This window comes from Streptomyces sp. NPDC096040 (assembly GCF_040303265.1).
Taxonomy (GTDB): Bacteria; Actinomycetota; Actinomycetes; order Streptomycetales; family Streptomycetaceae; genus Streptomyces.
The window spans coordinates 112,462-340,900 of sequence record NZ_JBEOTA010000001.1 but is presented as its reverse complement, the minus strand read 5'-3'; the positions used below and the strand labels follow the sequence as shown (position 1 = coordinate 340,900).

Here is a 228,439-nt window from a genome sequence, read left to right as displayed (position 1 = left end):
ACGGACCACGAGGGGGAGCCCGCGGTGCAGCAGTATCTGCTGCTCGTGGGGGCACTCAGGACACTCGCCCGGGGCGAGCACGCACCCCATCTCGTCCTCGACGCCTTCCTGCTGCGCTCCCTCGCCGTCAACGGCTACGCGCCCAGCTTCGACTCCTGCGCCAGGTGCGGGATGTCCGGCCCGAACCGTTTCTTCTCGGTGGCCTCCGGCGGCAGCGTCTGCGTGGACTGCCGGGTGCCCGGCAGCGTCGTACCCTCGCCGCAGACCCTGGTTCTCCTCGGCGCGCTGCTTACGGGAGACTGGGAGACGGCGGACGCGGCCGAGGCACGGCACGTCCGGGAGGGCAGCGGGCTGGTGTCCGCCTATCTGCACTGGCACCTGGAGCGGGGGCTGCGCTCGCTCAGGTACGTAGAGAAGAGCTAGAGGAGACGAGAAGCACATGGTCGTACGCGGGATCCTGGGGAGCCGGCGCCGCGAGTACAGGACGCCGGAGCCGCACCCGTCCGGTGCCCGCCCGCCGAAGCTCCCGGGCGAGCTGGTCCCGAACCATGTGGCCATCGTCATGGACGGCAACGGCCGCTGGGCCAAGGAGCGCGGGCTGCCGCGCACCGAAGGGCACAAGGTCGGCGCCGAGCGCGTCCTGGACGTGCTCCAGGGCTCGATCGAGATCGGTGTCCGGAACATCTCCCTGTACGCCTTCTCCACCGAGAACTGGAAGCGCTCGCCCGAAGAGGTCCGCTTCCTGATGAACTTCAACCGCGACTTCATCCGCAGGACCCGCGACCAGCTCGACGAACTCGGTATCCGGGTGCGCTGGGCTGGCCGGATGCCCCGGCTGTGGAAGTCGGTCGCCAAGGAGCTCCAGGTCGCCCAGGAGCAGACCAAGGGCAACGACCTGCTCACCCTGTACTTCTGCATGAACTACGGCGGCCGGGCCGAGATCGCCGACGCGGTGCAGTCGATCGCCGAGGAGGTCAAGGCGGGCCGGCTCGACCCGTCGAAGGTCAGCGAGAAGACCATCCAGAAGCACATGTACTACGGGGACATGCCGGACGTGGACATGTTCCTGCGCCCCAGCGGCGAGCAGCGCACCTCCAACTTCCTGCTCTGGCAGAGCGCTTACGCCGAGATGGTCTACCAGGACGTCCTGTGGCCCGACTTCGACCGCCGTGACCTGTGGCGGGCGTGCGTCGAATTCGCCTCCCGGGACCGGCGGTTCGGCGGTGCCATCCCCAACGAGGAGCTGCTGGCCATGGAGGGCGACCGGTCCGGCGACTGACGGCCACCCGCCGTTCACGAGAGCCGTCCAGGATGCGGGGGATCATGCCTGACCACCCCCCGGTCTCCCGCCTCTGGAACGGTCCCTCATGAAGCGTGTCACCCCTGTCCTCGCCCTGGGCGCCCTGCTGCTCACGGCGCTGCCCGCGCACGCCACGGACAACGGGCTCACCCACCGCGACAGTTACGGCACCAAGGCCGTGTACTCCCCCGGGCAGAACCCGCGTACCTACCAGCAGGCGCCCGCCGGTTACACCGCCGTCTTCACCGAGAACGTCTCCCGGCACGGTTCACGCTCCGCTACCGACGGCGAGGACGGCGATACGATCCTCGCACTGTGGAACCAGGCCCGGGCCGACGGTGAACTCACCCCGCTCGGCAAGGAGTTCGGCCCGGACGTGCAGGCCCTCGAAACGGCCATGAACGCCGTCGGGTACGGCAACCTCAGCGGCCGAGGCAAGGACGAGCTCCGCGCCACCGCGGTCCGCCTGGAGAAGCGCCTGCCCGGCCTCTTCTCCTCGATCGCGAAGAACGGCGAGAAGATCGACGTCGTCAGCTCCGGCCAGGGCCGCGCGGTCGACAGCGGTACGGTCTTCTCCACCGCCCTCACCGGCGCCGACCCGGCGCTGAAGGCCTCGCTCGGCACCGCCCGGGTCGACAAGGACCTGCTCTACTTCCACAAGTCGTCCGGTGGCGCCGACTACCAGAAGTGGCTGGCGAGCGACGAGCGCCTGGCCTCCACCCTGAAGACGGTCACCGACCAGCCGGCCTCGCACAGGGCGGCCGCCAGGGTCCTGGGCAAGATCTTCAAGCCGGCGTTCGTGCAGCGGATCGTGGACGGCGAGTTCTCTTCCACCGCCGACGACATCACCGCCGCCCGGGCCGTCTACAACCTCTACGCCATCGCACCCGCGATGAGCGAGGAGAGCCCGAACGGCGAGGGCTGGGACTTCGACCGTTACCTCGCCCCGCGCGACGCGGCCTGGTTCGGCTACCTCAGCGACGCCGAGGACTTCTACGAGAAGGGCCCGAGCTTCTCGGACAGCGACATCACCTACAAGATGGCGGACGTCCTCCTCGACGACTTCTTCAAGCAGGTCGAGGCGAGGCGGGACGGCACCAGCACCCTGGGCGCCGAACTCCGCTTCACCCACGCCGAGGAGATCATCCCGCTGGCCGCGCTGATGCGGCTGCCGGGCAGCGAGAAGGCCGCGACGCCCGGCAGGACCTACACCTACGCCAACAACCCCTGGCGCGGCGCCGAGGTCGCCTCCCTGGCCTCCAACATCCAGTGGGACGTCTACCGGAAGGGCGACGACTATCTGGTGCGGATGCTCTACAACGAGAAGGAGACCGCCTTCAAGCAGGGCTGCAAGCCGATCTCGAAGGGCAGCAGGTTCTACGGCCTCGACGAGCTGGAGAAGTGCTTCGACCGGAGCTGACCGGCACCGCTACGATCCGCCCCATGGTCATGGACATGAACGTGGGGCGGAATGCCGCGCCGGACACGGTGGAGTTGGAGTTCGTGCCGACGGCGAGGGACTTCACCGCGGTATGGAGACAGCGACGGCGGTTCAGCAAGGGCGGCCGGCGGGAGTACTGGATGATCGTCGTGGCGTCCGTGGTGGCCGCCCTGCAAGCCGTCCTGCTGGTGACCGGGCGGCAGGCCAACGTGGGTCTGCTGGCCGGGCTCGTCGCCTTCGTGGCCCTGTTGCTGGCCCTCCCGTGGCTGACGGGACGGGCTGTGCAGCGCATGGCCGCACGCAACGGCGTCTTCCGGACGGTCGTCACGGCGTCAGGGGTGACGGTGACAACCGACCACACCTCGACCACCATCGACTGGGTGGCCCAGCCCCGCTACAACGAGACTCCCGAACTCTTCATCACGTTCAGCGACACCAAGGGCGGGCTCGCGTTCACGCTGCTGCCCAAACGGGGTCTCCCGGACCCCGCCGACGCCGACCGGCTGCGCGCGATCCTCGACCGGCACCTCACGCGCGGATAGCTCAGCAGCTCCCCGCGGTCCCGGCGCAGTCCGCGCACGTCCCGAAGATCTCGACGGTATGCGCGACGTTGACGTACCCGTGCTCCGCGGCGATCGCCTCCGCCCACTTCTCGACCGCGGGCCCCTCGACCTCCACGGCCTTGCCGCACACCCGGCAGACGAGGTGATGGTGGTGCTCCCCCGTGGAGCAGCGCCGGTACACCGACTCGCCGTCGGAGGTGCGCAGGACGTCGACCTCGCCGGCGTCGGCGAGGGACTGGAGGGTTCGGTACACCGTGGTGAGGCCCACCGAGTCCCCCTTGTGCTTGAGCATGTCGTGCAGTTCCTGCGCGCTGCGGAACTCGTCGACCTCGTCCAGGGCGGCCGCCACGGCTGCCCGCTGGCGGGTCGAGCGGCCCTTCACGGGCGGTCCAGCGGTCGTCACCGGTTGCCTCCTCACATCACTGCTTCTGCCGGGCCATTGTGCCAGCCCGAAGTGTGCGCGGTCAGACGCCGACTTCGTCGGCGGTCTCCAGGCCGGCCGGAATCGTGCACTCCGCCGGGTCCCCGGCGGGCCGCCGGGCGGCCGCAGCGCGGGCGCGTCGCCGGGCCAGCGGTGTGGCCAGCGCGCTCAGCACGATGAACGCGGCGATCGTCAGCAGCACGATCGTCGCGCCCGGCGGAACGTACTGGTAGTACGAGGTGATCGTGCCCCCGATCGTCACGGTCACACCGATCGCGACGGCGATCGCGAACGTGGCCGCGAAGCTGCGGCTCAGCTGCTGGGCCGCGGCCACCGGGACCACCATCAGCGCCGACACCAGCAGCAGGCCCACCACGCGCATCGCGACGGTCACCGTGACCGCCGCCGTGATCGCCGTCAGCAGGTTCAGCGCCCGCACCGGCAGGCCCGTCACCCGCGCGAACTCCTCGTCCTGGCTCACCGCGAACAGCTGCCGGCGCAGGCCGAGGGTGACCAGGAGGACGAAGGCGGCGAGTACGCAGATCGCGGTCACGTCCGACTCCGACACCGTCGACAGCGAGCCGAAGAGGTACGACATCAGGTTGGCGTTGGAGCCGCCCGGCGCGAGGTTGATCAGCATCACCCCGCCGGCCATACCGCCGTAGAAGAGCATCGCGAGGGCGATGTCGCCGCGGGTCCTGCCGTACCAGCGGATCAGCTCCATCAGGACGGCGCCGAGGACCGACACCGCCGTCGCCATCCAGACGGGGGAGGTGGAGAGCAGGAAGCCGAGGCCGACGCCCGTCATGGCCACGTGGCCGATGCCGTCGCCCATCAGGGCCTGGCGGCGCTGGACCAGGTAGATGCCGATGGCGGGGGCGGTGAGGCCGACCAGGACGGCGGCGAGCAGGGCCCGCTGCATGAAGGCGTAGTTCAGGAAGTCCATCAGCTCAGCAGTCCTGTGCGGATCGGCGCGTGCTCGTGGGGGTGGACGTGGTCGTGGCCGGGGAGGGCGTGCTGGCCCACGGCCCGCGGCGGCGGGCCGTCGTGCAGGACGCAGCCGTCACGCAGGACGACCGCGCGGTCGATCAGCGGCTCCAGCGGGCCCAGTTCGTGCAGGACCAGCAGGACCGTGGTGCCCTGCTCGACCTGCTCGCGCAGGGTCCGCGCGAGGATCTCCTGGCTGGCCAGGTCGACGCCCGCCATCGGCTCGTCCATGATCAGCAGTTCGGGCCGGGCGACCAGGGCGCGGGCGATCAGCACCCGCTGGTGCTGGCCGCCGGAGAGCGCCTCGACGTCGTCCCTGGCCCGGTCCGCCATCCCGACCAGGCCGAGCGCGTCCCGTACGGCCTGGTGGTCGGCCTTGCGGAAGAGGCCGAAGCGGGTGCGGGAGAGGCGGCCGGCGGAGACGACCTCGGTGACGGTGGCGGGGACACCGCCCGCGGCGGTGGTGCGCTGCGGCACGTAGCCGATCCGGGACCAGTCGCGGAAGGTGCGCCGCGGGCCGCCGAACAGGGTGATCTCGCCGCCGCTGACCGGCACCTGGCCGATGATCGTGCGGATCGCGGTCGACTTGCCGGAGCCGTTGGCGCCGAGCAGCGCGACGACCTCACCGCGGTGCACGGTGAGGTCGATGCCCCGCAGGACGGGGCGCGAGCCCAGCTCGGCGGTGACACCGCGCAGGGATATGACGGGCTCGCCGGTGGTCATCTCGTCTCCGCTCACTTGGCGCCCAGGGCCGTCTGGAGGGCCTTGAGGTTGGCTTCCTGGACCGCGAAGTAGTCCTTGCCGCGGGACTTGGCGGTGATGCCCTCGATCGGGTCGAGGACGTCCGTCCTCAGCCCGGCGTCGGCGGCGATCGTCTTCGCGGTCTTGTCGCTGACGAGCGTCTCGTAGAACACGGTGGTGACGCCGTCGGCCCTGGCCATCGTCTCCAGGTCCTTCACCCGGGCCGCGCTCGGCTCCGACTCCGGGTCGAGGCCGTTGATGGCCTCCTCGGTCAGGCCGTAGCGCTCGGCGAGGTAGCCGAAGGCCGCGTGGGTGGTGACGAAGACCTTGGACCTGGTGTTCGCCAGGCCTTCCTTGAACCGGGTGTCGAGGGCGTCCAGCTTCTTGACCAGGGCCGCGGTGTTCTTCCGGTAGTCGGCCGCGTGGTCCGGGTCGGCCTTCTCGAAGGCCTTGCCGACCCCCTCGGCGACCTGGGCGTAGCGCACCGGGTCCAGCCAGATGTGGGGGTCGAGGCCGGACAGCTCCTCGTTCTTGGAGGTGTCGTGCGTGGCCGCGTGGCCGCCGACCTCGTTGCCGTGCTTCTCCAGCGTGGTCAGGGAGGCGGCGTCGATCTTCGTCCCGACCGACGACTGGGCGACCGCGTCGTCGACGGAGGGCTGGAGGTTCTTCAGGTAGAGGACCGCGTCGGACTTCTCGATCCCGATGATCTGCTTGGGGCTGATCTCCAGGTCGTGCGGTTCCTGGCCGGGCGATGTGAGACTGGTGACGTGGACGTGGCTGCCGCCGATCCGGTCGGCGAGGAAGGCCATCGGGTAGAAGGACGCGACGACGTCGAACTTGCCGGTCTGGGCCGCCGTGGCGTCGCCGCCGCAGGCAGAGAGAGTCGCTATGCCGAGTGCGGTGACGGTGGTCGCGGCGACCGTGGGTATGAGGCGTCGTCGTACGTTCATGAGACTCATTTTCAACAAATATGGAAACCGTTGTCAAAAAACCTGGGCGGGAGGCCGGTAAGGGGCACCGATTTGGTCGAGGGGGAGTCCCCGCCGGTAACCTGAAGCATTAGCTCTGAAGCATCTCGCTTCCTCGCCCGTCGTCGTAATGAAGAGAGCACCGTGGCCGCCGACAAGATCGACACCATCGTCAGCCTGAGCAAGCGCCGTGGCTTCGTATTCCCGTGCAGTGAGATCTACGGCGGACAGCGTGCCGCCTGGGACTACGGGCCGCTGGGTGTCGAGCTCAAGGAGAACCTGAAGCGCCAGTGGTGGCGCTACATGGTGACGTCGCGCGAGGACGTGGTCGGTATCGACTCGTCCGTCATCCTGGCCCCGGAGGTCTGGGTGGCCTCCGGTCATGTCGCCACCTTCACGGACCCGCTGACCGAGTGCACCGCCTGCCACAAGCGGTTCCGCGCCGACCACCTGGAGGAGGCCTACGAGGCCAAGCACGGCCGCCTCCCGGAGAACGGCCTGGCGGACGTCAACTGCCCCAACTGCGGCAACAAGGGCCAGTTCACCGAGCCCAAGCAGTTCTCCGGTCTGCTCTCCACCCACCTCGGCCCGACGCAGGACAGCGGCTCGGTCGCCTATCTGCGCCCGGAGACAGCGCAGGGCATCTTCACCAACTTCGCCCAGGTACAGACCACTTCGCGCCGCAAGCCGCCGTTCGGCATCGCGCAGATGGGCAAGTCCTTCCGCAACGAGATCACGCCCGGCAACTTCATCTTCCGCACCCGCGAGTTCGAGCAGATGGAGATGGAGTTCTTCGTCAAGCCGGGCGAGGACGAGAAGTGGCAGGAGTACTGGATGGAGCAGCGCTGGAACTGGTACACCGGCCTGGGCCTGCGTGAAGAGAACATGCGGTGGTACGAGCACCCGAAGGAGAAGCTCTCCCACTACTCCAAGCGCACCGCCGACATCGAGTACCGCTTCCAGTTCGGCGGCAACGAGTGGGGCGAGCTGGAGGGTGTCGCCAACCGCACCGACTACGACCTGGGCGCCCACTCCAAGGCCTCCGGCCAGGACCTCTCCTACTTCGACCAGGAGGCCGGGGAGCGCTGGACGCCGTACGTCATCGAGCCGGCGGCCGGTGTCGGGCGCGCGATGCTCGCGTTCCTCCTCGACGCCTACGTCGAGGACGAGGCGCCGAACGCAAAGGGCAAGCTGGAGAAGCGCACGGTGCTCCGCCTGGACCACCGGCTGGCCCCGGTGAAGGTCGCGGTCCTGCCGCTGTCCCGCAACCCCGAGCTGTCCCCGAAGGCCAAGGGTCTCGCCGCCTCCCTGCGGCAGAACTGGAACATCGACTTCGACGACGCCGGCGCCATCGGCCGCCGCTACCGCCGCCAGGACGAGATCGGCACGCCGTACTGCGTGACCGTCGACTTCGACACGCTCGAGGACAACGCCGTGACGGTCCGTGAGCGTGACTCGATGAAGCAGGAGCGGATCTCCCTGGACCAGATCGAGGGCTACCTCGCGGGCCGCCTGCTGGGCGCCTAGGTTCCGCCCAACCCGGGGGCCGGCTGCCTCAGGGTCCAGGCGCCACTACGCCGGACGAGCCGACAGGGCTCGTCCGGCGTCGCGCGTCTTGCGGGTCAACGCCGCTCAAGCGCCTTCACGTTGTCGCCGAACGTCCAGTTCTTCGAGCCGTCCCAGTTGATCGACCAGGTCATCAGACCCTTGAGGGACGTGCCGTAGTGGTTCCAGGCCTGCGCGACCAGGCTCGGTGACATGTAGCCGCCGCCCGCTCCCGACTGCGCGGGCAGTCCCGGGACCTGCTTGTCGTACGGCACCCTGATCGTCGTACCCTGCACGACCAGGCCCTTGTTGAGGCAGTCCGTCTGGGCGGTGAAGCCGGCGACCGTGCCCGCCGAGTAGGAGTCGCCGGAGCAGCCGTACATGCTGCCGTTGTAGTACTGCATGTTGAGCCACCACAGCCGGCCGTTGTCGGCGTACTTCTTGACGATCGGCAGATAGGCGCCCCAGATCGAGCCGTAGGTGATGCTGCCTCCGGTGACGTACGCCGTCTCCGGGGCCATCGTCAGGCCGAAGCCCGCCGGCATCTGGGCGAGGATCCCGTCGATGATGCGGACCAGGTTGGCCTGCGAGGCGGAGAGCTGGGTGATCGATCCGCTGCCCACCAGGCCGGTCTCGATGTCGATGTCGATGCCGTCGAAGTTGTACTTCTTCAGGATCGGGACGATCGTCGCGACGAACCTGTCGGCCACGGTGGACGAGCTCAGGTCGATGCCGGCCGCCGCGCCGCCGATCGACAGCAGGATGGTCTGCCCTGCCGCCTTCGCCGCGCACATCTCCGCGGGCGTCGCCACCTTCACGCCCGCGTCCATGCCGTCCTCCCACAGCGCGGTGCCGTCGGAGCGGATGACGGGGAAGGCCGCGTTGATCACGTTGTAGCCGTGGGCGGCGATCCGGGAGTCGGTGATCGGGGTCCAGCCGAAGGACGGGTGGACGCCGTTGGCGGAGCCGTCCCAGTTCTCCCAGTAGCCCTGCAGGACCTTTCCGGCTGGCCTCGACTTCACCGCGCAGGTGTCGGCGGCGGAGGCGGGGGCGGCGGCGGGGAGCTGGGTGAGCGCGGCGGTCGCCAGGGCGGCGGCGAACAGGCTGAGGGCGCGGCGGACCATACGGATCCTCCCGGTGGGGGTGCGGCGAGGTGTCGTAGCCATGACAATGCGGGTGGTCCAGACCTCTCGTCAATAGGTCTGGACCAGAAACGATTCGGCGGTGGGTATGGAATAACAGATATTGAAATCTGTCAGCTGTCATGCCAGGGTGGTCCCATGACGATGACAACCCGAACCCTCGGATCCACCGGCCCCCGGGTCTCCGCCCTCGGCCTCGGCTGCATGGGCATGTCCGCCCTCTACGGCGAAGCCGACCGCGCCGAGTCGATCGCCACCGTCCACGCCGCCCTCGAAGCCGGCGTCACCCTCCTCGACACCGGCGACTTCTATGCCATGGGCCACAACGAGATGCTGATCGGCGAGGCCCTGCGCACCGCCCCCGCCGCCCTGCGTGAACAGGCGCTGACCAGCGTCAAGTTCGGCGCCCTGCGTGACCCGGCCGGCGGCTGGAACGCCTACGACGGCCGCCCGAACGCGGTCAAGAACTTCGCCGCGTACTCCCTCCAGCGCCTCGGCGTCGACCACATCGACGTCTACCGGATCGCCCGCGTCGACCCCGACGTGCCGATCGAGGAGACGGTCGGCGCCATCGCGGAACTGGTCGAGCAGGGATACGTCCGGCACATCGGCCTCAGCGAGGCGTCCGCGGACAACATCCGCCGGGCCGCCGCCACCGCGCCGATCTCAGACCTGCAGATCGAGTACGCGATCATCACCCGCGACATCGAGCGGGAGATCCTGCCCACCACCCGTGAGCTGGGCATCGGCATCACCGCCTACGGCGTGCTCTCCCGGGGCCTGATCTCCGGCCACTTCACCCGCGACCGGCAGCTCGCCGCGCACGACTTCCGCTCCTTCTCGCCCCGCTTCCAGGGCGACAACCTCCAGCACAACCTGGACCTCGTCGAGGCCCTGCGCAAGATCGCCGGGGACAAGGGCGTGACGGTCGCGCAGATCGCCATCGCCTGGGTGCTCTCCCGTGGCGAGGACATCGTGCCGCTCGTCGGCGCCCGCACCCGCGAGCGGCTGGGCGAGTCCCTCGGCGCGCTGGACGTCACCCTGGACGCGGCCGACCTGGCGGCGATCGAGGAGGCCGTACCGGCGGACGCGGCGGCGGGCACCCGCTACCCGGCCGCGCAGATGTCCCACCTCGGCACCGAGCACTGACGACGGCTTTGGGTACCGTCTAGGCCATGACAGCCACGTCCCCGCCCCCGACCCTCACCGCCGAGCGCATCCTCGAGGCGACCGAGGAGGTGCTGCGCCGGCACGGCCCGGCCAAGGCCACCGTGGTGGACGTGGCCCGCGCGCTCGGCGTCAGCCACGGCAGTGTCTACCGGCACTTCCGGACCAAGGCGGCGCTGCGGGAGGCGGTGACCAAGCGGTGGCTGGACCGCACCTCGATGGTCCTGTCCGTCATCGTGGCCGAGGACCGCGCCCCGAAGGAGCGGCTGCGCGACTGGCTGTGGGCGCTCTTCGACGCCAAGCGCCGTAAGTCGGGCGACGACCCGGAGCTGTTCGCCACCTACATGGTGCTGGTCGACGAGAACGGCCCGGCGGTCACCGAGCACATAGACGACCTGACCGGGCAGCTCGCCGAGATCCTCCGGGACGGGGTCGGCACGGGAGCCTTCACCGTGTCCGACCCCGCCGCGGCGGCCCGGGTCGTCTTCCAGGCCACCGGCCGCTTCCACGACCCGGGCTACGCGCGCGAGTGGGTGCGGCCGGAGGTCGAGGCGGACTTCGCCTCGATGGTGGACCTGCTGCTGCGCGGCCTCAGTTCACCTTGACCGTCACGGTCGGGGAGTAGACCTTCTTGCCGACCGCCGCGATCCGCAGATGCTGGGTTCCCTTGGTGTTGAGCTTCGCGGTCAGGGAGTAGGCGTTGCCGTTCTTGACCTTGACGCTCGCTTTGAGCGAGGTCCACTTGCCGTTGTTCTCGTGCTGGAGGACCAGCGGCGAGCCGATCTTCAGGTCGTGGGTGCGACCGATGAAGGTCACCGTGTCACCGGACTTGACCGAGGTCTTGCTCGCCTTGACCGTGATCGAGCCCATGGTGGACATGGACGGGCTCGGCTTCGGGCTGGGACTGCTCGGCGCGGGGCTCGGCTTGGCCTCCGCGGCGAAGGCGCCGGCGCTGCCGGCCGACAGCAGGGCCAGGGAGAGTGCGCCGGCGGCGAGGGCCCGGGACACCGGGCGGTGGATGGGGTGCATGGCAGAGCTCCTGTCGAAGGGGACGGGGGACTCCTCCAAGCTTGGCCGGGTCGCGCGCGGCGGCGACCCGGGAAGTTCCGGAAGCGGTGAGCGCCACCCTTTGCTTCGGTAAAGTCCGCAGGTGGCGATGTGTGCGCTGGCCTCGCGATTCTTACCTGCGCTATCACCCGAATGCAGTAACGGGAGGCTGGGCCGTGGCTTGCCAGAAGTCCCGCATCAGCGGTGTCGGCGTCGGGTTCGTCATGGCCACCTGGGTCAGCAGGACCGTGACCGTGCCGGTGGTGGGGACGAGGTGCGCCGTGGTGCCGGTGCCGCCCACCCAGCCGTAGCGGCCGGGGACGTTCCAGGGGTCGGCCGGGGTGACGTCGACCTGGCCGCCGTACCCCCAGCCCTGGCCCTCCAGGAAGAGGGTGGCGCTCTCGCGCTGGGCCGCCGTCAGGTGGTTGGTGGTCATCCGGCTGACCGAAGTGACGGAGAGGAGACGGCGGCCGTCCGGGGCGGCGCCGGCGTTCAGCAGCAGCCGGGCGAAGGCGAGCCAGTCGTCGGCCGTGGAGACCAGGCCCCCGCCGCCCGAGGGGAATCGCGGCAGGCGGCTGTAGTCGCCGTCCGGGGTGTCCGTCAGGCGCGGGGTGCCGTCCTCGGCGGGGGCGTAGGCGGAGGTGAAGCGGTGCCTTTTCGACGCCGGCACCTCGAACGCCGTGTCCCGCATGCCCAGCGGCTCGAAGATCCGTTCCGCCAGGAAGTCGGGGAGGGTACGGCCCGACACCCGCGCGACCAGGATGCCCTGGAGGGCGGACGAGGTGCCGTACAGCCAGGCCTCGCCCGGCTGGTGCAGCATCGGCACCTGGGCGAGCAGGCCCAGCCAGGTGTCCGGGTCCGGCCAGTCCTGGAACGGGCGGCTGTGATCCTGCACCGCGAACAGGGCCTGGGCGGCGGGCAGGGAGAAGTCGTCGGGCAGGCCCCAGCCGGTGCGGAAGCCGAGCAGATCCTCGACGGTCACCGGACGGTCCGCCGGCACGACGTCGTCGACAGGGCTCGCGGGCGTCCGGACCACCACCGGCTTCGCGAGTTCCGGGAGCCACTCGGCCACCGGGTCGTCGAGCCCGATCCGGCCCTCGTCCACCAGCATCAGCACCGCCGCCGCGGTGATCGGCTTGGTGATCGACGCGATCCGGAAGATCGACTCCCGGGTCATCGGCGCGGACCCCCCGGCATCCAGGTCGCCGACGGTCACGACCTCGACGTCGTCACCCCGGGCGACCAGCCCGACGGCTCCCGGGACCGCTCCGTTGTCCACATGACGGTGCAGGGTGGCGTGGAGCGGGGTCATGGTCATCGGTCGTCCTTCCGTCGGGTGCGGTCGTGTGTACGACTCCCACGCCGGCGGAAACTCATCGGGAGGGCTGGGCTCCCGCGGGGTCCACGGTGGCCTGGTGGGCCTCGGCCAGATGCTCCTCCGCCTTCAGCCAGGGCAGGAACTGCGCGCCCTGCTGCCAGCCGCAGGTGTCACACCTGATCGTGCGCTGGATGCCGGTGCGCTGCACCCGCACCGTGTGTTCCCGCCCGTGCTGGTCCCAGCGGCTGACCTTGCTCGAGTCGATCTGTGACATGACGCCTCCGAGTCCGTGCCCGATCTGCCGTTCGGCACGTGTCGACGGGAGGAGTGTGCAGCAAGACCAACATCAACAGGGATTTCTTCACAGCGAGTTGGCCAAGCCGTTTCCGGGCGGCCGGGTTTCGGCCGCTGGGCAGGCCGTTTTCGTGTACATCCCAACCGTCGGACCAACCGCCCGACCGTGAGCCCGACTTGGTGTACCGGCGGAAACCCTGGACACGGCATTGACCAAGGCTCAAGATGAGAGCGACCCTAGCTGAAGCGGCCACCGGCACGGAGAGGCGATGCTGCCGGATCCTCAACGTTTCCTGGCCGTCTCCGGCCGCCGGATCGCTCGCGCCGAGGGCGCGGCCCAGGTCGTCAGGGAACTGTGCCTGTCGACCGTTCCGGACCTGGCGGACGGGGTGTTCGTCTACCTCGCCGACCAACGGCGGGACCCGGACGGCCCGTTGCGCCTGCTCCTCGACGGGCCGCCGGCCGAACTCGGCGGTCTGATGGGCGGAGCGCCCCCAGCCGTCACCCCGGTGCCGTCCGACAGTGTGCTGGCCGGGCTCCTGCGGTGCGGCAGAGCGCGCGGCAGAGGTCCGGACGACATCGAGGAGGCCCTCCGTGAGCTGCTGGGGACCACCCCCCGCCTCCCGCAGGGCAACAGGGTCCTGCTCGCCCCGCTGCGCGCGCCCGACGCCGTCGTGGGCGTGGCGGTGTTCCTGCGGCGCATGGACCGGGAGGACTTCGTGGTGGACGACATCGCCTTGGCCGACGCGCTGTCGGCACAGGCCGCGCTCGGCGTGAGCGAGGACACCGCCGCCCCGCAGGCCCGGCCCGCCGCCGCGCCCAGGGCCCCGGACGAGGACCGGCTGCGCTACGTCGGCGCCGCCACCCGCCGGATCGCCCGCGGGTTCGACACCGACGAGATCGTGCTCGGCCTGTGCCGGGCCGCCGTACCCACGTTCTCGGACGCGGCCCTGGTCTATCTGCGCGACCCGCTGCCGGTCGGCGACGAACGCCCCGCCGGCCCCGCCGTGCTGCGGCTGCGCCGCACCGACCGGATCAAGGGCCCCGGCGCCGAGGGCCTGGTCTGGCCGGCGGAGACCGTGGACGACGAACAGGACGACCTGGACGCGGCCGACTGGAGCGAGGTCGTACCCGGCGGCGCGCTCGCCGAGGTGCTGCGCGGGGTCCGGCCGGTGTTCGCGGACGACCCGGCGACCCGGGCCGCGCTGAGCGAACTCGTCGGCGAGGACAGCGCGTTGAACGGCTGGTCCGGTGCGCACGCGATCCTCGCCCCGCTGCGCGGCCGCCGCCGGGTCACCGGCGCGGTGATCTTCCTGCGCCGCCCGGAACGCCCGGCGTTCGAGCCCGCCGACCTGCTGGTCGCCGCCCAGCTGGCCACCCACACCGCGCTCGGCGTCGACAAGGCGGTGCTGTACAGCCGCGAGGCCTTCATCGCCGACCGGCTCCAGCGCGCGATGCTGCCGCATTCCCTGCCCCGGCCCACCGGCGTCCGGCTGGCCGTCCGCTATCTCCCCGCCGCCGAGACCGCCCGGGTCGGCGGCGACTGGTACGACGCGATCCCGCTGCCCGGCAGCCGGGTGGCCCTCGTCGTCGGCGACGTCATGGGGCACTCCATGACCTCGGCCGCCGTCATGGGCCAGCTGCGCACCACCGCGCTGACCCTGGCCGGCCTCGACCTGCCCCCGCAGGAGGTGCTCCACCACCTCGACGAGCAGGCCCAGCGCCTCGGCACCGACCGCATGGCGACCTGCCTGTACGTCGTCTACGACCCGGTCTCGCACCGCATCACCGTCGCCAACGCCGGTCATCCGCCGCCGATCCTGCTGCACCCCGGCGGCAAGACGGAGGTCCTCGCGGTGCCGCCCGGCGCACCGATCGGCGTCGGCGGCATCGACTTCGAGGCGGTCGAACTGGACGCGCCCGCCGGGGCGACCCTGCTCCTCTACACCGACGGCCTGGTCGAGTCCCGGCTGCGCGACGTGTGGACCGGCATCGAGCAGCTGCGGGAAAGGCTCGCCGCCACCGCCCAGTTGACCGGCCCCGACCGGCCGCCCCCGCTGGAGGCGCTGTGCGACGAGGTCCTCGACATGCTCGGGCCGGGCGACCGGGACGACGACATCGCGCTGCTCGCCGCCCGCTTCGACGGCATCGCGCCGAGCGACGTGGGGTACTGGACCTTCGAACCGGAGGCCGGCAGCCCCGGCCGGGCCCGCCGGCTGACCCGGCAGGCCCTGGCCGGCTGGGGCCTGGAGGAACTCACCGACACCGCCGAGCTGCTGGTCAGCGAGATCGTCACCAACGCCGTACGCCACGCCTCCCGCCCGATCAGCCTGCGGCTGCTGCGCACCGACGTGCTGCGCTGCGAGGTCGGCGACGACGTGCCCCAACTGCCCAGGCCGCGCCGGGCCTCGCCCGACGAGGAGCACGGCCGGGGCCTGTACCTCGTGAACAGACTGGCCCGGCGCTGGGGCACGACCCGGCTGGGCACCGGCAAGATCGTCTGGTTCGAACTGGGCGGCAGCGGAGCCTGAGCGCCCCGAAGGGGCGCGGGGCCGCATCGATCAGCGGCTCCGCCGCGGAGCGCGACCAGCCACGGCGGCGCCGCAGCCGGACGACGGCACTTCGCGGCGCTTGCGGCGAAGCGCCTGGTCCGGCGTGGCTGACGGCCGAGGTGCGGTCAGTTCACTGTGCGCGGCAGTCGCAGACTGAGCAGGCCGGTCACCACGACCAGGCCCAGTTGCACCAGCAGCGTGGTGACCAGGGCGTCCCGGGTGCCCTGGTGCGGGACCAGGGACAGGAACAGGGTGCCCAGGGTGGCCACGCCCAGGGCCAGGGCGGACTGCTGGGTGGTGACCATCACCCCGCTGCCGACGCCGGCCCGCGCGGGCGGCACCTCCGACATCACCAGCCGCAGCACGTTGGGGAGTTGGAGAGCCTGACCGGCTCCGGCGACCGCGACCCCGGGGAGCAGCCCGGTGAAGTCCAGGTGCGGCCAGTCCCGCCCGGCGGCCAGCGCGATGAGGGCGATGCCGATCCCCTGGACGACCGAGCCGGCGGACACCACCCGGCTGCCGTACCGGGCGATCAGCCGCGGCCCGGCCAGCGACACGAACAGGAAGGCGACGGCCATCGGCGCGAGCGCCAGCCCCGCCGGGACCGGGTCCATGTGCTCCCCGCTCTGCAGAGCCACGGCGATCACGAACATGAACCCGCTGAAGCCGACGGAGAACGGCAACATCAGCACCAGACCCCGGCGCAGCGAGGCGAGTTCGAACAGGCTCGGTGGGACAAGGGGGGTACGGCCGGCCCGGTCGGCGCGGCGTTCCACGGCGTAGAAGGCGGTGGCCACCCCAGGGAACGCGGCCAGCGACAGCCAGGTCCACAGCGGCCAGCCCGCCGCCCGGCCCTCGGTGAGCGGGGCGAGGAGGGTGAGCAGGGAGAGGGCGAGCAGCACGGTGCCGGCTCCGTCGACGGGCTCGGGCCGCTGCGACCGCGTCTCCGGCACGAACCGGGCGCCGAGCACCAGCCCGACGACCACGACCGGCACGTTGACGAGGAACACGGAGCGCCAGCCGGTGCCCGCGATGTCGGCGGCGACCAGCACCCCGCCGAGTATCTGCCCGGCCACCATCGAGAGGCCGGCGGTGGCGCCGTACAGGCTCATGGCCCGGGCACGGCGGCCGCCGCTGGTGGCGGCCTGGATGGTGGCCAGGACCTGCGGGAGCATCGCGGCGGCCGAGGCACCCTGGGCGACCCGGGCGGCCACCAGCGACCAGGCGCCGGGCGCGAGTCCGCAGGCCAGCGAGGTCAGTCCGAAGGCGGCCATGCCGGCGAGGAAGAGCCGGCGGCGCCCGAACAGGTCGCCGAGCCGGCCGCCGAGTACGAGCAGCACGGCGTAGGCGACGCCGTACCCGGCGACGACGAGTTCCAGGACCGACTCGTTCGCGTGCAGATCGGTCCCGATGGTGGGCAGGGCGACGTTGACGATGAAGAAGTCGATGAGGGGCAGGGCCGCGGCCAGCAGGACGGTGAACAGTCCGGGCCCGCCGAGCGCGGGCGGCGCGGCCGGGGACCGTACGGCCGGAGTGGTGACGGTTTCGGTCATGGTGCTGAGCCTGCTCCGGCGCCGAGACAGGTACCAGAGTCTCTTTATCCTGGTAGGAGAAGTACCTGGCAACAGGATCCGCGAGGCGGCAGGCTGGAGGCATGACGACCACGGCTCGTGAGAAGGCTCGGCCGGTACGGAGCGCGTCTGTCCGGCGGCACGAACTGGGCGCGTTCCTGCGCAGCCGCCGGGAGCGGATCACCCCGGAGCAGGTGGGCCTGCCGCGTGGCGCCCGCCGCCGCACGCCCGGCCTGCGCCGCGAGGAGGTCGCGCATCTCTCCGCGGTCGGCGTCACCTGGTACACCTGGCTCGAACAGGCACGGGACATCCAGGTCTCCGTGCAGGTCCTGGACGCCCTCGCCCGCACCCTCCTCCTCGACGGCAGCGAGCGCGCCCACCTCTTCCAGCTGGCCGGTGCCGTCGACCCGACCCCGGCCGCGAGCTGCACGGGCGTCACCCCGGCGCTGCACGAGATGCTCCGGACCCTGGAGCCTCTCCCGGCCTGCATCCAGAACAGCCGCTACGACATCCTCGCCTACAACCGCACCTACGCCCGCCTGCTGTGCGACCTCGACGCGGTCCCGCCCGAGGACCGCAACTGCATGATCCTCGTCTACACCCACCCCGAGTGGTGCCGCTCCATCGTGCACCTGGAGGAGACCCGCCGTCTGATGGCCGCGAAACTCCGCTCCTCCATGGCCGGCCACCTCGGCGAGCCCGCCTGGAAGATGCTGGTCAAGCGGCTGACGGCGGAGTCCCCGGAGTTCCGCGCGAACTGGGAGCGCTACGAGGTGGTGGACCGCCGCACCCGGACCAAGCAGTTCCTCAACCCGTACGTCGGCTTCCTCTCCCTGGACCACACGGACCTGTGGCTGACTCCCGAGACCGGGGCGCGCATGGTGACCTACATCCCGACGGACGAGGAGTCCCGTGAACGGCTGGAGAAGCTGTACGCGCTGGCCGCCTCCGCCGGGCAGGGCTGAGTACGGGTACTCAGGACAGGGCGCCGTCCGGCGGCCGACCATGCACGGAGGAAGAGAAACCGACGACCGGCCCCGGGGGACGACCGATGACAACCGGCCCTGCGCGCACCCTTGTCCGTCTGACGGTCGCCAACCGCGTCTCGATGGCCTATCTCGCCGTGGTCGCCGTCGTCGTCGCCAAGGCCGCGGTCGACTCCCTCGCCGCCGCCGACGGCCCGGAGCAGGATTTCGCCTGGCTCTGGCCGCGGCTTGTCACCTTCCCCGCGTTCCCGCTCGTCGCGGCGCCGGCCAGGGCGGCATGGGGCACGGCGGACCTGCCGACCTGGGGCTTCATCGCCGTGATCGTCATATCGGCGTTACTCCAGTCCCTGGCCCTGGGCACCCTGGCGCGGGCGGTACGGACCCGCCACCAGCGCATGCTCCGCTCCTGCTGACCTCCACCGGCCAGTGGCGGGCCGGCCAGGACTACGCCCGCTCCCCGGCTCCCACAACCTGGCGTATCTCCGCCGACTCCAGACGCTCCGCCGTGCGTTCGGCCGTCGCCCGGGCCCAACGGCCGTTCGTCACGGCACCGATGGTGAGGACCGCGACGCCGCAGGCGGCGAGGATCCACCAGCCGGGGCGGGCGGCGGTCACGAAGGTCTGGTGGTACGACGACGAGCCGATCCCCGACGCGAGGACCGCGCCGATGACCGCCACGCCCAGCGTCTGGCCCAGCTGCCTGCTGGTGGAGGCGACCGCGGCCGCGACGCCCGCCTGGGACCTCGGCATACCGGAGACCGCCGTGTTGGTGATCGGCGCGTTCACGAAGCCGAAGCCGATGCCGAACAGGACATAGCCGACGAAGAGAGTGGCGTTCGAGGTCTCCGCCTCGAAGGCCGCGAACAGCACCGCGCTCGCGGTCATCGCGACCCCGGCGATCACCAGCGGCAACCGCGGGCCGCGGCTGCCGACCAGGCGCCCGGCGAGCGGCGCGCACAGGAACATCGGGACCGCCATCGGCAGCATCCACAGGCCCGCGTGCAGGGCGTCCAGTCCGCGCACGTTCTGCAGGTAGAGCGTGGAGAGGAAGAGGAAGCCGCCCAGCGAGGCGAACGCGCTGATCGCGATCACCGTGGCCCCGCTGAACGGCACGGAGCGGAAGAAACGCAGGTCGATGAGGGGTTCGTCGCGCCTCGGCTCGTACCAGAGCAGGCCGGTCAGGGCGGCGAGGGCCACCACTCCGAAGGGGACCACCGTGGCCGCGCTCGCCGTCGGCGCCTCGATGATCGAGTACGTCAGCGCGCCGAACAGCGCGATGACCAGCACCTGGCCGACCGGGTCGGGCCGGCGGGCCTTCGGCGCCCGGGACTCCGGCACGAAACGCAGCGTCAGCAGGAGCGCGGCGAGGCCCACCGGGAGGTTGACCCAGAAGATCGCGCGCCAGTCGACCGACTCCACCAGCAGGCCGCCGACCAGCGGGCCGGCGGCCATGGATATGCCGACCACCGCACCCCACACGCCGATCGCCCGGGCCCGCTCACGCGGGTCGGTGAAGGTGTTGGTGATGATCGACATCGCCACCGGGTTGAGCATCGAGCCACCCACCGCCTGGACCATGCGGAACGCGATCAGCGAATCGAGGTTCGGCGCCAGCGAGCAGAGCAGCGAGCCCAGCGTGAAGACGACCAGGCCCGTCATGAAGACCTTCTTGCGGCCGACCCGGTCGCCGGTCGACCCCGCGAGCATCAGCAGCGAGGCCAGGACCAGGGTGTAGGCGTCGATGGTCCACTGCAGACCGGCGGTCGAGGCGTGCAGCTCACGCTGCATGGACGGCAGGCCGACATTGAGGGCAGTGGTGTCGAGACTCACGATCAGCAGGCTCATACAGCAGATCGCGAGAACGAGCATGCGTCGGCGGGGGCTCAGCTCGGGCATGCGTCCCATCGTACGCCCATGTCGATAGTGCGTCTAACTAATGAGTGCTACATGATCGTAACGGAGGGTGCGGGAGGGGCGGTTGTCCACAGGCCTGCCGAGCACCGTGCGCCATACGGGACAATGGGGGAATGCCCGAGTCCACGACCCCGCTCCAGATCGGCCCGCACACCGTCCGGCCGCCGGTCGTCCTGGCCCCCATGGCCGGGATCACCAACGCGCCCTTCCGCACCCTGTGCAGAGAGTTCAGCGGTGGCAAGGGCCTGTTCGTCAGCGAGATGATCACGACGCGGGCGCTGGTCGAACGCAACGAGAAGACCATGCAGCTGATCCGCTTCGACGCGACCGAGAAGCCGCGCTCGATCCAGCTGTACGGCGTCGACCCGGCCACCGTCGGCAAGGCCGTCCGCATGATCGCGGAGGAGGACCTGGCCGACCACATCGACCTGAACTTCGGCTGCCCGGTCCCCAAGGTCACCCGCAAGGGCGGCGGCTCGGCCCTCCCGTACAAGCGCCACCTGCTCCGCGCGATCCTGCGCGAGGCGGTGAGCGGCGCCGGCGACCTCCCGGTCACCATGAAGATGCGCAAGGGCATCGACGACGACCACATCACCTACCTCGACGCCGGCCGGATCGCGGTCGAGGAGGGCGTCACATCCATCGCGCTGCACGGCCGCACCGCCGCCCAGCACTACGGCGGCACCGCCGACTGGGAGGCCATCGCCCGGCTCAAGGAGCACGTCCCGGAGATCCCGGTCCTCGGCAACGGCGACATCTGGTCGGCCGAGGACGCGCTCAGGATGGTCCGGGAGACGGGCTGCGACGGAGTCGTGGTCGGGCGCGGCTGCCTGGGCCGGCCGTGGCTGTTCGCGGACCTGGTCGCCGCGTTCGAGGGTCGTCACGAAGACATCGCGCGCCCGTCCCTGCGCCAGGTCGCCGACGTCATGGTCCGGCACGCCGGCCTGCTCGGCGAGTGGCTCGGCGACGAGTCCAAGGGAGTGATCGACTTCCGCAAGCACGTCGCCTGGTACCTCAAGGGCTTCGCCGTCGGCAGCGAGATGCGCAAGCGCCTCGCCATCACCTCCTCCCTGGCCGAACTCCGCGCGGGCCTGGACGAGCTGGACCTCGACCAGCCCTGGCCCACGGGCGCCGACGGTCCCCGCGGCCGTACGTCCGGCAACAACCGGGTGGTGCTGCCGGACGGCTGGCTGAAGGACCCCTACGACTGCGCGGGCATCGACGAGGACGCGGAGCTGGACACGTCCGGCGGCTGAGGCTCGAGGCGGCCTCGACAGTGGGCCGGGGTTCTCCGGCACTTGCCGCCATGGGGGACAGTGCGGTGTGGGTCGCGGCGCTCACCGGCGGTACGGCGGTGCCGGCGGGCTGGGTCACCAACCGGGTGAACGCGCGCGCGGCCAGAGTGCAGGCGGAGGCCTCGGCGCGGGCCCAGCAGCTGACCCGGGCCCGGGAGTTACGCCGCGCGGCCTACGCGGACTTCATGGGGCAGGCCCACGCCAACGGCGAGTTGTACTGGAAGGCCGATTTCTTCCTGACCGCCGGTCCCGGTGTGCTGCCCACCAGCCTCGACGGACTGCGCGCGGAGCTCCGGAGCTCGTACGACCTGCTACTGCACAGCGTCCGGATCGTGGCCCTCGAAGGCCCCGCCACCGCCGCCGAGGCGGCCCAGGCGGTCCTCGAAGCTGCGACGCGCGCCAACCGTGCCCTGTACCGGCACTCCGTGGGCGAAGCCGACGCCCGCGCCCGCTTCGACGAGGCCCGCCAGGGATTCACGCGGTGCCTGGAGGAGTTCGTCGAAGTGGCGCGGGCGGCGACGGAGACGTCCTGAGGGTCAGTTCGTCTTCGGGTGCGGCGTGGAGCCGTACGCCGCCAGGAACTTGTCGCGGAACGAGCTCATCTTCCACACCGGGGCGTTGTGCGCCGGGCGCAGACCGTCGGTCCAGTTCCAGGAGTCGATCTTCTCGAGCATCTTCGGGTCCTTGGCGACGATCGAGATCGGCACGTCACGGCTGGCGTGGTTGCCGCTGACCCGGGCGATCGGCTGGTGGTCGCCGAGGAAGACGAGCACCGTGTTGTCGTTGCCGTAGCGCTCCAGCCACTGGGTGAGCGCGGTCACCGAGTACTGGATCGACTTGCCGTACTCCTGGCGGGACTTGGTGGTGTCGGCGATGACGTCGGACGCCTTGTTGCCGGCCTTCTGGATGGCGTCGAAGACCGAACCGTCGCCCAGCTGGTCCCACGGCACCATCTTCGGGATCGGCGCCCACGGCTGGTGGCTGGAGGTCAGGATCAGGAACGACATCCGTGACTTGCCGTCGGCCGGCTTCTTGCTGTGCACCCGGTCCTGGAACTGCTGGAGCGCGTACTGGTCGGGCATGGTCGACCAGCTGAACTTCGGTCCCTTGTAGCCCAGCTGGAAGGCGTTGTAGACCTTGTCGAGGCCGTAGTAGCTCTGCTCGGGCCAGCCCTTCTGGATGCCCGGCATCACACCGACCGTGTCGAAGTCACCGGTCTTCTGGAACGCCTTGGTGATGCTGAGGTGGTCGCTGGCCATGACGGTCCGGTAGCGCTGCTGGTTGCTCACCCACAGCCCCGACATGGTCGTGGAGTGACCGAGCCAGCTGCTGCCGCCATAGGTCGCCGACGTCAGCCAGCCGCTCTTCGCGGCGTAGCCGGCCTTGGCGAGAGACCGGGTCTGGGCGTCGAGCGTCTTGTCGACGCCGGGCGCCATGATCGGGTCCTCGACGGCGCTGCGGCCGTAGCTCTCGATGAACGTGAAGATCACGTCCTTGCCCCGCAGGTCCGGCACCAGCTGGCCGGCCGGGGTGTTCCCGAAGGCGTCCACCTTGGCGACCTTCTGGAACTCCGCCTCGTCGTGCAGGGTGTCCCGCACCTGGCGGGCCTTGATCTCCAGCGCGGTGGCGGTGCGGTCGGAGGCCAGCGGCACGCCGCCGGCGATCTGGAGACCGAAGGAGGAGCAGGTGATCCAGACGACACCCGCGATCAGCGTGCCTCGGGTGGCCCGCCCGGGATGCCGGGCCAGCAGATTGCTCAGCCGCACCGTCGCCAGGGCGAGCAGCACGAACAGCAGCAGCACCAGGACGACGGCACCGACGCTGACGGCGACGGTGGCCGTGCGGCCCAGGGTGTCCTCCAGGTACGACTCCGCGTCGGCGAGCAGGCTCCAGTCCAGGATGGCGTTGAAGCTCCGGCCCAGGTACTCGGTGAACCCCATGTCGAGGAAGTTGATCAGGGTCAGCGCACCGAGCACGACGCCGAACACCGCGGCCAGCACGATCCGGGGCCGCCGGGGCAGCGCCAGCGCGACGGCGGCCGCGATGATCCCCTCGGACGGTATTCGCAGGAACTTCGCCGGCCCGAGCCCGACGAGGGTGTTCGGCATCACCAGCGCGGCGATCACCAGCGCGGCGCAGAGCACGGTGACGCCGACGGACAGCGCGGAGGCGGTGGCGGGATGAGCGTCCCGCCAGGCCGCCCGCCGCTCACGAACCCGGCCGCTCCAGGAGGCCCAGCCGCGACGACGAGGGGTGGCGGGGGCCGGGTCGTCCGTGGCGTCCGGCGCGGAGGCGGGGGTGGGTTCGCGCTCGCCTTCTGCGGCGGACACGGCTTCTGGGCCGGCGGTGGATGCGGGTTCGGGGCCGGCGGTGGATGCGGGTTCGGGGCCGGGAGCGGAATTGGACCCGGTCGTGGTGGACTCGGATCCGGTGGACTCGGACTCGGACTCGGACTCGGCGCCAGGGGATTCGGCGACGGACGCCGACCGCTCGGCCGCGACGGCGGGTGCCGGTTCGGGCTCGGCGACGGATTCGAGTCCCCCTTCCGGGGACTCGGCATCCGGGGCGGCGCTCTCCGCGGCCGCCTCCTCGGGCTCTGCCGGCAACGTTTCCGCAGTCGCCTCGGCGGTTGGCCCGGAGGTCTCGGGAGCCGCTTCCGGCTCGGACGACAGGGCCTCGGACTCCTCCGGTGCGACCTCGCGTTCGGACGTCCCGGAGGGCGTGTCCGATGACTGGCGAATGCTCGTGTGCTGAGGCAACCCGGAGGTCCTTCCGTGCGAGACCCGTGAAACGGAATCGGCGGGCCAATGCCGGGGAGGCCCCGGCCCGCCATCTTCCCGTACGGCTCACACAAGGCCCCTGTTCAGGGCTTTCGGCAAACAAGGGGCAAATACAGCGCGCCCCTGAGGGGCACGGGGCCCCAGCCGATGTGCGGCTCCGCCGCGCGGGCGCGCTCAGCCCCCACCGGCCCGCAGCGAACCTCCCACCTTCTACGCCCCGCCCACGGCGGTGAGCAGCGCCAACGGAGCCGCCGCCGAGCGGGACTCCCGCACACACGCATGCGGATAGGGCACCGGCTCCGGATGCGTGTCCCTCCCGTACCCGGCCAGCACCTCCGGCAGCCGATGCCCGCCGGCCGTCGCCGCGTCCACCAGCCCGTGTGCCACGGTTCGGGCCTCGTCGTGCAACCCGTACCGCGCCAGCCCCAACGCGATCAGCGCGTTGTCGTGCGGCCACACCGAACCCCGGTGGTACGACAACGGGTGGTACGCCGCCTGCCCCGCGGCCAGCGTCCGTACCCCCCAGCCCGAGAAGAAGTCCGGTTCCAGCAGCCGCCGCCCGACCTCCTCCCCGTACTCCTTGTCGAGCAGCCCGGACCACAGCAGATGCCCGGCGTCCGAGGCGAGCGCGTCGACCTGCCGGCCCTCTCCGTCCAGGGCGAGCGCGGGGAAGGCGGACTCGGTCATCCAGAAGTCCCGTTGGAACCGGTCCCGCAGATCGGCGGCGGCCTGTTCAAGGAGCGCCGCGTACTTCTCGTCGCTCCACACCGACCGCGCCACCCACGCCGTCCGGCGCAGCGCGTCGTAGGCGTATCCCTGCGCCCCCGCCGCCATCACGGTGCCCACCGGCCGGCTGCCGTCGGCGGAGCAGATCGCGCCGGGGGAGTCCTTCCAGTTCTGGTTGGCGAGGCCGCCCTTGTCGGCGCGGTAGACGAGATAGCCGCGTGAGGTCAGCCCGCCGTGGTCGAGCATCCAGCCGATGGCCGCGCGGGCGTTCGACTCGAGGCGCCGGGCCATGCCGGTGTCCCCGGTCTGCTCCACATACGCGCCCAGCAGGATCAGGAAGAGCGGGGTGGCGTCGACGGAGCCGTAGTAACGGCCGTACGGAACCTGCCCGAAGTGCGCCAGCTCCCCGTGCCGTACCTCGTGGACGATCTTCCCGGGCTGGGCCACGGAGTGCGCGCCGGTCTCGGTGGCCTGGGTGGCGGCGAGGGCCGGGAGGGTGGCGGCGGCCAGCCGGGGGCGGTAGGGGAGGGCGAAGAGGGAGGTGATGAGGGCGTCGCGGCCGAGGAGGGTGAGGAACCAGGGGGCGCCCGCGGCGGGGACCTTGAGCTCCTCGCCGTCCGGTCCGGTGGCCGGCACCTGGAGCGCGGCGAGGTCGGAGAGGCCGCGGGCGCAGGCCGCCGCCAGCTCGGGCCAGCCGGTCGGGAAGGCCACGCCCTCCACGAACTCCCCTTCCAGGGCGAGGAGCTGCTCGTTCAGCGCGGCCGGGTCGCGGGGCACGCGCAGCGCCCGCCGGTCACCGTGCGGGCGCCCGATCACCCGTACGACCAGCTCGGTGGTGCCGTGCGGTGGGAGTTCCAGCGTCCACACCATCCGCCGGGCGCCGGTCCCGGTCTCCTCGACGCCGTCCGGGGCCGGCTCGGCGGTGATCGTCGTACAGGACCGCCACTCGCCCCGGCGGTAGCTGAAGTCGAGTCCGTCGTCGAGGACCTGGCGGGAGCGTACGGCGCCGGACTTGGTGTAGGTGCGGTGGTCGGCGCGGAGTTCGAACTGGTCGGTGAAGTCGGCGTCGGCGGTGATCGCGAGGCGGACGGTGGTCGGCACCGGGCGGTTGCTGGTGACCCGCAGGGACTCGGCGAACGAGCCGTCGCCGACGGCCTGTTCACGGAAGATCGTGTGCGCGGGCGGTTCCCGGCGGCCGCCGCGCGGGACCAGGACACACCGGGTGCCGTCCCCGTCGGCCACCGGGGTGAGCACCTCGGGCAGCGCCCCGTCGACCGTCAGCTGCCAGCGGCTGAGGTGCCGGGCGTCCCGTACGAACAACCCGTCCGGGGAGCCGCCGCCCCGGACACCGCTGATGTCTCCGCGGTCGTCCACGGCGGCGAACGTCGCGCCGTGCACGAGCAGATGATGCCGGTCCGTCATCCCCGGTCCCCTCCTCTGTCCCTCAGGTCGAACGTGCGGTGTCTGCGGAAGACACTCCGTTTTGTCAGCTCTTGTCTGGTTCTTGACGTTTCCGGCGTTCGTCGTGCGGTACGTGCAGCCGGTGGTGCAGATCGAGCGCGAGCGCCGCCGTCCAGCTGAACCCGGTCGCGCCGCATGCCTCACCCGTGTACGGGTCGACGTACTCGGCGAACCCGGTCGCCTCGGCCGTCCGTACGACCGCCTCGCCCAGCGCGTCCGCCCGCTCCCGTTCGCCGTGCTCGCGCAGCCCCCGCTCCAGCAGCCAGCCGGTGTTGGCCCAGGCCGGGCCGCGCCAGTACCGGTGCGGGTCGAAGGCCTCGCCGAGCAGGTCGTAGCTGGGGACCAGATGCGTGCCGGTGCCGAAGTGCGGGCCGCTCAGCGTCCGGACCAGCGCGGCGGCGATCTCGCGCGGCAACTCCGGGAGGATCAGCGGGATCAGACCCGAGACGCCGCGTTCGGCAATCAGCCCGCCGCCCCGCAGGTCCCGGCAGAGGAAGATCTCCCGCTCCGGATCCCACAGCCGGTCCACCAGCGCCGCCGTCAGCCGCTCCGCTCGCGCGTGCCGTGCCGTACCCGTGGCCCCCAGTTCCTGGGCGATCCGCGCGAGGGCGTGCTCGGAGGCGATGAGCAGCGCGTTGAACGCCGGGTCCTCGACGGCGAACTCCCGCTGCCGGTCGGTGTATTCGGCGTCCCGGTAGTCCGTCGCCAGCCGCACGTACCGCCCGTAGTCCAGATCCGTCGGCCGGTCCTCGGCGGCCCCGTGGTCCAGGTCGGCCCGTTGGAAGGAGCGCGCCGGAGCGGGCGCGACCCGGGCCAGCGGGGCGTCCCAGCAGGGGCTGTTGTCCATACCCTGTTCCCAGGGGTGCACGACGGACGCGAGACCGCCGCCGCCGAGGTCCCGCCGGTGCAGCAGATAACGGTGCCAGGCGGCGAGCCGCGGGTGGACGGTGGCCAGGAAGCCGCGCGCCCGCGACAGGCCCGGGTCGGCCAGATGCACCAGCCAGGCCGCCAGCGCGTGCACCGGTGGCTGCACGATCCCGGAGGTCTGTACGGTGCGCGGGGCGCCCGCGGCGCGCCCCGCGGTCGAGGAGCGCCAGAAGTCGGGGCTCGGGAAGTACGCGTCGAGGGGCACGGAGGGGTTGAACACGATGTGCGGGATCCGCCCGTCGGCCCACTGGGCGGCCAGCAGCGTCTCCAGCTCCGTCTGGGCGCGCAGCGGCGACAGATGCCTCAGGCCGATCGCGATGAACGCCGAGTCCCACGACCACTGGTGCGGATACAGGCTCCTCGACGGCACGGTCGAACTGCCGGTCCAGTTGTCGGCGAGCACGCCTGCGGCCCTGACGTGCAGGAACCCTGGTCCGGTGGTGCGGGTGGACGGTGGATCGTATGCGATCTCGCGATCGAGCGCAGGGGCTGTGAGCTGGGCAGTGCGATCCACTCGGGGCTCCCCGAAGACGTCCGGCCGGCCGGGTTCGGCTGTGGCTACCGTAGGGTTACGTCTATTTAACACGCAAAACTCAATATGTAATGCAAGCTTGAGAAACACAAGGGGGTGCGCATGACCGGACGTCCCGGCAGAACCGGCAAGGGCGGCGGGCAGGCGAGCTCGGGCGAACTGCTGGAGCTGGTGCGCAGCGGACGGGCCGTGACCCGGGGCGCCCTCCAGCAGGCCACCGGACTCTCCCGTGCGACCGTCGGGCTGCGCCTGGACCGCCTGTTCCGCGCGGGCTGGCTGCGCGAGGGCGCGGGCGGCCCGGTCGACTCCCCGCTGGGCGGCCGTCCCTCCATCACCCTCGAATTCGACGACTCGCACGCGGTGGTCCTCGCCGCCGACCTGGAGACCCGTCACGCCCGGGCCGCCGTCCTCTCCCTGACCGGCGAGATCCTGGCCGAGCACTCCGGCACGCTGGTCGTCCAGGACGGTCCGGACGCCGTACTCACCGAACTCGGCCGCTGGTTCGCCGAGCTGCTGGAGAAGGCCGGCCACCGGGCGACGGAGGTGTGCGGGATCGGCCTCGCGGTACCGGGGCCCGTCGACACCGAGACCGGCCGGGTCGTCCAGCCGCCGATCATGCCCGGCTGGGACGGCTACGACATATGCGGCCGCATGGCCAGGGCGTTCACCGAGCACACGGGCGCACCGCCGAGGGTCCCGGTCCTGGTGGACAACGACGCGAACCTGATGGCGTACGGCGAGCAACGCACGGGATACCCCGGCTGCTCGGCGTTCGTGCTGGTCAAGGTCTCGACGGGGATCGGCGCCGGGGTCGTGGTCGACGGCTCGATCTACCGGGGCACCGACGGCGGCGCAGGGGACATCGGGCATATCCGGGTGGGCGCCAAGGCGCAGTGCCGCTGCGGTTCGTACGGCTGCCTCGCCGCCGTCGCGAGCGGCGGCGCCGTGGCCCGGCGGCTGGCGGAGGCCGGGGTTCCGGCGGCCTCCGGCTCAGATGTGCGCGATCTGCTCGCCTCGGGCCATCCGGAGGCGGCGGCACTGGCCCGGGAGGCCGGTCGCCGGGTCGGGGACGTACTGGCGACGGTCGTGACCCTGTTGAACCCGGGCGTGCTCATGATCGCGGGGGATCTGGCGGGCACGTCGTTCCTCACCGGCGTGCGGGAACTGCTGTACCAGCGGGCACTGCCCCGCTCCACCGCCCACCTGGACGTCGTGACCTCGCGGCTGGGGGACCGGGCGGGGGTGATCGGTGCCGGGGCGCTGGTCGTGGAGCATCTGTACGCGCCGGAGCGGGTGGAGGAGCGGTTGCTGGCGCTGGGGATGTGAGGCGGCTGCCGGCCGCTGCCGCTGCGGCTGAGATGACGCGGTTGTTTCCGTCCCCTTTCCGCGTCCGTTCCATGTCCGCATGGTGAAATCCCGGCGTCTGTGGCAGCGTGATTCTCGCCACCCTTGATAAGGGTTGCGCTCAGATGAGCGGATCATGAGCGACTGCACTTCTCCAAGGGGTGGCACTGGGTGCCACCCCTTGATCGTTCATCGATCGAAATCAGACATGCAGTCACTCCGCTCATCTGAGCGAAATAGTGCGACAGTGAGCGGCCTTGCGTTCAAGAAATGAAAACCTAGCCCGGTCTCTGCTTGCCAAGCTTTGACTTTCGATCCGGTGGCGGACGGTCGGTTACGGGCGCATGACACGCAAGCAGACGTACCCAGACGCCTTCGATCTGGGTATGTTCCTCGACGTCAGGGCAGCCGTCGCGTCCTCCAGGGAGTCGAGACCCGTGTCGGAAAACAAAGAACCCCACGTAGCGAAGTTCGTTTACGACTTCACCGAGGGAAACAAGGACCTCAAGGACCTCCTGGGTGGCAAGGGCGCCAACCTCGCCGAGATGACCAACCTCGGGCTCCCCGTTCCCCCGGGCTTCACGATCACGACGGAAGCCTGCAAGGTCTACCTCGACAGCGGCGAGGAGCCGGTGGCACTGCGTGACGAGGTGAGTGCGCACCTCGACGCGCTGGAGCAGCGGATGGGCAAGAAGCTCGGCCAGGCCGACAACCCCCTCCTGGTCTCGGTCCGCTCCGGCGCGAAGTTCTCCATGCCGGGCATGATGGACACGGTCCTGAACATCGGCCTCTCCGACAAGTCGGTCCAGGGCCTCGCCAAGCAGGCCGGCGACGACCGCTTCGCCTGGGACTCCTACCGCCGCCTCATCCAGATGTTCGGCAAGACCGTCCTCGGCGTCGACGGCGACCTCTTCGAGGAGGCCCTCGACGCGGCAAAGGACGCCAAGAAGGTCACCGTCGACACGGAACTGGAGGCGGCCGACCTCAAGAAGCTGGTCACCAAGTTCAAGAAGATCGTCAAGGCGGAGGCCGACCGGGACTTCCCGCAGGACCCGCGCGAGCAGATGGACCTCGCGATCCGCGCGGTCTTCGACTCCTGGAACACCGACCGCGCCAAGCTCTACCGCCGCCAGGAGCGCATCCCCGGCGACCTCGGCACCGCCGTCAACGTCTGCTCGATGGTCTTCGGCAACCTCGGCCCCGACTCCGGCACGGGCGTCGCCTTCACCCGCGACCCCGCCTCGGGCCACCAGGGTGTCTACGGCGACTACCTCCAGAACGCCCAGGGCGAGGACGTCGTTGCGGGCATCCGCAACACGGTCCCCCTGGCCGAGCTGGAGAACATCGACAAGAAGTCGTACGACCAGCTGATGCAGATCATGGAGACCCTGGAGAACCACTACAAGGACCTCTGCGACATCGAGTTCACCATCGAGCGCGGTCAGCTGTGGATGCTCCAGACGCGCGTCGGCAAGCGGACCGCGGGCGCCGCCTTCCGTATCGCGACCCAGCTGGTCGACCAGGGCCTGATCGACGAGACGGAGGCCCTGCAGCGGGTCACCGGCGCCCAGCTGGCCCAGCTGATGTTCCCCCGCTTCGACGAGCAGGCGAAGGCCCGGCAGGTCGGCCGGGGCATCGCGGCGTCGCCGGGCGCGGCGGTCGGCAAGGCGGTCTTCGACTCGTACACCGCGGTCAAGTGGTCCCGCTCCGGCGAGAAGGTCATCCTGGTCCGCCGCGAGACCAACCCCGACGACCTCGACGGCATGATCGCGGCGGAGGGCATCCTGACCTCCCGGGGCGGCAAGACCTCCCACGCGGCCGTGGTCGCCCGAGGCATGGGCAAGACCTGCGTGTGCGGCGCGGAGGAGCTGGAGGTCGACACCAAGCGCCGGCGGATGACGGTCCCCGGCGGCCAGGTGGTCGAGGAGGGCGACGTCATCTCCATCGACGGTTCCTCGGGCAAGGTCTACCTGGGCGAGGTCCCGGTCGTGCCCTCCCCGGTCGTCGAGTACTTCGAAGGCCGGATGCACGCGGGCGCCCAGGACGCCGGCGAACTCGTCGAGGCGGTCCACCGCATCATGGCCTTCGCGGACCGCAAGCGCCGGCTGCGCGTCCGTGCCAACGCCGACAACGCGGAGGACGCCCTGCGGGCCCGCCGCTTCGGCGCCCAGGGCATCGGCCTGTGCCGCACCGAGCACATGTTCCTCGGCGACCGCCGTGAGCTGGTGGAACGCCTGATCCTGGCGGACACGGAGGCAGAGCGCGAGGAGGCCCTCGGGGCCCTGCTCCCCCTCCAGAAGAAGGACTTCGTCGAACTCCTCTCCGCCATGGACGGCCTCCCGGTCACGGTCCGCCTTCTCGACCCGCCGCTGCACGAGTTCCTCCCGGACATCACGGAACTCTCGGTCCGGGTGGCCCTCGCCGAATCCCGCCAGGAGCCCCACGAGAACGAACTCCGCCTCCTCCAGGCGGTCCACCGCCTGCACGAGCAGAACCCCATGCTGGGTCTGCGGGGCGTACGCCTGGGCCTGGTGATCCCCGGCCTGTTCACCATGCAGGTCCGGGCGATCGCCGAGGCCGCGGCCGAACGCAAGAACGCCAAGGGCGACCCGCGCGCGGAGATCATGATCCCGCTGGTGGGCACGGTCCAGGAGCTGGAGATCGTCCGCGAGGAGGCCGACCAGGTCATCGCGGAGGTGGAGGCGGCGACGGGCACCAGCCTCAAGCTGTCGATCGGCACGATGATCGAACTCCCGCGCGCCGCCCTGACTGCGGGCCAGATCGCGGAGGCCGCGGAGTTCTTCTCCTTCGGCACCAACGACCTGACGCAGACCGTCTGGGGCTTCAGCCGGGACGACGTGGAGGCGAGCTTCTTCACGGCCTACCTGGAGAAGGGCATCTTCGGCGTATCCCCCTTCGAGACGATCGACAGGGACGGCGTCGGCTCCCTGGTGGCAGCGGCGGCACAGGCCGGCCGCGCCACCCGCCCGGACCTGAAACTGGGCGTCTGCGGCGAGCACGGCGGCGACCCGGAGTCCGTCCACTTCTTCCACGAGGTGGGCCTGGACTATGTCTCCTGCTCCCCGTTCCGTATCCCGGTGGCCCGCCTCGAGGCGGGCCGGGCGGCGACCCGGTCGGCGGGCAGCGACCACCGCTGAGGCCGTCACAGGCCTCCCGTGAACCCCGGGTCCGCCGTCCGTCCCCGACCCTCAAGACCGATGGACGGCGGCCCCGGCACGCAAGAGAGGGGCGGCATCCTGTGCGGGGGTGCCGCCCCTTGGTGCATCACCTGTGGAAACTCGCTGACCAGGCTGAATGGCGTTTACTGGCGTTGGTTGCCGTTGAACCCGCGTGAAGCCGTCGTGCCCTCGTCGTGCCCTCAGGGCACGGCTGGGGCCTGCGTGCTGCTGGCCACCGGCGCGGCACGGCGCCGGGCGCGGACCGCGGCAGCCGGAGCCCCAGTGAGGACCAGCAATTGACACCGCGACCGCTCGCGCCCCCGCACCGGCCGTGGTTCGCGCCCGGCCTCGCGGGGTCCGACCGGATTCGACCGGCCGAGCCGGGCCGTGGCGGCGTGCTCCAGGTGTCTCGTCAACTGCGAGCACTCACACCCTCTTCGCGAGTGCGCGAGCTGTTCCGGCAGGTCCCAGTTTTCCAACGTATGGATGGGGCAGGCGAGTTGGCCACCATCTGGATTCCGCTTTGCCTGGCGCCCCCGCTTGTTTCCAGGCTGACGTCTCAGAGCAGGCCGAGGTCGCCGAGTTCCTTGTAGAGGTCGGAGCGTGGCTGCGAGGCATCGCCGGTCACCGCTCGCGGGGTTCCCTCGCCGGTGCCGGTCCGCGGGCGCCGGTCCCGGAAGAGCCAGGCGCCCACCAGGCCCCCGAGCAGCCCGCCGAGGTGTCCGAGCCAGCTCACTCCCGGCGTGCCGGGCACGGCCACGGTGAGGAGGTAGGCGAAGGAGGCGCCCATGACGATGCCGATCAGCGTGTCGATCAGGTGCCGGTCGAAGAGCCCCCGCACGACGACGTAACCGAAGTACCCGAAGATCAGACCGCTGGCGCCGACCGTCGCCACATCGCCTTTCTCGAAGAACCACACCACGACGCCGCTGCTCAGCGCGATCAGCAGGGTCAGCCCGAGGAACCGCAGCACCCCCCGGTAGGCGGCGAGGAAACCGAAGACGAACAGTGGGCCGGAGTTGCTCTCGATGTGTGCCCAGCTCCAGTGCAGCAGCGGCGCGACCAGCATGTCGGGCAGCGTGCCGACGTCGCCGGAGACCACGGCGTAGTCCCGGGAAAGGGCGTAGTGGTCGGCGTAGTTGGCGAGCTGCACCAGCCAGACGACGGCGAGCAGCGCGAACATCACGAAGAACGCCTTCCGCGCCTCCGCGATCATCTCCTCGGGACTGACCGGCACCCCGCCGACCCGCTCCTTCTTCGGCGCACCCACGGCAGGCTCCCCCTCGAACGACTTCCACGTCCCCACCACGCCGCACTCTACGACAGCCCACCGCGCGACCGGCCCGGCACCGGTCGCCGCAGCTGCACCTCGAAGTTCGCTCAATTGTTCCCGCAGCGTACCTATTGATCTTCTAGAGTCCGCGAGCGACGGTCCGACCGGCCATTTCCAGCCACACGCATCCACGGGGGAACAAGTGCGCCTACTTGCGGGTCCAGTAGTTTTCGCCGGCGCCGTGGTCTCGGGGGCCCTGCTTGCGTTGACCGGCTGCACCAGTACGACGTCAACCGGCGATCGGGCAACGGCGAGTGAGACGCCGACCGAAACGGTTTCGTCCACGGCACCCTCCGCCGTCCCTTCCGCCACCGCGGACCCGCGCATTCCGCCCCAGCTCCCCGACGCGCAGAAAACGTTCATCACAACGGGGGGAAAGACCGGTCCGCACTCCTTCCCGGTGATCCCTGAGATTCGGCGGGGAAGCCTGGAGGTGGCGGTGATCTGCTCGGGTTCCGGGACAGTCCACGTCAAGGTCGGCTCTGTCCTGGGCTTCACCGTCGTGTGCGCCGACGGCGACCCTGGCGTGTACAACGAGATGGCTCTCCCGCACGGCCGCAAGAACGTTGCTGTGTCGGTCACTTCCCGGACAACCGGATCCTGGGGACTTTCGCTGGGATGGACCAAGACCGTGGACCCTCCCCATTAGCGGGGTACAGCTCGGCTCACACGCCCGGTTCCGCCCACAGGTCCGCCGGTACGACGCCGATGGAGCGGCCGTGGGTGTCCAGGAGGCGGCCGAGGAGTTTGTCCTGGCGGAGGGTGATGACGCGGTCGGCGATGTCCAGGGTCGGGTGGGCCGTGGCCAGTTGGGTCTCCAGGCGGGGGATGTCGGCGAGTGAGTGGAGGGTGGCCTGGAGGATGAGGTTCTGGGGGCCGCTGATCGCGCCGCAGTTGCGGGTTTCGGGGAGGCGTATGAGGGCTTGGCCGACGTGGGGGAGGTCGGCGGGCGGGACCTTGGCCCAGAAGGTCACGGTGACGGGCCAGCCGCCGAGGGGACGGGCGAAGTCGCAGCGGAAGCGGAGGAGTCCGTGGCGGGTGAGGTGTTCGATGCGGCGTTTGGCGGTGGAGAGGCTGACGCCGAGGTGCCGCGCCAGGGTCTGGTAGGAGACGCGGCCGTCGTGGGCGAGGTGGGTGACCAGGGCGCGGTCGATGGGAGTGGCCTCGGCAGTGGTGGTGGCGGAGGTGCGGGGTGGTGGCGGGGGTGCCAGTTGGGCACGTTGGGCGGGGGCGAGGGCCGCGATGCGCCAGTGGCCGCCCTCGGTGAACATGTGTGTGACGATCCGGGATCGTACGGCTGTGACACCGGGCAGGTGGGGGAGCCGGTCGAGGGCGTAGCGGGACAGGGCCGGCAGGTCGCGGGTGGCGACCGTGGTGAGGAGGTCGTGGCCGGTGGCCGTGCGTTCGATGGTGACCATGTGGGGGTGGGCGCAGAGGGCTTCGGCGACGTGGGCGGTGGTTCCCGGCGCGCAGTCGATCACGACGTACGCCACACAGATCTGTTCGAGGAGGCGTGGGCCGGGGGAGAAGCCCACCCAGGCGGTGCCCTGCTCGGAGAGGCGGTGGAAGCGGCGGGCCACGGTGACCGGGTCGACGTCCAGGGCGCGCCCGAGTTCGGTCCAGGAGGCGCGCGGGTGCAGTTGCAAGGCGTTGATCAGCGCCAGCTCGTCCTCGCTCAGGAGAGACGGGACAGCATCCTGCGTCAGGTCCCCCATTGCGCCAGAATCCTGCGTTTGAGGGCTTTGCCGCGTCACCCTCTCATTGTGGACCCGAGCGCCCGCACCCGGCGGGCGGGGGCGTGAAGGAGGTCTGGATCATGGCTTTCGCCGACTACCAGAACGAGATCTACCTCGACGGGCTGCGCGGGGTGATGCCGCGGTTCCCGATGACGTACGACGATCTGGAACCGTTGGCCCTGGCCGCGATGCCCGCCTCTCTGCGGTCGTATGTCGCGGGCGGCGCGGGCGACGAGCGGACCCAGCGGGCCAACGTCAGCGCGTTCGAGGGGTGGGGGCTGGTGCCGCGGATGATGGTGGGGGCCCGCGAGCGGGATCTGTCCGTCGAGCTGTTCGGGATGCGGCTGGCCGCGCCGCTGTTCATGGCACCGGTCGGGGTGATCGGGCTGTGCGCGCAGGACGGACACGGCGATCTCGCCGTCGCGCGTGCCGCCGCCCGTACCGGCGTACCGATGGTCGCCTCCACGCTGACGGTCGATCCGCTGGAGCAGGTCGCCGCCGAGTTCGGCGACACCCCCGGTTTCTTCCAGCTCTACACCCCCACCGACCTGGAGCTGGCCGAGAGCCTGGTGCATCGGGCCGAGAAGGCCGGGTTCAAGGGGATCGTGGTCACCCTGGACACCTGGATCACCGGTTGGCGGCCACGGGACCTGAGCACCAGCAACTTCCCGCAGCTGCGCGGTAGCTGCCTGGCCAACTACACCAGCGACCCCGTCTTCCGCTCCCTGCTCGGCGGGCGGAGTCCCGAGGACGACCCGCAGGGCACGGTCGCCCTGTGGGCGGGCATCTTCGGCAACCCGCTCACCTGGGACGACCTGCCCTGGCTGCGGTCGATCACCGATCTGCCGCTGATCCTCAAGGGCATCTGCCACCCCGAGGACGTCCGCCGGGCCAAGGACGGCGGCGTGGACGGTATCTACTGCTCCAACCACGGCGGCCGCCAGGCCAACGGCGGTCTGCCCGCCCTCGACGCGCTGCCCGGCGTGGTCGAGGCCGCCGACGGCCTGCCCGTCCTGTTCGACTCCGGGGTACGGACGGGAGCCGACGTCATCAAGGCCGTGTCCCTGGGCGCGACCGCCGTAGGCGTCGGCCGTCCTTGTGCATACGGTCTCGCGTACGGAGGTGAAGCCGGCCTCGTCCATGTGCTGCGGGCCCTGCTGGCCGAGGCCGACCTGATCATGGCCGTCGACGGATACCCGACGCTCGCCGATCTCACACCCGAGGCCCTGCGCCGCGTCGCCTGACTGCTGACCTTGGCTTGGGGGATCCGGTTCGCACACACCCCGTCGGCGTACGCCGCCCCCTTCGTGTGCGGACACTCGCGGGGAAGGGAATTGTGTTGGGACGCCGGCTCGCGTTGCGGAAGGGTGCCGTGCCATGGAGTTCTTCTGTTACCACCGTGACCGGGCCGGTTCGCCGGCGTTGCGCCAGGAGCTGGTGGAGGAGCACTGGTCCTACATGGACCGGTACGAGGCGGAGCTGATCGCCCGCGGACCGGCCTTCGGGGCCGACGGTGAGACGCCCACCGGCAGTGTGCACATCGTCGAACTGCCCGACCCGGCCGCTGCCCGCGCGTTCGCCTTCGACGAGCCCAACTACCAGGCCGGCGTGTACCGGGACGTGCTGCTTCGCCGGTGGCGGAACCTGCTGGGCCGCACCATGTGGGAGTTCCCCGGCGGCCGGGCCGGCGGCAACCGGTACCTGGTGCTCGGTCTGGGGCCGGTGCGGGCCGACGCCGGCGGCGACCCCGGCCTGCCGACCGGCACCGGCACCGGCCCCGGCCTGCCATCCGGCATCGACCGCGACGAGCTGATCGCCTTCGGCCCGCTGCTGTCCGACGACGCCACCAGCTGGCTGGGCACGGCGGCACTGGTCCGGGCCCCGGACCCGGACCGGGCACGGACCGTGCTGGCCCGGCACCGGTACGCGGAGACAGAGGTGCACGACTGGGAGTTCGGCGGACGACGGTGACGAGCGAGCCGAGCCGAGCCGAGCCGGGGCGAACCGAACCGAGACGCCGCCCTGTCCCTAAACGGCCAGCAACTCCGCCAGTTCGTCGACGAATTGTGTGAGGCGGTCCAGTCGGGCACCGCCGCGCGCGATACCGGAGCCGTGCCGGCGGCCCCAGAACGCCGCCTGCACGGCGTGGAACTGTGCCCAGCGCCGGACGCGTTCGCGGTCGAGTTCCGCCGCCTCGGCGAAGATGTCGAGGAGGCGGTGGACCGTCTTCGGCAGATCGTTCGCCCGCATGAGGGACAGGCCGCGGGAGTTGAGCAGCGTGCCGCCGTCGTACGCCGGGTCTCCCACCCAGCCCTTCGGGTCGACCGCCAGCCACGGTTCCCGGTCCGCCCGCAGGATGTTTCTCGCGTGCAGGTCGCCGTGGACGAGGGTGTCCGGCTGGTCGTGGCCCAGTTCGCGCGCCGTGGCGACGGCCGCGTCCACCACGCGGGGCGGGAGCGCGTGCGTCAGCTCCGCCGCGTCCCTGCGCAGCTCCGTCTCCCAGGTGCCGGCGTGGTCCCTCAGCCGGGGCAGCCCCGCCGGCGCCGGGACGGCCAGGCGGCGGTTCAGGCGGCCGGCGACGGTCACCACCGTCTCGTCGTCGGACTGGAGCGCCGCCAGCGTCGACATGTGGGCCCGCTCCAGGAGCAGGGCGAAACGGGCGTCGTCCCGCCGGTGCAGGAGGACCGCTCCCCGGCCCTCCCACGCCTCGAACGCGTCCGGCTCGTGGACGTTGCCCGGGTGCGGGAAGGACACCTTCAGGACGAGCCGCCCGCCGGTGGGCCGCTGCCGTACCGGGACGACCACTGCCACGCCCCCGTGCGTCACCTCGCCGTCGGGTACGCAGTCCCAACGCTCCAGCAGTTCCTCGACGAGCGCGGGGAGCCCGGCGATCCAGGACGCCCCGCGGTCACCCTCGCGGTCGATGGTGCCGCGCGCCAGCGCCTGCGGAATGCCGATCATTCCGGCACCCTACCCGCGCGTCGCCGAGCGGTTCGTACGGCGTGCGGCCGCGTCCGGTGTCCTGCCGTGCCCCGCCCCCGTAGGCTGGCCGCGACACAGACCCCCACCTGTGGAGGGCGCCCTCATGCGCAGCAGCGGCTGGAGCGGTGACGTCCCGGATCTCACCGGCCGCGTCGCCGTCGTCACCGGGGCCAACAGCGGGCTCGGGTACGTCACCGCGCGCGAGCTGGCCCGGAAGGGTGCCCGGGTCGTGCTCGCCTGCCGGAGCGAGGCGCGGGGACACGAGGCCGGGGACCGGATGGCCGCAGAAGTGCCCGACGCGCACATCGAGTTCGGACGGCTCGACCTCGCGGACCTGGCCTCGGTAAGGGACTTCGCCGACTCGTTCCCGTACGGCCGGCTCGATCTCCTCGTCAACAACGCCGGGGTGATGGCGCCGCCCTACGGGACCACCGCGGACGGGTTCGAGACGCAGTTCGGGGTCAATCATCTCGGGCACTTCGCCCTCACCGGGCTGCTCATGCCCGTTCTGCTGGGCACGCCCGCCGCCCGTGTCGTCACCGTCTCCAGCATGATGCACGTCCTCGCCAACATCGACATCGACGACCTCAACAGCGCCCGCCGTTACCGGCGCTGGGTCGCCTACGGCCGGTCCAAGACCGCCAACCTGCTCTTCGTCCACGAGCTGGCCCGGCGCGTCGACGCCCACGGCGGCGACCTCGTCGCGGCCGCCGCCCATCCCGGGTACGCGTCCACCAACCTGCAGACCGCCGGGCCCCGTGCCGAAGGACGGCGCGGGGCCGAGCGGGTGGCGGCGGCCGCGAACGTCGTCTTCGCGCAGTCCGCCGAGGCCGGGGCGCTGCCCACGCTGTACGCGGCCACCGCTCGCGGCGTACGGCCCGACTCCTTCACCGGGCCCGCGATCGCGATGTGGCGGGGCGCCCCGGCCCCCTCCTGGCGGGCACCCTGGACCCTCGACGACACCATGGCGCAACGCCTCTGGGACGCGTCGCAGCGGCTCACCGGGGTCTCTTACGAGGACGTCCTGAAGGAGCTGTAGGGGGCTCTGAGGAGGAGCGCCGACGTCTCCTTCAGGTGCTGCTCACGGCGGCCCGTACCGCGTAGACCGTCACCCGCACCCTCTCGTCGTCCAGGCACTGGCCGGTCACCAGGTCGAAGCGCTGCTTCAGCAGGGGCGAGGCGACGAACGGGCGGCCCCGGTGGGTGCCGGTCAGGCCGCGGGAGAGGACCGCCGCGCCGCCGAAGGGGTCGCGGTTGTCGATCGCGTACAGACGGTCCACGCGGTCGCGGAAGACGGCGACCTGCCGGCCGTCCGGCAGCAGCGCGGCCACCCCCCGGCCGGGGCTCAGCCGGCTCAGGTCGCAGACCGTGAACCAGCTGTCGCCCAACCGGAGTTGGACCTTCAGATCGGTGGTCTCGGGTGCCAGGGTCATCGCTGGGCGCTTCCTTCCAGAACGTCTTCGGCGGGGCGCATGCCGATCGACAGCAGCGGCAGGTCGGGCTTCATCTGGTCGCGTTCCGGCACGAAGCCGACGACCGGGTCGGGGGTGTCGGGGGCGTTGACGAAGGACACGAACCGGGAGAGCTTGTCGGGGTCGTTGACGGTCGACGCCCACTCGTCGGCGTAGTTGGCCACGTGCGCCGCCATCAGGGACTCCAGCTCCTCACAGATGCCGAGGGAGTCCTCGACGACCACGTCACGGACGTGGTCCAGGCCGCCCGGGATCCGCTCCAGCCAGGTCGACGTGCGCTCCAGGCGGTCCGCCGTACGGATGTAGAACATCAGGAAGCGGTCGATCAGGCGGACCAGTTCGGCGTCGGTCAGGTCCTGGGCGAGCAGATCCGCGTGGCGCGGAGTGGCGCCGCCGTTGCCGCCGACGTAGAGGTTCCAGCCGTTGGAGGTGGCGATGACGCCGAAGTCCTTCGACTGGGCCTCCGCACACTCGCGGGCACACCCGGAGACCGCCGACTTGAGCTTGTGGGGCGAACGCAGGCCCCGGTAGCGCAGCTCCAGGTCGATCGCCATCCGGACCGAGTCCTGGACGCCGTAACGGCACCAGGTCTGGCCGACGCAGGACTTCACCGTGCGCAGCGCCTTGCCGTACGCGTGCCCCGACTCAAAGCCCGCGTCCACCAACCGTGTCCAGATCAGCGGGAGTTGCTCCACCCGCGCGCCGAACATGTCGATCCGCTGACCGCCGGTGATCTTCGTGTAGAGACCGAAGTCACGGGCGATCTCACCGATCACGATCAGGCCCTCGGGGGTGATCTCACCGCCGGGGATACGCGGAACAACCGAATACGAGCCGTTCTTCTGGAGGTTGGCCAGGAAGTGGTCGTTGCTGTCCTGGAGTGCCGCCTGTTCGCCGTCCAGGACATAGCCGCTCGCGCCGATCGTCGGAGCGAGGGAGGCGATCACCGACGCCACCGCCGGCTTGCAGACCTCGCAGCCGTCGCCGCCCCGGGCGCCCTCCCGGCCGTAACGGTCGAGCAGCTCCCGGTAGGTGTTGATGCGCAGGGCGAGGACGATCTCGTACAGCTCCTCGCGGGTCTGCGCGAAGCAGCCGCACAGGCCCTTGTCGACCTCGACGCCGGACGCCTCCAGCTCGGCCGTGACCAGCTGGCCGAGGACCTTGACGCAACTGCCGCACCCGGTACCGGCCTTGGTGCACTTCTTCACCTCCGGCACGGTGGTGCAGGAGTGCTCGGTCACCGCGTCGCGGATCGTGCCCTTGCTGACGTTGTGGCAGGAACAGATGACCGCGTCGTCGGGGAGCGCGGACGGGCCGAGCTGAGCGCCGCCGCTCGCGCCGGCCGGCAGGACCAGGGACTCCGGGGAGAGGGGCGGGACCGAGCCGGTGAGGGCGCGCAGCGTGCCGTACGCGTCCGCGTCGCCGACCAGGATGCCGCCGAGCAGCGTGCCGTCCCGGCCGATGACCAGCTTCTTGTACAGGCCCGAGCGGGAGTCGGAGTAGACGACGTCCAGGCAGTCCTCGGTCGTGCCGTGCGCGTCGCCGAAGGACGCCACGTCCACGCCGAGCAGCTTGAGCTTGGTGGACAAGTCCGCGCCGGTGAAAGCGGATTCGTCGCTGGCGATGGTGGCCGCGGCCGTCGCCGCCTGCTCGTACCCCGGCGCCACCAGGCCGTACACCCGGCCGTCCGCCGCCAGCGCGCACTCGCCGATCGCGAAGACCCGGGGGTCGTCCACCGTACGGCACTGCTCGTCGACGGCGATGCCTCCGCGTTCCCCCACGGACAGACCGCAGTCCCGGGCGAGTTGGTCCCTCGGCCGTACCCCGGCGCTGAACACCACCATGTCGGTGGCGAGTTCGGACCCGTCGGACAGTTTCATACCGACGACGGCGCCCGCCTCGTCCGTCACGATCTCCTGGGTGCCCACGCCCGTGTGCACGCTCAGGCCCATCTCCTCGATGGTGCGCAGCAGGGCCGCCCCACCACCCGTGTCCACCTGCACCGGCATCAGCCGGGGTGCGAACTCCACGATGTGGGCGGTGAGTCCGAGCCCCTTGAGCGCGCCCGCCGCCTCAAGTCCGAGCAGACCGCCGCCGACCACGGCACCCACGGTCGCCCTCGACTTCGCGTACTCCTCGATCGCCAGCAGGTCCTCGATCGTGCGGTAGACGAAACAGCCCTCGGCGTCCTTGTTGGGGACCGGCGGCACGAACGGGTACGAGCCGGTGGCCAGCACGAGCGTGTCGTAACCGAAGACCCTGCCGGACCTGGCCGTCACCTTCCGCGCCGCGCGGTCGACCGTCTCCGCCGGGTCGCCGACGTACAGCTCGATGCCGTGGGCGTCGATGAACTCCATGTCCGTCACGGAGAGTTCCTCGGCGGACCTGCCCGCGAAGTACGAGGTGAGGGCGACCCGGTCGTACGCGGGACGCGGCTCCTCGCACAGCACGACCACGCGGTGCGTGGCGGTCAGGCCGCGCTCGGCCAGCGCTTCCAGGAAGCGCTGCCCGACCATCCCGTGGCCGACGAGCACGATCGTGGGGGTGGCCCCCGGGGCGGTGGTCATCAGGAGCCTCCATCGTCGGTGAACGTGCCCCGGGTGGCTCCGCCGACTGGTACGACGTCGGGGCCGGGGCGTGCCTCGACGCGGGCGCCGATCACCACCACACGCGTATTCGAGGTCATGCCCAGGAGCGTGCGCGGCGGACGTTACCCGGCCGCATCCCCCCTGTTTCCCGCACGGAACGCTGCCCTCTTCGGGGGCGGGGGTGGGGTGTGAGGGGTCTGGGGGCGAGACGGGCGGGGCTGTGAGGTGGGGAAACCCGGCGAGCGGGCGGCCCGCGCCGTCGGCCGGCGGGTGCCTGCCGGTCGCGCGGGGAGAGCGGTTGTGTACGGCGCTGGGCGGCCGTACGTCAGCGGCTGGTCCGCGACGGGGGCGCGGGCCGGCGCGGTTGTGCAGGCCGCCGCCGGTCAGCGGCTTCCGGTCAGGTGGGCGAAGACGACGACGTTCCCCTGGTAGCCGGTGGCCCGGGAATAGCCGCCGCCGCAGGTGATGACTCTGAGTTCGGGGCGTTGCGCGGCTCCGTAGACCTTCTCGTCGGGGAAGTTCCGGGCCTGGTACACCTCCACCGCGTCGACCGTGAAGACGGCGACGGCCTTGTCCTGCCGGTCCACCTCGATGGTCGCGCCGCGCTTGAGGGCGCCGAGGTCGTAGAAGACGGCGGGCCCCTCGGTGTTGTCCACATGGCCGGCGACGATCGCGGTGCCCGTCTCTCCGGGTGCGGTGCCCGACTCGTACCAGCCGGCGAGGTTCTTGTTGCCGGCGGGCGGGACGTCGAGGCTGCCGGAGGGGGTGAGGGCGAGGCCCATGAGGGGGGCGTTCACATGGATGGCGGGGATGCGGATGCGGGTGGGCGGGGATGGCGGCAGCGCCGGCGCTTCGAGGCGTTCCTCGCCGGGGTCGGGGCGGCCCTCGGCGGCGGACGGCTGGGGTGGCGCGGTGTGCGGGCCGGAGCCGGGGCCGAGGAGCCAGACGCCTGAGCCGAGGGCAAGGACGGTTACGGCGGCTATCGCGGTGTCCCCGATCTTGCGCATGCGAACCCCTTTTTCGGAGGTTAGAGCTTCTAACGCGGGGGTGAGGGGTTAGCGGGAGCGCCCCGGTGTAGCGGGGGCGCCGCCTCTAACAAAAGTGAGAGGCTTCCCGAAGGTGACAGCCTCTAACGAACCTGACCCCCTACCCCCTCCGGGCCGCGAGGGGCGTCGGACCCGGAGGGGGTGGGATGTGCGGTACCGGCGGACGGACAGCGGAGGGTGTCCGTCAGATCCCGTCGCCTCTCGCCCGGCGATGCAGGAGCCAGGTACCGCCCGCGGCGGCAACGGCCAGAGCCGTCACACCCGCCGCGGTCTGCACGGGGTCGGTGCCCAGGGCACCACCGACCCCCGTCTTCACACTGCCGTGGGGCTGCACCTGCCCACCGGCCGGTGTCAGTGCCACCGTCAGGTCACCGGTCACCTGCCGGTTCCCCTCGGCGCACTTCGCGACGATCTCGTACGTCCCCGGCTGCGCGCTGGGCGGCACCTGGAACTGGCCGATCGCCTCGCCCTCATGGGCACTGGGCGCGAGCGTGAACGTCCCGGCGCCCACCGAACTGGCGTCGCCGAGCGCGGACGACTTCTCCCCGCAGGCAGCCGTGTTCACCGAGACCTGGGCGCCCGGCGCCGTGGTCGACGGGTAGACGTCCAGGCTGCCGGTACTGCCGCCGTACGCCGGCGCGGCGGCGAGCCCGGCCGCGGCCACGGCGAGCGCGGCCCCGGTCAGCGGACGGACAGTGCGTCGCATGGTGCTCCCTCGTCGGACTCGTCCCACTCCCTTGCTCTACCGAGGAAAGAGCCAACGGGCCGGGCCCGCTCCCCGAGATTTCGTCGGGTGTGGGATGAACGGGTGTCATGGAGGGGGCTCGGGGTGCCGGTTGCGGGGGAGTTCCGGCAGGTCAAGGGGGTCGCGAAGGGTCCGGTATGAAAAACACACGAATGGTGGGTCCGAGATGGGTGAACGGGTGAGGGGGCCGTCGGGCCGCCCTCGCTCAGAGCCGAGGAGCCCTCGGGCCGGGCAGCGCCTGCCCCTCAGGGGATGCGTCCAGCTGCCAGGCTGCCGGCAATCCTCGTGTGTCATGGGCTGTCGGTGGCGATGTCAGGGGAGCAACCCACACACCCGCGGGCCGCGCCGGGGCAACGGCAGCCCGGCTACGTCCTCGCCGTCGCCTGCGATCACCAGAGCACCGCGCGTGCAGGCGGCGCAGGCGGAATTCGCGCCGACGCACCGGTCAAGAGGTTCCCGAAAGGGACCTGGCCGACATCGCCGGCGAGGCCCCGGCCACCGTCGCCTGCTCGATCGCCCTATCCGCCCTGCCGGGGAACTCGCCTTCTGCCGCTGCCATTCGGCGGTCCCGGGGTCGCAGTCACGGCTTCCGATCCGAAGCTCCTGAGCAATTACGTTCACCGAGGCCGGAGCTACAGCCTGCCTTCCTGGAGGGCTGTCCGGAAGGATGCCCAGGTGGTTGGGGCGAGGTGGAGGGAGGGGCCGGCGGGGCGTTTGGAGTCTCGTATGGCGACGGTTGTCGGGACGTTGGTGGCTATCTCGACGCATTCGGCCGCGTCGTCGCTGTAGCTGGACTTGCGGTAATCGAGTTCGGCCACGGTTACAACTCCTTGCGCAGCTTGCGGAGGAAGGACACCGACTCCCGCTCGTCCAGCGAGCATTCGGTGATCTTCTCGAACAGTTCGTCGTAGGCAGCTGCGCCCTGCCCGCCCTCGACCCAGCGCTGGGCGAAGGGGGCCTCTACGTAGACGACGTCCATAGCTCCTGGCGCGGCGAACGAGATGACGTTGAACGAGCCGTTGAGGCCCGAGTGTGTACCGTCGGTGAAAGGGAAGACCCGCAGGTCGACATTGGGTAGGTCGGCCGCCTTCACCAGTTCGTCGAGCTGGCCTTCGGCCGTCGCGGAGCCGCCGGGGAAGTTGCGGAGAACCGCCTCGTAGATCGTCACGCGCAGTGACAGTGGCGGGTCGTCGTAAAGGCGCCGCTGTCGGGCGAGACGAGCCTCGATGAACTTGTCGTCCGGCTCGGGGCTCTTGGTCACTGTGGCCGCAGGGCTCCGCCTCAGTGCCCGTACGTACTCCGGTCGGGCGCACCGCCTCGTCACCGACTGGGGGCACCCGGAGCTGGCCTCCGACACCGCCCTGCTCGTCTCCGAGCTGGGCGGCAACGCCGTACTGCACGGTTGTCTGCGTGACCGGCTCTTCCGAGTCGAACTCACCCTCACCGAAGGTGCCTTACGCGTGGTCGTCTCAGACCCGAAAGGGGAGTTGCTGCCGAGCCCGCGCGATCCGTCGCAGGACGAGATGTTCGGTCGCGGGCTGCTCATCTTGTGCGAGATCGCCGACCGATGGGGCGTCGAAGAGCTCACCGTCGGGAAGTCCGTGTGGTGCGAGCTCGATCTCGCGCGGCCGGCAGTTCTCGCCGATCACGGTGGCGGCAGCGCACCCCCGACCCGGAGGAGGACGACCATGGCCGAACCGTTGAAGACCTTCGTCAACGGCGTCGAGGTCGAGGTTCCCAACAGCATCCCCGACATCCGCGCGGCCCTCCCCGAGAAGCGCCGCGAAGAGTTCGACCGGGCCATCGGCGAAGCCGGTGTGCAGGACATCCACGCGGTCATGCGGCACTGGATGCTCGAAGCCGCTCCCGACCCGGAGGCGGAGACGTTGCTTCAGCGCCTGGCGGCGGACGAGTCCGAGAGGCGGGGCGTCGCTTGACCTACCGCATCGCTTACGCCCCGCCCGCCGACGACACCCTGGCCAAGACGCGCGATGCCCATGCGTTCAGGGAAGCGATGGCGGCGACCGTCGGACGAGATCCGGACGGGCACGGATCGACCGGCGTCAGGGGCGAGCGCGACCGCCGCGAGGCAACGGTCCTCGGTGCCATCGTGCTCTACTACGTCTCCGGATCCATCCTGACCGTGACCGTGGTCAGGCTCGTTCCGTCGCTTTGAACGGCTCCTGGCCCTGATGGCACAGCTGCAGCTCAGCCCCCCTCCGGCACCATCCGGATCGCCGCGATGTCGAACTGCAGCCGCACCGTCTCGCTCACCATCGCGCCGCCCTCCGCCAGCCGGCTGTTGTACGACAGGCCCCAGTCCATGCGGTTGATGGTGGTCGTGCCGTCGAAGCCCACCCGCTGGTAGCCGAAGGGGTCCGTGACGTTGCCTATGTAGGTGAGTTCAAGGTCGACCGGGCGGGTCGCGTTCTTGATGGTCAGGTCGCCGGTCATGACGTAGACGTCGGGGGACTTGAGGCGGACCGCCGTGCTGGCGAAGCGCATGCGTGGGTACGTCGCCGCGTCCAGGAAGTCGCGGCCCACCAGGTGGGCGTCACGCTGCTCCACTCCCGTGTCGACGCTGCCCGTGGACAGGATGAGCTCCGCCTGGGAGCGGGACGGGTCGCGGCCGTCGAAGTAGAGGCGGCTCTTGTACTCGGTGAAGGCCCCGCGGACCGTCGTCACCATCGCGTGCCGGACCGAGAAACCGATTCTGCTGTGGGCCGGGTCGATGGTCCATTCGCCGGTGAGGGCGGCGAGGGCGGGGTCCAGCAGGACGGGGGCGGAGGTGGGGGAGGAGGCAGCCGGGGTGACCGTGGGGCGCGGCGGAGCCGTGGGGGCGGCTGCGCGGCGGGACGTGAGGGGACGGCTGAACAAGTTCATGATTTATCTAGTTAGTGCACAACAAGAATTGCCGCAAGTACCTGGCCGGTCAACGGAGTTCGATTATTCAGCGAGTCGTCACCGAAACTGCACAACCTCCCCATGGAGTCCCCCCAGAAGTGGTTCGGGCATTCCTGGATTCCACGTGCTCCTTAATTCCGTATGTTCCTTGAATCGCGCTGTTCCCTTTTGTCTGGGCCGTATGTGACGGCCGCCCCCGTTCGTTCGCCGGGGCGGCCGTCGTCACCCGCCGGATCGACGGGTCAGTTCACGTTCACCGCGCTCCACGCCGCGGCCACCGCGTTGTACTCGGTGCTGCCCGCCCCGTACAGGTCCTTCGCCGCGTTCAGGGTCGCCGTCCGCGCGCCCGCGTAGTTCGTCGAGGACGTCATGTAGACCGTGAGGGCGCGGTACCAGATGGCCCCCAGCTTGTCCCTCCCGATCCCGGTCACTGTCGAGCCGTCGTACGTCGGCGAGTTGTAGCTCACGCCGTTGATGGTCTTCGCGCCGCTGCCCTCCGCGAGGAGATACGCGAAATGGTTCGCGACTCCGGAGGAGTAGTGGACGTCCAGATTTCCGACCGACGAGCTCCAGTAGTCCGCCGAACTGCCGTCCTTCGACGGCTGGTCCATGAAGCGCAGCGCCGCCCTGCCGAAGCCGGAACGGACGATCTTCTCGCCGATCAGGTAGTCGCCCGGGTCGGAGGAGTTGTTCGCGTACCACTCCACCAGTGTGCCGAGGATGTCGGAGGTCGCCTCGTTCAGGCCGCCGGACTCGCCCGAGTACGTCAGTGCCGCGGTCTTGGCGGTGACGCCGTGGGTCATCTCGTGGCCGGCCACGTCCAGCGCCACCAGCGGGCCGAGGGTGGTCCCGTCACCGTCGCCGTACGTCATGCAGAAGCAACTGTCGTCCCAGAAGGCGTTGTTGTAGTTGCTGCCGTAGTGGACACGGTTGTACGAGCCCTTGCCGTCGCCCGCGATGCCGTTGCGGCCGTGGACGTTCTTGTAGTAGTCCCAGGTCTCGTTGGTGCCGTACTGGGCGTCGACGGCCGCCGAGGAACGGTCCGAAGCCGCCCCTGCGCCCCAGTGGTTGTCCGTGTCCGTGAACACCGTCGACGGCGCGCGGCTGATGCAGATGCCGAAGACGCAAAGGTCCGTCTTGTTGGCCGCGTCGCCCGTGTACGTGTTGCCGCGTGTCGGGTCCGTGAGGTTGTACGTCGATCCGGAGAGCGTCGTCTCCAGCGGAACCGTGCCGCTGTACAGCGAGCTGCCGTCGCCCGTCGCCGTCTCGATGCTGTCCCAGGCGTCGATCTGGGCGCCGGTGCGGGCGTCCGTCAGCACCGTGCGGGCGACCGGGTTGCCGAGCGAGTCCTTGCCGACCGCGTTGGTGCGCCAGGCCAGCTTCGGGGTGCCGTGCAGGGCGTCGACGACCAGCTCCGGCCTGGCCTGCACCTGCTTCAGCGCATCGCCGAGGTTCGCCGCCCGCAGCGCGTTCACCGCGAGGTCGGCGGCCTTCGGGGCGGATATGTCCGGGACGATCGAGGCGAGGGATATCGCGCTCCGGGTAGCCCGGTCGGCGCTGCGGTAGGTGCCGTCCTGCTTGAGATGGACGACGAAGTCGCCGCCCAGTACCGGGAGTCGGCGGTAGGTGCGGTCGTAACGGACGTGCTGGGTGCCGTTCTTGTCGACGATCACGTCCCGGACCTCGGTGTTCTCGGTGGCGGTGAGTCCGAGGGTGCCGGCGTACCGGACGAGCGCCTGCGCCGCGTTCTCGATCGCGGTGGCCCGGGTCGGTCCGGCGTCGGCGTGGGCGGCGGGGGAGAGGGCGGCGGCCAGCAGGGTCGCGGTGGTGGCGGCGACGCCGGCCGTGGCGAGACGGGAAACTCGGGCGTTCCGTGTCCGGCTCATCGATCTCCTTGAGAAGCGCCTCTGAGGCGTGGGGTGGCGCTGATGACGACAGCGATTTAAGAGGCCATGACAAGTCCATGTCCATAGCGCCTCCATGGAGATGTGTGTGGGGGTGGAGGGGGTGGAGAATCCTTCCTGTGACCGCCCGGAACCCCCACCACCTCCCGTTCTTCGTCTACGGCACGCTCCGCCCCGGCGAGATCAACCACGACCTGTTCCTGCGGGGGCGGACCGCGTCCGAGGAACCCGGGCGCCTCCTGGACGCGGTGCTCTACGACGGGCCCGGCTACCCCTACGCCGTCGAGGAGCCCGGCGGGGAACTGAGCGGCGAACTGGTCACCGCCCGCCCGGAGGCGTACGACCGACTCCTCGTGGAACTGGACGAGTTGGAGGAGTGCGTGCCGGGGGACCCGCGCAGTCTGTATGTGCGCGTGCGGCGGGACGTCGTACGACGGCGGGACGGGGCCGGCGTCCGGGCCTGGGTGTACCTCGCGGGGGACGTGGTGGCCGACGAACTGCGTGCGGAAGGCCGTCGTATCGAGGGCGGTGACTGGCGGGCCCGCGGGCTGCCCGGCTGACCGGCGCGGCGCAGGGCGTGCCGGCAGGGGTGCCGGCGACCTCGCTGGGCGCGGCAGAGCGCCTTCTTCGACTGCTGCGGTTCGACCGAGACGATCACCGTCCACACCATGGGCCGCCACGATCCGGCCGCCGGGCGACCGGCCGTCGGCCGCCCCGTCCCCAACACCACGGTGTACGTCCTCGACGCCGACCGCCGGCCGCTGCCCGTCGGCGAGACCGGCGAGGTGTGGCGGGCGGCGACTGCGTCCCGGCGGGGCGCCTCGGCGACGCGCGGCCGAACGCCGGGCGTTACGCACCCGACCCTTTCCTCGGCGAGAGCCGCGCCATGGTCCGTACCGGCGCGCTCGGCCGCTGGACCCCCGACGGCGGTCTCGAACACCTCGGCGGCGCGGACGACGAACGGGTCGAGACCCGCGCGTTCCGTCCGCGCACCGGCGGCGGCCGACCACGCCACCCGGCTACGGCCTCGGCCTCGGTCACAGTCGCGACCGCGACCGCCGCCACGTACGCCGATACCACCCCACGCTCCTGACGGCCTCGCCGACCTGACCGGCCTAACCGGTCTGACGGGCCTGGCGAGCTGCCGCGGCCAGCGCCTCCGACACCCCCGGTTCCTTCTTTCCGAGGAACTGGGGGTTGGGCTCGAAGACCACGTCAAGGGCCGCCTTTCCCGCCGCCAGGACCTCCCGCGTCCCGCCGTAGTACCAGGTCGCGTCGTGCTTGGCGTCGACGCCCACCCCGTACGACTTCACCCCCGCCGCCTCGCACAGCGCCACCGCGCGCCGGATGTGGAAGCCCTGGCTGATCAGTACGGCCCGGTCAACGCCGAAGATCTTCTTCGCGCGGACGCAGGAGTCCCAGGTGTCGAAGCCGGCGTAGTCGCTGACGATGCGCTTGTCCGGTACCCCGTGCCCGGTCAGGTAGGTGCGCATGGCGTCCGGCTCGTCGTAGTCCTTCCTGCTGTTGTCCCCGGTCACGAGGACGACCTTGACGCGACCCTCCCGGTACAGCTTCGCCGCGGCGTCCAGGCGGTGGGCGAGGTACGGCGACGGTTCGCCGTCCCACAGGCCCGCGCCGAAGACGACCGCGACGTCGGTGCGCGGTACGTCCGCCATCGTGTGCAGCCGGTCGGCCGTGGACACGTACAGCCAGGTGGCCGGCAGCAGCGCCAGCACGCAGCAGGCCATCACGCCCTGCACCAGGCGCCGTCTGCCGGTGCGGGTACGCGGCAGACGCGGTCGGCGGATCTTCATACGGTTGTTCCCCCTGATCTCCCCCTGCCGGCTTCGACCTTGGAGGACGCAGACCAGGGCGTTCCGGTTCGCTCACAGCGGCCGGGTTCGTGCCGTGAAGCGTACGAAAACTCTCGTGACGGTCAGGCAACGGGGGTGCAATCCCGCCCGGCGAGGATCCCGGTATGACCGTGTCCGACCTTCCTCCGCGCCTCGTCCCGCCCACCCTGGTCCTGGTGGCCCACGGCAGCCGCGACCCGCGTGCGCTCGGCACCGTGCGGGCGCTCATGGACCGGGTGCGCGAGCGGCGCCCCGCCCTGCGCGTGCACCTCGGTCACATCGAGCTGAACGAGCCGCTGCTCCCGGACACTCTCGCGGCCCTCGGCGACACCCCGGCCGTCCTGGTCCCGCTGCTGCTGAGCCGGGGCTACCACGTCAAGCGGGACATCCCGGAGATGGCAGCGGCAGCCCAGGCACCGACGCGCGTCGCCGGCCCGCTGGGCCCGCACCCCCTCCTGGCCGACACCCTGCACGCCCGTCTGCTGGAGGCCGGCTGGCGCCACCGCCCGGCGAGCGCGGTCGTCCTGGCGGCGGCCGGCTCCCGCGACCCCGAGTCCAGGCTCGACACCCAGCGGACGGCTCGCCTCCTGTCGTCCCGCCTGGGCGTTCCGGTCCTCCCCGGCTACGCCTCCGCGGCCACACCGACGGTCGCGGACGCGGTGAACGCCCTCCGGGCACGGGGCTGCGACCACATAGCCGTAGCGTCCTGTTTCACGGCCCCCGGCCGCTTCGCCACGGAGTGCTCCCGTCAGGCTCCGTGGCTGGCTTCGGCCCCATTGGGAGCGCACGAGGCAATGACGAAGTTGATCCTGCACCGCTACGAGCAGGCGCTGGAAACGCCGGTGACGGCGGTGGCCTAGAAGGGCGCGCAAGCGCCCGTTGGGGCGCGGGGCTGTATCCGACATGCGGCTCCGCCGCGTGGGCGCGACCAGCCCCCACACATCCGTACTCGCGCACCGGCCCAACCCACCCCATGACTGGGCGACACGAACCCCCCGTTTGTCACTATCGCCCCGTAGTGTCGAACCATGGCAGTCCCCGCACCCGCCCCCTCCTCGGCCTACGATCCGGCGTCAGCCGACCGCTGGGCCCCCGAACCCGACAAACGCCCCGGCCGCACCGCCTTCCAGCGCGACCGTGCCCGTGTCCTGCACAGCGGGGCGCTCCGCAGGCTCGCCGGCAAGACCCAGGTCGTCACCCCCGGCAACCCCAGCCAGATGTGGGACGCCAGCCCCCGCACCCGCCTCACCCACTCCCTGGAATGCGCCCAGGTCGGCCGGGAGCTGGGCGCGGCCCTCGGCTGTGACCCCGACCTCGTCGAGGCCGCCTGTCTCTCCCACGACCTCGGCCACCCGCCCTTCGGCCACAACGGCGAACAGGCGCTGAACGCGTTCGCGGACGACTGCGGCGGTTTCGAGGGCAACGCCCAGTCCCTGCGGCTCCTCACCCGTATCGAACCCAAACGGTTCACCCCCGAGGGCTCCGTCGGCCTCAACCTCACCCGCGCCGCCCTGGACGCGGCCACCAAGTACCCGTGGCCGCGCGGCGCGCACCCCACCGACCCGGCGTCCCCGAAGTTCGGGGTGTACGAGGACGACCGTCCGGTGTTCGACTGGGTCCGCAAGGAGGCCCCCGGCACCCGTACCTGCTTCGAGGCGCAGGTCATGGACTGGTCCGACGACGTCGCCTACTCCGTGCACGACGTCGAGGACGGACTGCACGCCGGTCACATCGACCCCAACTGCCTGCAAGCCGAGCCGGAACGGCAGGAGGTCTACGCGGTCGCCGTCGGCAGATACGTGCCGGCCGGCACCGACCCCGCCGAACTCGCCGCCGCCCTCGACCGGCTCCAGGACGAGGAGTGGTGGCCGCACGGCTACGACGGCACCGCGGTCGCCCAAGCCCGTCTCAAGGACGCCACCAGCCAGCTCATCGGCCGCTTCTGCCTGGCCGCGGAGGCTGCCACGCGCGAGACGTACGGCACCGGACGGCTCACCCGCTACGGCGCCGAACTCGTCGTACCGCGCGAGGCCCGGATGGAGTGCGCGGTGCTGAAGGCGATCGCTCACCGTTATGTCATGCAGCGTGCCGAGCAGGAGCGGATCCGTGCCGAGCAGCGGGTCGTCGTCGCCGAGCTCGCCGAGGCGCTGACCCGCCGTGCCCCGGACGGTCTCGACCCGCAGTTCAAGGCGCTGTTCGACACGGCGGGCGACGACCACGCCCGCAAACGCGTGATCGTCGATCAGATCGCCTCGCTCACCGACGCCTCCGCACGGTCGTTGCATGCGAGGCTGACGGGGCATATGTGAACACTTTGTGACCCTCCGTGGCCTGATCGGGTCATGATCGGGCCACCGGGGGGCACTCCCTCTTCCCGCATCACGCTGCGTGCGGGAGGCTCACAGTGCTGGCGCATGTGGGCGGCATATGTGGCGGCACCCTTACGAGGAGGCATCAAGTGGTCGACGCGGACCAGACCTTCGTCATCGTCGGTGGCGGGCTCGCCGGCGCCAAGGCGGCCGAGACGCTCCGAGCGGAGGGTTTCAGCGGCCGGGTGATACTGATCTGCGACGAACGCGACCACCCGTACGAGCGGCCGCCGCTCTCCAAGGGCTATCTGCTCGGCAAGGAGGAGCGCGACAGCGTCTTCGTGCACGAGCCCGCCTGGTACGCGCGCAACGACATCGAACTGCACCTCGGCCAGACCGTGGACCGGATCGACCGCGCCGCCCGGACCGTCCGCTTCGGCGACGACGGCACGATCGTCCGCTACGACAAGCTGCTGCTCGTCACCGGCGCCGAGCCCCGCCGCCTCGACATCCCCGGCACCGACCTCGCCGGAGTCCACCATCTGCGCCGCCTCGCGCACGCCGAGCGCCTCAAGGGCGTCCTCGCCACCCTCGGCCGGGACAACGGGCACATCGTCATCGCGGGCGCCGGCTGGATCGGCCTGGAGGTCGCGGCGGCGGCGCGGACGTACGGCGCCGAGGTCACCGTCATCGAACCCGAGCCGACCCCGCTGCACGGCGTCCTCGGACCGGAACTCGGCAATGTCTTCGCCCAGCTGCACCGGGAGCACGGCGTCCGGTTCCGCTTCGGGGTACGGCTCACCGAGATCGTCGGCCAGGACGGCATGGTCCTCGCCGCCCGCACGGACGACGGCGAGGAGCACCCGGCGCACGACGTCCTCGCGGCGATCGGCGCGGCGCCGCGCGTCGGCCTCGCCGAGGCGGCGGGGCTGGAGATCGCCGACCGGGCGCAGGGCGGCGGCATCGTCGTGGACGAACGGCTGCGGACGTCCGACCCCGACATCTACGCGGCCGGTGACGTCGCCTCCTTCCCGCACGCCCTGTTCGGCACGCGGCTCCGGGTGGAGCACTGGGCCAACGCTCTGAACGGCGGCCCGGCGGCGGCCCGCTCGATGCTGGGCCGGGACGTGACCTACGACCGGGTGCCCTACTTCTTCTCCGACCAGTACGACCTCGGGATGGAGTACAGCGGGTGGGCACCGCCCGGGTCGTACGACGAGGTCGTCATCCGGGGGGACGCGGGGAAGCGGGAGTTCATCGCGTTCTGGGTGAAGGAGGGGAGGGTGCTGGCCGGGATGAACGTCAACGTGTGGGATGTCACAGAGCCGATCCAGAAACTGATCGCTTCGCGGGCGGCCGTGGACACGGACGCCCTGGCGGACCCGAAGGCGGCACTCGACAGTCTGCTGTCCTGACCTCGCCGGGCGCGGGGACTGTCACATCACCCCCGTAGGATTCATCCGTGGCAGGACGGATCAATGACGAGGACGTGAAGGCGGTACGGGACGCGGTCCCGATCGACGCCGTCGTGTCCGAGTACCTCCAGCTGCGCAACGCGGGCGGCGGGAACCTCAAGGGACTCTGCCCGTTCCACGACGAGAAGTCGCCGTCCTTCCAGGTCAGCCCGAGCAAGGGACTCTTCCACTGCTTCGGCTGCCAGGAGGGCGGCGACACCATCACCTTCGTGATGAAGGTGGACCACCTCTCCTTCTCGGAGGCGGTCGAGCGGCTGGCCGGGCTGGCCGGTATCACCCTGCGTTACGAGGAGGGCGGATACAACCCCTCCCACCAGCGCGGCGAGCGGATCCGGCTGGTCGAGGCGCACAAGATCGCCGCCGTCTGGTACGCGGAACAGCTCGCCACCAGCCCCGAGGCCGAGACCGGCCGGGTCTTCCTCGCCGAGCGCGGCTTCGACCAGGCCGCCGCCGTCCACTTCGGCGTCGGCTACAGCCCCCAGGGCTGGGACCACCTCACCCGCTATCTGCGCGGTCAGGGCTTCACCGACAAGGAACTGCTGCTCTCCGGGCTGTCGCAGGAGGGGCGGCGCGGCCCCATCGACCGCTTCCGCGGCCGCCTCATGTGGCCCATCCGGGACATCGGCGGCGAGGTCGTCGGCTTCGGCGCCCGCAAGCTGTACGAGGCGGACAACGGGCCCAAGTACCTCAACACGCCCGACACCGCGATCTACCGGAAGTCCCAGGTCCTGTACGGCATCGACCTCGCCAAGCAGAGCATCGCCAAGGTCAGCCGCGCGGTCGTGGTCGAGGGCTACACGGACGTCATGGCCTGCCATCTGGCCGGGGTGACGACCGCGATCGCCACCTGCGGTACGGCCTTCGGCGGCGAGCACATCAAGATCCTCCGCCGGCTGCTGATGGACAACGGCAGCGCCCGGGTGATCTTCACCTTCGACGGGGACGCGGCCGGTCAGAAGGCCGCCCTGCGCGCCTTCGAGGACGACCAGAAGTTCGCCGCCGAGACGTACATCGCCATCGCCCCGGACGGCATGGACCCCTGCGAGCTGCGCCTGGCCAAGGGTGACGAGGCGGTCGTCGACCTGACCGAACCGCGCACCCCGCTCTTCGAGTTCGCGCTCCGCCAGATCGTGGCCCGCTACGACCTGGACACCCCGGCGGGCCGCGCGGCCGCCCTGGACGAGGCCGCGCCGATCGTCGCCCGGATCAAGAACAGCGGCGCCCAGCACGAGGTCGCCGTCGAGCTGGCCGGCATGCTCGGCATCCTCGACACCCAGTTCGTGGTGAAGAGGGTGGCCCAGCTGGCCCGTTGGGCACGGGACAAGGGCGGCAGGGGATCCGCTCCGGCCCGTGGCCCGCAGCAGCCGTCGTACGACACCGGCGCCTCGCGCCCGGCCGTCTCAGGACCCGCCCTCAATCTGCGCAACGCCGTCTACGCCACCGAGCGCGAGCTGCTGAAACTCGCTCTCCAGCGGCCCGAGTTGGTCTCCCCGGCCTTCGACGCGTACGGCATCGACGAGTTCACCGCCCCGCCCTACGCCGCCGTGCGCCAGACCATCATGGAGGCGGGCGGCTGCGAGTGGGGCGTCCAGGATCCGCAGGAGTACCTGGTCAGGGTGCGTGAGGCGGCGCCCGACGACGCGGTCCGCGCGATGGTCACCGAGCTCGCCGTCGAGGCGATCATGCGCCGCACCGTCGACGAGAACTACGCGGGCGAGCAACTCGTGACCGTCCGCCGCCGGGCCGTGGACCGCCGGATCCACGAGATCCAGATCACCCTCACCCGCCTCGGCAGCAATGGCGACCCGGCCCAACTCGCCGCCGTGCAGAACGAGTTGTGGGTGCTCCAGCAGTACGGTCAGGCGCTGCGCGAGCGCGGCGTCGCCGCCCTGTGAGCTTCGAGCGGCCGACAGGATAACCACGCGGTCACGGACCGGACGCAAAAAGTCACCGCACGCCCCTCGTGGCGGCGATGTGTCTTACCCCACACTGGGGTGCGGTGCCTGAGTCCTCGGAGCGCGGCCGGCCCGTCCCGGACGGGTCCCACACCCCCGCCGTTCCACTCATCGCGTACGGGACGGACAGCGGCGAGGCCGTCGTCTCCGCTCCCGAAGTACCGCTGCCGTACCCCCTGGCAGCGATCATCCTGGAGGTCGCCCCCGTGCAGACCCAGACCCTGACCCAGACCGACAGCACGCTCACGGACGAGCCGGAAGCCGACGCCGACGTCCATGCCGGCGTACCGCCGCAGAGCCGGGTCGCGCTCCACCCCGAGACGGAGGCGGAGCAGCCGGCGGAGTCCGAGGGCCCGGCCGTGGAGGAACTCGCGGCCGACGCCCCGGAGACCGAGCCGGAGCCGGAGCCCGAGCCGGCCACCGTCGCCCGTGCCGACACCGGCAGTCCCTCCTCCGACCTGTTCCGGCAGTACCTGCGCGAGATCGGCCGTATCCCGCTGCTCACCGCCGCCGAGGAGGTCGAACTCGCCCGTCGCGTCGAGGCCGGTCTGTTCGCCGAGGAGAAGCTGGGCAGCGCCCCGGACCTCGACAGCGAGCTGGCCCTCGACCTCGACCGGCTGGTCGTCATGGGCCGCATGGCCAAGCGCCGCCTCATCGAGGCCAACCTGCGGCTCGTCGTGTCGGTGGCCAAGCGGTACGTCGGCCGCGGCCTGACCATGCTCGACCTGGTCCAGGAGGGAAACCTGGGCCTGATCCGCGCCGTCGAGAAGTTCGACTACGCCCGCGGCTACAAGTTCTCGACGTACGCGACCTGGTGGATCCGCCAGGCCATGTCCCGCGCCCTGGCCGACCAGGCCCGCACCATCCGCGTCCCGGTGCATGTCGTGGAGCTCATCAACCGGGTGGTGCGCGTCCAGCGCCGGATGCTCCAGGAGCGGGGCTACGAGCCGACGCCCGAGGAGGTCGCCGCCCACCTCGACCTCGCGCCGGAGCGGGTCGGCGAGGTGCTCCGCCTCGCCCAGGAACCGGTCTCCCTCCACGCCCCGGTCGGTGAGGAGGACGACGTGGCCCTCGGCGACCTCATCGAGGACGGCGACGCGGCCAGCCCCGTGGAGTCGGCCGCGTTCCTGCTCCTGCGGGAGCACCTGGAGGCGGTGCTGTCGACGCTGGGGGAGCGGGAGCGGAAGGTCGTACAACTGCGGTACGGGCTCGCCGACGGGCGTCCGCGCACGCTGGAGGAGATAGGCCGGATCTTCGGCGTCACGCGGGAACGGATCCGCCAGATCGAGTCCAAGACCCTGAACAAACTGCGGGACCACGCCTTCGCCGACCAACTGCGGGGCTACCTGGACTGAAAGGGGGCCGCCCGCCGGCGGCCCCCTCCCGTCAGTCCACCTCGGCCACCGCCTGCGCGAACTGCGCCTTGTACAGCCGCGCGTACGCCCCGTCCGCCGCCAGCAGCTCGGTGTGCGCGCCCTGCTCGACGATCGAGCCGTTCTCCATCACCAGGATGGTGTCGGCGTCACGGATCGTCGACAGCCGGTGGGCGATGACGAACGACGTGCGCCCGTGGGCCAGCTTGGCCATCGCCTTCTGGATCAGGACCTCGGTGCGGGTGTCGACCGAGGACGTCGCCTCGTCGAGGACCAGGATCGTCGGGTCGGACAGGAACGCCCGCGCGATGGTGATGAGCTGCTTCTCACCCGCGCTGACACCCGTGCCCTCGTCGTCGATCACCGTGTCGTAACCCTCGGGGAGGGTACGGACGAACCGGTCGGCGTGGGCCGCCCGCGCCGCCTCCTCGATCTCGCCCCGGGTGACCTCGCGCGAGGCGCCGTACGCGATGTTCTCCGCGATGGTGCCGCCGAACAGCCAGGTGTCCTGGAGCACCATGCCGATCCCTGCCCGCAGTTCGTCACGGGACATCCGGGTGATGTCGACGCCGTCGAGGGTGATCCGGCCGCCTGAGACGTCGTAGAACCGCATCAGCAGGTTCACCAGGGTGGTCTTGCCGGCGCCGGTCGGGCCGACGATCGCCACCGTGTGGCCCGGTTCCACCGTCAGCGAGAGGTCCTCGATGAGCGGCTTCTCCGGGTCGTACCGGAACGAGACGTGCTCCAGCGCCACCCGACCGCGCAGCTCCGCCGGACGCTCGCCCGGCACCGGGTCGGCCTCCTGCTCCTCCGCGTCGAGGAGTTCGAAGATCCGCTCGGCCGACGCGACACCCGACTGCACCAGGTTGGCCATCGAGGCGACCTGGGTCAGCGGCATCGAGAACTGCCGGGAGTACTGGATGAACGCCTGCACGTCACCGATCGACAGCGCACCCGAGGCCACCCGCAGCCCGCCGACGACCGCCACCAGCACATAGTTCAGGTTCGACACGAACATCATCAGCGGCTGCATCACACCGCTGTTGAACTGCGCCCGGAACCCGGCCTCGTACAGCGCGTCGTTCTGCTCGGCGAACTGCTGCGCCGACTCGTCCTGCCGGCCGAAGACCTTCACCAGGGTGTGCCCGGTGTACATCTCCTCGACGTGGGCGTTCAGCTTGCCGGTGGTGCGCCACTGCTGCACGAAGTGCGGCTGCGAGCGCTTGCCGATCCGGGTGGCGACGACGAACGACAGCGGCACGGTCGCCAGGGCCACCAGCGCCAGCAGCCAGGACACCCAGAACATCACCGCGAGCACACCGATGATGGTGAGCAGCGAGTTGATGAGCTGGCCCATCGACTGCTGGAGCGTCTGGCCGATGTTGTCGATGTCGTTGGTCGCCCGGGAGAGCACCTCGCCGCGCTGCCGCTTGTCGAAGTACGACAGCGGGAGCCGGGACAGCTTCCCCTGGACGTCCTCGCGCAGCCGGTACATCGTGCGGTTGACGGACCGGTTGACCAGCCGGGTGGCCACCGCCATCAGCAGGCCGGCGGCGACGTAGGTGCAGAGCGCGAACAGCAGGACGTCGCCGACCTGGCCGAAGTCGATGCCCTTGCCCGGGGTGAAGTCGGTGCTCCTGAGCATGTCGGCGACGGTGTCCTGGCCCCGCTCGTGCATGGACTGGAGCACCTGGTCCTTGGTGGCCCCGGCCGGCATCTGCTTGCCGATGACACCGGCGAAGACCAGGTCGGTGGCGCGGCCGAGGATCTTGGGGCCGATCACGTTGAGGGTGACGCTCGCGACGACGCAGAACAGCAGCACATAGAGGGTGAACTGTTCGGGTTTGAACCGGGCGAGAAGCCGTTTGCCCGAGTTCTTGAAGTCCATCGAGCGCTGGTCGGGGCCGCCCCCGGCCATCATGCGTCCCATGGGCCCGGCCATCAGGCGGCCTCCGCTTCCGTCAGCTGGGAGAGCACGATCTCCCGGTAGGTCTCATTGCCGGCCATGAGTTCGTGATGCCGGCCGGTGCCGACGACCCGTCCCTCGTCGAGGACGACGATCCGGTCGGCCTCCCTGATGGTCGCCACCCGCTGGGCGACGATGACGACGGTCGCCTCGGCCGTCTCCTGGGCGAGCGCGGCGCGCAGGGCCGCGTCGGTCGCGTAGTCGAGGGCCGAGAAGGAGTCGTCGAAGAGGTAGATCTCCGGGCGCTGCACGAGCGTGCGGGCGATGGCGAGACGCTGGCGCTGGCCGCCCGAGACGTTGGTACCGCCCTGGGCGATGGGCGCGTTGAGCCCGCCCTCCAGCTTCTCCACGAAGCCCTTGGCCTGCGCCACCTCCAGCGCGTGCCACAACTCCTCGTCGGTGGCGTCCGGGTTGCCGTACCGCAGGTTGGTCGCGACCGTCCCCGCGAACAGGTACGGCTTCTGCGGCACCAGGCCCACCGTCTTGGCGAGCAGCTTCGGGTCGAGCCCGGAGACCTCCTCGCCGTCCACGAGGACCTGACCGTCCGTGGCGTCGAAGAGGCGTGGCACCAGGCCGAGCAGGGTGGACTTGCCGCTGCCGGTGGAGCCGATCACGGCGGTCACCTCGCCGGGCCGGGCCACCAGGTCGACGGCCTTGAGCACCGGCTCCTCGGCACCCGGATAGCGGAAGCCCGCGCCCCGGATCTCCAGATGCCCGTGCCGGCGCAGCTCGACGACCGGCGCGCTCGGCGGCACGACGCTGGACTCGGTGTCCAGGACCTCCTCGATGCGCTCGGCGCAGACCTCCGCGCGCGGCACCATCATGAACATGAAGGTGGCCATCATCACGGACATCACGATCTGCATCAGATAGGCGAGGAACGCGGTCAGATCGCCGATCGCCATGTCACCGCTGTCGATGCGGTGGGCGCCGAACCACACCACCGCGATCGACGAGACGTTCACCGTCGTCATGACGATGGGGAACATCAGCGCGAGCATGTTGCCGGTGGCCAGCTGCATCTCGGTCAGATCGCGGTTGGATCTGCCGAACCGGCCCTGCTCGTACTCGTCGCGGACGAACGCGCGGATCACCCGGTTGCCGGTGATCTGCTCGCGCAGCACCCGGTTCACGGTGTCCAGCCGCACCTGCATGGCCCGGAACAGCGGACGCAGCCGGCGCACGATCAGAGCCACGGAGACGGCCAGCACCGGGACGACGGCGACCAGCACCCCGGACAGCGGAACGTCCAGGCCGAGGGCGAGCACGATGCCCCCGACACACATGATGGGCGCCGACACCATCAGCGTGAACGTCATCAGGACCAGCATCTGGACCTGCTGTACGTCGTTGGTCGTACGGGTGATGAGGGAGGGCGCTCCGAAATGACCCACCTCACGTGAGGAGAAGGACTGCACCCGGTCGAAGACGGCGGCCCGCACATCCCGGCCGAGTGCCGACGCGGTCCTGGCGCCGTAGTAGACGGCACCGATGTTGCACACCACCTGGGCCAGGGAGATGCCGATCATCAGGGCGCCGAAGGACAGGATGTAATCCGTGTCACCCTTCACGACGCCGTTGTCGATGATGTGTGCGTTGAGCGTGGGCAGATAGAGAGTGGCGCAGGTCTGCAGCAGCTGCAGCAGCACCAGGATCGAGATGGGTTTCCTGTAGGGCCTGAGATAGGTCCGCAGAAGTCGTATGAGCACGCTACGTCTCTCGGAGTCGGCGGTGGGGGCGGGTTCGCTTGCCCGATCGGGCGGTGTCGCTTGCCCTAGGCCCCTATCGTCCGACACTCCGCCCGCGTTACCTCAACCGATTAACCCGACAGCGGAAGTCTTACGGCACCGGGGGTGCACGATTACGCCCTAAACGCCCCCGGATGGGTCTGTTCGCGCACCGACATGAACTGCTGCCGCACCGCCTGCCCGACGGCCAGTTCCTCCCCGGGCTCCAGCACCTGCGCCGCCGCACCCTGCCAGACGGGCGGGGTGCGCGGATCCACGGTCCCCTGCGAGACCCCGAGCGCCCAGGCCGCCTGCCGGGCCGCGCCGATCGCCGCGTAGTCCGCCGGCTGCGGTACGACGACCTGCGCGCCGAACAGCATCGGCGCCGCCGCCTGTACGGCCGGCAGCTCGGCGGCCTGCCCCAGCAGGAAGATCCGCCGTACCTCCACGCCCCGGCCGCGCAGCACGTCCAGCGCGTCGGCGAGCCCGCACAGCATGCCCTCGAAGGCGGCCCGCGCGAGATGCTCGGCCTTCATGGACTCCCGGCGCAGCCCGGCCAGCGTCCCGGCGGTGTGCGGCAGGTTCGGCGTCCGCTCACCCTCCAGATAGGGCAGCATGACCAGCCCGTGCGAGCCGGGCGTCGACTTCATCGCCAGGTCGGAGAGGCTCTCCAGATCCGAAAGCCCGAGCAGTTCGGCGGTCCCGCGCAGGGTCCGTACGGCGTTCAGGGTGGTCACGACCGGCAGATGCATCCCCGTGGCGTCGGCGAGCGAGGTGATCATCCCGGAGGTGTCGGCGAGCGCCTCCGGATGCACGGCCATCACGGACCCGGACGCGCCCAGGGACACCACGGCGTCGCCGAAGCCCAGCCCCAGCCCGAAGGCGGCGGCCATGGTCTCGCCGGTCCCCGCGGAGATCAGCAGCCCCTCCGGGGTCGTACCGGCCGCGTCGGACGGTCCGATCACCTCGGGGAGCATGACCTGGTGGCCCAGGGCGAGTTCGACGAGGTCGGGCCGGTAGCCGCCGGTGGCGGCCGACCAGTAGCCGGTCCCGGAGGCGCCCCCACGATCGGTGGTCCTTCTGGCCGGCCGCCCGAGCAACTGCCACACCAGCCAGTCATGGGCCTGCAGCAGTACGGCGGTCCGCCGGGCGTTCTCCGGCTCGGCCTTCGCCAGCCAGCGCAGCTTGGTCACGGGCTGCGCGGCCTGCGGCACGGACCCCACCGCCTGCGCCCAGGCCTCTCGCCCGCCGAGCGCGTCGATCAGATCGGCCGCCGCGACCTGGGCGCGCCTGTCGCCGCCGACGATCGCCGGACGCACGGTGTTGCCCTGGGCGTCCAGCGGGATCAGCGCGTTCTGCTGCGCGGAGACGCCGATGGCCTGCACGCCCTCCAGGAGCCCGCCGCCGGCGGCCTCACCGAGCGAGAGCAGCCAGGCCTGCGGGTCGACGTCGCTGGGGCGCGCCGCGCCGTCCGGCGTGTCGACCGGGTGCGGTGCGTACCCCTGGCGGAGCACCGCACCCGTGTCCGTGTCGCAGACCACGATGCGAGTGAAATCCGGTGAGCTGTCCAACCCGGCGACTATCCCCATGCCCGAAATTCTGCCGCACGCGCCGCTGTGGTTTGGCCGAGGGCGCGGTTGGGGTTCGCGTGGTCTTGTGGCGCGGGGGCGTCGGGGCTGGTCGCGTCATGCGGCGGAGGCCGCAATTCGCTACAGCCCCGCGCCCCCGGGGTTCGCGGGCGGCCACGTCGAAACGCGAGCGCTACGTGTCGCTGCTGCCCCTGCCCCAGTCGTCCGCCGCTGCGCCGTTGGTGTTGCGCTCGCGCAGGGAGCGGACCCGGGCGGTCACCGAGTCGGGCATGCGGTCGCCCACCTTCTCGCTGACCGTGTGGAAGGCCTTGCCCGCGTAGACACGGCCCTGCTGGGCGGCCGTCTCCGCGGTGTTGCGGACCGCCGGGTTCTGGGCGACCTGGCGGGCGGACTTCTTCAGCTGCTCGTATCGCTCGCGTCCGGCCCTGGTACCCAGCACGTAACCCAGAGCGAGCCCGGCGACGAACGTGAGCTTGTAGCGCATGGCGGCCACCCTTCCCTCGGCGGGAGTCTTGTCGGGGAGTACCGATTGGCGGAGCACCCCCCTGCTTGCGCTAATGTATGTGTCGCAGCGAGCGGGCGCCCCCTGGCGAATACCCAGGTAGGTACGTTCGATGCAACGAGGCATTCCTCCGTAGCTCAATTGGCAGAGCAGCCGGCTGTTAACCGGCAGGTTACTGGTTCGAGTCCAGTCGGGGGAGCTCGGTCCTCCGTAGCTCAATTGGCAGAGCAGCCGGCTGTTAACCGGCAGGTTACTGGTTCGAGTCCAGTCGGGGGAGCATGCTGAACGAGGACCCCTGACGGGGTCCTTTTTCATGTCCGTTCCGGGTCCGCGGGAACCGCTGGGCCTGCGCCGATGTCCTCATGGTCATGAACGTCCGCAGAAGCCGACCATCCGAAGCAGGAGATCGTATGAGCGGCTATGCTGCGGCAGACGGCGCGCACACTTGTACGCGACACGCCGCTATGGGGCGGTAGCTCAGCCGGTTAGAGCAGCGGACTCATAATCCGTCGGCCGTGGGTTCGAGTCCCACCCGCCCCACCTGTGCAGGCTTCTGACCTGCGGAAACGTTCATTTTGGGCCGTTGGATCGTCAACTTTGCTTGAACGGATTGGATCCGCTGCTCGTGGGTTTGGAGTCGGGCGGTGGTCGGGGGAGCTGTAACCCATCTGACCTGCGGTGGAGCAGGTGATCGAGGTTGTCGCTCGCGGTCCTGGCGGCTGCCCTGAGGGCCGATGCCAGGACCCAGGGGCCACGCAGGGGCCGGGACGGCGTGACTGTGTCCAGACCGAGGGCGTCTACGGGGCGATTCGTTGTCTCAATTGCTGGCTACGCGGCATGGACTGCTGTCCCCAGCGCGGCAGTCGAGTACCTCGTCGAAACTGTGCGCCGGCGGCTTTCGGCTGCCACCATCCAGGCCACAGCAGTGGCCAGCCGCCCCACAGCGTCGGCGACGGGCGCGGGCCATCGCTCTCGCCTTGAGTCCTGCGACTGTCACTGTTCGGCTGACTGCAAAGCCCCAGGCGGCCGGCTCGAATGCGGCCTGGAGGCATGGCCGCCAGTCGTGCCCTCGCGAACCGGTCCCGTCCTTGACCGTGCAGCGTCACCTTGCGTGGATCAGCGTCATCCGGTGGACCGTCAGCCGATCTGCTTGAGCAGCCCCAAGAACTCCCGCAAGTCGGACAGCAACCTGGGACCGAGCGGTTCGTTGTCGAAGTGCGCGATCTTGTTACGGATCATCCGGACCCGGTCCAGGTCGTGCACGAACTGGGTACGGTCCACCCCGACCCAGCCGAGAGCCTGCCAGTTGGCATCCGCTCGCGCACGTAGCGCCGGGCTGTCCGGGTCCTCCTTCAGGAGGGTGACGTACTGCCCGAACATCAGGTCCGCGATGTCGCCCGACTGCGTCTCCGGCCGTCTGCCGTTCTGGACCTGGCGGATGACGTCCGGGTCGAGCCGGCTGCCCAGGCACTTGCGCAGCCGGAACTCGATCTCACCGACGAGGAAGAACGGAAGAGCGGTGTCCTCGAACCGTGCGGTGATGTCGGCCGCGGTCACGATGCCGGTGAAACGGCCGCTGTTGCTCCGTACCAGGAGGTAGCCGTGTTCGGTCACCGCGGGCAGGTGGGTGAAGAGTTCCTGGTGCACTTCGGCGACGGGCAGGGAGTCCTTCACCAGGGCGTTGGCCAGGGTCGGAGTCATGCCCGTCTCGTATCGTGCCGCCACCGAGCTCCAGGTGACGACGCCACATAGGTCGGACATGCCGTCGATGACCGGGAGCTGGGAGTAGCCCTTGGTCCGCATGATGTGGGTGGCCTGGGTGAGCGAGGCGCTGGAGGGCACGGACGCGAGCCCGTCGCGGGCGGACGGGATGTCGCCGATCTTGAAGGAGTGCTGGGGGAGGGTACCCGGGAGCAGGTCCTCCTCGTCGGTGCCGTCGGCCGCTGCCGGGGTCTCGACCGTCTCCTCGGCGACGACGAGCAGAGCCGCCTTCAGACCGCAGAGGGTGAAGGACGGCACGGTGGCCAGGCCCGCGTCTTTCAGTGCCGCCGCGATCACGGGAACGGTCTGGTAGTCGCGACGCCGCACCCCGAACACGGCGAGCAGGTCGGGCAGCAGCACCGTGGTGCCCTTCAGCGCGAGCAGCCGGTCCGGGGACGGCGGCTGGGGTTGGCCATGGTCGTGGTCACCGGTCGCTTTCGTCGCGGGAGACGGTGCGCTTGCCCATGGACGTGTGCACCAGATCCAGCAGCTGGCGGGAACGGTCGGCGTAGAAGGCCTCGAAGTCGTCGTCGCGCAACGTCGACGGATCGACGAGGTGAGTGGCGATGACGTCGTCGAACCACTCCGGACGGATGCCCGACTCGGCTGCCAGTGACCTGATGTACGACGCGGGCGATCCGGCCATGGAGCGGCTGGCGCTGTAGGACAAAGGGGTCTTGTTGACGATCGAGTTGGCCCGGGGATCGCCCGGGCGCTGCCGGGTGAACCAGCCCTTGGTGAAGATCTGCCGGATGTCCACGTAGTGCTCCAGGAGTAGGCCCGGGTTCAGCGGCTCCTTGTGGTAATACCAGTCCACCGCGCCCTGGTTGACCAGCAGCGCGTAGACGCCCTTGTAGGCGGCGCTGTTGCGGGTGGTGAGGGTGTCCAGTCGGTCGGTCACGAAGACCGCCTCGGCGACGGTGTCGGGGACCGCTGCGGAGTTCGGCCCCTCTCCTGCCCAGACGATGAGTTGTTCGACGTCGCGGGTGAACCGGCTCTCCGTCGACCCGCCGTACATCTCGCCGAGCACACCGCACCAGTACCAGCGGGTGATCAGTTCGTGGTGCTCGGGCGAGTCGGTCTTGTCCCCGAGGATGCTTCGCACGGCTGCCAGCGGCACCAGCTGGGTGCGATACGGCAGGTCGGCGGACTTCACAATGCACTGCTGGAGCAGGAACTCGCCCACCCAGGCGAACGCCTCGGCCACGCGGGGCGCGAGCCGGATGAAATCGGTCAGCGGCAGGTCGAGGAGGTCCCGGCGCTTGCAGGAGACGGCGGCCCCCCGGCCGTCCTGCTTGCGCTCCCAGGTGAACACCAACGCGATCGCCTGCAGGAAATCGCTGCTGCTCAGCCCGTCCTCGATGCCGTTGTCCAGCCGCCCGAACACCGGGTAGGAGGTGGCCAGGTTCTTCTTGATGTCCTGCCACGCGTCAGGTAGCCGGTAGTAGTCCCCGTGGTCTTGTTCGTACTCGCGATCGCCGGCGTACGTGGCGGTCAGCAGTTCGAAGACGTTCAACGGGACGCCGCCGGTGTTCACGCGCTCGAACACGGAGCACACGGCGTCCTTGGTGGTGGACGCGGAGAGTTTGATCATCGGGATCTGGAACGCCTGTACGTTGTTCAGCACATGCTGCTCGAACTGCGACCAGAGGTCCCAGTTGGCGTCGTCCACCTGGACGAAGGCCCGCTGCCAGGCGTTCACCTGAGCCACGTCGAAGACCAGGTGCAACGGGAAGTGGGCGGCTCGACCCTCCAACTCGGTGCTGCTCAGATCGAGTTCCACCTTGCGGGCGAAATCCGACCGCAGCACCTTGTCTTCCGGAACGGACACGATCGCGGTGTCACGGTCGGCGGCGGCGCCGATCGCCTTGGCGATGTCGACGTAGTACCAGCGTCTGAGTTCCCTGTTCCGCGCGTCCACCGTTTTGACCGGACGGTTCAGGCGCAGGGCCTGGAAGAGGGAGGTGAGCCGTTGCTGGCCGTCGAGCAGGAGCAGATCTGGAGTGGCCGCCTGCGCGCCCTCGGCGCCGGTGAGGGTGCGCGCCCGGAACGGTGACTGACCGCCGGTTTCCAGCGTCATCACCACGCCGAGTGGATAGTCGAGGGTCACCGTCGCGATCAGTTCCCGGATCCTCTGGTCGTCCCATTTCCAGTCGCGCTGGAAGTCCGGAAGCTGCAGGGTTCCGGACGCGACGTCGTCAAGCACCTTCTGCAACTTGGGGCTGTCGAGAGCCACGGTGTATCTCCCCCACGTGGCATGTGATGTGTGTAACAGAGCATTGCATCGAGCGGGGCGCGGCCAAGTCAAGCCGGAGTGCCGGAAGTTCGGTGATATGAGCGGGGGCTGGGAAACAGGGTCGAGCGGGACGGGGGAGTCTGTCCGCCAGTGCGAAGGCTCCTCGGTGTTCGACCGTTGGGGACATGTCCTTGTGTGCGTCGGCACCGGGCTCGCGGCACTGCCCTCGGCGGAGGCTCTGGACGGAGATGACACATCGTGCCCGCCGCCCCCGGGCGAGCGGTTGAATACTGGTGTGGCACGGAAAGTCGTGGGATTCGGCGAGGACGACCTACGGGCACTGGCGGGGGCTCGGTCCTTCGAGCGAGGGCTGGGGTATCTGGACGCGGTGAGCGGTGTGGAGGTGGGGGACGGCTCGGTCGCCGCGGCCGTGCACGGGACGGATGCTTACGACGTGGAGCTCACCCTGGGCGGGGGTGCCAGCGTCTCCGGGTGGTGCGACTGCCCGTACGGGCAGGAGGGGAACTTCTGCAAGCACTGCGTGGCGGTGGGGCTGACCGTGCTGGGACAGGCGGAGTCGATCCCGCGACAGCGGGCCGCTGCCCGGGCACGGGCCTCAGGCCTGGGGACGTGGCTCACAGCCCTGTCCCGTGACGAACTGCTCACACTGGTACGGGAACAGATCGGCGAAGACCGAGAGCTGCGTCGGCGTCTGGAGCTGCAGGCCGCTGCTGCGCGCTCCGACACGGGCGCGGTCCGGGACCGGATCCTGGCGCTGATCGATCCGCGGCCCTTCGCCCGGTACGGGTACGTCGAGTACGCGGACGCTCCCGGGTACGCCCGGCAGGTCGCGGAGGCGGCGGACGCGCTGCGCGCCCTGGCTTCCGGAGGTCTGGGGGGCCAGGCGGTCGGCCTGGCCGAGGAGGCGATCCGGGCGCTGGGGGAGGCGTACGGGGAGATCGACGACTCCGACGGCGTGGTCGGGCAGGCGGTCGCCGCGGTGGCGAGGCCCATCTGGAGGCGTGCGATGTCGGGCGACCGGATCCGGAGCGGCTGGCCGAGTGGCTGGTCGGGCACGTGCTCGGCGACGGGAACGACGCGACGGACCTCGATCCGCTCGATTACGCCGACATCCTGGGGCCTACCGGACTGGCCCGTATGCGACAGTTGGCGGCCGAGGCACGGCGGCGCAGCCCGCGCGGCTGGGCGGAGCGGTATCTGATGGAGCGTCTGGTCAAGGCGGAGGGCGACGCGGACGCGCTGGTCGCCCTGTACGCGAAGGACTTGGTCCCGTCCGGTGCCACGCATCTGCGCATCGCCGAGGAGCTTGATGCGGCGGGCCGCGCGGACGAGGCGCTGGCGTGGGCCGAGCGCGGGCTGCGGGACACCGCCACCGAGGCCCATGTCGACGGCCGCCTGGTCGACTACGTATGCGACCGCTATACGCGGGCGGGTCGTGCGGCCGAGACGGTCGCGGTCCGCCGGGACCGGTTTCGGGCAGAGCGGTCCCTCGCCACTTACCAGCAGTTGCGTGCCGCGGCCTGGGCTGCGGACTGTTGGGGGGCCGAGCGGAAGACTGCACTCGCGGCCCTGCGGGATGACGTCGGCCGGGAGCATGGCGGTTCGTACGGCGTGCCCACACTGATCGACGCGCTGCTCGACGACGGTGACATGGACGCCGCCTGGCGGGAGGCGGCCGGCCGCGCTGACGACCGGCAGTGGCAGCGGCTCGCCGACCTCTCGCGCGAGGTGCGCCCGGCCGAGGCGCTCGCGGTGTACCTGCGGCTGGTCGAGCCGCTCAAGGAGCCGACCGGGGATGGCGTCTACGAGCGCATGGCGCAGTTGCTGCTGGGCGCCCGCGACTGTCACCGGGCGTTGGGCACCGAGGACGAGTTCACTGCGTATGTCGTCGCCCTGCGGGCGGAACTGAGGCGCCGGCGCAAGTTGATGACGATCCTCGACCGGCACGGGCTGTGAGTTGTCGGGAACCACGGAGGTGACGGGCGGGCGATGTGTCCGCCGGAGGGAGAGGCCTGGGCCGTCGGCACGGGTGGCGGGCCCGTCGAAGGCGAGGCGATCTGCCACGGAGACTTCGGCCCGTGGAACGTCGTGTGGCAGGGCCACCGGCCCGCGAGGATCAGCGACTGGGAATTCGCACGCCCGGCTCCGTGATTGCACGATGTGGCCTACACGCTCGAGTACGTTGCCCCCTTCCGCAGCGACGCCGAGTGCCTGAGGTGGCTGCGCTTCCCGGAACCGCCCGACCGCTGTGGGCGCCTGGAACTGTTCTGCACCGTCTATGGCCTCCCCACGGCGTCCGGCATGGTTGATGCCGTCATCGCCGGGCAGTGGGAGAACGTCGAACTCGTCCGCTGTTTGGCAGGGCAAGGCCACGAACCCCAGGCGACCTGGGTCGCTGAGGGCTTGCTCCAGCAACTCGACGGCAGGGTGGTCTGGAGCCAGCCGAACCGAAGCCTGTTCGAGAACTGCCCGTTCCGTCTTCCCGTCGCCACATAGAGCATCGTCATAGAACGTGGCTCTGGCCGTGTGAGGGTGTCGACGGCGATCGCACCCGCGCCGTCTCCTGATACAAGACCCGAGGGTCGGCCAACCTGACCGGGCCGGCCCGGTCCCACATCCGTCATTATGACGTCAGTGGTGTATGCTGCCAGTGTAATAAATTGTAGATGGGGGACGCGTGCATGACTTGGAAGATTGTCGTGGTCGAGCCAGCTCTTTCGTGGCTTCACGGCCTGCGCCGTACTGACCGCGACACTCTGATTCAGGTCAGTCAGGCTGTCGCTGCCCTTCAGGAAGAAGGTCCCGCGCTGGGTAGGCCTCTGGTGGACACGATCAAGGGCTCGGCGTTGTCGAACCTCAAGGAGCTTCGCCCCGGCTCGCCAGGGGCCACGGAAGTGCGCTTGTTGTTCGTGTTCGACCCGGACCGTCAGGCCGTGATCCTGGTCGGCGGTGACAAGGCGGGTAACTGGTCCGGCTGGTACCGCGTCGCGGTGCCCCAGGCGGAGCAGGCATACGCGGAGCATCTGAAGCGAATCGATGGAGAGGACGGGGCACGATGACTGATCACCTCAAGGATCCACAGGCCGTCTCCTGGGGAGACCTGGCCGAGGATTTCGCCTTCACCGATGCCGAAAAGGATCAGATCCAGAGGGGGGCGCAGGCGATGGTCCTGGCCTCCCGTGTGCACCGCCTTGCCGAGTTGCGGAAGCGGCAGCACACCACGCAGGTCCAGGTTGCCGAAGCCATGGGTGTAACCCAGGCCCGTGTCTCACGCATCGAGAAGGGTCAACTGGAGCGCAGCGAGGTCGACACCCTCGCTGCCTACGTCAAGGCGCTCGGCGGCAAGTTGAAGATCGTCGCTGACTTCGGTGATGAGACCTACGTCCTCGGCTGACCCGATCCACAGGTTGCGACCCAAGGTCCATGCACAGTCCGGTGCACAAGCCCGCCTCTTGCCGTCAGGGATGATGCTCGCCCCCGGGGGTGGAACATCATCGCGTTGGTAGGGGAATCCGTTGGGCGAAGGTTCAATCCCTTTGGCGGAACTGGTCGGAGGCGGACTGCTGCGGTTGTAAGCGCCCCCTCAAAGAAGCTCAGGGGCCAAACAGGGGCCACAAGGACAGGAACACATCGACAAGCATCACACAGGACTGACACCGATCAATGCATCTGACCTGCGGAAACGTCATGGACAAGTATTGATCGACAAGGGTCGCCAAGATCCTCAAAGGACTCATAATCCGTCGGCCGTGGGTTCGAGTCCCACCCGCCCCACCACTCGCTACGCGCGAGGAAACGATCTGACCAGCAACTTACAGGCGGGCAGCGAGTCGAGGGACGCTGACGGCGGGTCTCGAGGCGCGCTTTCATGATCGGCAGGACAGATTCGGGACGCCGATTCCGGTCAAGTCGGACATGAGATACACGGGGTGATTCGCGTCGACTGAGACGGCCCCCTGTTGATCCGACCTGGACCGGGAAACGCTTGAAATGAAAACGCCCCACGTCCCGCACACCTCCTTTGAGTGGTCTGTCTGCAATCGATGGTCACATCCAATGTTGGCGATGTATCGTGGATGCATACATTGTGGATGTTGGAGGTGTCCGGTGTCCGTCACGCAGATTGATCTCGATGACGAGGCGCTGGCCGAGGCCATGCGGCTCATGGGTGCGACGACGAAGAAGGAGACCGTGAACGCGGCTCTTCGGGACTACGTAGCGCGGATCAAGAGGCTGGAGGCCGCGGAGAAGCTGGCAGCGCGAGGTTCGCGTGGAGAGTTCGAGCAGGCCGCAGCGGCGCATGACGCCGAGAAGCGTGTGCGACGCGAGGCCTTCGAGTGATCTCGTATCTGGTGGACACCTCGGCTCTGTGGCACCTGTTCCGTACCCCGGGTGCGCTGCGCCCCTGGGAGGGGCACATCGCCGCTGGGGTGTTCCACCTCTGCGAGCCGACACGTGCCGAATTCCTCTACTCGGCGACCAGCCCGTCTCACCGAGACGAGCTGGCAGAGGAACTGGACGCGCTCTGCTTGCTCTCTCCGGTTCCGAAGAATGCCTGGCGTTGGGTCGACACCGCCCAGTACAAACTGACCCAGCGTGGCCAGCATCGGGCGGCTGGAGCGATCGACCTGCTGGTGTGTGCGACAGCCGTGCACCATGGGCACACCGTCCTCCACGTGGACAATGACTTCGCGACGGTGGCCGGAGTCCTCAAGGAAGTTCAGCAGCGAGACGCACGAGTCTGATCAGCTGAGACGGATCCACATGGTCGAGACCTGGTGGGACTGGCTGATCGACGGCCGGGGCTGCGAGTTCCCGGCCGTCCCTCGCCGTTGGTCACCGTTGTGAACTTCCATGCCTCATTCTCAGCTTGCTCCGGGGTCGCGACCTTAGGCGCGCTAACCGCGCGGCTTCCGTGCCGCCGCCACTCACAGGTCCTGTGTCCAGACCCCGACAGGATGCTCCTGAGGAGGGAGCCACAGTTGGGGTTGGCGGCTCAGAAGGACTTCTCCCCCCTCCTGTCAGGGTAATGCCGCATCGCGATTGGGCCAGACCACCTGAAGGAAGGGGAACGGTGGCTTGCGATAGAAACCGATCGCTTGGCCGAAGAACGCCTTGTACCACCGATAGTCGACTCTCTTCAGGATGACTGGCACGTTCGCGATCTCGTGTCGGTCCTGGTCGGTTTCCAAGGGGTCTCCCTCGACCGTCCGTCCGCCGAGGTCGTTGAGAACCGGCTGCATCAGATGGGTGTCCAGGCCGAACATTGCGAGTTCGGGTACGCGGCGCTGGTGCCACAGGCCGATGGTGTAGGCCCAGCCGGGCCTCCGATCGTCGGCGGGGACCCCTACGACCTGCCAGCCGTGTCGGTCGATGGTGTCGGCGGTCACCCGGGCGCGAGGGGTGAGGTCGGTGGTCTGCCGGCAGACGACGCAGTGGCAGGCGGTGCGGTCGGTGGGCATGGTGGAATCGTCACCTACTGACGGGGTAGCCGATCTGTGCCAGATCATCAGCGATGTCCGTGAGGGAGACGTCCGGATTCAACTGATTGATCATCTGCTGCGTCAACGGGGTGCCCCGGTAGATCGGATCGATGGCGGCGGGGTCGAGTTCGGTCTCGTAGCACGAGCGCGCGAACTCGCGGTAGAAGTCGGGGGTTCCGGTCGTCAGGGGGGCGAACAGCCAGTTCGCGCCGTCCGGGACGACGTCCGACTGGTCCGGAAACCTCGCGTCACCGTGGTGCCAGCCGTCGGCTTCCCCTCTCAGCCTGATCGGCTTCGCCACTCACAAGGCGCCACGCCTGGCCGGACTCGACCCAGACCGGTTGACGGGTACCGGAGGACGCCTCGTGATCGGTTTCGACGACTTTCCGCCGGCTCAACGCACCGAGCCACGCCTGACAGGGCGTCAGCCGCTGAAGGAGACGGGCCGAGCCGTGATCAGACTGCTGGGGGAGATCGAAGAGCCGGTCGTGGCCTGGCGCCACGTCGTTCTCCGTACGGAGCTGGTCATCCGCGAGTCGTCCTGAGAAACGCCTACGCCCACCGGGCTCGACCGGATGCGCCGCAAACCGGACTCGAGGCGCCCCCGGACGAAGGACCGGGCGCAGGCCGCATGCGACCGGCCTGTTCTTCCTCCAGTAGCCCGGCGGGAAGACCTGACGGAGTCCTACGCCCCGTCGGTCAGCCGGGGGCGGTCGCAACAGGGGCGGCGTACGCCCAAGGCCAGCCAGAAGAAGGCGCGGTTAACGACAGTACGAGAATGGCTGTGCCCACCGCACGGTCATGCCCTGCCGGCGACGGAGGCAAGGGCTCTGGGGTAGCAGCTCCGCCGAGCCCGCTTTCCACGGGTCGTGGAAGGCGGGCTCGGCGGAGCGTCCGCAGGTGCTACGGCGTGACGGGTTTCCCCGCGGCTGTGGTCACGAGCGGCGTGTGCGGCGGGTCATGTAGAGCGCGCCGGCGCCGAGGGCGATCACCACGCCCGCGCCGCCTGCTATCAGGCCGACCGGTGCGTTGGAGCCCGTCTCGGCCAGCGGCGGGGTGCTGTCGCTGGGCGAGGGCGAGGGGGTCGTGGGCGGCGTCGACTGCATCGGCGGAACGTCCGAAGTGGTCGGCGGAGTGGTGGCCGGGGAGGGCGTCGTGGGCGTGGCGGGCGGCGTCGACTCCTGGGCGGGCGGCTGACTGGCCGGCGGCGTGGCCGGGGTCGACCCCGTGGGCGTCGGAGTGGGAGAGTCGGGATGGCTCGGGGTGCAGGGCTTGTCGCCGCCGTTCCACGCCGCGATGAGGTGGTACGGGGTGACGACGTTGTCGGGCTCGTACGGGGCCGGTCCGTGACCGTCTTCCGACTTGCCGTCGTAGATGACGTCATCGCCGTACAGGTCGATCTGCCCATAGCAGTCGGGGGACTTGACCGACAGCTGCTGCCAGGAGTGCTTGCCGCCGTCGGCGTCGGCCAGGTCTGCGGCGGTCAGGTAGACGGTCGCATGGTCGATGAGGGTCTGGTGGCCGGAGGTGTACCAGTTGGCGCCCTCGGTGGTGTATTCGGCCAGCGAGACCGGGTACTTGCAGCCGTCGCCGACCGTCTGACCCGCGGCCAGGCGCACCTCGACGGTGCCGGGGACGGCGTCCCACTGATGGAAGCCGCCCTGCGAGGTCCAGTCAGCCCCGACGGACTTTCCGTCGGCGTCGACGATGCGGTACTGCACGGTGGCGGACTGGCAGTCACCCGCTGTCGTGGCGCTCGCCGCGGGGGCCCCGATCAGGGGCGTGGTGACGCCGAAAGCGGTTGCGGCAAGAACAGCCAGCGTTCTGGAGCGGTGGGAGCGCGTCAAGATCTGCCTCTTTGGCATTGAGAGTGTGGGAGGTGGCTGAGCGCGAGCGACCAACACATGCCGATCCAGAGGGATGTGGCGGGGGCACTCGCGTCCCCTGGCTCACTTCAAACGCAGCGAGCAATCGCATTGTTGTCACTTTCACAACGCACGTCAATCTGTTGCGAGGCCGCCCGGTGAGCGGAATCCGCGCCCGCCGTGCGGCGTCCGCCGGGGTCGGCGGATGAGTGAACGCAAGCCGTATCCCGGCGACTTGTCGGACGAGTAATGGTTGTCGATCGAGTCGGTGATCACCTGACGGCGGTCAGTAGACCTCACGGGGAGTTACCGAGCGGCGGTCGAGCTGGCCGGCTGCGACCACCAGCCCGTACGCGATGACGGCGCCGAAGCGGACGGAAGCGAACTGGAAGTCGCCGTGCAGGGTCAGTGTCAGGTCGTGAACGCCACCGGGCTCCGTACCTGACCCGAGCCGGTGGCGACCCACGCCCACCTAGGCCTCGAAACGGGCTGCGCCGGGAAGGTCCGCGGAAGACAACAGCGGGGTCGCAGAGGACGGTCGTCAGGACGACTCGCGAACGACCAACTCTGTACGGAGGATGACGTGGCGCCAGGCCACGGACGGCTCCTCCATCTCCTCGAGCAGCAGTCTGATCATGGCCCGCCCCATCTCCTCCACCGGCTGACGCACTGTGGTCAGGCGCGGCTCGGTGCGCTGGGCCAACGGAAAGTCGTCGAACCCGATCACGGCGACGTCCTCCGGCACCCGCCGTCCCGCCGCGCGCAGCGCCTGCAGCGCCCCTGCCGCAGAGGTGTCCGACGCGGCCAGGACGCCGTCGATCTCCGGGTGCCGGTTGAGGAGTTCCGCCATGGCGCGGCGCCCGCCCTCCCCCGTGAAGTCACTCTCCGCGACCAAGGACCCGGCGCTCTTCAGACCGGCCAACTCCAAGGCATCCTGGTAGCCGCGCAGCCGGCACTGCGCGACGTACATGTCCAGCGGCCCCGTAATGGTGGCGATCGCCCTGCGACCCTGTTTCAGCAGGTAGGAGACGGCGCTGCGAGCACCACCCACATTGTCCGCGTCCACGTAGCTGACGTACTCGTCGCCCGACCGGCGCCCCAGCAGCACGGTCGGCAACCGCGCCTCGGCGAGCATGTCGGGCAGCCGATCGCCCCCGTGCACGGACATCAGCAGGACCCCGTCGATCCGGCCGCCGCGTGCGTACTCCAGGAAGCGCTGCCGTTCGCTCTCCGAGCGGACCAGGGTCAGCATCAGTTGCATCCCGGTGTCCGCCAGCACATCGCCGAGCGAGCGGACGATCTCCGAGAAGAACGGCTCCGCGAACTGTCTCCAGTCCGGCTCCGTCAGGACGAGGGCCACGGCGTCGGCCCGCCGCCCGGCCAGGGACCGGGCCGCGAGATTGGGCACGTACCCCAGTTCCTCGATGGCGCGTTGTACGGCCCGGCGTGTCGACTCCTTCACACCGGCCGCGTTGTTGATGACCCGGGAGACCGTGCCCCGCCCCACCCCGGCGTGGACGGCCACCTCTTCCAGCGTCGGCGCTCCAGGGCGTCGCCTGGCCATGACCACCTCCCCCACCCGCGAGATCACCGATCTTACGGGCCCGGGGAACCGGGCACACGACTTCCGCGAGTGATCAACTGTGCTCGGCGGGAAGAAGTCCCGATCGGGCGTGTCAGCCACGCCGGTGGTCGGTGCGGGGAACCTCGGGCCCACCGCGGCTCCTCAACGGTGATCGACGCCTACAGGGCCTGGCTGTCGGCGCCTCGTGGACGCGGTCATGCTGAAGGTCGTCAACGGGCCGGCTGGGGAAGAGTCGCACCCACCCGGCTGAACACGAACGTCAGGCGGGTGGGTGCGGGGTGACGGATGCGCACTCGCGTCCGGCGCATGGTTCGCCGCAGGCCGGCCTGGAGGCGGCTGGTCTCAGGCCGCCCGTGCCGACGCCGTCAGGCGGTGGTGCAGGACGAGCCGTTCAGGCTGAAGCCGGCCGGTTCGGCGAAGGCGCCGTCGTAGGTGCCCTGGAACCCGAAGGAAACCTGGCCGCCAGGTGCGATGAACGCGTTGTACGCCATACCGCCGGCCGTCACCGCTCCTGACGAGGGAGAGACGTTGGCGCTCCAGGCACTGGTGATCTTCTGCCCGGTGGGCAACGTGAACGCGAGACTCCAGCCGTCGACGGGGGACGAACCCGCGTTGGTCACGGTGACGTCGGCGGTGAAGCCGCCCTGCCACACGTTCGTGCCGTAGGTCACCTTGCACGCCGACGAGCCGCCTGAGCCCCCACCCGGGCCGCCGGGGGTGCTGCCGCCGACGTTGACGGTCGAGGAGAACGACGTCACCGCCAGTCCCGCGCCGTTCTGCCAGGGCTCGAATCCTGCCTGAATACTCGTCAGGTACCAGTTGTCCTGCGCCAGTCCCCGGGAGACGGCCTGGCGGACGAAGTCCATCACGTCGAAGTTCCAGCTGTCGATCGCCGACGGCGCGACGAAGGACAGCACGTCGTTGGAGCCGTTGTTGCCGGACCACACCTGCCACGAACGCCCGGCCACAGTGGTGCTGCCGGTCTGCGAGCCGACCGGCTGCACGCCTCCCACATGGTTGAACCAGACCATGATCTCGGTGCGGTTCACACCGTCGGTGCGGGGTGTCGGGTCCAGCCAGATGTCGTACGCGGCGTCGTAGGCCGCACCGCTCACGTAGCTGTAGGAGATGCCCGTCGGCGCGCTCGAGATCGAACTCAGCCGGGCCGGGAGGTTGGTACCGGGTGAGCAGTTGGTGTAATGGCAGCCGTTGTAGACGGACGGGTATGACTTCGGGGCACCGTTCGTCGGGACCGAGCCGTCGGCCTGGGCGATGCGGAAGCCGGAGTCCGTGACCGCGATGCACTGATTGGCGCTGGTCCCCCAGCGGTTGTTCTGGACGACGTAACGGCCCTGGATCGTGGTCGTGCCGAACTGCTCGCAGATGGTCGTGTCGGCGTGCGACGCCGGAGCGGCGGTGAGAAGCGCCGCCAGCGCGACGAGTGACGTGAGCAGCGTGCCGAACAGAGCTTGCGCCCTGCTCCTGTCCTTCAACTGTTGCATGCGGATCCTCCGCTGGGATGTGTGGGGAGCAGCGAGAGCGTCCAGCCTTTTGGGAGCGCTCCCAAAAGGCTTCCGGGAGAGCATGATGATCATGTGCCTGACAAATGCCGGGCGGTCCCCTGCGCGGTCGAGGACCGCCCGGCGGGGTGACCCCGTCTCCCTGCGACGGGGTCGCGTACGCGGAGCTTCAGCGGGGGCCTATTCGAGGAGCTCCGCGTACGAGCCCATGGCGAGGGCGATGTCCGCCTGGGCCCAGAACCGGTGATAGGTGAAGACGGGCGCGGCACCGCCCTTGAGGTAGGCCTCGATCTTCGACCAGGCGGGGTCGTTCTTGTAGAACGACCTGAGCGAGGCGAAGGTTGACGAGGAGTTGATCGCGTCGCCGTTCGGCATCGTGCCGCTGAAGGTGCTCGGCACGTACACGCTGTCGTTGAACCTGCTGTAGTCCGTGCGGGTCTCCGGGACGGCGACGCCCAGGCTGTCCTGGTAGTTGTTCCACATGCCGTCCAGCAGCGCCTTCGCCGTCGTCTTCGCCGTGGCGTCACCGGACTTGGCGCCGTAGTACGTCAGCGTCTTGGCGTACGCGGCGGCCACACCGACGTCGTTGGTGTAGTCGGCGACGGTGACGTGGAGCCCGCTGTTGGAGCCGGGACTCGACGCGTTCCAGGTGTCGGGCTGCCCGGACCAGTGGAGGGTGGAGGGAATCTGGTAGGTGCCGTCCGGGTTGATCGTGGTCTTGGACAGCGCCCACTTGACCCACTTGTCGAGGACCGCCTTGGCCTGCGCGTTCCCTGTCTGCTGGTACAGCTCGGCGACCCGCTCCATGGACCACGCCTGGAAGCCGAACCACTGGTTCGACGGCGGGTCGTGGTAGACCGGCTGCTCGTCGTAGTACATGCCGTAGAAGGTCGGCGTCCCGGCCGGCGGAGTGGCGTACCGGCCCGCCCAGCTGTTGGTCGCGCCGCCGGCGATGGCGCCCTCGGACGACTGCAGCCACTGGTAGAACTCCAGCTGCCGGCTCAGCGACTTGGACCAGTCCGCCGCCCCGGTGGCCGACTTGGGCTTCAGGTCGGCGTCGGAGCTGAGCGCGTACGCGGCGAGCGGGTTCTGGTAGCCGCTGTGGGCGTAGCTGGAGCCGATGCGCCAGGCCCAGCCTCCGCTCGTGTCGTTCGAGCCGCCCCAGGCGTAGTACCAGGACAGCAGGTAGTGCGAGGCGTCCTTGCCGGTACCGGCCGAACACGTTGACGGGCCCACGCAGTTGCCGATCTTCTTGAAGTACTTGTCGTACATCGCGTACCGCAGGTAGTCGCCCATCTTCGCGGCCTTGCCCACGGTCGCGGAGACGTCGCCGCCCTTGCCCTGCTGCTTGGCCCATACATCGGCCCAGTACGCGGCCTGCACCGCGCGCGCGTCGGCGTCCGGGGCGTCCGTGTACTTCCACTGCTTGGCGTAGGACGAGTCACCGGTGAACAGGTCCAGGTAGCCGTTCTTGCCGCCGTACTTGAAGGCGTCGCAGGTCGGCTGCGGAACCGTTTCCCACACCGACTCCTGAGGACCGCGCTGGAAGGTGTTGATGTAGGAGGGCCCCTTCGCCGTGGGGCCGCCCTCGCAGGTCCCGCCGGGTGTGTCGCCGTAGCCGTAGACGTTGTCGACGTCCTCCAGCCAGTGCATGCCGTAGACGTCGTCCGTGTTGTACGTCGACTTCAGTTCACCGGCAAGCGGGTCCGAACCGACCGGCACGGACTGGTCCAGCTTGGTCGGATACTCGTTCGGCGTGTCCGCCTCCGGCGCGTAGGTCGCCGGCTTGGAGGCGTTGTAGAAGGAGTTGGTGGGCTGGTCGGCGTGGGACGGGATCATGTACTTCTCCATGAGCGCCCACGCGCCGTTGAACTTCGACCAGTCACCGGTGACCTTGCCGTACATCGCCTGCAGCCACAGAAGGTAGCTGTAGGCCTCCGACGTGGTCTCGTGCCCCTGGTCCGGGGCCTCGACGATCAGCGTCTCCACCGAGTGGTAGGGGACGCCGTCGGGCGAGAAGTAGCCGTTCGCCGGGTTGGTGATCTTCCCGTACAGGTCCAGGAACCGGGCGTCGTACTCCTTCTGCGCGGCCAGCTCCGTCACGGTGACCGTCGTCCTGGAGTAGCCGGTCGCCGAGGCGGTGAAGGTCGCCGCACCGGTCCCCGAGGTGTCGGCCGTCACGGTCACGGTCTGCGGGGTGTTCCAGTTGGACGGCGTGAAGGTCAGCGACGAGCCACCGGTCACGGACAGGCCCGAGTTGCCGTCGGTGCGGGCCGTGGTGACGGTGACGTCGGCGCTCGGCTGCGTCGACAGCTTCACCGTGAACGTGCCCGACTTGCCCTGTTGGACGCCCAGTTGGCTCGGTGAGGCGACCAGTGCGGGGCCCGAGGCCACCGTGATGCCGACCGGCGTCGACACGGCGGACGCGCCCAGGCTGTCGTACGCCTTCGCCACCAGCGAATGACTGCCCACGGACAGACTTGAGGCCGAGAGCGAGTACGGCGCACTGGTGACGGTGCCCAGCAGGGTCGTGTCGTCGTAGAACTCGACCTTACTGATCGTCGCGTTGTCGGCCGCGGCGGCGGTGGCCGCGAGCGGCACCGCGTCACCCCGAGTGTAGACCGCGCCCGGTTTTGGACTGGTCAGCACGGTGACCGGCGGCTGGTGCGCGCCCGTGCAGGGGGTGCCGTTGACCGCGAAGCCGGTGGGGGCGGCGTTGGTGCCGCTGTAGGTGAACTGGGCCCCGGTGGAGACGGCGGCGCCCGCGGCGATCGTGCCGTTGTAGCCGGCGTCCTTCACGGTGATCGACTGGCCGGACTGGGACCAGGTGCCGTTCCAGCCGTTGCCGAGCTTCTGGTTGCCGCTGTAGGCGTACGTCAGCGTCCAGCCGTTGATCGCGTCGGTGCCGCGGTTGGTGATGGTGAGGTCGGCGGTGAAGCCGGAGTCCCAGTCATTGGTCTTGTAGTCGACGCTGCACTGGACACCCGCCGCCTGAGCGGGCGTTGAGCTGGTGGCGAGCATCGACAGGGGTAGTGCGAACGCGGCCGCGACGGCGGTCCACAGCCGTCGCACAGCTCTGCGCTTGCGTCCGGGATCCATGTTTCTGGTCCTCCTTGCGGAGTGCGGCTCGGTGGGGGTCAAGGCTTGAACCAGTGGGAGCGCTCCCATAGTGGGGACGGAGGCCTAGCCCGTCAAGACGTTGAGAAGTTGAATCGTTTTGACCTGAACCTGCCGAAGGAAGTTCAGTAACAACCCTGTGAAACCAGCCCGGTTGGCGCTACCTTCATCGGCACCAGTGGGAGCGGTTCCATCAGTCGACGCGGCCGTCACGGCGCGCCAAGCTGCAAGGAGTCGCTCATGCGACACCCCCCGCGTTCAGTAATTTCAGCCGTCGCCGGTGCGGTCGCGCTCGTCTCGAGCGCGGTCCTGCCGGTGGTCTCGGCCCAGGGAGCCACCCCCGTGTGCACGGTGGAGTACGCCGTCACCAGCCAGTGGGACGGCGGTTTCCAGGGCTCCGTGAAGATCACCGACAACCAGGCGGCGGTGAGCGGTTGGCAACTCGCCTTCGACTTCGCCGACGGTCAGAAGGTCACCCAGGGCTGGAACGCAAAGTGGTCCCAGTCCGGCACCACCGTGACCGCGGCGAACGAGAGCTGGAACGGCACCCTCGCCGCCGGCTCGAGTATCACCGTCGGCTTCGTAGGCTCCTCGTCGGCGACCAACACCGCGCCGACGGTGTTCCGGCTCAACGGCACGACATGCAACGGCGCCCCGGAACAGACTCCGCCGCCGACCACCCCGCCGCCGTCCGACGGCAGCGCGCCCGCGCTGCATGTCTCCGGTACCAAGCTCGTGGACGCTGACGGCAGGACCCGCCGGCTGCTCGGTGTGAATCGCTCCGGCGGCGAGTTCATGTGCGTGCAGGGCCGTGGCATCTGGGACGGCCCGGTCGACGACGCGACGATCGAGGCGATCGCCGACTGGAAGGCCAACGCGGTCCGCATCCCGCTCAACGAGGAGTGCTGGCTGGGCCTTTCCAACGTCAAACCCGAGTACGGCGGCGCCGGTTACATCAGCGCGGTCAAGGATCTGGTGGCCCGCGTCGAGGCACACGGCATGACCCCGGTCCTCGACCTGCACTGGACGTACGGGCAGTACACCGGCAACTCGGCGGGCTGCTCCGACGTCCACGCAACCTGCCAGAAGCCGATGCCCGACAAGCAGTACAGCCCGGCGTTCTGGGCATCGGTGGCCGGCACCTTCAAGGACGACCCGGCGGCAGTGTTCGACCTGTTCAACGAGCCCTATCCGGACCGTGCGACAAGCAGTGCCACGGACGCCTGGAAGTGCTGGCGGGACGGCGGCACCTGCCCCGGGATCTCCTACCCGGTCGCCGGCATGCAGGACCTCGTGAACGCCGTACGGGGCGCCGGTGCGAAGAACGTCGTCATGGCCGGCGGGCTCGCGTACTCGAACGACCTGAGCCAGTGGCTGACGTACAAGCCCACCGACCCGGCGGGCAATCTCGCCGCCGCATGGCACGTCTACAACTTCAACTCCTGCTCGAACGAGAGCTGCTGGAACTCCACCCTCGCTCCGGTCGCCGCCCAAGTACCGCTCGTGGCCGGGGAAACCGGAGAGAACACCTGCTCGCACGGCTTCGTCGACCAGGTCATGAAGTGGTTCGACGACCGGGACCTGTCCTACCTGGGCTGGACCTGGAACACCTGGGACTGCTCCTCCGGGCCGTCCCTGATCTCCAACTACGACGGCACGCCCACCGCGTACGGCACCGGCCTGCGCGACCACCTGCGTGCCCTCAACCCGTGATCACCCTCCGAAGGAGAAGGAACCCGCACTCATGAGTCGTACAAGAATGTCACTTGTGGCCGCACTGGCGCTGGTCGCCGGAACCTCAGGGACGGCGCTCCTCACGTCACCGGCCGGTGCCGCCACCGCCTCGGTCCCCTGCACCGTGGACTACAAGGTGCAGAACCAGTGGGACACCGGCTTCACCACTGCCGTCACGATCACCAACAACGGTGCCGCCAAGTCGAGTTGGTCGCTGAAGTGGTCGTACGCCGGCAACCAGCAGGTCACCAACGGCTGGAACGCAGAGATCACCCAGAGCGGCGCCGCGGTGACGGCGACCAACGAGAGCTACAACGGCTCCCTGGCCAACGGCGGTTCGGTCAGCTTCGGCTTCAACGGCTCCTACAGCGGCACCAACAGCGTGCCCGCCACGTTCACCCTCGACGGCGTCACCTGCAATGTCGACGACGGCGGCACGGGCGGTGGTACCGGTGGTGGCACGGGCGGTGGTACCGGTGGTGGCACGGGCGGTGGCACAGGTGGCGGAGGGGGTGGCGGCACCGACGGCCGGGTCGACAACCCCTACGTCGGGGCCAACGTGTACGTGAACCCCGAATGGTCGGCCAAGGCCGCCGCCGAACCGGGCGGCAGCCGCATCGCCAACCAGCCCACCGCCGTCTGGCTCGACCGCATCGCCGCCATCAACGGTGTCAACGGCGGCATGGGCCTGCGCGCCCACCTCGACGAGGCGCTGAAGCAGAAGGGGTCCGGCGACCTCGTCGTCCAGCTGGTCATCTACGACCTTCCCGGCCGCGACTGTGCCGCCCTCGCCTCCAACGGCGAACTCGGCCCGAACGACCTCGACAAATACGAGTCCCAGTACATCGACCCCATCGCGTCGATCATCTCCGACCCGAAGTACGCGGGCCTGCGGATCTCCGCCGTCATCGAACCCGACTCCCTGCCCAACCTGGTCACCAACGCCGGCGGCACCCCCACCACCACCGACGCGTGCGTGACCATGAAGAGCAACGGCAACTACGAGAAGGGCGTCTCCTACGCCCTGGCCAAGCTCGGCGCCATCCCCAACGTCTACAACTACATCGACGCCGGCCACCACGGCTGGCTCGGCTGGGACAGCAACCTCGGCCCGGCCGTGCAGGAGTTCGCCAAGGTCGCCACGACCAACGGCGCGAGCGTGAACGACGTGGCCGGGTTCATCGTCAACACCGCCAACTACAGCCCCGTCAAGGAGCCGAACTTCAAGGTCACCGACACGGTGAACGGCCAGACCGTGCGCCAGTCGAAGTGGGTGGACTGGAACCAGTACGTGGACGAGCAGTCGTTCGCCCAGGCGCTGCGGGACAAGCTGGTGGCGGCCGGGCTCAACTCGGGCCTCGGCATGCTGATCGACACCTCCCGCGACGGCTGGGGCGGCTCCGCCCGGCCCACCGGCCCCGGCCCGATGACCTCCGTCGACGACTACGTCAACGGCAGCCGCATCGACCGGCGCATCCACGCCGGCAACTGGTGCAACCAGAGCGGCGCCGGACTCGGCGAGCGGCCCACCGCGGCTCCCGCCGCCGGAATCGACGCCTACGTCTGGGTCAAGCCCCCGGGTGAGTCCGACGGCTCCAGCTCCGCCGTCTCCAACGACGAGGGCAAGGGCTTCGACCGCATGTGCGACCCCACCTACGGCGGCAACGCCCGCAACGGCAACAACCCCACCGGCGCCCTGCCGAACGCCCCGCTGGCCGGACACTGGTTCTCCGCCCAGTTCCAGCAGCTCATGCAGAACGCCTACCCGCCCCTGCCGTAGCCCTCTGAGACGGTGAGTACCCGCCGGGGCCGGTCCCTGAGGACCGGCCCCGGCGGACGCGTCGTCGCCTTGCGCCACGGACCGGCAGCGGACCCTTTGGTTGCCGAACAGCACACCTGGCTCGGCGAGCCGCTTGCCCGCGTCGACCGCACGACGTCCGTGTCTTCCCGCAGCACGGGAACCTCACGGCGAGCGGAGCCGCTCGTTGCCGATGAGCAGCGTGGTCTGCGTCTCGGCGAAGCGGTCCTGCTCGACGTGAGACCGGCGGCTCAGCAGGCTGCCCAACCAGCCGAGGATGAAGCCGATGGGGACGGTTACCAGCGACGTTCTGCAGCGGGAACCAGTGGAAGTCCTTCCCTCGAAAGAGGGCGACGGAGCCGCAGGAGACAGCGGGGCCGAAGAACTCGAGGACGGCGCGGCACACGAGAGATCCGTAGATGGCCCACAGCAGACCCGTCCTGGTGAGACCCTTCCAGCAGGCCGTGTACCAGTGCGGGGAGCACCACGGAAGCGGTCAGGGCGGCGGCGAACGGACTCAGGGCGATGATGCTCCAGTTGTGCGGTGCCACCGCCAGGTACACGCTGACCATGCCAAACCCCATCACCACGACACGTGCCACGTTCACCTCGCTTCGTTCGCTGCCGGCACCCCGGCGGTGAGCGCGTCCGCTTTGACGGACCACCGCTGAGGTCTCTCGGATTCGATGGCGACGAATACGGTGTGCTGTGCCACGGCCTGCCGGTACGCGGCGTGGAAAGCGTCGGTGCCGGTGGCGTCCGGGATGAGGTGGGCGCGGCAGGGGACCGGCAGCTGCTGCCTAACGGGCATCGTGGCAAAACCCTGCCCCTCTCGGCTGTGTTGCCGGGGCGGACTGCCAGGGCCGCCATGCGACCGTATCAAGCCGGCCGCCTATCCCCATGGCCGCATGTTCGCCGACGACGACACTGGCCTGATCAGTACGGTCGGGTCGTTCGCTCCAGGCGGACGACGACGATGGCGATGTCGTCGTTGGCGCCGCTGGCGAGGCCCAGGCGGGCGAGGAGGGCGTCGGCGAGGTGGTCCGCGCCGAACTCGGTGCAGGTGGCGAGCGTGGAGGTCAGGCGGGTCAGGCCGGCGTCGATGTCCTCACCGCGGCGTTCGATCAGACCGTCGGTGTAGAGGATGAGGGTGTCGCCGGGAGTGTAGGTCGCGTTGGCCTGGGGGCGGGGGATGTGTTCGGGGCGGGCGCCCAGCGGTGGGTCGGTGGCCTGGTCGAGCAGCTCGCAGGTGCCGTCCGGGTGCAGCAGGACGGGCGGGGGGTGGCCGGCGCTGCTGTAGATGAGCAGTTGGCTGTGGCAGTCGACGAGGACCTGGACGGCGGTGGCGGCGAGTGCTCCCTCGACCGAGCGGGCGTACAGGCCCAGGACCTCCAGGGCTTGGGCGGGACCGTGGACGGTGCGGGTGGCGGCGCTCAGTGCGCTACGGAGCCTGCCCATGACGGTGGCGGCCATCAGGCCGTGGCCGACCACGTCGCCGACCGCGACGGTGAAGCGGTCCGCGGGCAGGTCGACCGCGTCGTACCAGTCGCCGCACACGTTCAGTGATCCGGTCGCGGGCAGGTAGCGCACGGCGATATTCGGGTGCCGGGTAGTCGATCTTCGGTGTCACAGGCATTCCCTGCCAGTCGCTCGCTCTTCAATCTACGGAAGGTCCAGCTCCCGCGCCCGCCGACCTCGCTCGTGGGCAGCGGGTTGCAGTGTGTGACGGCGTCACGGGAAGAGGCTTACGCATGGCCAGGCGATGCGACAGCTGGTGCCGGGTCCTAGGCTGCGGACATGACCGAGATCCAGACCCCGACGCTCCGCGACGCCTTCGAGCTGCTGCTGGCCGGTAACCAGCGCTTCGTCGCGGGCACCCCCGAGCACCCGAACCAGGACGCCACCCGCCGGGCCGAGATCGCACCGTCCCAGCAGCCCTTCGCCGTGCTGTTCGGCTGTTCCGACTCCCGGCTGGCCGCCGAGATCATCTTCGACCGCGGCCTGGGCGACCTGTTCGTGGTGCGCACCGCAGGCCACGTCGTGGGCGCGGAGGTGCTGGGCAGCATCGAGTACGGGGTGGACGTGCTGGGCTGCCCGCTGGTGGTGGTGCTCGGTCACGACTCGTGCGGCGCGGTCGGCGCGGCCTGCGCCGCGCTGGAGGACGGCATCGCACCGGCCGGCTACATCCGGGACGTCGTCGAGCGGGTGACCCCCAGCGTGCTGGCCGCGAGGGCCGCCGGACGGGTCGAGCCGGAAGAGATCCTCGCCGAGCACATAAGGCACACCGTGGACCTGCTGCTGGACCGCTCCCGGGTGCTCGCCGAGAAGGTCGCCGCCGGCCAGGCCGCCGTGGTGGGCCTGTGCTACCGCCTCGCCGACGGCAGCGCACAACTCGTCGCGGCCCGCGGCCTCGATGTGGCAGTGCCCGCCGCGTCCTGACCGCCACGGCCCTGGCTGCTCGGGCACGCCACCCATCCGATGCTGCTTACTCGCAAGGCCGGGGCCCCGCGGCGCGGCGGAGCCGGTTGGCGATCGCCAGTCCCAGACCCTTCTCCACCGGCAGGGAGGCGACGATGAGGTCGCACCCCTGCTGGTCGAGCTCGCGCAGGAACCCGTACAGCCCGCGTGCGTAGGCGGCCACCGAACCGGGAACCGTCACCACGGCGTGCGCCTTCACCGGAGCATCGGTGAAGGAGGGGGGAAGAAAGACGCCCACCTGGTGCCCCAGTTCCTGGGCGCGCTCCGCTTCGGCGACGACCTTCTCCGGCCCCACGAGGACGACCCGCGCACGCGGCGCGTAGTGGGACGGATGCTGGCCCGGCACCCGAACGCGGCTCGTCGAGGGCACCGCGAGCGGGCGTCCCAGCACCGTTTCGAGGTCCTCGCGTGTCACCCCGCCGGGCCGAAGGATGGTCGGGGTATCGCCGGTGGCGTCGACGATGGTCGACTCGACGCCGACCTCGCAGGGGCCGCCGTCCAGCACGAAGTCGACCCCGTCACCGAGCTCGGCACGGACATGGTCCGCCGTGGTGGGGCTCACCGAGCCGAAGCGGTTGGCGGACGGCGCCGTGACCCCGCCGCCGAAGGCGGACAGCAGCGCGAGTGCGACGGGGTGGTCGGGCACGCGCACGGCCACCGTCTCCAGGCCACCCGTCGCTTCGAGGGGAACGCGGGGACCGCGCCGCAGGACCAGCGTGAGTGGCCCCGGCCAGAAGTGTTCGGCCAGCAGGCGCGCGGTTCTGGGCACGTCCTGGACCCAGTCGTCCAGACGCTCCGCGCCGCCGATGTGGACGATCAGCGGGTGGGAGGGCGGGCGTCCCTTGACCTCGAAGATGCGCGAGACCGCGGCAGGATCCTCGGCGTTGGCGCCCAGACCATAGACGGTCTCGGTCGGGAGGGCCACCAGCCCTCCGGCACGCAGCACCTCGGCCGCCTTCTCGATGTCACTGGTTCTTGCCGTCACCCCCGCAATCCTATTCGGGCCCACCCCGTACAAGACCACGGCGGAGTCCATGGCCGAGCGCGGCGAGGGCCGCACCGTCCGCGAAGTCGCCAAGAAGTAGGAAGGAACCGCCTCATGGGATGTGGCTGCGGCGGCAACCGCAAACGATCCGCCGGCGTACAGTCCCTCGCTCGCCCGGGCAAGACGACCTACGAGGCCGTTCTCGACGGCGGAAAGGGCCGCGTCGCCTTCACCACCAGCAACAAGCCCCTCGCGGACAGCCTGTCTGGGAACTACCTCGGCAGCGTCGTCCGCCCGCTCGGTGCCATCACCACATCTGCGGAGGTGTGAGTACATCTGGCTATCCGGCCTTGGGGAAACTTCACCGAACTGCGCACTCATGTGTACGAGCAGATCCGGTCGGCGAAGCGTGGGAAGGCTGGCCAGGCCGACCGTCCCTGAAGCATCAGGCGGTGACGATGTCCTCTTTGAGTGGCAGCAGGGTCTGCGCGATCGTGCCGATGGTCTCCTCGCCCACGCCCGCCTCGGTGAGCGCCCCGGCCAGATGGGTCACCACCCGTCCGAAGGCGTCCTCCGTGACGGCCAAGTGCTCGTGGGCCTTGCGCATCGAACGCCCGGAGTAGGGGCGGGTGGTCCCGAGGGCCTGCCCGATGAAACGGCGCTGGTGCTGCTTGAGCCGGTCTAGGACGACGGCCCCGACGGCCTCCTCCCCTCCGAGTTGTTCGAATAGGGTCGGGGTGGCTGCCGGGGCCGGCGTGCCGGCGGTGATGTCGGTCATGGCGTCAGGATTGCCACACCGTCTTGCCGCAGTGTGAGGGAGCGGTTACCAGGCTGTCAGAACGCCCTCAGTGGCGAATCTGGGCCCAGGGAAGTTTTCGCAACGGTCTTCTCACGTGCCGAGTGGACGCCTGAAACACCGTTACAGGGCGTCAGATACGCCTCCACCTCGCTGAACTACCCAGGCAACCAGCCCCAGTTGGAGCTGGCAGTCAGGCACAGGTAGCGCAAGTGCTCGCGCGACCGCGGCCGACCGAGGCGAAGGTCGCCGAGGTGGCGGTCGCGGTCCGCGGCGCACTGAAGAAGGCCGCCCGCGAGCGCTCCAATACCTCCTGGCCGTGTGACGTCGCCCGGTGCTTCCACGTCGGCACCGCGGCCAAGAAATTCGTCATCGGATTCACCGCTGGCCTCGTATCAGGTTTGACGTTCGGCAGAGCGAAATCCCTTTACGCGAAGGAAATGGAGAAGGCGATAGCCGCCGCACGCAAACCCGTCATCAGAGTCCTGGGATCCTCGGCCTGGTCCGCCATCAGCCGGGGCGTCGCCCAAGCAGGCCTATAGTGCGAGAGCGGGTCCGGCCACCGTGCCGGGCTCCGCCCTTTTCACACGAGATCGGAATCATGAACAGAGTTCTCTGGTACGTGGCAGGCCGTGCGCGCGGCTATTCGCTGATCCAGTCGGCAGTCTGTGCGCTGCTGGTCGCTGGGTTCACGGCCGCCGCGGAGGGGACGCCCGACAGAAACGCGGGCGACCAACTGGTGGTGCTCGCGCTCATCTACCTGGGTCTGCTCTGCGGACTCACGCTGCTCGACGGCGCCGGAGGCCAACGTCGCCACCTCGCACTCCCGCAGCATCACGGTCAAGGGCGGTGTCGCCTGGAACATGGGACGGTGCCGTCAGATCCTGCTGCACCTCGACGGCGTGAAAGTCGGTGACCAAGGACCCGGGCGACCGGCGATCTGTGCGCCGTACGCACAGCGCACGGCGGAGTCGGCTACGCCCAGGTGATCGAGGTGTCGGCCGCCGAGCTGGGAACGGCTACACAGTTCGTCGTGCACAGCCGGCCCAGGTTCCACATCGCCACCTTCGACCTGGGCCAGAACCTGGTCAACGTCAGGGACATCGTCGAGCGGCAGAGCACACGGCAGCCCTGAGCCCGTCAATGCGCCGAGATCCCGCCCCGGACACTTCATCGACATCGAAGCCAAGGTGCTCCCCGCCCTCAACCCCGGCGACTTGGGGACGTTGATCGTGCGGGCCTGTGCGACTCGCATCGTCTCGCCGAGGCCCTCGCCCGGGAAGGGAGTGATCCCCTTGAACAGACCCCCACCCCGGGAACACCACTGGCCACACGCCTGGGTTTCTGATGGCCACCAGCCTGGACACCCCGCGGCCACCTGCCTGGGCATCTCAATGACCGTTGACATACGGCTTCGTCGTCGGGTCCGGCGAGCGGGTTCCGCCAAAAGCCGCGGTGGGCCGATCCCCTCCGGGAGCGGCCCACGGTGGCTTTCGACCAGGTCTACTTTCTCTTGAGGGTGAAGTTCTTGGTGACGGTGGACTTCTTCTTGATCGTCACCGTCGCGACGGTCGGCTGGAAGCCGTCCTTGGCGACGATGACGGTGAGCGGGTTGTTGCGGACGTCGAGCCACAGCGCGTACCCGCCGTCGGCGTCCGTCGTCAGCGTGTAGCTCGTGGCCCAGGTGTCGATCTGGACGGTCGCCCCGGCGATCGGCGCGGTGCCGCCGGCGGCGGTGACCCCCAGTACCGTTCCGGTGATCTTGCCCCAGGTGCTGGGCGGGGCGACGTGCATCTCCACGGGCAGCCGGGGCACGGAGTACGGCGTGTCGGTGCTGAAGGACAGCTGGGCGGTGAAGTCTCCCGGCTGGGTCACCTCGGCCACGGAGGCGTCCAGGGTGATCTCCACCTTCGAACTCTCACCGGGCTGCAGGGTGAGCTGCTGCTCGCTCTCGCTCAGCCAGCTGACCTCGCCCGTTTCTCCCTGGTCGTATCCCGGCAGCACTTCCACCGTTGTTGCGGGGGTTGCGAGCGCGACGCCGCCACCGACCTTGAAGAAGCCGAGCGCGCCTCCGCCGCGGTAGCTGGCGGTGTCGGCGTTGGGCAGGGCGGTCCAGGTGCCGGCCTGCGGGTCGAAGGCGAAGGCCTGGTTGGTGATGCTGTTCTGGGTGACGCCGCCGGCGGTGACGAGCAGGCCGTTGGCGGAGGTGTACGCGGAGCCCCAGAGGGTGTTCGGCAGGTCGGCGACCTGTGACCAGGCGTTGCTGTCGGGGTCGTAGACGTAGGAGTGCTTGACCTCGGTGGTGCCGCTCACACCACCGGCGCAGTAGAGCTTGCCGCTGATGCCGGCACAGGAGCTCCAGGAGATCTGCTCCGGGTAGTCGGCCACCGTGGACCAGCTGTTGGCGGCCGGGTCGTAGGCGGTGACATCCGTGCTGCCGCAGGACTGCGCCCCGCAGCCGCCGACCACGTAGAGCTTGCCGTCGAGCACCGCGCTGCCTGAGCCCGCATAAGGCTTGGGCGAGGCGGCGCCGGTGGTCCAGGTGTCGCTTCCCGGGTCGTAGATCTCCAGCTTGGAGTCGGGGCCGCCGTCGGGTCCCCAGCCTCCGACGGCGTAGAACTTGCCGTCGATGAAGCCACGGGCGGGGTCCTCCCGGGTGTCCGCGGCGCCGGCCAGTTTGGTCCAGGTGCCGGCGACCGGATCGAGGACGTACATGTCCTTGGTGTCGGCGCTGCCGTCGAAGCCGAATGCGGAGTAGACCTTCCCGTCGTTGGTGGCGACGGCGTTGTCCATCAGCTTCACCGGCAGGTCGGCGGCGGCCTCCCAGGCGTCACCGGCGGCTCCCGGGGTCACCTTGGCGGTGCTGCCCGCGGCGGCCGCGGCGGCCTTGCTCGACAGCGGGGAGTACGTGCCCTTGACCAGCTTCCGCGGAGCGCCGTTGACGGACGTCATGCTGAACTTGCCGGGCTGTTCCCCCAGTTTGACGGTGGCGGCGGCCGTGCCGGTGTTCTTGACCGTCAGGGTCTTGGTGGTCTGCGCGCCCCAGCCGACCGACCCGGTGACCGAGGTCTTGTCGAGTGTCACCTGCCCGGCGCCGAGTGCGAAGTCCGCGCCGACCGCGCTGTCGGCCTGCACCTTCACCGTCTTGTCGAGCCCGGTGTAGTGGGCCTTCGTCGCGGTGAAGTCGTGACTGCCGAGGGAGGAGAACAAGGCGTAGACGCCGTCACCCAGGGCGGGGTCGTCGGGGGTGGGGAGGGTGACGGTGCTCTGCTTGTCGTTGTCCTTGCCGGCCACGGTGGCGCCGACCAACCCCGCCGAGGTGTTGGCATCCGTCACGGTGCCGGTGAGCAGACCGCCAGGGAGGGATGTGATGTGGCGCTGGCCGACGAAAACGTTGTCAACCTTCCACCACCAGCCGAACGAGCCGGTGAAGTGGAAGCGCAGTTGCACCGATGTCTTGCCGGCGTAGTCGGTCAGCGGGAGTTCGACCTTCTGCGCGCCGTAGGTGGTGCCGGTGGCGGACCAGATCTTGGTCCAGGTGGCACCGCCGTCGGTGGTGGCGTCGACGTCCGCGCTCTGGCCGCCGATGGCCCAGTAGTCGTTGGCGAAGGACATCTCCGGGGCGGCGTTGTCAGTGAAGTCGTATACGGGGCTGAGCAGTTGGGAGTCCTGGTGCGCCCCTCCGCCGTAGTGGTCGCTGTCGACGATGGCGAACCCGCCGTCGCCGCCGGTGGTGTTGCCGCGCGAGCCCGGGTCGTCGAACGTCCAGCCGCCGGTCGTCCCGTCGGCGTTCACCACGCTCCAGTCCTTCGGGGCGGAGTCGGTGGCGTCGAACGGCTCGGTGGTGCCTTCGTCCCGCACCGAGTAGCCGGCGGGGACGGTGGCAGCCCACGGGTCGGCCGGCACCAGGACGTTCAGGCTCTGGTCGGAGTCCGCGACCGTGATCTTCTCGGTGCGCGACGTGTAGCCGGGATAGGCGCTGTCCACGTGCAGGGTGTACTCGTGGCCCTGGGGCAGCTTCAGGTCGAAGGCACCGGTCAGGGGGTCGGTCCACACCGGGCCGCCGGGGACGCCGTCCGCGGTGATCTTGGCGTAGAGCGGCCAGCCGTGGCCCGAGCCGTCGGTGACCTTGCCGGAGACCGTCCGGCTCGGGACCGGGGTCAGGGCGAAGTTCTTGGTGAGGGTGTCGCCGTCGGCGAGGGACACGCCGGAGGCGGTGCCGGCGGCGTAGCCGTAGGCTTCGACGGTGATGTCGTAGCTGCCGACCGGCAGGACGAGCGAGTAGGTTCCGTCGGCGTCGGTGGGCGCGGTGCCGCCGCCCTGGGTCGTGACGGTGGCTCCGGCGACCGGCTTGCCGGTGCTGTCGTCGGTGACGGTGCCGGAGAGCTTCCCGTGCGGGCCGCTGCGGAACGCGGCCAGGCCGTCGGGCGTGCCCAGACCGGTCGGGCCGTCGTAGCCGGCGCCGGCGGTGCACAGGTACGCGGGGGTGCAGGTGCCGTTGTCGCCGGTGGTCACGTCATGGAGACCGGTCCCGGAGGCGGCGTACGGATAGGAGTTGGGGTACGTACCCGCGACGGGGGTCCCGGCGGCCGCGTACACGCCGGCGATGATCGGCGAGGAGGCGCTGGTGCCGCCGTACACCTGCCAGCCGCCACCGCCATAGGTCTGGTAGACCGCGACGCCGGTGGCCGGGTCGGCGACGGCGGAGACGTCCGCGACGGTGCGCTTGTCGCATCCGGTGTCCGTCTGGAAGGCCGGCTTGGGCTCATAGACGGAGCAGCCGGATCCCGGGCCGAGTCCGTTGCGGTTCCAGACCGACTCGGACCAGCCGCGTGCGGTGTCGGAGTCCCGGACCAGCGAGGTGCCGCCGACGGACGTCACGTAGGGGGAGACGGCGGGGTAGGCCACTCCGTAGTCGCTGTCGCCCGAGGAGGCGACCACGGCGACGCCGGGGTGGTTGTAGTGGGCGTCGTACGTCGTCTCGTCGGGGCTCTCGCCGCTGCCCGGGGCGCTGCTGTAGTTGGTGCCGTAGGAGTTGGAGACGTACTTGGCGCCGAGCGCGACCGCCTGGTCGACGGCCGACCCGAGGTCTTCGAAGCTCGGCTGGTCCGCCTCGATGAGCAGGATGTGCGCGTTCGGCGCGGCCGCGGAGACCATGTCCAGGTCGAGCGAGATCTCACCGGCCCAGCCGGAGTCGGGCGCGGGGTAGTCGGTGCCGCCGCGCTGGTCGACCTTGGTGAAGCAGCCGTTGGCGGCGGTGCAGGCGGACAGCCCGTACTGCTCGCGGTAGACGGCCAGGTCGGCCTCGGCGCTGGGATCGTCATAGGCGTCGACGATGGCGATGGTCTGGCCCGCACCGCCGTCGGCGGGAAGGCTGTAGGCGCTCTGCAGGTCGGCGGCGCCGTAGCCGCTGGGGGCGACCGAGGCGGCCAGCAGGCCCTTGACGGCCTTGGTGTCGGTGCGGCGCAGGGCGAAGCAGGCGGCCTCGCCCTTCCTGGGAGTCGAGCAGGAGGGTTCGAGGGCGGCCTTCTTCTTGGCCGATGAGACCGATGAGACCGATGAGGCCGATGAGACGGACGGCGCCGCCGCGTGGGCCGGGATCTGTATGCCCAGGAACGTCATTGCGGCGGCGCTCAGGACTGTCAGGCAGGCCGCGGCTCTTCGGCGTAAAGCTGAACTGGTTCTTGCTGAGGTACGCAAAACGTCACTCCCCAGTTTGTCCTGCAAGGGTCGACCCGTACACGGTTACCGGTCGACGGCGAATGCGGGTATTCACCTTCGCCACCGTCAATTGGCGTACTTCAAAGCGCAGATGGCGATAAACGTGGTGTTACATGTCCATGTCATGAAGACATTGCCATGCAAACCAGGACAGACGAGATGCCGGCTGTGGTGCGATTGACACCGCTGGAAATCACTTACGACACCCCGATCCGGGGTCAGAAATAAAGCCGCACGCCAATGCGGCCCACCGCTCAAAAAGCGTAGGGCCATTTCCGTACGGTAATGATTCTCAGTCAGCTGGAGACGGCCGGGGACCAATGCGCAAACCCTCCGGCGGCCACGGGAGTTGTCGAGCCGGAACATGTGGCCAAAACGGAGGTCACCACGCCGATGACCTGTGAACATCCTGATCTCGGCAGCCACGCCTGACAAGATCCGCCGTCTGCGGGCCCGCGCAGTTGCGCACTTGCGTAGCATCGGCGTGAGCCTCGTTCCGATCTTCCGAGGAGTCGCTGATGGACGTGTCCTCCCTGGATGCGTTGTGGGCAGGCACGGGCCTGGGCGGTGCTGCCAGGCAGGCACTGGAATATCTGGTCAGCCATGCGGACTCGGACGCGGACGCGGTCGCGGCAGGGATCGGCGTGTCAGCCGCGACGGCCCGGACCGCGCTGGGGTCGTTGGAGGCCGAACTCCTGGCCGTACGCGTCGGGGAACGGCCCACCCGGTGGAGCGCCAGCCCGCCCCGCTCCTCGCTGGGCGCCCTTCTGGCCCGCAAACGACAGGAGTTGGCCAGGGCGGAGCTGTACGCGGAACAACTCCACCAGGTCTATCGCTCGGCCCCGGGCACGCAGATCTCCTCGGACCTCTTCGAGGTCGTCGAGAGCGACGAACAGGTCGGCGCCCGCTATGCGCATCTCCTGAGGGGCAGTCGGCGCGAGGTGCTGCATTTCGCGAAGCCGCCGTATGTGACCTCGCGGCTCACCCCTACCGATGCTTCCACCGCTGCGGGCGCCACGGTCCGTGCCGGTGTCCGGCTCCGGTCCGTGTACGACAGCGACGGGATCGGGGACGACGGATGCCTGGAGACGGCCCTCCGGGGCGCCGCGGAAGGGGAACTGCGGCTCCTGTCCGGACTGCCCATGAAACTGGTCATCTTCGACGGCGTCGCGGCGATCATGCCGCTGCGGAGGGACGACCCCGCCGCGGGCTCACTCGTCGTGCACTCCTCGACGCTGCTGGACGTACTGGCCGCCCTCTTCGAGAGTGTATGGGAGCGTGCGGTGCCCCTCTCGCTGGAAAGCCGGCCCGCCTCACCCACCGCGAACGCCGAAGGACAAGATGGCGTTCTCCACAGTCGGACGCGGGACATCCTGCGCCTGATGGCCGCCGGGATGAAGGACGATGCGATCGCACGCGCCCTGCGGCTCAGCCGACGGACCGTTCAGACGCATATCAGCGATCTGGGCAGGCAGCTGGGCGCACGGACCCGCTTCCAGATCGCTCTGCTGGCGCAGGAACGCGGCTGGCTCGGGAACCCGGAGAAGCAATCGCCGCTCCTGGCCCGTCCAGCCGGCTCATCGCCACCGTCGACGGCACCCTCCACCTCGGCAGCGACCAGTCCGAAACCTCGCCGATCACCGCCCGGTTCACCGGCGAACTGAGCAGCACCCAGCAGCAAGCCGTGGGCCAACGGGCGGACACCAAGCGGGTACTTCGGTCGCACCGCCCGGCTCCGGCCGCCAACTCCCTTCCACGGCTGGACTACACCCACACACCGGTCCGCCGCGGTCTGCTGGCGCTCGGAGCCGGACCCAGATGGGCGGGGAAGCCGCGCACTGCCTTGCGAGACCTGGCGGATGCACTCAGGATTCGACACGACCGTAAATTCCCCGGAGCCGTGGTCACCTTGTTCCCCAGGTACCCGCGGTGGATGGCGTCCGTCGAGCATGGTTGTCAGTGGCTCCTGCCAGCATGCGCGGATGACCTCGACCGACCGTCTGCTCACCGCCTCTGACGATCAGCCGCGTGCCCACCTTCTGGAGCTGGTCGGTGCCATCGAACCGTGGGACGACCTGGAGCGCACCCATCTGGAGACCGCCGCGCAGTGGATCGCAGGCGGAGCCCCGCTCTACCGGGTGCGCAAGCCGGATGTTCCGGCGATGCACTTGGTGAGCTACTTCGTCGTCCTCGACAACTCGCGCGGGCAGCTACTGCTCGTCGCGCACCGCAACGCGGGCCTGTGGCTGCCGGCCGGAGGACACGTCGAGCCGGGTGAGGACCCGTGGGCCGCGGTGGTCCGCGAATGCCGGGAGGAGCTGGGCATCGAGGCCGTGGCATCGCCGATCGCCGGCGAGCATCCCCTCTTCCTCACCGTCACCCGAACCCGGGGGCACCGCCCGCACACCGACGTCTCGCTCTGGTATCTCCTCAACGCCGACGCCCACACCATCACCTCCTACGACCAAGGAGAGTTCAACGCAATCCGGTGGCTGACCGACGAGCAGGTACTCGATGAGTCCGACGAGCTGCTCGACCCACACATGCACCGCTTCACCTGCAAGCTGCAGCACGCCCGGACCGGGAGGCATCGCCGGTAGCCTCTTCCGGTTGTCCGCGGTGCCGCACGATCCCGCGAGCAACCGGAGGCGATATGGACCAGTTCGCCTCCGCCCACCACCTCGCCTCCTGGATCGGAGTCTGCCCTGGCCAGAACGAGTCCGCCGGGGTCAGCAAGTCCGGCCGTACTCCGCCCGGCAACGCCAACCTCAAACGCCTGATCGGCATCGCCGTGCCGTGGGTTCGAGTCCCGCCCGCCCCACTACTCACGCTTGTGACCTGCGGAAACGTCTCATCAGGGGTGTGGATTCAGAACTTTGGCGCGAGGGGCTGAATCCGCTGCTCGTGAGTTCAACTCTGTGGCGGGTGACGTTGGTTCGAAAGCTGCTGGACTTCGCTGGGCGTTCCTTCCCCGCCTGGCACCATCACATGACCATGGCGTCGGCGGCGTACGCCCATCTGCGCCCGGCAGACTCCGGGTATCCGTCCCTGCCATATCTGGCCGGGCAGCGCGGCGCCTGAAAAGGCACCGGCCGGGATGCGATGTAGTCCTCCGGCCCGGTCGGAGCGATCTGGCCTCACACCGCCGCGGAGATGCTCTCGACCTCAGGCGCGGCTGCGCTGCCCAGCAGGCGCAGAGCCGCTTCAGAGGGTGAGCCCGGTTCGGCCGTGTAGGCGATCAGGCGCTGGCCGGACGAGCCGGGGATGACGAGGTTCTCGAAGCTCAGGTCCATCGTGCCGACCAACGGGTGACGCAGCTGCTTCACTCCCGAGGTACAGGTGCGCACCGGATGACGGGCCCAGCGGGAGGCGAACTCGTCGCACTGAACGGTGAGTTGGCCGACCAGTTCGGTCAGCCGGCGGTCGTCGGGGTGCCGGCCGGCGATCAGCCGCAGCGAGGCGACCGCGAGCTGTGCCTCGTCGTGCCAGTCTGTGTACAGCGCGCGGTAGCGGTCGTCCAGGAACAGCATCCGCGTCACATTGGGCCGGGTGCCCGGCGTCCCGGGGCTGTCCGCGGGCAGATGTGCGGCGAGCAGTGCGTGCCCCAGCCGGTTCCAGGCCAGTACGTCGTTGCGGCGGTCCAGGACCAGTGCCGGCACCTCCGACATGGCCGCCAGCAGTTGCCGTGCCGAGGGGCCGGCCTGCTCCGCGCGGGGTGTGGTGGGGCGGGCCGCGGTGGCGTTGGGACGGGCCAGGTCCTTCAGGTGCGCGGTCTCGTCCTCGGTCAGCCGCAGGGTGCGCGCGATCGCGTCCAGCACGGAGTCCGAGGCGCTGAGGGCGCGGCCCTGTTCGAGACGGGTGTAGTGGGTGATGCTGACCCCGGCGAGCATGGCCAGCTCCTCGCGACGCAGCCCGCTGACCCGGCGGCGGGTCGGATGCGGGGTGATGCCGACGTCCTCCGGGCGCAGTGCTGCACGGCGGGACCTGAGGAAGTCTCCCAGTTCGGACGGAGCGTCCATCGATGCCTCCCGTTCACTCCCCTTCATGATGCCCGCCCGCCGGGCCAGGCGTGAGCCATAAGGGTGGTCATGTGATGACCACCCTTGCGCTGACTGTGCGAGACAGGGTGCTGGCTGGGTCCCCGGGCCGAGACGAGTCTCTTTCCCAGCGGTGCGCACGACAGACGCACCGGTGAGGCTCGAACGAAAGGGACTCGACGTCATGTCCGTCACTGATTCGGACACGGCCGGTACGGCCGTAGGAACGGCTCCGGCCGTCCTCACCCCGCGTCTGCGGCTGGTGCTGGTGCTGCTGCTCGCGGCCCAGTTCATGCTGGCCGTGGACTTCTCCATCCTGAACGTGGCGCTGCCGGTGATCGGCGAGGGCCTGGGCTTCTCTCTGGCGCATCTGCAGTGGATCGGCACCGCGTTCGCCCTGTGCGCGGCGGGGTTCACCCTGCTGTTCGGCCGGGTCGCGGACCTGTTCGGCCGCCGCCGGCTCTTCCTCGGCGGTCTGGTGGTGCTGGGCGCGGCCTCACTGGTGGGCGGTCTGGCACAGAACCCGGAGGTGCTGATCACGGCCCGTGTCTTCCAGGGCCTCGCGACCGCTGCGGTGACCCCGGCCGGCCTCTCGCTCATGACGACCTCGTTCCCGGAGGGCCCGCTGCGGGAGAAGGCCCTCGGCCTCAACGGGGCTCTGATGTCCGCCGGATTCACCACCGGCGCGATCCTCGGCGGCCTGCTGACCGACCTGCTGTCCTGGCGCTGGGCGTTCTTCATCAACGTGCCCGTCGCCCTCGCCGTCCTGATCGTCGCCCCGACGGTCATCAAGGAGTCCCGGCCCGACGAGCGCCCGAAGCTGGACGTGCCCGGCGCCATCAGCGTCACCCTCGGTCTGCTGGCCATCGTCTTCGGCCTCACACAGGCCGGTGAGCACGGCTGGGGCTCCGCGAACGCCCTGCTGTCGCTGGCGGCCGGCGTGCTGTTGCTGATCGTGTTCTGGGCAGTCGAGCGCAAGGTGAGCGCCCCGCTGGTCCCGCTCAGCGTGCTCGGCAAGCGTTCGGTGGCCTGGGGCAACGTCGCCGGTCTGATCGCCTTCCTCACCGAGACCTCCCTGGTCTTCCTGCTGACCCTCTACCTCCAGGAGGTGCTCGGCTTCTCCCCGCTGGCCGCCGGCCTGTCCTTCGGCGTGCTGGGCATCGGAACGGTCGTCGGCGGCTCGGTCGCCCCCAAGGTCATCGGGAAGATCGGCAGCAAGCAGACGCTGATCACCGGCGGCATCCTGCAGACCGTGTTCACGGCCGCCCTGCTCGGCCTCGGCGCCACCCACTCCTCGCTGTGGCTGCTGCTGGTCGCCACCTTCGTCGGCGGTGTCGGCAACATGCTCGTCATCGTCGGATTCATGGTCACAGCCACCTCCGGTCTCGCCGACCACGAACAGGGCCTGGCCACCGGGCTCGCGACCATGACCCAGCAGATCGGCATCACCATGGGCACGCCGATCATGAGCGCCATCGCCACCGCCGCGATGACCGGCACCGGCGCCTCGGCCGTCCTCGGCGGACTGAAGACGGCCATCGCGGTCAACGCCGCCCTCGTCGTCCTCGGCGCCCTCACCAGCGCCGTGTTCCTGCGTGGTGCGCGGTCGAGTGCGCAGTAACTCACGATGGTACGAACCCCGCGCCGGCCTGGCCGCTCCGGACGAGGACAGGGCCGTACGTCCGGACGGCCGGCGGTCCGGTGAGGTGCAGTGGCGGCCGGTCTGGCTCGACGCGGGGACCCATCGCATACCGGTTCGGATCTACCGGCCCGGACCGCGGTCGTACGGCTGGCTGGTCTGGGCGCACGGCGGCAGCTGGCAGGCAGGGTCGGTCGAGCACTGGCACGGGCCCGTCATGGACCTCGCGAGGACCTCGGGGTGCACGGTGGTCAGCACCGGCTACCGGCTGGCCCCCGGCTATCGGCACCCCGCCCGGCTTGTTCCGAAATGCCTGCGCGTGGCAACCCGGCGGAGGACGTGGACGGGATTGCCGCTGCAGAGACCTCATCGGGAACATGCCGGCTACGAAGCTGTGGGCCGTCGTGCGGGCGGCGCCCTGCTCGGCTCGGGCGGCCCGTAGTCACTGAGCGCACAAGTACCCGGTGCGAAGGTCTGGCCATGGTTGCCGCGAGGGGGTATGCGTCAGGGAGAATGCCGGGACGATGACGTCGCAGCCTGCCGAACCCGACCCCGTCGAGTCCACCGAGCCCGCCTCCTACGCTCCTTTCGCTCACCTCACGGTGCCCAACACGGCCCTCTACCGTCAGGTGATGGGCGTGTTCATCGCCGCCAAGGAGCGGTTCGCCGTGCATCTGCGGCCCGAGGAGGTGCACGCGGCGCTGGCCCCGGAACATCGGCCGACCGACCTGGACGCCGTGGCCAAGGCGCTGGACAGCCTCGTGGAGTGGGGCAATCTGCGGGCGGACCCGGACACCTCCCGGGTCACCGCGGTCGAGGACTTCTACCGCAAACGCTTCATCTACCAGCTCACCCGGGCCGGTGAGGCCGCCGAGCAGGCGCTGTCCGCGTACGACGAGGCGCTGGGGCGGCGCGGCGCGCTGCAGGCGGTGGCGCTGCACGACATCGTCACGCAGCTGCGGGCCCTGCTCGTGCTCGCCGCCGAGCAGGAGGAGGGCGAGCCGGACGCGGCCAAGGCGCACCTGGCGCTGTCGGCGCTGACCAGCCGGTTCGAGGCACTGGCCGAGAACGCGCGGGCGTTCATGGGGTCGCTGCAGCGCACCATCGACCTGCACGGGGTCGAGGTGGAGGTGTTCCTCGCCTACAAGGACCGGCTGATCCAGTACCTGGAGCGGTTCATCCAGGACCTGATCACCCTCGGCGGCCGGATCGCGCGGCTCATCGGGGAGTTGGAGCAGCAGGGCAGGGTCGGCGTGCTGCTGCGGCTGGCGGCGGCCCGGGAGGCGGGGGACGCCGCTCCGGACGAGGCGGAGACCGCCGAGGCGCGGGCGCAGGAGCGGTGGGCGGCGAAGTGGGAAGGGCTGTCGGCCTGGTTCGTGTCGGCGGACGGCCGCGAGTCGCAGGCCCGGCTGCTGCGCGGCCGCGCGCTGGGGGCGATCCCGCAACTCCTCGCTGTCGTACGGCAGCTGAACGAGCGGCGGGCCGGGCGCTCGGACCGGTCCGCGGACTTCCGCACCCTGGCCCGCTGGTTCGCCGAGGCACCCGACGACGGGGCACGGCACCGGCTGTGGCGCGCGGCGTTCGGCCTCTACCCGGCCCGCCATCTCACCGTCGACGCCGACACCCTCGCCGAGCGCGCCGCCCGTCCGGTGGCCGCCTCGATCCCGTGGGCCGGGGCCGAGCCGCTGCGGATCAGCCCGCAGCTGCGCCGCACCGGAAGCTACGAGCGGCGCGGCAAGCCGCGCCGGGTGCAGGACCGGTCCGAACAGCGGCGGCAGCTGGCCGAGATCGCCGCCAAGCAGGCCGAGGAGATCGCGGCGGCCCGCGCGCGGCTGGCGACCGACGGCATCACCCGGCTGTCCGCGCTTCAGGAACTCGACCCGGTGGCCTTCGGCCTGTTCCTGGGGCTGCTCGGCGACGCCCTCGCCACCTGGCGGCCCGGCGTCACGACGACCGAGGCGACCAGCAACGACGGCACGATGGAGATCCGGCTCACCGCCCTGAACGACGGCACGACCGCGGAGATCCGCACGCCGGGCGGGGTGTTCCGGGGGCCCGACCACACGGTCGAGATCACCGACCTCGGCATGAGCACTACGGTGCGGGAGGCACGATGACCACCCCGGGCCGTCGTCCTGGCACTCAACCGGCATCCCGCCACGAGCCTCGCAGGGCCCGCCGAAAGGAGACTTGACCGTTGACCACGCCCCTGGGGGAGGTGCTGGACGGCCGGCGTACCGCCGAGTTCCACAAGGCCGCCCGCGCCCTGCTGAAGGAGCCGCTGCTGCTCGCCCGCGGCCCGCACACCGACGCCCACCGCCTGGTGCGGCAGCACGCCACCGAACTGCGCGACTGGTTCGACCGCAACACCGGCTGGTCGCTGCGGGTGGACGCCGAGGCCGCCCGGCTGCGCAGGACGCCCGGCACCCTGGCCGACCCGAGCCACCCGGCGCGCGAGGCCTCCCGTGCCGGTGCGCCGTTCAGCCGCCGCCGCTACGTGCTGCTGTGCCTGGCGCTGGCCGCGCTGGAACGCGGGGAGGCGCAGATCGCGCTCGGCCGTCTCGCCGAACAGGTGGTGCTGGACGCCGCCGATCCCCATCTCGCCGCCGCAGGCGTGGAGTTCACGCTGGAGCGGCGCGACGAACGCCTCGACCTCGCCGCCGTCGTACGGCTGCTGCTGCGGTACGGGGTGCTGCGGCGGGTCGCCGGGGACGAGGACGCCTACGTCAGTGGGGCGGGGGACGTGCTGTACGACGTGGAGCGCCGGGTTCTCGCCGGGCTGCTCGCCGCCCGCCACGGCCCGTCACTGATCACCGCCGACGGCTTCGAGGAACGGCTGGCCGCACTCACCGCGGAGAGCGCCCTGGACAGCGACGAGCTGCGGTTCCGCGCCATGCGCCAGATGCTGACCCGCCGCCTCCTCGACGACCCGGTGCTGTACTACGACGAGCTGACCGACGAGGAGCTGGCCTACCTGACCCGCCAGCGCGCCTTCCTCGCCGCGCGGATCACCGAACTGACCGGCCTGGTCGCCGAGGTACGGGCCGAGGGCATCGCCATGGTCGACCCTCTGGACGACCTCACCGACGTACGCATGCCGGAGCAGGGCACCCACGGGCACGTCACCCTGCTGCTCGCCGAGCACCTCGCCGACGCGGACGGCGAGGTGAGCCGAAGTGAACTGGAGCGCCGGGTACGGGAACTGGCCACCGAGCACGGCGGGTACTGGTCCAAGAGCGCCAAGCAGCCCGGTGCCGAAGGAGAGCTGGTCGAGCAGGCGCTGGCCAAGCTGACCGCGCTCGGACTGGCCAGGCGCACCCCCGAGGGTGTGGCCCCGCTGCCCGCGCTCGCCCGCTACGCGGTCGCGGAGGCCGTCGTGCTGGAACCGGGGGAACACAGAGGACACAGAGAACACAGTCCACTCAACACCCCTCGTAAGACCACCCGCACCCCTCAGCGAAAGGCGCCGCAGCCGTGACCGCCCTGCCCGTCCCCGCGCCCGGCCGGTGGCGGCCGCTGCGCGTCGGCCTGGTCGACCTCTTCTACTACGACACCGAGGAGTTCTGGTTCCGCGACGGCCGCCTGCTGCTGCGCGGCAACAACGGCACCGGCAAGTCCAAGGTGCTCGCCCTCACCCTCCCGTTCCTCCTGGACGGCGACCTGTCCCCGCGCCGTGTGGAGCCCGACGCCGACCCGGGCAAGCGCATGGAGTGGAACCTGCTGCTCGGCGGGGAGCACCCGCACCCCGAGCGGCTCGGCTACACCTGGATCGAGTTCGGCCGCGTCGACGAGGACACCGGACAGGCCCGGTTCCGTACCCTCGCCTGCGGGCTGAAGGCGGTGGCGGGCCGCGGTATCGCCCGCCACTGGTACGCCGTCACCGGCCAGCGCGTCGGCCAGGACCTCAGCCTGCTCGACGCGACCGGCACCGCGCTGTCGCGGGACCGGCTCGCCGAGGCGATCTCCGGGCACGGCATGGTGTACGACACGGCCACGGCGTACCGCAGGGCGGTCGACGAGGCACTGTTCGGGCTCGGCGAGCGACGCTACGCCGCCCTCGTCGACCTGCTCGTCCAGCTGCGCCAGCCGCAGCTGTCCAAGCGGCCCAACGAGGCCGCGCTGTCCCGCGCGCTGACCGAGGCGCTGCCGCCGATGGACCAGGCCGTGATCGCGGATGTGGCGGAGGCGTTCCGGTCCCTGGACGAGGAGAAGGAGGAGCTGCGGGCGGCCGCCGAGGCAGCGCGGGCGGCCTCCGCGTTCCTCGACCACTACCGCCGCTACGCCCGGGTCGCGACGCGGCGCCGGGCCCGGCTGCCCCGCAGCGAGCACGCCCGCTACGAGCAGCTGCACCGCGATCTCGCCCAGGCTCGTGCCGAGCGGGAGGGCGCCGAGCGGGCCCGGGCGGCGGCCGCCGAGCGGATCGCCGAGCTGGAGGAGACCGCCACCCGTCTGAAGGCGCAGGACGCGGCGCTGCGCGAGGGCCCCGAGATGCGCAGCGCCCGCGAACTGGAGCAGGCGGCGGCCGACGCCCGCCGCACCGCGGAGGAGCTGACCCGCACCGAGGCGGACCGGCAGCAGGCGGCGCAGGCGCACACCCGGGCGCTGGGCCGCCTTCAGACGGCCGAGCGCCGGCTCACGAGGGCCGAGGAGCAGGTCGCGGACACGCTGGCACGCGAGCGGGAGGCCGCCGCGGCGGCCCGCATCGACGGCGAACCACACACCGAGAGCATGCTGGAGGCCGAACTGCGGCGCGAGGCCGAGGAGTCGGTGGCCCGCAGACGGCGCACCATCGAGCATGTGGAGGAACTGGCGGCCCGAGCCGACCAGGCCGCCGCCGAACGGCGCGCCGCCGCCCGCCGCCTGGACGAGGCCGAAACCGAGGCCGGCCACACCGCGCGGCGACAGGCCGAGGCGGACGACAGCGCCGCCGAGGCGGGCCGGGACCTCGTCGCCCGCGTCCGCGCCCATCTGGACATCTGCGAGGAGCTGGCCGTCGCCGATCCCGCCGGGCTGCTGGACGGTCTGCAGGATTGGGTGTCGCACCTTCAGGGGCCGTACCCGGCAAGCGAAAGGGCCGGTGCGGCGCACCGCGCGCGGGCGGCGCACCTGGCCGACCGGGCCGCCGCCCTGGGGCAGGAGCTGGCCGGACTCCAGACCCGGCGCGCCGAGGCCGAGCGTGAGCTCGCCGGCCTGGCGGCGGGCGGCCAGCGGTGGCCTGCGGCGCCTCACACCCGTACGCCCGGAGTCCGCGACCAGGTCCCGGGGGCGCCCCTGTGGCGGCTGGTCGACTTCCGCGACCACGTCACCGCCGCGGAACGCGCGGGCCTGGAGGCGGCGCTGGAGGCCTCCGGGCTGCTGGACGCCTGGGTACGCCCGGACGGCACCGCCATGCACGCGGACGGACACGACGTCCTGTTGTCCCCGTCGTCCCCCGGCGCGCCGCCGACCGGGGACACCCTCGCCGACGTGCTGCGCCCCGCCGTGGACCACGGCGACCCTCCCCCAGAGGGGGTACCCCCAGCGACGGCGGTGGGCGAGCAGACGGTGGCCCGCATCCTCGCCTCCGTGGGCCTGGGCTCCGGCGGGGACACCTGGGTGGCGGCGGACGGCCGCTTCCGCGTCGGCGCGCTGACCGGCAGCTGGTCGAAACCGGCCGCCGCATACGTCGGCGAGGGCGCCCGCGAGGAGGCGCGCCGTGCCCGGATCGCCGCCCTGCACGGCGAACTCGCGGCCCTGGCCGACGACCTGGGCCGCCTCGAAGCCGAACGCACTACGGTCGCCCGGCGCCGGAGCACCCTGGACGCCGAACTGGCCGCTGTCCCCGACGACGCCGCACTACGCCACGCGCACGCCCTCGCCGCCGCGGCCACGGACGCCGCCCACCGCGCACGGGCCCGCAGCGACGAGTGCGCCGCCGGCCTCGCCGACGCGACCCGGCAGGAGGCCGAGGCCGCCACCGAACGCGACGACACGGCCGCCGCGGTGAACCTGCCCGCCGACCGGGCCGGCCTGACCGCCGTCCGCCAGGCGCTGGCCGACTACACCGCCGTCCTCGCCGCCCTGTGGCCCGCGCTGCGCGAGCGCGCCGACGCGACGCGGGCCGTCGCCGACGAACGCGCCGAGGCCGGGCGGGCCGGCGGCAGAGTGGCCGAACTGGCCGAGCGTGTCGAGGAGTCGGCCCGTTTCGCGGCGGCCGCGGACGAGCGCCACGCCACCCTGCGCTCCACCGTCGGCACCGCCGTCACGGAACTGGAGCGGCGCCTCGCCGAGACCGCTCAGGCGCTGGCCGCGTGCGAGCGCGAGCAGCGCCGGGCACGCGAGGACCACACGGCCGCCGACCGGCGCGCCCACCTGGCACTCGGGCACATCGAACGCCTGGACGTGGACGTCCGCGAGGTGACCGAGGCCCGCGCCGGGGCCGTCGCCGCGCTCCAGCGGTTCGCGGGCACCGGGCTGCTGGCCGTCGCCCTGCCCGAGGCGGCCGTACCGCCCCTGGACGCCGGACCGTGGGCCGCCACCCCGGCCGTGGCGCTGGCCCGCGCGATCGAGGCCGAACTGTCCGGGACCGACGACTCCGACGGAGCCTGGGAGCGCGTGCAGAAGCGGCTCAGCGAGGAGTACAAGAAACTCCAGGACGCCCTGTCCCGCGGCGGCCACTCCGCCTCCGCCCGGATGGTCGAGGACGGCATGGTCGTCGAGATCGTCTACCAGGGCCGTGAGCGGGTCGTCCCCGAGCTCGCCGAGGCCCTCGCCGCCGAAGTGGCCGAGCTGACCCGCATCCTGTCCGCGCACGAACGGGAGATCCTCGAAACCCACCTGATCACCGAGGTCGCCGGCACCCTGCAGGAGCTGATCGGCGCCGCCGAGCGCCAGGTGCGGGCCATGAACGCCGAGCTCCAGGAGCGGCCCACCTCCACCGGCATGAGACTGCGCCTGCTCTGGCGGCCCTCGCGCAAGGCGCCGGCGGGGCTCGCCGAGGCCCGTGAGCGGCTGCGCCAGTCCGCCGACGCCTGGACACCCGAGGACCGGGCGGCGGTCGGCGAGTTCCTGCAGGCCGAGATCGCCCGCCGGCAGTCCGAGGACACCGCGGGCAGCTGGCTGGAGCTGCTCACCGCGGCCCTCGACTACCGGGCCTGGCACGAGTTCGCCGTCGAACGCCACCAGCACGGCAAGTGGGTTCCGGCCACCGGGCCCGCCTCCGGCGGCGAGCGCGTCCTCGCGGTCTCGGTACCGTTGTTCGCCGCGGCCTCCTCGCACTACGCCACCGCAGCGCCGCACGCCCCGCGCCTGGTCACCCTGGACGAGGCCTTCGCCGGCGTCGACGACGACTCCCGCGCCAAGTGCCTGGGTCTGCTGCACGCCTTCGACCTGGACGTGGTGATGACCTCCGAACGCGAATGGGCCTGCTACCCGCAGGTCCCGGGCATCGCCATCGCCCAGCTCTCCCGCGTCGACGAGATCCCGGCGGTCCTGGTGACCCGCTGGGAGTGGGACGGCGCGGAACGGCTGCGGGGCAGCGAACCCGGCCATGGGCTGGTGGCCCTCCCCGCGCAGACCGCCGCCTCCGAGCCGGAGAGCCGGGATGCCCTGTGGACGTGACCGACGACAGGACGGCGGACGGGACCGAGGACATGAGCACGGCGGACGGGACCGAGGACATGAGCACGGCGGACGGGACCGAGGACATGAGCACGCCGGGCGGGGCCACGCCGCCCGGTGACCGCGACCGCCTGGCCCGCCTCCTCGGCGGCCCCGACCTCGCCTGGCTCGTCGACCGGGTACGCCGCCGCATGGCTCGGGACGAACCCCTCACCGGACCCGTCACCCTGTCCGACCCCACGCCCGCACAGCGCGAGGCCGCCGAACGCCTGCTGGGCCGCGCCCCCGGCGCCGGACGCTCGCTGCGCATACGCCTCGACGCGGTGGACGCCGTCCTGCGCCGCTCCGGCGCCGGCCCCGACGGCCTCTCCGCCGCCGTCACCGCCCTCACCGGGCCCGTCACCCGGCTGGCCGACCTGCGCGAGCGGGAGGAACACGCCTGGCGTGAGCCGTACGCCCCGCTCGATGGGCTGATCCGCAGCGGCAGGCCCGAACTGGCCGACTGGGCCGACCGGTTGCGGCGCGACGGGCTCGTACGCAGGCTCGCCCGCACCCCGCCCGTGGCGCAAAAGCTGCTGCACGACACGGCCGAGGCCCTGCGCCGCCTGCCGGCCGAGCCGACCGTGTCCCTGCCCGTCTTCGCCGCCGACGCGTTCGGCGACGCGCATGCCCTCGACGACGGCACCCCGCTCGCCACCCTCGTCCTGTCCGGCGTCCGCGCCCTGACCGGCTTCCCGGACGGCACCGGAGCCGAGTGGCGCCGCGAGGCCTGGGCCTCGGCCGGTATGCTCAAGGACGCCCTTTCCTCCACCGTCCTCACCCTGGGCCTGCGTGGCACGCCCGCCCTCGACTGGGCGGCCGACGCAGGGGAGCCGGCCGTCCTGACACTGCGGCAGCTCACCCAGCTCCCCCCGTGTACGGCTCCCGCAGCAGTCCATGTGTGCGAGAACCCGGCCGTCCTGGCCACCGCGGCCGACACCCTGGGTGCCGCCTGCCCGCCGCTGGTCTGTCTCCAGGGCCAGCCCTCGGCCGCCGCCCTCACCCTGCTGCGCCACCTGCACACCCACGGGACCACGCTGCTCTACCACGGCGACTTCGACTGGGGCGGCCTGCGCATCGCCACCGCCCTGCTGCACCGCGTCCCCTGGCGCCCCTGGCGCTACACGGCCGCCGACTACCGCGCCGCGGCCGCCGCCACCCCGCTGGCCCCGCTCCTGACCGGCGCACCCGCCGCCGCCCCATGGGACCGCGAGCTGTGCCCGGCCCTCACCGAACTCGGTGTGCGTGTCGAGGAGGAGGCGGTGCTCGACGACCTGCTGGCCGACCTCGCGTCCTGACCCCGGGCGCTGGGGCAGGGCCTCCGGCGCACCACGGCCGGACAGGCGGTGGACGACCGCCGGACACTGCGGCAGCGCGCGAGCCGTCCCGGTACCGTGACCGACGAACTCCACGAAGGAAATGACACTCCCATGCGCATGTGCTACGACCCCGACGACGAGGACGGGTTCGAGGCGGGCCGTGACCTGCTCGTCGACCGGCTCGAACGGTGGGCCGCCCGGTGCGGCGAGCCCGGGGGGCAGGTCGACGCGTTCGCGGTGGCCGCCGCCCTCGACTACCGGCATCTGGGCACGCCCGACGGGCGTCTCGGGCTGTGGGAGCCACGGCATGTCAAGGAGTTCCTGCTGGACTGGGCGCCGCGCACGATCACCGTGCTGCCCGACGAGGAACTGCCCGACGCACCGGGGGCGCTGCGGCTGCTGCTGCGCTTCCTGCACGCGGCGCACCTCGCGGACCCGCGCGGGCCCGGCCTGAACACCCAGCTCGCCGCGGTGGACGAGGCCGTCCGCACCTACCGGGAGGCGATGGCCGACCGCACCCGCTTCGGACCCGCCAAGTTCTGGCTGACGCTGGCCGCCGAGCACGGCAGCGACACGACCAGCCAGGAGGACCTCGACCGCTTCGTCGAACGCGTGCACGCGGGCGAGATCGACCACGACGAGGCCGCGCTCGCCGTGATCGCCCGGCGGCACCTCGTCGAGGGCCCTGCCGACGCCCGGCGCAGCGAGCCGCAGCTGCCCGTCGCCCTGCCGTCCGAACAGGAACTGCGCGCGGACGCCGAGCGGATCACCCTCCTCACCCAGGTCCGGCTGCTCACCGAGTGGGCGGGTCGGCAGGGCCGCCCCCTGACCACGACCGGGCGGCTGAAGACCGCCGACGCGCGGGACCTCGCCGACCGGCTGGCCACCGGCGACGCCCCCACGGAATCCGTACGCTCCCTCGACGACCTGCCACGCCTGAACCTGGTTCTCGAACTGGCCCGGCAGGCCCGCCTGGTCCGGGTCGTCAAGGGCCGCCTGTACGCGGTCGCCAAAGCCGCACCCGAGCTGAAGGACCCCCTCGCCCTGTGGCGGCGCGCTTTCGACGCCGTCTTCGGTCTGCGCCGTCCTCTGCTCGGGGCGAAGAGCGGCTGGCACGTCGAGTCCCTGCTCTTCGACACGTACGAGGACACGCTGGCCGACATCCTCAACACCCTCTACAGCCTGCCCCATCCCATGCCCTGGCCCCGACTGCGCGACAGCGTCGACTACGGCCACCGCGTCCGCCTCCGGCTCGACGACCAGGCGCCCGCCATGTGGTTCGACCACGCCCACCGGGACCTGCGCCGCCTCCTGGACGTCCTCGACGAGCTGGGCGCCGTCGAACGTACCCGCGGCCGGCCCGCGCCCGAGTACCTGGAGGTCCCGGCCTACTCAGGCATGCCGGCCCCTCCGCCCGGTACGCATGCCGCACTCGTGGCCCTGCTCCCCGAGCAGCCGCCCGCACCTGCCTTCGACACCAGCGAACTCGACGGCGATTCGGTGGAGTTGATCGGCCTGAGTGCCCTGGGCACGTGGGCCGTGCGAGCCCGGCTGCTCGACGAGGGCCGCGACGCGCCCCTCGTCGGCGAACTCCGCCACGCCACCGCGGCCGGCCTGCTAGGCGTTCTGGCCGACCACTACGACACCGACTCCGCCCGCAGCGAGCTGACCGGCTGGACGGAGGCCCACGACGATACGGACCACGCCCGTGCGCAACTCCTCGGCGCCGTACGGGACATGCCCTTCCGCAGCCGCGCCCAGGCCATGCTCGACACCCTGCTGGTCGCGCTGCCCGAGCCGGAGGGCGAGCGTCTCGTCCGGTCCCTGCGCGGCGACCCCCGGCTGGCCCCGTACGCCATCGGCGTCCTGGTCCAGCGCGACCTGCTCGACCCCGACGACCTGACGGACACCGAATCCCTGGTCATGGTCGCCGAAGGCATGCTCCAACTGCTGGAGATCACCGGACCCGAGGGTCTTGCCCAGGCCGCACTCACCCGTGATCCCGACCTCCGTGACGCGATCGAGGCCGCCCTGGCCGCGCCCCACCCCGACCGGGCCGCCCTCGCGGAACTCGAGCAGGCCGCTGCCCGGCTGCCCCGCACCGGCCGGGCGCGCGGGGAACGGAGACGGCGCGGGAGGGGGGCTGGAGCCGGACACGGAAGACAGAAGCGCGGACGGGGCCGCTGACCGCAGGTCCGGACTCCCCGTCCGGCTCCGCCCTCGGTCGAAGCGGACGGGCCTTCTCGTCGGTAAGGCACTCCGCTTCCGGGCGACGCGTACGCCGTCCGCGTGCTGTACCACGGCTGAGGTCCGCGTCCGCCGGGCTGACCCCAAAGGGCGCTTCCGGCGGTGGAGTGGGTGATCAGGGTTGTTGCCGGCCTCCGGGATGGCCGTGGCCACGACGGCTGCGGTCTGCCTCACGGATGTGGGTGGTACCCGGGCGGCTGTGTCTGTGAGTGGTGGCGGCAAGACCGGCGAGCTGCCCCCGTCAGGTGGGCTCGGCGCCCGGCTCATCGGGCGATCCTGTAGCGGTGTTCGGGGCGGCCGGTGGCGCCGTAGCGGAGTTCGAGCCGGACCATGCCCTCCCGTACGAGGTAGGAGAGATAACGCTGAGCCGTTGCGCGGGAGACGCCGGTGAGTTCGGCGGCCTGGGCCGCGGACAGGGCGTCCTGGGCGGTGCGCAGGGCCTGGTGCAGGAGGGCGAGGGTCGGTGCGGAGTGCCCCTTGGCCGGGACCCGGGGGACGACCGGTGGCCGGGCGGCGCTGAAGAGGGCGTCCACGTCGGCCTGGTCGGTCCGCGGGGCAAGGCCCAACGCGGCTGTGCGGTACTGGAGTTCGCGGTAGGCGGTGAGACGCTCGGCCAGGTCGGCGGAGCCGAACGGCTTGACCAGGTAGCCCACGGCGCCGAGCTTCATCGCGGTCCGTACCGAGGTGATGTCCCGGTCGGCGGTGATCATGAGCGCGTCGGGGCGGGCGCCGCCCTCGTCCGAGCTGAGCTGCCGCAGCACGTCGAGTCCGCTGCCGTCCGGCAGGAATATGTCGAGCAGCAGCAGGTCGGGGTGGAGGGTGCGCACCGCGTCCAGTGTCTCGGCCACGGTCGCCGCCCGGCCGACCACCTCGAAGTCCTCGATACGGGACGCGTAGTCGCAATGGATGTGGCTGACCCGGAAGTCGTCGTCCACCACCAGGGTCCGGATCATCCGGCGTCACCTCCGGTCGGCGAGGCCGTCGTGAACTGTGCGTCCCGTGGCAAGGGGGTGGCGTCCGGCAGCGGCAGAACGACGGTGAAGACCGCTCCCGGCCCCTCGGTGACCGTGATCGTCCCGCCGTGCCGCTGGGTCAGCCGGTGGACGAGGGCCAGCCCCAGCCCGCGCCGGGCGGTGCCCCGGTCGGGCCGGGTCGACCAGCCGTCCTCGAAGATCGACTCGGTGGCGCCCGGCGGAATCCCCGGGCCGCTGTCCGCGACCCGCACCATCACCAGGTCGACGGCCTCCACCAGCGAGAGCAGCACCTTCCGGCCACCCGCCGGGGGCGGTCCGCCGGACGCCGCGTCGATCGCGTTGTCCAGCAGGTTGCCGACGATGGTCAGCAGCCGGCGCAGATGCGGCGGGTCCTCGCCGAGCGCGGAGTCGTCACTGAGCACCATCCGTACCCCGCGTTCCGCGGCCACCGTGGTCTTGGCGACGATCAGCCCCACGAGCAGTGCGTTGCCGATCCGTTCGCGTACGGACTCGGTCAGCGCCTGGTCGGCGCCGGCCGACTCCACGGCGTACTCGAAGGCGGCGTCGTGGTCGCCGATGTCCAGCAGCCCGGCCACCGTGTGCATACGGTTGGTGAACTCGTGTTGCTGCGCGCGCAGGGCATCGGTCAGCCCGCGCACCGAGTCCAGTTCGCGCAGCAGCCCGATCAGCTCGGTGCGGTCGCGTACGGTGACCACCGCGCCCAGCTCACGGCCCTGCAGCGTCACCGGCATCCGGTTGACCACCAGGCAGTGGTCGTCGGTCAGCACACTGAGGTCTGCGCCGGTCAGGGTGCCGTCCAGGGCGCGGCGCAGCCGCCCCTCCGGCAACACCTCCTCGAGTCGGCTGCCGAGCGCCGTACCGAGGCCGAGCAGATTGCGGGCCTCGTCGTTGATCACGGTGATCCGGCCGTCGGGAGCGAAGGCGATCACGCCCTCCCGGATGCCGTGGAGCATCGCCTCGCGATCCTGGAACAGTCCGGCGATCTCCTCCAGTTCCAGCCCGAAAGTCGACCGCTTCAGTTGCGTGGCCAGCAGGAACGCGGCAGCCGAGCCGAGTGCGACGGCGATCGCGCTGTACAGGCCGAAGGTGGGCAGCTCCCGCCACAGCTCGCCGAGCACGTCGTGTTCCGGGATGCCGGCCGAAACCTCGCCGACCAGCGTGCCCGTGGGCCCTTTCAGCGGAGCCTTGCCGTTGGCGGACCGCCCGGTCGCGCCCTGGTCGGAGCCGACGTGGGGACGGCCGTCGAGGACCACGATCGGATCGTCCACCGGCTCGCCGATCAGCGCCGGGACCGGATGCGAGTGGCGGACGCCGTGCAGGTCGATCACGACCACGTACGACGCCCCCGATGCCTTCCGTATCCGTTCGGCGACGGTCTGCACGATGCCGTCGTCGGCCCCTTGCGCCATGGCCTGCCGGATCTGCGGATCGGCGGCCGTGGTCTGCGCGATGTCCAGTGCCCGCTGCTCGTAGGCACGGTCGATCTCGGCCCGCTGCGCGAACGCGAAGAGTACGAAGCCGATGGCTCCGGTGAGGGCCAGGATGACGAGCTGGTTGGCCAGGATCCGCGCGGAGAGCCTCCCCTTCCCGCCGCGGCCGATCCGGATTCGGATGGGCATCACAGGTGACTTCGCCCTTGTCGTACGGCCGGGCACGGCCCCTTCGCCGTACCCGTGGTGGCGTGATTGTGTCCCACCGCGGACGTCCTGCCCACCCCCCGGTCCGCTGAGCAGAACGCGCAGAACCCCTGTTAACGCGGCTAACGCGGGATACGTCTGAAACAGCGACGTAACACCGCGGGGCCTCTAGCGTCTGCCTTCCTCGACCTCCGAGGACCTCCGAATCGGGGAAGGAGACAGCCTCAGATGGCTTCGCGAAACGACGTCGCGACGGGCCACGTCGCCGAGACGGCCGACGGCCTGGACAGCGCGCGAGTCGAGATCTCAGGACTCACCAAACGGTTTCTGACTCCTGCGGGCGAGGTGTTCACGGCACTGCGGGACGTTTCCTTCACCGTGGAACCTGGCCAGTTCTGCGCGGTGGTCGGCCCGACCGGCTGTGGCAAGTCGACGACGCTGAGCATGGTGTCCGGGCTCGACCGGCCCAGCGAGGGCTCGGTCAGGGTCGGCGGCCGTGAGGTGGACGGCGTCACCGACGGCGTCAGCTTCATGTTCCAGACCGACGCGCTGCTGCCCTGGAAGACGGTTCTCGGCAACGTCCTGATGGGCCCTGTCTTCCACAAAGTGCCCAAGCAGCAGGCCCAGGCCTCGGCACGCGACTGGCTGCGCCGGGTGGGCCTGACGGGATTCGAGGACCGCTACCCGCACCAGCTCTCGGGCGGCATGCGCAAGCGCGTGGCGATGGCCGCGGCGCTGATCAACGAACCCAGGATCCTCATCATGGACGAGCCGTTCGGCGCCCTGGACGTGCAGACCAAGGCGATCATGTCGACCGAACTCCTCGGCCTGTGGGAGCAGATCCGTCCGTCGGTCATCTTCATCACCCACGACCTCGACGAGGCCGTGGCGCTCGCCGACCGGGTCGTCGTCATGACGTCCAGCCCCGGCTCGGTCAAGGCGGTCTTCGACATCGACCTGCCGCGCCCGCGCGGCTCGGTCCAGGAGATCCGCTTCCAGCGCCGCTTCATCGAACTCCAGCACAAGATCTGGGACTGCCTGCGCGAGGAGGTGGAGCGCGCCTACGCACGCACCGCAGGAGGTACGGCATGAGTACGACGTCCGCTGTTTCCCCCGCCCCGGTCGAGGACGGCGCACAGTCCTCGACCGCGGCCGCCGCCAGGCGTGCCGCCCGGCGGCGCACCGTGCTGGTGTGGGCGGGCCGTATCGGCCTCGCGGCCTTCGTCATCGGGGGCTGGCAGGCGTTCACCACCTGGGGGATCGTCGACCCGTTCTTCTTCGGGCAGCCGTCCGGCATCGCCAAGCGGCTGGTCGACCTCTTCCAGAACGGCACCGAGTTCGGGTCCTTCTACTCGAACATCTGGACAACGATCCAGGAGGCGCTGGTCGGCTTCGCCCTCGGGGCCGTCACCGGAGTGGTCTTCGGCGTCGCGCTGGGCCAGAGCCGCTTCCTCGCCGACGTGCTCGGCCCCTACATCAAGATGGTCAACGCGATCCCGCGTATCGTCCTCGGCTCGATCTTCATCGTCGCGTTCGGCATCGGCGTGCTGCCGAAGATCCTGCTCGCCGCGGTGCTGGTGTTCTTCATCGTCTTCTTCAACGCCTTCCAGGGCGTCCGCGAGGTCGACCGCAACATCCTCGCGAACACCAAGGTCCTCGGCGCCTCGCAACTGCAGATCATCCGCCATGTCACCGTGCCCTCCGCGCTCACCTGGATCATCGCCAGCCTGCACAGCGCCTTCGGCTTCGCCATCGTCGGCGCGCTGGTCGGTGAGGTGCTCGGCGCGCAGAGCGGCCTTGGCCTGGTCATCAAGACCGCGCAGAACAACTTCGACCCCAACGGCGTGTTCGCCACGATGCTCGTCATCTCGGTCATCGTGCTCGGCGCCGAGTGGCTGATCGGCAAGCTCGAGCACCGGCTGTTGTCCTGGCGCCCGCCGACCCCGTCCGAGGCCTCCAACGCCATCTGACGCCCCCCCGCGCCCCCTACTTCATCTCATTCATCCCAGAATCCTCAGCAAAGGAATGTGGTCAGCCATGTCCAGACGACCCGTCGCCGTCGCCGCGTCTCTGCTCACCGTTCTCACCCTCGGCGCGGTCAGCGCCTGTTCCGGCAACTCCAGCTCCAGCACCGGCAGCGGCGGTTCCGGCGGTACGCCGACCGTCAAGCTCATGGTCGGCGGCATCGACAAGCAGATCTACCTGCCGTACCAGCTCGCCCAGAACCTGGGCTACTACAAGAAGTACGGCGTCGACGTCCAGCTGAGCACCGAGCAGGACGGCGGTGTCGGCGCCGAGGAAGCCATGGCCTCGGGACAGGTGGACATGGCGGGCGCCTGGTACAACCACACGATCGAGTTCCAGGCGAAGGGCAAGGCCGTCGAGGACGTCGTGCAGCTCTCCGGCGCGCCGGGCGAGCGCGAGATGTGCACCCAGAAGTCGGGCGTCACCTCGGGCGCCGACTTCAAGGGCAAGACCCTCGGTGTCACCGACCTGGGCTCGGGCACCGACACACTCACCCAGTTCCTGGCCGCCAAGAAGGGCGTCAAGCTCAGCCAGTTCCACCGGATCGGGGTCGGTGCGGGCTCCACCGCCATCGCCGCGCTGCAGAACGGCAAGGTCGACTGCGTGATGACGACGCAGCCGACGGTGGCCGCGATCCAGAAGAAAGGCGTCGGTACGTCCGCGATCGACCTGGCCACCACGGGCGGCGCCGTGGCGGCGATGGGCGGTGCCTACCCTGCTGCCAGTGTGCTCGCCCGCACCGACTGGGTGGACTCGCACAAGGACACGGTGCAGAAGGTCGTCGACGCGCTCGTCGCCACCATGCACTGGATCAACACGCACAGCGCGGCCGACATCGCGAACAAGCTGCCGGCGTCGTTCGTGTCGAACCAGCTGGTGACCAAGGCCGACTACGTCTCGGCCCTGAACGAGGACAAGGGCCAGTTCCTCCCGGACGGTCTCATGCCGGCCGGTGGTCCGAAGACCTCTCTGGCGACGGAGAAGCTGGTCGGTAACGTCAAGTCGTCGGTGGACCTCAGCAAGACGTTCACCAACGACTTCGCCATCCAGGCCAACAAGACCGAGGGCTTCAAGACGACCACGACCCCGGCCGGCCCGAACGGCTGAGCCTGCGGCCGGTGCGCCCCGGGCCTACGCGGCCGGGGCGCACCGAACGGGTCAGCGGACCGGCAGCACGGTGGTGTGTTCCTCGCGCACGGCCTTCAGGGAGCGGGGGTCGAGACCGAGCAGGCTCAGGATCGTCGGTGCGATCTGCTTGGTCTGCACGTCCGCGGAGTCGCGCACGCCGTCCGGGACGGAGGCGCCGGACACGACGAGAGGAACGGCGAGGTCGTCGGAGTGGCCGCCGCCGTGCTCGGCGATCTTCTTGGTGCCGCCGGTGTAGACGACGCCGTACTGCGCGACACCGAGGAGGTCCGGGACCCGGGCGTCGCCGGCCTTGACGTGGAAGTAGTCGGCCGCGGCCTTGCCAGCGTAGACCTTGCTGAGCCCGCTGTGGGCGTAGGCCTTGGGCGCGGCGTTGAGGTCGGTGCCGGTGCCGCTCTGCTCGAGGAGGTACTTCTTGGCGAAGGCGGTGGCGGCCGCGGAGCGGTCGGAGAGCCAGAGCAGCATGGCGTCGTCGTCCACCGCGTGCGTCACCAGGTCGGCGGCGCCGGGGTGGAGCTTCTTCCAGGCGGCGTTGAGGCCGTCCAGCAGCGGGCCGTCGTCGACGCGGGTGAGCGCGGCGGGGTCGGTGGGCGACTGGCCGTGCTTGGCGGAGAGGATGACGGTGGTGCTGCCGGAAAGGTGCCGCTTGCCGATCTCGGCGGTCAGGGCGCCGATCTCCGTGTTGACGAAGTCCAGGTTCTTCACCAGCAGCGGACCTGGGACGTTCTTGGCGGTGTAGCCGCCGGTGAGGCCGTCCGAGGCGGGCAGCTTCTGCGCGGTGGAGACCGACTGGAAGTTGAGGCCGAAGATCGCCGGGGTGCCGACCTTGTGGGAGCGGCTGTGGTCGTAGCCGTCGATCTCGTTGAGGACGGCCTTCACCTTGTAGCCGTCGTACTGCTCGGTGGCCTTGTTGTCCTTGGTCCAGTCGTTGCCGGCGGCGTAGCCGAGGGCGTCGCTGTTGATCTCCGGGGTGAACAGGTCCTGGACGCCGGTGCCCGAGGGGCCGCTGAGGATCTCGTAGGCGGCGTGCTTGTCCGACCAGGCGGTACGCAGACCCGCCTGGCGGGCCACCTCGAAGATCGTGTTCACCTTGAGATACGAGTGCGGGTACACCGGCTCGCAGGTCTTCGGGTCGACCGGCAGCTTCGACGCGTTGATCAGGCTCGCCGGGTGGCCGGTCATCGACAGGATGCTGTCCGGCAGGCCCGCGAGGCCCTGACCGGCGTCGATGGAGGCCTGGTTCTTGTCCAGGTCCTCCGTGAGGTCCACCTCGACCCCGGGCTTGACGCCCTTGCAACTGGTGGTTCCCGCCGGGAGAAGCGCGGCGTTGTAGGTGTCGTCGTAGTAGATGCCCGTGGTGCCGGGAGTGCCGCCGGTCGCCTGGGCGACCATGCCGGGGAAGGAGTCGGACGGCGTGGTGGTGCTGGCGTGGGTGTACTCCACACCGTCGCCGACCAGCCGGGCCAGCGCGGACTTCGGGTGTCTGGCGATGTACCAGGCCAGGTCCGACTGGTGCAGCCCGTCCACGGAGACCAGCAGGACATGCCTGGCGGCGGCCCGGTGGGGGGAGGCGGCGAACGCGGAGGGCTGGGCGGCAGTCACCCCGGTCAGGACTCCGGCGGCGGCGAGGACGGCTGCGGACCTGACGTAACGTCTGGACATCTGTTGTCTCCCGGGTGTTCGGGGCGGGCTGCGGGTGCCGGGCTCATCAGAGTGGCGCCTTGTGTACCGGAAACGGCGCATGTGTGAACACACCCGGAATGAGCGGTCGGGTCTTCGCCAAGTAGGTCTGGTTTTCCCCGGGGAGGAGGGACGGCCGCGGCCTCGGGCGAGCCGAACGACTGGAGTCGGCAGGTCGCCGGCGGCGCACAGCTCGGTTCGGTCCCGCCGGCGGGGCGTGGCCACCGACGGCGGTGACGGCCTGCCGGCAGGTGTGGTCGACGACGTCGCCTGCGGCGAAGATCCAGGGGATTGTTCGTGCGGCTGGTGGGCGAGGCACCCGGCGGCGCCCGTGCACCCCAGCTGATCGACCCGGCCGCGAGGATCCCGCTGCAGGGCGCCAGGACGCGCCCCGCGAGGTCGGTGAACGGATGGGACAGCGGGCACTCCCGGTGCGGACGGCCGGGTCGTCGCAGCCCGGCTCGACGAACCGCGACCAGGGCCCCGGATCATGGTCGGCTCGGCGATCTCATACGGCGTGAAGCCCGGACGGGTCGCGTGCAGGTGTGTTCACCCGGCGGTACACCGCGCGGTCCTCCGCAGCCGTGGCGAACTCTCCGGCGCGAGCCGTTCCCATGCGCGTCGGGCAGCCGCGGTGAGGGCAGACGCGAGCGGGGCCGAGGTGACAGGTGCTTGACAAAGATTTCCTCAAGGCCGGGACACTCTCCCTCGCCCGTGGTCGGGTCTCCTGCAACGGCTGTACGAACTGCCCGTGTGGGAGGCCTTGGTGTCAGCACCAACCCGTAAGAGACGATGGCTCACGATCTGCGCCGTCACAGCGTCCGCCGCTCTCGTCGCGATACCCGCGGGAGCCGCGTCCGGACCGGGCGGCAGCCCCTTTGGGGCGCGCTCTCTCGCGCAAGTCGCCGGGGAACGTGAACAGTCGGTGGGTGCGCTCAGCCCCATGGCGGCGGGGGAGGACGGCGACGGCGGCAACGAGGCCGACGAGATCGCCGAGGGCGCGGACCAGTACGCCGAGGCCCGCACCTCGCCCGGCATCGTCGCGCCCGGCGCGTACGGCGCCGCCTGGACCAGCCTGACCGAGCTGCCGGGCACGGGCGGCAGCTGGGACCATGTCACCGGCCTGCCGTACAACTCCGACGACCCGCGCTATCGCGACTACGACTCCAACTCCAGCGGCGGCTCGGGCAACGTCACCGGCCGGATGGCGGCGATGGCCGCCGATGACGACGGGTACGTGTACGCGGGCAGTGCGGGCGGCGGCGTGTGGCGCTCGCGCACCGGCGGTGGGCACTGGCAGCCCGTCAGCGACCGGCTGTCCTCGCAGTCCACGGGCGCCCTCGCGCTGGACGGGGCCGGGCGGCTGTGGCTGGGTACCGGTGAGGCGACGACCAACGCGGACGCGTACCTCGGCAGTGGTGTGTACGTCCTGTCCGACCCGCACCACGGCACGTTCTCGTCGCGCAGCCGCGTCGGTGGCGACGAGCTGGAGTCGACCACGATCCACGAGCTCCGCTTCGGCCGCGGCAAGGTGTGGGCGGCGACCAGCGAGGGTGTGTGGAGCCACTCGACGAAGTCGCTGAAGGGCGCCTGGAAGCTGGAGTTCGCGCCCAACCCCGACTATCTGCCGGGCGGTTCGAAAGCGGACGACGAGTCGGCCGCGTACAAGAACATCGCCAACGACATCGCGATCGACCCGAAGGACCCGAGCAAGGTCGTGCTCGCGGTCGGCTGGCGCAGCGGTGACGACTACAACGGCTTCTACACCAAGGGCTCCGACGGCACCTGGACGCGGATCACCGGCGGCCTGGGCGACCTCCCGGCCGACCCGGACAACGTCGGCAACGTCACCTTCGCCCGCTCCGCCGACGGCTCCCGCTACTACGCCATCGACCAGTCGCCGGAACAGCTGAACACCAACCCGGACAGCGGCCTGGAAGGCATCTACGTCTCCAAGTCCGGCTCTCCCACCGGGCCGTGGACCGAGATCGCCGACTACAAGGGCCTGGCCGCCGACGGCTCGGCGCTGACCTCCAGCGGTTACATGCCGGGCGTGCAGGCCTGGTACAACCAGTTCCTGACCGTCGACCCGAAGAACCCGGAGCACGTGTACGCGGGCCTGGAGGAGGTCTACGAGACCAAGGACGGCGGCAGCAGCTGGTCGACCGTCGGCCCGTACTGGAACTTCGGCTTCTCCTGCTGGAGCATCGACCCCGCCAAGCAGACCGGCGACTGCAACCAGACCACCCACTCCGACCAGCACGGCGTCGCGATCGGCAGCTACCACGGCAAGAGCTACGTGTACGTCGGCAACGACGGCGGCGCCTACAAGCGCCCGGTCAACGGCGTCCAGGACTCCTCCGGCCACGCCACCGACTGGACCTCCCTCAACGACGGCACCATCGACACCCTCCAGTACTACTCGGTCGGCGTCGGCAAAGACCTCACCTACGGCGGCGTCTCCGTCACCGGCGGCCTGCAGGACAACGGCCAGTCCATTCTGCGCGGCAACGACAAGGTGATGGGCTCCGACTTCGGCGGTGACGGCGGCGACACCCTCACCGACCCTGCCAACGGCTGCAACATCGCCGAGGAGTACGTCTACCTCGCGATCCAGGTGACCCAGAACTGCGCCGTCAATGACGGCTCCTGGGTGAGCGATCCCAGCAGGATCACGTCGTACAACGTCGCCCCGGCCGACAACGCCACCGGCGAGGCCCGCTTCATCGCCCCGCTGGCCGCCGACATGAAGGACAGCGCGACCTGGGTCGCGGGCGGCCGCCATGTGTGGGTGCAGACCCACGGCTACGCCATCCGCAGCGGCGACGAGTGGAAGAGCGTGTACGACCTGGGCGCCGGCCGCACCGCGACCGCCGTCGCGGCCTCGGGCGGCAAGGTGTACGCGGCCTGGTGCGGTCCCTGCAACAACCAGGGCTTCGCCCGCGGCATCTCCGTCGGGAACGCGGACGGCACCGGCTGGCACGACATCGCCCTGCCGGTGGACGGGACGGTGCCCAACCGCTACCTCAGCGGCTTCGCCATCGACCCGAAGAACGCCGACCACGTCTACCTCGCGGTCAACGGCTTCTCCCGGCACTGGACCGAAGGGCCCGGCGCCGGTGTCGGCCACGTCTTCGAGTCCAAGGACGGCGGCACCACCTGGAAGGACATCTCGAAGAACCTCCCCGACGTGCCGGCCGACTCCGCCGTCGTCACGCCGGACGGCGGCCTCGCCGTCGCGACCGACCTGGGCGTCGTCTACCGGGCGCCGGGCCGCACGACGTGGCAGCGCGTCGGCAGCCTTCCGGCCGTCGCCGTGCTCCAGCTGAAGCTCAGCCCTGACGGCAGCACCCTGTACGCGGCCACCCACGGCCGTGGCATCCACAGCATCAAGGTGCGCGACTGCCGCTGAGCCACAGGTGTCGGTGACGCAGGGGTGACCCCGGCCCAAGGCCGGGGTCACCCCTGCGTCGGGTAGGGGACCACGCTCACGTGCAGGGTGAACGCCGGGCGCGCCGCTCCCGCCACGTCCGGAGCCTTCGCCGTCACGCCGACGTCGGCGGCTCCCGGCCGTACGCTCGCGCACCGCAGGGTGGCGTGGGCGGTGCCGTCCGCGTCCACCCGCCACCCGGACGGCAGCACGAAGGCGGGCGCCGAGCTGTGGAGCGCCGTCCACCGCTTGTCGTCCGTCCGGGGCCGCAGGACGAGGGAGACCACCGTCCCGGGCCGGACGCACAGCCGCTGCTCGGGGGCGCCGCCGGGGGTGACCGTGAGGTCGGTGTGACCGGCGGCGCAGCCCACCGGCGAGACGGAGGCGGTGGGGGAGGCGGACGGACCGCCCTGGGCCGCACTTGCCGACGCGCTTGCGGACACACCGGCCGACGGCTCGGACGAGAGGCTCCGGGACCCTACCGCCCCGTCCCCGCGCGCCGACGAGCCGCATGCGGCCAGCACGGCAACCCCGGCGACCACCCACACCCCGGCCCACCACCGCATCGGCAACTCCTCGCCTGAACGCCCGTACTGCTACCAGCATGCCCCGCAGTGCGGCACGGGAGGGAGGGGTGTCGTTGGTCTCGACGAAGAGAGGGCGGACGGGGTGAAATGACATGACCATGTAGGGTGCAGGGGTGTCAGCGTCCTGACGCACTTCCCGCACGGATGTCCGGTCGGCCGGGTCCCGCCCCATGGTGCGGGCGCGTACGAGGCATGCTCCCGACCCCACTCCCGCGCCACTGGATAGGGTCGCAACGTGGCCCGCACCAGCAGACAGCCGGACGACTCCCTCGCCGATGAGGCCCGAGGTGAGCTGTCGCCCCGGGTGGAGCGCGCGCTGTGGTGGGGGACGGCCGGCCTGGTGCTCGGTGTCCTCGGCACCTCGGTACTCGTCGCCGGCACGGAGCACGGCCGGCGACTGCCCGTGGCCGTGGCCCTGGTCCTCGCGCAGGCCTGCGCCCTGAGGTGGCAGGCGCGCGCCCCGGTCGCCGTACTGGCCGCGAACGCGGCGACAGGGCTCGCGGTGTGGGCGCTGCTGCCCGCGGTGACCTTGACGGGGGCGCTGCTCGCGGCGCAGTCCGCCCTGTGCGTGCTGTCGGCCACCAGGCCGCGGCGGGTCTCGGTGCGGGCGCTCGTGGCGATGTGCTTGCCGGCGCCGTTGGCGTTCGGGGCGGGCGGTGTCGCGGGGCTGACGGTCTATCTGCTGACGGTGGTCCTGGGGTGGACCGCGGGGCAGTGGCGCAGGGCGCAGCAGGCGCGGACGAGGGCGGAGACGCGCCGGGCCGTGGTTGAGGAGCGTGCGCGGATCGCGCGGGAGGTGCACGACGTCGTGGCGCACACCCTGTCGGTGATGGTCGTTCAGGCGGGCGCAGCCGATGACGTTTTCACCCAGCGGCCCGACCAGGCCCGTCAGGCGTTGCGGGCCATCGAGACGGGCGCACGGTCGGCACTGGGTGAACTGCGCCTGCTGCTACGGGTGTTCGGGCCCGAGGCGGAGGAGGGCAGGGCCGGGGAACAGCGGGAGCCCGGGCCCTCACTCGCCGGGCTGGACGAGCTGGCCGACACCGTGCGCGCGACCGGGATGACCGTGCACGTGCACCGCGAGGGCGCCACCGACGGGCTGCCGGCCGCGGTGGACCTGGCGGCGTACCGGATCGTCCAGGAGGCCCTCACCAACACGCTGCGCCATGCGGCCGGTGCCACCGAGGTGAGTGTGCGCGTGACGGCCGAAGGGGAGTGCGTGAGGGTGACGGTTGTCGACAACGGGCGTACAACGCAGGGGCGTTCGGTATCGGCGGGAGCGGGGCGCGGTCTGGTGGGGATGAAGGAGCGGGCGAGGCTCGTGGGCGGCGGTCTGCGCGCCGGGCCGCTGCCCCAAGGTGGGTTCGAGGTGGCGGCGCGGCTGCCGGTGGAGGGCGTGTCATGACGCTGCGTGTGGTGGTGGCCGACGACCAGGAACTGGTCCGTACCGGATTCCGCATGATCATCGACGCCCGGGACGACCTCGAGGTGGTCGGTGAGGCGTCCGACGGTCAGGAGGCGGTGCGGCTGACGCGGGAACTGGCGCCCGACGTCGTGCTGATGGACGTACGCATGCCCGTCGTGGACGGCATCGAGGCGACCCGGCAGATCGCTGAGTGCGGCAGCCGGGCCAGGGTGCTCGTGCTGACGACCTGGGACGTGGACACGCACGTGGTCGCCGCCCTGCGGGCCGGGGCGAGCGGCTTCCTGCTGAAGGACATCCGCCCCACCGAACTCGTCGACGCCATCCGCCTCACCGCGCGCGGCGACGCGCTGCTGGCGCCGACCGTGCTGAGCCGCGTCCTCGACCGCTTCCTGCGCACCACCCCCGACCCGGCGCCGCCGCCCTCCCTCAGGGACCTCTCCGGCCGGGAGCGGGAGGTGCTCACCCTGATCGGGCAGGCGCTGTCGAACGCGGAGATCGCCCAGCGGCTCGGCCTGTCGGAAGCCACCGTCAAGAACCATGTCACCGCGGTGCTGCGCAAACTGGGCCTGCGCGACCGCGTCCAGGCCGTCGTCGCGGCCTACGACCACGGTCTGGTGCGGCCGCGCCGCCCCTGACGCCGCCGCCTCCTCCTCAAGGATGAGGCCGGGCCGCGGTCCTCCCGTGTTCCCAGCGCCGGTCCACTCCTGCGGCCGATCCGCAGCCGGGTACCCGGCCATAGCGTCGAGGTATGACCGACGACCTGGCCTGCCTCCTGTACCTGCTCGCCCACGACGAAGCGGCCGAAGGCCCCTACGACCGCTCCCGGACGGAGTTGCTGGTCCGTGCCGCCGCCCTGGTCGACCTCGCGTTGCGCGGCCGGCTGGGGGAGGACGGCGGCACGGTCACCGTGTCCGGCACGGAACCGACCGGCGACCCCGTCCTGGACGGCGTTCTGCGCGACGCCGCCGGGCACGGCTGGAAGGCTCTCGTGCGCCGCCACCGCAAGCGGACCCTGACCGAGGTGGAGGACCGGCTCGCCGCGGAGGGCCTTCTCACCGTGAAGGCGCCCCGCACCCGCTTCGGTACCCGGCGGGTGACCGTGACGGACCGCGCCGTGCCCGCCGCACTCCGCGCCCGCCTCTCCACGGCGCTGCACGGGGACGGACCCGTGCGGGAGATCCCCGCCGCCGACGCCGCGCTGCTGGCGCTGGCCGCAGCGGGCGGCATCCGCTCGGTCCTGTCACGGCAGGACCAGAAGACCTTCCGGGCCCGTGTCGACGCCTGCACGGGGCGCCTTGCCGCCCTCGCGCCCGGCCTGGAGACAGCTGTACGCGCTCTGCCGACGACCATGATCGCCGCACAGGGCGGCATGGGCGGCAGCTGACCGAACGGGGAGAAGATGACCATCCACCGCCTCCTGGCCACCACCCTGGCCTGCGCCCTGACCGCCGCCCTCGCGACGGCCTGGTCCGAGGCGCCACCGACGCAGCCCGCCCGGCCCACCGCCACGACGGTACGCACGACGGAGCCCGCCCGGCCCGCCGCCGCCACGACGGTGCTCACCCACGACGGCCCGGTGCGGGGCGCCGCTCACGACGGTTACCGCACCTTCGAGGGCATCCCCTACGCGGCGCCCCCGGTCGGCAGGCTGCGCTGGGCGCCGCCCCACCGCGCCACCCCCTGGTCCGGGGTACGGGACGCGACCCGGCCCGCGAGCGCCTGCCCGCAGCCGGCCGGTGAGGTGCCCGGCGGCAGCACCGACGAGGACTGCCTCCACCTGAACGTCACGACCCCCGACGGCGCGGGACCGGTTCGCCCCCGGCCGGTGATCGTGTGGCTGCACGGCGGCGGCTTCACCACCGGAGCGGGCAGCTCGTACGACGCCCACCGCATGGCCGTCCGCGGCGATGTCGTGGTCGTCACCGTCAACTACCGCCTGGGAGCGCTCGGGTTCCTCGCGCACAGCGGGCTGCCCGGCTCCGGCACCTTCGGCCTGGCCGACCAGCAGGCCGCGCTGCGCTGGGTCCGTGCCGAGATCGGCGCTTTCGGCGGTGACACGCACAACGTGACGCTGGCCGGCGAGTCGGCGGGCGGCTACAGCGTCTGCGCCCAGCTCGCCTCACCCGCCGCCGCGGGACTCTTCGACCGGGCGATCATCGAGAGCGGACCCTGCACGGGCCGCCCGGACCGGCCGTTCGCGCCGTCCTCCGTCCCCCTGCCCACGGCGCGCACCGCGGGCGCGGACCTCGCGGCGAAGGCCGGCTGCGGCTCCGCCCGCGACGTCCTGGCCTGCCTGCGGCGCGTGGACGTCTCCCGTCTGCTCGCGGCCCAGGACGCCGATCAACAGCCCGCCCACACCACGCCGTTGCTGCCGGTCGACCCCGCGGTGGCGATCGCCGCCGGCCACTTCCACCATGTCCCCGTGCTCATCGGCGACAACCACGACGAGGGCAACGGCTGGGCCGCCGGGATCATCCAGGCCGGCAACCCCGTCACCCCCGACACCTGGCCCGACGTAGTGGCCGCCTTCTTCCCCTCCTCGGGGCGGTCCTCGGGGCAGGCGAAGGCGATCGTCCGCGAGTACCCGGTGCACCGCACCGACGGGGGTCCCGTGTTCGGTGCGGTCATCGGCGACGCCGACTTCGCCTGCCCGACGGCGCGCACCGACGGCCTGCTCGCCGCCCATGTGCCCGTATGGCGCTACGAGTTCGCCGACGAGCACGCCCCGCCGCTCACCCCGGGCACACCGCCGTTCCCGCTCGGCGCACCGCACGCGAGCGAACTGCCCTACCTGTTCGACCTGGGCGGCCGCCCCCGTGACCTGACCGCGGCCCAGCACCGGCTGGCCGACACCATGATCGACTACTGGACCCGCTTCGCCCGCACCGCCGACCCGAACGGACCGTCGTCGCCGCACTGGCCCCGGCAGACGGTGCTGTCCCTGGCGCCTGACCACGTCGTCCCCACCCGCACGGTGCAGACCCGACACCACTGTGCGTTCTGGAACGCCCTCGGGTGACCACGGGGACGACCGCCGGCACGCACGTGAGCGGTGGCGGTAGGGCCACCCCTCATCCGGTGTCCAGGCCCGGCGACGAAGCAACGAGGAACTGGAATTCACCACAACGGACCCCGGGGGACACCCATGAACGAGACCGTCGCCAGGCGCCTGACGGGCCTCGCCGCCATCGTCACCGCAGCCCTCTTCATCGTCGAAGTACCTCTGTACTTCGTCTACTCCGGCCCGCCGCCGGACTCGAACGTCCTGGCCAGGCTGCTGATCGGAATCGTCGCGCTGGCGTTCATGATCGTGTTCGTGACGGCCTTCCGCGAACTGGTCAAGGTGGCGAACCCCGCCTACGAATGGGTCGGCACCATGGCCTTCGCCACCAGACTGGTCTACGCGACGATCACCCTGGTCTCCAGCGGGCTGGAAGCCGGCGCGGTCATCGCCGCCGACCACCCGATCGACCCGACCGTCACGGTCAGCGGCACCTACATCCTCTACGGGTCGATCGGCCGCCTCCTGCTCGCCCTTTTCCTGACCGCGGTGGGCTACGGCATCTCCCGTACGAACCTGCTGCCGCGCTGGACCGGCCGCTCCGCCTTCGCCCTGGCAGGGTGCAACCTGGCCTTCGTGCCGTCCCTGTTCTTCGGCGACACTCCCGCGCACTTCTACGCGGCAGCGGCTGGGGCACCACCGCCCTGATGGGCGCGATCCTCAGCTACTGGATGCTCGCCCTGGGCATCTGCACCTACCGCAGTACGGGGACGCCGCCCCGAAAGCTACAGCAGTAGGTCGAAGACCTTCGTGACGGTCTCCCAGTGGCTGGTCTGAGGGTTCTTGAGGTCCGGGAAGACGATTCTGAACGTGTCGGCGAGAGCCACGCTCAGCCCGCCGAGGATCTCCGGGTATCGCGCCTCGGTCTCCTCGGTCGGCGCCCGGTCGAGCGGGGGGTGCTTGGCCAGCTGCTCGAGGACGGGCTTGAGTTCGACCTCCTGGTCCAGCCGCCGGAACCGGTGGATGCTCTCCTGGAGACCCTTGGTGATCGGCAGGTCCCACGGTTCGACGGTGTCCCGGTCGTTCGCCTTGGCCGCGGCCTGCGCGACGGTCAGGAGATCGTAGAGCTTGTCGTCCACGAACTCGCTGTAACGCTTCAGGTCGTTCTTGTCCACGTCGAGGCTCGCGGCCGCGCGGAAGAACCGTTCGAATGCGGACACCCCCATGACGGTCATGTCTCTCGCCTCCTCCTCGACTCGCCGGCTCATCGACAGGCGATCACCCGGTCAAGGGTCGCAGGGGGTGCCACGGGCCGCCTGCGCATGCCAGGACGAATACGGCTGCCCGCATTCCACCTGCCAGGACAAAGCCGCGGGTGTTCACCGAGCCCCAGGACGGGGCCTTCACAACGCGCCGGGCCGTGCGACGCCGCCGGACCACACGTCCCTCGACTCGAGGACCCGCCGGGTCTCGACGGCGATCTGCTGCGGCTCACCGGTCGCGACGACGACCACGGGCACGTCTGCGCCCGGGCCGTCGATCCTGCGCACACCCTCCTCGAACAGCTCCTCCAGCGGCGGAACGGCCAGGCCGCCCCGCACGCCGAGGACCCGGAGCCCCGCGCACACCTCCTCGCGTACCTCGGGCTGGTCCACGCCGATCTCGCCGGTGAAGGCCAGCACGTCGAGGCGGTCCAGCGAGGCCGCCATGGCGGCGATGCCGCGCCGGCAGCCGTGCACGAAAACGGCGAGCGCCGCCTCGGCGGCCCTGTCCCCCCGCCTGCGCGCCCGCATCAGGTCCCGGGTGTCCCCGGACATGCCGGAGAGGCCGAGGAGACCGGACCGCCGGTGGAGATCCTCCTCCACCTCACGAGCGGTCAGACCGTGGCGGCGCTGGAGCCACAGCAGGGCCCCGGGATCGACGCTGCCGCTGCGGCGGCTCATCACGAGTCCCTCCAGCGGGGTGAGGCCCATGGTGGTGTCCATGCTGCGGCCGTCGCGAACGGCGCACGCGGAGCAGCCGCCGCCCAGATGGACGAGCACGGCCTGGAGGCCGTCGGCAGGCCGTTGCAGCACCTCGGCGGTCCGTTCCAGGCACCATGCGTAGGACAGTCCGTGGAAGCCGTAGCGCCTCATCCCGTACTCGGTACGCCACCGTTCCGGCACGGCGTACTCACGGGCGGCGGCCGGGAGGTCGCGGTGGAACGCGGTGTCGAAGCACGCCACGTGGGGCACGTCCGGCAGCAGCTCCCGTGCCGTGTCCACCACGGTGAGGGCGGGCGGCAGGTGCAGCGGCGCCAGGTTCCTGACCTCTTCGAGCAGTTGGCGGATCCGTCCGTCGATCACCGTGTGATGTGTCAGACGCGGCCCGCCGTGGACGAGACGGTGTCCCACGGCGGTGGGCGGGGGCACGGTGGCCAGGAAGTCCCGCAGGTCCACGTCGGACTCGGGGCCGGGTGGCGCGGACGAGTCACGGCCCGCGATCCGGGTGCCGGCGGCCGAGAAGAGGGTGATGTGCAGGCTGGAGGATCCGGCGTCGAGAACCAGGACGCTCCGGCGGGGAGGGCCGGCGGACCGGGCGGGGCTCATCGCTGCCTCCTTCTCCGCCGTACTCGATTCACGGGGGGCGGTCCCCGGCCGAGTACCCCGGCCCCCTGGTCCGGCCCAGGCGGATCCTGACCCGCTCCGGCGAGGCGGGGTCCGCAAGGCCCAGCCCGGCCCCGGGTCCGTAGGCAGGACTCGGGGCCGGGCCGGACGCATCCGGTGGTTCAGGCGGTGGCGTCAGCCGAGGAGCTTCGTCGCCAGGGTCGAGGCGTTGTACGAGCCCCAGCCGGTGGTGAAGTCCCAGCCGGAGGCCGCGGAGTAGGCGCCGTTGCTGCCGCTGGTGATGTCGTGGAAGCCGGTGCCGTTCGCCGAGTAGAGGGCCGGGTTGGCGAAGCCGAGGTTGGCCTTGCCTGCTGCCGCGGCCTGCTGGTTGTAGAGGGCCGCGAACGCCGCCCACTCGGGGGCCGCGGCGCTGGTGCCGCCGACCGAGGACCATGAACCCTGCGAGTAGATGGAGACGCCGGGGCTGGGGTTGGCGTGTGCCGAGACGTCCGGGACCTGGCGGTAGCCGCCTCCCGCGCTCTTCTGGACGGCCGTCTGCCAGCTCGGGATCTTGAAGACGGAGGACTTGCCGCCACCGCCGCCGGACCAGGCCACCTCCTTGCTGAAGGCGTTGGACGAGGTGACGGTCAGCTTGGTGCCGCCGACGCCCGTGACGTACGGGTCGCTGGCCGGGTAGTCGACGGAGGTGCCGCCGTCGCCCGCGTCGTCGGAGCCGTCGTCACCGGAGGCCGCGTAGAAGCCGAGGCCCTCGGCGGCGCCCGCCTTGAAGACGGCATCCACCGCGTTGATGTTGGAGGTGGTGCGGGCGCTCTCGGCGGCGCCCCAGCTGATCGAGGTGGTGGGGATGCCGCTGTCGACGATGGCCTGGTAGGTGTCGACCTCGCCGGCGTCGGAGTTGGGGCCCTCGAAGACGGTGACGTTCGCCTTGGGGGCGATCGCGTGCAGCACCTCGATGTCCAGCTCGACCTCGACCTGCCCGTCACCGAGCGAGCCCGAGCCGCCGTCCACCTTCTGCACGGTCGGGGTGGGCGAACCGAGGCTGTAGTTGGTGTCGTACTTGGTGATGTTGGACTGCTGGAAGCCGTCGAACTCCAGCAGCGCGATCTTCTGGCCGCTGCCGGTGTATGTGCCGGAGACGCTGTAGCCGCCCTTGAGCTGGGCCGGGGTGTAGCCGCCGCCGGGGCCGTTGTGCGGGGAGACGGTGTGCGGGGTGGCCTGGTGGTGCAGCTGGACGCGGTTGTTGAGGCCCGCGACGTCGCTGACCAGGGAGGCGAGGGGGGACGGGAGCGTCGGCGCGCTGTCGTTGGCGTAGAAGGAGCGGCCCGAGGAGGCGTCCTTCCAGGTCGACAGCTCGGTGCCGAAGGCCTTCTGCAGCTGGGCGGCGGTGCCGCTGGCGTCGACCAGCAGGTTGCCCGAGTGCACCTTGCCGACGGTGACCCCCTGCGAACGCAGGTAGTCCCTGAGCTTCTTTACCTCGGCGTCGGTCCGGCCGAACCGGGCCGCGAACTGCTGCTTCGTCAGGTAGTGGCCGTACGAGGCCGAGTGCGGGTCGCTGACCTCGGCCACGAAGGTGTCAAGTGCCTTGCCGCCTCTGGGAGTCAGGCTGATCGCCACCGATATCCGCTTGCCGGCCGCGACCTTGCCCGTGCGGGACGCGTTGTGCTTCAGGCCGGGCAGGACGTCCCCGGCGACGGCGGCGCGGGCCGTGTGCGGGGCGTCGGACGCGTAGGCGGCGGGGACGACCGCCGTGATCAGGGCCGGTGCGGCGACCAGACCGAGCAGTTTCAGGCGTGACTTCACTGAAGTCCTCCGGTGGGGGGGTGGGGGGTGGGGAGGGTGTCCCGCGAGCGGAACGGGATCACCGTAGGAACTGCCGGCCCACCCCCATAAGCGGGGTAACCCTTGCGTTGCGTGTTAACTGCGGGTGTCGAAGGTGCGGGGGGTGCGGACGCGCGTGGGCAGACTGATCGTCATCGTCTGTGCGACAGAACCGGTTTGGTCGTCGCCGCCCGCGTCCACCGCCGCTCCGGACGCGATGACGGCGACCGCCATGGCGTGCGCCAGCGCGGTGCGTGAGCGGACGCCGAACTTGCGGTAGACCCGGGACAGGGCCCCTTCCACCGTCTTGACACTGATGAACAGCTCCGCGGCGACCTCCCTGTTGGTGGCCCCGCCGCCGACCAGTTCGGCGATCCTGGCCTCCGCGGGCGTGAGTTCGTGCCCGCCGGCGCCCGCCTCGCCACCGCGCTCCCCGGCCGCCAGCCGGGCGAGCTCGTCCCGGGCCCGTGCCGCGAGCGGAGCCGCGCCGATCCGGGTCGCCGTCTCCAGGGCCTCGGCGAGCGCCTCGCGGGCCGCGTTCCGGCGACGCGCCCGGCGCTCGACCGCGCCGAGTGCGATCAGGGCGCGTACCAGCTCGACGGGGAGCGGGAGGTGACGGAGACGTTCGACGGCCGTGCGCAGCCGTACCGCCCCCTCCTTCGCCCGGCCGAGTCCCGCCTCGCGCAGGCCCTCCGCCCGTTCCAGTGCTGCCAGTACGCTGCCGGGTGCTCCGTCCGGCACGCGCGCGCGTGCGTCGCGGAGGACGGCCCCGGCCGCGTCGGTCTCGCCCAGGACGACCAGGGCCTCGGCCAGGTCGGCGTACCAGTGGAGCAGGGGCGGGTCGGCGGCGCACATGGCCTCGCCCAACTCCTTGACGCGCTCCAGCGCCTCGACCGCGGCCGCCGCCCCGCGTGGATCGCCGCCGAGCAGTTCGGCCTGCCCGAGCACCGCCAGCGCACGCAGCAGGAACAGCCGGTCGCCGTCGGCCTCCGAGGCCCGTACCGCCTGTGCGGCCAGCCGCCGGGCCTCGGCGGCGGTGGAGCCGGTGGTCGCGGCGAGCGCCGCCGCGTACAGCGCCGGAGCCGCCTGGGCCATGGCACGCGAGCAGCGGGCCGCGGTGCGCAGCGCCTCACGGCAGTGTCCGGCGCGGACCTGGATGCGGGTCAGCGCCACCAGGGTCGCCGTCACCTCCTCGGCCCCGGCCGACCCACCGATCTCCGCGAGGAGCCGGACGACCTGGTCGCGGGCCTCGGCCACCTGGTCGGAGTCCAGGGCGAGGATCGCCCGCATCCGGATCAGCCGCCGGCTCTCCGGGCCGCCGTCGGCGCCGCCGACCAGGACGAGCGCCTCTTCCAGCGCGGCGTCGGCGGCGACCGGCTCCCCGGCCAGGGACCGCACCCGGGCAAGGGTGGCGAGTGCCCCGATCCTGGTGTCCGTGTCGCCTGCCGCGGCCGCCTGCCGCGCCGCCCGCCGGGCATGCCGGGTCGCCTCCTCCAACTCCCCGCACAGCAGCCCCCGTACGGCGGCCCAGTGGTGCAGCCGTGCCTCGGAGCGTGGATCGCCGGCCGCGTCCTGGAGGCCTTCCGCGATCAGGTCCTCGGCGCTCTCCAGCGCCTGCCCGGCGCCGAGCAGCAGGACCAGGCGGGCCCGCACCCGCTGTGGTGCCGAGCCCGAGCGGGCGAGGACGGTCTCAGCGGCCTCTCCGGCCTCCTCGGTACGTCCGGCGTCGCAGGCGTACTCGGCCGCGGCCAGCAGCCGTTCGGCATGCTCCGTCGGGCGGTCGGTGGGGGTGCGGCGGGCGCCCAGAGCGGCCAGCTCGAAGGCGGCGTCGGGGGAGCCGTCGCGGCGGGCGGACTCGGCCGCGGACATCAGGGTGCGGGCGGTGGCCTCGTCCTCGTACGGCTGGGCGAGCGCGAGATGGCGGGCCCGCTCCACGGGCTCGGTCACCGCGCGGGCCAGCCGCGCGTGTGCCCGCCGCCGGCCGTGCTCGGGGGCGTCGGCGTGCACGGCCGCCCGCAGTACGGGGTGCCGGAACCGTACGATCCCGTCGGCGTCGGCCGTCGCGATGCCGAGCCGTTCGGCCTCCGCGAGGTCCGCGGCGGGGTCGTGGAGTCCCGCGGCGCGCAGCAGGGTCAGGCTGGGGCGGGCGGCGGCGCTCGCGACGAGGAGGGTGTGCCGCACCGGCTCCGGCAGCGAACGGGCCTGCTTCAGCAGGAGGGTGCGCAGTCCCGGGGGCACCGGCGGCAGCGTGCCGGACCCGGCGGGCGCCGGGGCGCGCAGCGCGGCGCGCCCCAACTCCCTTGCGTAGTAGGGGTTTCCGGCGGCGGTCCGCTGGATCGCCCGCAGTACCGCCGGAGACAGGTCGGCGCCGAGGTCGGCTCGGACCAGGTGGGCCGTCTCGCCGTCCGTCAGGGGCGGCACGGGAAGTTCGACGGTGCCCGGCGGGCAGCAGCGCAGCCGCTCGGGCCGGTCGCCGTCGGCCACCCGCTCGGCGGCGAGCATCCGTATGCCGGGGTCGTCGAGCCGGCGTACGGCGAAGGCGAGGACCTCTGCGGTCGGCTCGTCTAGCCACTGGAGGCCGTCGACGACGAGCAGGACGGGACCGCCGGCGGCCAGGGCGCGCAGCGCGTCGAGGACGGCGACGCGTACGGCGAGCAGGCCGCGGTCGTCCGCCGGTCCGCCGCCGCGCAGCAGGGCCGCCCGCAGCGCTGCCCGGGGCTCCGGCGGCAGGGTCTCCAGTTGGCTCTCGGGGACCCGTGCGAACAGGTCGCCGAGCCCCGCGAAGGGCAGCCGGGCGTCCTCCTCGGCGGGCGAGCAGTGCAGTACGGTGCCGGCCGCCGGGGTGTCGGCGGTCAGGGCGGCGGTGAGAGCCGCCACGAGCGTGGACTTGCCGATGCCGGCGGGACCGTGGAAGAGCACCCCGGGGCGCGCCGCCGCCTGGACCCGGGCGCCGTCGAGCAGCGTACGGCGCCCGGTCAGAAGCATGTGTTCATGACAACCTCCGGTGATTCGTCGTGTCAATGACGTCGGTCACCTCTCGGCGGCGACCCCGTGCCCGACATGGCCTAACAGGTCATGTCTTCTTCCTGAATCCCTCGTTACGGAACGCGGAAGGCTCTTTGGCCCTCCTCCTGTGCGTAAGCAACGACGCACGGGCAGGGAAATCGGGGACTGAGTGACATGGGTTTGACCAGTCGGACGACCGTATACGCGCTCGGGGCGCTGGCCGCCCTGTGTGTGGCGCTGCTGGTCTGGCTGTGGCCGCGGTTCGCCAAGCCGGGACTGTGGCACGTGCTGGGGCGGCTCGGGGTCATCGGGGTGACGCAGGTGACGATCGTCGCGGCGTTCGCGTGCGCGGTGAACTCCTCGTACCAGTTCTTCGGCTCCTGGAACGAACTGTTCGGCAACGTCGACACCGCTCCGGTCGGTGTGACGCAGGCGGCCGGCGGGAACGGCGGCGGCTCGGTGAACGGCATAAGCAGCGTCCGCGGGGCGTCGCTCGTGCAGCCCGCGGGTGACCAGCAGCTGAGCCGGGTCAGCGGGCTGCCGGACGGGCCCGCCGCGGCCGCCGGCCGGGTGGAGTCGGTGAAGATCATCGGCCGGCGCACCGGCGTGGTCGATCCGGCCTTCGTCTATCTGCCGCCGCAGTACTTCCAGAAGGCGTACCACCGCATGCGCTTCCCGGTGATCGTCGCGCTCAGCGGCTACCCGGGCAGCATCTTCAACCTCGCCCAGCACCTGCGGGTCTCGCAGACCGCCGGCGAGCTGCAGCGCACGGGTCAGATGCAGCCGACGATCGTGGTGATGATCCGGCCCACCGTCGCCCCGCCGCGCGACACCGAGTGCGTGGACGTCCCCGGCGGACCGCAGGCCGAGACGTTCCTGGCCAAGGACCTCCCGGACGCGATCAGGTCCGTCTACCGGGCCGGCCACGACGCGAACTCCTGGGGCGTCATGGGGTACTCCTCGGGCGGCAGTTGCGCCCTCCAGCTCACCATGCGCGACCCCGGCGTCTACACGACGGCAGCCGCCCTGTCGCCCGACTACAAGGTCAAGGACGACCCCACCACCGGCAACCTCTTCGGCAGCGGTCCCGGCCGCCAGGCCCGGATCGACGGCCACGACCTGATGTGGCGGCTGAAGCACCTTCCCGTCCCCCAGGTCTCGGTCCTGGTCGCCAACAGCAAGCACGGCGAGAAGGGCTACCCGGAGACCGAGGCCTTCCTCAAGGCCGTCAAGGCGCCCATGCGGGCCGTCTCGATCCTGCCCGAGAGCGGCAGTCACAACTTCCCCACCTGGGTGAGGGAGATGCCCGCCGCCCTGAAGTGGATGAACGCCCAGCTGACCTTCCCTCAGGACGTCGTGCCCCGCCACCACCAGGAGAAGGGGACCGTGACGGCGGCGCGGCCCCGTCCCGGCGGGAGTCCTCTGCGCGCGGAGGGCAGGGAGCCCCGGCCCACCGCGACGGCGCACAAATAGGCTCCGTCAGCGGGCGGGCCGGTCGCGGGTGCGCTCGAGTGCCTGTGATCACGTGTTGTGGGACCGTGGTCGCGCCGAGTGCCGCGGTCCGACGGGGACCGTCACGGTGACCGTGCCCCCGTCGTCGTCGGCGACGGTGAGCACCGGCCGATGGCTGCCCGGCCTCCGGTACACGTGCTCGGCACGGCAGGTGGTCCCGGTGACCCTGCCCTTCGTCGGGCGGCCGCCGTCCTTCCAGTCGACGGTGCAGGTGTGGGTGTCGGAGGCGCCCCGGTCGGTGAAGGCGGCGGTGACGACCACCCGCCGGGCACCGTGGCCTCGGGCGTGGGTGATCACCGGAGCGGCGTTGGTGACCGTCACCGTCGTGGTGTCGGTGCTGCGGCCGCCCGTCAGGGTGAGGGTGTAGGTGCCGTTGTCGGTGCAGGTGACCGTGGTGCGGGCCGAGTCGGGGGCGGTGATGGTGCAGGGCGCGCCGCTCTCCGGGGTCCACCTGGCGGGACCGGCGCCCGACACCGTGCCGGAGAGCGGGATCGCGTCGCCCTCGGTGCCGGTCGCGTCCGGGCCCGCGTGGACGACGGTCACCGGGTCGATGCTCGTCAGGGTCGGTACGACGGGTTTGATCAGCCCGTTCGCGTCGAACTCCATTTTGTCGATGGTGGTTTCGCGATGGGTGCCGTCCCCGCCGGGGATGGCGAAGCGGTGGTAGGCGATGTACCAGTCGTCGGTGTTCGGCACGTGTACGACACTGTGGTGGCCGGTGCCCCTGATGCCCTGGGAGAGGTCCTTGGAGAGGATCACCCCGCGCCTGGTCCAGGGGCCGGTGGGGGAGGGGCCGGTGGCGTAGGCGACACGGTAGTTCTCGTCGCGGGTGTCGTTCTCCGACCACATGAAGTAGTAGGTGCCGGCCCGCTTGATCACGAACGAGCCCTCGTTGTAGCCGTCCGGGGTGATGTCCTGGACCTTCGAGGTGTCGATGGACGTCATGTCGGCGTTCAGGGGGGCGACGTACGCGTGGCCGTTGCCGAAGTAGAGGTACGACCGGCCGTCGTCGTCCGTGAAGACCGCCGGGTCGATCATCTGGCCGCTGAAGTCACCGGCCTTGAGGAGCGGCTTGCCCAGCGCGTCCTTGAAGGGGCCGGTCGGTGAGTCGGCCACCGCGACGCCGATGTTCGCGTCGGCGCAGAAATAGAGGTAGTACTTCCCGTCCTTCTCGGCGATCGTCGGCGCCCAGGCCCTGCTGTCCGCCCAGTCGACGTCCGGGCCCAGGTCGAGGATGACGCCGTGGTCCGTCCAGTGGACGAGGTCGGTCGACGAGTACGCCTTGAACTTCGTACCGCTCCAGCCGTCGTAGCCGTCGGTCGTCGGGTAGAGGTAGAAGGTGTCGCCGAAGCGGACGATGTTCGGGTCGGCGTTCAGCCCCGGCAGCACCGGGCTCTTCATCACGAGCGCCGAGACCGTCCAGGTGCGCCGGGTGCCGTCGGAGCCGGTCACCTCGTAGGTCACCGGTTTGCTGAAGTCCTGCACGCTCCCGGAGGCCGGGCTGATGGCGGCGCCGTGGGCGAGGGTGAACCGCGGTGCGAGCGCGGTGAGATCGGTGCCCTCCCGCATGGGGAGAGTGACCTTGCCGTCGGCGTCGTCGATGATCGCGTCGACCTTCAGGGCGGAGTGGGAGACCTGCGCGATGCCCGCCGTGTTGCCGCTGAGCTCCATCACCTCGGCGGGGGACAGCGCCCGGCCGTAGATACGGAAGTCGTCGACCTCGCCGCCGAAGTACGGGTCGGCCGAGTACAGGGAGCGGCCGATGTAGCCGGTGTAGTCCTTGCCCGCGTCGTACAGCTCGGACGGCTTGACGGTCGTGGTCGTACGGGCCGCCTCGACGCCGTCGACGTAAAGGATCATCGTGCCGGTGGAGCCGTCGAGGGTGACGGTGACATGTCGCCACCGGCCCGGGGTGAGCTGTGAGCCGGCCGTCAGCTTGGACTCCGCCGACCAACTGGCCTTGGTGATCGCCGAGTAGAGGCTTGAACTGCCGTTGGAGGGTGTGGCGAAGAGGTACTTGTCGCTGTCCGGGCCGAGTCCGAACAGCCACTGGAAGCTGTCGCCGCCCTTCCACTTCGCGTATGTCGACACGGTGACACTGTCCGCGTCCTTCAGCACACCGTTCGGGATCCTGACGTACGGCGAACTCGTCGCGTCCCCCGACATCTTGAAGGATCCGCCCTTGACGCCCGTCCCGAAGGCGGGCGTACGCACATAGGTGCCGTGATAGCCGTGCCCGCTGGAGTCGTGGGCGATGGCGCCACCCGTCTCGTCGAAGTCGTAGTGCAGCAGCAGGTCCGCCGGAACGTCGGGGTCGCCCTCCTCCGACACCGTGACCTCGGCCCGCACCGGGATCGCGGTGCCGTCCGGGAGGCTGCCGGTGACGGTGAAGGTGCCGGGTTGTGCGTACGCCGAGGCCGGGACGTCGTCCCAGGTGACGGCAACCGGCCGGTCGGCACCGTCGGCGTAGCCGGCGATGACGGTGGCCGGCAGGACGGGAGCCTGGCCGACACGGGCGCTCGCCTTCACGCTCTCGACGCTCTCCACCAGCTGGTCGGGCTGGTAGGCGCGCAGCAGTCGGTCGTACTCGGCCTGGGTGACCGGCAGGACCGTGCCATGGCGCGGTTTCGACGGCAGGTCGTAGTCGGTGACCGGAGTCCAGACGCCGGAGTCGAGGTCGGTGGTCTCGAAGGGGATGTAGCCGCGCCCCCCGAACTCGTCGAGGAACGCGTACCACTTGTCCTCCGTGTTCGACTTGAACACCAGCGGACCCTCGGCCGCGCTCATCGCCCCCTTGCCGATGCCCGCCGCGACCGCCGTCCAGTCGCTGCCGAGGATCGAGTCGCTCTTCTCCTCGAAGACGAACTTGCTGTCGGGCGTGGAGGAGGTGTTGTTCCGCTCGTCCTTGGAGAGCCGGTAGTAGGTGCCGTTGTCCTGGATCATCGTGGAGTCGATGACCGACCAGCCGCGGTCGATCCACACCTTGGGCTCGCTGAAGGTGTAGAAGTCACGGGTGGTGGCGTACATCATGCGGTTGTAGGTGTCGCCGGAGTGTGCCTCGTCGCCGTACAGCTTCGACGCCCAGAAGACCACGTACTCGCCGAGTTTCGCGTCGTAGAACGCCTCGGGCGCCCAGGTGTTGCCGGCGCTGTCCGGTGAGACCTTCACCAGTCGCTGGTTCGTCCAGTGGACGAGGTCGGTGGACTCCCAGACCATGATGGATCTGCTGCCGGTGCGCTGGGCGGCGTCCCAGTCGCCGTTGCCGTAGATCCTGAGGTCGGTGGCGATCTGGTAGAACTTGTCGCCCTCCGGGGAGCGGATGATGAACGGGTCGCGCAGGCCCTTCTCGCCGAGCGTGGAGGTGAGGACCGGCTTGCCGTCGTTCAACTCCCGCCAGTTCAACGGGTCGTTGCCCTTGCTGAGGGCGGCGTGGAGCTGCTCGCCGTCGGCGGTGCCCTCGCCGGTGAAGTAGCTGAACATATAGCCCTTGAGGGCTTCCCGGGCGGGGAGTTCGGGGACGTGCGCGGTGAAGGTGCGGGTCGTGGTGGCCGTCCCTCTGCTGACGGTGGCGGTCAGGTCGACGCTCGTCCCGCCGGCACCGTGCGCGGGCCGGTGGACCACGCCGTCGGAGGCGATGACCGCCGGGGCGGCGGAGGACCAGCCGACGGTCGTGCCGTAGGAACCGGTGGTCGGCAGGGTGAGGTTGCCGCGGACGTCGTCGACGTTGTGGACGGTGAGGACGTCCGCGGCGTGCCGGGCGGCGGTGGCGTCGTCGAAGTCGGCGAGGACGGTGACGTCGAAGGTCCTGGTGTCGGTGACCGTGCCCTTGGTGAGGGTCGCGGTGAGGGTGGCGTGGGCGTCGGGGGAGCCGGCGGCGGGCCGGGTCACCTTGCCGCTGTCGGAGACGACGTCGGGGTGGTCGCTGGACCAGCTGATGACCGAGCCGCCGGCCGTACCGGTCCTCGGCAGATCGAGGTCGGCGGTCACCGCACCGGTGTCACCGAGGCTCAGCGCCGCCTTGTCGTCGGTGACGCCCTGGGTGTCGACGGGCAGGGCGAGTTGCTCGACCTCGTCCTCGGCGAGCGCGCGGTCGTATACACGGAAGTCGCGGATACGGCCCTTGAAGAGCTGGTCGCCCGAGTACACGGACCTGCCGATGTAGTTGGCGAGGGTGCTGCCGGACCCGATGGACCCCGGGGTGATGGTGACGGCGGTGTTGCGGCCGACCTCGACACCGTCCTCGTAGAGCACTCCCGTGGTGCCGGTCTGGGTGTAGGCGATGTGCTTCCACACCGAGCGGGTGAGGTTGTGTGAGTCGGCCGGTTTGGTGGTCTGCTCGGTGGACCAGTTGCCGGTGGCGAGGGAGGTGCGCAAGGAGTTGCCGGTGGTGAAGAGGTAGCCGTTGCCGCTGCTGCCGCTGGAGTTGCCGAAGCCGTAGAGGAAGTACGGGGTGGACTGGGCCGAGTCGATCCGCACGTCCAGGGAGACGGTGATCGAGTCCATGCCCTTCAGGACGTCGTCCGGGACCTTGACGTAGGTGTCGGAGCCGTTGAAGCCGAGGCCCTGACCGGGGTCCGACCAGTCGGCGGTGCCGTTGACCGTGCCGTCGAGGCCGTGGCCGGAGGCGTCGGGGACGGTGGTGGCGGTGGCTCCGTCGGCCGGGTCGAGGGGGTACCAGAGGGCGAGGCCGTCGGTGAGGCTGCTCCCGGAGAGGCTGTCGTCGGCGTGCGCCGCCTGCGTGGGTCCGAGGAGCCCGAGCAGCATCGAGGCGACGGCCGGTCCGGCGAGCGAGCCTGCCCAGCGTCTCGCGCGTCCGCGCGGGGGTGCGGTGTGCGTCATGGGGCGGCTCCCTGCCAAGTCCCTTGTCGTTACATGGAGATGACCTCGCGTTGCGAGAGTGTCAAACGATGGGCATGGCAGCGTCAAGGGTTTTCGAACGATGTCCGACAGGTCGAACGATCGAGGGGGAGGGGGGCGCCGGTTTGTCAACTCGCGGCGTTCATGAGGCTTGGAGGTGCCGGTCGCGGGGCAGAGCCCTCCTACCGGACGGCAGGCCCGGGTCAGGGCTCGGCAAGAGGAGGGCGTCATGGACGGTCGGATCCGCGTACGCGTTGTTCGTCGGCCCGCTCCCCGGGGACAGGAGATCGACCGCAGGACGCCTTCCGGGCGAATCCTGCCGTACTAGGGTCTGTCCGGCGGATCAGGCCGCAGACGTGGGGTGCGGCACGCGCTCCCCCAGAGGCGTTGTCGTCACTCGCCGACGTCCCCCCAGCCTTCGGCCGGGGGTGCCCCCACGGTGACGGGGGTGCCCCGCGCGAGCCTGACAGGTACTTGGCGGCCGCCGGGATCGCCGTACGGAGTCCGGTGCGCGGGGATGCCGCGCACCGGCCGCTCCTGCGAGTTCCGCCCGCGGCGGGCGGGCCGGTTTGGGTCGGCGTCCACGGGGCAGCCGTACCAACCGGCAGCAGGGAGGCGCCGTGACCAACCCGGAGCCGGCATCGCACGAGGTGCCGTCCTCATGAACGACGCACCGTCCGTGCCCTTCGTCCACTCCGCCCTCTTCCACGGCGACGAGGACGAGTACCTGGCCGGGACGGTGCCCTTCGTCCAGGGCGCGCTGGCCGCCGGAGAACCGGTCGCCGTCGCCGTGCCCGGCGAGCACCTCCGGCTCGTCCGCGACGCGCTGGGCGCCGACGCCGACCTCGTGCGCTTCTTCGACATGGGGGAGGTGGGCCGCAACCCCGGCCGGATCCTCCCCGGCGTGCTGCACGCCTTCGCCGACGCCCAGCCGCCCGACCGCCGGGTCCGCATCGTCGCGGAATCGGTCTGGCCCGGCCGTACCGCCGCCGAGTACCCGGCCTGCGTCCAGCTGGAGGCCCTGGTCAACGCTGCGTTCCGGGACCGTGGGATGACCGTCCTGTGCCCGTACGACACCGCCCGCCTGGATTCCCGTGCCGTGGCCGACGCCCACGCCACCCACCCGATGTACCGCAGCCCCGGCTCGCCCGAACCGCACACCAGCGCCGCCTACGGCCCCGAGGCCGTCTTCGCCCGCTACAACCGGCCGCTGCCGCCCGCCCCCTCCGTCGCCTTCGCCTTCGACGCCGGCTCCCTCTCCACCGCCCGCCACCTCGCCACGGGTGAGGCGGCCCGCCTCGGCCTCACCGGCACCCGCCTGCACGACCTCGCCCTGATCACCGCCGAGCTGACCACCAACAGCGTGGTGCACGGCGGTGGTTCGGGCACCTTGTGGGTGTGGGCGGAGGGGGAGTACGTGGTGTGCGAGGTGGCGGACAAGGGGCACCTGGCCGACCCGCTGGCAGGGCGCCGTCCCGCGACCAGGGACCAGCGGGGCGGGCGGGGGCTGCTGCTGGTGAACCTGGTGGCGGACCTGGTGCGCGTGCACACGGGGACGGCCGGGACGACGATCAGATGCCTGCTACGGCTGGGAAGTTGACGACCGGGCCGGCTCGGCCCGCCGGTAGTGGCTAGGCGGCCAGCGGATTCAGCACCAGTGGCTCGATGCGGCCCTCCAGCATCGCCCCGATGCCCTGGACGACGCACACGTCCGGCCGCTCCGCGATGTGCACCGGCATACCGGTGGCCTGCCGCAGCAACTGGTCGAAACCGGGGAGCAGCGCCGAGCCGCCGACCATCATGATCCCGCGGTCGGCGAGATCGGCGACCAGGTCCGGCGGGCAGTCCCGCAGCACCTTGCCGATCCCGTCCAGCACCCCGGTGAGCGGCGTCTGGATGGCATCGCGTACGGCGGCGGTGTCGACCTGCACGCTGCGGGCGAGGCCGGTGGCCACGTCCCGCCCGTGGATCTCGGTGGAGGCCGGGCCGTGCGGGGTGAGGCCGTTCCCGGACAGGGCGAGCTGCAGGGGCCGTACCGACTGGCTCGGCAGCATCAGCTCGTGCTCGTGCCGCAGATGCTGCACGATCGCGCGGTCCACGGCCTCGCCGCCGACGGGCAGCCGCTCCGCGCACACGATCGACCCGAGGGAGAGCACCGCGACCTGCGTCGCGGCGGCCCCGCAGACCAGGATCATGGTCGCCTCGGGCCGCTCCACCGGCATCCCGCACCCCACCGCGGCGGCGATCAGCGTGTCGACCAGCTCCACCCTCCTCGCCCCCAGCCCCACCAGCGTCTCGATGGTCGCCCGCTGGGCCAGCGGGTCGGCGTCGTGCGGGGTGCAGGCCGCCGCACGCAGCCGGGGCTTGCGGCGCAGGGAGCGGCGGATCTTGTCGCCGAGGAGATGACGCAGCATCCGCTGGGCCATCTCGATGTCGACGACGGTACCGCCGGAGATGGGGCGTACGACGCGGATGTAGTCGGGCGTCCGGCCCGTCATCTTCTCCGCGAACTCGCCGACGGCGATCAGGCCGCCGGTACGGGTGTTCACGGCGGCCACGGAAGGCTGGTCGACGACCAGGCCCATGCCCTTCACGTACACCCGGGTGCGGGCGGCTCCCAGATCGACGGCGAAATGGCAGCGGCGCAACTGCTCCAGACTGACGGTCACGGCAGATCCTCCCGAGTGCGCGGGCCGTACGGGGTGGTACCGCCGGTCGGCGGCCTGCTTCGCATCCTCCGGGGGATTCCGACGGCGCGCCTTCGGGAGGGGGCCGGGTGGGGCGCGGCTGAATGGGGGGTTTCCCGGCTACAGGTGCGGGCGGCTTTCAGCAGGGGGCGGAGGCCGGGTTCGCCGCCGACGTGGAAGAACGGGACGCCGGCTTGCCGGGCCGCCACCCGCTCGGCTTCGGTGACGCCGGCCATCAGGCATTTCGAGGGGCGGACGCCGAGGTGGGCCAGGGCCTGCTCGACGGAGGCTTCGTGCTGCTCGAAGGCGTAGAGGGTGTTGAGCGGATGCGTGGCGTCGGGGCCCGCACCGGGTGGGCAGGGCGGTCAGGAGGAGCCGATGGAAGTCCTCGCGGGCGGGGTGCGCCCGCAGAGGGGCGGTGAGGTGGAGGGGCGCTCGCTCGTACGCGCTGAGATCCAGGCACCGTGCGGGGGGCGACGAGGAAGCCCGCCCCGGACACCGTGCCCCCGCACTCGATCCGGGCGTGCCAGGCAGCGCGGCTCATGTCGCGTCGGCAGCTCCGGAGGCCCAGCTCAGCCGTACGACCAACTGGCCCTCGGCGGCGCCCTTGGCGATCACGGCGCCCGCCTCCGCGGTCAGTTTCACCCCGAACTCCAGCTCCACCGAGTCGGGCCGCAGCGTGCCGTCCCGGAAGACCCGCAGCGCGGACTGGGCGGCCGCCCGCACCCCGTCCAGGGCACCCTCGAAGGAGCGGGCCGCCTGCGCCGCCGGTCCCGTACCGCCGTCGCGGGACACCGGACGGCTGCCGGGGACGCCGTCGGCCGACTCGACGAGGACGACAGCACCGTCCTCGGTCTTGAACTCCATCATTCTCGCCATGGCGCCCTGGCCTCCCCCGCGTCATCGACCCCGTAACCGGTCCATTGTCGCCGAAGGCGAGGCCCCTTGTCCCGGTGCCATCGCGGAAACCCGCCCGGGCACCTTCCCGCCGGCACCGCTCAACACCCGTGCAACACAAGCACCGTGACACTCTTCGAGGCACTCGGCGCACCTGATCGCACCCTTCGAGAAGAGGCGTGGACGAGAAGACGACGAACCGTCGGGCGCGGGGCGACCCTCCTGTCCGCGGGCCTCGTGATCGGCCGCTCCCGGCGACGGCGACGGCGACAGCCACGGCAGCCGCAGCTGCCGGCTCGTCCGCGAGCGTCACGACCGTCACGACCGTCACCCTGGTCACCGGCGACAAGGTCACCTTCACCGACGTGGGACGGGGCAAGAAATTGACTCAGCGCTGGGGGTGACCCACTATGCCTCGGATCACCCCCAGCTCCACCAGGTCCTGCGGCCGGATCCGCAGCTCGTCGGCGGTGGCCTCGACCTCCTGCGGGGGCCGTTTGAGGATCGCCGCCGCCAGCTCCGGGGCGATGACGGAGAAGTAACTGTCGGGCGTGGCCCAGGTGTTGCCGGGTGCGGCCAGCGCAAGCGCCCCGCCCGAGCCGCCCTCGCCGATGACCAAAGTGGTGATCGGCGTCCGGGCCGCCGCCACCGCGCCGAACAGCTCCGCGATCGCCGCGCCCGCACCCTGCCGTTCCGCCTCGGCGTCATTGGCGGCGCCCGGGGTGTCGACGAGGGTCAGCACGGGGATCCCGAGCCGGTCGGCGAGCCGTATCAGACGGGTGGCGGTCCGGTACCCGGCGGGACGGGTCGCCGTGCCCGTCTGCGCGGCGAAGGCGACGGTACGGCCGTCCCGCTCGCCGAACCCGCACAGCATCCCGCCCGGATCCGCGCCGCCGCACCGGTCGCCGACGAGGACGGCCCGGCGGTCACCGAAGCAGGCGTCCAAGTAGGCCTGGGCGCGGGGGCGGCGCGGAGCGCGGGCGCGCTGGACGGCCTGCCAGCCGGTGGCGGGCAGTCCGGTGTCACCGAGGGCGGCCGGCGGGTCGACGGGGGTGGCGGACGGTGCGGTCAGCAGCCGCAGCCACAGCCCGAGCGACGCCTTCAGCTCTTCCAGCGGCACCACGGCGTCCGCCGCCCCCGCCGTGAGCTGTCCCTGGGCCGTGTACGCCGCCGGGTCCGCGTCCGGCGGGCGGACCCGGGAGCCCGCGAAGCCCACCTGCGCCCCGGGCAGCGCCAGGATCACATCGGCACCGGCGCCCAGGGTGGCCCAGCCGCCGCCGGTCGTCGGATCACGCAGGACCGCGATCTGCGCCAGCCCCGCCTCCCGGGTGAGCGCCGACTGCCGGGCCACCCGCTGGAGTTGGGACAGGGCGAGCATGCCCTCCTGCATCCGGCTGCCGCCGGTGGCGACCAGCGGGACGACCGGGAGCCGGTGGGCGCGGGCATGCGCGTACGCCGCCTCCAGCCGATCCCCGGTCCGCTCGCCCAGCGAGCCGCCGAGGAACCCGAACTCGAACACGATCAGCACGGCCGCGGTGCCCTCGACACGCGCGGTGCCGACGACGACGGACTCCTCCTCGCCGGTGCGCTCGGCGGCGCGGGCGCGCGAGGCGTCGTAACCCTGCCAGCCGAGGGGCCCGTCGGGCCGGGACTCCCTTGTCGGGTAGGGGAGTTCGGTGAAGGTGCCGGGGTCGGCGACGAAGTCGAGGAACTGCCGGGCGGAGAGCCGTACCGGCCAGTTCTCAGACACCCAGGGCCCGCTTCATGATCTTCCCCATGTCGTTGCGGGGGAGGGCGTCCAGGTAACGGACGACACGCGGGCGCTTGTGCGGGGCGAGCCGAGCGGCGACATGGTCCGCCAACTCCCGTTCCCCGGGCGGGGACTGCGGATCCGCCGGGACGATCCAGGCGACGATCCGCTCGCCCAGGTCCGCGTCCGGCTCCCCGGTGACGGCGGCCTCCCGTACGCCGGGACACTCCAGGAGCGCGTTCTCGATCTCACCGGCCCCGATCTTGTAACCGCCGCTCTTGATCAGGTCGGTGGCCTTGCGGCCGACGATCCGCACGTAGCCGTCCGGTTCGCGCACGGCCATGTCGCCGGTCCGGAACCAGCCGTCGGCGGTGAAGGCGGCGGCGGTGGCGTCGGGCCGGTTGAGGTACTCGGTGAACAGGTTTGGGCCGCGCACCTGGATCTCCCCGACGGTCTCCCCGTCGAACGTAGCGATCGGTGACCCGTCCTCCTCCACCAGCCGCAGCTCCACACCCGGCAGCGGCACCCCCACGGTCCCCGCCCGGGCCTGACCGTCCGCGCGCACACTGGTGTTCATCAGTGTCTCCGTCATGCCGTACCGCTCGATGACCCGCCGCCCGGTGGCGGCCGCGATCCGCTCGTGGTCGTGGACGGGCAGCGCGGCCGAGCCGGAGACCAGCAGCCGGGCCCGGCCGAGGGCCTTCGCCAGCCCGGGGTCGGTGGGCAGGGCCTCGGCGATGCGGTGGTACATGGTCGGGACGCCGAACAGCATGGTCGCGCCGCCGGTCAGCTCGCGGGTCACGCCGGCGGTGTCGAACCGCCCGAGGTGCCGGACGGAGCCGCCGCGCCGCAGCGGCCCGAGGATCCCCAGCACCAGCCCGTGCACATGGAACAACGGCAGCCCGTGCACCAGCACATCGTCCCCGGTCCACTGCCAGGCGTCGGCGAGCGCGTCCAGGGTCGCGGCGAGCGCGCGGCGCGGGATGACGGCGCCCTTGGGCGGGCCGGTGGTGCCGGAGGTGTAGACGACGAGGGCCGGGTCGGCCTCGGTGGCGCGGTCCTCGGGGACCGGCCCGACGGCCCGCACGTCGACGTCGATACGCGGCAGGCCGGCGACGGCTGCGGGGAGTTCGGCCCCCGGGGCGGCCAGTACCGCGGCCGGCGCGCTGTCGGAGAGGATGTGCGCGAGTTCCTTGTCGCCCGACTTGGGGTTGAGCGGCACGGCGGCCCGGCCGGCGAGCAGGGTGCCGACGACGGCGACGGCCGTCTCCAGTTCCGGGGTCGCCCACACGGCGATCCGGTCGGCGTCCCGGACACGGCCGGCGAGGGCGCCCGCGGCGGCGGCGAGCTGCCTGTACGTCAACGACCGTTCGCCGAACCGCAGGGCGACCCTCCCCCGGACTTCGTCCGGGGGGACCCCCGTCTCGCTGCGCTCGCCCGGACCGTCCACCAGGGCCGGAAACAGAAGGGACACGCGACGACTCCTCACCGGTCGGAACCTCGACAGCCCCTTCCTACACCAGGCATCGCGCTCGGAGGCCGTCCCACCCGCACTCCGGCCACCGGCCTTGATCACAGCCGGGCCGCCCTGAGGGTCGCGACGACCGTGCTCAGGTCGGGGGCGAGCCGGATCTCTGTCGCCCGCAGGTCGGGGTGTTCCAGCCAGTGCAGGCGGGCCCGGTCCGGCTTGCCCTCGTGCAGGGGCGGCCACCCGGGTGTCGGGGTGAAGTCGTCGATGACGACCGTGCCGCCGGGGGTGAGGAGGTGCTCCACGGCTGCGGGGTGATCGCCGGGTGCCTTGCCCTGGCCGCCGCCGTCGAGGACCAGCAGGTCGAACGGTCCGTAGGCCTCGATGTCCCGCCAGTCGCCATGGACCACCGTCACCTCGGGGTGCGCCTCGAAGACCCCGGCGGCCACACGGGCCCGCTCCGCGTCCCGCTCGACACTGAAGAGCCGCACATCTGTCCGGGCCCCGGAGGCCAGCCAGGCCAGGCCTACTCCCAACCCCGTCCCGGTCTCCCCGATCCGCCCGGACACCCCACCGGCGAGCACCTGCAGCAGTCGCCCCTGCTCGGGCCGACAGGAGTAGGGGAAGCCCTGGGCACGGGCGGCGTCGACGGCACGCCGGACGAGGGGCGGGAGTCCGGGAAGGTCGGCGTGGGCGTTGGTGCCGAGTTCGGTCATGCCCGACTTTCCATCGAACGAGGGCCCTTCCGCAGCCCCTTGTCCGGCCGAGACCTACGGGCGGGCGGGGAGCACGACCTCGGCGATGACGACGCTCACGTTGTCAGGACCGCCCACTGAATTCGCCTCGTCGACCAATCCCCGCACCACATCCCCCAACTCGCGCCCACCCCGCACCAACTCCCGGATCCGTGCGTCGGAAACCACCCTGGTCAGCCCGTCCGAGCACAGCAGATACCGGTCGCCGTCCCGAGCCTCGTGCAGTTTCAGATCCGGCGCGGTCGGCTCACCTCCCGACAGTGCCTTGGCCAGCAGCATCCGCTGCGGGTGGCTTTCGGCCTCCTCCGGTGTCAGCCGGCCCTCGTCGATCAGCGACTGCACCACACTGTGGTCGTGCGTGATCCGGAACAGCTCCCCGTCCCGCAGCAGATACGCCCGCGAGTCCCCGATGTGCACCAGTGCCAGCCGGGACCCGGTCCACAGCAGCGCGGTGAGCGTCGTACCGACGTCCGTCCTCCCCTCCGCCACGCCCCGCACCGCCTCGTCCGCGGAACGCACCGCGTCCTCAAGGAGGTTCAGCAGGTTCCCCGTCGAAAGCTCCGCGTCCTCCAGGGACTTCAGTGCCGCCACGGCGGCGGCACTGGCCTGGGCCCCGCCCTCCCCGCATCCGTCGGCGACGGCCAGCAGCCGGGGCCCCGCGTACACGGTGTCCTGGTTGGCCGGCCGGACATGCCCCCGGTCCGAGTGGGCGGCGTAACGCAACTCCAGCATCTTCGTCGTTTCCCTTCTCGACTCTCCGGACAGGTGGTCGACGAGGAACGCGGCCAGGTCCCGTCGTACGGCGGTCTCCGCCTCGACCCGGGCCCAGTACGCCCGGATCTCCCGAGCGGCCCGGCCGGCCGGCAACCCGCACACCTCGCGGATCAGCGCCAACGGCATCCCCAGCCGCCGTAGCCAGGCCACCAGCCGGGCTGGTTCGAGCTGCTCGGCCGCGTAGTACCGGTAGCCGGTGTCCGGGTCGACCCGGGCGGGCCTCAGCAGGTCCAGCTCGTCGTACAGCCGCAGGGCCTTCGGCGACAGCCGGCAGGCCTTCGCGAAGGCGCCGATGGTCAGCCACTTCATGCCGTACCTCGTGTTCCTCGACGTCTGCCACCGATGCTGGGGCTTCACCGAAGGTGAAGGTCAACAGGGCGGACGCGGTTGCGGTACGGCCGGTGCGGATGGCTAGCCTGCGGTGGAAGGGAAGCCAGCCGTCACCAGGACACGTCAAGGGAGCCCGCCGTGCCCCGAACAGCCCTCGCCACCTACGATCCCGGCGCGAAGCCGAGCAAGGACCAGGACCTGCCGGTGCTGCTGCGTGCGCTGGCCGTCGCGGGGGCGGATGCCGTCGCCCGTCCCTGGGACGATCCCGACGTGGAGTGGGGCGCCTTCGACCTGGTCGTCATCCGCTCCACCTGGGACTACAGCTGGCGCACGGAGGAGTTCCTGCCGTGGGTGGAGCGGGTGGGGAAGGTGACCCGGATCGCGAATCCGGCCGCCGTGGTCCGCTGGAACACGGACAAGCGGTATCTCGGAGATCTCGCGGCGGACGGTGTGCCCGTCGTGCCGACCCGGTATCTCGCGCCGGGCGATCCGGTCGAGCTGCCGTCGGACGGCGACTTCGTCGTCAAGCCCACCTTCGGCGCCGGCGCCCGGTTCGCCGCCCGCTACACACCCGACGAGCACGGGACGGCCGTACGGCACCTGGCCCGGATGCACGAGGAGGGGCTGACCGCGATGGTCCAGCCCTACGTCTCCGGGATCGACGTCAGCGGTGAGCGGGCGCTGCAGTTCTTCGGCGGGCGGCTGCTGCACGCCAGCCGCAAGCGGGCCGTCCTCGCCCCGGGCACGGCGTTCGACGCGGACAAGGTCGCCCACCCCGACCTGGAGCGGTGGGACCCGACCCCCGCCGAACTCGCCGTCGCGGAGCGTGCGTTGGCCGCGGTACCGGAGGCGCCCGAGCTGCTGTACGCCCGGGTGGACCTGGTCGACGGGGCGGACGGGCGGCCGCAGGTGATGGAGCTGGAGCTGGTCGAGCCGAACCTGTTCCTGTTCCTGCACCCAGGGTCGGTGGATGCCGTGGTGGCGGCGATCCTCAGCGCGGCCGGTCGATGACCGCCGTGCGCTGCAGCAGGCCCCAGGTGAACTCGGCGACCACCTGACGGCCGTCCGGCACCTTGAAGGTCAGGCCCCAGCGGGTCGGGGCCGTGCCCTCCAGCGGGCGGGCGGGGGCGAAGGCGCGGGCGGCCTCGTCGACCGTGCAGGACCAGGGGGTGAGGTCGTCGAGGGTCTCCAGCCTGGGGGCTGGGGCGCCGGGGGCGCGGACCAGCCACTCGTTCCAGACCGCGCCCCCGGGGCCGACCAGCACCTCGAAGCGGAGGGTGGGCCAGAGGGGGAGGGGCCACTGCCAGGCCGTGCACTCCAGGTCGCCGACGGTGCGTTCGGTCTCGGAGTCGGGCGGCCCGAGGACCGAGCGGTAGCGAGCGGCCGCGGCGCGGGAACGGGGCGAGCGGACCATCGCCTGCCAACGCTTGTTGGCCTCGCGCATGTCCGCGATCGACGCGCCCAGTGCACGCCGGGCGTCCTCGACCAGGCCCGGGTTGTGGTCGGCCATACGGCGCAGCAGCACCAGCTGGAAGTCCAGTCGCATGCCACCCATGGTGCACATGCGGTGCACATCGTTGTGACCGGCTGGTTCCCGGCCATTGCCCGGGCAATCCTCGATGGCTAGCCTGTGTTCGTCATGCCGATCGCCTGTTGATATCTCGAACGGCTCTCGCAGCTCGGACGATATCTGGCGCCTAGACCCAAGGGAGGGGGCCGGACGTGGGACGCCTCGTGCCTGCCGTGACCCGGGCTCTCGACATTCTTGAGCTCTTCCTCGACGGGGACGGGACTCTCTCCGCCCCCGACATAGTGCGCAGACTCCAGCTGCCGCGCACCACCGTGCACGAACTGGTGACCACGCTCTCCGCCCGGTCGTACATCGTGCCCGTACCCGGACAGCCCGGACGATACCGGCTCGGGGTGCGCCCGTACCAGCTCGGCAGCCGGTACGCCGAGCAGCTCGACCTCGCCGCCGAGGGCCAGCAGGTCGCCCGGTCCGTCGCCGAGACCTGTGACGAGACCGTCCATGTGGCGATCCTCGAGGGCACCGACGTCATCTACATCGCCAAGGTCGACTCCACGCACGCGGTCCGCATGGTCTCCGCCGCCGGCCGCCGGCTCCCCGCCCACTGCACCTCGGTCGGCAAGATGCTGCTGGCCTCGCTGCCGGATCAGGAGCTGAGCGCGCGCATCCCGGAGGACGCCGACCTCGTCGCGATGACCCCGAACAGCATCACCGAGCCGGACGCGCTGCGCGAGGCTCTCACCACGATCCGCGCGCGCGGTATCGCCGTGGAGAGCCGCGAGTCCAATCCGGACGTCTCCTGCGTCGCCGCGCCGGTCCGCGACCGTACCGGCCAGGTCGTCGCGGCGCTGTCCATCTCGGTCCCGATGATCCGCTGGAGCGACGAGCGCCGCGGCGAGCTGGAGCAGCTCGCGGCCAAGGGCGCCGCCGAACTCTCCGAGCGCCTCGGCCACCGGAGCCTCGCATGACGGCATACACGACGTACACGGCGTACGAGGTCGCGGTGGCGGCGGAGGCGACGCTCGGCGAGGGCCCGACATGGGACGCGGCGACCGGCCGCCTCATCTGGATCGACGTCCTGGGCGCGCGGATCCACACCTACGACCCGGCCACGGGCGACCGTACGATCCGCACCGCGGAGCAGCACATCGGCGCGGTCAAGCCCCGCGCGAACGGCGGCCTGGTCCTCAACCTCCGCGACGGCGTCGGCCTCCTCGACCCCGACGACACGTTCCGCTGGCTGCACCACGAGCCGGTCCCCGGCCGCCGCGCCAACGACGCGGCGGTGGCGCCGGACGGCTCCCTGTGGGCGGGCACGATGCGCTACGACGAGACGCCGGGCGGGGGCACGCTGTCCCGGGTGGCCGCCGACGGCTCGGTCACGACCCTGCTCCCCGATGTCACGGTCAGCAACGGGACGGGCTGGAGCCCGGACGGCAGCCGCGTGTACTACGTCGACACGCCGACGTGCCGGGTGGACGTCTTCGACTACGACGGCGAACTCCCCGTCAACCGCCGCCCGCTGGTGACCATCGAGGAGGGTGCCGGCTTTCCCGACGGTCTGACGGTCGACGCGGACGGCTGTGTGTGGGTGGCGCTGTGGGACGGGGGAGCGGTGCGCCGCTACACGCCTGACGGCGAGCTGGACCGGGTGATCACCCTTCCGGCGTCGCGTACTACGGCCTGTGCGTTCGGCGGCGCCGATCTGACCGACCTGTATGTCACGACGGCGCGGGTGGGGCTGGAGCGTCCGCATCCGACGGCGGGCTCTCTGCTGGTGATTTCGGGCGCGGGGAAGGGCGTGGCCCAACCGGCGTTCGCGGGGTAGAGGCCGGCACGGCTGTGGTCACCGGCAGCCGCCGTCACTCAGTACGGCAACGCTCTCCGCCCGTACCGCCGCCCGCGCCCGTACCGCCTCGATCTCCTCCGGATGCCGCAGGGCCCGGGACAACGCCCCGATCTCCTGGAGGAGGCGGGTGGCGTCCGGGCCGTCGGCCGGGTCGGGCGTACGCCCCCTCGTGTCGAGGGCGTCCAGGATGCCGACCGCGGAGGCAAGCGCCCGGGCTCGTTCGGGCCGGTGGCCGAGGCCGAGCGCGGCGTCGTAGGAGCGCCGGGCGAGGTCGGCGTCGATGCGCCGGGTCAGGGGCAGGAGTACGTCCCGGATGAAGGTCTCGCGTCTCGTCAGCCGCAGCTCGGGCGTGGCGTGCAGCGTGAAGGGGATGCCGTCGCCCTGCACGGTCCGTGTCAGCCGGTACAGCGGCCGCAGTTCGCGGTGGGCTTGCCGGACCCGCCAGCGGTCGTGCAGGTACTGGCCGGCGTGGGGCAGGATGAAGCCGGCGGCGATGGTGATGGCGGCGAGGGCGGCGACGGGCGGGGCCAGGTCGGTGCTGAGCCAGTCCAGGTCCGCGCCGGCCCAGCGGGCGGCGACCGCGGTCAGCTTGGCCGCGTCGAAGATCTGGTTCAGGCCGTAGCCGACGCCGAGCAGCTTCAGTCCCCAGCGCAGCCAGGCGTCGAGGCCCTCCGTGCACACCCAGTTCCAGATCAGCCACGAGGTGATGAGGCAGGCCACGGTGTGGGCGACGAGGTAGAGCAGGATCTCCTCGCCCATGAACGGGGTGGTGGCGTAGTACGTGTCCAGGTCCCGCAGCCGCTCCACGGGCGTGTCGGCGAGCGCGAACAGCAGCCACAGGGCGGCGATCACCCCGCAGTAGGCGGAGATCACCCAGCGGATCGCGCGCCGGGTGGCCGCGGAGCGGTCGGACAGGCTGTTGCGCCAGGCGATGATCAGCAGCAGGCAGGCGGCGCTGACCGCGGTGAGCAGCGAATAGCACCAGGGCGCCGAGATGTTGGGCACGCCGGCCCACCGGTTCACGGCGGCGATCGTCGAGGGGATGCAGAACACGAACACGGCGCAGCCGAGCAACAGCAGTCCGCCGACCGCGCGCAGCAGCGGATCCCGCCACAGCCGGATGATGGTGGGCAGCTTGATCACCAGGGCGGTGGTCAGCACCGCGGCGGGGATCCAGAAGGAGATGTAGAACTGGCTGAGGAGTCCTGACGGGCCGGTGACGGTCACCGCGCCGCTCCGCCGCGCCCGCGGTAGCCGAGGGTCCGCTGGACGGGGTGGGACGGGGAACGGCGCGGCTGCTCGAGGTAGGGCCGGAAGGCGGTCGCCAGCCGGTACCCGAAGTCGTCGGCCTCGGCCTCGTCGGCCTGCCGGGAGCCGTTGCGCGCGGCCGCCGTCAACGCCATGTCCCGCCAGCCGGGCCGGCCGGCCAGCGCGCGTGCCGCCTCCGGGCCGACCCCGTGCTGATGGCGGTGGCCGGTGTGCAGATGCCACAACTCGTGCCCGAGGATGACCAGTTGCTGCACGGCCTCGGCCCGCTCCTCGACGATGACCAGGTCGAAGTCGTGGAACTCCACCCACAGTCCGGTGACCTCGATCTCGTCCGGGAACCGCTCGAACCGCAGTTCCACCGGCCGCCCGGTGCGCAGTGCGGTCATCTCCTCGCACACCGCCCGGCACAACTCGCCCACTCCGGCGGGCTGTCGGGGCCGGGCGCGGACGGCGGCGGTGAGGTCGGCGGCGAGGACGCGCATCTGTGCACCCGGCCGGGAGTGCCGCAGCCTCGCGGCGATCCGGGCCCACCGGTGCCGCGCGCCGGCCAAGTCCATCGCTCCCCCTTCGCACCGCCCCACGGCGGTCACCGCGCTGCGTCGGCCGGTCCGAGATTACGCGTCCGGATGTGTCCGCGTCATGCGATCCGACGACGGTGGTTCACCTCGGAACTACCGCGGGTGCAGGAAAGTCCCGCCGGACCCATTGACGCGGAAGCGCTTCGATCTTACGGTCCCGTTCGAAGTTACGGGCACAAGTCGATATATCGAACAACTGGCACCGAACAAGCCATACCGAAGAAGTTCCTCGAAAGTCTCGAAAGTAAGGGCAGGCAATGGGACGACCTGGCCTCAGTCGCAGGCAACTACTGGGCACGGCAGGAGGGTTGGCGGTCGCGGCCAGCTTCGGCTTCGCGGCCCTCGGCACCGGCGCCGACGCACTGACATCGAGCGCGCGCACGCGCGTCCGCTACTGGAACCTCTTCAGCGGCGGCGACGGCTACAACATGATCGCGATGCTGGACGCCTTCCGTAAGGCGCACCCGGACATCGCGGTGAAGGACTCCACCCTCCAGTGGGGCAACCCCTTCTACACCAAGCTCGCCATGGCGGCCGCCGGCAACCGCGCACCGGACCTCGGCGTCATGCACATCGGCCGGGTCGCCGGTTTCTCGCCGGGCCGCCTCCTGGACGCCTGGGACGTCGACCTGCTCGCCAAGTACGGCCTGCGGCGACAGGACTACAACCCCAGGCTGTGGCAGCGCGGGCTCATCGACGGCAAGCTGTACGCCCTTCCGCTCGACGTCCACGTCCAGCTCTGCTTCTACCGCAAGGACGTACTGAAGAAGGCGGGCCTGCTCGGCCCCGACGACCGGATCGTCCCGGTCACATCCACCGACGACTGGTTCGGTGTGCTCAAGGAGGCCAAGAAGGCCACGAGGAAGGGCCTGCAGACCATCGGCCTGTGGATCAACGACCAGAACTTCCAGTGGTGGTTCTTCGTCGCCTTCTACACCCAGCTCGGCGGCACCTGGTTCGACGACGCCGACACCGAGGTCACCTTCGACACCGACAAGGCCACCCAGGTCCTGGAGTTCCTGCGCCGGCACGTCACCGACGGCTACGCCGACCCGACCATGGGTTCCGTCGGCGCCGAACAGTTCATCAACGGCGCCCCGTTCGCCTGGGAGGGAAACTGGTCGGTGCCGGTCTACAACGCGGCGAAGCTCGACTACGGCGCGATCCCGCTGCCGCCCGTCTTCGGCAGGCAGGCCACCCACGCCGAGTCGCACTCCTTCGTCCTGCCGCACCAGTCCGACCGCGGCGGCGCCACCGACGAGGCGGCCCACCGACTCGCCGCCTACGTGGTCACCCACGCCCAGCAGTGGGCGGCCGGCGGCCACATCCCCGCGTACACGCCGACCCTGTCGACGGCCGCCTACAAGAAGCTGTACCCGCAGAACGAGTACGTCTCGGCCATGGACCACCAGGCCAACGAGCCCAAGGTGTGGTTCGCGGGCTCCACCGGCATCCTCGCCCAGCGCATCGGCCCGATCGTCGTCTCCTCGACGGTGGGCTCCGCAAAGCCCGACGCGGCGGCCGGCCGGATGAGGAGCGAGCTCGCCAAGCTGCTCGCGATGAAGAACCCCATGGACGGCAGGACCGCCGCGCAGGGAGGTACGGCCGCATGACGACCGCCGAGACCGTTTTCGCCCCGGCCCGCGCCAAGGCCGCCGCCGACAGTGCCACCGTCCGCCGCAGGCAGGGCTTCCAGCACGGCGGCTGGTTCGTGGCGCCCTTCCTCGTCCTCTTCACACTCTTCGTGATCTGGCCGCTGCTGCGTGGCATCTACCTCAGCTTCACGGACGCCAACATCACCGGCGCGGGCGCGAGCTTCATCGGCCTCGACAACTACCGCGAGGCCCTCAAAGACCCGCTGATGTGGGACGCCCTCGGCCACAGCGCGTACTTCACGCTCCTGGTCGTACCCTGCATCACGGTCCTCGCCTTCCTCCTGGCGATGCTCGCCCACCACATCGAGCGCGGCAAGTGGCTGTGGCGTCTGTGCTTCTTCGTGCCCTTCCTGCTCCCCTCCACCGTCGCCGGCAACCTCTGGCAGTGGCTGTTCAACCCCGGCACGGGAATGATCAACTACATCTTCGGCATCGACACACCATGGCTCACCGACAAGTCGTTCGCGATGCTCGCCATCGTCATCGAGACCCTGTGGTGGACGGTCGGCTTCAGCTTCCTGCTCTACCTCGCCGCGCTCCAGTCCATCCCCGGGCACCTCTACGAGGCCGCGAAGCTGGACGGCGCGGGCGCCTGGCACCGCATGGTCCACATCACCCTGCCGATGCTGCGCAACATCACCGGCCTGGTCATCGCCCTGCAGATCCTCGCCTCGCTCCAGGTCTTCGACCAGGCCGTGGTCATGATGGACTTCGGCCCCGGACCGGAGAACTCGACCCGCACCTTCGTGCAGTACACCCTCGAAGAGGGCTTCACCAGCTACCGCGTGGGCTACGCCTCCGCGATCTCCGTCATCTTCTTCGTGATCATCGCCGCCGTCGCCCTCGCGAGGATGTGGCTGCTGCGCGACCGCACCGAGGAGGCCTCCCGATGACCACGGCCGTACAGCGCCGCAAGTCCACCTGGACACCGAGCCAGATCGTCCTCACCCTTCTCGGCACGGCCGTCTCCGTCGTCTTCCTCGCCCCGCTCGCCTGGGGGTTGTTCACCTCCCTCAAGCCGGAGACCGAGGCCGTCGAGGTGCCGCCGCACTGGCTGCCCGAGCACTGGACGGTCAAGGCGTGGCAGGCCCTCATCGACACCGGCAACATCACCGACTGGTTCGTGAACTCCCTGGTCGTCTCGGTCTGCGTGACGTCCGTCGTCCTGCTGGTGAGCGCGCTCGCCGGATACGGCTTCGCCCGCACCGAGTTCCGCGGCAAGGGCCTGCTGATGGCTCTGGTCATGTCCGGCCTGATGGTGTCTCCGGCGGTCCTCGGCGTCCCCCTGTTCACCACGGTCCAGCAGATGGGGATGGTCGACACCTACTGGGGCATGATCCTTCCCCAATGCGCGCCCGCCGCCATGGTCTACATCCTCTACAAGTTCTTCCAGGGCATCCCACGCGAACTGGAGGAGGCGGCCTTCATCGACGGCGCGGGCCGCTGGCGGGTCTTCTTCACGATCGTCCTCCCGCTCTCCCGCCCCTCTCTCGCCGCGGTCGGCATCTTCACCTTCATCGCCTCCTGGAACAACTTCCTGTGGCCCTACATGGTGACCAACAACCCCGACCTGATGACCATGCCGAACGGCATCGCGACCGTCATGAACTCCTACGGCATCCAGTGGGCCCAGCTCATGGCCGGCGGCCTCATGGCAGGCCTGCCGCTGATCGTCGTCTTCGTCTTCTTCCAGCGCCAGATCGTGGCGGGCGTCGCCCACACGGGCCTGGCCGGCCAGTGAGGAGCAAGAGTTGAAGCGCTTCCACAGACTCGCCGCACTACTGGCGGCGACCGCCATCGCCCTCCTCCCCACCACCGCCTCCGCCGACGTCGCCTACCCCGACCCCCTCCCCCTCACCGGGCAGCAGATCATCCACGACCCCACGGTCCACCAGCTCAGCGACGGCCAGTACGTCGCCTACTCCACCGGAGGCATCATCGGCGCCCGCCTCTCCACGAACCTCCGCGACTGGACCGATGCGGGCAACGCCTTCACCGCACCGCCGAGTTGGTGGTACGACTACAACGCCACCGCCGACCCCTGGGCCCCCGACCTCTCCTACCGGGACGGCCGTTACTGGCTCTACTACGCCGTCTCCTCCTGGGGCACCAACCACTCCGCGATCGGCGTGGCCACCTCCCCGTCCGGTCTCCCCGGCACCTGGACCGACCACGGCCCCGCCTTCACCTCCGAGACCACCGACTCCTGGAACGCCATCGACCCGGCGCTCGTCCGCGCCGACGGCGAACTGTGGATGGCGTTCGGCTCGTACTGGACGGGCATCCGCATGGTGCGGCTCGACCCCAAAACCGGCAAGGCGATCCCCGGAGCCACGGTCACCCACCTGGCCACCCGCCCGGACGCCCCCTACGCGGTGGAAGGCGCGTCGATCCTCCATCACGGCCGCTACTACTACCTCTTCGCGTCCTACGACGCCTGCTGCGCGGGCGTGAACTCGACCTACAAGATCAGAGTGGGCCGCTCGACATCGGTGACGGGCCCGTATGCCGACAGCACGGGAACGCCGATGCTGGAGGGTGGCGGTGACCTGTTCCTGTCCTCGCACGGCCGCTACACAGGCCCGGGCGGCGAATCCACGTTCCACACCCATGGCAGAACCTGGCTGGCCTACCACTACTACGACGCGACCGACAACGGCACCCCGAAGCTGGGGCTGAACGCGCTGAGCTGGACGAGAGACGGCTGGCCGGCGCCCCTTTAGGGGCGCGGTGCCGTGTCCATGTGCGGCTCCGCCGCGTGGGCGCGACCAGTCACAGACCACCCGCACCCGCCCACGACCGATCAACCACCCACCCCGAAAGGCGAACATTGCGCACCGCCCGCTTCACCCTCGACCCCGCCTTCACCATCGGAGAAGTCAACCCCCGCCTCTTCGGCTCGTTCGTCGAACACCTCGGCCGCTGCGTCTACACCGGCATCTACGAACCGACGCACCCCACAGCAGACGACGCCGGCCTCCGCACAGACGTCCTCGACCTCGTCCGCGAACTGGGCGTCACCACCCTCCGCTACCCCGGCGGCAACTTCGTCTCGGGCTACAAGTGGGAAGACTCCGTCGGCCCGGCAGCGGAGCGCCCCCGCCGCCTCGACCTCGCCTGGCACTCCACCGAGACCAACCAGTTCGGCCTCTCCGAATACATCGCCTTCCTCAAGAAGGTAGGCCCCCAGGCCGAGCCCATGATGGCGCTGAACCTCGGCACCAGGGGTGTCGCCGAGGCCCTGGAACTCCAGGAGTACGCCAACCACCCCGCCGGCACCGCCCTCTCCGACCTCCGTGCCGCCCACGGCGACAAGGACCCCTTCGGCATCAGGCTCTGGTGCCTGGGCAACGAGATGGACGGCCCCTGGCAGACAGGCCACAAGACGGCCGAGGAGTACGGCCGTATCGCCGCCGAGACCGCCCGCGCCATGCGCCAGATCGATCCCTCCGTGGAACTGGTCGCCTGCGGCTCGTCCAGCCAGTCGATGCCGACGTTCGCCCAGTGGGAGGCCACGGTCCTGGCCGAGGCCTACGACCTGGTCGACTACATCTCCCTGCACGCCTACTACGAGCCACAGGACGGCGATCTCGACTCCTTCCTCGCCTCGGCGGTCGACATGGAGTCGTTCATCGAGAACGTGGTCGCCACCTGCGACCACATCGGCGCCCGCCTGAAGTCCAGGAAGAGGATCAACCTCTCCTTCGACGAGTGGAACGTCTGGTACACGTCCCGCTGGGAGGAGCACGCCGAGGACCACGACCCGTCCGACTGGCCGCAGGCCCCCCGTCTCCTGGAGGACAACTACAGCGTCCTGGACGCGGTGGTCTTCGGCTCCCTCCTCATCGCCCTGCTCCGGCACGCCGACCGCGTCACGGTGGCCTGCCTGGCCCAGCTGGTCAACGTCATCGCCCCGATCATGACGGAGCCGGGCGGTCCGGCCTGGCACCAGACGACGTTCTTCCCCTTCGCCCAGGCATCGCGGTGCGGCGGGGGCCAGGTCCTGGACGTGCGCGTGGACTCACCGACGTACGAGACGAAGAAGTACGGCGAGACGAGCCTGCTGCACGCGACGGCGGTCAGGGCCGACGACGGCACGGTCACGGTCTTCGCCGTCAACCGCAGCCAGACAGAGCCGCTGCCCCTCGAAATCGCCCTGAGCGGGCTGGACCTGACCCGGGTGACCGAGCACAGCGTCCTGTCGGACAAGGACCCCGACGCCCGCAACACACTGGAGGAACCGGACAGGGTGGCCCCACACCGGGCCGAGGGCACGGCTCTGAACGACGGCACCCTCACCGCCGCTCTGGAACCCCTGTCCTGGAACGTGATCCGCCTGGCGTAGAGGGCCACCTAACGGCCGGGGGAGTCCACCCCCACCACGGGCACTCCTCCGGCCGCGCTCCCCAGCAATTCAAGCCGTACCGCCCCCGGGCCGACCTCACTCGTCCCATCCGAAAGCACGGCCAACGCCAACGAGTTACTGCCCCGAGTCCGCAGAATCCCGTTAGGCAGCACGAACGTATGCTGCGGCCCCACATCGTTGACGTACTGCCCCAGGTTCCAGCCGTTCAGGAAGATCTGCACCCGATAGGCCCGCGCCGGATCGTCCTCCAGCACCAGCCCCACCGACGCGTCGACCCCGTCCGGTACGGCCGGCCGGAAGCCGGTCCGGTACCAGGTGACGCCCATCCCCTTGTCCGCGCGCGGAAGTTCGACCCGCTCCCACTCCGCGTCGGCGAAGCCGGGCAGATGCCAGCCCTCCCGCTCCCCGTAGAGCCCGCCGTTGTTCAGCGGCCCCCGCACCGGATCCGGGGCGCCGGCCCCCTGGATCCGCCAACTCACCTTCGGGGAAGCCCCCTTGAACGTCACGGCGGTCAGTCCACGCGCCACCTTGTGGGTGTCCAGGGACCGGCCGTCCATGTCGTGCTGCATCCGCCGTACCAGCACGGACAGCACATGCTGCCGTTGCCTGCGCTGCCTCTTCTGCAACCCGGCGACGGAGAACTCGGCCGTGGCCGCCCAACTGCCCTGCCGGACCGTCTTGGTGTCCGGTACCGGCATCCGGTGCGAACCGAGCGGCTTCCCGTCCAGCCAGGCCATCAGCATGCCCTGGGTGCCCGTGCTGTAGGCGAGGGAGATGGATTCCAGGTCCTCGAAGCCGCCGTCCACCCGGGCCCGGTACCAGACGTCCCCGTAGTGGAAGCCGTAGTCGTCGGCGAACAGCACCGGCTGCCCGTCCGGGACGGGCGTCGTACTGAACGACGTCTTCTTGTCCGCGGCCACCCACGAGGAGTCGTCGAAGCGCACCTCCGCTTCGGGGTTCTCGGCCTTCCGGCGCCAGTCGGCAAGGACCGGCAGCGCCGGCTTCGGCGCCCCCGCCAGATCCGACTCGGCGACCAGGCTCTCCGAGAGGCCCACCCGGGTCCGTACCGGCCGCCCGTTCCAGGTGACCGAGGTGATCCCGCGTAGCCCCCACACCTCCAGGCCACTCTCCGCGACCGTGTCCCCGGTGAGCTGCACGGTCCCGCCACTGATCTTGGCGTGGCGCAGCAGCGCCGGGCCGTAGACCAGCAGGGTGCCGGACGGGGTGTCGTACGGGAACAGCCGTACCGAGGTCGCGTCGTCGGCGAAGAGCAGGAGCAGCGGGGTGTCGCTCTCGCCGCGCTGGACCAGGACCCGGGTGAGCCCGCCCTGGCCGAGCGGCACGGTGACATGCAGGACGCCCTGGTCGTAGACCCAGGCCGCCTCGGGGTCGAGGCGGGTGACATACGGCTCGGTCGGGCACTCGAGGACCAGGTGCGCCATCTCGCCGTACCGGCCGGTGAACACGGCGATGTCCTGCCGGCCGGCGGTGAACACGGCCATCGGCTGGGCGGTGGCGTACCGCAGCTTGCGTTTGCCGAGGGAGAGCCCGGTGGTGATGAGCCGGGCGTCGCGGGCCGGGACGGTGACCTCGATGTCGTCCCCCCCGTCCCGCTTGAGGGTCCTCAGCGTGGACGTCACCTCGTCCGCACCGTCGTTGCGCAGCACGTACACATGCGCCTGGGTGTCCGGGTTGGTGAGGTGGTACGTCTTCAGCCCGTCCGCGCGGACGTCCGCCGCGCGCTCCAGCTTGGCGAAGTCGGGGACGCGTTGGAGGAGGTGGCCGAGCTGGTGCATCGGCGCGATCTTCGCCGTGACGTTGCGGGCCTCGTCGATGGCCGCCCCGTAGTCGTACGACGTGTAGACGACCGGCGCCGGCAGCCAGCCCCAGGTGGTGCCGCCGTAGGTCATGTAGACGTTGTGGAGGGTGAGGCCGTTGGCGAGGTTGGTGAGGTAGAAGCGGCGTTCGTAGGCGGCGTCCCGGGTGCGCCGGGACTCGGCGTACCCCTTGCCGCCGAACTCGACCCCGCCCCACGGATCGAACCAGCCACCCCCGAACTCCGGCACGAACCCGGGCGTACGGGGGCTGGCGGTCGCGCCGCCCTTGAGGCCGCCGGTCCCGAAGTCGCCCCAGTCCGGCGGGGTCTGGGTGGGGGCGGGGTAGCCGTCGAAGCCGTACAGCCACTTCCCGGTCTCGCCGCCGGTGTCGAAGGAGCCGGGGATCCAGTAGCCGTTGCGGCCCTTGTCGTTGTGGAAGAGGGGGACGTCGATGCCGTCCGCCCGCACCTTCTTGTACAGGTGGGACATGTAGGCGGGGCCGGCCGGGTCGGCGACATGGCCGTCGTACTCGTTCTCGATCTGGTACAGCAGGACGGTCCCGCCGCCGTCCGTGTGCTGGTGGCGGCGCACGATGCGGTTGACGGCCGTCAGCCACGCGTCGACGTGCCCGAGGTAGCTCGGGTCGGTGGTGCGGGCCGAACCCCGTGTGGCGGTGAGCCAGCCGGGGAAGCCGCCGGCGTCGACCTCGGCGTTGATGTAGGGGCCGGGACGGAGGATGACGTACAGCCCGGTCTCGGCGGCCGTGCGCAGGAACAGGTCCAGGTCGCGGACGCCGGTGAAGTCGAACGTGCCGGGCGCGGGGGAGTGGTAGTTCCACGCCACGTAGATGCTGACGGTGTTGTAGCCGTGCGCCCGCATCTTCTCCAGCACGTCCCGCCACAGCGACGGGCTCGGCAGCCGGAAGGGGTGCAGTTCGCCGGACCAGACGACGAGCCGCCGGCCGTCGACGACGAGGGAGTAGTGGTCGTAGCCGATCGCGTGCCGCCGCCCGTCGGCGCTGGGCGGGGCGGGTGCCGGGCCGGTCGGCACGGTGCGCGCCGCGTACGCCGAGGGCGCCCCGGGCCCGCCGCTGCCGCCCAGGGCGAAACCGAGCGCGGCCGAGCCTGCGAGGGCACTGAAAGTACGTCTGCTGAGTGCCAAGGGATCCTCCCGGGCGATCTTACGGGGCGCGGGTGCGGCCATTGTCCACGGGAGTACGCCCCACAATGGACGCATGAGGATCTCGGCACGAGCGGATTACGCGGTACGGGCGGTCCTGGAGCTCGCCGTACGGCAGGACGACGGCCCGGTCAAGGCGGAGGAGATCGCCGGGGCGCAGGACATCCCGCACAAATTTCTGGAGGGCATCCTGGGGGACCTCCGGCGCGCCGGGATCGTCGACAGCCGGCGTGGCGGGGGCGGCGGCTACCGGCTGGCCCGCGACGCGTCCGCGATCACCGTGGCCGACCTCATCCGGGCGGTGGACGGCCCGATCGTCTCGGTACGCGGCGAACGCCCGACGGGTCTGGCCTACACCGGCACCGCCCAGCCGCTCCTGCCCCTGTGGATCGCGCTCCGCGCGAACGTCCGCAGGATCCTCGAAGGCGTCACCGTGGCGGACATCGCGGCGGACGCCCTGCCGGAGCCGGTACGGGCGCTGGCCGCGGAGCCGGCGGCATGGGAGAACCCCTAGAGGACCCCTGGAGGGTGCTCGTGACGGGCTGTGAAATCCGGTGTTGTGAATGGCCGGAGTTCGCCCTGACCGGTCGGCGCGGGGGTTCCTACGATGCGAGCGCCCCGGTCTTCACAGGAAACTCACAGGTCCTTCAAAGGTGAACCGCATCGAACCACGAAGGGCGTGCGGGTCCTGCGGCCGAGGGTGTCACCCCCCACTCGATCACCGAACTGGAGAGACCATGAGACGTGGACTCCTGCTCGGCGGAGCGCTCACCGCGCTGCTCACCGCCGGGTTGCCCGCTCAGGCCAAGGCCTCGTCGTCACCCGTCTTCGACGACCCGCCGCCGGACAAGATCGTGATCAACGTCGCCACGGTGAACGGCTCCGGCTGCCCGCAGGGCACCACCGCCGTCGCCGTCTCCGAGGACAACGAGGCCTTCACCGTCACCTACAGCGACTACCTCGCTCAGGCCGGCGGCAACTCCGACCCCACCGCCTTCAGGCGCAACTGCCAGCTCAACCTGGTCGTTCATGTGCCGCAGGGCTTCACGTACGCCATCGCCAGCGCCGACTACCGCGGCTTCGCCTCCCTCCAGCAGGGCGCCACCGGTACCCAGCGTGCCTCGTACTACTTCCAGGGCTCGTCCAACACGGCCGCCGCGAGCCACCCCTTCAAGGGCCCCTACGACGACAACTGGCAGGCCAACGACACCACCGACTGGGCCCAACTGGTCTGGGCGCCCTGCGGAGTCCAGCGCAACTTCAACATCAACACCGAGCTGCGGGTGGCCGCGGGGAGCGCGAACCCCGGCAAGGTCAGCTTCATGACCATGGACTCCACCGACGGTGACATCAGCACCGTGTACCACCTGGCCTGGAAGGACTGCCCCAAGTAGCGGTAGCAGGCCGCCGCTCCGGTCGAAGCCGGCCGGGAAGACCCGCGGCAGCGCGTGCGAGGTCCATGACCGGACCGCCGCGGTGGCCGGAAGGTCGCGCAGCAGCAGGTTGTTGCGGGCGTGCGGTCCGTCCAGGAACAGGATGGTGCAGATATCGTCGCCGCCACCGAGAACGTCCGCCCAGATCGTGTCGGGGCGGCGGGCCAGGGTGGCGGCGACGGCGCTGATCCGGTTGGGCTTGCGTCGGAGGCTCGCCGCAGATCGCCGACCACCACGCGGCCGGCGGCAACGCGACCCACGTCTACGAGTCGACTACCGGCCGGCCGAGGACCCGCACGCCCTGGGCGCCACCCACTGCGGCGAACTGCCCTTCCTCTTCAACACGTTCGACGCCTACCCGGACAGCCCGATGCTCGGCGAGGCGGAGCGGACCAGCGCGCCCTGGGGCGCTACTTCACCCCCGGCCACGCCTCCTGCGAACAGGCCGCCCACGCCTGCGGAGTCCCGGTGGGCACGGTCCGCAGCCGACTCGGCCAGGGCCGCGCCAAGCTCGCCCTCACTCTCGCCGCCACGGCGGACGCCCCGCACGCCGACGCCGGCCACCGGGTCCACGCCTGCCGCATGGAGGCCCACCGGATGCTCGACACCGCCTCGCGGTGACGGGGACGCCCGGACAAGCAGGGGGCTCATCCCCGGGCCCCCGCCGTCGCCCGGAACGTGTTCCGGTACGCCTGCGGGGACACCCCGATCGTCGCGTGCAGGTGCTGCCGCAGGGAGGTGCCCGTGGCGAAGCCGACCTCCGCCGCGATGCGGTCGATCCCCAGGTCGCTGGTCTCCAGCAGATGGCGGGCCCGGTGCACCCGCTGCTGGATCAGCCAGCGTCCGGGGCTGACGCCGGTCTCGTCCTGGAAGCGGCGCGCGAAGGTGCGCTGGCTCATCCGGGCGTGCTCCGCCAACTCCCGCAGGGCCAGCGGACGTTCGAGGTTCGCCAGGGCCCAGGCCCGGGTGGCCGCCGTACCGGTGGTGCCCTCGTCCGGCACCGGCTGCTCGATGTACTGCGCCTGGCCGCCGTCCCGCCACGGCGGTACGACACACTGCCGGGCCACACTGTTGGCGACCGCGCTGCCGTGGTCGGACCGGACGATGTGCAGACAGACGTCGACACCGGAGGCGGCGCCCGCGGAGGTCAGGACGTCACCGTCGTCGATGAACAGCACCCCGGGATCCAGGAGGACGTGGGGAAACATCCGCCGGAACCGGTCGGCCAGCGCCCAGTGCGTCGTCGCGGGCCGCCCGTCGAGCAGTCCCGCCGCCGCGAGCGTGAACGCCCCCGTGCAGATGGAGACGATCCGGGCGCCGGGCCGGATCCGAGCGAGCGCGGCGGCCACCGGCTCGGGCACCTCGTCCGAGATCCGCGCCATGTCGTACGGCGGTACGACCACGGTGTCCGCACTCTCCAGCACCTCGGGCCCGTGCCCCACGGTGACCGTGAAGTCGGCACTGGTCGCCACCGTACGGTCGTCCGTCGCCGCACAGGTCAGCACGTCGTAGGCACCGGGGACGCCAGGGAAGACCCGGTTCGGGATGCCCAGCTCGAAGGGATATACCCCGTCGAGGGCGAGCACGACGACCCGGTGGGGCCGGGTCTTGAGGAAGTCGATGGCGGGCATGGCACGATCCTATCGTTCCCCGTCCATATGGCCATCGGCCGGAAAGGTGTTTGACGCCTTTCGGCGCCCGGTGGTCGGATGCCGCCCATGAGTGCAGGGCAGATGCATCCCGGTACGCACCCCCTCGACGACGGCCTTGTACGACGACTGATCGCCGGGCGCTTTCCCCAGTGGGCGGGATCGGCGGTGCGGCGATGGCCCTCCGGTGGCACCGTCAACGCGATGTACCGGCTCGGCGCGGACATGGTCGTGAGGCTGCCCCTGGTGAAGGGCGGGGCGGAGGACGTGACGAGGGAGCGGGAGTGGCTGCCCCGCCTCGCGCCCCACCTGCCCGTTCGCATCCCCGAGGTGCTTGGTGCCGGGGAGCCGGCCCAGGGATATCCGTGGCCGTGGTCGGTGTACCGGTGGCTGCCGGGTGAGCTTCCCGAACCGGGGGCCCTGAGCGAGCCCGTGCTGCTCGCCGAGGATCTGGCCGCGTTCGTGACGGCGATGCGGAGCATCACGCTGCCGGCCGGACCGCGGGCACACCGGGGCGGGCCGCTCTCCTCGCTCGACGCGGAGACCCGGGCGGCGATCGGGGAACTGCGCGGGATCCCGCAGGAGGACGTCGACTGCGACGCCGCGGCCGCGGTGTGGGAGGAGTCGCTGGGGGTCCCGGACCGGGACGGGCCACCGGTATGGCTGCACGCCGACCTCATGCCGGGCAACCTGCTGGTCGACGACGATGGCAGGCTGGCTTCCGTCATCGACTTCGGGTGTGCGGGGGTGGGCGACCCGGCCTGCGATCTGTTCCCGGCGTGGAACCTGCTGCCGCCCGAGGGCAGGGAGGCCTTCCGCGAGGCGCTGGCCGTGGACGACGCGACGTGGGTCCGCGGGCGGGCCCGTACCCTCTCGCAGGCGCTGATCGCGCTGCCGTACTACCGCACGACGAACCCCGCGATGGCACAGGGCGCCCGGCATGTGATCCGGGCGGTACTGGACGAAGGCTGAGGAGGCCGGGCGCCACTGACGCCCTGGCGGAACGGCGGCCGCCCGCACCCGGCGTCGTACGACCGCCTGGGCCGCTGGACGACGGCGGGCGCGGGCTCGTCCTGGTGGCCGCGCCGGCCGATCGGCCGGAGGTGCTGAGTCAGCCGGCGGGCGCAGGGCGGACGGCGACGCGCACCGGTCGTCGCGCCCGCCCCCGGGCGCGCACGTCGCCGTCTACGCGGCCGAGGCGAGTTCGGCTCGGCCGAACAGCAGGGCGTAGCCGTTGGGGAGCTGGTGGAGGATGCGGGTGATCAGGGTGGGGCCGGCGTAGGCGGCGACGGCGGAGAAGACGGAGCCGGTGTCCCAGCGGGTGGTGGCCAGGGAGGCGCCGGTTCGGGCGGCGAGGTCCTTGACGAAGGCCCAGCCGGTCAGCGGCTGGGTGCTGGGGATCTGCGTGGTCAGTACGCGTGCGGCTTCCAGGGGCAGGCAGCCGGCCAGGTCGACGCGTTCCTCGCCGGTCAGCTGGCGCCCCAGTCCGGCAAGGACCAGGCGAACGACTTCGTCGGCTCTCTCGAGGGTGGGGTAGGCGCCCTCGTAGCGGACCTTCTCCAGCATCTGCTGGTATGCCGTCCCGTACGACTGCTGGCCGGGTGCGTGCCGGTCGGAGATCACGGGGGTGGTTGCCTTTCTTGCTGTGGCCGGTGTTCGGGCACCGGAGTGCGTGATGGTCAGGTGGGCTGGGGGCGGCCGAAGAGCAGGTCGTAGCCGACGGGGAGCTGGAGCAGGATCTGGCCCAGCAGGTCCTCGCCGGCGGCGTCGGCGACGGTGGACAGCACGGCGCTGACGTCCCAGGCCGCGGTCTGCTCGGTGGCGCCTTCGATCCACGCGGCGGTTGCGCGGACGAACCGCTCCGGGGACAGCGGCTCGGCGCTCTGCAACGGGTTGAGCAGGATCAGGGCGAACTCCTCGGGCAGGCACGCCGCCAACTGGGCGCGGACGCCGCCGACCAGGTGCGCGCCGAGCAGGGCGAGCACCACACGGGCCGCGCGCTCCGCTTCCGTCGGACTGCCGTACTCGCCGCGTTCCTTCACGTGGCCGAGGAACGCTTCGCGTCGCAGGGTCATCTCGGCCGCCGCCCCTTCTTCTTCGGACTGTCCACGGGGTGCGGAGAGCGGGATGAGGGGGAGATCGGATGCCCGCCCTCCGCACGCGTCCGGCCGGTGTCAGCCGGAGATCTCCTTGCGGCCGGATCCGACGCCGATGGAGATCTTGCGCGGCTTGGCGCGCTCGGCGATCGGGATGCGCAGGGTGAGCACGCCCGCGTCGTAGTCGGCCTGGATGTGCTCGGTGTCCAGGGTGTCGGCGAGCACGAGCTGGCGGGAGAAGACACCCAGCGGCCGCTCGGACAGTTCCATCTGGACGTCGTCGGCCTTCGAGACCGGCCGCCGCTCGGCCTTGACGGTGAGCATGTTCCGCTCGACGTCGATGTCGATCGCGTCCGCGGCGACGCCCGGGAGATCGAAGGCCACCACGTACTCGTCGCCCTCGCGGTAGGCGTCCATCGGCATCGCCGACGGGCGGGACCAGGTGCCCGGACCCATCAGCTGCTGAGCGAGCCGGTCCAGCTCACGGAAGGGGTCAGTGCGCATCAACATCGTGAAAACACCTCCAGCGGGTTCAGGCAGTTGCTGCCAATGCGCCTCACTGACACCGTTGTAACATGTCGTCCAATGGATGACAAACACAATGTCGTCGACGTGATGACAGCACGAGGGAGGTGCCCGTGGCCGCAGCCGACCAGCCGTCCACGACCAGTACGAACGACTGCAGCCCGGCGTCGTTCCTCGCCGCCGCGGCGGCCCTGCACGCCATAGACGACGCCCTGCGCGACGCCCAGCGAGAGGCACCGGACAGCCCCGACGCGCCCGGCCCCGGGCCGGAGCAGGCGCTGGCCTCCCTCGTGCTGCTGCGGCAGGTGCGCGAGCAGCTCGCCGGATGGGAGACCGGTCTGATCGAAACCGCCCGCGACGCGGGAGCCAGCTGGGCCGACCTCGCCCACCCTCTCGGCGTCGCCAGCCGCCAGGCCGCCGAACGCCGCTACCTGCGCGGCCGCCCCGGCCCCGCCGGAACCACCGGCGAGCAGCGCGTCCAGGCCACCCGCGAACGTCGCGCCGCCGAACGCACCACCGCGAACTGGGCCCGCGACAACGCAGCCGACCTGCGCCGCATCGCCGGCCAGATCACCGCCCTCACCGACCTGCCCGTCACGGCCCGCAACCCGCTCAGCCGGCTCCACGCGGCCCTCGCCCACGACGACCCCGCCGAGCTCATCGGCCCCCTCGGCGACACCCGCGCCCACCTGACCACCACCCACCCCGACCTCGCCGCACAACTCGACACCCTCACACCTCCCTGAACCCGCCCTCCCTTTTCAGCTGGGCTTCACCTCCACGGCATCCGGACGACGGCTTTCGTCCGGCCGGTGTTTCCCAGCGGCACGGGGCCCGTTGGTAGCGTCGGCGTACCCCGTGCCGTCCCACCGAGAGAGACCTGATGCCCCCGACGATCCGCAGGGCCGTGATCCCCGCCGCCGGACTCGGCTCCCGTCTGCTGCCGCTGACGAAGGCCACGCCGAAGGAAATGCTCCCGGTCGGCGACAAACCGGTGATCGAGCACACCGTGCGGGAACTGGTGGACTCCGGCATCACCGACATCACCATCGTCGTCTCGGGCGGCAAGAGCCTGATCCAGGACCACTTCCGGCCCAACCCCGGGCTCGTGGAGCAGCTGCGCGCCGACGGGAAGACCGCCTACGCGGACGCCGTCGAGGAGGTCGCCGAGCTGGCCCGCCGCGGTCACATCACCTACCTCGACCAGCACGGCCCGTACGGCAACGGCACACCCGTGCTGAACGCCGCCCGCTCCTTCGGCGACGAGCCCGTCCTGGTGCTCTGGCCGGACGACGTGTTCGTCGCCGACGTTCCCCGCTCCCAGCAGCTGATCCACGCCTACGAGCAGACCGGCTGCCCGGTGCTGGCCCTGCTGCCGATGGACCCCGCCGACTCCCAGCGCTACGGCGTGCCCATCGTCAAGGAGGACCTCGGCGACGGCCAGCTGCGCATCACCGGCCTGGTCGAGAAGCCCGCGCCGGCCGACGCGCCGTCCCCGTACGCGGCCATCGGCGGTTATGTCATCACCCCCGGCATCGTCGACGAGCTGCGGGAGCAGACCCGCCGCTGGTACGAGCACCGGACCGGCGAGGTGTACCTGACCGACGCCATCAACGCCTACGCCGCCAGCCGGGCCGTGTACGGGCAGGTCATCCAGGGCCGCTGGTACGACACCGGCAACCCGGCCGACTACCTCGTCGCCCAGATGGCCTTCGCCCTCGCCCATCCCGAGTACGGGCCTGTCCTGCGCGGTCTCGTCCGCGGGCTCGACGAGGAGCTGGAGGACGCGCCGAATACGGTATGATCGTCTCAGAGCCGGTCGCCGTACTTCCGGTGGCTGGTACTGCGTTGGTGGTCCAAGGAAAGACGCCCCGCTTCCTGTGGGGAGATGCAGGTGCAAGGCCTGCCCGGCGCTCCATCCGGTGCCCGTCCGCATGATGCGGACGGGCACCGTGCGTTATGCGCGTTGACGAGAACCGAGCGATCCCGCAACAGAGCGAGTCTGCGGCCGCGCATTCATGCACTGCGCGGGCACCAGCAGTGCGCTGACGGACGAATGTCACCAGTGCGCCGGTCCTGGGGTGGTGGCGCCCGAGAAGAGCCCCACCACAGGAAGTACGCGATGAGCGACCCGAAGAAGGCCTGACCGATCTGGTCCTTTCCACGTCGACGGAACACGCGCCGGTCGACGCGCCCTTGGACGCGATCGACATCGCCGACTGGCTGCTGAACCTGCCGGCCGATGTCGATCAACGTGGAGATGATCGGCACCGGGCCGGTGATCCAGCACTACGTCGCCGAGATGGCAGGGACAACGGCGACGGCACCGTCACCTACACCAATCAGGTCACCAGCCACCCCACGCAGGAACTCATGGAGTTCGACGAAAGGAACGGCGTGACGTTCGAGGAGGCCGCGGCCGCACGGCAGGCCGCCTCCGGCGATCTCTGCCGACGGGAAACACCGCTGTACGCCGCGAGCATCGCGCGCCACGCGCGAGCCAAGACAGGACGGTGACGCGCCACCGGGTCAAAGCCCGGTAGGAGCGCGGGGCCGTATCGATGTGCGGCTACCGCCGCGTGGGCGCGACCAGCCACGACGGCGCCGCACCGGCCACGCACCGTACCTCCTACGGCGCCTAACCCGCCTGCCCCATCCCCGCCGCATTGGGCCAACTCTGCGCATTCGGCCAGCCGGTCGCAGCCGCCGGAGACAACCCCGGCGCCTGGGCGGGGGCGGGGGCGGTAGCCCCCCGCACCTGCGCGGCCGTAAGGCCACCCCGCGCCGGAACCCCGGGGGGAGTCGGCCCAGCCGCCGGAGGCATCTGCATGGGCATGGGCGCCGGCATCGGCGGCGCGGGCGGCGTCATCGGCGGCGGTGCCATCGGCGGTGGTGCCATAGGCGTCACCGGCGCCATCCCCAGCGGCTGCTGCATCTGCATCCCGGCGGCCGCCGGCATCGGCATCCCGGCCGGCGGACCGGCGACGGGGAGCGGCATGCCGACGCCGGCGGCGGGAGCGGCGGCGAGACCCGGGACGGGCCCCGCGCCGACGGCCTGAGCGAGCTGCATGCCCGCCCCGTTGGTCTCGCTCACCAGCCGGTCCACCGCCGCCGTACCCGAGCTGTAGCTGGTCCCATTGCCCAGCTCGGGCACGGCGGCTCCCCTCCTGGACCCGTAGAGCACCTGCTCCATGGCGGACACCAGGCGACGCACGTCCACCTCGGGGCGTACCACGAGCCTCAGGAAGCGACTGGACGAACCGATCTTGTTGCCGCACTCGCGGACCAGGATGCGGTGCTCGGTGAGCATCCGGTCCCGGACCACCGTGCCCTCGGCACCGACGGGAAGCCGTACGAAGAGGAAGTTACCCTGTGAGGGGTAGACGGTCAGACCGGGCAGGGTCGAGAGCCGGCTGGCCATCTCCAGGCGGTCCTTGCGGACCTGGTGCAGGCTCTGCGCGTACTCGGCGCCGTGCTCCTTCAGCGAGAACACCACGTACTCGGCGAACGCGTTGAGGTTCCACTTCGGCAGCATCGAGCGGACCTTGCCGGCCAGCGCGGGGTTGGCGACCATGTAGCCGAAGCGGATGCCGTGCAGACCGAAGTTCTTGCCGAGGCTGCGCAGCACGATGACGTTCGGCCGGAGCATCGCCTCCTGGACGACGCTGGGCTCGGCCTCTGCGTCGGCGAACTCCAGGAACGACTCGTCGATGACGATCAGGTCCAGGTCGGCCATGGCGTCCATGAACTGGACCAGCGCCTGCTTGTGGATGAAGCCGCCGTCGGGGTTGTTGGGATTGCAGATGACGGCGACCCTGGTGCCCCGCTTGCGGATGAACTCGGCGTACTGCGCGAGGTCCAGGGCGAAGCCGTTGGACTCCTGGAGCGGGAACATGTCGACGCGCTTGCCGGTCTCCATCGGCTGGTCGGTCCAGCGGCCGAAGGTGGGGACGGGGATGGCGAGGGACTCGCGGACCAGCAGGTGGTCGATCCAGGTGATCAGCTCGGTGGAGCCGTTGCCCATGGCCACGGCCTGCGGCGGGAGCTGGAGGAGCCGGCACAGCTCGGCGGTGATGGTGTCGGCGCTGCTCGGGTAGAACGTGACGATGTCCTTCAGCCGGGCCGCCATCGTTTCCATCATCGCCGGGGTGGGGAAGTACGGGTTGCAGGGAATACAGAAGTCAACGGGACCGGCCCCCTCGCCCCCCTCGCGGGTCAGCGCCGCCATCGACGGGCTGTGCGCGCCGCTGCGGAACAACGAGGCGACGTTGCCGGCCATTTAACCTCCGTATGAGGCGGGCCCGGTGGGGACGACCGGGCCCGTCGTCTTGGGTGGCCCGCGCGGGGGAGCACGGGCCGCCCTTGAGTACGGAGTCTCACGTGGCGCTGTTCAACGGATGTGAAAGAAACGTGAGCGTGGGCGCGACCAGCCCCTTACCGGTCGCGCCCACGCTGTCTCAGGCCCCGAAGCTGTGAATCGTGCGGGTCTTGTAGGTCTGCCCAGGACGCAGCACCGTCGACGGGAAGTCGGCGTGGTTCGGCGAGTCAGGGAAGTGCTGGGTCTCCAGGCACAGCGCGTCCCCCTGCCGGTAGGTGCGCCCACCCGTCCCCGTCAGCGTCCCGTCCAGGAAGTTCCCGGAGTAGAACTGCAGCCCCGGCTGATCGGTCGCGATCTTCAGGGTGCGCCCCGACCGAGGCTCCCGCAGCGTCGCGATGTGCTCCGGCTTCGCGGTGATCCCCTTGTCGAGGACCCAGTTGTGGTCGTACCCCTTGGCCTGCACCTGCTGCGCGTGCCCGGCCCGGATGTCCCGCCCGATCGTCTTCGTCTCGCGGAAGTCGAAGGGCGTGCCGTGGACGGTGGCCAGCTCACCGGTCGGGATCAGCCCCGAGTCGGTCGGCGTGTACCGGCCCGCGGCGATCGTCAGCTCGTGGTCCTCGATGGTGCCGCTGCCCTCGCCGGCCAGGTTCCAGTAGACATGGCTGGTGAGGTTGACGACCGTGGCCTTGTCGGTGGTGGCCCGGTAGTCGATGATCCACTCGCCGTGCTTGGTGAGGGTGTACGTCACCGTCGCCTTGAGGGTGCCCGGGTAGCCCATCTCCCCGTCGACGCTGGTGTAGTGCAGGACGAGGCCGACGTCCGAGCCCTTGGTGAACGGCTCGACGTCCCAGACGTGCTTGTCGAAGCCCTGGGTGCCGCCGTGCAGGCTGTTCACACCGTCGTTGACGGAGAGCTGGTAGCTCTTGCCGTCCAGGGTGAACTGACCCTTGCCGATCCGGTTGCCGTAGCGGCCGATCAGCGCACCGAAGTACGGCGAACTGGCGACGTAGTCGGCGATGTTGTCGAAGCCGTTGACCACGTTGGCGTAGCGGCCGCGCCGGTCCGGGATCTCCAGGGTCTGGACGACACCGCCCCAGTTGAGGACCTTCAGCCGGGTGCCGCCGTTCTCCAGGGACCAGCGGTAGATCCTGGTGCCGTCGGCGAGCTTCCCGAAGGACTCCTTCACCGGCTTCCTGCCTCCCGAACCGGTGGCGGCCTCGGCACTGCCCGTGCCGAGGGTGGTGGCGGCGAGCCCCGCGGCCGCCGCGCCGGCAATGACCGTACGTCTGTTCAGTTCCATATGCGGCTCCTGCATAAGGGAGGGGCCCCGCCTTCCGGCGGGGCCCTGTCTGACTTACGAACCGGACTTGCGCTTGTTCCACACGTCGAAGCCGACCGCGGCCAGCAGGGCCAGGCCCTTGATGACCTGTTGCCAGTCGGTGCCGACGCTGAGGAGGTTCATGCCGTTGTTCAGCACGCCGAGGACGAGACCACCGATGATCGCGCCGAGGACGGTACCCACACCGCCGCTCATGGACGCGCCACCGATGAACGACGAGGCGATGGCCTCGAGTTCGAAGTTCAGGCCCGCCTTCGGAGACGCCGCGTTGAGCCGGGCCGCTACCACCAGACCGGCCAGGGCCGCGAGCACGCCCATGTTCAGGAAGACAAGGAAGGTGACCTTCTTGTCCTTGACGCCGGACAGCTTGGCCGCCGGCAGGTTGCCGCCGATCGCGTAGATGTGCCGGCCGAAGACCGCGTTGCGCATGACGTAGCCGTAGCCGACCACCAGCACACCGAGGACGATCAGGATGATCGGCGCGCCCTGGTAGCTGGCGAGCAGCATGGTGACCGCGAGGATCGCGGCGGTGATGGCGACCAGCTTCAGCAGGAACGCGTTGCGCGGCAGTACCTCCAGCGAGAACTCCTGCTCGCGCTTGCGGTCCCGGATCTCCTGGTAGACCACGAAGGCCAGCAGCACGATGCCCAGCAGCAGGGTGAGGTTGTGGTAGTTGGTGTCCGGGCCGACCTCGGGCAGGAAGCCGTTGCCGAGCTTCTGCAGACCGTCGGGGAACGGGCCGAGGGTCTGGCCCTGAAGGAAGATCTCCGTCAGACCGCGGAAGAGCAGCATGCCCGCCAGGGTCACGATGAACGAGGGTATGCCCAGATACGCGATCAGGAAGCCTTGCAAGGCCCCGGCGACCGCGCCCACCAGCAGCGACAGTACGAGGGCGACCGGCCACGCCACACTGTGCTGCACCGTCAGCACGGCCGCGAACGCTCCCACGAACGCCGTCAACGAGCCGACCGACAGGTCGATATGGCCCGCGATGATCACCAGCATCATGCCGATCGCCAGGATCAGGATGTAGCTGTTCTGGAGCACCAGGTTGGAGACGTTGCGCGGCAGCAGCAGGTCGCCGCCGGTCCACACCTGGAAGAGGATCACGATCAGGCCGAGCGCGATCAGCATGCCGTACTGCCGCATGTTGCGGCGCAGCCCGCCCCACATCAGCTGCAGCAGGCTCTCGCCGGAGCCCGGGCCCCCGCTCCTGCCGGGCGGCGCCGCGGCCGGGACCTTGTCCGTCACATCGGTGCTCATCGCGTTACCTCTTTGTCCTTCGTCATCTGACGCATCAGCACTTCCTGCGTGGCCTCGGCCCGCGGGACCTCGCCCGTCAGCCGCCCGGCGGCCATGGTGTAGATGCGGTCGCACATACCGAGCAGCTCCGGCAGCTCGGAGGAGATGAAGACGACCGCCTTGCCCTGCGCGGCCAACTGGTCGATGACCGTGTAGATCTCGTACTTGGCGCCGACATCGATCCCGCGCGTCGGCTCGTCCAGGATCAGCACCTCGGGACCCGCGAAGATCCACTTGCTGAGGACGACCTTCTGCTGGTTGCCGCCGGACAGCTTGCCCACCGGCTCGAAGACGGTCGGCGCCTTGATGTTCATGGACTTGCGGAAGCCCTCGGCGACCTGCCGCTCCTCGTGCTCGTCGACGATCCCGCGCCTGGCCACCTTGTCCAGGGCCGTGAGCGAGATGTTCCGGTTGATGGTGTCGATGAGGTTGAGGCCGTAGTGCTTGCGGTCCTCGGTGACGTACGCGATGCCGTGCCCGACCGCCTCCGCGACGGTCTTCGTACGGATCTCCTTGCCGTCCTTGAAGACCGTGCCGCCCGCGTGCCGGCCGTAGCTGCGCCCGAAGACGCTCATCGCCATCTCGGTGCGCCCGGCGCCCATCAGACCCGCGATGCCGACGATCTCCCCACGACGCACGTCGATCGACACATCGTCAACGACCTTGCGCTGCTGGTCGATCGGATGATGGACGGTCCAGTTGCGGATCTCCAGCGCGGGAGCCGCGTCCGCCTCACCCTCGTACGGAGTGCGCTCGGGGAAGCGGTGGTCCAGGTCGCGGCCGACCATGCCCGAGATGATCCGGTCCTCGGTGGTCTCGGGTGCCTTGACGTCGAGGGTCTCGATGGACCGGCCGTCGCGCAGGATGGTCACCGAGTCGGCGACCCGGCGGATCTCGTTCAGCTTGTGGGAGATGATGATCGAGGTGATGCCCTGGTTCTTCAACTCCAGGATCAGATCCAGGAGTTTGCCGCTGTCCTCGTCGTTCAGAGCCGCGGTCGGCTCGTCGAGGATCAGCAGCTTCACCTTCTTCGACAGCGCCTTGGCGATCTCCACCAGCTGCTGCTTGCCCACGCCGATGTCGGTGATCCGGGTCTCCGGGTGGTCGGTCAGACCCACCCGGCGCAGCAGCTCGGTGGCGTGCCGCAGGGTCTCCTTCCAGTTGATGAGCCCCCGCGAGGCGTGCTCGTTGCCGAGGAAGATGTTCTCCGCGATCGACAGGAACGGCACCAGCGCCAGTTCCTGATGGATGATCACGATGCCGTGCTGCTCGCTCGCCCGGATGTCCCGGAACGTACAGACCTCACCCTCGAAGAGGATGTCGCCCTCGTACGTGCCGTGCGGATGAACGCCGGAGAGCACCTTCATCAAGGTGGACTTTCCGGCGCCGTTCTCACCGCAGATGGCATGGACCTCGCCCTGACGGACGGTCAGCGTGACGTCCGACAGCGCCTTCACACCGGGAAAGGTCTTGACGATCGAGCGCATTTCCAGGACGGGTCCCGCCATGGTCGTGCCCTTCCAATCCGTAGGAATGGCCGTTCAGTCCGTAGGAATGACCGGCTTGTTCACCGGGTGGGACTACTTGAGCTCGCTGGCCTTGTAGTAGCCCGTGTCGACCAGTTCCTTGGTGTAGTTGGTCTTGTCCACGCTCACCGGCTGCAGCAGCATGGCCGGGACGACCTTGGTGCCGTTGTCGTACGTCTTGGTGTCGTTGGTCTGCGGCGTCTTGCCGTTGAGGACGTCGTCGATCATGGTCGAGGCGACGTCGGCGAGCTTGCGGGTGTCCTTGTAGACGGTCTGCGTCTGCTCACCGGCGATGATCGACTTCACCGAGGCCAACTCCGCGTCCTGACCGGTGATCACCGGCAGCGGCTTGCTGGAGGAGCCGTAGCCGTCCGACTTCAGCGCGGCGATGATGCCGATGGAGATGCCGTCGTACGGCGACAGGACGGCGTCGACCTTGGCGCTGGAGTACGTGGAGGTGAGGATGTCCTCCATGCGCTTCTGGGCGGTGGCGCCGTCCCAGCGCAGGGTGGTCACCTGGGTGAGGTTGGTCTGGCCGGACTTGACGACGAGCTTCTTGCTGTCGATGTACGGCTTCAGCACGCTCATCGCGCCGTTGAAGAAGTACTTGGTGTTGTTGTCGTCGTTCGATCCTGCGAACAGCTCGATGTTGAACGGGCCCTTGCCGTTCTTCAGCCCCAGCTTGTCGACGATGTAACTGGCCTGCAGCTCTCCGACCTTGGTGTTGTCGAAGGACGCGTAGTAGTCGACGTTCTTCGTGCCGAGGATCAGACGGTCGTAGGCGATCACCGGGATCTTGGCGTCGGCGGCCTGCTGCAGCACGTTGTTCAGCGACTTGTTGTCGATGGCCGCGATGATCAGGCCCTTGACGCCCTGCGTGATCAGGTTCTCGATCTGCGAGACCTGCTGGTCGGGGTCGTCCTCGCCGTAGACCAGCTTGGTCTTGTAGCCCTTCGACTTCAGGTTCTTGACGACGTTGTTGCCGTCGGCGATCCAGCGCTCGGAGGACTTGGTGGGCATGGCGATACCGATGGTGCCGCCCTTGGCGCTGCCCGTGTCCTCCTTGCTGCCACCCGTACCGCTCTGCCCGCAGGCGGACAGGGTGAGGGCGAGGGAGGCGGCTCCGGCTATGAGGGTGAGGGCGCTTCTACGAGTGCGCATGGTGATCAGTCCTTGTTCGTCTCGTCGTTGAGATGTTTGAGCGAGGTCGGTTGAAGCGCCCCGAAGGGGCGCGGGGCTGTAGGTGATGTGCGGCTCCGCCGCGTGGGCGCGACCAGCCACGGCGGACCCGCAGCCCCCATCGGTCATCCAGCGGCACCTTCGATGGGGAACCGGTTCAAAGACCCCGGCAGCCGGGAGCCGAGCGGCGCCATGTCGCCGTCCGCGCCGTGCCGGGCGAGCAGGTCGAGGGCGAGCCGGCCGCGCCGCACCCGCTCCCGGGCGGTGTCCAGGGTCACGTCCCGCAGATGGGTGCCCCACGGGTAGATGCCGGGAGCCTTGGACAGACCGAACTTCAGGTAGATCGGTGCGCCGCGCCGGATCAGCTCGGCGACCTCGTACATCCGGATGTAGCCGCCGAGGTCGTCGGGGGCCTCGATGTACATGTCCATGGGAGCGCCGGACACCCGGCGGATCTCGGTGAGGTGATCGAGCGTCAGATCGCTCGGCACGTTGACGGAGTCGGCGCCGAGGTGCTCGAAGACGGAGTACGAAGCCGGGTTGACCGGTCCGACCAGCGCGGACACCTTCAGGGTGGTGTCGGCCGGGATGATGCCGGCCTGCCGGGCCCGGTGCAGCGTCCACAGCACGCCCTCGTCGGCGACGAGCAGGCATTTGACGCCCAGCTCCGTGGCCCGTACGGCGTCTTCGACACATCCGGCGACGGCGTCGTGGCCCCGCGCCCGCAGTCCGGCCCCCCGCGAGTCGGAGCGGACGGAGCCGCCGATGTCCCAGGTGCCACGCGGGCCGGTGAACAGGCAGAGTTCGATGTCACGTTCGTCGGTCGCCTCGACCATCTCGGTGATCTCGGCGTCGGTGAGCATCCACACACCGCTGCCCTGGCTGATCCGGTGGATCGGCACGTCCAGCCGCGAGGACTCCTTGAGCACGACGGCCAGCGCCTCGGGACCCTCGCAGGAGGGGATCTCGGTGCGCCACTTGCCGCCGCCCGGGAAGCTGTGGGCGGAGGCGTCGGCGGGGTCGAGGGCGGGCGCACCCAGACCGAGGGCGGTGAGTGCCTGCTCACCGGGTCGGCGGGCCGCCCTAACGGAAGCGTCGGTCGTCACAAGCTGTCCTTCGTGTTCGGTATATCGGACAAGGTTCGCGGCTCTGGGTACGGATGAGGCTTGGTGGTACGCCGGCCACGGCGAGTCAGGTCACGCCGCGGCCGGCGTACGACTAGGGGCGGAGCAGCACCTTGCCCACCTTTGGATCACCGGCCCCCACCAGCTCGATGGCCTGCGGGAACTCGGTCAGCGGCAGCTCGTGCGTGACCAGCGGCAGCGGATCGAGGAGCCCCGCCCCGAAGACCCGCACCGTGTGCGCCCAGGCGTCCGGCGGCGCCCCGAAGACGGTGTGCACCTCCAGCTGCCGTACGACGAGATCGGTCGGGTCCAGACCGTCGGCACCGGCGGCCGGGATACCGGTCAGGACCAGCCGCCCGCCGCGGCGGAGCAGAGCGGCGGCGGTGCGTGCGGCGGACGCCGAGCCGGCGGTCTCGATGACCACGTCGAAGTCGTCGGGAAGAGCCTGGTCCTTGGTACGGAAGTCGGTCGCCCCGAACTGCCGGGACAGGGCCTCCCGGTCGTTCCGCGTCCCCACCACGAGCAGCTCGCTCGGCGAGATCGCCTTCAGGAACTGCACGGCGAACATCCCGAGCGTCCCGGTGCCGACCACCGCGACCCGCTCGCCCGGCTGCGCGTTGCCCTTCAGCGCGGCCGCCGCGATACAGGCGGCGGGTTCGAGGAGGGCGGCGGCGGTCAGATCCGCGTCGTCCGGCAGGGGGTGCAGCAGCCGGGCCGGCAGGGTGAGGGTGGCGGCCATGGCCCCCGGCTGGGTGAAGCCGGTCTCCTCGTAGCCGTCGGTGCACAGGGTGGTCTCGCCGGCGTGGCACCGGTCGCACACCTGGCAGTTCCGGAACCCCTCGCCGACGACCTTCCGGCCGACCAGACTCCCGGGGACTCCGGCGCCCACCGCACGGACCGTTCCCGACCACTCGTGGCCCGGAGTCAGCGGGTAACGGACGTACCCCTCCGGCCGGTTCCCCTGGTACACCTCGCGGTCGCTTCCGCAAATCCCGACCGCGTGCACGGCGACCAGCGCCTCGCCGGCACCGGGCTTGCGGGGCGTGTGCTCCTCGACCCGGTGGCTGCCCGGTGCCTCGACGACGACCTGGGAGCTCACTTGGTCCCCTTGGGCCTGCGCTGCTCCCAGCCGTCGGCCCAGAGGTCGAAGCGGGCCTGCTGCTGCGGGAACTCCGCGGCGGCGTCGGCGTCGAACTCGACCCCGAGACCGGGCGCGTCGGACAGCTCGAAGTACCCGTCGACGACCTCCGGCGCCCCCCTGACCACCTTCTTGATCTCGGCGTCGGCGAAGTCGTTGAAGTGCTCCAGGATCTTGAAGTTCGGGGAGGTGAACCCGACCTGGAGGGAGGCGGCGGTCAGCACGGACCCGCCGACGTTGTGCGGCGCGACCAGCACATAGTGCGTCTCGGCGGTGGCGGCCAGCTTCCGCGTCTCCCAGATGCCGCCGACATGGCCGACATCCGGCTGGATGATGTCCACGGCCTGGCTCTCGAAGAGCTCGCGGAACTCGATGCGGTCGTGGATGCGCTCACCGGTGGCGACCGGGATGTCCACCTTGGCGGCGACCTTCTCCAGCGCCTTCAGGTTCTCCGGCGGGACGGGCTCCTCCAGCCAGGCCGGCTTGAAGGGCGCCAGTTCGCGCGCGAGCCGTACCGCCGTGGCGGGCGAGAACCGCCCGTGCATCTCCAGCATGAGCTCGGCGTCAGGGCCGATGGCGTCCCGGACGGCCTCGATCAGCGACACGGAGTACAGCGTCTGCTCGTGGTCGAGCTCGAAGTGCCCGGTGCCGAACGGGTCGATCTTCAGCGCCTTGTACCCGCGCTCGATCACCCCCTGGGCGGCCTTGTGGTACGCCTCCGGCGTTCGCTCGGTCGTGTACCAGCCGTTGGCGTACGCCTTGACCCTGTCGGTGACCTTCCCGCCGAGCAGCTGCCAGACGGGCACGCCCAGCGCCTTGCCCTTGATGTCCCAGCAGGCCATTTCCACGACGGCGATCCCCGACATCACGATCTCGCCGGCCCGGCCGTAGTCGCCGTACTTCATCCGGCGTACGAGGTCTTCCACTGCGAACGGGTCGGAACCGAGAATGTGGTTGGCCTCGGCCTCCCGCAGATAGCCGATCAGCGCGTCGGTGTGACCGAGCATCCGGGTCTCGCCGACTCCGGTGATCCCCTCGTCGGTGTGCACCTGGACGTACGTCAGGTTGCGCCACGGCGTCCCGACCACGTGTGTGCTGATTCCGGTGATGCGCACGGCGGTTGCCCCTCAGCTGTTCGAGATTTCGTCACACGTTCGAAATGCTGGCGTGACAGTAAGGATCGGGCGGCGTGGGTGTCAATGGGTCGAACAGGTAACGGTTTCGGCAAGACTTTCGATAGCTCTTTCGGTCCCGCACAGAACCTTCACAGAGGTGCCTGGTAAGTGACCGGCGGGGAACTTAGTCTTCCCGCGTCATGGACTACTGCCACCCGTGCCGACGGCACCTCAATGGCGCCCTTGCCTGCCCGGGGTGCGGCGCTCAGGTCGAATCGCTACGCGCGTCCGCGCCGGAAGCGACCGCTCCCGACCTGGCCACGCACGGCGAAACGCCCTACACGGAGACGGAGTTCGCCGGAGACGACGGGCACGGCGGCGCCGGTGGCTACGACGGTGAGGGCGGCGACGGCTACGACGACGAGGGTGACGAGCCCCTGGCGGGTGGCCGGGCGGAGCGGCGACGGGCGGCGCGCGGACATGGCGGCCGAAGCCGGGGACGAGCCGCCGAGAGCCTTTCCGAGGGCGTCGAGGAGCCTTCCGGGGCCGACGGGAGCCGTCGCGACCGCAAGGCCGCGGCCCATCGCCGGCGGCGCCGCAGAATCCTGCTCGTGAGCGCGGCGTGCGTCCTCGCGGCGGGCTGCCTGAGCCTCGCCGAACTCGGCACGGACGCCATACCGTTCACGAGCCCCGGCCCGGCCTCCGCGGGCGGCGACACCGCCGACGGCGGTACCGCGACGCCGTCCCCGGGTACGACGGCCCAGCCGCTGGACGACACGTCCGGCGCGACCGGCACGGCGAGCTCCGCCTCGGCCGACCCGTCCGCCTCCCCCTCCCCCTCCGCGTCGAAGGACAAGGCGTCCGGCTCCCCGTCCGCGTCCCCGAAGGACACCTCGGCCCAGTCGGCCACGACGGGCGCGGGCACGGGCACGTCGACGAACGCGCCGACGGCGGCACCGACGTCCACGGCGGCATCGACACCGACGGCCGATCCGACGGCATCGGACCCCACCCCGAGCCCGTCGCAGAGCCACACGTGCACGAGGTTCCTGTGGTGGTGCTCGTAGGCGCGGCGCACTGCCAAAGCAAATCCAGCAAACGTGTCACATTCGCCGAACCTGTTCCGTCATAGGTGTGCAACCCGCTGAACCCCAACGGAGGAACACACCATGGAAGCCCGTCTGAACCTCTTCGCCAGCCCCACCGCCAACAAGCTGATCAAGCACTTCGCCGGCGCGGGCAAGGTCGCCCATGACACGTCGATCCCTGACTCCACCCTGGAGCTCGTGAAGATCCGCGCCAGCCAGATCAACGGCTGCGGTTTCTGCCTCGACATGCACACCAAGGACGCGGCCGCCGCGGGGGAGACCCAGCAGCGTCTCCACATGGTCGGCGCCTGGCGCGAGGCCACCGTCTTCACCGAGGCCGAGCGCGCGGCGCTGGAGCTGGCCGAGCAGGGCACCCGGATCGCCGACGCGGCGGGCGGGGTCCCCGACGAGGTGTGGGAGAACGCGGCCAAGCACCACACCGAAGAGGAACTCGTCGCGCTGGTGGCGACGATCGCCGCGATCAACGCCTTCAACCGGCTGAACGTCATCTTCCAGCAGCCGGCGGGCGACTACCGGCCCGGCCAGTTCGCGTAACGACCGAGGGGGCCGGCCCGGCCCGGTGCCGGCCCCTCTACGCGTCCAGCATCCGCCGCAGCAGATCCCGCAGGGACAGCCGCTCCGCGTCCGACAGCCCCGCCAGCGGCTCGCGCGCGAAGCGCAACCCGTCGCGCAGGTCGCGGGCGACCCGGCGGCCCTCGTCCGTCGCCGCGGCCAGCTTCACCCGGCGGTCGGCCGGATCGGGCCGCCGCTCCACGAGCCCCCGCGCCTCCAGCCGGTCCACGATCCCCGTCACGTTCGACGGCTCGCACTTCAGCTTCTGCGCCAGCTTCCGCATCGGCAGGGGCTCCAGCGAGAGCAGGCTGAGCAGGCGCGCCTGCGCCCCGGTGAGTGTGTGTTCCCCCGCCGCCTCCTCGTAGTCCGCGTAGAAACGGGCCACGACGTCCCCGATCAGCTCGACGACCTGCAGGGTCAGGGCGTCGGGGCGCTGGGTCTTCGCTGGAGTGGACTGTGAGGACGACATGCGCTGCAGAATACCCGGTTACTTGACATCCTGAAATATTCAGCGGCATGGTTGTTTCAGGTACTGAAGTAATCAGGAAAGGCGCATGTCATGATCAACCGCGAGTGGCACCTGGTCAGCCGTCCCGTCGGCTGGCCGAAGCCCGAGGACTTCGCCCTCGTCGAGGCGGAGGTTCCGACGCCGGGTGAGGGACAGGTGCTGGTACGGAACGAGTACCTCTCCGTCGACCCGTACATGCGCGGCCGGATGAGTGCCGCCAAGTCGTACGCCGCCCCCTTCGAGCTGGGCAAGGTCATGCAGGGCGGCGCGGTCGGCGAGGTCGTCGAGTCCAATGCCGAGGGCATCGCGGTCGGCGACCACGTCCTGCACTTCTTCGGCTGGCGCGAGTACGCGGTCATGGACGCGAAGAACGCCGTCAAGGTCGACGCGGAGGCGGCGCCCCTGTCGACGTACCTCGGTGTCCTCGGCATGACCGGTCTCACCGCCTACGCGGGCCTGCTGCGCACCGCCTCCTTCAAGGAGGGCGACTCGGTCTTCGTGTCCGGCGCGGCCGGCGCGGTCGGCAGCCAGGTCGGCCAGATCGCCAAGCTCAAGGGCGCCTCGCGGGTGATCGGCTCGGCCGGCTCCGACGAGAAGGTCAAGCTGCTGGTCGAGGAGTACGGCTTCGACGCGGCCTTCAACTACAAGAGCGGCCCGGTCGCCGAGCAGCTGCGCGCGGCCGCGCCCGACGGTGTCGACGTCTACTTCGACAATGTCGGCGGGGACCACCTGGAGGCGGCCATCGGTCAGCTGAACCGGGACGGCCGGATCGCGGTCTGCGGCATGATCTCCGTCTACAACAACACCGAGCCCGCCCCCGGCCCGAGGAACCTCGCCCGTCTCATCCAGACCCGCGGCCGGATCGAGGGCTTCCTGGTCGGCGACCACTACGACCTGCAGCCGCAGTTCGTCGCCGAGGTCGGCCCGTGGGTCGCCTCCGGGCAGCTGAAGTACCGCGAGACCGTGGTCGAGGGCATCGAGAACAACCTGGAGGCGTTCCTCGGGGTGCTGCGGGGCGACAACACCGGGAAGATGATCGTCAAGCTGTAAGGCGGTCGACCGGGAGACTGTTTGCGTATTCCGGTATGCGGTAACTTCTTTCCGAAACCGCCGTCGATCGTGGGCGCGAGTCGCGGCGGACCGAGGAGGAAGAAACGCATGCCGATACAGCAGTCCGACGTCCTCTACACCGCCGTCGCCACGGCCGAGAACGGCCGCGACGGCCGGGTCGCCACGGACGACGGCCGGCTCGACGTCGTCGTGAACCCGCCGAAGGAGATGGGCGGCAGCGGCGCCGGGACCAACCCGGAGCAGCTGTTCGCCGCCGGGTACAGCGCGTGCTTCCAGGGGGCCCTGGGGGTCGTCGCCCGGCAGGCCGGGGTCGATGTCTCCGGGTCCAGGGTCACCGCCAGGGTGGGGCTCGGGAAGAACGCGGACGGGTTCGGTCTCGTCGTGGAGATCTCCGCGGAGATTCCGGGCGTCGAGGTGGGCGTTGCCCGTGACCTTGTCGAGCAGGCGCACGGGGTCTGCCCGTACTCGAAGGCGACTCGCGGGAACATCAGCGTGACGCTGGTCTGACGGCTCTCGTTGCGCTGTCGGGAGGCCGCACCCTTGGACGTGGGGTGCGGTCTCCCGTCCTGGGCGGGCTGCGTTCAGCGCGTCAGAGCCGCTGCCCTGTGCACGGCCAGCGCCAACCGGTCGTTCTCCGGTGCCGCCCCGCCCGGGAACGCGAACCGTCGCCTCGTATAGCCGTAGGCGACCCCGCTCCGCGGGTCCGCGAACGCCTGGGAGCCCGCCGCGCCGCTGTGGCCGATCGCGCCCGCGCCCAGGAACGGGTGCCAGGTGTCCGCCGTCGCCTGGAAGCCCAGGCCGTACGACTTGTGGGTGCGCGCCACCAGGTCGTAGCCCACCGAGTGGAACTGGCCGAACTCCGCCACCGTGTCCTCCTTCAGCAGTGGGGCCTTGCCGTCGACCTCGCTGAGCAGCACCGCGTACATCCCGGCCAGGCCGCGCGCCGACGCCACCCCGCCGAACGACGCCGGGCCCTTGGCGCGGACCAGCGGGTCGTTCGGCAGGGCCGCCAGGTCCACGGGCACGGCCGCGTGCTCGTTGAAGGCGATCCCGGCGAGCGTCCGCGGACCGGACGGGGCCGAGTCGAGCAGCGCCTGCTGCCCGGGGGTGGGGAGCATGGGCCGGGTGGTGCGGAAGCGGGGCTCGTGCGCGGCCGGCAGGCCCAGGAAGAAGTCCAGGCGGTACGGCGCCCGGACCCGTTCCTCGTACACGTCCTGGAGGGTACGGCCCGTCGCCCGCCGTACGACTTCGCCGGTGAGCGCGCCGATGACGAGCGCGTGGTGGCCGAAGGCCGTGCCCGGGCGCCAGAACGGCCGCTGGTCGGCGAGGCGTTCGGCCATGGCCCGGTCGTCCGTCAGCTCCTGTGGGCTGAACCCGGTGTCGGTGCCGATCAGACCCGCCCGGTGCGCGACCAGGTCCCGCAGGGTCAGCGTGCCCTTGCCCTCCGCGGCGAACTCCGGCCAGTAGTAGGTGACCTTACGGTCCAGCTCCAGCGTGCCGTCCTGCACCAGCATCGCCACGACCAGGTGCGCGGCGCCCTTGGTGGACGAGAACACGCCGTAGAGGCAGTCCCCGTCGGCTCCCTCGCCCGCCCACAGGTCGACGACCCGCCGACCGTGCACATACGCACACAACTGTCCCTCGTAGTCGGCCGGTTCGCCGGCGACGAAGGCGGCGAACTCCTCGCGCACCGCCTCGAAGCCCTCCGCGACCGTGCCCCGGACGGTGATCTCCTGCGTCATCCGCTCTCCTCAGCCGAGCCGCCGCGGGCAGCTCCCATTGTGAACAACGCCCTACCCGGCGCGGGTACCTCCGCTGCCTGTTCCTGAGATCGGTACGGCGAGATGTGGCCATTCGACTCAACAGCGACCAGAAGGTCTTGCTCAGCGAACGGGCTCACCGATGCCGAGCAGGTTTCCCTCGCTGTCCCGGAACCAGACGGCGCGCTCCCCGCGCGCACCCTTGCTCGGATAGTTGCCCTCGACCTCGGCGATCCCGTCCACGGTACGGAACCCCGGCGCGTCGACCTCCTCGAACACCACCCCGCGCCCCCGGAGTTCCGCGGCGATCGTCTCCAGGTCGTCGACCTCCCACCCCATCTGCGTGAAGGTGCCGGGGGAGGCGCCCGTCGACCGGAACACGGCGAAGTCGGTGCCGCCGCACCGGTACAGCAGCCCGCCGGGCCGTTCGTCGACGGGTTCGAGTCCGAGCACCTCGGCGTAGAACCGCCGAGCCCGATCCAGGTCCCTGGCCGGCAGCCGGGTGGCCACCCGCCCCCGCCCGAGGACGTTCTCACCGCTGTTCTTGCCTGTGCTGTCCGCATTCATGCCCCCCACTGTGCCCCCGGGCCACCCCGGTAGGGTCTTCGCCATGCGTGATCTCGGGGTGGGTTTCGGATATCTCCTCAAGGGCCAGCGATGGGTCGGCCGGCACGGCAAGCAGTACGGCTTCGGTCTGCTGCCCGGCCTGATCACCCTCGTCCTCTACGCGGCGGCGCTGGTCACCCTCGCGATATGGGGAGAGGACTTCGTCGCCTGGGCCACCCCGTTCGCCGACGACTGGTCCAGCCCATGGCTCGGTCTCTTCCGCGGCTTCCTCACCGCCGTGCTGTTCGCCCTCGGTCTTCTCCTCGCCGTCCTCACCTTCACCGCCGTCACCCTGCTGATCGGCCAGCCCTTCTACGAGAACCTTTCCGAGAAGGTCGACGAGGACGTCTCGCCCGACGGGACCGCTCCCGAGTCCGGGCTGCCGTTCTGGCGCGAGCTGTGGATCTCGGCCCGCGACAGCCTGCGCGTCCTGGTCCGGGCCGGTCTCTGGGGCCTGCTGCTCTTCGCCCTCGGCTTCCTCCCCTTCGTCGGGCAGACCGTCGTACCGGTCATCGGCTTCTTCGTGACCGGCTTCTTCCTCACCGAGGAACTCGCCGCCGTCGCCCTCCAGCGCCGGGGCGTCGACCTGCGCGCCCGACTCGCCCTGCTGCGCTCCCGCAAGACCCTGGTGTGGGGCTTCGGCACCCCGCTCGGCCTCGCCTTCCTGGTCCCGTTCGTCGCGGTGTTCCTGATGCCGGGCGCGGTCGCGGGCGCCACGCTCCTCGCCCGCGACCTGCTGGGCGAGGAGACGGCACAGGAGGACCCCGACCCGGATCAGGACCTGCGGGTCACTTCCTGAAACCCGCGTCCGCCGCCACGCTCACGATCGCCCGGACCTGGTCGATGATGTCGACCCGGTTCCGCACGAACTCAGGGTCGGTCACCTCGGTGGTGTTCCCGGCCCCGAACTCCAGCACCGGCGTGTGCACATGCCCGCCGGGCAGGGTGTCGTGCAGCCCGAGCCGGTCGCGCAGCAGGGTGGCGCGGTAGGCGATCTCGTTGGACAGATAGTCACCGCCGCCCCCGGCCCGGGCCGTCGACCCGGGAGTCGGCCCGTCCGCCCGTACGACGGGATCGCCGCCCCCCGCCGGAATCTCGGTGACCTCGGTGTGGTCGTACACCGGGAAACGCCCCGTGCGCGCCGCCACGATCGCCGCGTACGGCAGGGTCGTGGTCGTCCACTGCGGCTGTGAGACCGGGTCGGCGACCGGGACGGTCTCCGTCCGGCTCACGTTGTCGTTGTCGGGGAACCCGCCCCGCCAGGCCCCGTTGGTCCGCTCCACGTCGAACCGCCCGACCCGCCCCTGGCTCACGGTCGTGAACAGGTCCACCTTCGGCAGATACGGCCCCAGCGCCCGCTCCACGGTGCCCTGCGCGAAGTCGTCCCAGCGCACCGGGAAGACGGCCGTCTCGACCCGCGCGGGCCCCTCCTCGGTCCGTACGACCGTGCCGTCGAGGGCCAGCGCACTCGCCCCGGACGGATTGGAGATCCGGATGTCCCGGTCGAGCGTGAACGGGTCGAACCCGGTGACGAGGATCCGCCGAACGCCCTTGCCGGAGTACCGGATGTCGGTCTGCCCCCGCGAGGTCCGCTCCAACACGTCCAGCAGGGAAGCCCGTTGCCGCTCGCTCAACCCGAACCCCGGCTCCCAGGTACGCACTTCCCGGGTCATCCCGAGCCGCGCCCAGTACAACGGCCGGTCGTCGTCCCGGCTGAGATCACCGGAGACCGGCCCCCGCCCCTGCGCCCGGTCCACGGCCCGCCGCCACAGCGCGGACCCGTCCCGTACGACGATCCGCCGGGCCTGCGCATACGACCGCACGCCGCCGAGTGCCCGCGCGAACTCCGGTGCCACGGCGTCGAACCCGGACCGCCGGAGAATCTCCTGCGGCACGGCCCGGTCGAGCCGTTGCTCCTCGACGGTGGGGGAGGGGACGGTCGCCGCGTGCGCGGCGGTGGGGACAAGTGCCCCGGCCATCAGGGCGATTCCAAGAACACCGATCCGAACGCGCAGCGAATGCAAGAGAGTTGGTTTTCCGTCGCAGTGGGGTGCGTGGTGCCGTTCGGGCCGCAGTATCGCTCGTGGGGCGCGGTGTGGTCTACGCCAGGGGGAGCGACCGCGCCACCTCCCGCAGCACGGCCACGAACGCCGCCCCGGCCGGGGCCGGGGCCCGCCCGCGTACCGTCGCCGCGTACACGGCCCGCGCCGGGGCGCCCTCGTCGCACACCGGCAGCAGCACGACGTCCGGGCGGACGGCGGCCGCGGCCAGTGCCGGGACCAGGGCCACCCCGAGCCCGGCGGCGACGTACCCCTGCTTGGCCGTCCACTCGGCGACGACATGGGCCACCCGAGGCCGGAAACCCTGGCGCAGGGCCGCGTCCAGCAGGGTGCCCTCGGGCCGGGGGCCGCCGGAGATCCAGTCGGCGTCGGCCAGCCGGGCCAGCAGCACCTCGCCGGAGCGCGCCAGCGGATGCGCCGCAGGGACGGCCACGTACAGCGCGAGTGCCTGGACGCCCTGCTCCGCGCCCACGGGGCGACACTGGCGGACGTCATCAGCATCCGCACGTACCTGACCGACATCTCCCGACTGGCCGAGTACGGCACCGTACGCCGGGAGTTCCTCACCGGCACCCCGCCGACGAGCATGACCTTCGAGGTGTCCCGGCTGTTCCGGCCGGAGGCGATGGTGGAGGTGGAAGTCGTGGCGGCGGTGGCCGGCGGAGCCGAGGGGACGGGACGCGGGGCGGCTCGCGGGGGTTTGTGAAGGGTTCGTACGGGAACGCTGTGGGGGACTCGATCACCGGCCGTCGTCTCACAGCCGCGGCTAAGGTCGGGTGCGGGATGAGTCCCCCTTGAGCAGCCCCGGTCCGGGACCTGACCCCTGGACCGGGGCTTGCGGTTTTTCTTTCAGTCCCGTACCCCGAAGCCGTACACCGTCTCCGAGCGGTACACCGTGCCCGGGTCGAGGCGGGTGCTCGGGAACTCCGGGCGGTTGGGGGAGTCCGGAAAGTGCTGGGTCTCCAGCGCGATGCCGTCGCCCGGCGCGAAGGGCCCGGTCAGGTGCTCGGCCGTGTAGAGCTGGACGCCGGGTTCGGTGGTGGCCACGGTGAGGGTGCGGCCGGAGGCCGGGTCGTGCAGCTCGGCGATCTCGGCCGGGGTTCGCGTGACGCCCTTGTCGAGGACCAGGTTGTGGTCGTAGCCGGAGCCCACCTTGCGGGCCGTACGGAAGTCGAAACGGGACCCCGAGACGTCCGCCAGGACCCCGGTCGGGATCAGGTCGCCGTCGACGGGCGTGTACCGGGAGGCGGCGATCCGGAGTTCATGGCCGCCCGCGTTCCCGGAGCCCGCGAGGTTGAAGTAGCTGTGGTTGGTGAGGTTCACCACGGTCGGCGCGTCGGTGACCGCCTCGTAGGAGATGCGCAGCGCCCCTGACGCGTCCAGCGTGTACGTCACCGTGACCGCCAGCCGCCCGGGGAAGCCCTCCTCCCCGTGCGGGCTCACCCGCGTCAGCCGCACCCCGTGCTCGACGCCCTCGACCTCCCACACCCGCTTGTCGAAGCCGCGGGCGCCGCCGTGCAGGGAGTTGGGCCCGTTGTTCGGCTCCAGGGCGTGGCTCGCCCCGTCCAGCGGGAAGCGGGCCTGCGCGATCCGGTTGGCGTACCGGCCGACCAGGGCGCCGAAGTACGGGCCCGGGTGCTCCAGGTAACCGTCCAGGCCGGCGAACCCCAGCACCACGTCCGCCGTCCGCCCGTCCCGGTCCGGGACCTCCACCGACTGCACGATCCCGCCGTACGACAGGATCCCCACCCGGGTCCCCGCGCGCTCCAGCGTCCAGCGGTGCACCTCGGTGCCGTCGGAAAGTGTGCCGAAAGGTTTGCTCATGGGGGAAACCCTAAGCCAAGGGTCTAGGCCACCGGATCCGCCGCCGTGATGGTCCGGTAGGCGATCGCGGCGAGCTTCGACTGGCCGTCGGTGCTCGGATGGAACCAGTCCCAGCGACTCAACTGATCCGTGCCGAAGCGGTACTCGTACACCGCCCCGCCGTCGAAACGGCACCGCCGGTCCTTGGCGCAGACCTGAGCCAGCACCTTGTTGTAGTCCTCGACCCGCTGCTGCACCCGGTCCCGGCGCACGGTCGCCGCGCTGGTCAGGTTGTCCGCGTCGCCCAGCATCGACGGGCAGATGCCCAGCTTCCAGATCTGCTTGCCCAACGGGTTCGTCCGCCCCTGCGACCACAGCCGCTTCAGGTTCGGCACGCTCGACACGTACACCTGCGTCTTCGGCAGCGACTTGCGCAGGGTGCCCAGCGCGTCCTCGAACTGGGTGCGGAAGTCGGCCACGGACGTCATCGCGGACACCGACGTACGGCAGGCGTCGTTGGCCCCCGCCATCACCGTCACCAACTGCGGCCTGCGCACGACCGCGTCGGCCATCTGCCCGGCGAGGTCGGCCATCCGGGCGCCGGTCACCGCGTAGTTCCAGCTGTGGTCGGCCGCCTTCGCCCGCCCCAGCAGCCGTACCGCCAGGCTGTCCACCTGGTCGCTGGTGCCGGTCGCCCAGGACACCTCCGGGCAGTCCGAGAGCACCGTGCACGCGTCGAAGCCGCGGGTGATGGAGTCGCCGACCGCCGCGATCGAGGCCGGACTGCGGTCCCACACCTGCGCCCGCGAGGCACGCGTCCTCGCGTCGTGTGCCGCCGAGGAAGAACCGCCGATCACATCGCACCCGGCCAGTCCCAGCGCGGCGGTCGCGGCGACGACACCGATCAGGGCACGCGAACGCCGGCGTCGCTGCTTCCGCATACCCTGCTGGTCCTCTCCGTCGGCTGGTTCGTCCCCCTCCATAACAACGCACGGAAGTTCCCACCCCCCGCCCTGCAACGGTCCACCCCCGTACAAGCGTCCCCCTGGGTGAATGGCAGGGTTTCCTGGCTGTGGGACCGACGGTACGTCACACTCCTTGCTCCGCCGCACGGTAGCCTCGCCATCAACGCGGCCGTCGTGCCACTGCCGCCAGCCAGCCAGCAAGATGTCCCGCTCTGCCCGGAGGTTCCGGTGACGACACGTGGAGTTCTGTACGTGCACTCCGCGCCGCGCGCGCTGTGCCCGCACGTCGAGTGGGCCGTCGCCGGGGTGCTCGGCACGCGCGTCAACCTCGACTGGATCCGGCAGCCGGCGGCCCCCGGCACCTGGCGCTCCGAGTTCTCCTGGCAGGGCGAGGTCGGCACGGCCTCCAAACTCGCCTCCGCGCTGCGCGGCTGGCACCTGCTGCGCTTCGAGGTCACGGCCGAGCCCTGCGCGAAGGCCGAGGGCGAGCGCTACAGCTGCACCCCCGACCTCGGTATCTTCCACGCGGTCACCGGAATCCACGGCGACATCCTGATCCCGGAGGACCGCCTGAGGGCCGCGATGACCCGCTCACAGCGCGGCGAGACCGACCTGGAGGCCGAGATCGCCAAGCTGCTGGGCAAGCCGTGGGACGACGAACTGGAGCCCTTCAGATACGCGGGCGAGGGTGCCCCGGTCCGCTGGCTGCATCAGGTGGTTTGAGCCCCCACCGGCGGTCAGCCGACAACGAAACGGATTGTGGCCCGAACTCCATCCAACGGAGTCCGGGCCACAAACGGTTCTACGACGTCTCTCACACGGTCCTGAACGCGAGTACGACGTTGTGCCCGCCGAACCCGAACGAATCGTTCAGCACGGCGATCCGCCCCTCGGGCAGCTGACGCGCCTCACCCCGGACCACATCCGCGTTGACCTCGGGGTCGAGGTCGTCCAGGTTGATGGTCGGCGGAGCCGTACGGTTCACCAGCGCCAGGATCGACGCGACGGTCTCGATGCCACCGGCGCCGCCCAGCAGGTGACCCGTCATGGACTTGGTCGCCGAGATGGCCATGTGGTCGACGTCGTCGCCGAACACCTTCCGCAGCGCCTTGATCTCGGCCACGTCACCCTGCGGCGTCGACGTGGCGTGAGCGTTGACGTGCACGATGTCGGCCGGCTTCAGATCCGTGTTGTCGAGCAGGTTCTGCAGCGCGTGCGCGATGCCGTTGCCCGAGGGCTCCGGCTGCGTGATGTGGTGCGCGTCGGCCGAGATGCCCTGGCCGAGCGCCTCGACGTAGATCCGGGCCCCGCGCGCCTTCGCGTGCTCCTCGGACTCCAGCACGATCGCGCCCGCGCCCTCACCGAGGACGAAGCCGTCACGGCCGGAGTCGTAGGGACGCGACGCGCCCTCGGGGTCGTCGTTGTTCTTGGACATCGCCATCATGTTGCCGAACGCGACGATCGGCAGCGGATGGATCGCCGCCTCCGTGCCGCCGGCCACGACGATGTCCGCACGACCGGTGCGGATCATCTCGATGGCGTACCCGATGGCCTCGGCGCCGGAGGCGCAGGCCGACACGGGCGTGTGCACACCGGCCCGCGCACCCAGCTCGATACCGACGTTGGCGGCCGGCGAGTTGGGCATCAGCATCGGCACGGTGTGCGGGGAGACTCGGCGTACGCCCTTCTCCTTGAGCACGTCGTACTGGTCGAGCAGGGTCGTCACACCGCCGATGCCGGAGGCGATGACGGCGCCGACCCGGTCGGGGTCGGCGGACGAGTCCTCACCGGCCTTGGCGGTGAAACCGGCGTCCTTCCAGGCCTCCTGGGCGGCGATCAGCGCGAACTGCGCGGACCGGTCCAGCTTGCGGGCCTGCGGACGCGGGATGATCTCGCCCGGTTCGACGGCGATCTGCGCCGCGATACGGACGGGCAGCTCGGCCGCCCAGTCCTGCTCCAGGAGGCGGACACCGGACTTGCCGGCGACCAGGGCCTCCCAGAACGAAGCTGCGTCGCCACCCAGCGGTGTGGTTGCGCCGATACCGGTGACGACCACGGTGCGATTGGTCGGGCTCACGGGAATTCTTTCTCCAACGGATACGGGATTCGACGGCGCCACCGCCGGGTGGCGGGGCCTCGCAGCCTGGGAACCGGCCGGGACCCCGGGCGTGCCGCCCGAGACCCGGCGAGGAACTCAGGCCTGGTGCTTGAGGATGTAGCTGGTGGCGTCCCCGACGGTCTTCAGGTTCTTGACGTCCTCGTCCGGGATCTTGACGTCGAAGCGCTCTTCGGCGGCGACGACGACCTCGACCATGGACAGCGAGTCGACGTCCAGGTCGTCGGTGAAGGACTTGTCCAGCTGGACGTCCTCCGCGGGGATCCCGGCGATCTCGTTCACGATCTCGGCGAGACCGTCGACGATCTCCTTCTCAGTGGCGGCCATGTCAGGCGCTCCTTCTTAGATGTTCCAGACGGTTGCTGCGGTATTGCTGGCGGCGTTTCCGGCACCGGATGCATGATCCGGCACGGAGTGCCTAGGGGAGGGTAACGACAGTGGCGGCGTAGACGAGACCCGCCCCGAACCCGATGACGAGCGCGGTGTCGCCGCTCTTCGCCTCGCCGGTCGCCAGGAGCCGCTCCATCGCGAGCGGGATCGAGGCGGCCGAGGTGTTGCCGGTGGTGCGGATGTCACGGGCGACCGTGACGTGCTCCGGCAGCTTGAGAGTCTTCACCATCGAGTCGATGATCCGCACATTGGCCTGGTGCGGGATGAAGACGTCCAGGTCGTCCGCGCTGATTCCGGCCGCGTCCAGCGCCTGCTGAGCGACCTTCGCCATCTCGAACACGGCCCAGCGGAACACCGCCTGGCCCTCCTGCGTGATCGCGGGGAACTTGATGTTCCCCGCGCTGTCGAGCGGCAGGTTGGTGACGTCGCCGACGTGGAAGCGGTCCCACGGGACGGTCTGCTTGATGGTCTCCGACTTGTCGCCCTCGGAGCCCCACACCGTCGGGCCGATCGCCGGCTCCTTCGAGGGGCCGACCACGACCGCGCCCGCGCCGTCGCCGAACAGGAAGGCCGTGGCCCGGTCCTCCAGGTCGGTCAGGTCGCTGAGCCGCTCCACGCCGATGACGAGCACGTACTCGGCGGAACCCTCCACCACCATGCCCTTGGCGAGCGTCAGGCCGTAGCCGAAGCCCGCGCAGCCGGCGGAGATGTCGAAGGCGGCCGCCCTGTCGGTGCCCAGCTTGTCGGCGATCTCGGTCGCCACGGCCGGGGTCTGGCTGAAGTGCGAGACCGTCGAGACGACGACGGCGCCGATCTGCTCGGCGTCGATGCCCGCGTCCGCGATCGCCTTGCCGGAGGCCTCGATCGACATCGCGGCGACCGTCTCCTCGGGGCCCGCCCAGTGCCGGGTCTCGATGCCGGAGCGCGACCGGATCCACTCGTCGGACGAGTCGATCGTCTCCAGGATCACCTCGTTGGGCACCACTCGGATCGGGCGGTAGCCGCCGACGCCGAGGATGCGCGCGTACGGGGCACCCTTGCTGGGCTTGATCTTCGACATCGCTGTGGGCTCCTAATTCAGCTGTGCTCGGCGATGAGCTCGCGGGCCGCGTCGAGGTCGTCGGGGGTCTTCAGGGCCAGCGTCTTCACGCCGGGCAGCGCGCGCTTGGCCAGGCCGGTCAGGGTGCCGCCGGGGCACACCTCCAGGAGGGCGGTCACGCCGAGCTCCTTGAAGGTCTCCATGCACAGGTCCCAGCGGACCGGGTTGGCGACCTGCCCGACCAGACGCTCCACGATCTCGTCGCCGCCGGCGACGGCCCGCCCGTCCCTGTTGGAGACGTAGGTGAGCTTCGGATCGGCGGGCGAGAGCTCCTTGGCTGCCTCGGCCAGCTTGTCGACCGCGGGGGCCATGTGGCGCGTGTGGAAGGCGCCGGCGACCTTGAGGGCGACGACCTTGCGGACGCCCTCGGGCTTGTCCTCGTTCAGCGCGGCGAGCTGCTCCAGGGTGCCGGCGGCCACGATCTGGCCGGCGCCGTTGATGTTCGCCGGGGTCAGGCCCAGCTTCTCCAGGTGCGCGATCGAGACGTCCGGGTCGCCGCCGAGCAGCGCCGACATTCCGGTCTCGGTGATCGCGGCGGCCTCGGCCATCGCCATACCGCGCCTGCGTACGAGGCGCAGCGCGTCGGTGTCGTCCAGGACGCCCGCGAAGGCGGCGGCGGTGATCTCACCGACGCTGTGCCCCGCGACCGCGCCCGGCGCGATGTCCGTCATGGCACCGAGTGCCGCGCCGGAGAGGATCCCGGCGGCGACGAGCAGCGGCTGTGCGATCGCGGTGTCCCGGATCTCGTCCGCGTCGGCGTTCGTGCCGTAGTGCACCAGATCGAGCCCGATGGCGTCGGACCATTCACGCAAACGGTCCTGGGCACCGGGGAGTTCGAGCCAGGGAGTCAGAAAGCCAGGGGTCTGGGCGCCCTGGCCGGGAGCGACGAGTACGAGCACTCTCACACTCTCTCTTGGGGAACCCCACGGCCGCCCGTGGGGACAGGGACGAAGAACAGGAAGGGGTTTTGTGGACCCCCGACAAAATCCTATGGCTGGGGATCTCCATCGACCAGACGCCCCAGGATCAGTGCGATCCGCAGCGTGAAGGCGGATCGTACATCGGATGGCGACCATCCGGTGACGTCAGTCACACGTCGAAGCCGGTAGCGCACGGTGTTCGGGTGGACGAAGAGCATCCGGGCGGCGCCCTCCAGGCTGCTCGCCTGTTCCAGATAGACGCTCAGCGTTTCCAGGAGCGCCGAGCCCGCTTCTTCCAGCGGTCTGTAGATCTCCTCCACCAACTGCTCGCGCGCGCCCGGATCGCCCGCCATGGCGCGCTCCGGAAGCAGATCGTCCGCCAGTACCGGGCGCGGTGCGTCCTGCCAGGCGGAACAGGCCTTGAGCCCCGCGGCGGCGGCCTGCGCGGACCGGGTGGCGGCCAGCAGATCCGGTACGACGGGCCCCGCGACCACAGGCCCTGCGGCATAGGGGCCGATCAGCGACTTGGCGACGGCCAGCGGGTTGTCGCTGCCGCCCGCGATGACGACGAGCCGGTCCCCGAGCACCCCGGTGAGGACCTGCAACTTGGCGTGCCGGGCGGCCCGCCGGATGGCCTCGACGGTCAGCTCACTGTCCCCGTCGGGCGCGGTGCCGAGCACGACACACACATGCTCGGGCGAGTTCCAGCCCAGCGCGGCGGCCCGGCTCACCGCCCCCTCGTCCGCCTCGCCGCTCAGCACCGCGTTGACGACCAGCGACTCCAGCCGGGCGTCCCAGGCACCGCGTGCCTCGGCGGCCTGGGCGTACACCTGGGCGGTGGCGAAGGCGATTTCCCGGGCGTAGACGAGCAGCGCCTCCCGCAGGACCCCCTCGTCGCCGGGGGCCGCCACCTCGTCGATGGCGCTCTCCATGACCTCGATGGTCGTCCGCACCATCTCCACGGTCTGCCGCAGCGTGATCGCCCGGGTCAGCTCACGCGGGGCGGTCCCGAAGACATCGGTGGAGATGGCCTGCGGCGCGTCGGGATGCCGGAACCACTCGGTGAAGGCCGCGATACCCGCCTGGGCGACAAGCCCGATCCAGGAGCGGTTCTCCGGAGGCATGGCCCGGTACCACGGCAGGGTCTCGTCCATCCGTGCGATGGCCTGGGCGGCGAGACTGCCGGACGACTTCTCCAGCCGCTTCAGGGTCGCGGAGTGCTGGTGGACTGCATGAGCCGAGGGGTCGGACTTGCGCGTTACGGGTTCGGGCACGGGGACAAGACTGCCTTATCCGGACGGGAGCATGCGCCGCCGGGTGCCGACCGCGGTCTACGGTGGTTCCGTGATGGACGTACGGCGCGCGGCCGAGCGCTACCCCGGGGGAGACCAGGCGAACGGAATCGAGTCCCGCCACGCCTTCTCCTTCGGCCCGCACTACGACCCCGACAACCTCCGCTTCGGCGCGATCATCGCGTGCAACGAGGAGCGGCTCGCACCCGGCGCCGGCTTCGACGAGCATCCGCACAGCCACACCGAGATCGTGACCTGGGTGGTCGAGGGCGAGCTGACCCACCGCGACTCGGAGGGCAACGAGACGGTGGTCCGCCGGGGGGACGTCCAGCGCCTCAGCTCGGCGGGGGGCGTCCGCCACGTCGAGCGCAACGACGGGGCGGAGCCGCTGGTGTTCGTCCAGATGTGGCTGGCCCCGGTGACCCCCGGCGGTGAACCGTCGTACGAGATCGTCCGCGGCATCGCCGACTCCACGCCGTACGCCGTCCCGGAGGCCGCCGCGATGCTGCACATCCGCCGGCTGGGGGCGGGGGAGCGGACGGCGGTGCCGGACGGGGCGTATGTGTATGTGCACGTGGTGCGGGGGGAAGTGCGGGTCGCCGGGGTGGAGTTGGGCGCGGGGGATTCGGCGCGGGTGACGGCGGCGAAGGATCTGGAGGCGGAGGGGGTGACAAGGGCCGAGTTGCTGCTGTGGGAGATGGCTGAGCAGCACTTCGGCTGCGGGGCCGGTGGGGGCTGGTAGCGCAGTTCCCCGCGCCCCTGAAGGGGCGCTGCAGTCGCCTCAGCTCCCCAGCTGCGGGCAGTCGTGCCTCCCCCGGAGCCCGAAAGGGCCCGAAAGGCCTGGGGGACCCCAGGCGGCACGGGTGGGCGCTGGGGGTACCCCTTCTGGGGGAGGCACCCGGCCAGCGCCTGTGAGCGTCCCCACCCCCCGGCCTCAGCCTCGCAGCTCCGCCAGCACCGCGTCCGTGAATGCCGGCCACGCCTCTACGGCCCAGGGGCCGAACGCCCGGTCCGTCAGCGCGGCGCACGCCACCCCCGCGTCGGGGTCGATCCACAAGAACGTTCCCGACTGGCCGAAGTGACCGAACGTCCGTGGCGAAGACGAAGCACCCGTCCAGTGCGGGGACTTGCCGTCGCGGATCTCGAAGCCGAGCCCCCAGTCGTTCGGGTTCTGGTGGCCGTACCCCGGCAACACGCCCTTCGTCCCGGGGTATTGGACGCTCAGCGTCGCCTCCGCCACCGTCCGCGGGTCCAGCAGCCTCGGTGCCTGCAGTTCCGCCGCGAAGCGGAGCAGGTCGGAGACCGAGGACACCCCGTCCTTCGCCGGTGAGCCCTCCAGGGACGTCGACGTCATGCCCAGCGGCTCCAGCACCGCCTGCCGCAGATACTCGGCGAACGGAATCTCGGTCGCCTTGGCGACATGGTCCCCGAGCACCTCGAACCCGGCGTTGGAGTACAGCCGCCGCTCCCCGGGCGGCGCCGTCACCCGGTGTTCGTCGAAGGCCAGCCCCGAGGTGTGCGCGAGTAGATGCCGTACGGTCGACCCCTCGGGCCCGGCCGGCTCGTCGAGCTCGACGGCCCCCTCCTCGTACGCGACGAGCACCGCGTACGCGGCGAGCGGCTTGGTCACGGAGGCCAGCGGGAAGCTCTGCCCGGCCGGACCGTGGGTGCCCAGGACCGTCCCGTCGGCCCGTACGGCACCCGCCGCGGCGGTGGGAACCGGCCAGTTCTCGATCAACGCAAGGCTCTGCAAGGACATGCCGACGACCCTAAGCGGTTCAGAGCGTCAGGGTCATCGTGGGGTCCGGCTTGTGGACGAAGCCGAGCGAGGCGTAGAGGGGCTCGGCCTCGGCGGACGCGGTCAGCATGACCTGCCCGGCGCCCCGCTCGCGGAACCAGGCAAGGAGTTCCGCCATGCACGCGCGCGCGTACCCGCGGCGACGCGCGTCCGGGTCGGTGGCCACACTGAAGACGTACCCGCCGCGCCCGTGCGGATTGCCGGCCTTGCCGATCCGGTAGTCGACCGTCCCGGCCACCAGCGCCGCCAGCGCCTCCGGCCGGTCAGGGTGGTCGACGACGAACGCGGCGAAGTCCCCGTCCGGCTCGCCCAGCTTGTCCCGGAGCCCCGGCAGCGCCAGGGCGTGCCAGTGGGTGGAGGCGTCCCCACCCGGCAGTGCGTCGATCATGACCTGGCGCAGACGCAGCACTTCCGGTGCGTCCTCGGGCCTGGCGCGGCGTACGAGACTCATACTCGCGCACGGTAGTCACCGACCGTCGCCGTCGTCGCGCGGATTTCTTACCGTCTTCCCGGCTTCCGCTTGCTTCGAGCGCACTCCAAGGTCATAGCGTTGGCTCATGACGGTGATGCAGACCCCGACCGCGGCCCCCACCGAGCAGCAAGGCCCCACGCTCGCCGACAGCTGTACCGCCGCACCCCGGAAGCATCCGCGCCCCGAGGGCCAGGACCACTACACGATCAGCGAGGTCGTCGCCTTCACCGGACTGACCGCCCACACCCTGCGCTGGTACGAGCGGATCGGCCTGATGTCCCACATCGACCGCTCCCACACCGGCCAGCGCCGCTACAGCAACAGCGACCTGGACTGGCTGGACTTCGTGACCAAGCTCCGGCTGACCGGGATGCCGGTGGCGGACATGGTCCGGTACGCGGAGCTGGTGCGGGAGGGCGACGCCACCTACCCGGAGCGCCGGGAGCTGCTGGAGCAGACGCGAAGGGACGTCCTCGCCCGTATGGCCGAGCTGCACGACACGCTGTCGGTGCTGGACCGGAAGATCAGTTTCTACGAGACGGGCGGGAGCTGAGACGCCCTCACAGCTCCGCCAGCAACTCCGCCTTCTTCGCGGCGAACTCCTCGTCGGTGACCAGCCCCGCCTGGTGCAATTCGCCCAGATGGCGAATCCGCTCCGCGATGTCGGCGGGGTCCCGCCGCCCAGCCGACGCCGGCAGCGCGGACCCGCCCTTCGCCCGTACCGCCTCCAGGACCGCCGCGGCGAACGGCAACGACTCGTGCACCGGCCCGTACCCGAGCCCGAACACCACGGTCGTGGGATCCTGGTCGGCCGGTACCGCCGACGCCGCTCCCGTGAGATCCGCGCGGCGCAGCAGCCGTAGATGCCCCTCGAAGACCTCCGGGGACCGCCACTCCACACCCCCCAGGTCGGCGACCGCGAAGCGCTGGTCGCCGGCCTTCCACTTGGCCGTCGAGGCGCCCGTCCACGACCACCGGAAGTGCACGGCCCGGCCGTCGAAGCTCGCCTTGCCGTCGTACGCCTTGAACTGCCGGGGCGCCTCGGGGGCGGCCACCAGAAACCTTTCGGCCGGGCCGGACCCGGACTCGGTGAGCAGCGGCCGCAGTTCGTCGGCGTAGTACTCGGCGAGGGTCTCCCGCTCGGCCGGGAGGACGAGCCGGTAGGGGTCGCTGCCGTCCTTCAACTGTCCGGCCGCCGCGTCCATCAGGGGATCGGCGCCCGGGCGTGGTTCGGCCTTCAGTACGACCGTGCCGCGTTTGCCGGGAGTGAGCGTCACCCCCGCGAGCGCGGCGAACGGCACCCGGCGTTCACCCAGCGTCTGGAAGAGCTTGGGTGTTCGAATCCCCCGTTCGTAGCGGATGAGCACGGAGTCGGACTCGAACTCCCAGGCGGCATGAAATCCGGCCAGTACGTCACCCATGCGGCTCATCGTATGCGGCACGTGCTTCTCAGTCCCATCCCCGCGCATACCGCACTTCCTGGTGTCTCTACGCGCGTCCGGCCATCAACGTGCCGGACAAACCCGCCCGGCACCCGTCATCGTCGTGGGCGCACGTCACCGCGCCGTACGCGCCAACCCCGATGTCCGCGAGGTTGCGCAAGCTGTCGGTGCCCGGCTGGAAGTAGCCGGCGTGTCCCTGAGCGTCGTGCGCCGACAGCACCCGCGCCCCGAAGGAGGAGGAGACGGGGTCGGCACCGTGGCCGAGTCCGCCGAGCTCCATATAGGGGACGTCCTGGATCCAGTCGGTGGCGTCCCGCATCGCCCACACCCGGGCCGAAGTGCCCAGGTGCGAGGCCCTTTCGACCCGCATCCCGGGGCTGGCGGCCACCGCTATGTCGGACACCCGGTCCGGCATGCCCTGCGCGGCCACCCCGCAGACCACCGAGCCGTAGCTGTGGCAGAACATCGACACCGGCGCCTCGCCGGGCAGCGCGCGCAGCAGCGCGTTGAGGCGTACGGCGCCCTGCTCGGCGGCCGTCCCGGTCGCCGCGCCCACGCCGAGGCCGTCGGGCGAGGTGTAGTCGGCCCAGGCGATCACCGCCGTACGGGTCGAGGGGCTCGCCGTGCGCTCCGCCTTGTACAGCGCGTCGGCCATGCCGACCGGCGCGGTGTACCGGCGGCTGGTCCGCTGGAAGGTGAGCAGGTCGGTGTCGACACCGGGGACGACGACGGAGATCCGCTGGGCCCTGGTGAGGTCGCCGAACACCTCGGCGACCCGGCCGCTGCCGTCCGGATCGAAGGCGAGGATCTGCCGGCCCTTCGCCATCAGCGCCTCGTAGCGGTGCATACGGCGGCCGGCGTCCTGCTGCCCGGCCGTGGAGAGCCGTGGGTCGTGCATACGTTTCTTCTCGACGGCGCGCTGCTGGTCGAGGGCGATGTGGTTGGCCCGGTAGCGCAGGGCGGCCGGGGCGCCGTTCATGTTGCCGAGCGCGAGCGGGTAGCGGTGGACGAGCCGGTCGCGCTCCTGCACGGTGAGCGCGGCGAAGAAACGGGTGAGCAGTGCGGGGGACGCCTCCGGGTCCGGCAGGTGGAGACCATGGACGCTGCCGTGCTCCCACTTGTCGAGGGAGGTCTGCAGGGCGGTGGTCTCGCGGTGCGTGCGCATGGCCGTCCAGCCGGTGGTCGCGAGCATCACGAACACCACGGCCAGGGCGAGGAGCGCGCGCCAGACGTTCAGTGGCGGGGAGGTGTCGAAGGAAGTCACTGGGAGGACACACTAGGAGAACGAAGGGGTCTCGCGGTAACTGAGTGACAGTTATCACGTTTCGGCAAATGCGTGGCCGATCCCGGCTCGTGCGGCCCGTCTCAGCTCCCGTGGCTCTCGCGCCAGTTCCCGGTGAGCGCCGGTCCCACCTGATCGAGGTAGGACGCGGTGAGCTCGCGCATCGCCGTGACGCTGAAGTCGTCGCCGACCGACCACTGACGCTCGGTCACCCGGATGACCGCGCCGAACACGGCGACCACGAGCCGGGGCCGGGGGTCGGTGTCCGGGTCGACGCCCTCCCGCTCGGCGACGATCCGCGCGATCTCCTCCTCCGTCTCCGCCTGGCGCCGCAGGTGGGCGGCGAACAGGACCGGGGTCGCCTCGATCATCCTGTACGTGCGCATCAGCAGTTCCACCGGGACGTACCGCTCGATGGCCTCCTCGATGCTCTCCCAGCTGTCCATGACGGATCGGCGCAGGGCCTCCAGCGGGGTCTCCTCGGCCGGGCGCCGGCGCACCGCCTCGACGTAGTGCGCCTCGGTGAGCCGTGGCACGAAGAAGGCCACGTCCTCCTTACTGGCGAAGTAGCGGAAGAAGGTGCGCTGCGAGACGTCGACGGACTCGACGATCTCGTCCACCGTGGTGTGCTCGTAGCCCTGGGTCACGAACAGTTCCAGCGCGTTGCGCAGCAGCGTGTCCCGGGTGCGCTGTTTCTTGCGTTCGCGCAACGTTTCCATGTCTGACAGTTACTGACTAGTGATTTCGTTTGTCAACTGTCAGCGGCTGTCACTAGCCTCGAAGGTATGACTAGTCAGACCACGATCGACACGGCGGGGTCGGGGGACGCAACACCTACAGCCCTGCCGGAACAGCCGCCGGCCTCCGGCCTGCGCGGCCACCCCTGGTTCACCCTGATCACCGTCGCCGTCGGGGTCATGATGGTCGCCCTCGACGGCACCATCGTGGCCATCGCCAACCCGGCGATCCAGAAGGACCTCGGCGCCACCTTCGCCCAGGTGCAGTGGATCACCAACGGCTACTTCCTCGCCCTCGCGGTCTCCCTGATCACCGCGGGCAAGCTCGGCGACCGCTTCGGCCACCGGCAGACCTTCCTGATCGGCGTCGTCGGCTTCGCCGCCGCCTCGGGCGCCATCGGCCTGTCCGACAGCATCGGCCTGGTCGTCACCTTCCGCGTCTTCCAGGGCCTGTTCGGCGCCCTGCTGATGCCGGCCGCGCTCGGCCTGCTCCGCGCCACCTTCCCGGCCGAGAAGCTCAACATGGCGATCGGCATCTGGGGCATGGTCATCGGCGCCTCCACCGCGGGCGGCCCGATCCTCGGCGGTGTGCTGGTCCAGCACGTCAGCTGGCAGTCGGTGTTCTTCATCAACGTGCCGGTCGGCCTGCTCGCCCTGGTCCTGGGCGTCCTGATCCTGCGCGACCACCGCGCCGAGAACGCCCCGCGCTCCTTCGACCTGCTCGGCATCGCCCTGCTCTCCGGCGCGATGTTCTGCCTGGTCTGGGCGCTCATCAAGGCGCCGAGCTGGGGCTGGGGCGACGGCATGACGTGGACGTTCATCGCCGTGTCGGTGCTGGGCTTCGCCCTCTTCTCCTTCTGGGAGACGAGGGTCAAGGAGCCGCTCATCCCGCTGGGACTGTTCCGCTCCGTCCCGCTCTCGGCGGGCGTCGTGCTCATGGTCCTGATGGCCATCGCCTTCATGGGCGGCCTGTTCTTCGTGACGTTCTACTTGCAGAACGTGCACGGCATGGACCCGGTCGACGCCGGCCTCCACCTCCTCCCGCTCACCGGCATGATGATCGTCGGCTCCCCGCTGGCCGGCGCCGCGATCACCAAGCTCGGCCCACGGATCCCGCTGGCCGGCGGCATGGCGGCCACCGCGATCGCCATGTACGGGATGTCCACCCTCAAGGCGGACACCGGCAGCGGGGTGATGTCCATCTGGTTCGCCCTGCTCGGTCTCGGCCTCGCGCCGGTCATGGTCGGCGCCACCGAGGTCATCGTCGGCAACGCCGCGATGGAGCTGTCCGGCGTGGCCGGCGGTCTCCAGCAGGCCGCGATGCAGATCGGCGGCAGCCTCGGTACGGCCGTCCTGGGCGCCGTGATGGCCTCCAAGGTCGACAGCGCCCTGCCGGGCAACTGGGCGAACGCGGGGCTGCCGAAGCTCACCGACGCACAGCTCGCGCAGGCTTCCGAGGCGGTCCAGGTCGGTGTCGCGCCGGTCGCCGAGGGCACGCCCGCGGAGATCGCCGCGAAGATCTCCGGCGTCGCCCACGACACGTTCATCTCAGGTATGAGCCTCGCCTCGTTGGTCGCGGCGGGTGTGGCGGCGGTCGCGATCCTGGTCGCGCTGCTCACCAAGCGCGGCGAGAACGCGGACGGCGGGGCGGGCGTCGGGCACATCTAGCGCAACGCATCCCGCGCAACGCGTCCCGCGCAACACGCCGGGCCGGTATGTCCGGTTTCCTGTGGCGGAGTTCGCCTATCAGGGTGACTCCGCCAAGGATTCCTCGCTCTTGGCACGCGCCGCAGGTCACAGTGGGTCAAGTCCTCCGCAGGGCATGGGGGGACACCCGGGCCACGGCGCGCTGCTGGAGGGGGGCAGCGCGCGGGCAGGTCTGCGGACGCGGAACAGGGGTACCCGGTCATCACACCCGAACAGTCCATGGAGACCAGGGAGTTGATGATGGCGAGCTTCGGGCAACGAACACGCGGGTACCCCCGTTCACGTGGCCGTACAGGTCCACGATGGGGGTCCCCCCGCTCGAGCGGAGTCGAGAGTGGGGGAGGGCTGGACCGCGGGACGCTGGGGATCATCGGCACGATATTCGCCGTGGTCGGCTTCTTCGCCCTCGGGATCGTGCTGGGGCCGGCGGCGCTGGTGTGCGGCTGGCTGTCGATGGGCCGCAGGTGGTCGCCGAACCACTCGATACCGGCGTTGGTGGCGGTGGTGCTGGGGGCGATCGACACGCTGCTGGCCTTGTTCTGGCTGGCAGGCGTATCGGTGATGTAGCTGCGGACCGGTGGGGGCCGGTCGCGCCCCTGCCTAGCTGCGGGCAGTCGTGCCGCTGGGGCGATGGGGGTCCCCCCGCTCGAGCGAAGCCGAGAGTGGGGGAGGGTGGGCGCAGCGGCACCCGGCCGGCGCCGGTGAGCGTAGGCCGGCCTCGGCCCCCACCCCCTCCCGCAAGGCAGCGACCTCGGCCCTGAGTGCCCGCACCTCCTCCGTCAGCAAGGCGATCGCCTCGGTCTGCCGCCGCTCCTCCACGTCGTCCTTCTCGAACCGCGCGATGAACCACGCCGCGATGTTCGCGGTCACCACACCCAGCAGGGCGATCCCGGACAGCATCAGGCCGACCGCGATCATCCGGCCCAGCCCGGTCGTCGGTGCGTGGTCGCCGTACCCCACCGTGGTCATCGTCGTGAACGACCACCACAGTGCGTCACCCAGCGTGCGGATGTTCCCGTTGGGAGAGTCCCGCTCCACCGAGAGCACGGCGAGCGACCCGAACATCAGCAGTCCGACGACCGCGCCCACCACATACGTCGTCAGCTGGATCTGCGAGGCCATCCGCGCCCGCCGCCCCACCAGCGTCAGCGTCGCGACGAGCCGTAGCAGCCGCAGCGGCTGGAGCAACGGCAGCACCACCGCGCACAGGTCTGTCCAGTGCGTCCGCGCGAACTCCTTGCGCCGGGGCGCCAGCACAAGCCGCACGAGGTAGTCCGCGGCGAACGCCCCCCACACCACCCACTCCGCCGCCGTGCACACGGCGGTGAGGACATGTCCCGCGGAACCGTCCACGATCGGCAGCGCGTAGGCGACGGCGAAGGCCACCGCGAGTACCAGCAAGGGCCGTTGGGTGAACTGCTCCCAACGCGCCTGTGCTGACTGTCGCTCCATGTGGGCATCGTAGGCATCACCCGCGCCCCGAGGGGCGCGGGCCTGCTCCGGCCGAAGCCGAGCGCAGCGGCTACGCGTCGCCGCCCGCCACGCCCGGATGCGCCGCCGCCACGTCCAGCAGCTGGTACCGGTCGATGGCCTGCTTGAGCACCGAGCGGTCGAGCCTGCCCTCACGGGCCAGCTCGGTCAGCACCGCGACCACGATCGACTGCGCGTCGATGTGGAAGAACCGGCGTGCCGCGCCGCGCGTGTCGGCGAAGCCGAAGCCGTCGGCGCCCAGCGACTGGTACGTGCCCGGTACCCAGCGCGCGATCTGGTCCGGAACCGAGCGCATCCAGTCGGACACGGCCACGAACGGACCCTCGGCGACGCTCAGCTTCTGCGTCACCCACGGGGTGCGCTGCTCCTCCTCGGGGTGGAGGAGGTTGTGCTCCTCGCAGGCCACGGCCTCGCGCCGCAACTCGTTCCAGGAGGTGGCCGACCAGACGTCGGCCTTCACGTTCCAGTCCGCGGCGAGGATCCGCTGGGCCTCGATCGCCCAGGGGACCGCGACACCGGACGCCATGATCTGCGCGGGGACGGTGCCGCCCGTGCCCGTGCTGATCCGGTGGATGCCCTTGAGGATGCCCTCGACGTCCACGTCGGCGGGCTCGGCCGGGTGCTGGATCGGCTCGTTGTAGACGGTCAGGTAGTAGAAGACGTCCTCGCCGTGCGGGTGCTCGGCGTCGCCGCCGTACATACGGCGCAGCCCGTCCTGGACGATGTGGGCGATCTCGTACCCGTAAGCCGGGTCGTAGGCCACGCATCCCGGGTTCGTCGAGGCGAGCAGCTGGGAGTGGCCGTCGGCGTGCTGGAGGCCCTCACCGGTCAGGGTCGTACGGCCGGCGGTCGCGCCCAGTACGAAACCGCGCGCCAACTGGTCGGCCATCTGCCAGAACTGGTCACCGGTGCGCTGGAAACCGAACATCGAGTAGAAGACATAGACCGGGATGAGCGGCTCGCCGTGGGTGGCGTAGGCCGAGCCCGCCGCGATCAGGGAGGCGGTGCAGCCGGCCTCGGAGATGCCGTCGTGCAGCATCTGGCCGGTCGGCGACTCCTTGTAGGCGAGCAGCAGGTCGCGGTCGACCGCCTCGTACTGCTGGCCCAGCGGGTTGTAGATCTTCGCGCTCGGGAAGAAGGAGTCCATGCCGAAGGTGCGGTACTCGTCCGGCGCGATCAGTACGAAGCGACGGCCGAGCTCCTTGTCCCGCATGAGGTCCTTGAGCAGTCGTACAAACGCCATGGTGGTGGCGATGGACTGCTGGCCGGTGCCCTTCTTCACGGTCGCGTACGTCTTGTCGTCCGGCAGGGCGAGCGGCTGGGAGCGTACGACGCGGGTCGGGACGTATCCGCCGAGCCCCTTGCGCCGGTCGTGCATGTACTGGATCTCCTCCGAGTTCCGGCCCGGGTGGTAGTACGGCGGCAGGCCGGACTCCAGCTCCCGGTCGGAGATCGGCAGGTGCAGCCGGTCCCGGAAGCCCTTGAGGTCGGTGACCGTCAGCTTCTTCATCTGGTGCGTGGCGTTGCGGCCCTCGAAGTTCGGGCCCAGCGTCCAGCCCTTGATCGTCTTGGCCAGGATGACCGTCGGCTGGCCCTTGTGCTCGGTGGCCGCCTTGAACGCCGCGTAGATCTTGCGGTGGTCGTGGCCGCCGCGGCCCAGGTGCAGGATCTGGTCGTCGCTCATGTGCTCGACCATCGCGCGCAGTCGCTGGTCGTCGCCGAAGAAGTGGTCGCGGATGTAGGCGCCGGACTCGGTGGCGTAGGTCTGGAACTGCCCGTCCGGAGTCGTGTTCATCTTGTTGACCAGCACACCGTCGCGGTCCTGGGCGAGCAGCGGGTCCCAGGTGCGGTCCCAGACCAGCTTGATCACGTTCCAGCCGGCGCCCCGGAAGACCGACTCCAGCTCCTGGATGATCTTGCCGTTGCCGCGCACCGGGCCGTCGAGCCGCTGGAGGTTGCAGTTGACGACGAAGGTCAGGTTGTCCAGGCCCTCACGTGCGGCGATGGACAGCTGGCCGAGCGACTCGGGCTCGTCCATCTCGCCGTCGCCGAGGAACGCCCAGACGTGCGACTTCGAGGTGTCGGCGATCCCGCGCGCCTGCATGTAGCGGTTCATCCGCGCCTGGTAGATCGCGCCGATCGGGCCGAGGCCCATCGACACCGTCGGGAACTCCCAGAAGTCCGGCATCGAGCGCGGGTGGGGGTAGCTGGAGAGGCCGTTCGGGTATTTCGACTTCTCCTGGCGGAAGCCGTCCAGCTGCTCCTCGCCGAGCCGGTCCAGCAGGAACGCGCGCGCGTAGATACCGGGGGAGGCGTGCCCCTGGAAGAAGACCTGGTCGCCGCCGAGGCCATCGTCCTTACCGCGGAAGAAGTGGTTGAAGCCGACGTCGTAGAGGGACGCGGAGGACGCGAAGGTGGCGATGTGGCCGCCGACGCCGATACCCGGACGCTGCGCGCGGGAGACCATCACGGCCGCGTTCCAGCGGGTCGCGTTGAGGACCTTGCGCTCGATCTCCTCGTTGCCCGGGAAGAACGGCTCCGCGCGGGTGGGGATCGTGTTGACGTAGTCCGTGCTGCGCATCTCGGGTACGGCCACCCGCCGCTCGCGGGCGCGCTCGATCAGGCGGAGCATCAGATAACGGGCCCGTTCCCGGCCGCGCTCGTCCACGGCGGCGTCGAGCGAGTCGAGCCACTCCTGGGTTTCCTCGGGGTCGAAGTCAGGAACCTGACTCGGAAGGCCGCCAATGATGATCGGGTTGCGATCGGATCCGGAAGCCACGCTGTTCCTTACCTGTCAGAGGGGCACTGATTCCCTGCAATTCCCTGCGTTTCCCTGCACCGCTGTCCATCGTCCACCTCGGGGCAGCGCACGTCATCTCTACCGCGAGGTAACTCGGTCACGGCCAAAACGCAACGATACGCCCGGGGTGTGACAGGCTTGGCAAACTCGTTCGACCGCCGTATGTGAGGATGATTCTGAAAGGAACATAGCGGGCAAAAGGGAGTGGTGTGTGCCACACCTGTCTGCGATACGGTGCCGGGAGTTGCGGCGACACAGCCGGGATCGTCACCGTTTCGGCGGTCTGGACGGCCGGGTACTTGCGCGATCCGTCCCGCCCGTGTGGACTACGGCCAATGCTTCGCGCACGCGCGTGGCTGAGTTAATCAACAAGACATGATCAGGAGGCAACCCGTGAGCGCGACCGCGGACCACGCGGAGGAGCGGACCACCCCTGCCGTCAGGCTGGGGTTCCAGCCAGACCAGGTGGTCCAGGAGATCGGCTACGACGACGACGTCGACCAGGAACTCCGCGAGTCCATCGAAGACACCATCGGCACCGAGTTGGTGGACGAGGACTACGACGACGTGGCTGACGCCGTGGTGCTGTGGTTCCGTGAGGATGACGGCGACCTGACGGACGCGCTGGTGGATGCCGTCACGTACATGGAGGAAGGCGGCTGGATCCTGCTGCTGACCCCGAAGACGGGCCGTGACGGCTATGTCGAGCCGAGCGACATCGGCGAGGCGGCCACGACCGCCGGCCTCTCGCAGACCAAGGGTGTCAGCGTGGGCAAGGACTGGAACGGCAGCCGGCTGCTGACGCCGAAGGGTGCCGCCAAGAAGCGCTGAGCCCCGGCCGACGGACGGACCGTGTCCCGGCCCGTCCGTCGGCCTGCCGTGATCGCCGCGCAAGAGCCGCCGCATAGGGTGTCCTCACCCGAACAGCCCCTTACGAAGGGATGCAGCGATGGCGATCCAGGTCGGCGACAAGGCGCCCGATTTCGAGCTCAAGGACAACCACGGCCGGACCGTGAAGCTGTCCGACCTCCGCGGCGAGAAGAACGTGGTCCTGCTCTTCTACCCGTTCGCCTTCACGGGCGTGTGCACCGGTGAGCTGTGCGAGCTGCGCGACAACCTGCCGAAGTTCGAGGACCGCGAGACCCAGCTGCTCGCCGTCTCCAACGACTCCATCCACACCCTGCGCGTCTTCGCCGAGCAGGAGGGCCTGGAGTACCCGCTGCTCAGCGACTTCTGGCCGCACGGCGAGACCTCACGCGCCTACGGCGTCTTCGACGACGCCAAGGGCTGCGCGGTCCGCGGCACCTTCGTCATCGACAAGGAGGGCGTCGTGCGGTGGACCGTGGTCAACGGACTGCCGGACGCCCGCGACCTGAACGACTACGTGAAGGCGCTCGACGCCCTGTAGACCGCTTCGCGGACCCGCTCGCCGATCCCCTGGGGGCCGACACGGCCGACATCCCGTAAATCTTCGGGGGTCAGGGCCTGCGGGGGGCGGGAACCCGTCACTAGGATCGAATCGTTGATCCGGTATCCGAAGCACGACGGGGGCTTTCCGCCCCTGGACACCACAAGGGAGGACTCGTGGGAGTCAGCCTCAGCAAGGGCGGCAACGTATCGCTGTCGAAGGAGGCCCCGGGCCTGACCGCCGTCATCGTCGGTCTGGGGTGGGACGTGCGCACCACGACCGGCTCCGACTTCGACCTGGACGCCAGCGCACTGCTGCTGAACTCGACGGGCAAGGTCGGCAGCGACCAGAACTTCGTCTTCTTCAACAACCTCAAGAGTCCCGACGGCTCGGTCGAGCACACCGGCGACAACATCACCGGCGAGGGCGAGGGCGACGACGAGCAGATCAAGGTCAACCTGGCCACGGTCCCCGCCGACGTCGACAAGATCGTCTTCCCGGTGTCGATCTACGACGCCGAAAACCGCCAGCAGTCCTTCGGCCAGGTCCGCAACGCGTTCATCCGCGTGGTGAACCAGGCCGGCGGCACCGAGATCGCCCGCTACGACCTGTCCGAGGACGCCTCGACCGAGACCGCGATGGTCTTCGGCGAGCTGTACCGCAACGGCGCGGAGTGGAAGTTCCGTGCCATCGGCCAGGGCTACGCCTCCGGCCTGCGCGGCATCGCCCAGGACTTCGGCGTCAACGTCTGAACCGTCCGAACGCCCCGGACGTCGGAGTTCGGGCCGTTCGAAAGTCCGCTCTGTCCGGCGCCGCACCGTTTACGGTCGGCGCCGGACGCGCAGGACATCCGGAGAAGTACCACCAGGGGAGGACCAGCATCATGGGCGTCACGCTCGCCAAGGGAGGCAATGTCTCCCTCTCCAAGGCCGCACCGAACCTCACCAACGTCATGATCGGACTGGGCTGGGACGCCCGCTCCACCACCGGCGCCCCCTTCGACCTGGACGCCAGTGCACTGCTGTGCAAGGACGGGCGGGTGATGGGCGACGAGTGGTTCGTCTTCTACAACCAGCTCAAGAGCCCCGACGGCTCGGTCGAGCACACCGGTGACAACCTCACCGGCGAGGGCGAGGGAGACGACGAATCGATTCTGGTCGACCTGCCGAAGGTGCCGGCCGACTGCGACAAGATCATCTTCCCGGTCTCCATCCACATGGCCGACGAGCGCGGCCAGACCTTCGGCCAGGTCTCCAACGCGTTCATCCGGGTGGTCAACCAGGCCGACGGCCAGGAGCTCGCCCGCTACGACCTGTCCGAGGACGCCTCCACCGAGACCGCCATGATCTTCGGCGAGCTCTACCGGTACCAGGGCGAATGGAAGTTCCGGGCCGTCGGCCAGGGCTACGCGTCCGGGCTGCGGGGTATCGCACTCGACTTCGGTGTGAACGTCTCGTAGCACCCGTCACAGCCGGATGTGGGGCCCGCGCGAGCCGTAGGACACCGGTGCCCTCTACACTTCGTGGTCAACAGTGAGTAAAGCCGAGTACGGCGCGGGAGAGACCCGTACCACACCATGATTGGGTAGCCAGTGCTTCTGAAAACCTTCGGCTGGTCGTTCGCGATCACCGCGCTCGGCCTGGTCGCCGCGGTCTTCTACGGGGGGTGGGAGGCCTTCGGCATCGTGGCGATCCTCGCCGTCCTCGAGATCTCCCTGTCGTTCGACAACGCGGTCGTCAACGCCGGAATCCTGAAGAAGATGAGCGCCTTCTGGCAGAAGATCTTCCTCACGGTCGGCGTTCTCATCGCGGTCTTCGGCATGCGGCTGGTCTTCCCCGTCGTGATCGTCGCGGTCACCGCCAAGATGGGCCCCATCGAGGCCGTCGACCTCGCGCTCAACAACAAGGACCGCTACCAGCAACTGGTCACCGACGCCCACCCGGCGATCGCCGCCTTCGGCGGCATGTTCCTGCTGATGATCTTCCTCGACTTCATCTTCGAGGACCGGGACATCCAGTGGCTGCGCTGGATCGAGCGCCCCCTGGCCAAGCTCGGCAAGGTCGACATGCTGGCGGTCTGCATCGCCCTGATCGTCCTGCTGATCACCTCCTTCACCTTCGCCACCCACGCCCACCAGCACGGCGGCGGCCATGCCGACAAGGCGCAGACGGTCCTGATCGCCGGTATCGCCGGCCTGATCACGTACATGATCGTCGGCGGCCTCTCCGGCTTCTTCGAGGACCGGCTCGAAGCCGAGGAGGAGCGCGAGCACGAGGAGGAGGAAGAGGCCGAGCGCACCGGCAAGAAGAAGTCGGCGGTCGTGCTCGCCGGCCAGGCCGCGTTCTTCATGTTCCTCTACCTGGAGGTCCTGGACGCGTCCTTCTCCTTCGACGGCGTGATCGGCGCGTTCGCCATCACCAACGACATCGTGCTCATGGCCCTCGGTCTCGGCATCGGCGCGATGTACGTCCGGTCGCTCACGGTCTACCTGGTCCGGCAGGGCACTCTCGACGACTACGTCTACCTGGAGCACGGCGCCCACTACGCGATCGGTGCGCTGGCGGTCCTCCTGATGGTCACCATCCAGCACGAGATCAACGAGGTCATCACCGGTCTCGTCGGCGTCGTCCTGATCGCCTGGTCGTTCTGGTCCTCCGTGCGACGCAACCAGCGGCTGGCGGCGGCCGAGGGAAAAGCGGGGACGGACGAGAAGGCTGAGGTCTCGTCCGCCGTCTGAACCGGCTCACCGGGCCGGAAACGGAGGGTGTGACACCCTTCCTGGCGAGGAACGCTCTGTTCGGGGCGGCCGACACGGTCGGCCGCCCCGAGGCGTTGGCAGAAGTCTCTGGGGGCGGGAATGGGTTTCTTCGACGGGCTGCTGGGCGGAAGGGCGGCCGAGTTCGACTCGGGCAGTGCCGCTTCCAACTCCATCGAACTCACCAAGCGGCACCAGCAGGTGTCCCTGACGAAGCAGGGCGCGGCCACCGGCAACCTGCGCATCAACCTCGCCTGGCGGATGCGGACGTCCGACTTCGACGGCGAACAGCGGGCAAGTCTGTTCCGGCACCCCTTCAAGGCGCTCAAGCCGCCGGAGGTGCTCGGGCACGGGCAGAGCATGGTCAACGTCGACCTCGACCTCGGTGCGCTGTACGAGCTCACCGACGGGAGCAAGGGCGTCGTACAGCCGCTCGGTGGCCTGCTCGGGGACGTGAACGCACCGCCGTACGTCAAGCTCAGCGGCGACGACCGGTTCGGGTCCGCGTCCGGCGAGACGATGTACGTCAACCTTGATCATCGGGATGACATCAAGCGGCTGCTGGTGTTCGTGTACATCTACGACCAGACACCGGCGTTCGACCGCACCCACGCGATCGTCACGCTGTACCCGAGCAACGGGCCGCGGATCGAGATAGGCCTGGACGAGCGGCATCCGCAGGCCCGGTCGTGCGCGGTCGTGATGATCGAGAACGTGAAGGGCGAGCTGGTCGTCCGGCGTGAGGTGAAGTTCGTCTACGGGTTCCAGGGGGAGCTGGATCGGTTGTACGGGTGGGGGCTGCAGTGGGGGCGGGGTTACAAGACGGCCGAGCGGTAGGTCGCCGGGTGCATCCGGTCACCGCCCGATGAACTGCGGGCCCTGTGGCGGCAGCCGGAAATCCGCGTTGGGAACCGTCGCCACCGGGATCGGGGCCGGTGGGGGATAGCCGTAGCCCGACTGGGGCTGCTGCTGGGTGTACGCGGGCTCGGGGTAGCCGTAGGCCGGTGAGGTCGGCTGGGGGTAGCCGTACGCCGGCTGGGCCGGGACCGATGCCGGCTGCTCGGGCGGCAGGGGCTGGGAGGCCGCGGGCTCCTCCATCGTCTCCGACTCGTCCACCGAGATGCCGAAGTCGGTCGCCAGGCCCTTGAGGCCGTTGCTGTAGCCCTCGCCCAGTGCGCGGAACTTCCAGCCCTCGCCCCTGCGGTACAGCTCGCCGCAGATCAGGGCCGTCTCGGCGCCGGTCTCCGGCTTGATGTCGAAGTGGGCCAGCGGCTCGGCGTCGGGGGCAGAGGCGTCGTACAGCAGGATGCGCAGGGCGGGTACGTGTTCGAACGGGACGCCGTCCGCCGATGCGACCAGGAGGATTCGGCCGACATTGGGCTCGACACCGGGGAGATCTGTCTGGATCGTGTCGGTGAGGCCTTCGGGCACCCGCTTTTTGCCGAGCCGCCAGACCTTCCCGGAGGGGTGCCGGGGCTGGTTGTAGAAGACGAAGTCCTCGTCGGATCGCACACGTCCGTCGGGGCCGAGGAGCAGCGCCGAGGCATCGACGTCCGGGACTCCCTGCCCTGGGGTCCAGCGCAGCACCGCCCGGACCGTGGTGGCTTCCAGCGGGACGTTCGACCCCTTCAGCATCGCGTGCGTCATGCGGTCATCCTGCCCTCTCGGTCCTGGTCACGACAACGCGGGGGGCTTCGCGACCGACACAGGCGGGTTACCTGGAATTCATGCCCGGCGGGAACCCTCGACATGGCTTTGTACGTACTATTACCGGCCACCCTTTACCAATTACACAGGCTAGGCCCACGCCACGGGGGAGTTCTATGCGTCATTTCGGGCACATCGCACCTGAGGTGCGCCAGCGCCTCTTCCACCAGGAGCCGTGCGAGTTCACCGCCGACTCCCCGGCCCGGCTGCTCTCCGCGGCCCTGGGCGCCACGCTGTACAGCCCGGCCACCCGGGCGCGGCTCGCCGACGACATCGTCAAGCAGGCGGGACTCGGCGTGGTCTCGATGGTGCTGTGCCTGGAGGACTCCATCGGCGACGAGGACGTGGTGGCGGGCGAGGAGAACCTCGTACGCCAGTTCGCCGACCTGGCCGCGCGGGAGCGGGAGGGCGCGGCCCTTCCGCTGCTCTTCATCCGGGTGCGCGAGCCCGACCAGATCCCCGATCTCGTACGACGGCTCGGTGGCAGCGTGTCGCTGCTGTCCGGGTTCGTGTTCCCGAAGTTCACCGAGGAGCGCGGCATCCCCTTCCTGCAGGCCCTGGACGGAGCCGAGGCGCGCAGCGGCCGCCGGCTGTTCGGGATGCCCGTCCTGGAGACGCCCGAGCTGATGTACCGCGAGACGCGCGTGGACGCCTTGGAGGGCATCGCCCGCGCCGTCGACAAGTACCGCGACAAGGTGCTGGCGCTGCGCCTCGGGGTCACCGACTTCTGCTCGTCGTACGGGCTGCGGCGGGCGCCCGACATGACCGCCTACGACGTGCAGATCATCGCCTCCGTCATCGCCGACGTGGTGAACATGCTGGGGCGGGCCGACGGCACCGGGTTCACGGTGACCGGGCCGGTGTGGGAGTACTTCCGGGTGCCGGAGCGCATGTTCAAGCCGATGCTGCGCTCCAGCCCCTTCCTGGCGGAGCAGGCCGTGGAGCTGCGCGACCGGCTCATCGAGCACGCCATGGACGGCCTGCTGAGAGAGATCTCCCTGGACCAGGCCAACGGGCTGCTCGGCAAGACCTGCATCCACCCCTCGCATGTCGTCCCCGTGCACGCGCTGTCGGTCGTCAGTCACGAGGAGTTCTCCGACGCCCAGGACATCCTGCGGCCGGAACGGGGCGGCGGGGGTGTACTTCGCTCCGCGTACACGAACAAGATGAACGAGGTGAAGCCGCACCGCGCCTGGGCCGAGCGGACCATGCTGCGGGCCGAGGTGTTCGGCGTGGCCAACGAGGACGTCGGCTTCGTGGAGCTGCTCGCCGCCGGAATCCCCGGCTGACGGGCCTAGGGGACGACACAGGAAGCGCATGAACATCGCACTGAACAACGGGGACTGGTCCGGCAGCTGGGTCGCCGACCGGCTCGGCGTCGAACTCGTGGGCGACGACGGTCTGCGGTCCCTCCTCGGACTCGCCCTGCGCCGCAACCCCAAGCGGGCCCACCTCCTGGTCTCCAGCGTGCTGGGCAAGCATGTGCCCCAGTCGCCGTCGGTGGTGTACGGCCACGGGTTCGCCCTCGGCCGCCGGGTACGTGAACTCCTCGGTGACGAGGAGGCGGCCCGGGCGGTGGTGGTGGGCTACGCGGAGACGGCCACCGGCCTGGGCCACTCCGTCGCGGACGGCGTCGGCCTCGCCCCCTACCTGCACTCCACCCGCCGCCCCGTGCCCGGCATCGCCCCGGCAGGCGGCTTCGAGGAGTCCCACTCCCACGCGACCTCGCATCTGCTGCTCCCGGAGAACCCCGCGCTGCTGGCCGGCGACGGCCCGCTGGTCCTGGTGGACGACGAGTTCTCCACGGGCAACACGATCCTGAACACGATCAGGGATCTGCACGCCCGCTATCCGCGGAAACGTTATGTCGTGGTGGCTCTGGTGGATATGCGCTCGGCGGCGGACGCGGGGCGACTGACGTCGTTCGCCGGGGAGATCGACGCGCGGGTGGACCTGGTGGCGTCGGCTTCGGGGACGGTACGGCTGCCGGAGGGGGTGCTGGAGAAGGGGCAGGAACTGGTGGCGCGGTACGAGGCGCTTCAGGGCGTCGCCCCCGAAGCCGACGCCAGGTGCAACCCCCCAGGGGCGCGGGGCGGTGTCGAATCTGCGGCTACCGCCGCGTGGGCGCGACCAGCCCCCACCGGCCCGCACCCGAACGACAACCGCACCACCCCCCACGTCACCCACATCGACCTGCACTGGCCCCGGGGCCTCCCCGACGGCGGCCGCCACGGCTTCACCCCCGCCCACCGAATACGCCTCGAAACGGCGCTTCCCACCATGGCCGCGCGCCTCGCCGAGGCCCTGCCCCCCGACGCCCGCCGCGTGCTCACGCTCGGCTTCGAGGAGCTGATGTACGCCCCCCTCCGGGTCGCCCGCGAACTGGAGGCCCTCGTCACCGCCGAGGTGCGGTACTCCACCACCACCCGTTCACCCGTCCTGGCCGTCGACGACCCCGGTTACGCCATCCGCAGCCGCCTCGTCTTCCCGGCCCACGACAACCCCGCCGACGGCCCCGGCGAGCGCTACGCGTACAACGTGGCCGGCGCCGGCTTCGACGCCGTGGTCGTCTTTGTCGACTCGGCCGGCGACACCCCCGAACTGCACGCGCCCGACGGCCTGTTGGCCCGGCTCGGCGCGCATGCCCCGCACGTCCTGCTCGCGGTTGTACCGTCGTACGTCCCCGCGCTGACCGAAGAGAGCCCCGCCATGCTGCCCGAGCCCCTCCGCGGCCCCGCCTTCTCCTCGTACCCGCCGGAGGACGTCGGCTGGCTGCTCCAGGACCTCTCGGACGTCACGCTGGAGGCGCCGACCGAGGAGCGCGAGGAGGCGATCCAGAGCGGCGGCGCGCACTACGCCGAGTCGCTGCCGGTGGAGTACCAGCCGAGCGAGCGGTACCAGGCGCTCTTCCACGCGGCCCTGGAGACCTCGGCCGCCCGGATCGCGCAGGCGGTCGGGGTGGTGACGGAGACCGTGATGGCCGAGCGGTCGCCCCGGCCGGTGCTGGTCTCGCTGGCGCGCGCCGGGACCCCGGTGGGTGTGCTGATGCGGCGCTGGGCGCGGTTCCGGTACGGCGTCGAGCTGCCGCACTACGCCGTGTCGATCGTGCGCGGCCGCGGTATCGACGCGAACGCGCTGCGCTGGCTGGCGGCCCATCACGATCCGCGTGACGTCGTGTTCGTGGACGGCTGGACCGGTAAGGGCGCGATCACCCGGGAACTCGCCGACGCGGTCGAGGAGTTCGAGGAGCGGGAGGGCGTCTCCGGGTTCGACCCGGAGATCGCGGTGCTCGCGGACCCCGGCTCGTGCGTGCGGACGTACGGCACCCGGGAGGACTTCCTGATCCCCTCCGCCTGCCTCAACTCGACCGTCTCCGGGCTGATCTCACGGACCGTGCTGCGGTCCGACCTCGTGGGTCCTGACGACTTCCACGGCGCGAAGTTCTACCGCGAGCTGGCCGGGGCCGATGTGTCGGTGGCCTTCCTGGACGCGATCGCGGCCCGGTTCGAGGAGGTCGTGGACGCGGTGGACGAGGCCGTGAAGGAGATGGCCGTCGCCGACCGCACGCCGAGCTGGGAGGGCTGGGCGGCCGTCGAGCGGATCAGCGAGGAGTACGGCATCCACGACGTGAACCTCGTCAAGCCGGGCGTGGGGGAGACCACCCGGGTGCTGCTGCGCCGGGTGCCCTGGAAGATCCTGGCGCGGGCCGGGGCGGGCGCCGACCTGGACCATGTGCGGCTGCTGGCCGAGCAGAGAGGTGTGCCGGTGGAGGAGGTCGGCGAACTGCCGTACACCTGTGTCGGGTTGATCCATCCCAAGTACACGCGCGGGGCGACCGGTGCCGACGGCAGGGCGGTGAACGTCTGATGGCGGTGCTGGTGGCGAGCGATCTCGACCGTACGCTCATCTACTCGGCGGGTGCCCTGGCGCTGACCATGCCGGACGCGCGGGCGCCCCGGCTGCTCTGTGTGGAGGTGCACGAGAGCAAGCCGCTGTCGTACATGACCGAGACGTCCGCGCGGTTGCTCACCGACCTCGGGGACGCGGCCGTCTTCGTGCCGACGACCACACGGACCCGTAAGCAGTACGAGCGGATCAGTCTGCCGGGGCCCGCGCCGCGGTACGCCATCTGTGCCAACGGCGGGCATCTGCTGGTCGACGGGGTGTCCGACGGGGACTGGCACGGGCACGTGCTGGCGCGGCTGGCCGGCGAGTGCGCGCCGCTGGACGAGGTGCGGGCGTATCTGATGGAGCACGCCGATCCGGTGTGGCTGCGCAAGCACCGGATCGCCGAGGACCTCTTCGCCTACCTGGTCGTGGAGCGGGAGCTGCTGCCCGAGGAGTGGGTGAAGAGCCTCGCGGTGTGGGCCGAGAACCGTGGCTGGACGGTGTCCTTGCAGGGGCGGAAGATCTACGCCGTGCCGAAACCGCTGACGAAGAGCGCGGCGATGCGGGAGATCGCGCGGCGGACCGGGGCCGAGCTGACGCTGGCCGCCGGGGACTCGCTGCTCGACGCCGACCTGCTGCTGGCCGCGGACCGTGGCTGGCGGCCGGGGCACGGGGAGCTGGCCGACGCCGGATGGACCGGGCCGGCCGTCGTCGCGTTGCCGGAGCGCGGAGTGCTCGCCGGAGAACGAATCCTGCGGGAGTTCTTGACGGCGGTCCGTACGGAGAGCGGGGACGCCCCCTAGCCGCAGCAGCCTCCGCCGCAGCAGCCGCCGGAGCCGGGGGCGGCCGGGGTCGAGGCCGTACCGCCCACCGCCACCGTGGACAAGAGCTTTACGGTGTCCTCATGCCCGTGAGGGCATGCTGCCGGAGCGGACGACTCGGCCATGGGGCGGGACAGTTCGAAGGTGTCGCCGCAGGTGCGGCAGCGGTACTCGTAGCGGGGCATGGGGACAGGCTAACGGGAGTGATGAGGGAGTGATGGGCATCACTACACCTCAGAATTTCATGAGTGTTCCTTTCTGTCCGATACTTGTGCGGAGATATTGAAAAGATCGCTGATAATTTGAGCTGGCCGCGAGGAGCCGAAAGACCGGGGGATGAGGGGGGTTCGCAGCGCCGCGCCCGCCGCGGACCTGCCACCCGTCGTGTCTAACCGCGCGCGCAAGACCGAGTGCGAGGGGAGACGCAGTCGTGACGGACGCATCGGAGCGGACGGGCGACCCGGATGACGGCAATGACCAGGCCGGATCCCGGGATCGAAAGCCGTTCGAACCGGACGCGACCCTGCATCTGAAAGTCGACGGCCTGCGCGCGGAGCATGCTCTGTCGCAGAAGGGCGACGACGCTCAGCGGGCGCAGGAGATCGCACGGCGCAAGGCGGAGGCCCTGTGGAAGGAGCTGCACGCCCTGCGGGCCGAGAAGGCCGACGCCGCGAAGGCGGGGGAGGGCGAGGGCGACGTCCCGGCGCGCCGTGAGGGGGTACGGCGGAAGAAGTCGGATCCGCCCGCGCATGACGAGACCCTGCATCTGAAGGTGGACGCCCTGCGGGCGGACGTCACGATGCAGATCCGGGTGCCCGGACAACGGCAGTCGGAGCCGGAGCCGGAGTCGGTGGCCTCGGGCGGCCGTGCCGAGCGGCGCCGCAGCGCCCGCCCGTCGCCGCGTGAACGGGTGCTGGCGGCGGTGGCGAGGTTCCGGGCCCTAGTGGGGCCCCGACTCGCGCCACTGGCGCCGTACGCGCGGAAGTTGAGGCCGCAGTACCCGCGGCCCGGCCGGGCCGGATGGCGGCGCTGGATGCCGTCCTGGCGGCAGTGGCTGGGAGGCTGTGCCGGGGCTGTCGGGCTGACCGGGCTGTTCCTCGTCGTCGCTTACGCCGCCACGGACATACCGTCCAACCTCAACACGTATGCCACCCAGCAGGACAATGTCTACTTCTGGTCCGACGGCACACCGATGGCCCGGACCGGATGGGTGCAGCGGCAGGACATGCCGCTCAAGGACATACCCGTGGACGTGCGGTGGGCGGTCCTCGCGGCGGAGAACGAGAGTTTCTACTCCGACCCCGGCATTTCGGTGAAGGGCATCACCCGGGCCCTGTACCGGACCATTGGCCAGGGGGACACCGAGGGTGGTTCCACCATCACCCAGCAATATGTGAAAAACGTCTACCTGACACAGAACCAGACCGTGAGCCGCAAGTTCACCGAGGCGATGATCTCCCTCAAGCTCGACAACAGGATGAGCAAGGACCAGATCCTGGAGGGCTACCTCAACACCAGCTGGTTCGGCCGGGGGACGTACGGCATCCAGCGCGCCTCCCAGGCCTACTACGGCAAGGACGTCGGCCAGCTGAACGCCAGCGAGGCCGCCATGCTCGCCTCACTGCTCAAGGGCGCCGGGCTCTACGACCCGACGCTGAGCAACGCCAACCACAAGCGGGCCGTGGAGCGTTGGTCCTGGATCCTGGACCGGATGGTCAAGATCGGCAAGCTGACACCGGCCGAGCGGGCCCAGTACAAGACCTTCCCGGAACCGATCAAGACCAACAAGATGTACGACACCGGCAGTCAGAGCGACTACCTGGTGGAACTGGCGCAGCAGTACGCCAAAAAGTCCGCCCATATCTCGGACAAGCAGTTCGACCTCGGCGGATACCAGATCTACACGACCTTCGACCGCAAGAAGGAGGACACCCTCACCAAGGCCGTGACCAAGGCCCGCAAGGCGGCCAAGGACAGCGACCCCAAGCTCGCCGAGGCCGCGCACTACGGCGCCGCCTCGGTCGCCACCGACGGGCGGATCGTAGCCGTGTACGGCGGACCCGACCACCGTACGCAGGGCTACAACGAGTCCAACTCGACCACCGTCCCGGCCGGCACCTCCTTCCTGCCCTTCGTCTACGCCGCCGGCCTCCAGAACGGCATCCACAGGGAGCGCGGCGGCGCCGGCACCGCGGTCACCCCGGAGACCGTCTACGACGGTGACAACAAGGTCCCGGTCACGACACCGGACGGGCCGTACTGGGACCGCAGCGGCAAGAAGGTCTACGCGAACAACGACAACGGGACCTCCTACGGGCAGATCAGCCTGGCCCAGGCCCTCGCCCGGTCCGTGAACACCCCGTTCATGCAACTCGGCATGGACACCGGGCTCGACAAGGTGCGGTCCACCGCGGTGGCCTCCGGGCTGCTCGCCGACAGCATCGGGGCGCAGGTGCCGACGCTGTCCATGGGCAGCTCCACGCCCAGCGCGATCCGGATGGCGAGCGGGTACGCCACCTTCGCGGCCGGCGGCGACCACACCGAGCCGTACTCGGTCGCCAAGATCACCCGCAACGGCCGCCGCGTCGCCCTCGACACCCCGCAGCCGACCCGCGCGGTCCGCGACGACGTGGCCGAGGACGTCGAGCAGGCACTCACCGAATCGTTCCGCCTCGCCCACCCGACCGCTACCGTCGGCACCGGGGCGGCGGGCAAGGCGGGCACCACCAACGCCACCGGCAAGGACACCGCCTCCTGGTACACCGGCACGGTCTCCTCCGTGACCACGTCGGTCGTCGTGTACCGCATCGACCTGAACAAATCCCTGGAGCCGCTCCCGCTCAAGGGACTCGCCGGTACCGGCGACGACAACGTCCCGTACGCGGTCTGGGCACAGGCCATGGGCCTTGACTGACCACCGAAGCCCGAAGCTCCCCACACCACCCGCAGAATGAGCCCCGCATGAAGCCCCGCACGAAGTCGACAACCGGCGGCCACCGCCGCAAGGCGCCCGCCCGCGACCGCCGGCCAGCCCGCCCGGAGTTCATGACCCTGGCGGCCTTCCTGGTCGTCGCCTCCCTCGTCGCGGGCTATCTGGTGCTGACCAGACAGGACGACACCGCACCCACCGCCGCCGGCAGCAGGAAGGCCTCCCCGTCGCCGTCGGCGAGCCCGAAGTGGGACGGCAAGACCAAGATCCTCGGGGACGGGTCGACGTCGTACACCGGGCCGCAGAAGGACCAGTTGAAGCCCGAGAAGCTCAAACCGGGTGAGAAGCCGCCCCAGTTCGTCGTCTTCTCCTGGGACGGCGCCCTGGAGGGCGACGACCATCTCTTCTCGCACTACCGGGAGATGGCCAAGGAGTACAACGCCCACATGACCTTCTTCCTCACCGGCATCTATCTGCTGCCCAAGAGCAAGAAGACGCTCTACACCGGGCCGATGCACTCCCCGGGCGACGCCGCCATCGACTACGCCACCGACGCGCACATCCGCACCACCCTGGAGCAGCTGCGCGAGGCGTACGAGCAGGGCAACGAGATCGGCACCCACTTCAACGGCCACTTCTGCGAGAAGAAGGGCGGCGGCGACTGGAGCGTCGCACAGTGGAAGAGCGAGATCGACCAGTTCTACGACTTCGTGGAGAACTGGAAGACCAACACCGGCTACAAGGACATCCCCGCCCTGCCCTTCGACTTCAAGCAGGAGGTCGTCGGCGGCCGCGCCCCCTGCCTGGAGGGCCAGCCCAACCTGCTCAAGGCCCTGCAGAAGTACGGCTACAACTGGCGCTACGACGCCAGCTCACCCGGCGACTTCCAGATATGGCCCGCCAAGAAGGACGGCGTCTGGAACTTCCCGCTCCAGATGCTCCCCTACCCGGGCGGCGACTACCAGGGCCTCTCCATGGACTTCAACTTCCTCTACAACCAGTCCAACGGCGAGACCGACGGCGACCCCGCCAAGTACGCCGAATGGCAGCAGCAGACCGTCGAGTCCTACATGGACGGCTTCAACCGCGTCTACTACGGCAGCCGGGCCCCGCTGTTCATCGGCAACCACTTCGAGGACTGGAACGGCGGCATCTACATGAAGGCCATCGACCAGGTCATCCCGAAGATATGCACCAAGAAGGGCGTCAAGTGCGTCTCCTTCAAGGAACTCTCCGACTGGATGGACGCCCAGGACCCGCAGACCCTGGCCCGGCTGCGCACCCTGGACCCGGCCCAGGCCCCGGCCGACTGGTCGACCATCGTCAAGTGACCGCCGCAGGGTGACACGGTCCAAGTACGTGGCACACAAAGCGGATCCCAGGTGCAACCCCCTTCACAGGTGCCGCACACGTCGTGCGAAGATGCCGTCGCCCGGTAGGCGTACCGGCGTAGAGGGGAACACCATTGAAATCCAGAAAACTGAGCCGTAAGCGCAGCCGCACGGCCATAGTCACGGCGGCGGCTGCCTCGGTCGTCGCCGGCGTCGCCCTCGTGCCCAACTGGAGCGCGGGCGCGGCCGTCGTCGACGATCCGACCGTGGACGCCGCGACCAAGGCCACTTTCCAGAAGCTGGCCGACGCGGTCTTCACCGACCGCACCCAGGCCCTCGTCGACGGGGCCACCAAGAAGCAGAGCACCTCTCGTTTCTCCGGCGATGTCCGCCTCTCCAGCACCCAGTCGCGTGACGAGAACTCCGCGCTGACCCAGCTGCGCGGCCGCCAGAACCGCCTCGCCAAGCTCGGTGAGACGTACAGCGCCGGCAACACCCAGGTCACGCTCGACGCGACCCGGGTCACCGGCCGCACCGCCAAGGCCGACGTCACCGAGACGACGACGCTGACCTACGCGAAGGCCACCGGCAACGAGCCGAAGACCACCGGCTTCCAGTCCCACCACGAACTGACCTTCAAGGCGGACCGGCAGGGCACCTGGCAGCTCACCACCATCAAGGACACGGACAACGGCGGCCTCGCCGTCAACACCCTGTCCAAGCCCTCGGTGAAGGCACCCGCCACCGGCGACGACGGCACCACCATGCCCAACGCCCCGCGCGCGGCCACCACCCGCAACCCCGTGGCCGTACCGAAGACCAGCACCGCGTACGACTACAAGGCCATGGCGGCCTACGCCGAGAAGTACTGGAACAACTACAACACGGACTACCCCGACTTCAACGGGCACGCCGACGGCGGCGACTGCACCAACTTCGTCAGCCAGTCCCTGAAGGCCGGCGGCTGGAAGCACGTCCCGGGCTACGTCTACGACTACACCAAGTGGTTCGGCAACGCCGACATCCAGTCGGACTCGTTCGTCGGCGTCAACGAGTGGTCCTGGTTCGCCCAGAACTCCAAGCGGACCACCCCGCTCGCCAACGTCTACCAGCTGGAGGTCGGCGACGTCCTCCAGATGGACTTCGACCGGGACGGGTCCAAGGACCACACGATGATCGTGACGTACAAGAGCAACGGCATCCCGTACGTCACGTACCACTCGAACAACACCCTGCGCAGGTCGGTGGCGAGCCTCATCGCGTCGTACCCGAACGCGTACTACTACGCCTACCGCACCTGATCACGCGCGGTGCCGGCCCGCTGCTCCGCCTCGGGGTGGCGGGCCCGCCAGTACGGGTTGTCGTGCGGCAGGTTCGTACTGACCCTGCCGTACATCCCGAACACCATCAGCACGATGCCCACCACGAAACTGAACAGCACGTTCTGGATCTTGAAGGCCAGGAAGTTCGAGTCCGTGTCGAGCAGGCCCAGGAACAGGAAGCCGTTCAGGATGAACAGCACGCCGAGGACCAGGTTCAGCGTGGACGCGAAGTTCCCGCCGATCACCATCCCGACGAACAGCAGGACGCCGACGCAGATCGACAGCACGCTCAGGGCACCGTTGGTGTTCAGGCCCATCGCGGTGTTCCCGCCGGTGTCGAAGAATCCGATGTTGTCGGTGAGCCCGAGGATGCCGAAGGCCAGCAGGAACAGACCCATCAGGCCCGCCCCGATCCGGTAGACCGTGTTCAGGCGGTGATCGACAGGCAGTGCCTCGTCGAACATGATCCGCCGCCGCGTTCCCGAGCGCGCTGTGTGCGAGGCCATCTCCGCCTCCTGATCTCGAATGCGGGTCTATCCAATATCCGCCCGCGCCGACCGGTCGGCAACGGCTCACGGGTGAGAGGCGCCCCGGTCCTCCCGGATCTGCGCGACCACCCGAGCGACCGACGCGCGTACCGCTTCCGTCTCCGTCAGGAAGTGCCAGTAGTCGGGATGGCGCCCCTCCAGCGTCCCGATCGCACCGTCCAACCGCGCCACCGCGTCGTCCAGCGGCCGCGCGTGCCGCGGATCGGGACTGTTCCGCCCCGACATCGCCAGCCGCTGCGCGTCCCGGATCGCGAACCGGGTCCGCTCGATCTCCGCCTGCGGATCCTTCTGTACGGCGTTCAGCCGGGCCAGCCGGTCACCGGCCGCCGACACCGCCTCGTCGGTGCTGTTCAGCAGCGCCCGCACGGTCGACAGCAGTGAGGTGGCGTCCGCCCACTTCTGCGCGTCCCGCGCGGCCTGCGCCTCCTTCAGCTTCAGCTCGGCCTGCCGGACGTTCTCCCCGGCCTGCCGGGGCACCTGCTGCAGATCCTGCCAGCAGGCGGCCGCGAACCGCCGCCGCAGCTCACTCAGCACCGGGTCGACCTGCCCGGCCCGGGTGGTCAGCGCCTGCGCGCGCGTCCGCAGACTCACCAGCCGGTGATCGATCTCGGCGGCCTTCTCCGGCAGCCGCTCCGCCTCGACCCGAATGGCCTCGGCCTCCCGCTGCACCCGCCCGGCCCGCTCCAGCGTGGCCTGCACACCGTGCTGTCCGGCCCCCTGATTGAGCCTGGTCAGCTC

At 70.5% G+C, this 228,439-nt stretch carries 192 protein-coding genes, 3 tRNA genes and 7 pseudogenes (2 of these 202 running past the window's edge); 105 read left to right on the top strand and 97 right to left on the bottom strand.

Translation table 11 applies throughout. The features are described from left to right. The 4 genes from recO to ABTY98_RS01530 all read left to right on the top strand — a co-directional run. Positions 1-423, top strand: partial view of a DNA repair protein RecO gene (recO, locus tag ABTY98_RS01545; RefSeq protein WP_352218820.1) — the 3' portion only. 327 nt of this gene lie to the left of the window's left edge; the window shows 423 of its 750 coding nt (coding positions 328-750); the start codon falls outside the window, past its left edge; it ends in the stop codon at positions 421-423. A gap of 16 nt (positions 424-439) precedes the next feature. After that, complete coding sequence (locus ABTY98_RS01540; protein ID WP_352218819.1) at positions 440-1,279, top strand: isoprenyl transferase; 840 nt, start codon at positions 440-442, stop codon at positions 1,277-1,279. Between the two features lie 88 nt (positions 1,280-1,367). Then, the gene (locus tag ABTY98_RS01535) at positions 1,368-2,720 is read left to right on the top strand and encodes a histidine-type phosphatase (RefSeq protein ID WP_352218818.1); all 1,353 of its coding nucleotides are present in this window, start codon (positions 1,368-1,370) and stop codon (positions 2,718-2,720) included. 23 nt (positions 2,721-2,743) lie between these two features. After that, a complete protein-coding gene (locus tag ABTY98_RS01530; RefSeq protein ID WP_352218817.1) occupies positions 2,744-3,283 on the top strand; it encodes a YcxB family protein in 540 nt (179 codons plus the stop codon). Between the two features lies 1 nt (position 3,284). Here the strand turns inward: ABTY98_RS01530 and ABTY98_RS01525 are convergent, their stop codons facing one another. The 4 genes from ABTY98_RS01525 to ABTY98_RS01510 form a co-directional block, all read right to left on the bottom strand. Then, positions 3,285-3,707, bottom strand: coding sequence for a Fur family transcriptional regulator (locus ABTY98_RS01525; RefSeq protein ID WP_352218816.1), 423 nt, complete (start codon positions 3,705-3,707; stop codon positions 3,285-3,287). Between the two features lie 61 nt (positions 3,708-3,768). After that, the gene (locus ABTY98_RS01520; RefSeq protein WP_352218815.1) at positions 3,769-4,671 is read right to left on the bottom strand and encodes a metal ABC transporter permease; all 903 of its coding nucleotides are present in this window, start codon (positions 4,669-4,671) and stop codon (positions 3,769-3,771) included. After that, on the bottom strand, positions 4,671-5,435 hold the full coding sequence (locus ABTY98_RS01515; protein ID WP_352218814.1) for a metal ABC transporter ATP-binding protein: 765 nt from the start codon (positions 5,433-5,435) through the stop codon (positions 4,671-4,673). Before ABTY98_RS01515 ends, ABTY98_RS01520 begins: the two co-directional genes overlap by 1 nt. A gap of 11 nt (positions 5,436-5,446) precedes the next feature. After that, a complete protein-coding gene (locus ABTY98_RS01510; RefSeq protein WP_352218813.1) occupies positions 5,447-6,403 on the bottom strand; it encodes a metal ABC transporter substrate-binding protein in 957 nt (318 codons plus the stop codon). A gap of 162 nt (positions 6,404-6,565) precedes the next feature. Between ABTY98_RS01510 and ABTY98_RS01505 the strand changes: the two genes are divergently transcribed. After that, a complete protein-coding gene (locus tag ABTY98_RS01505; protein ID WP_352218812.1) occupies positions 6,566-7,948 on the top strand; it encodes a glycine--tRNA ligase in 1,383 nt (460 codons plus the stop codon). Between the two features lie 95 nt (positions 7,949-8,043). Here ABTY98_RS01505 and ABTY98_RS01500 read toward each other — a convergent pair whose 3' ends face one another. Continuing rightward, positions 8,044-9,090: a chitinase gene (locus tag ABTY98_RS01500; protein ID WP_352218890.1), complete on the bottom strand. Its 1,047-nt coding sequence runs from the start codon at positions 9,088-9,090 to the stop codon at positions 8,044-8,046. A gap of 156 nt (positions 9,091-9,246) precedes the next feature. Between ABTY98_RS01500 and ABTY98_RS01495 the strand changes: the two genes are divergently transcribed. Both ABTY98_RS01495 and ABTY98_RS01490 read left to right on the top strand, forming a co-directional pair. Next, positions 9,247-10,257 (top strand): aldo/keto reductase, encoded by a 1,011-nt coding sequence (locus tag ABTY98_RS01495; protein ID WP_352218811.1) that lies wholly within the window; start codon positions 9,247-9,249, stop codon positions 10,255-10,257. A 26-nt stretch (positions 10,258-10,283) separates the two neighbouring features. Further along, positions 10,284-10,880 carry a TetR/AcrR family transcriptional regulator gene (locus ABTY98_RS01490; RefSeq protein ID WP_352218810.1) on the top strand — a complete coding sequence of 199 codons (597 nt, stop codon included), beginning with the start codon at positions 10,284-10,286 and terminating at the stop codon, positions 10,878-10,880. Here ABTY98_RS01490 and ABTY98_RS01485 read toward each other — a convergent pair. The 3 genes from ABTY98_RS01485 to ABTY98_RS01475 form a co-directional block, all read right to left on the bottom strand. Then, positions 10,867-11,304 (bottom strand): hypothetical protein, encoded by a 438-nt coding sequence (locus ABTY98_RS01485; protein WP_352218809.1) that lies wholly within the window; start codon positions 11,302-11,304, stop codon positions 10,867-10,869. The genes ABTY98_RS01490 and ABTY98_RS01485 overlap by 14 nt on opposite strands. 163 nt (positions 11,305-11,467) lie before the next feature. Next, complete coding sequence (locus ABTY98_RS01480) at positions 11,468-12,634, bottom strand: serine hydrolase domain-containing protein (protein ID WP_352218889.1); 1,167 nt, start codon at positions 12,632-12,634, stop codon at positions 11,468-11,470. Positions 12,635-12,695: 61 nt separating this feature from the next. Then, entirely contained in the window at positions 12,696-12,914 is a 219-nt protein-coding gene (locus tag ABTY98_RS01475; protein ID WP_352218808.1) for a hypothetical protein, read from the bottom strand. 721 nt (positions 12,915-13,635) lie between these two features. Between ABTY98_RS01475 and ABTY98_RS01470 the strand changes: the two genes are divergently transcribed. Then, positions 13,636-15,465 carry an ATP-binding SpoIIE family protein phosphatase gene (locus tag ABTY98_RS01470; RefSeq protein WP_502994121.1) on the top strand — a complete coding sequence of 610 codons (1,830 nt, stop codon included), beginning with the start codon at positions 13,636-13,638 and terminating at the stop codon, positions 15,463-15,465. Positions 15,466-15,611: 146 nt separating this feature from the next. On the opposite strand, the gene ABTY98_RS01465 is transcribed toward ABTY98_RS01470, so the two are convergent. Continuing rightward, positions 15,612-17,039 carry an MFS transporter gene (locus tag ABTY98_RS01465; protein ID WP_352218806.1) on the bottom strand — a complete coding sequence of 476 codons (1,428 nt, stop codon included), beginning with the start codon at positions 17,037-17,039 and terminating at the stop codon, positions 15,612-15,614. 101 nt (positions 17,040-17,140) lie between these two features. On the opposite strand from ABTY98_RS01465, the gene ABTY98_RS01460 reads away from it, so the two are divergent. Both ABTY98_RS01460 and ABTY98_RS01455 read left to right on the top strand, forming a co-directional pair. Beyond that, complete coding sequence (locus ABTY98_RS01460; protein ID WP_352218805.1) at positions 17,141-18,022, top strand: helix-turn-helix transcriptional regulator; 882 nt, start codon at positions 17,141-17,143, stop codon at positions 18,020-18,022. 86 nt (positions 18,023-18,108) lie between these two features. Further along, the gene (locus ABTY98_RS01455; RefSeq protein ID WP_352218804.1) at positions 18,109-18,456 is read left to right on the top strand and encodes an SCO4225 family membrane protein; all 348 of its coding nucleotides are present in this window, start codon (positions 18,109-18,111) and stop codon (positions 18,454-18,456) included. Positions 18,457-18,487: 31 nt separating this feature from the next. Here ABTY98_RS01455 and ABTY98_RS01450 read toward each other — a convergent pair whose 3' ends face one another. Beyond that, on the bottom strand, positions 18,488-19,939 hold the full coding sequence (locus ABTY98_RS01450) for an MFS transporter (protein WP_352218803.1): 1,452 nt from the start codon (positions 19,937-19,939) through the stop codon (positions 18,488-18,490). Between the two features lie 131 nt (positions 19,940-20,070). On the opposite strand from ABTY98_RS01450, the gene dusB reads away from it, so the two are divergent. Both dusB and ABTY98_RS01440 read left to right on the top strand, forming a co-directional pair. Continuing rightward, positions 20,071-21,213 carry a tRNA dihydrouridine synthase DusB gene (gene dusB / locus ABTY98_RS01445; RefSeq protein ID WP_352218802.1) on the top strand — a complete coding sequence of 381 codons (1,143 nt, stop codon included), beginning with the start codon at positions 20,071-20,073 and terminating at the stop codon, positions 21,211-21,213. 50 nt (positions 21,214-21,263) lie between these two features. Next, on the top strand, positions 21,264-21,785 hold the full coding sequence (locus tag ABTY98_RS01440) for a hypothetical protein (protein ID WP_352218801.1): 522 nt from the start codon (positions 21,264-21,266) through the stop codon (positions 21,783-21,785). A 3-nt stretch (positions 21,786-21,788) separates the two neighbouring features. On the opposite strand, the gene ABTY98_RS01435 is transcribed toward ABTY98_RS01440, so the two are convergent. The 3 genes from ABTY98_RS01435 to ABTY98_RS01425 all read right to left on the bottom strand — a co-directional run bounded on the left by ABTY98_RS01435 (position 21,789) and on the right by ABTY98_RS01425 (position 27,660). Further along, positions 21,789-23,360 carry a sulfatase-like hydrolase/transferase gene (locus ABTY98_RS01435; RefSeq protein WP_502994119.1) on the bottom strand — a complete coding sequence of 524 codons (1,572 nt, stop codon included), beginning with the start codon at positions 23,358-23,360 and terminating at the stop codon, positions 21,789-21,791. A gap of 882 nt (positions 23,361-24,242) precedes the next feature. Beyond that, positions 24,243-26,180, bottom strand: a complete 1,938-nt coding sequence (locus ABTY98_RS01430) for an amylo-alpha-1,6-glucosidase (protein ID WP_352218800.1) — start codon at positions 26,178-26,180, stop codon at positions 24,243-24,245. Positions 26,181-26,244: 64 nt separating this feature from the next. Beyond that, complete coding sequence (locus ABTY98_RS01425; RefSeq protein WP_352218799.1) at positions 26,245-27,660, bottom strand: MGH1-like glycoside hydrolase domain-containing protein; 1,416 nt, start codon at positions 27,658-27,660, stop codon at positions 26,245-26,247. 120 nt (positions 27,661-27,780) lie between these two features. On the opposite strand from ABTY98_RS01425, the gene ABTY98_RS01420 reads away from it, so the two are divergent. Further along, a complete protein-coding gene (locus ABTY98_RS01420) occupies positions 27,781-29,004 on the top strand; it encodes an ROK family transcriptional regulator (RefSeq protein ID WP_352218798.1) in 1,224 nt (407 codons plus the stop codon). A 455-nt stretch (positions 29,005-29,459) separates the two neighbouring features. After that, entirely contained in the window at positions 29,460-32,180 is a 2,721-nt protein-coding gene (gene ppdK / locus ABTY98_RS01415) for a pyruvate, phosphate dikinase (protein WP_352218797.1), read from the top strand. Between the two features lie 580 nt (positions 32,181-32,760). Here the strand turns inward: ppdK and ABTY98_RS01410 are convergent. Together ABTY98_RS01410 and ABTY98_RS01405 are read right to left on the bottom strand one after the other, a co-directional pair. Beyond that, positions 32,761-33,471: a rhomboid family intramembrane serine protease gene (locus ABTY98_RS01410; protein ID WP_352218796.1), complete on the bottom strand. Its 711-nt coding sequence runs from the start codon at positions 33,469-33,471 to the stop codon at positions 32,761-32,763. 728 nt (positions 33,472-34,199) lie between these two features. Next, on the bottom strand, positions 34,200-35,249 hold the full coding sequence (locus tag ABTY98_RS01405) for an Lrp/AsnC family transcriptional regulator (protein ID WP_352218795.1): 1,050 nt from the start codon (positions 35,247-35,249) through the stop codon (positions 34,200-34,202). Between the two features lie 101 nt (positions 35,250-35,350). Here ABTY98_RS01405 and ABTY98_RS01400 point away from each other — a divergent pair, with 101 nt between their 5' ends. After that, positions 35,351-36,514 carry an alpha-hydroxy-acid oxidizing protein gene (locus ABTY98_RS01400; RefSeq protein WP_352218794.1) on the top strand — a complete coding sequence of 388 codons (1,164 nt, stop codon included), beginning with the start codon at positions 35,351-35,353 and terminating at the stop codon, positions 36,512-36,514. Between the two features lie 133 nt (positions 36,515-36,647). Then, on the top strand, positions 36,648-37,241 hold the full coding sequence (locus ABTY98_RS01395) for a YciI family protein (RefSeq protein ID WP_352218793.1): 594 nt from the start codon (positions 36,648-36,650) through the stop codon (positions 37,239-37,241). 57 nt (positions 37,242-37,298) lie between these two features. Here ABTY98_RS01395 and ABTY98_RS01390 read toward each other — a convergent pair whose 3' ends face one another. After that, positions 37,299-38,231: an aminoglycoside phosphotransferase family protein gene (locus ABTY98_RS01390; RefSeq protein WP_352218792.1), complete on the bottom strand. Its 933-nt coding sequence runs from the start codon at positions 38,229-38,231 to the stop codon at positions 37,299-37,301. A 124-nt stretch (positions 38,232-38,355) separates the two neighbouring features. Here ABTY98_RS01390 and ABTY98_RS01385 point away from each other — a divergent pair, with 124 nt between their 5' ends. Continuing rightward, positions 38,356-39,291, top strand: a complete 936-nt coding sequence (locus ABTY98_RS01385) for an oxidoreductase (protein WP_352218791.1) — start codon at positions 38,356-38,358, stop codon at positions 39,289-39,291. A gap of 31 nt (positions 39,292-39,322) precedes the next feature. Here the strand turns inward: ABTY98_RS01385 and nirD are convergent, their stop codons facing one another. The 6 genes from nirD to ABTY98_RS01355 form a co-directional block, all read right to left on the bottom strand. Further along, positions 39,323-39,685 carry a nitrite reductase small subunit NirD gene (nirD, locus tag ABTY98_RS01380; protein ID WP_352218790.1) on the bottom strand — a complete coding sequence of 121 codons (363 nt, stop codon included), beginning with the start codon at positions 39,683-39,685 and terminating at the stop codon, positions 39,323-39,325. Then, positions 39,682-42,291, bottom strand: a complete 2,610-nt coding sequence (nirB, locus tag ABTY98_RS01375) for a nitrite reductase large subunit NirB (RefSeq protein ID WP_352218789.1) — start codon at positions 42,289-42,291, stop codon at positions 39,682-39,684. Before nirB ends, nirD begins: the two co-directional genes overlap by 4 nt. Before the next feature lie 404 nt (positions 42,292-42,695). Next, positions 42,696-43,319 (bottom strand): class F sortase, encoded by a 624-nt coding sequence (locus ABTY98_RS01370; protein WP_352218788.1) that lies wholly within the window; start codon positions 43,317-43,319, stop codon positions 42,696-42,698. Positions 43,320-43,542: 223 nt separating this feature from the next. Continuing rightward, entirely contained in the window at positions 43,543-44,064 is a 522-nt protein-coding gene (locus ABTY98_RS01365; protein WP_352218787.1) for a GVDTG sorting domain-containing protein, read from the bottom strand. Positions 44,065-44,735: 671 nt separating this feature from the next. Further along, complete coding sequence (locus ABTY98_RS01360; protein WP_352218786.1) at positions 44,736-44,921, bottom strand: DUF397 domain-containing protein; 186 nt, start codon at positions 44,919-44,921, stop codon at positions 44,736-44,738. Between the two features lie 2 nt (positions 44,922-44,923). Further along, positions 44,924-45,364, bottom strand: coding sequence for a DUF5753 domain-containing protein (locus ABTY98_RS01355; RefSeq protein ID WP_352218785.1), 441 nt, complete (start codon positions 45,362-45,364; stop codon positions 44,924-44,926). On the opposite strand from ABTY98_RS01355, the pseudogene ABTY98_RS01350 reads away from it, so the two are divergent. From ABTY98_RS01350 to ABTY98_RS01340, 3 genes and pseudogenes are all read left to right on the top strand, one after another. Next, positions 45,330-45,686: pseudogene (locus tag ABTY98_RS01350) on the top strand (ATP-binding protein); the annotation flags it as partial. The gene ABTY98_RS01355 and the pseudogene ABTY98_RS01350 overlap by 35 nt on opposite strands. Positions 45,687-45,791: 105 nt before the next feature. After that, positions 45,792-46,040, top strand: coding sequence for a hypothetical protein (locus ABTY98_RS01345; RefSeq protein ID WP_352218887.1), 249 nt, complete (start codon positions 45,792-45,794; stop codon positions 46,038-46,040). Further along, positions 46,037-46,279: a hypothetical protein gene (locus ABTY98_RS01340; protein ID WP_352218784.1), complete on the top strand. Its 243-nt coding sequence runs from the start codon at positions 46,037-46,039 to the stop codon at positions 46,277-46,279. The genes ABTY98_RS01345 and ABTY98_RS01340 overlap by 4 nt, the downstream gene beginning before the upstream one ends. A 32-nt stretch (positions 46,280-46,311) precedes the next feature. Here ABTY98_RS01340 and ABTY98_RS01335 read toward each other — a convergent pair whose 3' ends face one another. Beyond that, complete coding sequence (locus ABTY98_RS01335; RefSeq protein WP_352218783.1) at positions 46,312-46,986, bottom strand: YceI family protein; 675 nt, start codon at positions 46,984-46,986, stop codon at positions 46,312-46,314. 263 nt (positions 46,987-47,249) lie between these two features. Beyond that, positions 47,250-48,893 (bottom strand): M4 family metallopeptidase, encoded by a 1,644-nt coding sequence (locus ABTY98_RS01330; protein ID WP_352218782.1) that lies wholly within the window; start codon positions 48,891-48,893, stop codon positions 47,250-47,252. Positions 48,894-49,030: 137 nt separating this feature from the next. Between ABTY98_RS01330 and ABTY98_RS01325 the strand changes: the two genes are divergently transcribed. The 3 genes and pseudogenes from ABTY98_RS01325 (at position 49,031) to ABTY98_RS42225 (ending at position 50,004) form a co-directional block, all read left to right on the top strand. Further along, positions 49,031-49,471, top strand: coding sequence for a gamma-glutamylcyclotransferase family protein (locus ABTY98_RS01325; RefSeq protein ID WP_352218781.1), 441 nt, complete (start codon positions 49,031-49,033; stop codon positions 49,469-49,471). Positions 49,472-49,579: 108 nt separating this feature from the next. Continuing rightward, a pseudogene (locus tag ABTY98_RS42230) lies at positions 49,580-49,642 on the top strand (hypothetical protein); the annotation flags it as partial. Between the two features lie 56 nt (positions 49,643-49,698). Continuing rightward, positions 49,699-50,004 carry a hypothetical protein gene (locus tag ABTY98_RS42225; RefSeq protein ID WP_502994112.1) on the top strand — a complete coding sequence of 102 codons (306 nt, stop codon included), beginning with the start codon at positions 49,699-49,701 and terminating at the stop codon, positions 50,002-50,004. 22 nt (positions 50,005-50,026) lie between these two features. On the opposite strand, the gene ABTY98_RS01315 is transcribed toward ABTY98_RS42225, so the two are convergent. Then, positions 50,027-50,725 carry a SanA/YdcF family protein gene (locus ABTY98_RS01315; RefSeq protein WP_352218780.1) on the bottom strand — a complete coding sequence of 233 codons (699 nt, stop codon included), beginning with the start codon at positions 50,723-50,725 and terminating at the stop codon, positions 50,027-50,029. 164 nt (positions 50,726-50,889) lie between these two features. On the opposite strand from ABTY98_RS01315, the gene ABTY98_RS01310 reads away from it, so the two are divergent. The 5 genes from ABTY98_RS01310 to ABTY98_RS01290 all read left to right on the top strand — a co-directional run bounded on the left by ABTY98_RS01310 (position 50,890) and on the right by ABTY98_RS01290 (position 57,858). Then, complete coding sequence (locus ABTY98_RS01310) at positions 50,890-51,624, top strand: sirohydrochlorin chelatase (RefSeq protein ID WP_352218779.1); 735 nt, start codon at positions 50,890-50,892, stop codon at positions 51,622-51,624. A gap of 168 nt (positions 51,625-51,792) precedes the next feature. After that, positions 51,793-53,073, top strand: a complete 1,281-nt coding sequence (locus ABTY98_RS01305) for a deoxyguanosinetriphosphate triphosphohydrolase (RefSeq protein ID WP_352218778.1) — start codon at positions 51,793-51,795, stop codon at positions 53,071-53,073. 149 nt (positions 53,074-53,222) lie between these two features. After that, positions 53,223-54,488, top strand: coding sequence for an NAD(P)/FAD-dependent oxidoreductase (locus ABTY98_RS01300; RefSeq protein ID WP_352218777.1), 1,266 nt, complete (start codon positions 53,223-53,225; stop codon positions 54,486-54,488). 47 nt (positions 54,489-54,535) lie between these two features. Next, positions 54,536-56,443, top strand: coding sequence for a DNA primase (gene dnaG, locus ABTY98_RS01295; RefSeq protein WP_352218776.1), 1,908 nt, complete (start codon positions 54,536-54,538; stop codon positions 56,441-56,443). A 104-nt stretch (positions 56,444-56,547) separates the two neighbouring features. Continuing rightward, entirely contained in the window at positions 56,548-57,858 is a 1,311-nt protein-coding gene (locus tag ABTY98_RS01290) for an RNA polymerase sigma factor (RefSeq protein ID WP_352218775.1), read from the top strand. Positions 57,859-57,889: 31 nt separating this feature from the next. Here the strand turns inward: ABTY98_RS01290 and ABTY98_RS01285 are convergent, their stop codons facing one another. From ABTY98_RS01285 to ABTY98_RS01270, 4 genes are all read right to left on the bottom strand, one after another. Then, a complete protein-coding gene (locus ABTY98_RS01285; protein WP_352218774.1) occupies positions 57,890-59,818 on the bottom strand; it encodes an ABC transporter ATP-binding protein in 1,929 nt (642 codons plus the stop codon). After that, entirely contained in the window at positions 59,818-61,551 is a 1,734-nt protein-coding gene (locus ABTY98_RS01280) for an ABC transporter ATP-binding protein (protein WP_352218773.1), read from the bottom strand. Before ABTY98_RS01280 ends, ABTY98_RS01285 begins: the two co-directional genes overlap by 1 nt. Before the next feature lie 152 nt (positions 61,552-61,703). Then, positions 61,704-63,158, bottom strand: a complete 1,455-nt coding sequence (locus ABTY98_RS01275) for an FGGY family carbohydrate kinase (RefSeq protein ID WP_352218772.1) — start codon at positions 63,156-63,158, stop codon at positions 61,704-61,706. A 172-nt stretch (positions 63,159-63,330) separates the two neighbouring features. After that, positions 63,331-63,642 carry a YtxH domain-containing protein gene (locus ABTY98_RS01270; RefSeq protein ID WP_352218771.1) on the bottom strand — a complete coding sequence of 104 codons (312 nt, stop codon included), beginning with the start codon at positions 63,640-63,642 and terminating at the stop codon, positions 63,331-63,333. A 144-nt stretch (positions 63,643-63,786) separates the two neighbouring features. Between ABTY98_RS01270 and ABTY98_RS01265 the strand changes: the two genes are divergently transcribed. The 3 genes from ABTY98_RS01265 (at position 63,787) to ABTY98_RS01255 (ending at position 64,200) form a co-directional block, all read left to right on the top strand. Next, positions 63,787-63,859 (top strand) — tRNA-Asn (locus ABTY98_RS01265). 5 nt (positions 63,860-63,864) lie between these two features. Continuing rightward, positions 63,865-63,937, top strand: a tRNA-Asn gene (locus ABTY98_RS01260). Between the two features lie 189 nt (positions 63,938-64,126). Then, positions 64,127-64,200, top strand: a tRNA-Ile gene (locus ABTY98_RS01255). Positions 64,201-64,797: 597 nt separating this feature from the next. On the opposite strand, the gene ABTY98_RS01250 is transcribed toward ABTY98_RS01255, so the two are convergent. After that, positions 64,798-65,781, bottom strand: coding sequence for a CBS domain-containing protein (locus ABTY98_RS01250; RefSeq protein ID WP_352218770.1), 984 nt, complete (start codon positions 65,779-65,781; stop codon positions 64,798-64,800). A gap of 64 nt (positions 65,782-65,845) precedes the next feature. Continuing rightward, positions 65,846-67,657, bottom strand: coding sequence for a GmrSD restriction endonuclease domain-containing protein (locus ABTY98_RS01245; RefSeq protein WP_352218769.1), 1,812 nt, complete (start codon positions 67,655-67,657; stop codon positions 65,846-65,848). A gap of 295 nt (positions 67,658-67,952) precedes the next feature. Here ABTY98_RS01245 and ABTY98_RS01240 point away from each other — a divergent pair, with 295 nt between their 5' ends. The 7 genes from ABTY98_RS01240 (at position 67,953) to ABTY98_RS01210 (ending at position 72,423) form a co-directional block, all read left to right on the top strand. Further along, positions 67,953-68,879, top strand: a complete 927-nt coding sequence (locus ABTY98_RS01240; protein WP_352218768.1) for an SWIM zinc finger family protein — start codon at positions 67,953-67,955, stop codon at positions 68,877-68,879. Beyond that, the gene (locus tag ABTY98_RS01235; RefSeq protein ID WP_352218767.1) at positions 68,816-69,634 is read left to right on the top strand and encodes a hypothetical protein; all 819 of its coding nucleotides are present in this window, start codon (positions 68,816-68,818) and stop codon (positions 69,632-69,634) included. Before ABTY98_RS01240 ends, ABTY98_RS01235 begins: the two co-directional genes overlap by 64 nt. Before the next feature lie 204 nt (positions 69,635-69,838). Then, entirely contained in the window at positions 69,839-70,174 is a 336-nt protein-coding gene (locus tag ABTY98_RS01230; protein ID WP_352218766.1) for a hypothetical protein, read from the top strand. A gap of 185 nt (positions 70,175-70,359) precedes the next feature. Next, positions 70,360-70,737: a type II toxin-antitoxin system RelE/ParE family toxin gene (locus ABTY98_RS01225; protein ID WP_352218765.1), complete on the top strand. Its 378-nt coding sequence runs from the start codon at positions 70,360-70,362 to the stop codon at positions 70,735-70,737. Beyond that, positions 70,734-71,072 carry a helix-turn-helix domain-containing protein gene (locus ABTY98_RS01220; RefSeq protein WP_352218764.1) on the top strand — a complete coding sequence of 113 codons (339 nt, stop codon included), beginning with the start codon at positions 70,734-70,736 and terminating at the stop codon, positions 71,070-71,072. Before ABTY98_RS01225 ends, ABTY98_RS01220 begins: the two co-directional genes overlap by 4 nt. A 713-nt stretch (positions 71,073-71,785) precedes the next feature. Beyond that, positions 71,786-72,019, top strand: a complete 234-nt coding sequence (locus tag ABTY98_RS01215; RefSeq protein WP_352218763.1) for a type II toxin-antitoxin system VapB family antitoxin — start codon at positions 71,786-71,788, stop codon at positions 72,017-72,019. Continuing rightward, positions 72,016-72,423, top strand: coding sequence for a PIN domain nuclease (locus ABTY98_RS01210; RefSeq protein ID WP_352218762.1), 408 nt, complete (start codon positions 72,016-72,018; stop codon positions 72,421-72,423). The genes ABTY98_RS01215 and ABTY98_RS01210 overlap by 4 nt, the downstream gene beginning before the upstream one ends. 276 nt (positions 72,424-72,699) lie before the next feature. On the opposite strand, the gene ABTY98_RS01205 is transcribed toward ABTY98_RS01210, so the two are convergent. Together ABTY98_RS01205 and ABTY98_RS01200 are read right to left on the bottom strand one after the other, a co-directional pair. After that, complete coding sequence (locus tag ABTY98_RS01205) at positions 72,700-73,140, bottom strand: DUF4262 domain-containing protein (RefSeq protein ID WP_352218761.1); 441 nt, start codon at positions 73,138-73,140, stop codon at positions 72,700-72,702. 10 nt (positions 73,141-73,150) lie between these two features. Further along, positions 73,151-73,462, bottom strand: a complete 312-nt coding sequence (locus tag ABTY98_RS01200) for a hypothetical protein (RefSeq protein ID WP_352218760.1) — start codon at positions 73,460-73,462, stop codon at positions 73,151-73,153. Between the two features lie 44 nt (positions 73,463-73,506). On the opposite strand from ABTY98_RS01200, the pseudogene ABTY98_RS01195 reads away from it, so the two are divergent. Then, a pseudogene (locus ABTY98_RS01195) lies at positions 73,507-73,706 on the top strand (substrate-binding domain-containing protein); the annotation flags it as partial. 390 nt (positions 73,707-74,096) lie between these two features. On the opposite strand, the gene ABTY98_RS01190 reads toward ABTY98_RS01195, so the two are convergent. The 5 genes from ABTY98_RS01190 to ABTY98_RS01170 form a co-directional block, all read right to left on the bottom strand. Continuing rightward, complete coding sequence (locus ABTY98_RS01190; RefSeq protein WP_352218759.1) at positions 74,097-75,008, bottom strand: hypothetical protein; 912 nt, start codon at positions 75,006-75,008, stop codon at positions 74,097-74,099. A 304-nt stretch (positions 75,009-75,312) separates the two neighbouring features. Beyond that, positions 75,313-75,492, bottom strand: a complete 180-nt coding sequence (locus ABTY98_RS01185) for a hypothetical protein (RefSeq protein WP_352218758.1) — start codon at positions 75,490-75,492, stop codon at positions 75,313-75,315. A gap of 75 nt (positions 75,493-75,567) precedes the next feature. After that, positions 75,568-76,590 (bottom strand): LacI family DNA-binding transcriptional regulator, encoded by a 1,023-nt coding sequence (locus tag ABTY98_RS01180; RefSeq protein ID WP_352218757.1) that lies wholly within the window; start codon positions 76,588-76,590, stop codon positions 75,568-75,570. A 386-nt stretch (positions 76,591-76,976) separates the two neighbouring features. After that, positions 76,977-78,113 (bottom strand): glycoside hydrolase family 12 protein, encoded by a 1,137-nt coding sequence (locus ABTY98_RS01175; protein ID WP_352218756.1) that lies wholly within the window; start codon positions 78,111-78,113, stop codon positions 76,977-76,979. 198 nt (positions 78,114-78,311) lie between these two features. After that, positions 78,312-81,230, bottom strand: a complete 2,919-nt coding sequence (locus ABTY98_RS01170) for a glycoside hydrolase family 48 protein (protein WP_352218755.1) — start codon at positions 81,228-81,230, stop codon at positions 78,312-78,314. 258 nt (positions 81,231-81,488) lie between these two features. Between ABTY98_RS01170 and ABTY98_RS01165 the strand changes: the two genes are divergently transcribed. Next, complete coding sequence (locus ABTY98_RS01165) at positions 81,489-82,961, top strand: cellulose binding domain-containing protein (protein WP_352218754.1); 1,473 nt, start codon at positions 81,489-81,491, stop codon at positions 82,959-82,961. A gap of 31 nt (positions 82,962-82,992) precedes the next feature. Then, positions 82,993-84,762 (top strand): glycoside hydrolase family 6 protein, encoded by a 1,770-nt coding sequence (locus tag ABTY98_RS01160; RefSeq protein ID WP_352218753.1) that lies wholly within the window; start codon positions 82,993-82,995, stop codon positions 84,760-84,762. A gap of 954 nt (positions 84,763-85,716) precedes the next feature. On the opposite strand, the pseudogene ABTY98_RS01155 reads toward ABTY98_RS01160, so the two are convergent. Continuing rightward, positions 85,717-86,388, bottom strand: a pseudogene (locus tag ABTY98_RS01155) (PP2C family protein-serine/threonine phosphatase); the annotation flags it as partial. A 189-nt stretch (positions 86,389-86,577) separates the two neighbouring features. Between ABTY98_RS01155 and ABTY98_RS01150 the strand changes: the two are divergent. After that, a complete protein-coding gene (locus ABTY98_RS01150) occupies positions 86,578-87,219 on the top strand; it encodes a carbonic anhydrase (protein ID WP_352218752.1) in 642 nt (213 codons plus the stop codon). Positions 87,220-87,265: 46 nt separating this feature from the next. Here the strand turns inward: ABTY98_RS01150 and ABTY98_RS01145 are convergent, their stop codons facing one another. Then, complete coding sequence (locus ABTY98_RS01145; protein WP_352218751.1) at positions 87,266-88,243, bottom strand: L-threonylcarbamoyladenylate synthase; 978 nt, start codon at positions 88,241-88,243, stop codon at positions 87,266-87,268. Positions 88,244-88,357: 114 nt separating this feature from the next. On the opposite strand from ABTY98_RS01145, the gene ABTY98_RS01140 reads away from it, so the two are divergent. Beyond that, the gene (locus tag ABTY98_RS01140; RefSeq protein WP_352218750.1) at positions 88,358-88,573 is read left to right on the top strand and encodes a hypothetical protein; all 216 of its coding nucleotides are present in this window, start codon (positions 88,358-88,360) and stop codon (positions 88,571-88,573) included. Between the two features lie 115 nt (positions 88,574-88,688). On the opposite strand, the gene ABTY98_RS01135 is transcribed toward ABTY98_RS01140, so the two are convergent. Next, entirely contained in the window at positions 88,689-89,021 is a 333-nt protein-coding gene (locus ABTY98_RS01135; protein ID WP_352218749.1) for a group I truncated hemoglobin, read from the bottom strand. A gap of 230 nt (positions 89,022-89,251) precedes the next feature. On the opposite strand from ABTY98_RS01135, the gene ABTY98_RS01130 reads away from it, so the two are divergent. Continuing rightward, on the top strand, positions 89,252-89,581 hold the full coding sequence (locus tag ABTY98_RS01130) for a hypothetical protein (RefSeq protein ID WP_352218748.1): 330 nt from the start codon (positions 89,252-89,254) through the stop codon (positions 89,579-89,581). Positions 89,582-90,033: 452 nt separating this feature from the next. Beyond that, positions 90,034-90,174, top strand: coding sequence for a hypothetical protein (locus tag ABTY98_RS01125; RefSeq protein ID WP_352218747.1), 141 nt, complete (start codon positions 90,034-90,036; stop codon positions 90,172-90,174). Between the two features lie 368 nt (positions 90,175-90,542). On the opposite strand, the gene ABTY98_RS01120 is transcribed toward ABTY98_RS01125, so the two are convergent. After that, a complete protein-coding gene (locus ABTY98_RS01120; protein ID WP_352218746.1) occupies positions 90,543-94,661 on the bottom strand; it encodes a carboxypeptidase regulatory-like domain-containing protein in 4,119 nt (1,372 codons plus the stop codon). Positions 94,662-95,278: 617 nt separating this feature from the next. Here ABTY98_RS01120 and ABTY98_RS01115 point away from each other — a divergent pair. The 4 genes and pseudogenes from ABTY98_RS01115 to ABTY98_RS01100 form a co-directional block, all read left to right on the top strand. Next, positions 95,279-96,424 carry a helix-turn-helix transcriptional regulator gene (locus tag ABTY98_RS01115; RefSeq protein WP_352218745.1) on the top strand — a complete coding sequence of 382 codons (1,146 nt, stop codon included), beginning with the start codon at positions 95,279-95,281 and terminating at the stop codon, positions 96,422-96,424. Between the two features lie 318 nt (positions 96,425-96,742). Then, a complete protein-coding gene (locus ABTY98_RS01110) occupies positions 96,743-97,360 on the top strand; it encodes an NUDIX domain-containing protein (protein ID WP_352218744.1) in 618 nt (205 codons plus the stop codon). Between the two features lie 53 nt (positions 97,361-97,413). Further along, positions 97,414-97,653, top strand: coding sequence for a transposase (locus ABTY98_RS42220; RefSeq protein ID WP_502994110.1), 240 nt, complete (start codon positions 97,414-97,416; stop codon positions 97,651-97,653). 50 nt (positions 97,654-97,703) lie between these two features. Beyond that, positions 97,704-97,841: pseudogene (locus ABTY98_RS01100) on the top strand (IS701 family transposase); the annotation flags it as partial. A gap of 56 nt (positions 97,842-97,897) precedes the next feature. Here the strand turns inward: ABTY98_RS01100 and ABTY98_RS01095 are convergent. After that, positions 97,898-98,779 (bottom strand): helix-turn-helix transcriptional regulator, encoded by an 882-nt coding sequence (locus ABTY98_RS01095; RefSeq protein WP_352218743.1) that lies wholly within the window; start codon positions 98,777-98,779, stop codon positions 97,898-97,900. 202 nt (positions 98,780-98,981) lie between these two features. On the opposite strand from ABTY98_RS01095, the gene ABTY98_RS01090 reads away from it, so the two are divergent. From ABTY98_RS01090 to ABTY98_RS01060, 7 genes are all read left to right on the top strand, one after another. Then, complete coding sequence (locus ABTY98_RS01090) at positions 98,982-100,418, top strand: MFS transporter (RefSeq protein WP_352218742.1); 1,437 nt, start codon at positions 98,982-98,984, stop codon at positions 100,416-100,418. Continuing rightward, positions 100,393-100,878: an alpha/beta hydrolase gene (locus ABTY98_RS01085; RefSeq protein ID WP_352218741.1), complete on the top strand. Its 486-nt coding sequence runs from the start codon at positions 100,393-100,395 to the stop codon at positions 100,876-100,878. The genes ABTY98_RS01090 and ABTY98_RS01085 overlap by 26 nt, the downstream gene beginning before the upstream one ends. Positions 100,879-100,960: 82 nt before the next feature. Beyond that, positions 100,961-102,553 carry a TIGR02677 family protein gene (locus tag ABTY98_RS01080; protein WP_352218740.1) on the top strand — a complete coding sequence of 531 codons (1,593 nt, stop codon included), beginning with the start codon at positions 100,961-100,963 and terminating at the stop codon, positions 102,551-102,553. A gap of 80 nt (positions 102,554-102,633) precedes the next feature. After that, positions 102,634-103,914: a TIGR02678 family protein gene (locus ABTY98_RS01075; RefSeq protein ID WP_352218739.1), complete on the top strand. Its 1,281-nt coding sequence runs from the start codon at positions 102,634-102,636 to the stop codon at positions 103,912-103,914. After that, on the top strand, positions 103,911-108,035 hold the full coding sequence (locus ABTY98_RS01070; RefSeq protein ID WP_352218738.1) for a TIGR02680 family protein: 4,125 nt from the start codon (positions 103,911-103,913) through the stop codon (positions 108,033-108,035). The genes ABTY98_RS01075 and ABTY98_RS01070 overlap by 4 nt, the downstream gene beginning before the upstream one ends. Continuing rightward, positions 108,032-109,372 carry a TIGR02679 family protein gene (locus tag ABTY98_RS01065; protein WP_352218737.1) on the top strand — a complete coding sequence of 447 codons (1,341 nt, stop codon included), beginning with the start codon at positions 108,032-108,034 and terminating at the stop codon, positions 109,370-109,372. The genes ABTY98_RS01070 and ABTY98_RS01065 overlap by 4 nt, the downstream gene beginning before the upstream one ends. Before the next feature lie 132 nt (positions 109,373-109,504). Beyond that, complete coding sequence (locus ABTY98_RS01060) at positions 109,505-111,580, top strand: hypothetical protein (RefSeq protein ID WP_352218736.1); 2,076 nt, start codon at positions 109,505-109,507, stop codon at positions 111,578-111,580. Positions 111,581-111,903: 323 nt separating this feature from the next. Here ABTY98_RS01060 and ABTY98_RS01055 read toward each other — a convergent pair whose 3' ends face one another. Then, a complete protein-coding gene (locus ABTY98_RS01055; RefSeq protein WP_352218735.1) occupies positions 111,904-112,593 on the bottom strand; it encodes a response regulator in 690 nt (229 codons plus the stop codon). Continuing rightward, the gene (locus ABTY98_RS01050) at positions 112,590-114,254 is read right to left on the bottom strand and encodes an ATP-binding protein (protein ID WP_352218734.1); all 1,665 of its coding nucleotides are present in this window, start codon (positions 114,252-114,254) and stop codon (positions 112,590-112,592) included. Before ABTY98_RS01050 ends, ABTY98_RS01055 begins: the two co-directional genes overlap by 4 nt. Positions 114,255-114,500: 246 nt before the next feature. Here ABTY98_RS01050 and ABTY98_RS01045 point away from each other — a divergent pair, with 246 nt between their 5' ends. The 3 genes from ABTY98_RS01045 (at position 114,501) to ABTY98_RS01035 (ending at position 117,404) form a co-directional block, all read left to right on the top strand. Next, positions 114,501-115,364, top strand: a complete 864-nt coding sequence (locus ABTY98_RS01045) for an ABC transporter ATP-binding protein (protein WP_352218733.1) — start codon at positions 114,501-114,503, stop codon at positions 115,362-115,364. Next, positions 115,361-116,242: an ABC transporter permease gene (locus ABTY98_RS01040; protein WP_352218732.1), complete on the top strand. Its 882-nt coding sequence runs from the start codon at positions 115,361-115,363 to the stop codon at positions 116,240-116,242. The genes ABTY98_RS01045 and ABTY98_RS01040 overlap by 4 nt, the downstream gene beginning before the upstream one ends. A gap of 67 nt (positions 116,243-116,309) precedes the next feature. Further along, complete coding sequence (locus ABTY98_RS01035; RefSeq protein ID WP_352218731.1) at positions 116,310-117,404, top strand: ABC transporter substrate-binding protein; 1,095 nt, start codon at positions 116,310-116,312, stop codon at positions 117,402-117,404. 51 nt (positions 117,405-117,455) lie between these two features. Here ABTY98_RS01035 and ABTY98_RS01030 read toward each other — a convergent pair whose 3' ends face one another. After that, complete coding sequence (locus ABTY98_RS01030) at positions 117,456-119,105, bottom strand: alkaline phosphatase family protein (protein WP_352218730.1); 1,650 nt, start codon at positions 119,103-119,105, stop codon at positions 117,456-117,458. Positions 119,106-119,889: 784 nt separating this feature from the next. Here ABTY98_RS01030 and ABTY98_RS01025 point away from each other — a divergent pair. Beyond that, entirely contained in the window at positions 119,890-122,535 is a 2,646-nt protein-coding gene (locus tag ABTY98_RS01025; RefSeq protein ID WP_352218729.1) for a beta propeller repeat protein, read from the top strand. 47 nt (positions 122,536-122,582) lie between these two features. On the opposite strand, the gene ABTY98_RS01020 is transcribed toward ABTY98_RS01025, so the two are convergent. Continuing rightward, complete coding sequence (locus ABTY98_RS01020) at positions 122,583-123,119, bottom strand: hypothetical protein (protein ID WP_352218728.1); 537 nt, start codon at positions 123,117-123,119, stop codon at positions 122,583-122,585. Between the two features lie 256 nt (positions 123,120-123,375). Here ABTY98_RS01020 and ABTY98_RS01015 point away from each other — a divergent pair, with 256 nt between their 5' ends. The 5 genes and pseudogenes from ABTY98_RS01015 (at position 123,376) to ABTY98_RS00995 (ending at position 128,364) form a co-directional block, all read left to right on the top strand. Beyond that, a complete protein-coding gene (locus ABTY98_RS01015) occupies positions 123,376-124,545 on the top strand; it encodes a sensor histidine kinase (protein WP_352218727.1) in 1,170 nt (389 codons plus the stop codon). Further along, positions 124,542-125,201, top strand: a complete 660-nt coding sequence (locus ABTY98_RS01010) for a response regulator (RefSeq protein ID WP_352218726.1) — start codon at positions 124,542-124,544, stop codon at positions 125,199-125,201. Before ABTY98_RS01015 ends, ABTY98_RS01010 begins: the two co-directional genes overlap by 4 nt. A 113-nt stretch (positions 125,202-125,314) precedes the next feature. Continuing rightward, the gene (locus tag ABTY98_RS01005; RefSeq protein WP_352218725.1) at positions 125,315-125,950 is read left to right on the top strand and encodes a GOLPH3/VPS74 family protein; all 636 of its coding nucleotides are present in this window, start codon (positions 125,315-125,317) and stop codon (positions 125,948-125,950) included. A 15-nt stretch (positions 125,951-125,965) separates the two neighbouring features. Further along, positions 125,966-127,585: a carboxylesterase/lipase family protein gene (locus ABTY98_RS01000; RefSeq protein ID WP_352218724.1), complete on the top strand. Its 1,620-nt coding sequence runs from the start codon at positions 125,966-125,968 to the stop codon at positions 127,583-127,585. A 126-nt stretch (positions 127,586-127,711) separates the two neighbouring features. Next, positions 127,712-128,364: pseudogene (locus ABTY98_RS00995) on the top strand (hypothetical protein). Here the strand turns inward: ABTY98_RS00995 and ABTY98_RS00990 are convergent. The 4 genes from ABTY98_RS00990 to ABTY98_RS00975 form a co-directional block, all read right to left on the bottom strand. Next, entirely contained in the window at positions 128,353-128,802 is a 450-nt protein-coding gene (locus tag ABTY98_RS00990) for a DUF1931 family protein (RefSeq protein ID WP_352218723.1), read from the bottom strand. The pseudogene ABTY98_RS00995 and the gene ABTY98_RS00990 overlap by 12 nt on opposite strands. A gap of 168 nt (positions 128,803-128,970) precedes the next feature. Continuing rightward, positions 128,971-130,155 carry an acetate/propionate family kinase gene (locus ABTY98_RS00985; protein ID WP_352218722.1) on the bottom strand — a complete coding sequence of 395 codons (1,185 nt, stop codon included), beginning with the start codon at positions 130,153-130,155 and terminating at the stop codon, positions 128,971-128,973. 192 nt (positions 130,156-130,347) lie between these two features. Further along, positions 130,348-131,973, bottom strand: coding sequence for a S53 family peptidase (locus tag ABTY98_RS00980; RefSeq protein ID WP_352218721.1), 1,626 nt, complete (start codon positions 131,971-131,973; stop codon positions 130,348-130,350). Positions 131,974-132,087: 114 nt separating this feature from the next. Continuing rightward, on the bottom strand, positions 132,088-134,976 hold the full coding sequence (locus ABTY98_RS00975) for an AAA family ATPase (RefSeq protein ID WP_352218720.1): 2,889 nt from the start codon (positions 134,974-134,976) through the stop codon (positions 132,088-132,090). Between the two features lie 195 nt (positions 134,977-135,171). On the opposite strand from ABTY98_RS00975, the gene ABTY98_RS00970 reads away from it, so the two are divergent. Then, positions 135,172-136,470: an alpha/beta hydrolase-fold protein gene (locus tag ABTY98_RS00970; protein WP_352218719.1), complete on the top strand. Its 1,299-nt coding sequence runs from the start codon at positions 135,172-135,174 to the stop codon at positions 136,468-136,470. Between the two features lie 93 nt (positions 136,471-136,563). Here the strand turns inward: ABTY98_RS00970 and ABTY98_RS00965 are convergent. Then, a pseudogene (locus ABTY98_RS00965) lies at positions 136,564-141,348 on the bottom strand (family 43 glycosylhydrolase); the annotation flags it as partial. Positions 141,349-142,027: 679 nt separating this feature from the next. Here ABTY98_RS00965 and ABTY98_RS00960 point away from each other — a divergent pair. After that, entirely contained in the window at positions 142,028-142,966 is a 939-nt protein-coding gene (locus ABTY98_RS00960; protein ID WP_352218717.1) for an anti-sigma factor RsbA family regulatory protein, read from the top strand. A 31-nt stretch (positions 142,967-142,997) separates the two neighbouring features. On the opposite strand, the gene ABTY98_RS00955 is transcribed toward ABTY98_RS00960, so the two are convergent. The 6 genes from ABTY98_RS00955 to ABTY98_RS00930 all read right to left on the bottom strand — a co-directional run bounded on the left by ABTY98_RS00955 (position 142,998) and on the right by ABTY98_RS00930 (position 150,006). Continuing rightward, positions 142,998-144,035, bottom strand: coding sequence for a rod shape-determining protein (locus tag ABTY98_RS00955; RefSeq protein WP_352218716.1), 1,038 nt, complete (start codon positions 144,033-144,035; stop codon positions 142,998-143,000). Between the two features lie 558 nt (positions 144,036-144,593). Next, positions 144,594-144,932: a CU044_2847 family protein gene (locus ABTY98_RS00950; RefSeq protein ID WP_352218715.1), complete on the bottom strand. Its 339-nt coding sequence runs from the start codon at positions 144,930-144,932 to the stop codon at positions 144,594-144,596. A gap of 406 nt (positions 144,933-145,338) precedes the next feature. Further along, the gene (locus ABTY98_RS00945) at positions 145,339-146,700 is read right to left on the bottom strand and encodes a carboxyl transferase domain-containing protein (protein ID WP_352218714.1); all 1,362 of its coding nucleotides are present in this window, start codon (positions 146,698-146,700) and stop codon (positions 145,339-145,341) included. Continuing rightward, positions 146,693-148,174 carry an acyl-CoA synthetase gene (locus tag ABTY98_RS00940; protein ID WP_352218713.1) on the bottom strand — a complete coding sequence of 494 codons (1,482 nt, stop codon included), beginning with the start codon at positions 148,172-148,174 and terminating at the stop codon, positions 146,693-146,695. Before ABTY98_RS00940 ends, ABTY98_RS00945 begins: the two co-directional genes overlap by 8 nt. 98 nt (positions 148,175-148,272) lie before the next feature. Then, complete coding sequence (locus ABTY98_RS00935; RefSeq protein WP_352218712.1) at positions 148,273-148,884, bottom strand: O-methyltransferase; 612 nt, start codon at positions 148,882-148,884, stop codon at positions 148,273-148,275. Positions 148,885-148,938: 54 nt separating this feature from the next. Further along, positions 148,939-150,006, bottom strand: coding sequence for a MerR family transcriptional regulator (locus tag ABTY98_RS00930; protein WP_352218711.1), 1,068 nt, complete (start codon positions 150,004-150,006; stop codon positions 148,939-148,941). 159 nt (positions 150,007-150,165) lie between these two features. Between ABTY98_RS00930 and ABTY98_RS00925 the strand changes: the two genes are divergently transcribed. Continuing rightward, positions 150,166-151,038, top strand: coding sequence for an ATP-grasp domain-containing protein (locus tag ABTY98_RS00925; protein WP_352218710.1), 873 nt, complete (start codon positions 150,166-150,168; stop codon positions 151,036-151,038). Here ABTY98_RS00925 and ABTY98_RS00920 read toward each other — a convergent pair. Then, positions 151,019-151,582, bottom strand: a complete 564-nt coding sequence (locus ABTY98_RS00920; RefSeq protein WP_502994108.1) for a hypothetical protein — start codon at positions 151,580-151,582, stop codon at positions 151,019-151,021. The genes ABTY98_RS00925 and ABTY98_RS00920 overlap by 20 nt on opposite strands. A 167-nt stretch (positions 151,583-151,749) precedes the next feature. Here ABTY98_RS00920 and ABTY98_RS00915 point away from each other — a divergent pair, with 167 nt between their 5' ends. Then, entirely contained in the window at positions 151,750-152,523 is a 774-nt protein-coding gene (locus ABTY98_RS00915; RefSeq protein WP_352218708.1) for an IclR family transcriptional regulator, read from the top strand. Then, the gene (locus ABTY98_RS00910; protein WP_352218707.1) at positions 152,520-153,383 is read left to right on the top strand and encodes an SMP-30/gluconolactonase/LRE family protein; all 864 of its coding nucleotides are present in this window, start codon (positions 152,520-152,522) and stop codon (positions 153,381-153,383) included. The genes ABTY98_RS00915 and ABTY98_RS00910 overlap by 4 nt, the downstream gene beginning before the upstream one ends. A gap of 18 nt (positions 153,384-153,401) precedes the next feature. Here the strand turns inward: ABTY98_RS00910 and ABTY98_RS00905 are convergent, their stop codons facing one another. Continuing rightward, positions 153,402-154,631, bottom strand: a complete 1,230-nt coding sequence (locus ABTY98_RS00905; RefSeq protein ID WP_352218706.1) for a DUF6545 domain-containing protein — start codon at positions 154,629-154,631, stop codon at positions 153,402-153,404. Beyond that, positions 154,628-155,230, bottom strand: a complete 603-nt coding sequence (locus tag ABTY98_RS00900) for a toxin-antitoxin system, toxin component family protein (protein WP_352218705.1) — start codon at positions 155,228-155,230, stop codon at positions 154,628-154,630. Before ABTY98_RS00900 ends, ABTY98_RS00905 begins: the two co-directional genes overlap by 4 nt. 278 nt (positions 155,231-155,508) lie before the next feature. On the opposite strand from ABTY98_RS00900, the gene ABTY98_RS00895 reads away from it, so the two are divergent. From ABTY98_RS00895 to arfA, 5 genes are all read left to right on the top strand, one after another. Then, entirely contained in the window at positions 155,509-156,864 is a 1,356-nt protein-coding gene (locus ABTY98_RS00895) for an extracellular solute-binding protein (protein ID WP_352218704.1), read from the top strand. After that, complete coding sequence (locus ABTY98_RS00890; RefSeq protein WP_352218703.1) at positions 156,861-157,799, top strand: carbohydrate ABC transporter permease; 939 nt, start codon at positions 156,861-156,863, stop codon at positions 157,797-157,799. The genes ABTY98_RS00895 and ABTY98_RS00890 overlap by 4 nt, the downstream gene beginning before the upstream one ends. Then, positions 157,796-158,647: a carbohydrate ABC transporter permease gene (locus ABTY98_RS00885; protein WP_352218702.1), complete on the top strand. Its 852-nt coding sequence runs from the start codon at positions 157,796-157,798 to the stop codon at positions 158,645-158,647. The genes ABTY98_RS00890 and ABTY98_RS00885 overlap by 4 nt, the downstream gene beginning before the upstream one ends. A gap of 10 nt (positions 158,648-158,657) precedes the next feature. Then, positions 158,658-159,629: an arabinan endo-1,5-alpha-L-arabinosidase gene (locus ABTY98_RS00880; RefSeq protein WP_352218701.1), complete on the top strand. Its 972-nt coding sequence runs from the start codon at positions 158,658-158,660 to the stop codon at positions 159,627-159,629. A 107-nt stretch (positions 159,630-159,736) separates the two neighbouring features. Then, entirely contained in the window at positions 159,737-161,251 is a 1,515-nt protein-coding gene (arfA, locus tag ABTY98_RS00875; protein ID WP_352218700.1) for an arabinosylfuranosidase ArfA, read from the top strand. Between the two features lie 8 nt (positions 161,252-161,259). On the opposite strand, the gene ABTY98_RS00870 is transcribed toward arfA, so the two are convergent. Then, a complete protein-coding gene (locus tag ABTY98_RS00870; protein WP_352218699.1) occupies positions 161,260-164,250 on the bottom strand; it encodes a beta-galactosidase in 2,991 nt (996 codons plus the stop codon). 73 nt (positions 164,251-164,323) lie between these two features. On the opposite strand from ABTY98_RS00870, the gene ABTY98_RS00865 reads away from it, so the two are divergent. From ABTY98_RS00865 to ABTY98_RS00855, 3 genes are all read left to right on the top strand, one after another. Beyond that, entirely contained in the window at positions 164,324-164,782 is a 459-nt protein-coding gene (locus ABTY98_RS00865) for an RrF2 family transcriptional regulator (RefSeq protein ID WP_352218698.1), read from the top strand. A gap of 223 nt (positions 164,783-165,005) precedes the next feature. Then, positions 165,006-165,662, top strand: a complete 657-nt coding sequence (locus tag ABTY98_RS00860) for a DUF4360 domain-containing protein (RefSeq protein WP_352218697.1) — start codon at positions 165,006-165,008, stop codon at positions 165,660-165,662. 507 nt (positions 165,663-166,169) lie between these two features. After that, positions 166,170-166,322, top strand: a complete 153-nt coding sequence (locus tag ABTY98_RS00855; protein ID WP_352218696.1) for a hypothetical protein — start codon at positions 166,170-166,172, stop codon at positions 166,320-166,322. A 26-nt stretch (positions 166,323-166,348) separates the two neighbouring features. Here the strand turns inward: ABTY98_RS00855 and ABTY98_RS00850 are convergent, their stop codons facing one another. Continuing rightward, on the bottom strand, positions 166,349-167,332 hold the full coding sequence (locus tag ABTY98_RS00850; RefSeq protein ID WP_352218695.1) for a GlxA family transcriptional regulator: 984 nt from the start codon (positions 167,330-167,332) through the stop codon (positions 166,349-166,351). An 87-nt stretch (positions 167,333-167,419) separates the two neighbouring features. On the opposite strand from ABTY98_RS00850, the gene ABTY98_RS00845 reads away from it, so the two are divergent. Beyond that, positions 167,420-168,322, top strand: coding sequence for an aminoglycoside phosphotransferase family protein (locus ABTY98_RS00845; RefSeq protein WP_352218694.1), 903 nt, complete (start codon positions 167,420-167,422; stop codon positions 168,320-168,322). Positions 168,323-168,535: 213 nt separating this feature from the next. Here the strand turns inward: ABTY98_RS00845 and ABTY98_RS00840 are convergent, their stop codons facing one another. The 3 genes from ABTY98_RS00840 to ABTY98_RS00830 form a co-directional block, all read right to left on the bottom strand. Then, positions 168,536-168,973 (bottom strand): DUF2267 domain-containing protein, encoded by a 438-nt coding sequence (locus ABTY98_RS00840; protein ID WP_352218693.1) that lies wholly within the window; start codon positions 168,971-168,973, stop codon positions 168,536-168,538. Positions 168,974-169,029: 56 nt separating this feature from the next. Continuing rightward, the gene (locus ABTY98_RS00835; RefSeq protein ID WP_352218692.1) at positions 169,030-169,425 is read right to left on the bottom strand and encodes a DUF2267 domain-containing protein; all 396 of its coding nucleotides are present in this window, start codon (positions 169,423-169,425) and stop codon (positions 169,030-169,032) included. 99 nt (positions 169,426-169,524) lie between these two features. Then, positions 169,525-169,956: an Hsp20/alpha crystallin family protein gene (locus tag ABTY98_RS00830; RefSeq protein WP_352218691.1), complete on the bottom strand. Its 432-nt coding sequence runs from the start codon at positions 169,954-169,956 to the stop codon at positions 169,525-169,527. A 128-nt stretch (positions 169,957-170,084) separates the two neighbouring features. On the opposite strand from ABTY98_RS00830, the gene ABTY98_RS00825 reads away from it, so the two are divergent. The 3 genes from ABTY98_RS00825 (at position 170,085) to ABTY98_RS00815 (ending at position 172,488) form a co-directional block, all read left to right on the top strand. Next, positions 170,085-170,717: a type III effector protein gene (locus ABTY98_RS00825; protein WP_352218690.1), complete on the top strand. Its 633-nt coding sequence runs from the start codon at positions 170,085-170,087 to the stop codon at positions 170,715-170,717. 137 nt (positions 170,718-170,854) lie between these two features. Further along, complete coding sequence (locus ABTY98_RS00820) at positions 170,855-171,775, top strand: UTP--glucose-1-phosphate uridylyltransferase (protein ID WP_352218689.1); 921 nt, start codon at positions 170,855-170,857, stop codon at positions 171,773-171,775. A 392-nt stretch (positions 171,776-172,167) separates the two neighbouring features. Beyond that, a complete protein-coding gene (locus ABTY98_RS00815; protein ID WP_352218688.1) occupies positions 172,168-172,488 on the top strand; it encodes a hypothetical protein in 321 nt (106 codons plus the stop codon). A gap of 121 nt (positions 172,489-172,609) precedes the next feature. On the opposite strand, the gene ABTY98_RS00810 is transcribed toward ABTY98_RS00815, so the two are convergent. From ABTY98_RS00810 to ABTY98_RS00775, 8 genes are all read right to left on the bottom strand, one after another. After that, entirely contained in the window at positions 172,610-174,250 is a 1,641-nt protein-coding gene (locus ABTY98_RS00810) for a pyridoxal phosphate-dependent aminotransferase (protein ID WP_352218687.1), read from the bottom strand. A gap of 178 nt (positions 174,251-174,428) precedes the next feature. After that, positions 174,429-175,589 (bottom strand): aldose epimerase family protein, encoded by a 1,161-nt coding sequence (locus ABTY98_RS00805; protein ID WP_352218686.1) that lies wholly within the window; start codon positions 175,587-175,589, stop codon positions 174,429-174,431. 54 nt (positions 175,590-175,643) lie between these two features. After that, positions 175,644-176,891, bottom strand: a complete 1,248-nt coding sequence (gene mmsB / locus ABTY98_RS00800; RefSeq protein WP_352218685.1) for a multiple monosaccharide ABC transporter permease — start codon at positions 176,889-176,891, stop codon at positions 175,644-175,646. Continuing rightward, positions 176,888-178,438 (bottom strand): multiple monosaccharide ABC transporter ATP-binding protein, encoded by a 1,551-nt coding sequence (gene mmsA / locus ABTY98_RS00795; RefSeq protein WP_352218684.1) that lies wholly within the window; start codon positions 178,436-178,438, stop codon positions 176,888-176,890. Before mmsA ends, mmsB begins: the two co-directional genes overlap by 4 nt. A 72-nt stretch (positions 178,439-178,510) precedes the next feature. Beyond that, complete coding sequence (chvE, locus tag ABTY98_RS00790; protein WP_352218683.1) at positions 178,511-179,617, bottom strand: multiple monosaccharide ABC transporter substrate-binding protein; 1,107 nt, start codon at positions 179,615-179,617, stop codon at positions 178,511-178,513. A gap of 143 nt (positions 179,618-179,760) precedes the next feature. After that, complete coding sequence (locus ABTY98_RS00785) at positions 179,761-180,741, bottom strand: hypothetical protein (RefSeq protein WP_352218682.1); 981 nt, start codon at positions 180,739-180,741, stop codon at positions 179,761-179,763. 112 nt (positions 180,742-180,853) lie between these two features. Beyond that, positions 180,854-181,858, bottom strand: a complete 1,005-nt coding sequence (locus tag ABTY98_RS00780; protein WP_352218681.1) for a zinc-dependent alcohol dehydrogenase — start codon at positions 181,856-181,858, stop codon at positions 180,854-180,856. Beyond that, on the bottom strand, positions 181,855-183,012 hold the full coding sequence (locus ABTY98_RS00775; protein WP_352218680.1) for a mandelate racemase/muconate lactonizing enzyme family protein: 1,158 nt from the start codon (positions 183,010-183,012) through the stop codon (positions 181,855-181,857). The genes ABTY98_RS00780 and ABTY98_RS00775 overlap by 4 nt, the downstream gene beginning before the upstream one ends. 200 nt (positions 183,013-183,212) lie before the next feature. Between ABTY98_RS00775 and ABTY98_RS00770 the strand changes: the two genes are divergently transcribed. Together ABTY98_RS00770 and ABTY98_RS00765 are read left to right on the top strand one after the other, a co-directional pair. After that, positions 183,213-184,079: an SCO2400 family protein gene (locus ABTY98_RS00770; RefSeq protein WP_352218679.1), complete on the top strand. Its 867-nt coding sequence runs from the start codon at positions 183,213-183,215 to the stop codon at positions 184,077-184,079. Positions 184,080-184,181: 102 nt separating this feature from the next. Continuing rightward, on the top strand, positions 184,182-184,655 hold the full coding sequence (locus ABTY98_RS00765; protein ID WP_352218678.1) for a carboxymuconolactone decarboxylase family protein: 474 nt from the start codon (positions 184,182-184,184) through the stop codon (positions 184,653-184,655). 37 nt (positions 184,656-184,692) lie between these two features. On the opposite strand, the gene ABTY98_RS00760 is transcribed toward ABTY98_RS00765, so the two are convergent. Next, positions 184,693-185,142, bottom strand: a complete 450-nt coding sequence (locus ABTY98_RS00760; RefSeq protein WP_352218677.1) for a MarR family winged helix-turn-helix transcriptional regulator — start codon at positions 185,140-185,142, stop codon at positions 184,693-184,695. Between the two features lie 90 nt (positions 185,143-185,232). On the opposite strand from ABTY98_RS00760, the gene ABTY98_RS00755 reads away from it, so the two are divergent. Further along, a complete protein-coding gene (locus ABTY98_RS00755; protein ID WP_352218676.1) occupies positions 185,233-186,231 on the top strand; it encodes an NADP-dependent oxidoreductase in 999 nt (332 codons plus the stop codon). 108 nt (positions 186,232-186,339) lie between these two features. Further along, positions 186,340-186,759 carry an organic hydroperoxide resistance protein gene (locus ABTY98_RS00750; protein WP_352218675.1) on the top strand — a complete coding sequence of 140 codons (420 nt, stop codon included), beginning with the start codon at positions 186,340-186,342 and terminating at the stop codon, positions 186,757-186,759. A gap of 74 nt (positions 186,760-186,833) precedes the next feature. Here ABTY98_RS00750 and ABTY98_RS00745 read toward each other — a convergent pair whose 3' ends face one another. Then, on the bottom strand, positions 186,834-187,994 hold the full coding sequence (locus ABTY98_RS00745; protein ID WP_352218674.1) for a serine hydrolase domain-containing protein: 1,161 nt from the start codon (positions 187,992-187,994) through the stop codon (positions 186,834-186,836). A gap of 141 nt (positions 187,995-188,135) precedes the next feature. Next, a complete protein-coding gene (locus ABTY98_RS00740) occupies positions 188,136-188,579 on the bottom strand; it encodes a VOC family protein (protein ID WP_352218673.1) in 444 nt (147 codons plus the stop codon). Positions 188,580-188,622: 43 nt separating this feature from the next. On the opposite strand from ABTY98_RS00740, the gene ABTY98_RS00735 reads away from it, so the two are divergent. Further along, complete coding sequence (locus tag ABTY98_RS00735) at positions 188,623-189,417, top strand: EI24 domain-containing protein (RefSeq protein WP_352218672.1); 795 nt, start codon at positions 188,623-188,625, stop codon at positions 189,415-189,417. Here ABTY98_RS00735 and ABTY98_RS00730 read toward each other — a convergent pair. Then, on the bottom strand, positions 189,407-190,597 hold the full coding sequence (locus ABTY98_RS00730) for a pyroglutamyl-peptidase I (RefSeq protein WP_502994107.1): 1,191 nt from the start codon (positions 190,595-190,597) through the stop codon (positions 189,407-189,409). The two genes, ABTY98_RS00735 and ABTY98_RS00730, sit on opposite strands and share 11 nt — an antisense overlap. 121 nt (positions 190,598-190,718) lie before the next feature. Next, a complete protein-coding gene (locus tag ABTY98_RS00725) occupies positions 190,719-191,111 on the bottom strand; it encodes a LysR substrate-binding domain-containing protein (protein ID WP_502994106.1) in 393 nt (130 codons plus the stop codon). Between ABTY98_RS00725 and ABTY98_RS00720 the strand changes: the two genes are divergently transcribed. After that, on the top strand, positions 191,091-191,384 hold the full coding sequence (locus ABTY98_RS00720; protein ID WP_502994105.1) for a RidA family protein: 294 nt from the start codon (positions 191,091-191,093) through the stop codon (positions 191,382-191,384). The genes ABTY98_RS00725 and ABTY98_RS00720 overlap by 21 nt on opposite strands. Before the next feature lie 143 nt (positions 191,385-191,527). Here ABTY98_RS00720 and ABTY98_RS00715 read toward each other — a convergent pair whose 3' ends face one another. Continuing rightward, positions 191,528-192,502, bottom strand: coding sequence for an aldose epimerase family protein (locus tag ABTY98_RS00715; protein WP_352218670.1), 975 nt, complete (start codon positions 192,500-192,502; stop codon positions 191,528-191,530). A gap of 23 nt (positions 192,503-192,525) precedes the next feature. Beyond that, a complete protein-coding gene (locus ABTY98_RS00710; RefSeq protein ID WP_352218669.1) occupies positions 192,526-193,422 on the bottom strand; it encodes an SGNH/GDSL hydrolase family protein in 897 nt (298 codons plus the stop codon). Between the two features lie 252 nt (positions 193,423-193,674). Here ABTY98_RS00710 and ABTY98_RS00705 point away from each other — a divergent pair, with 252 nt between their 5' ends. Next, on the top strand, positions 193,675-194,169 hold the full coding sequence (locus ABTY98_RS00705) for a DUF3145 domain-containing protein (protein WP_123977426.1): 495 nt from the start codon (positions 193,675-193,677) through the stop codon (positions 194,167-194,169). 91 nt (positions 194,170-194,260) lie between these two features. Here the strand turns inward: ABTY98_RS00705 and fabF are convergent, their stop codons facing one another. The 5 genes from fabF to fasR form a co-directional block, all read right to left on the bottom strand. Next, complete coding sequence (gene fabF / locus ABTY98_RS00700; protein WP_352218668.1) at positions 194,261-195,523, bottom strand: beta-ketoacyl-ACP synthase II; 1,263 nt, start codon at positions 195,521-195,523, stop codon at positions 194,261-194,263. Positions 195,524-195,640: 117 nt separating this feature from the next. Continuing rightward, positions 195,641-195,889, bottom strand: coding sequence for an acyl carrier protein (locus ABTY98_RS00695; protein WP_352218667.1), 249 nt, complete (start codon positions 195,887-195,889; stop codon positions 195,641-195,643). A 91-nt stretch (positions 195,890-195,980) separates the two neighbouring features. Continuing rightward, a complete protein-coding gene (locus ABTY98_RS00690) occupies positions 195,981-197,012 on the bottom strand; it encodes a ketoacyl-ACP synthase III (RefSeq protein WP_352218666.1) in 1,032 nt (343 codons plus the stop codon). A 17-nt stretch (positions 197,013-197,029) separates the two neighbouring features. Next, a complete protein-coding gene (locus ABTY98_RS00685; protein ID WP_352218665.1) occupies positions 197,030-197,950 on the bottom strand; it encodes an ACP S-malonyltransferase in 921 nt (306 codons plus the stop codon). Between the two features lie 89 nt (positions 197,951-198,039). Further along, positions 198,040-199,245, bottom strand: a complete 1,206-nt coding sequence (fasR, locus tag ABTY98_RS00680) for a fatty acid biosynthesis transcriptional regulator FasR (protein ID WP_352218664.1) — start codon at positions 199,243-199,245, stop codon at positions 198,040-198,042. 73 nt (positions 199,246-199,318) lie between these two features. On the opposite strand from fasR, the gene ABTY98_RS00675 reads away from it, so the two are divergent. Beyond that, positions 199,319-200,005 (top strand): pirin family protein, encoded by a 687-nt coding sequence (locus ABTY98_RS00675; RefSeq protein WP_352218886.1) that lies wholly within the window; start codon positions 199,319-199,321, stop codon positions 200,003-200,005. A gap of 192 nt (positions 200,006-200,197) precedes the next feature. Here ABTY98_RS00675 and ABTY98_RS00670 read toward each other — a convergent pair whose 3' ends face one another. Together ABTY98_RS00670 and ABTY98_RS00665 are read right to left on the bottom strand one after the other, a co-directional pair. Then, complete coding sequence (locus ABTY98_RS00670) at positions 200,198-201,022, bottom strand: serine hydrolase domain-containing protein (RefSeq protein WP_352218663.1); 825 nt, start codon at positions 201,020-201,022, stop codon at positions 200,198-200,200. Positions 201,023-201,041: 19 nt separating this feature from the next. Then, the gene (locus ABTY98_RS00665) at positions 201,042-201,512 is read right to left on the bottom strand and encodes a GNAT family N-acetyltransferase (protein WP_352218662.1); all 471 of its coding nucleotides are present in this window, start codon (positions 201,510-201,512) and stop codon (positions 201,042-201,044) included. Positions 201,513-201,618: 106 nt separating this feature from the next. On the opposite strand from ABTY98_RS00665, the gene ABTY98_RS00660 reads away from it, so the two are divergent. Then, positions 201,619-202,086 carry a MerR family transcriptional regulator gene (locus ABTY98_RS00660; protein WP_352218661.1) on the top strand — a complete coding sequence of 156 codons (468 nt, stop codon included), beginning with the start codon at positions 201,619-201,621 and terminating at the stop codon, positions 202,084-202,086. Positions 202,087-202,093: 7 nt separating this feature from the next. Here the strand turns inward: ABTY98_RS00660 and ABTY98_RS00655 are convergent, their stop codons facing one another. From ABTY98_RS00655 to ABTY98_RS00645, 3 genes are all read right to left on the bottom strand, one after another. After that, a complete protein-coding gene (locus tag ABTY98_RS00655) occupies positions 202,094-202,954 on the bottom strand; it encodes a DUF4429 domain-containing protein (protein WP_352218660.1) in 861 nt (286 codons plus the stop codon). Positions 202,955-203,021: 67 nt separating this feature from the next. Further along, a complete protein-coding gene (locus tag ABTY98_RS00650) occupies positions 203,022-204,239 on the bottom strand; it encodes an alpha/beta hydrolase (RefSeq protein WP_352218659.1) in 1,218 nt (405 codons plus the stop codon). Between the two features lie 101 nt (positions 204,240-204,340). After that, positions 204,341-204,976, bottom strand: a complete 636-nt coding sequence (locus tag ABTY98_RS00645; RefSeq protein ID WP_352218658.1) for a TetR family transcriptional regulator — start codon at positions 204,974-204,976, stop codon at positions 204,341-204,343. A 66-nt stretch (positions 204,977-205,042) separates the two neighbouring features. Here ABTY98_RS00645 and ABTY98_RS00640 point away from each other — a divergent pair, with 66 nt between their 5' ends. Both ABTY98_RS00640 and ABTY98_RS00635 read left to right on the top strand, forming a co-directional pair. Then, positions 205,043-206,662, top strand: coding sequence for an MFS transporter (locus ABTY98_RS00640; protein WP_352218657.1), 1,620 nt, complete (start codon positions 205,043-205,045; stop codon positions 206,660-206,662). A 279-nt stretch (positions 206,663-206,941) separates the two neighbouring features. After that, positions 206,942-207,268 (top strand): small hydrophobic protein, encoded by a 327-nt coding sequence (locus ABTY98_RS00635; RefSeq protein WP_352218885.1) that lies wholly within the window; start codon positions 206,942-206,944, stop codon positions 207,266-207,268. Positions 207,269-207,301: 33 nt separating this feature from the next. Here ABTY98_RS00635 and ABTY98_RS00630 read toward each other — a convergent pair whose 3' ends face one another. Both ABTY98_RS00630 and aceE read right to left on the bottom strand, forming a co-directional pair. After that, the gene (locus ABTY98_RS00630; RefSeq protein WP_352218656.1) at positions 207,302-208,153 is read right to left on the bottom strand and encodes a potassium channel family protein; all 852 of its coding nucleotides are present in this window, start codon (positions 208,151-208,153) and stop codon (positions 207,302-207,304) included. A 70-nt stretch (positions 208,154-208,223) separates the two neighbouring features. Continuing rightward, positions 208,224-210,971, bottom strand: coding sequence for a pyruvate dehydrogenase (acetyl-transferring), homodimeric type (gene aceE / locus ABTY98_RS00625; RefSeq protein WP_352218655.1), 2,748 nt, complete (start codon positions 210,969-210,971; stop codon positions 208,224-208,226). 414 nt (positions 210,972-211,385) lie between these two features. On the opposite strand from aceE, the gene ABTY98_RS00620 reads away from it, so the two are divergent. The 6 genes from ABTY98_RS00620 to ABTY98_RS00595 all read left to right on the top strand — a co-directional run bounded on the left by ABTY98_RS00620 (position 211,386) and on the right by ABTY98_RS00595 (position 215,992). Further along, positions 211,386-211,823, top strand: coding sequence for a DUF3052 domain-containing protein (locus tag ABTY98_RS00620; protein WP_352218654.1), 438 nt, complete (start codon positions 211,386-211,388; stop codon positions 211,821-211,823). Positions 211,824-211,941: 118 nt separating this feature from the next. Further along, on the top strand, positions 211,942-212,400 hold the full coding sequence (locus ABTY98_RS00615; protein ID WP_352218653.1) for a peroxiredoxin: 459 nt from the start codon (positions 211,942-211,944) through the stop codon (positions 212,398-212,400). Between the two features lie 176 nt (positions 212,401-212,576). Beyond that, positions 212,577-213,152: a TerD family protein gene (locus tag ABTY98_RS00610; RefSeq protein WP_352218652.1), complete on the top strand. Its 576-nt coding sequence runs from the start codon at positions 212,577-212,579 to the stop codon at positions 213,150-213,152. Between the two features lie 131 nt (positions 213,153-213,283). Next, on the top strand, positions 213,284-213,859 hold the full coding sequence (locus ABTY98_RS00605; RefSeq protein ID WP_352218651.1) for a TerD family protein: 576 nt from the start codon (positions 213,284-213,286) through the stop codon (positions 213,857-213,859). A gap of 132 nt (positions 213,860-213,991) precedes the next feature. Further along, positions 213,992-215,137 (top strand): DUF475 domain-containing protein, encoded by a 1,146-nt coding sequence (locus ABTY98_RS00600; RefSeq protein WP_352218650.1) that lies wholly within the window; start codon positions 213,992-213,994, stop codon positions 215,135-215,137. 120 nt (positions 215,138-215,257) lie between these two features. Continuing rightward, positions 215,258-215,992, top strand: a complete 735-nt coding sequence (locus ABTY98_RS00595) for a TerD family protein (RefSeq protein ID WP_352218649.1) — start codon at positions 215,258-215,260, stop codon at positions 215,990-215,992. A gap of 18 nt (positions 215,993-216,010) precedes the next feature. Here ABTY98_RS00595 and ABTY98_RS00590 read toward each other — a convergent pair whose 3' ends face one another. Beyond that, a complete protein-coding gene (locus ABTY98_RS00590; protein ID WP_352218648.1) occupies positions 216,011-216,802 on the bottom strand; it encodes a TerD family protein in 792 nt (263 codons plus the stop codon). A gap of 176 nt (positions 216,803-216,978) precedes the next feature. Between ABTY98_RS00590 and ABTY98_RS00585 the strand changes: the two genes are divergently transcribed. The 3 genes from ABTY98_RS00585 to ABTY98_RS00575 are packed head-to-tail and all read left to right on the top strand — an operon-like array spanning position 216,979 to position 221,553. After that, complete coding sequence (locus ABTY98_RS00585; RefSeq protein WP_352218647.1) at positions 216,979-218,151, top strand: HpcH/HpaI aldolase/citrate lyase family protein; 1,173 nt, start codon at positions 216,979-216,981, stop codon at positions 218,149-218,151. 28 nt (positions 218,152-218,179) lie between these two features. Further along, entirely contained in the window at positions 218,180-220,729 is a 2,550-nt protein-coding gene (locus ABTY98_RS00580) for a phosphoribosyltransferase (protein ID WP_352218646.1), read from the top strand. Beyond that, a complete protein-coding gene (locus tag ABTY98_RS00575; RefSeq protein WP_352218645.1) occupies positions 220,729-221,553 on the top strand; it encodes an HAD family hydrolase in 825 nt (274 codons plus the stop codon). The genes ABTY98_RS00580 and ABTY98_RS00575 overlap by 1 nt, the downstream gene beginning before the upstream one ends. Here ABTY98_RS00575 and ABTY98_RS00570 read toward each other — a convergent pair. Further along, a complete protein-coding gene (locus ABTY98_RS00570) occupies positions 221,550-221,756 on the bottom strand; it encodes an FmdB family zinc ribbon protein (RefSeq protein WP_352218644.1) in 207 nt (68 codons plus the stop codon). The genes ABTY98_RS00575 and ABTY98_RS00570 overlap by 4 nt on opposite strands. Positions 221,757-222,370: 614 nt before the next feature. Here ABTY98_RS00570 and ABTY98_RS00565 point away from each other — a divergent pair. The 3 genes from ABTY98_RS00565 to ABTY98_RS00555 all read left to right on the top strand — a co-directional run bounded on the left by ABTY98_RS00565 (position 222,371) and on the right by ABTY98_RS00555 (position 227,132). After that, the gene (locus tag ABTY98_RS00565; RefSeq protein WP_352218884.1) at positions 222,371-224,485 is read left to right on the top strand and encodes a transglycosylase domain-containing protein; all 2,115 of its coding nucleotides are present in this window, start codon (positions 222,371-222,373) and stop codon (positions 224,483-224,485) included. Between the two features lie 47 nt (positions 224,486-224,532). Then, positions 224,533-225,831, top strand: a complete 1,299-nt coding sequence (locus tag ABTY98_RS00560; protein ID WP_352218643.1) for a polysaccharide deacetylase family protein — start codon at positions 224,533-224,535, stop codon at positions 225,829-225,831. A 134-nt stretch (positions 225,832-225,965) separates the two neighbouring features. After that, positions 225,966-227,132, top strand: a complete 1,167-nt coding sequence (locus ABTY98_RS00555) for an amidase domain-containing protein (protein WP_352218642.1) — start codon at positions 225,966-225,968, stop codon at positions 227,130-227,132. On the opposite strand, the gene ABTY98_RS00550 is transcribed toward ABTY98_RS00555, so the two are convergent. Both ABTY98_RS00550 and ABTY98_RS00545 read right to left on the bottom strand, forming a co-directional pair. Next, complete coding sequence (locus tag ABTY98_RS00550; protein WP_352218641.1) at positions 227,120-227,659, bottom strand: DUF4383 domain-containing protein; 540 nt, start codon at positions 227,657-227,659, stop codon at positions 227,120-227,122. The two genes, ABTY98_RS00555 and ABTY98_RS00550, sit on opposite strands and share 13 nt — an antisense overlap. Before the next feature lie 66 nt (positions 227,660-227,725). Beyond that, positions 227,726-228,439: the 3' portion of a hypothetical protein gene (locus ABTY98_RS00545; RefSeq protein ID WP_502994103.1), read on the bottom strand. It continues 678 nt past the right edge of the window; only the last 714 of its 1,392 coding nucleotides appear in the window; its start codon lies beyond the right edge, outside the window; the stop codon is at positions 227,726-227,728.

Bases quoted from the DNA above. Each gene is read 5' to 3' on its own strand.
- ABTY98_RS01540 (WP_352218819.1), top strand. From the start codon at position 440: ATGGTCGTACGCGGGATCCTGGGGAGCCGGCGCCGCGAGTACAGGACG.
- ABTY98_RS01535 (WP_352218818.1), top strand. From the start codon at position 1,368: ATGAAGCGTGTCACCCCTGTCCTCGCCCTGGGCGCCCTGCTGCTCACG.
- ABTY98_RS01530 (WP_352218817.1), top strand. From the start codon at position 2,744: ATGGTCATGGACATGAACGTGGGGCGGAATGCCGCGCCGGACACGGTG.
- ABTY98_RS01520 (WP_352218815.1), bottom strand. From the start codon at position 4,671: ATGGACTTCCTGAACTACGCCTTCATGCAGCGGGCCCTGCTCGCCGCC.
- ABTY98_RS01515 (WP_352218814.1), bottom strand. From the start codon at position 5,435: ATGACCACCGGCGAGCCCGTCATATCCCTGCGCGGTGTCACCGCCGAG.
- ABTY98_RS01510 (WP_352218813.1), bottom strand. From the start codon at position 6,403: ATGAACGTACGACGACGCCTCATACCCACGGTCGCCGCGACCACCGTC.
- ABTY98_RS01500 (WP_352218890.1), bottom strand. From the start codon at position 9,090: ATGGTCCGCCGCGCCCTCAGCCTGTTCGCCGCCGCCCTGGCGACCGCC.
- ABTY98_RS01495 (WP_352218811.1), top strand. From the start codon at position 9,247: ATGACGATGACAACCCGAACCCTCGGATCCACCGGCCCCCGGGTCTCC.
- ABTY98_RS01490 (WP_352218810.1), top strand. From the start codon at position 10,284: ATGACAGCCACGTCCCCGCCCCCGACCCTCACCGCCGAGCGCATCCTC.
- ABTY98_RS01485 (WP_352218809.1), bottom strand. From the start codon at position 11,304: ATGCACCCCATCCACCGCCCGGTGTCCCGGGCCCTCGCCGCCGGCGCA.
- ABTY98_RS01480 (WP_352218889.1), bottom strand. From the start codon at position 12,634: ATGACCCCGCTCCACGCCACCCTGCACCGTCATGTGGACAACGGAGCG.
- ABTY98_RS01475 (WP_352218808.1), bottom strand. From the start codon at position 12,914: ATGTCACAGATCGACTCGAGCAAGGTCAGCCGCTGGGACCAGCACGGG.
- ABTY98_RS01470 (WP_502994121.1), top strand. From the start codon at position 13,636: ATGGACCGGGAGGACTTCGTGGTGGACGACATCGCCTTGGCCGACGCG.
- ABTY98_RS01465 (WP_352218806.1), bottom strand. From the start codon at position 17,039: ATGACCGAAACCGTCACCACTCCGGCCGTACGGTCCCCGGCCGCGCCG.
- ABTY98_RS01460 (WP_352218805.1), top strand. From the start codon at position 17,141: ATGACGACCACGGCTCGTGAGAAGGCTCGGCCGGTACGGAGCGCGTCT.
- ABTY98_RS01455 (WP_352218804.1), top strand. From the start codon at position 18,109: ATGACAACCGGCCCTGCGCGCACCCTTGTCCGTCTGACGGTCGCCAAC.
- ABTY98_RS01450 (WP_352218803.1), bottom strand. From the start codon at position 19,939: ATGCCCGAGCTGAGCCCCCGCCGACGCATGCTCGTTCTCGCGATCTGC.
- dusB (WP_352218802.1), top strand. From the start codon at position 20,071: ATGCCCGAGTCCACGACCCCGCTCCAGATCGGCCCGCACACCGTCCGG.
- ABTY98_RS01440 (WP_352218801.1), top strand. From the start codon at position 21,264: ATGGGGGACAGTGCGGTGTGGGTCGCGGCGCTCACCGGCGGTACGGCG.
- ABTY98_RS01435 (WP_502994119.1), bottom strand. From the start codon at position 23,360: ATGCCGAACACCCTCGTCGGGCTCGGGCCGGCGAAGTTCCTGCGAATA.
- ABTY98_RS01430 (WP_352218800.1), bottom strand. From the start codon at position 26,180: ATGACGGACCGGCATCATCTGCTCGTGCACGGCGCGACGTTCGCCGCC.
- ABTY98_RS01420 (WP_352218798.1), top strand. From the start codon at position 27,781: ATGACCGGACGTCCCGGCAGAACCGGCAAGGGCGGCGGGCAGGCGAGC.
- ABTY98_RS01405 (WP_352218795.1), bottom strand. From the start codon at position 35,249: ATGGGGGACCTGACGCAGGATGCTGTCCCGTCTCTCCTGAGCGAGGAC.
- ABTY98_RS01400 (WP_352218794.1), top strand. From the start codon at position 35,351: ATGGCTTTCGCCGACTACCAGAACGAGATCTACCTCGACGGGCTGCGC.
- ABTY98_RS01395 (WP_352218793.1), top strand. From the start codon at position 36,648: ATGGAGTTCTTCTGTTACCACCGTGACCGGGCCGGTTCGCCGGCGTTG.
- ABTY98_RS01390 (WP_352218792.1), bottom strand. From the start codon at position 38,231: ATGATCGGCATTCCGCAGGCGCTGGCGCGCGGCACCATCGACCGCGAG.
- ABTY98_RS01385 (WP_352218791.1), top strand. From the start codon at position 38,356: ATGCGCAGCAGCGGCTGGAGCGGTGACGTCCCGGATCTCACCGGCCGC.
- nirD (WP_352218790.1), bottom strand. From the start codon at position 39,685: ATGACCCTGGCACCCGAGACCACCGATCTGAAGGTCCAACTCCGGTTG.
- nirB (WP_352218789.1), bottom strand. From the start codon at position 42,291: ATGACCACCGCCCCGGGGGCCACCCCCACGATCGTGCTCGTCGGCCAC.
- ABTY98_RS01370 (WP_352218788.1), bottom strand. From the start codon at position 43,319: ATGCGCAAGATCGGGGACACCGCGATAGCCGCCGTAACCGTCCTTGCC.
- ABTY98_RS01365 (WP_352218787.1), bottom strand. From the start codon at position 44,064: ATGCGACGCACTGTCCGTCCGCTGACCGGGGCCGCGCTCGCCGTGGCC.
- ABTY98_RS01345 (WP_352218887.1), top strand. From the start codon at position 45,792: ATGGCCGAACCGTTGAAGACCTTCGTCAACGGCGTCGAGGTCGAGGTT.
- ABTY98_RS01335 (WP_352218783.1), bottom strand. From the start codon at position 46,986: ATGAACTTGTTCAGCCGTCCCCTCACGTCCCGCCGCGCAGCCGCCCCC.
- ABTY98_RS01330 (WP_352218782.1), bottom strand. From the start codon at position 48,893: ATGAGCCGGACACGGAACGCCCGAGTTTCCCGTCTCGCCACGGCCGGC.
- ABTY98_RS01315 (WP_352218780.1), bottom strand. From the start codon at position 50,725: ATGAAGATCCGCCGACCGCGTCTGCCGCGTACCCGCACCGGCAGACGG.
- ABTY98_RS01310 (WP_352218779.1), top strand. From the start codon at position 50,890: ATGACCGTGTCCGACCTTCCTCCGCGCCTCGTCCCGCCCACCCTGGTC.
- ABTY98_RS01305 (WP_352218778.1), top strand. From the start codon at position 51,793: ATGGCAGTCCCCGCACCCGCCCCCTCCTCGGCCTACGATCCGGCGTCA.
- ABTY98_RS01285 (WP_352218774.1), bottom strand. From the start codon at position 59,818: ATGGCCGGGCCCATGGGACGCATGATGGCCGGGGGCGGCCCCGACCAG.
- ABTY98_RS01275 (WP_352218772.1), bottom strand. From the start codon at position 63,158: ATGGGGATAGTCGCCGGGTTGGACAGCTCACCGGATTTCACTCGCATC.
- ABTY98_RS01270 (WP_352218771.1), bottom strand. From the start codon at position 63,642: ATGCGCTACAAGCTCACGTTCGTCGCCGGGCTCGCTCTGGGTTACGTG.
- ABTY98_RS01235 (WP_352218767.1), top strand. From the start codon at position 68,816: ATGCGACAGTTGGCGGCCGAGGCACGGCGGCGCAGCCCGCGCGGCTGG.
- ABTY98_RS01225 (WP_352218765.1), top strand. From the start codon at position 70,360: ATGACTTGGAAGATTGTCGTGGTCGAGCCAGCTCTTTCGTGGCTTCAC.
- ABTY98_RS01220 (WP_352218764.1), top strand. From the start codon at position 70,734: ATGACTGATCACCTCAAGGATCCACAGGCCGTCTCCTGGGGAGACCTG.
- ABTY98_RS01205 (WP_352218761.1), bottom strand. From the start codon at position 73,140: ATGCCCACCGACCGCACCGCCTGCCACTGCGTCGTCTGCCGGCAGACC.
- ABTY98_RS01180 (WP_352218757.1), bottom strand. From the start codon at position 76,590: ATGGCCAGGCGACGCCCTGGAGCGCCGACGCTGGAAGAGGTGGCCGTC.
- ABTY98_RS01175 (WP_352218756.1), bottom strand. From the start codon at position 78,113: ATGCAACAGTTGAAGGACAGGAGCAGGGCGCAAGCTCTGTTCGGCACG.
- ABTY98_RS01170 (WP_352218755.1), bottom strand. From the start codon at position 81,230: ATGGATCCCGGACGCAAGCGCAGAGCTGTGCGACGGCTGTGGACCGCC.
- ABTY98_RS01165 (WP_352218754.1), top strand. From the start codon at position 81,489: ATGCGACACCCCCCGCGTTCAGTAATTTCAGCCGTCGCCGGTGCGGTC.
- ABTY98_RS01160 (WP_352218753.1), top strand. From the start codon at position 82,993: ATGAGTCGTACAAGAATGTCACTTGTGGCCGCACTGGCGCTGGTCGCC.
- ABTY98_RS01150 (WP_352218752.1), top strand. From the start codon at position 86,578: ATGACCGAGATCCAGACCCCGACGCTCCGCGACGCCTTCGAGCTGCTG.
- ABTY98_RS01140 (WP_352218750.1), top strand. From the start codon at position 88,358: ATGGGATGTGGCTGCGGCGGCAACCGCAAACGATCCGCCGGCGTACAG.
- ABTY98_RS01135 (WP_352218749.1), bottom strand. From the start codon at position 89,021: ATGACCGACATCACCGCCGGCACGCCGGCCCCGGCAGCCACCCCGACC.
- ABTY98_RS01120 (WP_352218746.1), bottom strand. From the start codon at position 94,661: ATGACGTTCCTGGGCATACAGATCCCGGCCCACGCGGCGGCGCCGTCC.
- ABTY98_RS01115 (WP_352218745.1), top strand. From the start codon at position 95,279: ATGGACGTGTCCTCCCTGGATGCGTTGTGGGCAGGCACGGGCCTGGGC.
- ABTY98_RS01110 (WP_352218744.1), top strand. From the start codon at position 96,743: ATGACCTCGACCGACCGTCTGCTCACCGCCTCTGACGATCAGCCGCGT.
- ABTY98_RS42220 (WP_502994110.1), top strand. From the start codon at position 97,414: ATGGACCAGTTCGCCTCCGCCCACCACCTCGCCTCCTGGATCGGAGTC.
- ABTY98_RS01095 (WP_352218743.1), bottom strand. From the start codon at position 98,779: ATGGACGCTCCGTCCGAACTGGGAGACTTCCTCAGGTCCCGCCGTGCA.
- ABTY98_RS01090 (WP_352218742.1), top strand. From the start codon at position 98,982: ATGTCCGTCACTGATTCGGACACGGCCGGTACGGCCGTAGGAACGGCT.
- ABTY98_RS01080 (WP_352218740.1), top strand. From the start codon at position 100,961: ATGACGTCGCAGCCTGCCGAACCCGACCCCGTCGAGTCCACCGAGCCC.
- ABTY98_RS01060 (WP_352218736.1), top strand. From the start codon at position 109,505: ATGCGCATGTGCTACGACCCCGACGACGAGGACGGGTTCGAGGCGGGC.
- ABTY98_RS01055 (WP_352218735.1), bottom strand. From the start codon at position 112,593: ATGATCCGGACCCTGGTGGTGGACGACGACTTCCGGGTCAGCCACATC.
- ABTY98_RS01050 (WP_352218734.1), bottom strand. From the start codon at position 114,254: ATGCCCATCCGAATCCGGATCGGCCGCGGCGGGAAGGGGAGGCTCTCC.
- ABTY98_RS01045 (WP_352218733.1), top strand. From the start codon at position 114,501: ATGGCTTCGCGAAACGACGTCGCGACGGGCCACGTCGCCGAGACGGCC.
- ABTY98_RS01040 (WP_352218732.1), top strand. From the start codon at position 115,361: ATGAGTACGACGTCCGCTGTTTCCCCCGCCCCGGTCGAGGACGGCGCA.
- ABTY98_RS01035 (WP_352218731.1), top strand. From the start codon at position 116,310: ATGTCCAGACGACCCGTCGCCGTCGCCGCGTCTCTGCTCACCGTTCTC.
- ABTY98_RS01030 (WP_352218730.1), bottom strand. From the start codon at position 119,105: ATGTCCAGACGTTACGTCAGGTCCGCAGCCGTCCTCGCCGCCGCCGGA.
- ABTY98_RS01020 (WP_352218728.1), bottom strand. From the start codon at position 123,119: ATGCGGTGGTGGGCCGGGGTGTGGGTGGTCGCCGGGGTTGCCGTGCTG.
- ABTY98_RS01010 (WP_352218726.1), top strand. From the start codon at position 124,542: ATGACGCTGCGTGTGGTGGTGGCCGACGACCAGGAACTGGTCCGTACC.
- ABTY98_RS01005 (WP_352218725.1), top strand. From the start codon at position 125,315: ATGACCGACGACCTGGCCTGCCTCCTGTACCTGCTCGCCCACGACGAA.
- ABTY98_RS01000 (WP_352218724.1), top strand. From the start codon at position 125,966: ATGACCATCCACCGCCTCCTGGCCACCACCCTGGCCTGCGCCCTGACC.
- ABTY98_RS00990 (WP_352218723.1), bottom strand. From the start codon at position 128,802: ATGACCGTCATGGGGGTGTCCGCATTCGAACGGTTCTTCCGCGCGGCC.
- ABTY98_RS00985 (WP_352218722.1), bottom strand. From the start codon at position 130,155: ATGAGCCCCGCCCGGTCCGCCGGCCCTCCCCGCCGGAGCGTCCTGGTT.
- ABTY98_RS00975 (WP_352218720.1), bottom strand. From the start codon at position 134,976: ATGCTTCTGACCGGGCGCCGTACGCTGCTCGACGGCGCCCGGGTCCAG.
- ABTY98_RS00970 (WP_352218719.1), top strand. From the start codon at position 135,172: ATGGGTTTGACCAGTCGGACGACCGTATACGCGCTCGGGGCGCTGGCC.
- ABTY98_RS00960 (WP_352218717.1), top strand. From the start codon at position 142,028: ATGAACGACGCACCGTCCGTGCCCTTCGTCCACTCCGCCCTCTTCCAC.
- ABTY98_RS00950 (WP_352218715.1), bottom strand. From the start codon at position 144,932: ATGGCGAGAATGATGGAGTTCAAGACCGAGGACGGTGCTGTCGTCCTC.
- ABTY98_RS00935 (WP_352218712.1), bottom strand. From the start codon at position 148,884: ATGACCGAACTCGGCACCAACGCCCACGCCGACCTTCCCGGACTCCCG.
- ABTY98_RS00930 (WP_352218711.1), bottom strand. From the start codon at position 150,006: ATGAAGTGGCTGACCATCGGCGCCTTCGCGAAGGCCTGCCGGCTGTCG.
- ABTY98_RS00920 (WP_502994108.1), bottom strand. From the start codon at position 151,582: ATGGGTGGCATGCGACTGGACTTCCAGCTGGTGCTGCTGCGCCGTATG.
- ABTY98_RS00910 (WP_352218707.1), top strand. From the start codon at position 152,520: ATGACGGCATACACGACGTACACGGCGTACGAGGTCGCGGTGGCGGCG.
- ABTY98_RS00900 (WP_352218705.1), bottom strand. From the start codon at position 155,230: ATGGACTTGGCCGGCGCGCGGCACCGGTGGGCCCGGATCGCCGCGAGG.
- ABTY98_RS00895 (WP_352218704.1), top strand. From the start codon at position 155,509: ATGGGACGACCTGGCCTCAGTCGCAGGCAACTACTGGGCACGGCAGGA.
- ABTY98_RS00890 (WP_352218703.1), top strand. From the start codon at position 156,861: ATGACGACCGCCGAGACCGTTTTCGCCCCGGCCCGCGCCAAGGCCGCC.
- ABTY98_RS00885 (WP_352218702.1), top strand. From the start codon at position 157,796: ATGACCACGGCCGTACAGCGCCGCAAGTCCACCTGGACACCGAGCCAG.
- ABTY98_RS00865 (WP_352218698.1), top strand. From the start codon at position 164,324: ATGAGGATCTCGGCACGAGCGGATTACGCGGTACGGGCGGTCCTGGAG.
- ABTY98_RS00860 (WP_352218697.1), top strand. From the start codon at position 165,006: ATGAGACGTGGACTCCTGCTCGGCGGAGCGCTCACCGCGCTGCTCACC.
- ABTY98_RS00850 (WP_352218695.1), bottom strand. From the start codon at position 167,332: ATGCCCGCCATCGACTTCCTCAAGACCCGGCCCCACCGGGTCGTCGTG.
- ABTY98_RS00845 (WP_352218694.1), top strand. From the start codon at position 167,420: ATGAGTGCAGGGCAGATGCATCCCGGTACGCACCCCCTCGACGACGGC.
- ABTY98_RS00835 (WP_352218692.1), bottom strand. From the start codon at position 169,425: ATGACCCTGCGACGCGAAGCGTTCCTCGGCCACGTGAAGGAACGCGGC.
- ABTY98_RS00830 (WP_352218691.1), bottom strand. From the start codon at position 169,956: ATGTTGATGCGCACTGACCCCTTCCGTGAGCTGGACCGGCTCGCTCAG.
- ABTY98_RS00820 (WP_352218689.1), top strand. From the start codon at position 170,855: ATGCCCCCGACGATCCGCAGGGCCGTGATCCCCGCCGCCGGACTCGGC.
- ABTY98_RS00810 (WP_352218687.1), bottom strand. From the start codon at position 174,250: ATGGCCGGCAACGTCGCCTCGTTGTTCCGCAGCGGCGCGCACAGCCCG.
- ABTY98_RS00805 (WP_352218686.1), bottom strand. From the start codon at position 175,589: ATGGAACTGAACAGACGTACGGTCATTGCCGGCGCGGCGGCCGCGGGG.
- mmsB (WP_352218685.1), bottom strand. From the start codon at position 176,891: ATGAGCACCGATGTGACGGACAAGGTCCCGGCCGCGGCGCCGCCCGGC.
- mmsA (WP_352218684.1), bottom strand. From the start codon at position 178,438: ATGGCGGGACCCGTCCTGGAAATGCGCTCGATCGTCAAGACCTTTCCC.
- chvE (WP_352218683.1), bottom strand. From the start codon at position 179,617: ATGCGCACTCGTAGAAGCGCCCTCACCCTCATAGCCGGAGCCGCCTCC.
- ABTY98_RS00770 (WP_352218679.1), top strand. From the start codon at position 183,213: ATGGACTACTGCCACCCGTGCCGACGGCACCTCAATGGCGCCCTTGCC.
- ABTY98_RS00765 (WP_352218678.1), top strand. From the start codon at position 184,182: ATGGAAGCCCGTCTGAACCTCTTCGCCAGCCCCACCGCCAACAAGCTG.
- ABTY98_RS00760 (WP_352218677.1), bottom strand. From the start codon at position 185,142: ATGTCGTCCTCACAGTCCACTCCAGCGAAGACCCAGCGCCCCGACGCC.
- ABTY98_RS00755 (WP_352218676.1), top strand. From the start codon at position 185,233: ATGATCAACCGCGAGTGGCACCTGGTCAGCCGTCCCGTCGGCTGGCCG.
- ABTY98_RS00750 (WP_352218675.1), top strand. From the start codon at position 186,340: ATGCCGATACAGCAGTCCGACGTCCTCTACACCGCCGTCGCCACGGCC.
- ABTY98_RS00745 (WP_352218674.1), bottom strand. From the start codon at position 187,994: ATGACGCAGGAGATCACCGTCCGGGGCACGGTCGCGGAGGGCTTCGAG.
- ABTY98_RS00740 (WP_352218673.1), bottom strand. From the start codon at position 188,579: ATGAATGCGGACAGCACAGGCAAGAACAGCGGTGAGAACGTCCTCGGG.
- ABTY98_RS00735 (WP_352218672.1), top strand. From the start codon at position 188,623: ATGCGTGATCTCGGGGTGGGTTTCGGATATCTCCTCAAGGGCCAGCGA.
- ABTY98_RS00730 (WP_502994107.1), bottom strand. From the start codon at position 190,597: ATGGCCGGGGCACTTGTCCCCACCGCCGCGCACGCGGCGACCGTCCCC.
- ABTY98_RS00720 (WP_502994105.1), top strand. From the start codon at position 191,091: ATGCGCCGCAGGGACGGCCACGTACAGCGCGAGTGCCTGGACGCCCTG.
- ABTY98_RS00715 (WP_352218670.1), bottom strand. From the start codon at position 192,502: ATGAGCAAACCTTTCGGCACACTTTCCGACGGCACCGAGGTGCACCGC.
- ABTY98_RS00710 (WP_352218669.1), bottom strand. From the start codon at position 193,422: ATGCGGAAGCAGCGACGCCGGCGTTCGCGTGCCCTGATCGGTGTCGTC.
- ABTY98_RS00695 (WP_352218667.1), bottom strand. From the start codon at position 195,889: ATGGCCGCCACTGAGAAGGAGATCGTCGACGGTCTCGCCGAGATCGTG.
- ABTY98_RS00690 (WP_352218666.1), bottom strand. From the start codon at position 197,012: ATGTCGAAGATCAAGCCCAGCAAGGGTGCCCCGTACGCGCGCATCCTC.
- ABTY98_RS00675 (WP_352218886.1), top strand. From the start codon at position 199,319: ATGGACGTACGGCGCGCGGCCGAGCGCTACCCCGGGGGAGACCAGGCG.
- ABTY98_RS00670 (WP_352218663.1), bottom strand. From the start codon at position 201,022: ATGTCCTTGCAGAGCCTTGCGTTGATCGAGAACTGGCCGGTTCCCACC.
- ABTY98_RS00665 (WP_352218662.1), bottom strand. From the start codon at position 201,512: ATGAGTCTCGTACGCCGCGCCAGGCCCGAGGACGCACCGGAAGTGCTG.
- ABTY98_RS00660 (WP_352218661.1), top strand. From the start codon at position 201,619: ATGACGGTGATGCAGACCCCGACCGCGGCCCCCACCGAGCAGCAAGGC.
- ABTY98_RS00655 (WP_352218660.1), bottom strand. From the start codon at position 202,954: ATGGGTGACGTACTGGCCGGATTTCATGCCGCCTGGGAGTTCGAGTCC.
- ABTY98_RS00645 (WP_352218658.1), bottom strand. From the start codon at position 204,976: ATGGAAACGTTGCGCGAACGCAAGAAACAGCGCACCCGGGACACGCTG.
- ABTY98_RS00640 (WP_352218657.1), top strand. From the start codon at position 205,043: ATGACTAGTCAGACCACGATCGACACGGCGGGGTCGGGGGACGCAACA.
- ABTY98_RS00635 (WP_352218885.1), top strand. From the start codon at position 206,942: ATGGCGAGCTTCGGGCAACGAACACGCGGGTACCCCCGTTCACGTGGC.
- ABTY98_RS00630 (WP_352218656.1), bottom strand. From the start codon at position 208,153: ATGGAGCGACAGTCAGCACAGGCGCGTTGGGAGCAGTTCACCCAACGG.
- ABTY98_RS00615 (WP_352218653.1), top strand. From the start codon at position 211,942: ATGGCGATCCAGGTCGGCGACAAGGCGCCCGATTTCGAGCTCAAGGAC.
- ABTY98_RS00605 (WP_352218651.1), top strand. From the start codon at position 213,284: ATGGGCGTCACGCTCGCCAAGGGAGGCAATGTCTCCCTCTCCAAGGCC.
- ABTY98_RS00595 (WP_352218649.1), top strand. From the start codon at position 215,258: ATGGGTTTCTTCGACGGGCTGCTGGGCGGAAGGGCGGCCGAGTTCGAC.
- ABTY98_RS00590 (WP_352218648.1), bottom strand. From the start codon at position 216,802: ATGACGCACGCGATGCTGAAGGGGTCGAACGTCCCGCTGGAAGCCACC.
- ABTY98_RS00585 (WP_352218647.1), top strand. From the start codon at position 216,979: ATGCGTCATTTCGGGCACATCGCACCTGAGGTGCGCCAGCGCCTCTTC.
- ABTY98_RS00580 (WP_352218646.1), top strand. From the start codon at position 218,180: ATGAACATCGCACTGAACAACGGGGACTGGTCCGGCAGCTGGGTCGCC.
- ABTY98_RS00575 (WP_352218645.1), top strand. From the start codon at position 220,729: ATGGCGGTGCTGGTGGCGAGCGATCTCGACCGTACGCTCATCTACTCG.
- ABTY98_RS00570 (WP_352218644.1), bottom strand. From the start codon at position 221,756: ATGCCCCGCTACGAGTACCGCTGCCGCACCTGCGGCGACACCTTCGAA.
- ABTY98_RS00565 (WP_352218884.1), top strand. From the start codon at position 222,371: ATGCAGATCCGGGTGCCCGGACAACGGCAGTCGGAGCCGGAGCCGGAG.
- ABTY98_RS00560 (WP_352218643.1), top strand. From the start codon at position 224,533: ATGAAGCCCCGCACGAAGTCGACAACCGGCGGCCACCGCCGCAAGGCG.
- ABTY98_RS00550 (WP_352218641.1), bottom strand. From the start codon at position 227,659: ATGGCCTCGCACACAGCGCGCTCGGGAACGCGGCGGCGGATCATGTTC.